We start from the raw sequence: 222,241 nt of genomic DNA, 5'->3' as shown, positions 1-222,241 counted from the left end.
AGGACAATATGAAAAGAATTGCCGCCGCGTCACTTGCCTTTCTAACGATTGGATTTACGGCGCCGCCTATGGATACCGCAAATGCTGTCGTCTATTGTCAATATATCAGTTATCCGGCGGGCTGCGTCGTAAGACCCGGGGTGGTACTGAGGCCGCGCCCGGTTGCTCGTGCAGCGCGTGGGACAGTGACGCAAGGAACTGCTGTAAACAAAGGTGGTCCAGTTAACCGCGTCGGTCGTCGCTAGTTGTCGATTTCGACGCGAGGCGCGAGGACCAGCAACGCATAGCTCACTGCCCAAAAATGCTCAAACGGCTGGACGGCAGCCAGTCGATCGAGTTTCTCAACAATATCCGCCAAGAGCTGTCGTTTCACCATTCCGGCATGCGCCGGAATGGTGCGGCTGAACTCATAGAATTTCGAAGACGTCGTATTCGACACCGCCCGGATGCCGGCCGCCCTGCTGGACCGCGACGATCTGGTTGAGCCATGCGTGCTGTGGCGCCGCCGTTTCGAAATATGGGGTCGACCGGAGATAATATTCCGAGGGATCGACCGCTTCGCCCTTCGCGAGGCGCTCATCGACTGATGGGGAGGAGCGTCTGACGCCGCGATAGGTCATCAGGATCAGACCGCCGTCGTCAGCAACGAGCAGGAGGCGGACATCCTGCTGCACCGTGCCGTCGGCGCGTGCGAGCAGGAGATCGGAACCGATCAGCGGCGACACCTCTCCCTTCAGCCGCTCGCCCCGGAAATGGCCGCCGGACACGGGAAATATGCGGCGGCCGCCCGCCGGCGTCGGGCCGAGATCGAGGGCCGGATGAAGGGTGATGAAGAGTGTCATCAGGTGCCTGGATTGCAGGGGCATGGGAGATCGCCTATTGTTTGCATGAAGCCTTAAAGCGCGTCGCAATCTTTCAGATCCGCCTGCCGCGCTTGAGGTCTTCGGTTTTGCGTCTATCGTGATCGCAAAGCTGCTCTACAGTTTGCCCGACAAGCTCTAGCTGAAGGCGCCTTGTCCCCAAAACGCGCTTTGCTTGAGATCCTCACAAGCAAAACTCATCAAAAGAGAAGAGATCATGCGGCCGCCGTTGGAGTCTCTGCGAATTCTGGAAGCCTGCGTTTCCGCCTCCAGCTTTGCGCGCGCCGCCGAACGGTTGTGTGTGACGCCTGCGGCCGTCAGTCTGCGGATCCGCACGCTGGAGGCCGAGCTTGGCCAGCCCTTGTTCATGCGGGCGGGGCGGCGCGTCGTCCCGACGGCTGCGGCCGCTCAGCTGGCCGGTCGCATTCGCGCGGCATTGGATGGCATTGCCGGCGCGCTCGATGAGTTTCAGGCTGCGACGCCGCCGCTCAGATTGACGGCACCTCCGACGTTCGCCTCGCGCTGGCTGGCGCCTCGGCTGGCGCGCTATTCCTTGGCCGGGGGATTGCCGATCGAGGTCGACGTCTCCCCCGATCTTCGCGATCCCAGCGCCTTCGACGTCGCCATAAGGAGGGGCCTCGGCGGATGGGAAGGGCTTGAGGAATACCGGCTCGCGCCGGTTGACGTGACGCCCATGCTGGCGCCACGTCTGCTCGGAACGCGGAGGCTGGAGGCGCCCGGCGCGCTCGCCGATTTCGAGCTGTTGCCGCATCCGGATTGGCAGGAATGGTTCAGGGGCGCCGGATGCGAGCCGCCGCGCGATCTGCGCTTCGCAGCGGTCGAATACCCCACGCATGAGCTGGACGCCCATGCAGCGGTGGCGGGCGCAGGCGTGGCGCTGCTGTCGCCCTTGCTGTTTCGCCCGTTTGTGGAGATGGGGCTGCTGATCGCCCCTTTCCCCTATGTGCTGAGCGGGCCGGCCTGGCATTTTGCGTTGATGCGCGCCGATGACGCGCGGCTCGCGCCGCGCCAGTTCTGCGCCTGGCTTTGCGAGCAGGCCGGGCAGCCGATCACGCCGCTTGCGGAATACGGGCAATGACCTTGATCTCGAAGTCGAAGCCGGCGAGCCAGTTGACGCCGAGTGCCGTCCAGTTCGGGTAGGGCGGCTTGCTGAAAACCTCCTGCTTGACGGCGAGGATGGTTGCGAACTGGTTTTCCGGGTCGGTGTGGAAGCTTGTGATATCAACGATATCATCCAACGTGCAGCCTGCTGCCGCAAGCGTGGCTTTCAGGTTTTCGAAGGCAAGCCGCACCTGGCCTTCGAAATCGGGTTCGGGCGTGCCATCGAGGCGGCTGCCGACCTGTCCGGAGACGAACAGTAGATCGCCGGTTCTGATGGCGGCGGAATAGCCGTGCTTCTCGTAAAGGTCGTGCCTGCCGGTGGGGAAGATTGGCTGGGGCTTTGTCATTTCGATCTCTCTTCTGTTGGTGGCGATCAATGATGCTGGAAACGCTTCACAGATGGCGCCATATTTCATATACGAGGCGTATGGAAATATCTCGCATACGCCTCGTATGTCAAGTTGATATACGTCGCGTATGTGAAAAATCGAGGTTGCGATGGCGAAAAGTCGAAACGAGACGATGCAGGAAAACCGCGTCAAGCTGATCGCGGCGGCGCGCAAGGCCTTTGCGAAAAAGGGCTATACGGCCGCATCGATGGACGACCTGACGGCCGAAGCCGGCCTGACGCGCGGCGCGCTCTATCACAATTTCGGAGACAAGCGCGGGCTGTTGGCGGCGGTCGTCGATCAGATGGACACGGAAATGGCGGCGCGCGCTCAGGAAATCGGGGCGCGGGCGGCGGGTGATGATTGGCAGCGCCTCATGGCGGAGGGGGCGGCCTATATCGAGATGGCGCTTGATCCCGAGGTGCAACGCATCGTCCTGCTCGACGGACCCGCAGTCCTGGGCGATCCCTCGCAATGGCCAAGCCAGAACAGTTGCCTGCAGGTGACCAAAAGCGCCGTCGAGCGCCTCATCGCGCAAGGCATCCTCAAGCCTGTTGACGCGGAAGCGGCGGCTCGGTTGCTCAGCGGCGCCGCTCTTAATGCCGCCCTCTGGATCGCCGCGAGTGACAATCCGCAGGGCGTGTTGCCCAAGGCGGTGGAGGCTTTTCAGGCGCTTGCGACGGGTTTGCTTTTGAAGCCGGAGTGAGCGGTCGTGATGGTGATAGGAAAAGGCCTGCCGTATGGCCTGCTGCGAGGCAAACGCCCATGATCCAGGGCGCGGCCACCGCCAACCCTCCGGAACAAGAGTTGCGCGACAACGTACCTGAGGCTCAACGAAGCATGAACTGCGAGTGCGAACGCTTGAGGGGGAAGAGGATTCCATCACCATTGGGGACTTGACGTGTCGCGTCCCCTCGACCTGGCTTCCTCCCAAGTCCCGCCAACTACTTCAGTTGTTCGGCTTACCTGCACCGTAATGCTGCTGGATGAAGTCCGACAGAAAGGTTGAAGCGTGAACGCACCTCCGATGCACAGCGATCGCCTGAGGCACTTTCGAGAATGCCCGATCAACGACGTGGAAACCTGGGTTCTTTTCGCAAAAACGTGACAGGGACTCCGTCAAGCCCGCAGCCGCGTCGCACTCGGAGGATACAAGCATATCCAGGGCGGAGGCGGGATTTTCGGTATGGAGGACGATTGCATTTCTAACCAATCGCTCAAGCTGCTTTGTATACGCAGCGGTTCTGGCGGCGGCGATGCGCACTCCTTCGACATCGACATGCTCCAAGCTGCCTAACGGGCTACTGTCTGGCACCAGAAAGCTGGCGGACACCGTGGTGTAGGGGGGCGAGAAGGAGAACCTATCGGCACGTGATGGATCGGATGCAATGAACGCAACGTCCCACTCGTTACCTTCGGCAGCCGCAAGAATGTCCGCGGCCGATCCGTATTGAACCAGCGACAGGCCGCAGTCGAGTTCTGCTGCCAGTTCGACCGCTATCTGCGCGCTCGACCCTGTTAGCGTGCCTGTCACTGGATCGAGTTGGACAAGTGCGGCATTCGACATGTTGACCGCCGCCCTGATGACTCCCGTCGGTGCGATTTCAGCGAGGAGTTCGTCACGTTGCGGCATTGCGGTCCGCTCCTTGCGATGCAAACCGTGCCGCGAGTGCTTCCGATCCCCTCGCCAGCAGAGCGACGTCGACACCAACGGCAGTAAATAGCGTTCCCAGTGAGATGCACCGTGCCGCGAACTTCTCATCCGGGGTAAGAATGCCCGCAGGCTTGCCCAGCGCTTTCAGGCGTTCAATCGCGTCGACAATTGCATCGACCACCTCCGGGTGGTTCGGTTGGCCCCTGTGTCCGAAACTTGCTGCCAGGTCTGCCGGTCCTATGAATACGCCATCCACTCCCTCTACCGAGGCAATCGCCTCCAGGTTGCCAAGCGCTTCCCGCGTCTCGACTTGCAGCAACAGGCAAATTTCCCGTTCCGCATTTTGCGCATAGTGCGCAACTCGGCCGAAACGAGTGGCACGCGTCAGGGCAGAAACACCACGAATTCCATCAGGAGGATATCGCACGGCCGCGACTGCGGCTTTCGCCTCTTCCGCGTTCTGAACGTAGGGAATGAGCAGTGTCTGAACGCCGATATCCAGGAAACGTTTGATGAGGACGGGATCGTTGATGGCAGGGCGGACGACTGGGGAAACGTCGTAGGGTGCGACCGCTTGCAATTGCGGCAGTACGGTCAGAACGTCACCCGGGGAATGTTCCGTGTCGAACAGGAGCCAATCGAAACCTGAAGGCGCGACGATTTCCGCGGCGTAGTTTCCCGGCAAGCCACACCACAGGCCGATCTGACTTTGACCAGCAAGAAGCTTCTGCTTGAACCGATTGACAGGATGTTCCATCTGGCACCTCACACGAACGACACGCCGATGGAGCCAACAGGGCCATAGTCGGCCTGGATCACATCACCTTTCGCGATATCGACGGGACGCGTGAAGGAGCCGGCCAGGACTATTTGTCCCTTCTTCAGGCCACCGCCCACGGCATGAAGCTTGTTGACCAGCCACGCGATGCCGGCTGCCGGATGTCCCATGATCGCGGCCGACACGCCCGATTCCTCAATAATGCCGTTCTTGGAAAGAGTCGCTCCGACCCAACGGATATCGATGTCCATCGGGCGAATGATACGGCCGCCAACGACGAGGGCGCCGAAAGCTGCGTTGTCTGCAATGGTATCGGTGATCGCTCGAGGGACCTGGGTCCGGTAGTCGATAATCTCGAGCGCAGGCACAACGAACTCGGTCGCGCGCATGACGTCATAAATCCTGGTGCCGGGCCCGACGAGATCCTCACCCATTACAAAGGCCAGCTCGACCTCGAGGCGCGGCTTGATGAACAAGTCAGCCCTGATCTGCGCTCCGTCGTTGTAAACTGCGTCGTCAAGGATGCAGCCGTAGTCCGGCTCCGTCATCTTCGAAGCCATCTGCATTGCGCGGGACGTCAGGCCAATCTTGTGCCCGACGATCCGTGCGCCCTTGGCTACTCTCGCCTCAGCCCACAAAGCCTGAATTCGGTAGGCGTCCTCGAGTTCGAGGTTAGGGTAGGTCTTGCTGGGCTGCATGATCGGCTCGCGCTCGATTTCAGCATTGAGCAGCGCGTCTGCCACTGCCCGGCGTTCTTCTTCTGTGATCATATCGTTTGCTCTGGTGATCGCGATTTATTTGATCGGGGGGCGCGGCAAAAGCGCTTCGCCGGGCTCCATGACATAGGTGTAGTCGAGCGAGAACCACGGACCAGGAATATCCGCTTCGCTCGGATGGGGCTCCTCATGACGAACGAAGTCGCCGGTCAGCGCTGCCGTGACACCGAACTGAACATCGGAGTCGATGTTCGGGTCGCTAGGGTCGAAGACCTGGGAAATCAGCGTCTTGTATCCATGTTTGAAGATCAGTGCGTGCAGGTGCGCTGGTCGATACGGATGGCGTCCCTGCGCTTTGAGCAGGCGTCCGACCACACCATCGACCGGTATCGGATATCCGACCATCTTGACGGTCCTGAACCAGAACCGACCTTGCTCGTCGGTGATGAATTTGCCGCGCAAGTTCATCTCGGCCTGGTCCGGATCCTGGTTTTCATAGAGACCGACGGGAGATGCATGCCAGACATCCACTTCGGCGCCGGCAATTGGCTTGCCGTCGCGGTCAACGACCCTGGCATGCACGAACAAGGGAGTGCCCGGCGTTTCGGATCGAATGATCGATCCTCCATTTTCGACCCGCGGAGAGTTGAGGCGCCAGAATGGGCCCAGCAGCGACTGGGAGGTTTCGGTCTGTCCACTGTCACCATTGTTCAGCAGGCACACAAGTGAAGACACGCCAAGGGAACCGGCCATCAGCACAAACTCGTTGTGGTGATCGGTATGCAGCTTGCCGATCTCATTCAGCATGGCTGTCGCCTCCCGAAACTCGACCTCCGTCAGTCGTACCTCGCGCACGAAGGCATGAAGATGCCTGACCATCGCCACGAGGATTTCTCGCAGGCGAGGGTCTTCAGTGCGATTCATCACAGCGAGGACGGCTGGCGTCAGATCGCTTTCAGTTTTGATCACCATGTGGGTTACCTCCCGATTTTCACGACTATCCAAATAATCGATTATCTGTCAAGGCCGCCATGCGATCTCGCGACCCAGGGAAGCCAAGGGGAAAGGGATGTTGGCATTTATACCATTGAATTAATTATGCTTTATTTGCTTAAAGGGAATCCGGGTGTGGCTTTTCTCAAATTTCAACGGTCGTAAGTTGACATGAATAATCGTTTATTGTATCGATCATCGACAATTAATTTGGGGCCTTGGAGGAACAATGGTACCGGATGACGACGGCGCATTTGCTCCGACGACAGAAGATGCTCCATCGTCTTCTGGCTTTCTCGATGACGGCAAAAACACAATTGGGAGCCAGCTTGCATCCCGTCTTCGCGAGGCGATCATCTCCGGCGAACTTCAAGCCGGCAGCAAGATCAATCTCGACAAGGCGCGCAAGACGTTCAACGTAAGCCTCAGTCCGCTGCGTGAAGGATTGGCACGGCTGATATCGGACGGTCTGGTGGAGTTCGAGGACAATCGCGGCTACCGCGTTTCAGCAATTTCCTTGGCCAATCTGGAAGAGATCACCACCCTGCGCGAGGAGTTTGAAGTCTTTGCGCTTCGCGAGTCCATGCGGCTCGGCGATGTGGAATGGGAGGGCAACGTCATGCGCGCGCTGCATCGCCTTAACCGCACCGAGCGCGACGCGGCTCGGCCAGAGACGCTGGAGCGCTGGGAAGAACTCCACCGCGAATATCATCTGACACTCATCTCTGGCTGCGGGAAGCCGATCCTGCTCCATTTCTGCAGACTGCTTCTCAATCTCAACGACCGTTATCGCCGGGTGTTTCTGACCCGCACGTCGGGTGACCGCAACGTCAGCCAGGAACACAGTGAGATTGCTCAGGGAGCCGTCGCGCGGGATCTGGACTATGCGTGCGATATGTTGCGTCAGCATATCCACCGCACGGGAACCAACCTGCGTAGTCACCTCTCAACAAAGGGGATTTTGTAATGACGGTCGCGACGCCAGGACCGAGGCTTGAGCTGGGCGTGGCACATTTTTCATCCATCGCGCTGCCGCCCAATGAATTCGCCGTGACGGCTGCTCGGGCGGGTTTTACGTCGATAGGTCTGCGTCTGCATCCTGCCTTCCCCGGCGCCCCTTTCTACGAGTTGCCGGTGGGCAGTCACAGCGCCCAGGAATTCAAGACAATTGCCGATGGCGAAGGCGTCAAGGTGTTCGATATCGAGTTCTTCGTGATCGACGAAAGCTTCGTTGCGGCCTCCCATGAGGCGACCGTGGCAGCCGCTGCGAACATAGGCGCGCGCCGGCTGAGTGTTTGCGGCGATGATCGCGACGGCGGCCGTCTTGCCGCAAACCTTTCGGACTTTTGCGCCCTCGCGGCTCGATATGGCATGTCCGTCGACATCGAAAATATGGGCTGGCGGGCAGTCAGAACCTTTCGCGACAGCGTAGCGGTCGTGAATTCCTGTGGTGCAGAGAACGCCGGTGTCCTCGTTGACGGGATTCACTTCTTTCGAAACGGAGCCTCGATCGACGAGCTTCGCGTAAATGCAGGGAAGGTAAAACACGTCCAGCTTTGCGACGTCCGCGGGCCGGCTCCCGAAACATCGGACGCAATGATCGCCGAGGCGAGAAGCGGCAGGTTCGCTCCGGGAGAAGGCGAATTGCCGTTGAAGGACCTCTGCGTCGCAACCGAATACGGCGCTGCCATCTCGGTTGAAGTGCCACTCGTCGGGCCGATGGGCCCGGAGGCGCATCTAAAACATCTGCATGACTGCGTACTGGGAATTTTGAAACCGGATCATTGATCCGGCGCCGACGCGGTGCACGCCGGTCGGGAGGAGGAAGTCTTACATGCGTTATACGTTCGATTTCGGTGCGGTCCTGGACCGCGCCCCGGAATTGCTATGGGGTTCGCTTGGAACGCTTGGCCTCGCGTTGGCCGGGATGCTCCTCGCACTCGTCATTGGAATCCTGGGCGTTGTTGCGAGGAGTTCCAAGAGGAAGATCACGCGCACTCTTGTAATCGTCTTCGTCGAGGTTGTGCGTAATACGCCATTCCTGGTGCAGATCTTCTTTATTTATTTTGCCCTTCCTCTCACGGGCATCCGCCTCAATCCGACCGTTACGGCCATCATTGCCCTCGGCATCAATGGTGGGGCTTACGCAATCGAGATCATCCGAGGCGGGGTCGAAAGCGTGTCGCGCGGCCAGATCGAGGCAGGTTTCGCACTTGGTCTGCACAAGGCGGACGTCTTCCGGCTCATCGTGCTCAAGCCGGCACTGCGGGCGATTTATCCCTCGCTCACAAGCCAGTTCATCATGCTGACACTGACAACGTCCGTCTGCACGTCAATCGCCGCCTATGAACTGACCTCGGCCGCTCAGCGCATTGAGTCTGACACCTTCCGCAGCTTCGAGGTCTATTTCACGGTAACCGCTATCTACCTGGCTATATCGACCCTGATGATGGGCCTCTTTGCCCTCATTTCTCGCAATTACTTCAACTACCCGACGCGATAGGAGGCAGCCATGGGTCCCATCGGCGAAAATGAATTCTTCTTTTTGATGCAGGGTTTGAAGTGGACTGTTCTGCTCGCGATCGTGGGGTTCATCGGTGGCGGGATATTCGGAATCCTCATCGCGCTGCTGCGCACCTCGGGGACGAAGGTCGCCCGGAGGATCACCGCAGGCTATATCGGCCTCTTCCAGGGCACGCCCCTTCTGATGCAGCTCTTCGTTGTCTATTACGGCGTTGCGCTATTGGGCATCGAGGTCAATGCGTGGATCGCGGTGGCAATCGCCTTCACGCTCCATGCCAGTGCTTTCCTGGGCGAAATCTGGCGCGGCTCCATCGAGGCTGTTCCGAAGGGCCAGACGGAAGCCGCCAACGCCCTCGGACTGCATTATGTCTCGCGGATGAAAGACGTCATCCTGCCGCAGGCCCTGAAAATCTCGATGCCGGCCACGATCGGTTTCCTTGTCCAGCTCATCAAGGGCACGTCGCTGGCGGCAATCGTCGGCTTCATTGAGCTCACTCGCGCCGGGCAGATCATTTCAAACCAGACCTATCGTCCGCTGCTCGTCTTCGGAATCGTCGGGGCAATCTACTTCATCATTTGCTGGCCGCTCTCCCATGCCGGAAGCAGCCTCGAAAAACGGATGGCGAAAGCTGCCCGCTAGCCGCTTCGCTCGAAGCAAAACTCTCAAGGAGGAGGACAAACATGCATAACAATCGTAGGAATTTTCTCGGACTTGCACTGGCAACCGTTGCCTTCGCAACCGTTGGCGCTGCCGCCGCCTCTGCGGCAACTGTAGAGGAAATCAAGGCAAAGGGCACGCTCGTGGTCGGCATCCAGGGCGACAATGCGCCATGGGGGTTCGTCAACACAAGCGGCGTACAGGATGGCTTCGACGCTGACATCGCCAACCTTTTTGCCAAGGAATTGGGCGTGAAGGTTCAGTTCCAGCCGCTCGCCGTCGCCAACCGAATTCCGGCGCTCACGACCGGCAAAGTCGACATCCTGTTCGCAACGATGGCAATGACGGAAGAACGCGCGAAATCAATTCAATACAGCAAGCCCTACGCCGCTAACACGATTTCGCTTTATGCAGCGAAGTCCGACACCGTTGCGAAGCCTGAAGACGTTGCGGGATGGGAGATCGGTGTTCCAAAGTCCAGTTCGCAGGATAAGGCCGTCACGGACGCCGTCGGATCCACCGCAACGGTCCGCCGCTTCGATGACGACGCCGCAACCATCCAGGCTCTCATCTCCGGACAGGTAAAGGCGGTTGGCGGCAACCAGTTCTATGGTCAGCGTCTGGATGCGGCGAGTGCCGGCACCTATGAACGCAAGATTAACTTTCTGACGACCTACAACGGCGTCGGGACCCGTCTCGGCGAGAAGGACTGGAACGAAGCCGTCAACGCCTTCGTCGACAAGATCAAGGCCGATGGTGAGCTGGCTGCCATCACGAAGAAGTGGATGGCGATCGATCTGCCGAAGTTCCCGGAATCAATTCCGAACATCCCGTTCACCGTCAATTAAAGCCCAAATGGAGAGTTCCGTGCTCAATTCCGCAAACGATCAACCGACGCTGATTTCCCTTGAGGACGTGCAGAAGTGGTACGGCGCTTTCCATGCATTGAAATCCATCAGCCTGTCGGTCCGCAAAGGCGAAAAAATCGTCCTCTGCGGGCCGTCAGGGTCCGGGAAATCTACGCTCATTCGCTGCATCAATGCCCTTGAGACGATCGAGGAAGGCAAGGTCGTCGTCGAGGGTCAGGTACTGGACGGAAGCACCAAATCCATCGATGCGATACGTCGCGAAGTGGGAATGGTCTTCCAGAGCTTCAACCTCTTCCCCCATATGACCGTACTTCAGAACTGTACGCTCGCCCCGATGCGTGTTCGAGGCACAAGCCACACTGATGCCGTGCGACTGGCGCGAAAATATCTCGAGCGCGTTCGGATCCTCGACCAGGCGGACAAGTATCCCGCGCAGCTATCGGGCGGACAACAACAACGCGTTGCCATCGCTCGCGCGCTCTGCATGGAGCCGAAGGTCATGCTCTTCGACGAACCGACTTCTGCCCTCGATCCTGAAATGGTGAAGGAGGTGCTCGACACGATGATCAGTCTCGCCCGTGACGGCATGACGATGATCTGTGTCACACACGAAATGGGCTTTGCCCGTCAGGTCGCTGATCGCGTCATCTTCATGGCCTCCGGAGAAATCGTCGAAGAGGCCGAACCGGAGGTCTTCTTCAAGTCTCCCAAGAACCAACGCACGAAAACCTTCCTCGGCGAAATCCTTGCCCATCATTGACGTTCGAAGGCGATACCAATGCACGACAAGAAATTTCTTGTGGGACTGATCGGGGCCGACATCCAAATGTCAAAGTCCCCGGCGCTCCACGAAATGGAGGCTCGACACCAGGGCCTCGATTACCGCTACGAGCTTCTCGACTTCGCCGAGCGAGGCCTTCCCGCCTCGGCGTTGCCGGATCTCCTGGACGAGGAAGAGCGGCGCGGTTTTGCCGGGAGCAACATTACGCATCCGTGCAAGCAGACGGTGATCGCCCATCTCAATCGCCTTTCGGAGGATGCGGAGATGCTTGGTGCGGTCAACACCGTGGTCTTTCGTGACGGCGAGAGGATCGGCCACAACACCGATTGGTACGGTTTCTATGAGAATTTCCAGCGCGGCCTTACGAACGTCGCGAGGTCGCATGCCGTCCTGCTTGGCGCCGGCGGCGCCGGTGTCGCCGTGGCGCATGCCGCAATCAAGCTCGGTATTGAGCGACTGTCGATCTTCGACCAGGATTCGAAACGGGCAGAAACCTTGGCTCGGCAGTTGAACGATCGGTTCTCAAGGGAATGCGCGCGTGCCACGACGGATGTCGGCAGCGCGCTGCGCTCCGCGGACGGCCTTATCCACGCTACGCCGACGGGTATGAAGAGCCATCCAGGTTTGCCGATCGATCCGGAATGGCTTCTGCCAAGGCATTGGGTCGCCGACATCGTCTATATGCCACTCGTCACAGAGCTCCTTGCACTCGCCGAAAGAAGAGGCTGCCGGACCCTTCGTGGCGGCGGCATGACCGTCTACCAGGCAGCAGCAGCTTTCGAATTGTTCACCGGGATAGCACCGGACGCAGAGCGCATGTCCCGTCACTTTACGGATCTATGCCGCCTGTCGGCTTGATGGGGAGATCCCAAATGCCGCACATCATCATCGATTATAGCCGGGGCGCAGGCGAGCATGTAGCCATGGACCGACTGACGCTCACCGTGCATCGCTGCGTTCGCGATGGCGGCCTTGTGAAACCTTCCGCCGTGCGCACGTTTGCGCGGGAGGCGACATATTCCTGCGTGGGCGATGAGCATGTCGATCATCATTTCATCCAAATCATTGTGCGGATGGCACCGGGTCGTACCGCGGAGACCAAGCAGAAGCTTCTTGCTGCCGTTCTCGAGGCGGCGCGGACGATCGCCGCGCCTGCTCTCGAAGCGGGAAGGCTCGGCTTGCGCGCAGATCTCTATGAGTCGGACCCTGATTTTGCCGTTCAAGCAATCGCATTCGCCTGACCAGAACAGCGTGCTCAAGGAGGGCACTATGAGCCTTATCTACGTTCTCAATGGACCAAACCTCAATCTGCTTGGCAAACGCCAGCCGCATATCTACGGGCATGAAACGCTCGCAGACGTGGAGGCGGACTGCCGCAAGCTGGCAGCCGAGCTCGGCCATGAAATCCGCTTTCATCAGAGCAACCGGGAATACGAGATCATCGATTGGATTCACGAGGCGCGCGAAGACGGTGCGGGCATCGTCATCAATCCGGCAGCCTTCACCCATACCTCGCTCGCCATCCTCGACGCTCTGAACACGTTCGAAGGGCCGGTGATCGAGATCCACATCTCGAATGTGCACAAGCGCGAAAGCTTCCGGCACCATTCGTTCGTTTCGCACCGCGCGGACGGCGTGATCTGCGGCCTTGGAACAGAAGGATACCAGCTTGGCATCCGGCGCGCGGCGACGATGATCAATGCGGCGAGCAAGGGCTGAGGTGATTATGACCCAACCAGTTAAGTTGGCCGTGCTTGGCGCAGGTCTCATCGGCAAGCGCCATATTCAGCACGTCCTCGCCGAGCCCTCGGCGCAACTCAGTGCCGTGGTCGATCCTACGCCGGTTGGCGAGACCATTGCCAAGGAAGCCGGCGTGAAGTGGTTCACAAGCCTGGCGCAGATGATTGCCGCAGACCGACCTGACGGGATCATCGTGGCCACGCCCAACCAGGCTCACGTCCAGAACGGGTTGGAAGCCGTTGAAGCCGGCGTTGCCGCACTCATCGAGAAGCCTATCGCCGACGACATTATAGCCGGGGAAAAGCTGATCGCAGCGGCAGAGGCAAAAGGTGTTCCTCTTTTGACCGGCCATCACCGCCGACACAATCCGATGATGCGGAAGGCAAAGGAAATCATCGAAAGCGGGAAGCTAGGCCGCGTTCTTGTTGTCAATGCGATGTTCTGGTTGTTCAAGCCCGACGATTACTTCGACATCCCGTGGCGTCGCGAGCGCGGTGCGGGGCCGGTTTTCCTCAATCTCATCCACGATGTCGATAATCTGCGCTACCTTTTCGGCGATGTCGCCGCAGTTCAGGCACGCGAGTCCAACGCGGTGCGCGGCAACGCGGTTGAGGAAACGGCTGTCATCCTGATCGAGTTCAAGAATGGAGTTTTGGGAACTGCGACAGTCTCCGACGCGGTGGTCGCACCGTGGAGCTGGGAGATGACAACCGGAGAGAATCCGGCTTACCCCAAAACCGAGCAATCCTGTTACATGATCGGAGGAACGCACGGGTCGCTGGCTGTTCCGTCACTCGAGGTCTGGCGCAATCCCGGTAAACGGAGCTGGTGGGAACCGTTTGACCAAAAGCGTATCGAGGTCGACGACGAGGACCCGCTCGCTCTGCAGATCAGGCAATTCTGCAAGGTGATCCGCGGAGACGAACCGCCGCTTGTCAGCGGGCGTGAGGGGCTCGAAACCTTGAGGGTGATCGATGCGGTAAAACGCTCGGCGGCAACGGGAGAACGTATCGCGCTGAGCTGACGCCTGAGTCATGTGACCGCCTGCTCGCCCTTTGCGTCTCCTTGCATCCGATGCGATAAGACCGCCGGCTCAACACAGACGTCAGGCATCGCGCTTCTGGCGGAGGAAATCGTCGCGACGGCCGGCCAGGCGCCCTGACGCAGGCGCGCGAGCAACTGGAAATCCGTTCACCATATCAAGACACCTGGCGTAAACGCTAATCCGACAACAGCGTTCACAAGGCAGCCGCCAGGCCACGTTTTCCGAGTCATTCCAGATGGATGCCCGGCTCTTTTCAACCTTCCTTAAGCGCCCGCCGCATAGCGTGGCCGCGCAAATCGAGGGTCCTATTCCATGTTCACCGTTCTGACGTGCGTTACCCAGCAGCACAATCTCGCGCTGGTCGGTCTCGCGGGTTTGATCTGCTTCCTCGCGAGCCATTGCGCGATGGTTCTGCTGCATCGGGCGACATCGTCCGAGGGCGCGGCCCGCTGGGTATGGATCGCGACGGCAGGTGCGGCCGGCGGCTTCGGCATCTGGGCCACGCATTTCGTCGCCATGCTGGCATACGACCCCGGCGTCGTCGTGGGCTATCGTGCCGGCTTGACGCTGGTTTCGCTGCTGGTCGCGATCGTCGCGACATCGGCCGCCGTCGCAGCCAAGATGGCCTATACCGGGCGGGTGGCGAATATCCTGGCGGGCGTGCTCTTCGGCGCCGGCATCGGCTCGATGCATTTTACCGGAATGCTCGCGATCGAATTCCCGGGAGAGATCGCCTGGGACAGCACCTTCGTCGCGGCATCTATCCTTCTCGGCATCGCCTTTTCGGTCGTCGCCTTTGGATTTGCGGGCAGGGACGACCGGTCGATTCTGGGTCGGTTCGCGCCGACGCTTCTGCTGACATCAGGTGTCGTCGCCCTGCATTTCACCGCGATGGCGGGCGTGACCGTTACGCCGGGCGCGGTGGCGCTCGATCCCGCGACGATGCTTTCGCCCGAAGTCATGGTGGCGACCATCGCTGCCGTCACCTTTTCGCTGCTGGCGGCGGGTTTTGCGGCGGCGATCTTCGCCGTGCACTCGGAGGTCAGGACCGCCAGGGCGGAGCGCAACTTCAAGTTCCTCGTGCAAGGCGTCACGGACTACGCCATCTACATGCTCGACCCCGATGGCAAGGTCAGCAACTGGAATGCCGGAGCCGAGCGCGTCAAGCGCTATACCGCTGATGAGGTCGTCGGCAGAGATTTCTCGCTGTTCTATTCGGAGGAAGACCGCCGGAAAGGCGTGCCGCGGCGGGCGCTCGAAACTGCGCGCACCGAAGGCAAATTCGAAGCCCAGGGGTGGCGCTATCGCAAGGACGGCTCCTCCTTCTGGGCCCATGTCGTCATCGATGCGATCCACGATGAAACAGGCGAGCTGATCGGCTTTGCCAAGATCACCAAGGACAACAGCAAGCAGAAGGCCGATGCCGACCGGATCGAGGAGATCACCCGCAATCTCGATGTGGCGCTCGAGAATATGGGGCAGGGCATCTGCATGTTCGATGGCGAAGAGCGCCTGGTGCTCTGCAACAAGCGCTATCTCGATATCTTCCGCTTCCCCGAAGGCTCGGTGCGGCCGGGAATGCCTTATCGCGAGATCGTCGAAATCGGCTATGCCGCCAATGCCGAAGACGCCGCGGAGGCGGCAGCCCTGGCCGAGGCCCATTATGCCCGGAACATGGCGCTGATCAGGGGCGGGGCCGGCAGCGCCGTTCACACCTATCCGAGCGGCGTCTCCATCCAGCAGAAAGTCAACATCCTGCCGAACGGCGGCTGGGTCGTCACCTTCGAGGACATTACCGACCGGCTGAAATCCGAAGAGCAGGTCGCCTTCCTCGCCAAGCATGATGGGCTGACGGGCCTGCCGAACCGGCTGCAGTTCGGCGAGCGCGTTTCGGAAGAACTGATGGTCGCCGAGCGGGTGAGGGGCCATGTCGCGGTGATCGGCATCGACCTCGACAAGTTCAAGGAGGTCAACGACCAGCACGGCCACGCCACCGGCGACACGGTGCTCGTCGAGCTTACCCGGCGTCTCGGCGAGGCGCGGCAGGAGGGCGAGTTCATCGCCCGCTTCGGCGGCGACGAATTCGCGGCGACCAAGCGCTTCGACGATTTGAGCGCGCTCCACGATTTCATCGCCCGCCTGGAAGCCGCGCTCGGCGGCGTCGTCTCCGTCGACGGCTTCGAGATCAAGACCGGCGCCAGCCTCGGAGTTGCGATCTATCCCGGCGACGCCGAGAGCGTCGACGGGCTTCTTGCCAATGCCGACCTTGCCATGTACCGCGCCAAGCAATCGCTGCTGCAGAAGGTCTGCTTCTACGAGGCCGCCATGGACGAGACCGCGCGCCACCGCCGCGCGCTCGCCAACGATCTCTGGGCCTCGATCGACCGCAACGAGCTTCACCTGCATTATCAGGTGCAGAAATCCGTGCGGACGGGGGAGATCACCGGCTTCGAGGTTCTGCTGCGCTGGCGCCATCACGAGCGCGGCAATATCCCGCCGATGGATTTCATCGGCCTTGCCGAGGAATGCGGCGCGATCCTGCCGATCGGCGAATGGGTGCTGCGAGAAGCCTGCCGGGAGGCCGCGAGCTGGAGCAACGGCCACAAGATCGCCGTCAACCTGTCGCCCGTCCAGCTCGGCCATGCCGACATGGCGGCCGTGATATCAGCCATTCTTTCCGAAACCGGCCTCGATCCGCGCCGCCTCGAAATCGAGATCACCGAAAGCTCCATCATTGTCGACAAGGACAAGGCGCTGCGCACTATGCGGGAGATGAAGTCGCTCGGCGTGTCGATCGCCATCGACGATTTCGGCACCGGCTACTCCTCGCTGGAAACGCTGCGCTCCTTCCCCTTCGACAAGATCAAGCTCGACAAGAGCTTCATGGCCGAGGTCGAAAGCAACGCCCAGTCCAAGGCGATCATCAGGGCCATCCTGGCCCTTGGCCGCAGCCTTGATGTGCCGGTGCTGGCGGAAGGCGTGGAGACGCAGGCGCAGTTGGATACGCTGTTCGAAGAGCAGTGCGACGAGGCGCAGGGTTATCTGCTGGGCAGGCCGCAGGCGATGCGCGAGGCGGTGGAGAAGGCGGCTTGAGCGCTCTTTGACGGTGGCGCTTGCGGTCGGATCCCGATCGCCAGGGACAATTTGGGCACCGGTTCTGGATTTGACGCACACCTGTCCGGTTCGGATCCGCTAAAAACCCCTCCCCACAAGGGGGAGGGGCTTCGATGTTGCGATCGCCTCGCCCAATTCACTGTGTTATCCGCAGTGAGGTGGGCTTTGTCACAGTTGGTGGCCGCGCGTTAGTCCCCTCCTTGTGAGGAGGGGTTGGGGAGGGGAAACCCTTGGCGCGACCCTCGCTTCACCATCCGATGCATCAACTCCGAGAGGGTGGTTCTCATTTTCGCGGGATACCGGGCAAGGCTCCCGGTCGGTACATTTCTCCATCCGATCAGGGGTTCGCTTGAAACCGAGCGAAGCCTGCGGTGTCACGGAGATCAGAGGCTCAGTGACGCAACGTCAACGGGGTGCCGTGATGGACAAACTCTTCTATGTCGGCGTGTCGGCCGCTCTCTTTGCAGCCTTTGCCTTTTCGCTCAATTTCGTCGTGCCCTTCATCATCGGCGACTATTCCACCTTCGATTTTGCCCTCGTCCGTCATGTCGTCTCGGCGCTCGTCGGACTTTACATCCTGTTCTCGGGCAAGGGCATCATGCGGCATCTGACGCTTCGCAATTGTCTGGACGCCATCCGGCTCGCCTTCGTCGGATATGTCGGCTACTTCCTGACGGTGACGGGCGCGGCCGTTTTTGCCGGCCCGGTCATCGCTCCGGCCTTCCTCGGCCTGGTGCCGATCGTCTTGATGGTTGTCGGCAATCAGCGTCAGGGCTCCTTGCCATGGCGATCGCTGGTGATGCCACTGGCTCTTGTCGTGGCCGGCCTCGCTCTCGTCAATGGCACAGCCTTCACGGCTGAAGGATTGAATTCCGTGCGATCGCTGTGGGTTGGCGTGCCGCTGGCGCTTGCCGCCGTCGGGCTTTGGGTCTGGTTCGCGCTCGCCAATCAGGCTGCACTCGCCGCCCGGCCGGAAATGCCCTCCGGCGTCTGGTCGGCGCTGATATTGGTCGGCGGCGGCGTCCTGATGCTGGCCTTCTATCCTCTCGGCGCTGCGATGGACCTCTTCCGGCTTCCGACACTGGGATTCGGCTGGAGTGCAGCCGGCGGCCTCTATGTCTGGGGCACCTCTCTGGCGCTGCTGGCAACCGTGGGCGGCGTCTGGGCCTGGAACGTTGCGTCACGGAGCCTGCCGGTTGCGCTTGCCGCGCAATTGATCGTGTCGGAAACGGCCTTCGGTGTCGTCGGCGGGCTCATCGTCCATGCGCGCTGGCCGAGCCCGATCGAAATCGCCGGCGTCCTTGTCCTGATCGCCGGCGTCGTTCTGTCCGTGCGGATTTTCCATCAACGGCAATTTACGGCGCGCAAGATTTTGGCTGCGCAGGAGTCAGCGGCCTGACTGCGCGGCATTCCTTTACAAGAGACGGATGTTTGTTTCCCAGTGCCTTTCCCTCACGAAAAGCTTTTTCATGGAGCCGGGGGAACAGCGAATGCGGCGTCGTTCAAACCACGCCGTTTCAGCCTATGCTCGTCAGACGCCTTCACCACGCCGCCAGCTTCAGGACACGCCATGAGCCTTCCATCTTCCCCGATCGATGCGGCGGCCTCGCTGCCGACCCTTGATCTCTCGCGCTATTACGGCTCTTCCGAGGAGCGCGCCGCCTTCGTCGCCGAGCTTCGCCATGTGCTCCACGCCCATGGCTTCTTCTATCTCACGGGGCATGGCGTCGATCCGAAGCTGATCGAGGATGTGGTTGCGACCGCCAAACGCTTCTTTGCGCTTCCGCTGGAAGAGAAGCTCGCGATCGAGATGGTCAAGTCGCCGCATTTTCGCGGCTATAACAGGGCGGGGCAGGAGCGCACGCGCGGCGAGCAGGATTGGCGCGAGCAGCTCGACATCAATACGGAAGGCGAGGCCGCCGAGATCGGGCCGGAGACGCCGCCATGGAAGCGCCTGCAGGGGCCGAACCAGTGGCCGGCGACCCTGCCGGAGCTGAAGCCGCTGCTGCTTGCCTATCAGGCCGAGGTGACGCGCATCGGCATCGACATCCTGAAGGCGATCGCATCAGCCCTCGGCCAGCCGGAAGAGGTCTTTGCCGAGATTTACGAGCCACAGCCCTCGCAGCTTCTGAAAATCATCCGCTATCCCGGGCGCGAGGTCGCCGAAACCGATCAGGGTGTCGGCGCGCACAGGGATGGCGGCTTCGTCACCGTGCTTCTCCAGGACAGGACGCCGGGCTTGCGCGTACGCACGGAAGAGGGCGAGTGGATCAGCGCGCCGCCGGTGCCGGGCACCTTCGTCATCAATACCGGCGAGCTTCTGGAGCTTGCGACCAACGGCTTCGTTCGCGCCGATGTCCATGATGTCGTCGCACCGCCGGCCGGCGTCGAGCGCTTCTCCGTCGCCTTCTTCCTCGGCTCGCGCCCGGACGCGACGATCCCCGTCATCGACCTTCCCGAAGAGCTGAAACGGGCCGAGCGCGGCATCTCCACCGACCCGCTCAACCCGATCTTTCGCGAGGTCGGCATCAACCAGCTGAAGAGCCGCCTGCGCTCCCATCCCGACGTCGCCGAGGTCCATCATGCGGATCTGGTGCGAACGATTTTGGCGGGGTAGGAGTGGGCGTGCCGTGTGGCACGCCATGGCAGATAAACAACCGAACGGGCGAGCGGTTCCTCGACGATGGGCCACCACGCCCCTGAGTAGAAACAGCCGGCGCCGGAGCTTGTGTCATGGCGGCCGTGGGTTTAAGGTTTGGGCTGTTTCAGCATGAGATCCGCAGCAGTATTTCACCGTAAACCCGGACGCCGGCGGCTTTGGTCGCGGCGAATGAAGGAGCTGGGCAATGAAAATTCTCATGGTTCTCACATCGCATGACCAGCTGGGAGACACCGGCAGGAAGACCGGGTTCTGGCTGGAGGAATTCGCCGCCCCTTATTTCGTTTTCCGTGATGCGGGCGTCGACATCACGCTTGCTTCGCCGAAGGGCGGCCAGCCGCCGCTCGATCCGAAGAGCAACGAGCCCGACTTCCAGACCGACGAAACGCGGCGGTTCGAAGGGGATCCGGCTGCAAAGTCCGCACTGGCCAACACTTTGAAGCTCTCCGAAATCCGCGCGGCGGATTACGATAGCGTGTTCTTCCCCGGCGGCCACGGCCCGCTCTGGGATCTGACGAACGATCGCCACGCGCTGTCGCTGATCGAGGACATGTTTGCGGCGGGAAAGCCGGTGGCGCTCGTCTGTCACGCACCGGGAATCCTGATGAATGTGAAGACGCCGGATGGCAAGCCGATCGTCAGCGGCCGCAAGGTCACCGGCTTCACCAATTCCGAGGAGGATGCCGTGCATCTGATCGACGTCGTTCCCTATCTGGTCGAGGACGAGCTGAGGGATCAGGGGGCAAAGTTTTCCTCGGTGGCCGATTGGGCCGTGCACGTCGTCCAGGACGGGTTGCTGATCACCGGCCAGAACCCGGCCTCGTCGAAAGAAGGCGCCCGTACACTTCTCGCCGCCTTGAGAAAACAGGCCGCGGCATAAGGCGCAACGCGCCGGCACTCTGTCGTTTTGAAGCTTTGCATGATCCCGGGACGCCGGGATCATTCCCCACAAACATGCGCGGCTTGGCCTCGGCTTTACCGCGGAGCCCGCATGATGGTTCAACACGGCCCGATCAGCAAAGCTGACCGGGGATCTGCTGCGCTGATCGAGGGAGGTTTGACGCATGAGCAGGAAATATACCGGGCAATGCGCCTGCGGCGCGGTGAAATTCGAATTCGGCACCGATCCGAATTTCGTCGCCGACTGCCACTGCATGGATTGCAAGAGGGCAACGGGCGGCGAGGCGGCGACCTTCTTCGCCGTGCCGGAGGAGGATTTCACCCTGATCTCAGGCAGCCCCAAGGCGTTTCACTATATCGCCGATTCCGGCAAGGGGCTCGACCGCAACTTCTGCGGCGAGTGCGGCTCCCGGCTGTTCAGCAGCAATCTGGAAAGCTTCCCCGGCCTCGTCTTCGTGACGCTCGGCAGCCTAGACCGGCCCGAACTGATCGAGCCCGGAGTGGAAATGTTCACCCGGCGCCGGCTGAAATGGGCAAAGCCGCTCGATCTCCCGCAATTCGACGGCATGCCCGGCTGAGCCGCTCGCCGCACGGCTGAGCCGCTCGCCGCACGGCTGAGCCGCTCGCCGCATGGCTGAGCCGCTCGCCGGATAAGACCGGGCCGCTTGCCGCCGGCAATTTATCTTGAATAAAAGGCCGATCCGGTGTCGGATCGCTCAGGTCCCGCCCGTCCTAGGCTCGTCCATTCCGTCCATCCAAAAAGGATCACGACCATGCCAAGCACCATACGCCTGCACCGCGTTTTCGCGACCAGCCCGGATAAGGTCTATCGCGCATTCATCGAGGCCGACGCGCTCGCCAAATGGCTGCCGCCGAACGGCTTCCTCTGCACCGTGCATCATCTGGAACCGTCAGTCGGCGGCACGTTCCGGATGTCCTTCCGCAACTTCACGACCGGCCACAGCCATGCCTTCGGCGGCGAATACCGCGAACTCGTTCCCGGCGAGCGCGTCCGCTACACCGACAAGTTCGACGATCCGAACCTGCCCGGCGAAATGGAAGTCACCGTGATCCTGAAGAAGGTCTCGGTCGGCACCGAAGTCGAAATCACCCAGGCCGGCGTGCCCGATGTGATCCCGCCTGAGGCCTGCTATCTCGGCTGGCAGGATTCGCTGCGCAACCTGGCGCAGGTGGTGGAGCCTGACATCAACGAGTAGGCGGAGAATGGCAAGGAGCAGCGTCGGAGCGCGCGCTTCGAGGCTGCGCCTTGCAGCATGAGGGGCGGTGGAGGATGCCGGATGCGGGGGTATGTCCTTATATGCCCTTCGCTGGCGGCAGAGCCAGTTCGACGAGCTAATGCCGTGGAAGTATCCGGAGTGAATATACGGCTAAAATCCACTGTCAGCCCTTGCAGACGTTGAATTTTTGGTAATTCGCTTCATCAATTTAGATTGCACCCGGCTAGCAGTCCAGGCGAGGCAACGCGTGGTAGCCTCGCTTTCTGAACTCGACCGATTTGGACCCTAATCAAAGCGAGTTGACAGGTGAACCTTCTTGTTCTTGTAGCGTCTGCATTAGGGCCAGCCTACCTTGCTGTCCATGGATCGCCAATCGCTTGGGTTATTTTGTGGTCAATTGTCTGGACATCTCTACGTTTTGCGGTGGAGCGAAGAGCGATAGTGTCTGTCTTAAACGAGCCAAGTGATGAGCCCTCATCTTGGCTTGACCGGCTGCTTGAACAGCACCCCATCTTGTGCATGGCGGGAACGTTTGCCGTATCATTATTGGCTTTAGCGTTTATACACATAGCGGTTTATTGGCTGGTTCGAAGCGTAACGGAGTAAGGCCGGCGACGATCCCGCCCATCCGGGTAATATCAATGCGATCGATCGCGGCGTAGTGTTCTATCCGGCTTTGAGAGGAGGACGCCATGCCTACCATAATGGCCTATCACGACGTCAAGGACGTCAAACACTGGCTCACGTCACCGCGGCGCAAAGAGGTTTTCGAACCCCTCGGCTGCACGAACATTCGTACGTTTGTCGATCCACAAGATTCCAACCGGGTCGGTGTGGTCATGGACGTTCCCGACATGGACCGCCTGGCGGAATTCATGAAGTCCAGCCAGGCGGCGGAAGCGATGGAATATGACGGAGTCTTGCCGGAGACCTTGGTGATTCTCACGCAATCGTAGCGGCAAAATCAGGGGTCCGCGTCGAGATGGTCGATACCGGTTTTGCGACAACGCTGCGCTACCCGGGCAAGGATCAATTCCTGATCCCGCGTTTTGCCAGCGCGTGGCGTGCGGCCGCGGCGCACCAGTCGTCGGAGAGGTCCTGTCCCTGGATTTCGGCTTCGGTGATCGGCGTTACCAGGATCAGCGGCACGGAGCCGAAGGGCAGGCCTTCGATCCGGCTGGCGTCGCGGCTCAGCATGATGCGGGTGAGCGGCGCGTAGTCTTCCGTCAGCCGGCAGAAGAGGATGGCGCCATGATCCTCGACATCGCGGGCGACGTGGTGGCCGTCGGCCACGAGGTCGCCGATGTTGATCAGAAGGTTCGCCCAGTTGCCGACGCCTGCCGCATTCAGCGTTGCGGCATCGAACTCCATGAAGAGCTCGCATTCGACGCCGTTCTCCGGATCGGCAACGCCGGCCCAGGGGGTCGAGAGACCGTCGGTGGCGAGCGTCAGCTTTCCCGGGCTGTCGATGGCCAGTATGCGGCGGTGCGGGCCGAACCATTTCGTCTGATTGTAGATGTTGGCCGTTTCGCGCTCAGCGGCAAAGCCCACCTGCAGCGCGCCACGGCGCTGCCAGAAGGTGCGCCGCGCGGCGGCCGCCGCCTCGTAGATCGGGTCGTCGGGTTCGCGCGGCACAATCGCTTCGTCGAAACTGGTTTTGAGCGTGACCTCTCCGCGCATGAAGGGAAATTTCGGCTTCTTCCAGCCGATCACCACCGTGTTGATGGGCCGCGGCGCGGCGCGATCGAGCTTTTCGACGACGTCGTCGATGATCCCCAGCGAATGGCTGGAATCCTCCATCACGTGTTTGCCTTCGGCATCGCGATAGCCGCCCGTGCGGGAGGAATGGCCGGCCTGCATCGTCGTGGCCGTCCACTGGCCGCTGACGGCGCCCGCCGGCGCCTTGCCGAGAACCGGGGCCAATTCCCGTATCGCATCGTCGATCGAATAAGATGCCACGTCGCCCCTCCGCCTTCGCTCAATCCGTATCCCTCTGAGGTTGAAAATAGGGCGGAGGCGTTGCCGATCAATGACGGGTGGCCCGAGAGAGTACCACTTTGAGGAGGCAAGGGGAGGAGGCCAGGGGGAGGAGGCCAAGGGGCTGCCGCGGTTTCCAGAATGTCATGTGGCCAGAATGTCATGTGGGATGAGTAAGGAGACGGAGGAAAGGTTGTGCCGTGTTGCACCCCCCTCTGCCCTGCCGGGCATCTCCCCCACAAGGAGGGAGATCGGCTGGGCGCGATGGCTTCCCCAAGCAACTCAGGCATTGTGATTGTCGACGCCGTTCGAAAGGGAGGGATGGTCAGGCCTCTTGCGAATCTCCCCCCTTGTGGGGGAGATGCCCGGCAGGGCAGAGGGGGGTAACCCACAGCATGCCCTTTCGAAATATCCTATTACCGCAACGCGATAGGAGAGGACGCGCCTCAATTGCTCCCGTCGTTCGGCCGCGCCTTGGCGCTGTCATTGGTGGTGTCCGATGTGGTTTTGCCATCGGGTTGCTGGCCGAAATAAGTGCCGCCGAGGTGGCCGCCGGCGCTGGTGTTCTTGACCTGCTGTTCGGCGCGTTTCTGAATTTCTCGAACGTTGGTCTTGCTCATTTTCGGCTCCTTTTTCGAGGTTTGCGACCTCCGGACAACCGATGGAAGCCGACACTGTTCCATATTTTCCGGGAACCCTGTCTGCTGTCACGGGTTCACCCATCGTGAGATTCCTGGCCGTCATCATCACCGGTCTGGCGCTCATGGCGCCCGCGGCCCATCTTCTCTCGCTTCCGAACAAGATCGGAATGGCGAAGGCGGATTATTTTGTCGCGCAGCAGGCCTATGCCGGGTGGTGGATCGTCGGCCTTCTGCTGCCGCTCGCCTTTCTTGCGAATATCGGCAATGCCGCGGTGCTCAGGGCCGATGGACCGGCCTTGATGCTCTCCATCGCAGCCGCCGCGCTGATCGTGCTCAACCTCGCCATCTTCGTGACCTTCACCCGGCCGGCGAACCTGGCGACCGAGAATTGGACCGTGCAGCCGGAAGCGTGGGAAAGCCTGCGCCGCCAGTGGGAATATTCGCATGCCGCCAATGCCGCGGTCACCTTCCTCGCCTTCTGCTGCGCCACGCTCGCTTCGATCCGGTAATGGTGGGGATACGTGGTGATTTTCCCGCATTCATCGGTCGGCGCACCCGCGTCGTCTTTGGGGCGTCATATTGGAAGATGTGCCGGGTAGCCCCCTCATTTGCCTGCCGGCATCTTCTCCCCACTGGGGAGAAGGGGCAAGCCGTACGACCTTCATTCCCAAACTGAGATTTCAATGACGCGAGACGTTGCCGCGATTCCGCTTCTCCCCTCGGGGAGAAGATGCCGGCAGGCAGATGAGGGGGCCACACGGCACGTCCTCTCCATCCTCGTGCCTGGGGTAGACAAGGCTCTCAAAAATACGCCGGATGATCTATATCGGCGATGAGGCCCGGCTGCTCCGGCCTCCAGCCGAGCAGCGCGCGGGTCCCGGCACTCGAGGTCGGCACGTCGACGCCGGTGAACATTCCGAACCAGCCGAAATGCCCTGCCGCCTCTTCTGGCAACAGCGAGGCTGTGGGCACGTTGAGCCGCCGGCCGATGAGTTCGGCGATCTGGCGGAAAACCACGCCCTCTTCGGCGACCGCGACGTACGGGCCGCCGACGGCGCCGCGTTCGATCGCCAGGCGGTAGAGACGGGCTGCATCGAGCCGGTGTACGGCCGGCCAGCGGTTCTGCCCTTCGCCGATATAGGCTGACATGCCCGTCCGCCGCGCGGTCTCGATCAGCATCGGCACGAAGCCGTGATCGCCATGGCCGTGCACGGATGGCGGAAGGCGGACGGTGGCGGCGCGCACGCCGCGGGCGACGAGCGAGACCGCGATGATTTCGGAGGCGCGGGGATAGGTTTCCGACGTCGGCATCGGCGGATCCTTCTCGGTGCCGATGCGACCGGGCGCATGGCCGAGGCCCGCGGTGACGAGCAGCGGCCGGTTGGAGCCCTGGAGAGCTTCGCCGAGCGCCTCGATGGCGCGCCGGTCGAGGGCGCAGTTTTCGGCGAATTTCGAGAAATCATGATTGAAGCCGGTATGGATGACGCCATCGGCCTCGGCCGCGCCGCGCTTCAGTCCTTCCAGATCTTCCAGCGAGCCGCGATGGACCGCAGCGCCGGCGGCCGCCAGTTCTTCGGCGCCTTTTTCCGAACGGGTGAGGCCGAGCACCTGATGGCCGGCGGCGATCAATTCATTGACGACGGCCGAGCCGACCCAGCCCGTGGCTCCAGTGACGAATATGCGCATGTCGATATCTCCTGATTGGCTGGAGACAGATATCGGCGAGAGTGCTATCATGGTAAAGTAGTGATATTATCATGGTATAATGGCTAACAGGATGAGCGAATTCGTCACCTCCGAAAACCGGCTCGGCGCTTACCTCAAGGATCGCCGCGCCAAGCTCGACCCTGCCGCCTTCGGTTTCGCCGGCGAGCGGCGCCGTACGCCGGGCCTGCGCCGCGAGGAGGTAGCGGGCCGCGCCAATATCAGCCCGACCTGGTACACCTGGCTGGAGCAGGGCCGTGGCGGGGCGCCGTCCGCCGACGTGCTCGACCGGATCTCGCGGGCGCTGATGCTGACCGATATCGAGCGCGAACATCTCTTCCTCATCGGTCTCGGCCGCCCGCCCGAGGTGCGCTACCGCAGCGAACAGGGTGTGACGCCGCGGCTGCAGGGCGTGCTCGACGCGCTGGACCCGAGCCCGGCGCTGATCCGCACCGCGATCTGGGACGTCGTCGGCTGGAACCGGGCGGCGACCGTGCTGCTCACCGATTACGCCGCGCTGCCGCCGGAAGAGCGCAACGTGCTGCGCTTCATCTTCCTCGATCCGCGCGTGCGCGCCGCCCAATACGACTGGGAAAGTGTCGCCCGCTTCGTCGTCGCCGCCTTCCGGGTGGACGCCGCCCGTGCGGGGGCTGCGGAACAAGTCGAGCCGCTGGTCGACGAGCTCTGCCGGAAAAGCCCGGAATTTCTGGCGATGTGGCGCGACAACGATGTGCGCAGCCACGGCGAAGGTGTCAAGCACATCAAGCACCCGCTGCTCGGGCTGCTTTCCTTCGAATATTCCGCCTTTCAGGTGGATGGGCGGCCGGATCTCAGCATGGTGGTGTATAATCCGGCGACGGCGGAGGATGTGGAGAAGATCAGGCGGGTGCTGGGGTGAGATGCGTCTCCACCATACTTACGTTTTGAATAAGCACAGATGGGCGTGCCATAATGCGGCCTTGCTCTTCGGGGGCCTGAGAATGAACCTGTCGCTGCCGACGTAGCCTGGCTGCGCGAGGGAGTGGTTAGCGACATCGTTCCATTTCTCTCCACCACCGCGGGAAATCGTCCAGTCCTTCGCCTCAATCCCGACAAATCTCCGGTGATGCTGTGGATGAGGCGCGCAGGATTTCAGCCGCGCGGAGGGGGATTTCAATGAATTCATATCGTGCCGTGGCCTTCGTCGCCGCGTCGGTCCTGGTGGTGCTGTCGGCTTCGGCGGCATCCGCCTGCAGTTGCGGACGATCGTCTGCGAAGGACAAATTCGCGGAAGCGGATTTGATCGTCAGAGGCCGCATGAAGCTCGTGACCTTTGGCGTCGAGATGCCAGATCCACGTTCGGACGGTGAAGCGCCACGCCTGACGCGCGGCGACTTTGAGATCGACAAGGTGGTGAAGGGGACCTTCAAGGGCAAGGCTTTGTCGGTCTATACCGGCGCCGGCATGGGGGACTGCGGACGGTTGAGCGAGTTCCTTACGTCAGCGTTTTATTATCGTGACAAGAAATTCGGCGTGTTCGAATTCGGCTTGTCGAAACACGAATTTGCTGGCCAGACATTCTATTCCACCTCGATCTGTGAATACGCGAAGGGGCCGAAGGATGGCCAGGAGTAAACGAGTGAGGCGTATCGCGACCTGTCTCTTCGTGTTCGCTGCCGGTGCCGGCAATGCAAGTGAAGTTCCCTTTGCGCCCACGCGCGACGTTCCGGACTACACCGCGTCGATGATCGTTCGGAACACTTACGGTGAGCCGAAGGAAATGTTGCGTTCGGTCGTTCATCACAAGGGCTGGACGCGGGTTGAATCGGTCAATGGCGACCAAACAACCGTCTCCTACGGGAATTTCTTCGACAACACCGTGTTGCGGATGACCAAGACCGGCAACGAAGACTTTACGTGGATGAGCATTGAAAGGACCGATCGGAGCCTGGACCTCAGCGTGAAGCAAGCGAAGGAAACCGGCGAGACTGACAACCAAGTTGGAGAAGCTTGCAACTGGCGGCAACTCATCCGCACAAGCGACGCGATGTCGCCGCTTTGGTTCAGTTGTCTGTCGGCCGACGGCATTGAAGTTGCGGAAAAGGTTCTGTTCCGCGAGGGGAAGCCGATGAGCGACACGCAATTGGTCCGGCTCGACCGAACAGCCGTCGCGGAATCCGAGGTTGCGCCGCCGAAGAGGTTGTTCGATCCATGGTTCTGGCTGAAGCCGCTACGGGATTATCCCGAGCCTGAAGCTCTCGTCGACTTTGAAGCCAGAATGGTCGGGAACTGGTCGGAGGTCAGAGTTTTGAGGCATTATCCCTGGCGATCCGAAGAGCGCCGCGAAAAGGGCGGATCTCTGAAACTCACGATTTGGAACGAACTCGAAAACCAGGGAATCTGGATCATGTCCTCCAAAGACGGGCATAGTCTTCACGCCGCCCGTGCACAGCTTGATCCCCAGCACCCATACAATACTTTCCAGCTGAAGACAGGTCAGGTCGACCTGAAACGGAACGGTGACGCGCTTGGAGAAACTTGCTCCTGGTTCGATATGACGCCCGGCCTTTCCGACGCGGGCAGACATGAATGCCTGACGCCGGACGGCATATCTCTCAAAATCAATATTCTCTCGGGATGGGGACACGGCGACAGCTACACCGCCGTCGAGATTAAACGCCGTCCGGTCGAGCTCCGGGAGATGCTCCCGCCGCCGGGATTGATCGATCCGTCCTCATGGGGTTTTTCCGTCAGCGATTGATCGATCGGATGGCCGTCTACTTCACCACCGTCACGCTCAACACGCCTTCTTCCGTCTTCCCGTCTTCATAGGGCGAGCGGATGACCAGCCGGTCTTGGCCGGTGTAGCCGGGGTTCGGCGTATAATAGCCGACGACGCCGTTGACTTTGGTTGTCGCGCATTTCGAGGCTTTTCCGTCGAGCTTGGGGAAGAGCGGTTCGTGGACGATTTCGAGGCGGCCATGCTTGGGGCGCTCGACGATTTCAATGGCGGGGTAATCGATATGGCGGCAGTCGTCGTCGATGTGCCAGTTCTTGGCCACAAGCGTTCTGACGCCGCTGCGCGCGGTGATCGAAAGAGACTGTTGGCGGGAGGTTTCGGAGGTCGTCGTGCAGCTCGACAGCGGAATCGCCGTCACTGCTAATATCAAGTATATAAAGGCGTTTTTCATACAAATCCTCAACTTTGGCTTGAATGAATATTGATTTTCTCCTCAAGTCAATCAGAGTGCGGTGCGGGATTGCGGTTGGCAGGCTTTCTGGGATTGGCGAGGATTTCATCTTGAAGATACGTGTAGCGGCCCTGGTCTTCGGGCTCGCAGGAGGCGCCGGGTTATTTGCGGCCGGCGGCGGCAGGGCTGACGATATTCCCTTCTTCGCCACCCGGGATGTTCCCGATTACAGGGCTTCCATGGTTATTCGGGAAACCTGGGGCGAGGTGAAAACCTTCACGCGCACCGTCCTGCATCATAGGGGATGGACGAAGGTCGAAGAGGTCAAGACCCCGGTCACAACAGTCGCCTACGGAAACTATTTCGATAACCCCTTTCTGCTGTGGATCGCAAAATCGGAGGATGACGAAGATTTCGCCACCGCGATCGTCGAGAAGGCGTCGCCTCAGGAGGCCAGGGATACCGGTGTAGTTCGCATTGCGGCCGGCGAGGTCTGCAGATGGTGGGAGTTGATTGAGAAGGCCGCGGTGAAAGACCAGCTGCATCCGCCCTGGCGCACCTGCGTCTCGCGCGACGGCATCGAAATCGCCACCAGCCAGCCGTTCGGCGAAATGACGGCGATGGACGGCACGAATCTGGTCAGGCTCGAGCGCGGACCGGTGGCGGAATCCGACGTCCGGCCGCCGAAAAGGATCTTCGAGCCGGCCTTCTGGCTGAAGCCGCGCCGGGATTATCCCGAGAGGCCCGCAGACCGTGTCGATTTCGATGTCAGAATGAAAACAGCCGACGGCCAGACTTACATCAGGCTGCTCAGGCATTATCCATGGCGGCTCGAAGACCGTCGCGGCCCTGATGGAGCGGTGCAGTTCAAGGTTTGGAACGAGCTTGAGGATCAGGGCATGGCGGTCTCCACGATCGACGACCTGCATCGCTTCGAGGCCCGCCGCTCGCCGCGCGCGTCCAGCTATCCCTACACCGCCTTCGACAAGACATTCGAGCGAGTCGACATGAAGCTGCCGGCGTCATCGCACCGCGGAGAAAAATGCACCTGGTTCGATTTGAAGCCTGATATTTTGAGACCGGCCGTCAAAAACGTCATCAGAGCCGAATGCGTCACTCCGGATGGCATTCCGCTGAAGCTCATCGGTCGCGATTCATCGGGCGCAATCGAGACCTTCGCCGCCGTCGAGGCCAAACGCCGGTCGGTCGACTTTGGTGAGATGATCCCGCCGCGGGAACTGATCGATCCGTCCTTGTGGGGATTTACCGTCGGCGATTGAACGGAGCAGGCGTCGGCGGTGTGCCCGCCTCGTCCTTCGAGGCTTCGGCTGCCGCACCTCAGGACAAGGCTCTCTGAGTGACAAAGCTGTGAAAAGCTAAAATACCACTCCTGCTAGAAAATCCATTGACCTCCGGGGTCTCGGCTGCTTTCCTCTCGGTCGACAAAGGCGAATGGCTCTTGAAGGAGATATCCATGACAGTGCTTGAAAAACCTGTGGCGGTCGACGATGTCAGCAGCGCTTCCGAGAATGATGTGATTTCAGGCAATCTGCTGGACAATGATCTGGCCGGGGGCTCCGGCAACCTGTTTCTCACATTCCTCGACGGCGAGCGGGTTCTTGCCAAGAAGGATGGCGCGATCACCGATATCGAGGGTGAGCACGGCACGTTTCACGTCAAGGCTGACGGCTCCTACAGCTATACTTTGCACGAAGCCGCCAAGGTGGGTTTCGTTCAAGGAATGACGCTGACGGAGACGATCGGCTACAAGATCTCCGATGGCGCGGGCAATACCGATGTCGGCCACTTCAAGCTCGACGTTCACGGGGTGACCAGCCCGCCGGCGGCGGGCGACGACACCTTCTCCTTTCATGAGGGAAGCGAGATGGCCCGCAATGTGCTCGCCAATGATCACCCGGGCGAGGCGGGAACGCTCTTCCTGCGTTCGGTCGGCGGCACCAGCATTGCTGCCGGTCATGGACAGACGACCGATGTGGCGGGAGAATTCGGCACCTTCCATTTCTCGGGCGACGGAAGCTTCACTTACGATCTCGATCCGGCCGTCAAGGCGGGCCTCGACGATGGCGAGCATGTGACCGAGAAGCTCCAGTACAAGGTCTCGGACGGCGCCGGTCACGCGGATGCCGGCGTGATCACGCTGACCGTCGATGGCGTGACGGACGGGAAGTCTGTGAATACGGCGCATGCCGAAGCCCAGGCGGAGGTCGTGCGCGGCTTCGACGACCATTACGAACTCCAGGGCGTTGCCATCGATCCGCTGACGGGCAAGTTTTACGTCAGTTCCGGCCATGGTTTCCCGGATGATTCCATGGTGAGCATTTACGACAATGCCTCGGCTTTCGAGGCCGGCAAGGCCAGCGGCGCCATCTCTCTCGGCGACTATGACAAGGGCGAATATGACATCGGCGGAACCTATTTTTCGGTCCGCGGCGGCGAGATCATCGGAAGAACCAACGAGGCGAGAGGCGGGGAGGACCCGTTCCCCGATCAGACCTATCTCGCAAAGTGGGATGCCGCCGACGGATCGCTCGATCAGAAGGGGGCGTCGATCCCCGGCCTTATCGGCCAGAACTGGGCAGGTACGTTCGACTGGGGCGGCTTCACGGCGGTCAATACGATGCAGGATTCCACCGGCATTTATGTCGTCGGCCGCCTCGACGATGCCACCTGGCAGGTCTCCAAAATCGATCCCCATACGCTGAACCCGATCGAATCCAAGAGTTTTTCGGCCGGCGGGCTCGGCTACGGCTTTGCCGTCGACGGCACCTTCTTCTTCGGCGATTCCTACGGCAGCGAGCATATCGGCACGGCATTCGACTTTGCGACCGGGGTGAAGACGGCCGTCGATATCAACCTCGCCATACCGGGAGACGATATCATCACCAACGTGGTCTATGACACGGCGGCGGATTCCATCTACATCACCAACAGCGCGACCGACGAAATCTCCGTGGTGCACCACGTCTCGGACATCTTGTTCGCCTGACGGCGCTCAGGGCGCATTGCTGAGAATTTGATTCAGGCAATGCGCCTTAAGTCTCTGTTTTCAGGACAAAGGCGCGGATCAGCCCAGCGCGGCTATGTGATCCTGGAGCCTGATCGTGCCACGATGCGGTGCCGGCGGCAGTTCGGGACCGTCGAGCGTCGCCTCGGTCATGCGGGCATAGGCACGGGCGGCGGCGGGCGAAAAACCGAGCGCGCGAAAACTGTTCTCCAACTCGCTGCGCGGCGTGGTCGCCACGCGGACCGGTCTTCCCACGAGCGAGGAGAAGGCAGCCGCGACATCGGCGAAATCATATCGCTCGGGCCCTTCCACATATTGGATGCCAGTGTCACTCGCCGCGCTCGCCAGGCGGGCGGCGGCAGCCTTTCCGAGATCGGCGGGCGAGACCATCGGCAAGGTTAAGTCTTCGGGAAAGGCAGTCGGGATGAAGCCCTGTCGAGCGGGTTCCAGCAGCGTGTCGAGATTGGTGTAGTAATAGGCGCCGCGGTTGATCGCCGTTGCGATGCCGCTGGCTTCGGCCAACCGCTCGAATTCGTGGAGCACCGTGAGGTCGCCAATGCCGTCGCCTTGCATGGCGCCGTAGGTCGATTGCACCACGATTTTTTCGAGGCCGGAATTCTCAAGCGCGGCGGCGATGCTGCGTGCGGTCTTCAACTCCTCTCTGTTGGTATCGGTGCCGGGATCGGCCGGCGGATTGAGGAGAAAGGCGCGCCTGCCGCGCCGGAAGACGGCCCGTAACCCTGCGACATCAGACACATCCTGAACCACGGCCTCGACATTTCCGTAGCCGATCGCGCGCGCCTTCTCAGCGCTGTGGACGACCGCGATGACGCTTTCGCCCGATGCGCGCAGCGCCTCGATGAGGCCGGAGCCGACATTGCCAGTTGCGCCGAGAACGACATACATGTTTCACCTCGCTTTTTTCGGGAAACGAAGCAGGTCAGCGGTGGTTCCGGCAATGGCGCAAGCCCCGCGCCAGCTTCGGCTGGCAGAAGGCGGGCATTGATTCTCCCAGGATCTATTGCGATCGATTTTCAGCAAGAACAGCCCCGCCAATGATTGGCGGGGCTTTTTGCTGCGCCGATGCAAGGTCACGACACGCCTCAGCCGCGCCGAGCCGCCTCGATCGCGGCGATGTCGATCTTCTGCATGGTCATCATCGCGTCGAAGGCGCGCTTGGCCTCGGCCGGGCTTGCCTTCAGCGCTTCGCTCAGCGCCCGCGGCGTGATCTGCCAGGAAACGCCCCACTTGTCCTTGCACCAGCCGCAGGCGCTTTCCTGCCCGCCATTGCCGATGATCGCGTTCCAGTAGCGGTCGGTTTCCTCCTGATCTTCCGTGGCGATCTGGAAGGAGAAGCACTCATTGTGCTTGATCGAAGGGCCACCGTTCAACCCGATGCAGGGAACGCCGGCGACGGTGAATTCGACAACCAGCACGTCTCCCTGCCTGCCATCGGGATAGTCGCCCGGCGCCCGGATGACGGCGCCCATGGCGCTGCCGGGAAAGACTTCGGTATAGAAGCGGGCGGCCGCTTCGGCATCCCTGTCGTACCAGAGGCAGATCGTGTTCTTGTTCAGCATCGGGCGGTCCTTTCGTTTGCCATCTGGTGGTTGAAATAAGAGGCCGCCCGGCTTTCTCCAGTGCGTGAAAACCGTTTTTGGCCTGTCGTCAGCGAGCCGTCGAAGTTCCCGCGGAAGCCGATGTCATGCAATCCTCCGGTTGAATAAATCCATTTGCTTTGCTTGGCGCATTCAAGTATATATTCCTAATATAAGATAAATCTTGCTGTGTCAGAAAGACTTTTTGCGTGAAGTTCTGGGCATTCATCGCGGCTTTTGTTCTGAGCGTGCTGTTGTGGAGCAGCTTTTACTACGGCGGCCGTGGAATTTTCGGCGCGATTAATACCTTGCAGCGCTTTGCCGAAGGTGCAGTCGGCGACGCGCCCAAGGAACGGTAGATCCGCAGCGCGGCGGTGCTCCTGCAACCATCAGGCGTCGAGGCCCCTGCAGGGGTGCCTCAGGATGAGGCTCTCTCGGGCATTGGCACGACAGCTCCGTCATCCGCCATAAGGGCGCGGCATTCCCGACCTTCCCTCATGCTGAGGCGCGCAGCCCGCAGGGCGAAGCCTCGAAGCAGGCGCCGCAGCGTTGCTTCTTGCATCGATGGGCCGCCGGCGCGTTCGGATCGCACTTCGAAGAGGCCCGCTACCGCATCGACATGAGGTTGGTCATCGTTCCCGCCTTGCGTGACCGCGCGCTGATATACCGAGGCCGATATGCTCGAGGGTGTGATCATCGTCGGCGCCAGCGCCATGCATGCGGAGATCAGGCAAGGGGCGGCGACGCTCTCTTTTTGACGGGATCGCCGGGAGATCGCGGTCACAACTTCGTGCACCAAGGCGAAGGCGGCAGGGCGGCATGAACCAAAGCCCGAGCTGCGGTGTTTAGAGAGCACCCCGCATTTCCAACAGAGGACCGATCGCCATGCAAAGATTCCTGCTCTCCGGCCTTGCGCTTGCCGCGCTCGCCGGCGCCGCCTTCGCCCAGGAGCCGGCCGCTCCGCCAGCCGCAGGTGCCGCACCGCCGGCGCCGGCCGATGCCGGCTCGCCGCCGCCTCCATCGCCGCGTGACGAAGCCATGCCGGATGGATCGTCGAGAGACCGCTTCGCTTTCTGGCGACACGGCGGGAGAGGCGACATGGGCTTCTACCACGGCCATCGCGGCCCGCCGCCCTCCAAGGCCGCCCGCTTCCGGATCGAGGACGGGGATACCAGGATCGATCTGAAATGCGCGGAAGACGAACCGATGAAGGCCTGCGCCGATCTCCTGCTGCAGGTCATGGACCGCCTGCAGGGACCGTCGCAGCCTTGATTGGGTGAGGTGCTCTTCAAGGGACCTTCTCTTTGTCCGTGTTGCCGCATAGAGGGGTTGGTACCGTGTGGCACCCCCCTCTGCCCTGCCGGGCATCTCCCCCACAAGGAGGGAGATCGGCTGGGCGTGATGGCTTCCCCAAACAATTATTGTGATCGTCGATGCCTTCAGAGAGGGGCGATGGTCAAGCTTCTTGCCAATCTCCACCCTTGTGGGGGAGATGGCCGGCAGGCCAGAGGGGGGTGCCACACGGCACGCCCGTAGAGGAAAGAAGAAATATCGCGCGCTCAATAGTACCCCGCATCCGCACCCCAGCCAGCGGATTTCCTTGACGCCCGGCGCCATCCATATGAGATTATCCTCATGGACGCGGGGGCTTCGATGACATCCGTGAGGGTCAATGAGCTGATATCGGTGGCGGGGCAGCCCGATGCCGCCGATTTTGCCGATTTCGCGGCGCGTGGCTTTGCCGGGGTCATCAATGCCCGGCCGGATGGCGAGGAGCCCGGCCAGCCCGGCAACGCGGCAGAAAAGGCGGCGGCCGCCGCCGCCGGGCTTGCCTACGGTTTCGTGCCGGTAAAGGGGGCTGAGATTACCGAGGCCGATATCCGCGCCTTCCAGGCGGCGATGGCCGGCGCCAAGGGGCCGGTGCTTGCCCATTGCAAGAGCGGCACGCGGGCGCTGACGCTTTATGTGCTGGGCGAGGTGCTCGACGGGCGGATTGGACCAGCCGATGTCGAGGCCTTTGGCAAGAGCCACGGCTTTGATCTTGCCGGCGCGCGGCGCTTCCTGGAGAAGCGGGCAGGGCAGGTGCCCGATGTGAAGGCCTTCTTCCATCCCGCCACATCGAGCGTGCAATATGTCGTGACCGATCCCGTGACGAGGCGCTGCGTCATCATCGACCCGGTGCTCGATTTCGACGAAACCTCGGGGGCGACGGGCACGACAAGCGCCGATGCCATCCTCGCCCATATCGCGGCCGAGCGGCTGACGCTCGAATGGATCCTCGACACCCATCCGCATGCCGACCACTTCTCCGCCGCCCATTACCTGAAAGGCAGGACCGACGCGCCGACGGCGATCGGCGCCCATGTCATCGAGGTTCAGGCGCTGTGGAAGGATATCTACAACTGGCCGGCGCTTCAAACCGACGGCTCGCAATGGGACCGGCTGTTTGCCGATGGCGACACGTTCAAGATCGGCGCGCTCGACGCCCGGGTGATGTTTTCCCCCGGCCATACGCTGGCCTCGATCACCTACCTGATCGGCGATGCCGCCTTCGTGCATGATACGGTGTTCACCCCGGATTCCGGCACGGCGCGCACCGATTTTCCCGGCGGCAGCGCCAGCGCCCTCTGGCACTCGATCCAGGCGATCCTGTCGCTGCCCGAGGAGACCCGCCTGTTCTCCGGCCACGACTACCAGCCCGGCGGCCGCCATCCGCGCTGGGAAAGCACGGTGGCTGCGCAGAAACGCGACAATCCGCATATCGCCGGCAAGGACGAAGCCGCCTACATCGCGCTCCGCCAGACCCGCGACCGCACGCTCGCGAAACCGAAGCTGATGCTGCACGCGCTGCAGGTGAATATTCGCGGCGGGAGATTGCCGGAGCCGGAGGAGAATGGGCTGCGGTATCTGAAGATACCGCTGGATGCGTTTTAGGCGTGCAGGGAGGAGCGTTGCGGCGCGTGCTTCGAGGCTCCGCCCTACGGGCTGCGCACCTCAGCATGAGGGAGGTTGGAGCATGCCGCGCCCATGCTCCTTCAAATCACACCCTCCACATCCGTCCTGCCGAAATCATCCCCCACAAACAGCAGCCGGCACCCATATTCCCGAGCCAACTCATAGGCGAAGCAGTCGCCGAAGTTCAAGCTTGCGGGGTGGATGCCCTTGCCCCAGGTGCCATAGGCGTCGGCGATGCGGCGGGCGGAGGCGGGGGTGATGGAGATGATTTCGAAGCCGAGGCCGTCGATCAGTCGTTCCATCTCCCCGCCGACATTGCGGCGGGCCGCGACGATCAGGGCTTCGGCGACAGTCCCGGCGGAGATCAGGAGATCGTCTTCGGCTTCGAGGGCAGCGATCAGAGCGTCGGCTTGCGGTTCGCCGAGCAGGATCGCCATCAGCGCCGATGTGTCGACGGCGATCATTCGGGCAGGCCGTTATCGCCGTAGAGGAAATCCTGGCTCTGCGCGGCCGCCGGGCCATCGGCGGCTTTGGCGGCGGCGGAGGCCCGCGCCGCCTCCATCAGCGCCCGGCGTGATTTGCGGTCGGGCGCGACCCTGACCGGAACCAGCTTCACGGCGGCATGGCCGTGCCGGGTCAGGATGACCTCGTCGCCCGCTTCGGCGCGTCGGACAAGTTCGGTCAACTGTCCCTTGGCATCGGTTACGGATACCCGCATCTCACACTCCCGCTTGGCCGGCATGGCCTGATCTATATTTAGACCAGTCAATGGTCCATATCAATGGTGATACCGGGCGCTTGTACAGGCTTCCGTTCCGAGGCGGCAGGAGGGCCGGCATTATCCATGATCATGGGCACTGAACGGCCTGACCGAATGAACGGCATGAAATCAAGAATTCCAATAGCTTATATCGCCGGAATAAGAGTCTTCTGCCTGATCTATACTCACCGGAATACGGTAAAGTCAGAAAACGGAATTGGCCGATCCCGCGAAAGTTGTGGATATTCCGGCTGCGCAAGACGAGAGCGAAGACTCGAATCTCATTTTCTATATTTTATTTTCTCGTGGTCGAAAATTTCCGAACAAAACTATTTGTTTGATTTCGCGAGGCACTATGATTCTGCGCGCTATTGCAATCCTGGCCAGTATAGCACTCGCCTCGTGCCAGCCGAGCGACGGCACTTACCTCATGCGGGGGCCGGGTTATGAGTTGAATGCTCAACGCGCGTCCGGAACCTCCGCCAATCTTTATGCCTATATGCAGGTCATGTGCGCGGATGCCGGTCTTGCTCCCGTGTCGGCCAGCTATGCCAAGGGGTGCCCGAGCAGCCTTGATGCGAATGGATACCGGACCATGCTGCAGGCCGGGTTCAACGAGATCAATTTGGGGTGCAAGGCCTATGTCCAGTTCATTTTCGAAGAGCGGATGCGCGAGAGCCGGTTCAAGAGCACCAATTCCGCGATCCAGGCCTTCGTCAGCGGCGTCCTGACGCTCGAGGGGGCGGGAACGCGGCTGTTCTCTTATCTGATACTGTCCTCGACGGCGGCCAATGCATTTTACGATGCCTCGCGGATCGATCCCTTGCAGGGCATGACGGTCGAAAACATCCTGAAGATCGTCGACGAGCGGCAGGCCGCCTTCGAAAAGGCGGCTGCGTCGAGAACGATCACCTCGAGCCCGCAACTCATCCGGGTCTGGCGCGAATATCAGTGGCTCTGCACGCCGCTGGCGATCAACTCGGATTTCAATGCGCTGGCGGCAGCCAGCATCGACGGCAACAAGGTCGATTTCGATGCGGATGCCCGCAAGGTGGTCAACCGCATCACCGGGACCATCGAAGGGATCAATAAATTCGAGTCCGGCAAAGGGCTGAAGCCGACCCCGAAAACGCCGTCGGTGGATGGCGCCGTCAGCGCCGTCGAAAAGGAACTGACGAGCGATCAGGTCATGCGGCTTCAATCGGCGCTCTGCACCGCGCGCGACGGGAATTTCGGCCAGGGCACGCGAGCGGCCATCAACGTGTGGCGCAGAATGATCTCGAAAAAGGGTTTGACGGACGCCGAATTGAATCAGGGCCTGTCGTCGAGCGATATCCTGTATCTGCTGCATACGGACAGCTGCAGTTCTCTCGGCTACAAGACCGTTGTCGAGCGCGGATTCCTCTACGACGCGCCGGCGCGGGAAGAGACCACGACGACGGCATCTGTCGCCTCGGGGCGTGCCCAGAACCTTCTGCTGGTCGCCGAAAAGCTCGGCGTCAGCATCAGCACCGGGGAGACCAGGATAGACGCCGGGCTGCGCACGGCGATCGGGAAAAAGCGGGCAGCGTTGGCGCTGCCGAAGGGCGATTACATCGACTACGAACTCTTCATGAAGCTATTCAGCTAGCGGGGGCACGCGATGAATATCTATCGAACCAATCGACCCTTTGTGAAACTCTTCAATGCGGCGGATGCAACGGATGCGACGGAAGTTCTGGGCATCGGCTTTTCCCGCTTCGTCGGCGACGGCACGGTTGAGAACGGACGCCTCAAGGTCACGCGGGAAGGCGAGACGGATCCGACGTGGTGGATCGACCAGGGCAGCCTGACTGTTTTGACCGCCGACGAGGTGAAGATCGAGTTCCCGCCGATCTCCGATCTGGAATTCTATGAAGACTCGGCGCTTGCCGCGCGGGCGCTTTCCGGCTTTCTCGATGCCGGCGGCATGAATGTCGAATATCTCCTGCTGCTGGCATGGGCCGAGAGCGGCTGGACCAATACCGACGCGCAAGGGCGCGATGGCGCCGATGCCGATCTTGCCGGGCCGATCGGTCCCTATCGCTTCGATCCGGATGTCTGGTCGTCTCTCCTGAAGGACAAGGACTATCAGGAGGTTCTGCGCGGGTTTGCCGATGCCGACCGGATCAAGCCGCAGGCGCAGTGCTTCTTTGCCGCCGCCCTTGCCAATCGGCTGCAGCGCGCGCTGAAATCGAAGATCTCGAACCTCGATCCGCCGGCCTGGCTGCTGCGGCTTGGCCACCGCATCGGCAAGGATGCGGCGGTTCGCTTCGCCCAGCTTGACGACGGCGATGCCGTGTCGAAGACGGTCGATGACGTCAGGGCCGTCTCGGCAGCGACTGTCAACGCCAATCCCAAGCTCTTTCCCAGCAAATCCGACACGAAGAAGTCCGATGTCGTGGCGGCGATCAAGGCGGAATTCGAAAGCGGCAAGCGGGCTGTGGTGAAGCGGCTGACCGATCTCGTGCAGCTTTCCTCCGTCGATGGCATGATCAACGGCGGCAGCCCCGATATCCGGCCCGGCGTCCTGGGTTTCCTCGATTTCATCGGACGGTATGAAGCCGCGGGCAACTACAACGCCGTGGTCGATCGCATAAAGAACGAAAACAACCCCCGGCTCGTCGCGATGAGCATCGCGCAGGTTCAGGCCTATCAGGCGACGCTGCATGGGCGGGACGCCTGCGGCAAATACCAGATCATCATGGGAACGCTGGGCGGCAATGTCGCCCCCTCGGGCCTGACGCAAGAGCGGCTTTTCGATCCAGAGGCCCAAGACCAGATCGGCTTTCACCTGCTGATGACGGTCAGGGGAGGCGAGGCTTTCCTGAAATCCGACAGGAGCGACGCGCAGTTCAAAAAATTCGCCCTGGCGGTGGCGCAGGAATGGGCGGCGATGCCGGTTCTCGAAGCGATGACGGGACACCGCGGCGTGCAGCTGCAGCGCGGCGACAGCTATTATTCGGGAACGGCAGGCAACAAAGCGCTGACATCCGCCGACGCCTTCGAAGCCGCCATCCGGAAATTCATGGCCGAGGCGTAGTCGGCTGGACTGTGGGAAGACGTGAAGGTTTCCCATTATGGCTATAACGGTTCCATGTCCAAGACCTTCCACGAGCGGTGTTGAACGCGCCGAATGACGGCCCGCGCCATGCATCCAGCCTTATTTTTCACGGCGTCGGTGCGATCCCCGCAATAATCATTGACGTCTAGCGGATCTGCGACGTAACTGGGCGTGACGGTTTCCCGAGGATGACTCCGAGGGAATTAATAGGGAACACGGTGAGGACGACCCCAAGAGGGACCGAGACCGTGGCTGCCCCCGCAACTGTAAGCGGATTGTCGCTCATATCGGGAGTGCCGGCGCGCCGGCATTTCCTGGGGCCTTCGGGCCCGGCCACTGCGAGCTATCGCGGGAAGGCTGATGAGCGGCGGATATTCGCGAGCCAGGAGACCTGCCGTCAATCACGATCCAATCAACCGGGCGGGGATGCCCGGACAAGGAGCAGACATGATTGACCTTCTGACCCTTCGCCGAACTGCGGCATGCATCCGTCTCGATTGGGCCGCCTGCGGCTAGGCTTTGCGCGCGCGCCCGCCCTTGGGCCGCGCGGCGAAGCCATGCTCCTTTCCCTTTCAATCGAGGTTTTCATGCGCCAGTTTCTCGCCACCATGACATTCGCCTTCGGGCTGATCGGCCTTGCGGCACCGGGCCTTACCGCCACCCAATATCCGCTCACCGTCAGCAATTGCGGTAAGGAGGTGACCTTCCGCAAAGCGCCGACGAAGATCGTTTCGATCGGCCAGGGCATGACCGAAATTCTCTTTTCGCTAGGCCTTGCCGACAGGATCGTCGGCACGGCTGTTTGGGTCGGTCCCGTGCTGCCGCAATATGCCGATGCCAACAGTCGGATCAAACGACTTGCCGACAACGATCCAAGCTTCGAATCCGTTGTCGGGCAGGAGCCGGACATGGTGGCTGCCGAGTTCGAATGGCATGTCGGCGCGCAGGGCTCCGTCGGCAAGCGGGACCAGTTCGGGGACCTCGGGATCAACACCTATCTTTCGCCGGCCGATTGCGTTGCCAAGGTCAACACCGATGGCGGCGACGGCGTGCGCAAGGAGCTGTTCACGATGGAGCTGGTCTACCGTGAGATCGCCGAGCTCTCGGAAATCTTCGACGTGAGGGAGCATGGCGATGCGCTGATCGAGGAGTTGAAGAAGCGCGAAGCCGATGCCGTCACCTCCATATCGAATGCATCGGGCAAGAACCTGCCGGTCGTCTTCTGGTTCTCCAGCAAGGAGGTCAACGGTGATGCCTTCATCGCCGGCAAGAACGGCGCGCCGGCCTACATCCTGAAGACGATCGGCGCCCGCAACGTCGTCACCACCCAGGAGGAATGGCCGCTGGTGGGCTGGGAAACCATCGCCGAGGCGAACCCCGCCGTCATCGTAGTCGCGACCATGGATCGGCGCCGCTATGCGGCCGACGATCCCAAGGTGAAGATCGATTTCCTTGAGCACGATCCGGTGACCAGGGAACTGGATGCGGTGAAAAACAGGCATTTCGTGATGATGGACGCGCAATCGATGAACCCGACGATCCGCACGATCGACGGCATCGAAACATTGGCGAACGGCATCAAGTCCTTCGGCCTCTCGCAGTGAGAGCAGCATCGTTCAGGCAACAGGGATGGTGGGCGCTTGCCGCGCTCACCATCGCAGCCCTTCTTCTTCTCGGGCTGATGATCAGCCTTGCCGTTTCCATCGGAGAGATCTCGATACCGCTGGCGACGACGGCGGAGGCGGTCTCGAACCGCCTGTTCGGCACGGAATTCGTGCTCAGTCGTATCCACCAGGGCATCGTCTGGGATTATCGTCTCAGCCGGGCGCTGGTTGCCGCCAGCGCCGGTGCGTCGCTTTCGCTCTCGGGCGCGATCCTGCAGGCGCTGCTGCGTAATCCGCTGGCCGAGCCCTATGTGCTCGGCATCTCCGCTGGCGCTTCGACGGGGGCGGTCTGCGTGATGATTCTCGGCTTCGGCTACGGCGTTCTCGGTCTGTCGGGCGGCGCCTTCGTCGGCGCGGTCGTCGCGTTCCTTCTGGTCGGCTTTTTGGCGACAGGAGCAGGAGGCACCGGCGAACGCATCATCCTCTGCGGGGTCGCCGGTTCGCAGCTCTTCAATGCGCTCACCTCCTATATCGTGACGACCTCGGCCAATGCCGAGCAGGCGCGCGGCGTTCTGTTTTGGCTGCTGGGTTCGCTCAGCGGCGTGCGGTGGCCGGATGTCTATCTCGCGGTGCCGATCGCATTTGCCGGCTTTTTCATCTGCATGGCCCATGTGCGGGCGCTCGACGCCTTCGCCTTCGGCACGGACGCAGCCGCCTCGCTCGGCATTGCCGTGCGCCGCGTCCAGATCATGCTTTTCGGCCTGACTGCGGCGATGACGGCGAGTGTTGTCAGCATGGTAGGCTCGATCGGTTTCGTCGGTCTGGTCATACCCCATGCCGCCCGCTTTCTCGTTGGGCCAGGGCATCGGCAGCTGTTGCCGGCAACGGCACTCGGCGGTGCGATCTATATGGTCGGTGCCGATATCGTTTCGCGCATCCTTATACCGCAGCAGATCCTGCCGGTCGGCGTCGTCACGGCGCTCTTCGGTGCGCCGGCCTTCGCCATCATCCTTTATCGCGTGCGGAGAAGCGCATGAGCATCAAGATCGAAGCGGTGAGTTTTGCCGCCGGCGACACCGTCATCGTTAACGGCGTCAGCCTCACGGTGGAAAGAGGCAAGGTGCTCGGCCTGCTCGGGCCGAACGGGTCCGGCAAATCGAGTCTCCTGAGGTTGATCTGCCGGCTGCGCAAGGTCCGTAGCGGTATCATCCGTCTCGGCGAGGACGATATCGCCTCGCTGTCGCGCGTCGCGCTTGCGCGCCGTATCGCCTTCGTCGAGCAGCAGTCGACGACCGATACGCAACTGACCGTGCGCGATGTGGTGCAGCTCGGCCGCACGCCGCATCGCGGGCTGCTCATGCCCTGGGGTGAGCAAGACGATGCCGCCGTCGAGGAGGCCCTGTCGCGGGTGGACATGCGGGAGAGGGCGGGCCAGCTCTGGCAGACGCTGTCGGGGGGCGAGCGCCAGCGCGTGCACATTGCAAGATCGCTGGCGCAGTCGCCGAGCGAACTGCTGCTTGATGAGCCGACCAACCATCTCGATATCCAGCACCAGCTCGACATCCTCTCGCTGATCGCCAGGCTCGGTATCACCTCGGTCGTCGCGCTGCACGATCTCAACCTGGCGGCGATGTTCTGCGACAAGCTGGTGGTACTGCGCAAGGGTGAGGTCGTGGCCTCAGGCACGCCGGAGGACGTGCTGACGGAAGAGCTGATCGGTCGGGTGTTCGGTGTTCGTGCCCATGTGCAGAAATCGGCCGTGCACGGCCGGCATCATATCCAATATCTGATGGACTGAGGATGGCGGCAGGCGCAGATGCCGCGCCTGAGCCTCCGGCACCGCTTCGGGCAATCAAAAATCCTGCCAGCCTTCCGCCACGGCGGCCGAGCCGTGGGATCTTGCCGGGCGGGGCCGCTGGAACGGCTTCGGCGAGGCCGACTTGATGTCGGAAAGGGCCGAGACATTGGTCCCTCTCGGCGCGTCGTCGAAGCGGAAATGGCTGAGGAGTTCGAAAAGGGCTGAGGCCTCGCGGGCGAGGCTGTGGCTGGCGGCGGTCTGTTCCTCGACCATGGCGGCGTTCTGCTGCGTGCTCTGGTCGACGGTGTTGACGGCACGGTTGACTTCGGCGAGCGCGGTGGACTGTTCGCGCGAGGCTTTGACGATCGCGACGACATTGCCGTTGATATCGTGAACCTGCGTGGCGATTTCCTCGAGCGCGCTGCCGGCCTTGCTGACCAGCGTCACGCCGGTGGCGACATGGCCGCTGGAGGCGGTGATCAGCGTCTTGATCTCCTTGGCGGCGCTGGCGGAGCGCTGCGCCAGCTCGCGCACCTCCATGGCGACGACCGCAAAGCCCTTGCCGGCTTCGCCGGCGCGGGCCGCCTCGATGCCGGCATTCAGCGCCAAGAGGTTGGTCTGGAAGGCGATCTCGTCGATGACGCCAATGATGTTGGAAATCTCGCGCGACGAATTTTCGATCTGGTCCATGGCTTCGATGGCGTCCTTCACCACCTGGCCCGAATGCTCCGCATGGGCCTTGGTGTGGGTCACCAACTCGCCCGCCTCGCCGGCGCGCTTGCTCGCATCCTTGACGGTGGTGGTGATCTCTTCCAGAGCCGCGGCCGTCTGCTCGACGGAAGCGGCCTGCTGTTCGGTTCGTTTGGCCAGATCGTCGGCAGCGCTGCCGATCTCCTCCGAGCTCGAGGAGATCGCCTTGGCATTGTCGGCAACGGTCGCCATCGCATGCTTGAGCTTGTCGGAGGCGCTGTTGAAATCGGTGCGCAGGCGCTCCAGCGACGGAATGAAGGGTGATGCGATCGTCTGCGAGAGATCGCCGTTCGACAGATTCGTCAAGCAGGCGGCGAGCTGTTCGACGTTTTCGACGCGCGGCGTCACGTCGGTCGCGAATTTGACGACCTTGAAGACCTTTCCGTTCATGTCGAAGATCGGATTGTAGGAGGCCTGGATGAAAACCTTGCGGCCGCCTTTGCCGATGCGCATGAATTCGTCGGCGGCGAGCTTGCCGGCGGCAAGGCTCGGCCAGAATGCCTTGTATTCCTGCGATGCGGCATAGGCCGGTTCGCAGAACATCGAATGATGCCGGCCCTTGATCTCCGAAAGCGAGTAGCCGAGCGCATTCAGGAAATTCTCGTTGGCGGCGAGGATCTCGCCCTCCGGCGTGAACTCGATGATCGCCTGGGCGCGCGAGAGCGCATCGAGCTTGCCCGAGTCTTCGGCCGCGATCAGCTTCTGGCTGGTGATGTCGGTGGCGATCTTGATCACCTTGACCGGCTTGCCGCGGCGGATCACCGGATTGTAGGAAGCCTCGATCCACACTTCGCGCCCGCCCTTGCCGATGCGCTTGTACTGCTGCTGATCGTAGCTGCCGGCGGCGAGCTTGGCCCAGAAGGCCTTGTATTCGGCGGATGATGCGTAAGCCTTCTCGACAAACATGCTGTGGTGCTGGCCGACGATTTCGGAGAGTTCATATCCGAGCGCGCGGCAGAAATTCCCGTTCGCCGTCAAAATCCTGCCCGTGAGATCGAATTCGATCATCGCCTGGGATTTGGAGAGTGAAGCAAGAACGGCAACGGCATTCGCACCACGATCAAGAATATCCACGCTATGCTCCCAGGTTAAGAGGCGCCCCCTCTAAAAACGATAGCGAATATTTGCACTTTCGGATTAATGCGGATTTAACAATAATTTTGACTTTTCGCACAAATGCAGGCAGGAGCATCTTTCGTTTTCGCGGAGTTTTGACTGTGACTTATCTATTTGTTTTTGAATAATTAATGTGATTTGGTTGTTGCGCGTTTTTGCTTACTTCACTTCTAGTGGTAATTGCCCGAAAATATGTAGCCGGCTTCCATTCTGCGGGAGGCGTGGCGCTGAAATCCTGATGGTTTTTCACTGGTTTATCGCGACGCGCCGGCATTTTCGGTTCTCTGGCAGCAGGGGGAGCTTGCTGGCATTTTCGCGTGATTTTGCTATTATTTTTTAGGGGCGCATGCGCCCGGCCGAATGGAGTTTTTCGATGCTCGAACGAAATCAGCTTCCCCTGCGCCCTGCCGCGCCCGGTTTCGCCGCCGCCTGGGTGGTTTTCATCGCGGGCGCCAGCGTGGCGCTCAGCCTGCTTTTTGCCTGCGTCACGCCTTTCGTGGCGCTGGCGGCGGTTTCGGCGGTCGTGCTTCCCCGGCGGATGGCGGCGACGGCGGTTCTGCTGGCCTGGCTCGCCAACCAGATGGTCGGATATTTCGTGCTCGGCTATCCCCAGGATTGGGACAGCTATGCCTGGGGGCTTGCGATCGGCATCGCCGCATTCGCCTCGCTCGCTGCGGCCCTCGCGGTGCTGCGCCTCTCCGCCGATCTGCCGGTGACGCTCGCCGGCGCCTTCCTCGCCGGCTTCGTCAGCTATGAAGGCGTGCTCTTTGCCGCAACGTCAGTGCTGCCATCGGGCGAGGGCGCATTTTCGCCGTCCGTCGTGGCCGGGGTTCTGCTGGTCAACGCACTCGCGGCTATCGGGCTTCTCGGCCTGCATGCCGCTGCGGCGGCCGGTCGTGGGTTGGTTGCGGGCGATCGGGTATTGCCGCTGGCGAGATAAAGACGATTTGTCGCCGCCGATCTACCAGAATTTCCACCATGGACGTTTCTGATCTGCCGGCATAGAGGGGGTGGGTTCTGTCGTAACGGTCGGCTCCGCGATGGTCTCGCCGTCCTGATCGTAACATTCTCCTTCGTCTCCCTGCACCTTGGCATCAAACGCCTGCGCAATGAGCCACATTTTCCGGCGCGTTTCCTGATCGGGATTCTTGGCGACGATGTTGCCTTTGCTCCAGGTCAGCCATGCCGTGCCTTGCCGATTTTCCCCGCCGGAATAAGCTTTCCACATGCAGATCCCAGCCCGCTCCACGCGCACGACATTTCCGTCGCCGGCACGCGTCTCGGCATACCCCTCGTGCTGCATTTCGGGGTCGCCAGCCGCATAGTCCAGCCAATCGTGGAGGGTGATCGCCGGAGACGGATCGAACCAATTTGTCTTGCGGGTGATGTGAAGATCGTAACCCATGAGATGATCTGCCGAGCCATTGCGAAGTCAGTCGAGGACCGAGTTTTAATCAATGTGGATATCGATAGGCAACGGCTGAAGCGTCGGGCGCGCTCAGCCTGCTTCCCAGAGGTCGTGGGTTTCCTCGATATGGCGCTCGATCAGGTGGTATTCGGCATCGGTCAAGTCGAGCGGCGCGCCGTCGAGGAAGGCGGTGAGGTGCTCGACCTCGCCGCCGGAGGGTGGGGCGCAGAATTCGGGGCGCGCGTGGCGATTGCCGGGATGGTAGGGGGTGAGAGAATATTCGATCAGGAGCTCGATCTCTTCGTCGCCGCGCGTCAGCGTGAAAGTGATTTCGAACATGGGCTAGAAGCCGAGGGCTTCGATGCCTGCGGCAAGTTCGGCCTCGAGTTCCTCATCGTCGTCAAGCGGCCGGTTGAACTCCTCGTTCATGACGGCGGCGATGCGATCCAGCCCCCGGCGGCGCCCGGCCGGCGCGAAGATGACGACCATGACACCGTCGGCCTCCATGTCGAGCGACAAATAGCCCTTGCCGCTGCCGCCGGAGACGCTGGCCTTGAAGGCGGTGTTATCGGTGAAAAGCGAGACCTGTCCGCGCATTGTGGGGCTCCCCGGTGTTGAGGGTGGTGTTGATGACAGGATTTTGTCGTCTCGATAGTTGTGATGTTATAATCGCAACGTATGGATGGAGAATTCACCTGCCTTGAGGTTGCCGCGGAGAGGTCGTCTCTGTGTCGTTTGGGGAAGGATAGCTCGTTGTGCTGTTTGCTTGCCCTTCGCTTGCGCTGAGCGCGAAGCGGGAGACAATGGAGGACGTGCCGTGTGGCCCCCTCATCTGCCTGCCGGCATCTTCTCCCCGCTGGGGAGAAGGGGGTAAGCCGCACGGCCTTCATTCCCGAGCTGAGGTTACAAGGGAGGCGAGCGGCCGCCGCGATTCCGCTTCTCCCCTCGGGGAGAAGATGCCGGCAGGCAGATGAGGGGGCTACACGGCACACCTTCAATTGCCGTTCGCTTTATCAGGTGCGAGCGACGAACGCCCGCGAAAGGCAGTCACAGCTGCTCTCAGCCCCTCCTCCTATTGCGCGTCGTCGGCCGCTGCGCCAGGCCGGCGGCGCGGATTTCGGCGATGCTGACGGGGGCGTCGTCGAGGTAATATTCGCTGGCCCAGGCGATCCTGCCGTTGCGCCACGGGCGCCGCCAGGTCACTGCCTTCAGCCGGCCGATCGGCGTATCGATGCCGGCGACGGCATCGCATTCCGGCCCGAGGCTGCCGGCGGCATATTGGCTGTTCCAGGCGGCGCGAGCGCTCCTCTGCGCCGTCTCCAGGTAATCGACGCGCTCCAGTTCGGCTACCTCGGGCGAACGGTCGGGGCGCAAGGCCTTGATGGCGGCGATGATCCGGAAGGCCTGCTCGCCCGGGGGCTCATCGCCGATCGCCTCATCGACGGCACGGAGCGCTTCCGTGACGGCGGCATCGCGGGCGAGGGCGGTGGTGAGGTTCATGGTGTTGCCCGTTGTCTTGTGTTGCGTAAATCACATTTATATCACGAAGGAGGAGATTGCAACCAGCCGCAGGAGAAGAGGCGGCAGCCCTGCGCCGAAAAATCCCTGCCGAAAACACGTTCTAAAACATGATGGAGGTCGCGCCCGCCTGCGATCTCGGCGATGATCGAAGCGTTCGCCATTCCGATCTCAGAGCCCCATGATCTTCATTCCGCTTCCCCTGGTCATCGCCCTCCTGCTCATGATCCTTTTCGTCGCCGTTCTCAGGCGCGACGAGGAGGCGGCGCCGAACCGGCCGTTTCTGGCGCTCATCCTGCTTTCGGCGCTGCAATCCGTTCTCGTCAGCCTGCGCTGGGGTTACGGGGTGCAGGCCGTCGGCATGGTCGCGCCCGTCATTGCGGCGATCGTGCCGCCGCTTGCCTATGCCGGGGTTTCCAGGCTGGTGAAGACGAGCCGGCGGCCGCTTGCGGCCCGGATTGCGCTGCATGCCATGCCCGCCGTCCTCATCCTGCTGCTCGTGGCGTTCTGGCGGGACGCGGTCGACATTGCGCTGGTGCTCGTCTTCGTCGGCTATACCGGCGCCATCCTGCTTCTGATGCGTCCTGGCGCCGACGCGCTGCGGCTTGCGCCCTTCGAAGGGGCGGTGCCCGCCTATCGGGCGATCATCTTCACGGCCGCCGCACTGTGTCTGTCGGCCGCCTTCGATACCTTCGTCTTTCTCGATTTCATCTCGGCGCACAACGACCGCGCCCTGATGCTGATCAGCACCGGAAATCTCGTCGGCCTCATCATCCTCGGCATTGCGGCCGCCGCCGCCAGCCGAAGCCGGCCGCCGGCCGAGACGCCGGAGACCGCGCCGCGCCCCGAAACGAGCGAGGACAAGGAGACGATCGCCACGATCGACGCGCTGATGGAGACGCGGAAGCTCTATCGCGACGCCAATCTCAATCTCGACCGGCTCGCCCGCAAAGCCGGCATCCCCGCCCGCCAGATCTCCGCGGCGATCAACCGGGCGATGGACAGGAACGTCTCGCAATATGTGAACGACTACAGGATCGGCGAAGCCTGCCGGCTGCTTTCCGGCACGGAGAAATCGGTGACCGAGGTAATGTTCGAGGTCGGCTTCCAGACGAAGTCGAACTTCAATAGGGAATTTCGGCGGGTGACGGACATGACGCCGGTTTCCTGGCGGCAGCGGAAGGGGTGAGGGGTGATGGAAACCCTTGTCCTTCGAGGCTAAGGACTTCGCTATCGATTGTTGTCGGGGCACCCACCTCTCATCTCTCACTCCTGCGAGCGCAGGAGAGGGCGTGCCGTGTGGCACCCCCCTCTGGCCTGCCGGCCATCTCCCCCACAAGGGTGGAGATCGGCAAGAGGTTGGACCATCGCTCCCTCTCTGACGGCATCGACAATCACAGTGCCTGAGTTGTTTGGGGAAGCCGTCGCGCCCAGCCGATCTCCCCACCTGTGGGGGAGATGCCCGGCAGGGCAGAGGGGGGTGTCAAGCACACCGGCGGAAAATCCAGCCGGGGCGAGTCCGCCACTCCGTCCTCAATCGCGATCGAGGACCGCCTGAAACATGTTCGAGGTCGCGATTTTCCGGGCGGCGGCCATGCTGGCGGCATGAACACGACATCGGAACATGAACGAGACATTGCCGCCAAGCTGAGATCGCTTTCGATCGAGCCCGCGGCTTTCAAGAGGAAGCCGCCGGAGCGCAGAGCCCGGCGGTGGGGGAGGCCTCAGATGCTGGCGCTTGCGGCGGCGGCCTCGGTGGCGGTTGCCCTTGTTTATTGGGCTGACATGCCGGCGCGGATCGAGGCGGCGTTTGCAAGGCTTGTGGGCGATGATGCTGCGATATCGGCGGGTGAGGCGGCGACAGCCGGAGGGGCTTTGCCGGACGACGGGGCGGCGGCTGCGTCCACCCGGAGCACGACTCCATTGATCCCAGGCGCGGCCGCGCCGAGCCGGGAGATCACCGGTTCCGGTTATGTCGTCGCGCCTGGTATCGCGACCGTCTTTTCCAAATATGAGGGGCGGATCGTCGGCGTCGAGGTCGAGGCCGGCGATCGGGTCGTGGCCGGGCAGGTGCTGGTGCGGCTCGATGATGCCGGGGCGCGTTTTGCGCGTCGCGGCGCGGAGATATCGGGGCGGGCGGCGGCGCTGGCGCTGGAGGCGAGGGAGATTGCGCTTGCTCAGGCGCGGTCATCGCGAGAGCGGGCCGAGCGCTTGGCCGGGCGCGACGCCATGCCGGCCGAGGCGCTGGAAGCGGCGAAGACGGCCTTCGATGCTGCCGACAACGCGGCGGAGCAGGCAAGGCAGGATTTGGAAAAGGCGCGGCTCGATATCGACAAAGCGCGTGAGCGGGTCGAGGCGCTGACCGTGCGGGCGCCGATCTCCGGCACGGTCACGCGGCTCGACGCGCATGCCGGCGACACGGTGCTTTCGCGTGAGGACAGCGTGCGGGAGAATGAGAGCCTGCTCGTCATTGCCGATATGGCGGGCCTGGTGATCGATGCGGATGTGGCGGAGGCCAACATGGCGCTGCTGCGGCCGGGCCTCGAAGGCGAGGCGGTTCTCGACGGTTTTCCCGAGAGGCCTTTCGCGGTGGAGGTGGCGAAGATCGCGCCTGTTATCTCAAGGGAGAAGGGGACGGTGACGCTGCGCCTGAGGCTCACTTTGCCGCCTTCCGGCATGCGGCCTGCGATGGCGGCGCGGATTCGGTTGGTGGTGGGGGAGGATCACCCGCCGGCGTCTTTCGAGGCTCCGGCCGTTGGCCTCCGTACCTCAGGATAATCTGCGAGGCGACCCTTCGGATGCCCGCTGGGGAGAAGGGGAGGCAGGCGCCGACCCAAGCGTCAATAACCAACCATCAAGGAGCAGAGCGATGACCGATACCACAGAACCCTACATCGCCCTTGCGGGCGTCAAGAAGTCCTTCAGCATCGGCGGGGAGACCATACCGATCTTTTCGGGGCTCGATCTTTCCATTCCGCGCGGGGATTTCGTGGCGGTCATGGGGCCGTCGGGATCGGGGAAATCGACGCTGCTCAATATGCTGGGCGGCATCGACAGGCCGGATGCGGGGCAGATCCGGATCGGGCGCAGTCATCTCGAGCAGATGGGCGAGGCGGCGAGGGCGGCCTGGCGGGCGCATAGCATGGGGATCGTCTTCCAGTTCTACAATCTGCTGCCGATGCTGAATGCGGCTGAGAATATCGAGCTGCCGCTGCTCCTGAAGCCGCTTGGGCGCAAGGAGAGGCTGGCGCGGGTCGACACGGTCATGGAGCTCGTCGGGCTTGCCGGGCGGCAGCGGCAGTTTCCGTCCAACATGTCGGGCGGGCAGCAGCAGCGCGTCGGCATTGCCCGCGCCATCGTCGCCGATCCCGACCTCATTCTCTGCGACGAGCCGACCGGCGATCTCGACCGGAAGTCGGCTAACGATATTCTCGACATGCTTGATTTCCTCAACCGGGAGCTCGGCAAGACCGTCATCATGGTCACGCATGATCCGGAAGCGGCAGCCTTTGCCCGGCGCACGCTCACTCTCAACAAGGGCGAATTCACCGAAGGGGCCGGCCGATGAGTTTTTTCGAGCTCATGCGCCGCAATGCCTGGCGCAAGCGGCTGCGCGCCGTGCTGCTGATGTTTTCGGTCGGCGTCGCCTTTCTGATCTACGGGCTGACGGCGAGCTTCATGGCCGGCAGCCAAGGGGCGGCGGGCGCAAGCGACAGCTTGCTCGGCGTCTTCAACAGAGCGGGCCGGGGGCTGCCGCTGCCGCTTGCCTATCTCAGCCGGATCGCCGCCGAGGGCGATGTCGCCGCTGTCGCCTATACCACGCGCATGCGCGGCTTCGTCGAGACCGAGAAGAATGTGGTTGCCGTCAGCGCCACCGATCCCGGGATGATTGCCGCCGCCAATGGCGAGGCGCTGGGGCTGACGCCGGAGCTGATCGCGGCGCTCGAAGAGGGCGGCGACCGGGTGCTGGTCGGCCGGGCGTTGGCGCAGGCGCAGGGCTGGGCGGTGGGCCAGCGTATCGCCGTCGCCAGCCAGCTGATGAAGGCGGACGGCAGCCGGACCTGGAGCTTCACGATCGCCGGGATTTTCGAAGGCGCCGATGCCGGCACCGATACCTATTTCATGATTGGGCGGTACGATGCGATCAATGCCGCGCGCGCCCGCGACAAGGATACGGTCGATGCCTTCGTGGTGCGCCCGCGTGACGGTGTCTCATCGGGCGAACTCGCGGCGCGGATCGATGCGCTGTTTGCCAATTCGGCTGCGCAGACCCGGACGCAATCGGAAAAGCAGTTCCTCGAAGCTTTTCTCCGGCAATATGCCGATGTCGGCCTGATCGTCGGCCTCGTCGTTGCCGCCGCCTTCGTGACCATCCTGATGATATCGGTGAACACAATGCTGTTTGCCGTGAGGGAGCGCCGCTTCGAAATCGGCGTCATGAAGGTGCTTGGCTTTAGCAGCGGGAGGATCGTGGCGCTCATCCTCGGCGAGACGCTGTTCATCTTCGCCGTCGGCGGCGCGGGCGGGCTCATCCTCGCCAAGCTTGCGACGCTGCTGATCGGGCCGGAGTTCGGCCTCGTCTTCGGCGCGGCCGTGCTCGTGAAATCCGCCGCCATCATCGGCGGGCTCGGGCTGCTGACGGGGCTTCTGCCCGCTTTCACAGCCATGCGCCTGCCCATCGTCCATGCTTTCAGAGCGAGATAATCCAATGTCATCAGTGCTCAAGCAGAGTTTTCTCATGATCAGAGTCAATCTTGGCAGCCTGCCGCGGCGGCTTTGGATCTCGCTGTCGATGGCGCTCTCCGTCGCCCTCGTCGTAGCGGTTCTTACGGGCTTTCTCGCCATGGCACGCGGCTTCGAGGCAGCGCTCGCCGGAGCCGGCTCTCCCGATATCGCGGTCATTCTCGGCGGCGGCACCAGCCAGGAGACCGGCTCGGATGTGCCTGCCGAGGCGATCCGCAGCCTGGCTGCCATGAGCGGCGAGACGGGGGTTGCGCATGATGGGGCAGGCGGGCTGGCGCTGTCGCGCGAGATCGTCGTACCCGTCGATATAAGAGGAGGCGACGGCGCCGATCAGACGCTGTCGCTGAGGGGCATGGACCCGGCCGGGCCTGGCCTGCGCGCACGCGCGGTCATTTCCGAAGGGCGGCTCTTTGCACCTGGCGCGCGCGAGATCGTCGTCGGCGCCCGCATCGCTGACGCTTTCCCGGGCTTTGCGGTCGGCGAGAAAGTGCGGCTCGGCGCGGTCGACTGGCTGGTCGCCGGGCATTTCACCTCGGGCGGCAGCGCCTTCGAATCCGAGATCTGGGCCGATCTCGAAGCCGTGCAATCGGCCTTCGACCGGCAGGGACAGATGCAGAGCCTGCGGGTGCGGCTCGATGGTGCTGGCGGACTGGCGGCGCTTCGCGTGCGTCTTTCCGGCCTCACCGGTCCGCCGCTCACGGCTGTCTCCGAGGCTGATCTCTATGCGGCGCAGGCCGAGCGCACCGAGAGCCTGATCCGCCTGTTCGGCTGGCCGATCGCACTTCTGATGGCCGTGGGTGCCACGGCCGGCGCGCTGAATACGATGATGAGTTCGGTCTCCGACCGCGCTGTGGAGATCGCCACGCTCAGGCTCCTGGGCTTTGCGCGTCTGCCCGCCTTTGCTGCGACCTGGGTGGAGGCGGTGCTCTTGTCGGCGGCGGGCGCGGCTCTCGGCGTGGTGGGATCGCACCTGGCTTTCGATGGCTGGCAGGCGAGCACGATGGGGGCGAACAATACGAGGATGGCGTTTCAGCTTGTCGTGACGCCTGATGTGATTTTGACCGCCGGGCTGCTGGGGCTGGCGGTCGGGGTGATCGGCGGCGCCCTGCCGGCGATGGCGGCGGCGCGGCTGCCGCTGAGCGCGGCGTTGCGGGCGAGGGGATAGGGTTCGCGTCTTGGAGAGTGTGGAGGCGATGCCTTTCGCTTGCCGCTCAAGGCGTGCGTCGCTGGCACTCCTCACCCCCCTCATCTGCCCTGACGGGCATCTTCTCCCCGCTGGGGGCGAAGGGGGAGTGCGCCGCACGACGGCCATTTCTGCCGTGGAGGTTTCAAGTGGAGTGAGACGCCGCCACGATTCCCCTTCTCCCCGGCGGGGAGAAGATGCCGGCAGGCAGATGAGGGGGGAGCGACGATAGGAGCGAAGCACAAAGCGTCAGCGAAGTGCCGAATCACCTGCCGTACAACCAGTCGAGGTACGTGCCCCGCCCGGGATTGCTCGATTTATTCGCCTCGGAGTCGATGTTTTCCCGGCCCAAGTTGCAGCTTTCCGGCACCTTACGGACCTCGCCGCCGCTGATTGTGGAAGAATGCCCGTAAACGGCCCACTGCCCCATTGCCAACATCTTCTCGCCTTGTTGCCATGGCCGGTTGCCCGCGCCGCCGATCGGCCGACCCGGTCGATTCCCGTGGCGACGTAGCGATCCGACGAACAGGGCAACATTGGCGATATGACAATCTACTATGTGAACTCATCGACGGGCTCCGACCGCAACAGCGGAACGGGCCAGACATCGGCTTTTGCGACTTTGTCCAAAGTGGAATCCTTGCAGCTGAAACCGGGCGACAGCGTGCTCCTTGCCAGAGGAAGCGTGTTCAACGAGCAGCTCGATATCAAATATTCCGGCAGCGGAAGCGCACCGATCAAGTTCGGCAGTTACGGCACGGGGGCCGCACCCGTCATCCACAGCGGCGCTGACGGCATTCACAGCCTTTACGCCACGAATATCGTCATCGAAAACATCAAGATAGCGAGCGCCGGCGGTGCGGCCATCTATGGCGGCAACGTATCGAACTGGACAGTGCGCAACGTCGAGGTCGACAAGGCGGGACTGTCGGGTAAATCCGGCTCCGTCACCTTCCGGACCGGTGAGAACATCACCATCGAAAACAGCAAAATATCCAATGTCAACGGCGATGGCGTCTGGATCGAAAAGGTCAACGGCGTCAAATTTCTCAACAACACCGTCACCAACAGCCACGGTAGCGTCGCCGATGGCGTGCAGATGAACGACAGCAGCAATATCCTGATCAGCGGCAATCATCTCGACCAGACGGGCGCCACCAGTCCCAAGGGCGTGCTGACGCTCATCCGGCCTGTCAATGCCGTGATCGAGGACAATGTGCTGACCGGCGGCGGCTTCGGCATCAGCGCGCAGGCGGGCAAGACCGTCACCATCCGCGACAACGACATATCGGGATTCAAGGGCCACAGCTGGTCGTTTGCCGTCGCTCTCGGCGAGATGGGCAATGCGAAGGACTACGGCATCTCGGGCAACCATATTCATGACGGCGCATGGGGCGTTGTCGTCACCGCCCCGATCGGCAGCCCGGATTATGTGCGCGCAAACATCAACGTCCACAACAACACTTTCGACGACCTGTCGGGGGCGGCGCTGAAGGTCGACAGGCCGGCATCCGGCTCCTTCCACGACAATACGATCGAGACCGGCACGACCGCCACCAGCATATCGCCGGCTATCCAGGACGCGCATACCTTTCCCGTCAGCAACAACCATATTGTCGCCAATGTCGGGGCGACGACGCTTGCGGCTACCGATGCCACGGCCGCCGCAACGACAGAGGCCGTAGCGGACCCGGCGGTCTCGGCCGTCCACGACAATCTGAAGATCATCACCGAGACGGGCGCTGCCCATCGCGGCAATCTTCTCGACAATGACAGCCCTGATAGTGACACCCTCGTGCTTCGCCGCTTCGGGGATGAGGCCGTCGGCAAGCACGGCCTGACGCTCGCCGGCAAATACGGCGAGATCCAAGTCGACAGGGACGGCAACTATGCCTACACGCTCGACGAGGCGAAGCTGCCCCACCATGACGGCCATGTGAGCGAGAACTTCAGCTACGGGGTCGACAACGGGAACACGCATCACAGCGACACGGACACGCTGACCGTCTTCATCCATAAGGATGGCTTTCTAAGCTGAGGGCGCGGAGCTGAAATTAAAGAGAGATCCCGGAAATCTCCGGGATTTCACAGCTTGTCGACAAAGTCTCCTCCGCACCTTTGCTCAAGAGACATGTCGTTGTCTCAAGATGAGCCATAACGGCTTCAGAGACAGAGGGAAAACAGGCAAAACCATAGTCAATACCATCTCCGGCGCTCCTTTGTCGCGGAACGTACGCTACCGTTCGTTCACCTTCCGGTCGTTGTTTGGTAGATTATTTTCTTGTAAGTTGTAGTTTGGGGGTGCCGCTCCGCCAGGCGCACCTCGGGACCAAAAGCAGGCTTACGGGCCTGCGGCGAAGGCCGTCCTCGGTCTTCAACTCCCGGCCGCATCCGATTCATCCCTCGCAGCCGATAGCACGGCTGCGCGACAATGCGAGAACATGGCGATATGACGATCTACTATGTGAATTCAGCGACGGGCGCCAACACCAATGCCGGAACCAGCGAAGACGCGCCTTTTGCGAGCTTCTCCGCGGTGGAAGCCCTGAAGCTGCAGCCGGGCGACAGCGTGCTTTTGGCCGCCGGAAGCGTGTTCAACGAGCAGTTCGATATCAAATATTCCGGCACGGTCAGCGCCCCGATCACCATCGGCAGCTACGGGATCGGCGACGCGCCCGTGATCCATAGCCCCGGCGACGGCATTCACAGCCTCTATGCCTCGAACATTGTGATCGAGAACATCAAGATTTCCGATACGGAGGGCGCGGCGATCTACGGCGGCACGGTTTCGAACTGGACGGTGCGCAATGTCGAGATCGATCACACCGGATTGTCGAGGAGCGGTTCCGTCACCTTCAGGACCGGCTCCAACATCACCATCGAAAACACGACGATCAACGACGTCAACGGCGACGGCGTGTGGATCGAGAAGATCAACGGCGTCACCCTGCTCAACAACACCGTCACCAATGCTCATGGCACGACGGCCGATGCCGTCCAGATAAACGACAGCAGCAACATCCTCGTCAGCGGCAATCTTCTCGACCAGACGGGCGCGGTCACGCCGAAGGGCGTGCTGACGATCATCCGGCCGGTCGACGCCACGGTCGAGGGCAACACCATCATCGGCGGCGGCTTCGGCATCAGCGCGCAGGCCGGCACCAATATCGCCATCCACGACAACGACATATCGGGATATGGCGGCTACAGCTGGTCCTATGCCATCGGTCTCGGCGACTCCGGCGATACGCGCAACTACGACATCTCAGGCAATTACATCCATGACGGCGCCTGGGGCGTGGCGGTCAGTTCGGCCGGCACCACCAGCTACGTCAGGGAAAACATCGACGTGCACAACAACACCTTCGACGACCTGACGCAGGCCGCCCTGAAGGTCGACAGGCCCGCCTCCGGCGCCTTCCACGACAATGCCATCGCCAGCGACGTGACGCCCTACAGCATATCGCCTGCCATCATCGCCGCCGGCACTTTCCCCGTCAGCAACAATACGACCTTTGAAGATACCGGGCTTCGGCTGGCGAGCCTTGATGTCCAGGCCGCCGGGGAGACGGTGCACGTCACCGCCGACCTGACGACTACAGGCCATGACGGCGTGAAAGACAAGGTCGCGCTTGACAAGGCCGGTCACGCCAACCTTTTTGACGACAGCGTATCCGGCGAAACCCTGCAGCTTCGCCATTTCGGTCACGGCGTCTTCGACAGGCACGAACCGACGCCCAAGGGCGGCGATCACGACGCGGCCGCCGATTTCACCGATCTCTTCGCGGACAGGGGAGGTATCGGCGAGTCCCATCTTCTTGAGATCGCCGATGTGGTGTCCCATCATGGCGAGGCGGATGCGGCTGGCGTCCCCGGCCATCCGGACGGCCTCTTGCATTAGAGGCTTTCCTATCGGTCGCCGAGCAGGGCCTGCATGACCTCGGCTTCGATTTCCTCGCAGATGATCTCGTATTCGGTGACGATCGCGGGATCTGCCGCGAGATCCCTGCGCATGCGATCGAGCACGGCGCAGGCTTCCCCATAGGCGCCGCACAATTCGTAAAGATCCGGATCGCTCGCCGCGGTTGCCCTGATCGTCGCCCGCGTGGCGGGCAGCCGCATCATCAGTCTGGCCAGCCCCTGTTCGGCGGCGTGTCCGGCGAGAGGGGCGACGCTTTCCTTCCAGATCATGCCAGCATCCCTTGCTGCCTGTGTTGCCGTTGAAGGCAAGTACGCAGAAATGTCGCGTCCGGTTTCATGCCGGATGCGGATTTGCGATGCGTTTTTCGTTGTCTCCGGCCATACGGAAAAATCTCCAAAAACCCTTCCTTAAAAACCTCCTTGCCACTGAATTCCAATGAATCCAATGGTTTAAGATTGGCAAAGACGTTTGTAAGAGAGGTCAACATTTAAAAAAATGGATGGAGAGTGGCCTTCGCGGCCGGTTTTCAGTGCTTTTTTGAAAATGTTGGGTCTCGTTAAAAACGTCCTTCCAAACCTCTCTGGCGGCGGGGTTTTGTGTTTTTTCGGTGCATCGGCCGCCCGATGCTCTTCTTTTGAAAAGGCAGGAGTGAGCGAGGGAATGTATTGCCGTTTGTGACAAAGTATTGGGATCGGGCTTGGGAAATGCGGGCGGCGCGGGAGGTGGTGCTTCGAGCCTTGCAATGCAGGCCGTCCTGCCATGTTGGCGGCATCGGCGGCCGAGCCGGCGCCGCCTGCGCACCAAGTTCTTTTTCAGATTAACCTGCAAAAATACCCGGATAAATTGCCTCTCATTCGCGCCATGATTCATCTTTACGTTTCCCGCCGCATTTTATTCTTCGTCACAATTGAGATCATCACGATCTTGGAAACAATGGTGGGAAACCATGAGGGTTATTCTCGTCATCGTCCTCACGGCGTTTGCCGTGCCCTGTGAGGCAGATATGTTCAGCACGGCGTCCCGATACAAAAGCATGCATGAACGCTCCATCTCCTTCCTCGGCGTCAATCCGAGGCGCACCTCATGGTGCGGGGCGTTCCTGGCCTATGTCGCCAAGCGATCCTTCCGCGAGCCGCCTGACAATCCGAATATGGCGCGCTCCTGGATCAGGTTCGGCAGGCCGGTCTTCGCCCGTTCCGCCCAGCGCGGCGACGTGGTGGTGATCCGCAGCGGCAGGCGTTTCCACGTCAGCCTGTTCGACCATTTCGACCAGCGGCGCCAATACGTCTACCTCTTCGGCGGCAACCAATCGAACCGGGTCCAGCTGTCGCGCTACCGCGCCAGTTCCGTCGTCGCCGTCCGACGATGAAACTGCCAATTTCGCCCCCTTAAAAACCTCCTTGCCGCTGAATTCCAATGAATCCAATCAGTTAAGATTGGCAAAGACGTTTCTAAGAGAGGTCAACATTTTAAAAAACGGATGCAGAGGGTCTCTGCGGCCGCTCTCTTGCGCTTTTTTAGAAATGTTGAGCCTCGTTAAAAACGTCCTTCCAAACCTCCGTGGCGGGCCGAGCCGTCGGTTCCGGGCGTCATGAGGGGAAGCGCGCGCCGGCGCTCATGGCGCTCGTTCGGGGCTTGGCTGCAATATCTCCCGGATCTCGTCCGCCGTGCTGCTCGTGCTTTCGAAAAGGAACGCGCCTGAACATGGCGCCTGCAGGACGGTCAGGGAAGCGGGCTCCGGGGTCGGCAGGATCGTGGCGGCCGCACCTCGCATCGGTGGCTGCGGTGTGTCCGCCTTGCGCAGCGCAATCAGGAAAGGGCCTGGGGGCATATCCTTCGGCTCGCCGAAGGATGAATTGTCCCAGGTCACCGTGAGCCTGTCGGGTGCCGTGCCGCGCAGCACCTCTTCAACGACAATATCGAAGCGCGCATAATCGCTCATAAAGCCCGATTGTTTCTTGAGAATTTCATGGAATTTGCCGCTGGTCTTGGCGAGCAATTCCTGGTGTCGCCGCCGCGCCTCGGGGTCCAGGATCAGCGTGTAATTCGCCACTCGACCGACGACCACGACATCGGCATATGAGACATCGCTGAGCTCCATGGGCTCAAGCCACGGGCAGGCACTAGCCGGGCTGGCTGCCACCAGAACTCCAAAATTCAGCAAGGCTGCAAATAGATAACCCCGCATCCAATCCCCCCATCTTCGGTCGCTATGTCGAGCTAGCGTGAAGATTGCGGCGAATGTGGAGCTGATCTTCCACGTTGCATTATGTTTTTTCTGTAACCGGTGTTCCGCTCCCACGTTGTCTCGACTTGGCCGGATATTCTTGGGCCATGCCCAGTTCGAGGCGCTGCTTGCCGGGCTCGCTTCGCCCGGCCTACGGAAGTTCGATCTCGCCGTCCACCACGTGGTTGAGGCCGGTGCCTTCCGCCGTTAGCGTCATGCGGACCTTCAACGTCTTGCCGCCGACCTGCCCCTTGCGCACCGTCTCCTCGATCTCGCGCTGCGACGTGACGCCGACTTCCTTCAGGAACTTGCGAATCGACATGTTGAAGGCGTCTTCGCTCATGGCGGAACTCCTCTATGTGCGGAAGGGATTGTAATGGACGGTAAATCGTCAAGGAAGCAGCAATGACGCCCCATGCCCCAGAATCTGACGTAAAAACGAGATCGACCTCGAGGACGAGCGTCAATCGCCCCCGTCCACCGCGCAGAGCACGCCGTCAACTGATATGGCCACCATCTTTTCGCGCTTGATATCGAACCTCCAGGCTTTGACCACATTCTCCGACCCATAGGAGCCGTCCGGCTGTTCCGCCATCGTGCCGAGCGCAACGACGGTGGCATCGTCAGGGAATTGGCTGGAGGAGCAATATCCCGGCCCGAGGAGTTCGTGGCGAGGCGTCGGCATCGTAACGGCGATTTGATCGACCGAGGTCCAGATAGGATTGTTCCCATCGCGGCCCGTCTGACGCTCAAGCCTCAGGACCTGTTGCGGGCCGCATTTCAGATGAGTGGCTCCATATGTCGGGCCGGCCGGCACCTCCGCCACCATCATGCTGCCGATTTCCGAGCAGTTGTCCGTTGCGAGGCGAGAGGCCTTTCCGCGCGCCTCGCTGGCGTGAGCAAAGGCCGGGATCAGGACGAGAAGAGCAGCAATTGCCGGCAGGTATTGTGACATTGGAAAACCGTTGGAGCGTGGAGCGAAGCGAGGGACCGCGGGCTAAAATCCCTCAATCTTGGAGAGAGGACGGTAGCTTTACTCGGGGGAGTGTCAAGGGTCGATGTCACGCGTGAAAGAACGTCAGCCGCGGCTGACGCTTCGGAAGGCGGCGATGATGCTGTCGGCGGCCAGGCGGGCCTCATCGGCAGTCGTCTGGAAATTGGTGACGGAGAGGCGCAGGACGTCGCGGCCGCGCCATTTGGCGCCGCCGGCGAAGAGGGCGGCGTCCTCGCGGATCTTTTCGATGGTCCTGCGGGTGATCGCGTCGCTTTCATCGTCCGGGCGGTCGGCGGCGAAGCGGAGGATGAGCTGGTTCAGCGTGGCCTCGTTCAAGATGGTGATGCCGGGTTCGCGCGCGAGACGGTCGGCGAGCAGCCGGGCGGAGGCGCAGCATTGGTCGATGAGGGCGGCGATGCCGTCGCGGCCGAGATGTTTCAGCATCGCCCAGGTGGCAAAGCCCCGGGCGCGCCGGGAAAGCTCCGGCACGTAATGGGAGGGGTCGCGCTCGCCTTCGGCGGCAAGCGGCAGGTAGCTTGCGGCGATCGTCATGGCGCGGCGGTGGGCGAGCTCGTCGCGCACGATCGCATAGCCGCAGTCATAGGGCGTCTGCAGCCATTTGTGACCGTCCGTCGCCCAGCTGTCGGCGGCCTCGACGCCGCGGCTCAGATGGCTGAATTTCGCCGATGCCTGCGCCCAGAGGCCGAAGGCGCCGTCGACATGGACCCAGGCGCCGTTTTCCTTCAGGGCCGGGATAATGCGGGGAAAATCGTCGAAGGCGCCGGTATTGATCTGCCCGGCCTGGAGAACGGCGATGCAAGGGCCGGTGACCGATGCAAGCGCGCCGGGCAGGGCGGCCGGATCGATGCGGCCCACCCGGTCTGTCGGCAGGCGCAGCACGCGATCGTGGCCGAGGCCTAAGAATTGCAGCGCGGAGAAGACGGTCGTGTGGGCGTCGTCGCCGATCAGCACGGTAATCTCGGGCGCGCCGAACAGGCCCTTGGCATCGGCATCCCAGCCGGCCTTGCGCAGCACCTCGCCGCGGGCGGCGGCAAGGCAGGTGAAGTTTGCGACCGTCGCACCCGTGACGAAGCCGACGGAGCTTTCGGCCGGAAGCTTCAATATATCGAGAAGCCATCTCGCCGCGACGGCTTCGACGGCGGCCGCCGCCGGGGCGGCGACGTGGTTTCCGGCATTCTGGCCCCAGGCGCTGGTCAGGAAATCGGCCGCGACGCCGACCGGATGCGAGCCGCCGATGACCCAGCCGAAGAAGCGCGGGCCAGTGGTCAGATGCAGGCCGGGCTCGGCGCCTTCGGCAAGCTGCCTGATGACCTCGGCCATATCGGCCCCGGCCGCCGGCAGCGGCTCATCAAAGGTTGCAAGGGAGGCGGCATAATCGTGACGGGGCACATGACGGGCGGGGGCGGATTGGCGGAAGGCGGCGGCAAGCCGGGCGGCCTCCTGAAACAGAGATGCGATTGCCGACATATGATCCCCCATGCCGAACACCCCCGGCCCCTGAAGGGGCCGCCCCAAGCAAGCCGTCGGCGCGGGCAGTCTAGCCGATATCGCCGGCGCTGTCTTGGCGGCGTCCGCTCCACTGGCCCTCCCGCGCCGCATGCCTTCTATTACAACATATCCCCCAGGCTCCAATGGTTGCTCCAGCGGGCGTCGATTTCGTCGTCGACGTTCTGGTAGCGGATGTCGGTGGAGAGGCGCAGGCGGCGGGCGCGGTCCTCGTTGGTGGTGGCGGCGTGGATCATGTAGGGAGAGTGGAGCACGACGTCGCCGGCCTCGTAATCGGCGGCGAGCCAGCGCCTGTCGAAGCGTTCGGCCATGGCGGGAAGATCCTTCGAGACCCAGCCGCCTTCGGCCATGTGGCTGTTATAGGCGCTGATGCGCTCCTCCGGGGTGAGATCGCCGCTGCGGGCGCGGAATTCGGCCTCCATGCCGCGGCCGAGTGCGTGCGAGCCTTCGAGATAGACGAGGCCGCCCATTTCGGCCGGGATGTCGCCGATCGGGATCCAGGCGGTGACGAGCCGGCTGGTGCCGCCGCGCAGATAGACCAGGTCGTAATGGGCGGGTGTCGCCATCGTCGTGCCGGGCTGGACATAGCGCATCAGCTTGCGCTTGTGCAGATAGGAGATGCCGCCCAGAAAAGCGTCCATGAAGTGCACGAGGCGCGGCTGCGCGCAGAAGCCTTCATAGGCGGCGGAGCGGACGATCGACATCAGCCGGCGGTTGGCGAGGTTCCAGTCAACGCCCTCGGCGGCGGCGATGCCGAGCGAAAAATCGTGGCCCGGCTCCAGCAGGCCGGTCTCGGCGAGGCGGGAAAAGACCCAGCCGCGGAAATCGATCACGTCTGCCCGCGGCAGAAGCCCCTTCAGCCAGACATAGCCGTCTTCTTCGTAGCGGGCGCGGATGGCTGCGACGCCGATTGCGGGATCGGTCGGCGTCAGCCAGCCGAGCCTTTTTGCCGGCAGCTTCCTGCCGTGCGCGGCAAGCGTAACCTCGGGCCTTTGGGCCTCGGCGTTCAGGGCAATTGACATTTCCTCCATCCCTCGCTTGAGTTCCCCCATCTTCAATTAGCTGACAGCATGGGGTTGATGCCATGGAGGAAAATCCAAGCTGGACTTTTCGCTCATCATGAAAGACGCCGAAGCCCTCTATCGTTCGCCGCACGGCAGCGCCGGCGGGCTTGCCGTCACCGGCAGCGGCCGGCAGCACGCGCGCCACGCGGTGACGGAGAGGAAGCTGCCGAGCTTCGCCGTCGTGCTGGTGGAGCGCGGGCAGGGGTTTCTCGAAACCGCGGCCGGCGGGCGCCAGCGCGTGGCGGGACCGGCTCTCTTTTGGCTGTTTCCGAACCGCACGCATTCCTACGGACCGGATGAGGCGGGCTGGGACGAGCGCTGGGCGCTGTTCCAGGGCTCGTTCACGCGGGATTTCGTGCGGCTGCGGCTCCTTGCCGAGCGCCATCCTGTCGTGGCGCTGCGCCACCACGAGGAGATGGCACGGCTCTTCGGCCAGCTTCATTCAGATCTCGCCGACAATACCAATCTCGGGCAGGCCGCGGCGGCATCGACGCTGCACCGTATCGTGATCTCAGCGGCAAGGTTGGCCGGCGGTGCTGTGGGCCGGCGCGAAAGCGAGGCGGCGATGGGCGAGATTGTCGAGACCTTGCGCAGCCAGGCGCTGCAGCCGCTCGACCTTGCCGGCTTTGCCGCCCGGCACGGCATGTCGCCCGCCACGCTGCGGCGGAAATTCGTTGCCGAAACGGGCCTGCCGCCCAAGGCCTTCCAGCTTCGGGCGCGGATGGACCACGCCAAGCAACTTCTCGTCACCACCGATGAAAAGATCGAAACCGTCGCCGCCATGATCGGCATGGACGATGCCTTCTATTTCTCGCGCGTCTTTCACGACCGTGAAGGCTGCAGCCCCCGGCAATTCCGGGCACGGCACCGCAGGAGCTGAGCGGCCGGCGGCGCCCGCCAGTGCTGTTCGCCTATACCGCGATCATCAAGATAAAATCGAGCATTGCGGGAGATGCTTCGTAAATCTTTCTAATAATGATCTTATTGTCGGTTGTTCATTTTTGAGATTTCTTGGCGTGACTTGAATTCTATTGCCTTTTTGCAAAGTATATTCGATAATGCGAAAATATCATTCGCGCTGCCATCAAGGCTGCTCTGTCAATTGGCGAGGGATATGCGTTGAAGTATTTCGTTCTCTACGCGCTGGTGTGCTCGCTGATCGGGACAGTTCTTCTTGTCGTCGTCCGTCACGTTGCACCCTTCAATATGGAAAGGCTGGGCGATCAAGCCGCCTTGGAACCGGCGGTTCAGCCGGACAAGCTGATCGTCCGGTCGACCCGCGAACCGGCGAGCGGCCAGGCGCTGCCTGGGGCGACTGGTCAGCCAATGCCGACTGGTCAGTCAGCGCCTGAAGTAACCGACAAGCGGTCATCCGGCCGGCCGGCCGTCAGCCCGGATCAATGGGATCTCCGGCCAACCGATGAACCGACCGTCCGCAAGGGTGGCCGGGTCGGAACCTCGGCGCAGTAACCGGGCGCGCGCCTGCCTCCGGCATTCGAGGCTTCAACCTTTGGCTGGCGTTGGCTTGGGCGCCGGGATACTTTCTTCCTTTGGAGGTTTTGCCGTATGGCACCCCCCTCTGTCCTGCCGGACATCTCCCCCACAAGGAGGGAGATCGGCAAGAAGCTATGCCTCGCCCTGAATTTACGCTCCATGTGATGGCCAGTTGTTTGGGGAAGCCATCTCGCCCATCCGATCTCCACCCTTGTGGGGGAGATGTCCGGCAGGACAGAGGGGGGTGCCCCGGGCGCGCTCTCATCTATGGCGCAAGGTGATGGACAAAAAAGGCCGAAGTCGAACTCATCGCTTCCGGGTTGCATTGGCTGAAGCCTGCTGCAATGACATAGCTCCTATATCCCGGGAGGTGGCGATGGATGCAGGCGGGGTGACGATCAGGCGTGTCGGCGCAGACGAGGTGGAGGCTTTCCGGACTATCCGCCTGGAGGCGCTTCGCGCGGAGCCGGCCTCTTTTGCCAGTCGCTACGAGGACTGGGAGGTGCTGTCTATCGAGGAGTGGCGCAACCGGCTGAACGAGCCGGTTTTCATCGCGTTCCAGGATGGCGAGCCCATCGGCATCATGGGCCTGTTTCGGCAGAGGTCGAGCAAGATGGCCCACCGCGCCACGATCGTCATGGTCTATCTGCGCAGCAGCCTGCGCGGGACCGGGCTTGCCGTCAGACTCCTGGAGGCGATATCCGATCACGCGCGCGATATCGGCATCCGCCAGCTCGAGCTCTTCGTCAGCGCGGAAAACCCGGCGGCGATCCGCTTCTATCAGCGGCAGGGTTTTGCCGAGATCGGCAGGATTCCCGGCGGGGTTCTGGAAGAGGGCAGGGAGATCGACGACGTGATGATGGCGCGGCGGGTGGACGGCATTCTCTAACGCCCCTCATGCTGAGGTGGGCAGCCCGGAAGGACGGAGCCTCGAAGTCAGCGCTGCTTCATCCATCCCTCGAGCGCCCGCCTGGTCCTTCGAGGCCCCTGCGGGGCGTCTCAGGATAAGGCTCTCTTGAGCGCGAGATACTTTCTTCCTTCCCTTTGGAGGTTTTGCCGTATGGCACCCCCCTCTGTCCTGCCGGACATCTCCCCCACAAGGAGGGAGATCGGCAAGAAGCCATGCCTCGCCCTGAATTTACGCTGCATGTGACGGCCAGTTGTTTGGGGAAGACATCTCGCCCATCCGATCTCCACCCTTGTGGGGGAGATGTCCGGCAGGACAGAGGGGGGCGCCCCGGGCGCGCAGCCCCTTTTGGGCGGAGGCTCGAAGCACGTGGCGCAACGCCGCTCCTTGCGTCAATCCCGATACTCGCAGCACGCAGAAGGCGTCCGGCCTCTTGACCTCAAGCCGGGTTGGGGTTGCAGGCTGTCGCCTGAATGGGAGATTGCCGTGATGAAAATTCTGAGGGATGAGGATCTCAACGATAGCGGGCTAATGGCCGTCGCGATCGATGCGTTGGAGGGGGCTTTTTTCGCCAGGGTCGACAATCGGTTGGTTTCACCGCCGAGGCATCATGTGTCGTTTCCGGGCCAGGGCGATCTCGTCTTCACCGTCGGCGGTGTCCTTGGTGACAAGCCGCTGGCAGGGTTCCGGGTCTATGAGACGTTCGGCGGCGCCGATCAGATCGTCGCGGTCTGGTCGGCCGACGAAGCCAGGCTGAAAGGCATCTGTGTCGGCGAGCGTCTCGGAAGCTTGAGGACTGGGGCGATCGGTGGCATCGCGATCCGGCATCTCAGCGCGCCGGATGCGAGGAGCGTCGGGATCATCGGCAGCGGAGCGCAGGCGCGCACACAGCTTGCGGCGGCGGCCGCCGTGCGGAAGCTCAACCTTGTCCGTGTCTATAGCCGCAGCGAGGAAAATCGCGTCGCCTTTGCCGAGGAGATGCAGCGCACGCTCGGGCTGGCGGTGGAGCCCGCCGGCAGCGCTCGGGATGCTGTTCGCGACGCCGACATCGTCATCTCGGCGACGACGAGCCGAACCCCGGTCATCCACGCCGCCGACTTGAAACCCGGCGTTCATATCAACACGGTCGGGCCGAAAACGCGCGACGGACACGAGCTTGGCCTCGATATCGCCGATGCCGCAGCCGTGATCGCGACGGATTCGCCGGAACAGACGCGCGCCTACGCCTCGCCCTTTTTCCTTGCCGGCTCCGGCCATGAGCACCGCATGACCGATCTCGCCGAAATCATCGCCGGGAGAGCAAGCGGACGGAGATCGCCCGAGGATATGACGCTGTTCTGCTCCGTCGGCCTTGCCGGAACCGAAGTCGTCGTTGCTTCGGCGGTTCTCGATGTCGTGAGCGCGTCTGCCTAGAGCATGTCGCGCATAAGTGTACGGCGGTTTTGCGATAACGAAACTATCCGATGCGCCGCTCACACCTGGTGTGCACTCGATCAATGCGCGGCAGGGGGATCGCGCCGCCGAAAGAAAGGCTGGCGCGCCCGGCTTTCGGCAGTTTCGCCGACATCCTTGTCGTCGGCGTCGATGTTTCGACGGGGGCGGCGCGGGACTTCTTCACGACGCACGCAGGGTTTACTCCGGTTTATCTAATCGCGGCGTACGCCTAGATGTGAGATATTGAATACACGGCAGATCACCCGATCTGCTTGAATAGTTGAGGGAGGATATCCTATGCCACTGTTCATAATCACAGGGTGTTATTCAGCCACGGCAGCGAAGGGAATGATCGCCGATCCATCGGACCGGGAAGCGGCGGCCCGTGCCATCATGGAAGCAGCAGGCGGGAAACAGCATTCTTTCTACGTCACAACAGGCGAAACTGACTGGATGATAGTCGCGGAATTCCCCGACGGTGTTGACCTGATCCCCGCACTTCTTGTCGTCGGCGCATCGGGAGCTGTAACGAATATCAAAACCGTGCGAGCATACACGGGTGCGGAATTCAAGGCCGCCCAAGAAAAGGCGGGCAAAATCGTATCTGCCTACAAAGCCCCTGCAAAATAAGCAGGCCACGCGTTGGATCATCTCTGGCAGCGGATGTTCGATCCGCTGCCAGTTCGAGCCTGAAAGATCGCGACGCGCTTTAGAATTTGATTCAAGAACCGGCTTCAAGCCCCTGTCTTCAGCCGGCTTGTCAGCCGGCTCCCGGCGCCAGACCCAGCACATCCTGCATGCTGTATTCGCCGGGGGCGCGGCCTGCGAGCCAGCGGGCGGCGGCAAGCGCGCCGCGGGCGAACATGGCGCGGTCGAGTGCGGAATGCGAGAGCGTGATAACCTCCTCGGCGGCGGCGAAGAGGACGCTGTGCTCTCCGACGATGCCGCCGGCGCGCAGCACCGCAAAGCCGATTTCGCCGGGCGGGCGTTCGCCGGTGATGCCGTCGCGGGCGCGCCGCTCGACGGATTCGAGCAAGACCCCGCGGCCGGCGGCAGCGGCTTCACCCAGCATCAGCGCCGTTCCGGACGGCGCGTCGATTTTCCCCGCGTGATGGGCTTCGAGGATTTCGATATCCCAGCCCGCAGCGGGAAGGGCGCGCGCGGCTTGCTCGACGAGGCCGACCAGCATGTTGAGGCCGATGGAGAAATTGCCGGAGCGCAGGATGGGAATGCGGCGGGCGGCCTCACCGATCCGTTCCAGCTCGTCCGGCTCGAAACCGGTCGCCCCGATGATCACAGCCGGCCCGCCGGCCGCCGCACAAAGCCCGGCGAGTTCGGCCGCCGCACTGCCGGTCGTGAAATCCAGGATCACATCCGCCACGCCGATTGCGGCCGCACGATCGATCAGCCCCGCGCCCACGGAGCCGGGGCGCCCGATGCCTCCGACGAAAGCAAACCCCGGATCGGCGCCCAGCAAGGACTGGATGGCGCGGCCCATGCGGCCGTTCGCGCCGGCGACGGCGATTTTGAGAGGTGAGGTCATGTGCTTTCCTCGGCATTGCGGCAGGACGGGATTTCGCAACTACCGCAGTTCGGAGGCGGCGCAAAGCCGGGATGCTCGAAATGCTTTGAAAGCTGGTGAAACGTCCCCTTGTATTGGTCATGATAAGAGCCCTGTCCTTTGACGCCCACCTACCTCTCCTCCGTCATTCCTGTGCTTGTCACAGGAATCCTGTGTATTGGAACTGTGGTAGAAGGGTTGCGGGCGGAAAGCCGTCGGAATCCTGGTCGTGAGAGACCGTTTGCTGGCTCTTGGTCCTCCGCCCGCTTTCGATATCCCAACCTGAACAGTTGATAGAGGCCGTTGCCGCGGACCTCGTAGCACAGGATGAGGCTTGCCATGGTACACCCTGTTTTCATCGGATGCGACGTCTCCAAGGCGCATCTGGATCTTTTCGACGCTCAGACGCAGAAGCATATCCGCATCGACAACACGCCTGTTTCCATTGCTGGCTGGCTTGCAACCCTGGAGGGACGCGATGTCACTGTCGTTCTGGAGGCGACCGGACGTTACGACAGACTGCTGTGCGTCGCGCTGGAAGAAGCCCAGCGGCCCTATTGCCGGGTCAATCCGGCCAGAGCCCGCGACTTTGCCAAGGCGCTCGGCCTTCTGGCCAAGACCGATGCGATCGATGCACGGCTGCTGGCGCATATGGGGCAAACGCTCTCTCCGCCGGTCAACGTGCCGCCCGATCCGTTGCACCGGCATCTGGCCGACCTGCATGGCCGGCGCGATCAGCTGGTGGCCATGCGCCAGCAGGAACGCGTCCGCATTCACAATGCCGATCAAAGCCAGCATGCCAGCATCGAAAGCCATATCGCCTGGCTCGACGACGAGATCGCCCGCATCGAGAAAGCCTGCCATGAACACGTGCGGGCAGATCAGGACATGAGCGAGCGGAATAAAAGGCTTCGCTCCATACCAGGCATCGGACCGGTGACGGCCTTCACACTGCTTGCCCATATGCCGGAACTCGGTGGCCGCTCGCCGAAAGCCATGGCCGCACTTGCCGGCCTTGCGCCCTTCAATGCCGACAGCGGCACCTTGCGTGGCCAGCGTCATATCCGTGGCGGGCGAAAGCGCGTGCGCGACGCGCTCTACATGGCCGCGCTCGTCGCCTACAGGATGAAGTCGCCTTTCGCCAGGACGGCCCAAACGATGATGGCAAAGGGTAAACCCCTCAAGGTCATCTTCATCGCCATCGCCCGCAAAATCCTCGTCACAGCAAACGCTTTGCTCAGGGACAAGACGATGTTTCAGACGACCTGACAATACAGTTGCCAGCCACGGCGCGTCCGCGCCGTGAATGACTCTTCAAGCAGAGGAGGTCTTCCGCGCCCAAGGACTTGGGCGACTGGATTCCTGTGACAAGCACAGGAATGACGGAGGAGAGGAAGTGCCCGCCCAATCGAGCATCTGGCGTCACGCGCGGCATCCTCCAAGGTTCCTTATGCTGAGGTGCGCAGCCCAAGGGGCGGTGGATGGTCAGCACTTACCAGTTGCCGGGATCGGCGGTGTGGTCGATGGCCGCGAATTCATCCGCCTTGTCCCGATCGAGCTTCACTTCCCTCGTCACCTTCGCCTCGTCGGTCACCGTATAGCGGTCGGGGACCGGATCCTTGGCGAGCTCCTGATACATGAGCAGGGCGGCCTCCTCGGCGGTGTCGGCCTCGATCTCGCGGGTGATGGATACGGTGAACTTGTGCATGGCGTCTGGCTTTCCTGATCGTGGCGGACCGGTGGGAGCGCTTATATTCTGACATGAGTTTTGCGGGCAGTAAAAGGCATCGCTTCGAATTTGATTCATGCGATGTTAGCGAAACCGTGCGGATCGGCTGGAAGGAGAGAGCATGCGTCTGAACCAGGTGACCGTTACGATGCCCGATCTCGATGCGGGCTGGAACTTCTACTGCGCGCTCGGTCTGAGCCCGATCGTCGATGCCCGTCCTCGCTATGCGCGCTTCGTTTGTCCCGACGGCGACAGCACCTTTTCCCTGCATCAGGGCGAGAGCGGCGGTGGGGGGACGACGGTCTATTTCGAATGCGAGGCGCTGGACGAGACGGTCGCCAGCCTCAGCGCAGCCGGTCTTCGGTTTGCGAGCGGACCCGAGGACAAGAGCTGGCTCTGGCGCGAGGCGGAGCTGTTCGACCCCGGCGGCAACCGCATCATCCTTTATTTCGCCGGCTCGAACCGCATCGATCCGCCGTGGCGGATCGGGCAGCGCGGCTCGGCCGAAAATGGCTGATGGGATTGCGCCCTGGGACGGGGGCGTTGGAGGATGCGGCGAAGCGGCCTCGATGGGCTGGCCTGCTCTGGAGCGCCAGTCGGCCGTCTCCGCAATTGACGAATCAAGGTCGCGGCGGCATGTTTTTGCCTGGCGTGACCTTCCGCCGAACCTCCTTGGACCTTCCCCGGCAGGGTCCTTGAAACCGGAGGCAAAGGGACTTTTCGTCTCGGGTCGTCAACCTTGGTCCTGATGTCCAGGGCGTGCTTGCCGGGGAATGCCGTCCGAGACTGGAAAGGCCGAGATATGACCGAAAACGGAAACTTCAAACGCCGTGTGCGCGCCCGCGCCGCCAAGACGGGCGAGTCTTACACGACCGCTCTCATGCACATGCGCCGCGCTTTCACAAAAGACCAAGGCCCGCAGCTTAAACGGTTGCGACTGGCTGTGGCGCAGACCAGATCTTACGACGACCCCCGCGATATTGCCGGGCTTCGCGAAAGCGGGCGGGAAATGCGCGGGCTGATGTGGCAGGCGCGGGAGGCGGGCGCCCGGCTCGTGCACTTCGCCGAGGGGGCGACTTGCGCGCCGAACAAACGCATCATGTCGGCGATCGGCCCAAAGGAGATCGGGCCGTCCGATTGGCGCCGGTGCGAATGGGCCGCCCTGCGCGAGGAGCTGGATCAGACGCGCAACCTCGCGCGCGAGCTCGGACTGTGGGTGGTGTTCGGATCGGTGCATCCGCTGACCGAGCCGCACCGGCCGCACAACAGCCTCTATGTCGTCTCCGATCGCGGCGCGCTGGTGACGCGTTACGACGAACGGCTGCTCTCCAACACCAAAATCTCCTTCATGTATACGCCGGGTTCGATCCCCGTCACCTTCGAAATCGACGGCATTCGCTTTGGCTGCTCGCTCGGCATGGAGTGCCATTATCCGGAGATATTCGCCGAGTATGAGCGGCTGGATGTCAACTGCGTGCTGTTCTCGACCACGGGCGGGTCGCCGCCCAACGAGCCGTCCTTCGCCGCCGAGGCGCAGGGGCATGCGGCGACCAACAGCTACTGGGTCAGTTTCTCGATGCTGACCTATCCCGGATCGGACGCTCAGCCAGCCTGTTCCGGCATCGTCGCCCCCGGCGGCCGATGGGTGGCGCAATGCCCGGCGGATGGAATGCCCGCGATATCGCTTGCCGATATCGACGACAATCCCGGCGATCTCTCCCGGCCCTGGCGGCGCAAAGCCCGCTCAGGGCTCTATGAGCCGCACCGCGTGGAGGGCGACCCGCGCAGCGACGGGCGGGATATGTTCTAGGCGACGATGCAGGGCGCGGCGCTGTGGCGTGTCCTTAGAGGCTCCGCCTTTCGGGCCGATGAGGAGCGTTGGAGGGGCGCCGCGCCGGTGACAGGTGGCGAGGATATCGCGCCGAAGCGCTTCGAAGGGCGGCGCAGACGTGCCACCGGCCGATATCCTCTCCGACAGGTCGGAAATAGCATGATCCGGACTTGGCAAGGTTTCGAATCTTGAATTAGGTTGCGGCCCGAAAAACAACGGGTCGAGCAAAGATGCGCCTTCAGGACTGCTACAATTTCCACGATTTTCGGCGCATGGCCAAACAGCGTCTTCCCGGGCCGATCTTCGATTATATCGATGGGGCGGCCGATGACGAGGTGACGTATCGGCGCAATACGGCGGCCTTCGATAATTGCGATCTGGTGCCCGATGTTCTCAGAGGGGTGGCCGATGTCGATATGTCGGTGACTGTCATGGGGCAGAAGCTTGCCATGCCGGTCTATTGCTCGCCGACGGCGCTGCAGCGGCTGTTTCACCATCAGGGGGAGCGGGCGGTGGCGGCTGCGGCCGCAAAATACGGCACGATGTTCGGCGTTTCCTCGCTCGGCACGATCAGCCTGGAAGAGGCTCGGCAGATCAGCAGCGGGCCGCAGGTCTATCAGTTCTATTTCCACAAGGATCGCGGGCTGAACCGCGAAATGATGGCGCGGGCGAAGACGGCAGGCGTGCAGGCGATGATGCTGACGGTGGACAGCATCACCGGCGGCAACCGCGAGCGCGACAAGCGCACCGGTTTTTCCATTCCGTTCAAGCTCAATCTTGCCGGCATGACGCAATTCGCGATCAAGCCCTCCTGGGCGATCGGCTGGCTGACGCATGAGCGCTTCGCCCTGCCGCAGCTCGAAAGCCACGTGAAGATGGACGGCGGCGCGCTGTCGATCAGCCGCTATTTCACCGAAATGCTCGACCCCTCCATGTCGTGGAACGACGTAGCTGACATGGTGCAGGCCTGGGGCGGGCAATTCTGCCTGAAGGGAATCATGTCGGTGGAAGACGCCAAGCGCGCGGTCGAGATCGGCTGCACCGGCATCGTGCTTTCCAACCACGGCGGGCGCCAGCTGGACGGTTCGCGCAGCGCCTTCGATCAGCTCGCCGAGATCGTCGATGCCGTCGGCGACCGGATCGACGTGATGATGGATGGCGGCGTGCAGCGGGGAACGCATGTTCTCAAAGCCCTGTCGCTGGGGGCGAAGGCCGTCGGCCTCGGCCGGTACTATCTCTTCCCCCTGGCAGCGGCCGGACAGCCGGGCGTCGAGCGCGCGCTGGAGACGATGCGCACCGAGCTCGAGCGCGGCATGAAGCTGATGGGCGCCACCTCGGTCAGCCAGCTGACGCGGCGGAATTTGCGGTTTCGGTCCTGATTTTCTTGCTGTCGCGGCTGCAAGAGGCAGCGTTGCGCGTGTCCTTCGAGGCTCCGGCCTTCGGCCTACGCACCTCAGCAACCGTGTTGTTGCGGCTCGCTCCATGGCGTTTGTCTTTTGAGGATTGTGTTGATCATGATGATGAATTTTCGCATGGCGGCGACGATGGCGACCTTGGGTGGCTTGCCGGCGTCGCGCAGTCTTTTGTGGAAGGCCTTGATGGCCGGGCTGCAGCGGATGGCCGACAAGGTTGCCATATAGAGGGCGCATCTGACGGTGGCGCGGCCGCCGGCGATATGGCGCTGGCCGCGCCAGGTACCGCTGTCGTGGGCGATCGGGGCGACGCCGACGAGGGCGGCGAGCTTCTTGTCGTCGATGGCGCCGAGTTCGGGCAGTTCGGCGATGAGCACGGCGGCGCTGACCTCGCCGATACCGGGCACGGTCAGCAGCAGATCGCGGCGTGCGGCAATGTCGGGTTGGGCATCGATGGCGAGCGCGATGGCGGCATCGACACGGGCAAGCTGGGCCTTGAGGGCGGCGATGGTCTCGCCGATCAGCGCGGCAACGGCTTGCGGGGCATGTTCGAGGCGGTTCTTCTCGGCGACGGCCATGTCGATGAGCTGGCGACGGCGGGCGACAAGGGCAGCCAGAGCGATGCGGCTGTCGTCGATATGGGGGATCTGTGCCGGCCGCATCGCTCTGGCGAAGTGGCAGATGACGCGGGCGTCGACCTGGTCGGTCTTGGCCAGCCGGCCGCTGGCCCTGGCGAAGTCGCGGACCTGGCGGGGATTGACGACGGCGACGGCAATGCCGGCGGCCATCAGCGTCCTGACGATTGCCATCTCGTAGCCGCCGGTGGCCTCGACGACGACGAGTTGGGCGCCGGCTATCGCCGTCGCCAGCGCGGTCTGGCCCGGCGCATCGTTGTCGAAGCGAGCGACGGCGGGTTTGCCCTCGACGGCCACGTCGAGATGGGCCTTCGAGACATCGATGCCGACCATGAAAGCTTGCGGGACATGCATGGGGTGCTCCTCCTTGCCACGCGGGCTCGAAGCCCAGTCAACCGTTCGAGCGAAGACATGGCGACGGGGATGCTTGCTGAGGTCCGAGTTCGAAACCCAAGGATGACACGCATCCCCGTCGCACAGGAGCATTATACCGCAACGGCAACGTACAAGGATGAGGATCGTTGGAGTGTGTCGCGCCAAGGCTCGAGAGAGCCTCACCCTGAGGTGCCCCGCCAGGGGCCTCGAAGGGCGGGGCGGGTGCGCTGGCGGGTGATGAATGCATTGATCCCTCGCGACCACCTGATTTTCCCGATCAGCCAGCGAAAGCGATCTTCCAGACCGGCATCATGAAACCTTTCGATTTCTGAGCCGTTGTCGGTGACATGACCGACTTTACATTGAAACCGAAATCGGTCGACGGCGCCGATGCGCAAGGTGCCGAGAAGTCGCGCCAAGCGAAGGGATCGGCCGTCGAGGCCGGGCCGCCGCCGGAAGGCATGGAACCCGACAAGGACCTGACGCCGGAGGAGGCGGAGCAGGCGCGCAAGAAATATTTGCTGAGGCGGTTCTGGATCAGCGCGCGCGGCTACTGGTCGCGCGGCGGCGATGGTTTTGCCTGGCCGTGCTCGATCGGGCTGCTGGTCATGATCGGCATGAATGTCGGCTTCCAGTACGGCATCAACCGCTGGAACCGCGGGATATTCGACGCCATCGAGCGGCACGACGCCGGCACCGTCTATTTCCTCGGCGCCGTGTTTCCGCCGCTGGTGCTCGGAAGCGTGGCCCTCGTCACCATCCAGGTCTATGTCCGCATGATGATCCAGCGGCGCTGGCGCAAGTGGCTGACAACGGCGCTGATCGCCCGCTGGCTCGCAAACGGCCGATATTATCAGCTGAACCTCATCGGCGGCGATCACAAGAACCCGGAGGCGCGCATCTCCGAGGATTTGCGCATTGCGACGGAATCGCCGGTCGATTTCATCGCTGGCGTCATCTCCGCCTTCCTGTCGGCCTCGACCTTCATCGTGGTGCTGTGGACGATCGGCGGCGCCCTGACCCTGCCGATCGCGGGATCGACCATCACCATTCCCGGCTTTCTGGTCGTCACGGCGGTGCTCTATGCCGTCATCACCTCGACCACGATCGCCGTCATCGGCCGTCGTTTCGTGCAGGTCTCCGAGGTCAAGAACCAGGTGGAGGCCGAGTTTCGCTATACGCTGACGCATGTGCGGGAAAACGGCGAGAGCATCGCCCTTCTCGGCGGCGAGGAGGAGGAGCGCAACGACCTCGACAAGACCTTCGGCAATGTGCTGAAGCAATGGGCGCAGCTTGCTCACCAGCATATGCGCACGACCTTCGTGTCGCATGGCTCGATGCTGATCGCGCCTGTCGTGCCGGTGCTGCTCTGCGCGCCGAAATTTCTCGATGGCAGCATGACGCTGGGCGAGGTCATGCAGGCGGCCTCCGCCTTCGCCATCGTCCAGAACGCCTTCGGATGGCTTGTTGACAATTACCCGCGCCTTGCCGACTGGAACGCCTGCGCGCGGCGCGTGGCGTCGCTGATGATGTCGCTCGACGGGCTGGAGCGCGCCGAACAGAGCGACGCCCTCGGGCGCATCAAGCATGGCGAAACGAAGGGCGAGGCGATGCTGAGCCTCAACGATCTTGCCGTGTCGCTGGACGATGGCACCGCCGTGGTCAAGGAAACGCAGGTGGAGATCGAACCCGGCGAGCGGGTGCTCGTCGCCGGTGAATCCGGTTCAGGCAAGAGCACGCTGGTGCGCGCCATCGCCGGCCTCTGGCCCTGGGGCCACGGCAGCGTCGATTTCCACGCCGATCGGCGATTGTTCATGCTGCCGCAGCGGCCTTATATCCCCGCCGGCACACTTCGCCGCGCAGTCGCCTATCCCAATGCCGCCGACGGCTGGCCGCTGGAGGAGATCAAGGCGGCGCTCGACAAGGTCGGGCTCGACTATCTGAACGACAAGCTCGAGGAAGAGGCGCCCTGGGACCAGACCCTGTCGGGCGGCGAAAAGCAGCGGCTCGCCTTCGCGCGCCTGCTCCTGCACAATCCCGATATCATCGTGCTCGACGAGGCGACCTCGGCGCTCGACGAAAAGAGCCAGGACAAGATGATGGCGACGGTGATCGAGGAATTGCCGAAGGTCACCATCGTCAGCGTCGCGCATCGCGCCGAGCTCGAAGCCTTCCACAGCCGCAAGATCACGCTGGAGCGGCGCAAAGGCGGGGCAAAACTCGTCAGCGATATCGATCTCATCCCGCGCCAGAGAAAAAGGAACGTGCTTCTGCGCCTGCTGGAGGATGGGCGGGCTTTGCCGAAGGGCAGGGTGGGCTTGCCGCGAAAAGGGAATTGAGGTCGGGTTGGTGGACGTCGGCTTGGGATGATGAGGATAGGGTTTTGCCGTGGAGTTACCCCCCTCTGCCCTGCCGGGCATCTCCCCCACAAGGGTGGAGATCGGCAAGAAGCTTGACCATCGCTCCCTCTCAAAGGGCACCGATAACCACAACGCTTCAATTGTTTGGGGAAGCCATCTCGCCCAGCCAATCTCCACCCTTGTGGGGGAGATGCCCGGCAGGGCAGAGGGGGGTGACCACGGCACACCGCCTCATCCTGACGTGCCCTTGCACGGGCCTCGAAGGGTGCCGGCGCTGGGGTGGATGCCTGGCGCAGCGTTACGGCATGTCCTTCGAGGCTCCGGCCTTGGCTTGCGCTCGGGACGAGGAGCGCAAGAGGGTGCCGCGCCCGTCACAGGCGCGGGAGGGCTTTCGCTGCGCCGCTATTCCTGCGTCGTTGCCGAGGCGGAATGTTCGAGCGATTCGCGGATCTGGTCGATCTTGCCATTGGCATCGCCGACACCGAGGATGGTCTTGGCGCGGTCGAGCGCGGCCGGGCTGATTTCGCCTGACTTCGTGGCCGATGCCAGCGCGTCTTCGAGCGCCTCGTCTCCGAGCAGCGGGTCGTCGGGCGAAGGCTCGACCCCGTTGTCGATCTCGTACTGGGCGTAGGCCTTGGCATAGGCCGAGATTGCGGCCATGCGCGGGTCAGAGGTGTGCATCAGCGCCTTGTAATTGCGATTGAGCGAATTCAGGCCGGCAAGCTGGGCGGAGACGTTCTTTTCCTTGGTGACTGTCTTGCCCGAATTGGCGTTTTCGGATTTGCCGTTTTCGGACTTGTTGTGGGCCTCGCCGGAATTGCCGTGTTCGCCGTCTTCGGATTTGAAGCTGCCATGGTTCGAGCCGCTGCCCTGGTTGCCGTTACTGTTGCCGTTTCCGTTCCCGTTGCCGCCGCCATGGTTTTCGCTGTGACCGCCGCCGTTGCCGCCACCATTGCCGCCGCCGTTGCCGCCGCCATTGCCGCCACCGTTACCGCCGCCATTGCCGCCGTCCTTAGCCAGCGCGGCCGCGTCGAACCCGACAAAGGCTGCCGGGCTGGCGGCAAGAGCCAGCGACAGAGCGAAGAGGGGGGCCACCATTGCTATCCGCATCGTTTTTCTCCAAATCAAAGCATGAAAATCTCGACAATCGAGGCTGGCGGGCTGAGCCACGGGCGCACTCGCTGAAGCAGAAGAGAGGTTAGACCGCGATCGCGACTCGCACATCGGGCGATGGTCCGAAGCGGTCTGGTCTATGGTCCTAGTCGGCCCTGAATGCTTAACCGATGCTTTCCCTGGCGAACCGTTGGCCGGCAGGAGGTCGAGCGAACTCAGACAGTAGACTATATTGGATGTCGGAATCCCGTTTGGCCGGCCGTCTTCAAGGGGGACCAGCTATGGAGAATGACAATGACCATCACCATTACCGCCTTTGAAAAATCGCCCGATCGCGGCAGGGGGCTTGCGCGCGACATGCGCGTTCGCTGGGCGCTCGAAGAAGTGGGCGAGCCATACGAGGTTCGTCTTCTCTCCTTCGAGGCGATGAAGACGCCCGCGCATCTGGCGCTCCAGCCTTTCGGGCAGATTCCGACCTATGAGGACGGCGACCTCGCCCTGTTCGAGTCCGCGGCGATCGTGCTGCATATCGCCGAGTGCTATCCGGGCCTGCTGCCTGGGGATGCCAATGGCCGGGCGCGCGCAATCGCATGGATGTTTGCCGCCGTCACCACGATGGAGCCGGTCGTCGTCGAACGCGAGATGGCCAGGATTTTCGAGCGCGGCGAGAGCTGGTACGAACTCAGGCTTCCTATCCTCGAAAACCGCGTCCGCACGCGGCTTCGCCAACTTTCCGCCCACCTCGGCGAGGCCGACTGGCTCGACGGCGCCTTCAGCGCGGGAGACCTGGAGATGGTCTCGGTGCTGCTGCGGCTGAAGGGATCGGACCTGTTGGCGGAACATCCGAACCTCTCGGCCTATCTCGCCCGCGGCGAAGCGCGGCCGGCGTATCAGCGGGCTTTCGCGGCGCAGCTGGCGGTATTTACCGCCGCATCAGCCGGGTGAGAAAGCCTGGCCGGTTTCGCTTCGCTTAGAACGGCAGCGCCGGCCGAAGGACGGCCGGGATTGCCTCCGCTTCGATCCTCTGCCTGCGGGTGCTCGCCCGGCTTGGGGTCAGATTCAGGGTAGAGGCCACGAGGTCTGTCGTGTTTCCGATCGGTCCGATCGCCGGCGTTACGAACACGCGCAAGGGTTCAAAAATGCAGGCGGATTTTGCATCGCCCGGACCTCGGAAGCAGCCGCCGAATGGCATGGGAAACCAAGTGAGGGGCCGGGCCTGCGCATAGATCAGCTCTATCGAACGATCCCTGCCGTCGGTGATAGTGATGCGCTGCTCCTCATAGGGGAGGAAAAAGCTTTCATGCGCTATCGGCGCGCTCGCGGCAAGTTTGACGGCATCGCGCGGCGGGGCCTCCTCGCGGCGATAAGTGCACATCCCATGAATCAGCTTGTGGTTTTCCAGATAGCCGAACACGGCCCCGTTCTTCGGATAGCGTGTCTGGCATAGGGATCCCGCGGTTATTTTCCAGGAGAACGCTCCCTTTGGCGCATCTGATATTTGATAGACCACCGGGATATCGTATCGGCCGATCAGTCCCTCCGGCAGTCCCCCGATCCCGGGCTGGGTGCTATCGACGACCAGGGCGCCGCCCGACGGGAATGGCAGCGACTGCACTGTATTGGCCGCCTCCACCCTCCGTTCCAGTTGCCAGAGCTGGTAGTGGCTTATACCCGCGAGAACCAGATTGCCGCCGAAATACAACAGCGGCAGGCAGAGCCAGGCGCGGCTTATGGTGCCGGAGGTCGCTTCAATGGCGATGCCGGCAAAACCTAGATTGATCGCAATGATAGGCCACATCGATGCCAGAAGAATCATCAGAACGGCGTCGATACCGGGGATGTGCTGGAGGTAATAGACGACCGCCGTGAAAACGAAGAACCACAACGATCTGGGCATTGAAAACCTCCACTACCGCAGGCTGTTTTCCGGCCTTTTTCTTGAGAATTGATTAAGGCGAGGTGTCTCCGAAACCCGCGCGGTTTGATCGGCCCGAGCGATTGTCTTGCATTTTATCGATCTGATTCAAAGGTTTGAAGAAGTTGTGTGATGTGTTGCCGCTTCGAGCGGAGGGTTGCAAATGCTGGATAGTTTATTCACGTTTCGCGGGCGATTGACACGGCGGCAATATTTCGCCGCGTCGGTGCTGATACACCTCGTTCTCGGCTGCATCATCGTCCTTGGCTTCTGGATCATGAAGCCGGCGCCCGGGAGCAGGCAAGGCATAGGGGCAGGCGCCGTGCTTCTTATCCTGGCGATCCCTGCATTGCTGTCTCTTTGGATGAGCTTCAGCACTCAGGCGGCGCGCATACGCGACATAGGCTGGGACCCGCGCATCGTGATGACGGCGTCTTTGGCAATCGGCATCATTGCATATCTTGTTGTGCTGCTGATGCCGGAAGGGGCGACAACCGAGCTTATCTCGAAGCTGGTAAAGGCCGTGAACATCGCCTATGGCCTCGGCCTGCTCTTGACGCCGAGCGACTATCACGTCCCGGCCGATCCCACCTTCGACGCGCCGCCCGCTCCGCTGCGTTCCGACCGGATCGAAGCTTCGCCGGCGCCTCGCCTGCCGAGCCGCAACGCGGCCACCTTTGGCCGCAGGGGCCTTTAGGCCGCTCGGTGCTCATCGTCTTCTCGATCTTTCATTCCGGTCGTATGGTGTGAACCGCCGCGGCGTGCCGATTGTCTTTGGCTGCGGGATTGGAGTTCACGTGGAAGATGAGCAGCAAAGAGTGCCGCGAGATTCTGAGGAGGAATTGCTGAAATTTGCGTGCCCCTGGTTATATCGCTGGAAGAAGTCCTGGAAAGAGCTTCGATATACCTGGCCCAGCAAGGACAATCCGTCGGCGGGCGGTGAAAACGAGAGCAAAGGCTGAACGGCTTCACCGGGGCGGGTGCTCCGGCGGATGATGATCCGTGAAGCGGGGGGAAGCCTGGCCTACGCAAACGCACAAACTCGAATGCCAGGCTTCCCTCGCGTCCTCCGACTAGGACAGATTCGATCTTAAATCATCCAGCGATTGGGGCTAGTTGGACTAAGGTCCCATCCTTCTGATTGAAAAATGCGGCCGTAGGTCTAGGGTGGCTGGTTTTGGCACGCTGGTGATGGTGAGTCCGGACCGGCGACCAATAATGGAAAGGTCGTACCGGCAGCCCCCTCATCCGCCTGCCGGCACCTTCTCCCCGAGGGGAGAAGAGACTCGCGGCGATGCCCAGCCTATCTCTCCGACGGTGAGAGAGGATCGGCAAGATCGCGGTATCCCTCTTCTCCCCAGCGGGGAGAAGGTGCCGGCAGGCGGATGAGGGGGCTGCACGGCAGGGAGCGTTCAAATTCATTTCAGCGAGCCGGCGCGACGAGCGGAAGCCGGCATCCGTTCCGGGATGCCCCACTCCGTCACCCGCCGGCACCCTGATACCTGCTGTTGGCATAGCGCCAAAATACCCCCCATCGCCCGCAGGCGATTTTTGCGAGGGCTGAAAGCTCACTGAAAGCTAGGCATTGCTAGTATCGCCCTCGCATCGTGGAGGAGACACGGGCCTCGTGGACTATTGGCGATGCTGAACGTTATCAGGAGGATCAATTTCATGCGTTTTACGCGCGCACTTCGTCACACCGCTGCCATTTCCGTCTTCATCGCTGGCACGGCGATGGCGACCGCAGGTGCAGCCAATGCCGCTGACAAGATTACCATCATGGTCGGCGGCTACGAAAAGCAGATCTATTTGCCGGCAAAGCTTGCCGAGGCACTGGGCTATTTCAAGGATGAAGGCCTCGACGTCGAGCTTCTCAACGAGCCCGCAGGTGTCGATGCAGAAAACCAGCTGCTTGCCGGCGCCGTCCAGGCTGTCGTCGGCTTTTATGACCACTGCGTCGACCTTCAGGCAAAGGGCAAGTTCGTCGAATCCGTCGTCCAGTTCAGCCAGGCGCCAGGCGAAGTCGAGCTGGTCTCCAGCAAACATCCGGAGATCAAGTCGCCGGCTGATTTCAAGGGCAAGAACCTCGGCGTGACCGGGCTTGGTTCCTCGACCAATTTCCTGACGCAGTATCTGGCGGTCAAAAACGGCCTGAAACTCGGCGATTTCACTTCGGTACCGGTGGGTGCGGGCCAGACCTTCATCGCTGCCATGCAGCAGGACGCTATCCAGGCGGGCATGACCACGGAGCCGACGATCTCGCGGCTTCTGAAGACCGGTGAAGCATCTGTTCTCGTCGATATGCGAACGGTCGAATCGACCCGAAAGGCGCTTGGCGGCACCTATCCGGCAGCGTCTCTCTACATGGAGTCCGCCTGGGCCGATGCGCATAAGGAGGAAACCCAGAAGCTTGCCAATGCCTTCGTCAAAACGCTGAAGTTCATCAATACCCATTCCGGCGCCGAGATTGCCGAAAAGATGCCGAAGGACTTCTATGTCGGCGACAAGGACGGTTACATCAAGGCGCTCGACGCGGGCAAGGGCATGTTCACGCCTGACGGCGTCATGCCGGAAGATGGTCCGAAGACCGTTCTTGCCGTGCTCTCGGAGTTCTCCAAGAACGTCAAGGGCAAGCAAATCGATCTTTCGAAAACCTACTCCACGGAATTCGTGAAGAACGTCAAGTAGAGCTCGGCACTGCGCTTCCGGCTTTGCCGGAAGCGTTCCTTCGAACAGCGCCCGTATGCGCGCCTTCAGGCATGCGCGAGGATATCCCATGGCAAAGCAAAAGAACCAGGATCCGGCGATCGAACTGATCAATGTGAGCCGTCGTTTCGTATCACCAACCGGCAGGTCGCTGACGGCCCTTCGGGACTTCAACATGACCGTCGAGCGCGGCGAGTTTGTCGCCGTCGTCGGTCCCACCGGATGTGGCAAGTCGACGACGCTCAATCTCGTCACCGGCCTGGCACGACCGAGCGCCGGCGAAGTCCGTCTGATGGGGGGGGCGGTTTCCGGGATTGATCCCCGCGTCGGCTTCGTCTTTCAAACCGACGCCCTCTTCCCGTGGAAGAACGTCATCGACAACGTCATGGCCGGCCCGTTGTTTCGCGGCAGACCGCGCGGCGAAGCGGAACAATCGGCCAGAGACTGGCTTGCCCGGGTCGGCCTTTCGAAATTCGCTCAGCACTATCCCCATCAATTGTCCGGTGGCATGCGCAAGCGCGTTTCCTTGGCGCAGACCTTTATCAACGAGCCGGAAATCCTGCTGATGGACGAGCCCTTCTCGGCGCTCGACGTACAGACGCGCACCGTCATGCACGAGGAGCTGCTGCGGCTTTGGGCCGAACGCAAGGCATCGGTGGTTTTTGTCACGCACGACCTCGAAGAAGCCGTCGCTCTTGCCGACAAGGTCTATGTCCTGACGGCCGGACCGGCGACCGTGAAATCGGTCTACACCATCGACTTGCCGCGGCCGCGCGTCGTATCGGAAATTCGCTACGAGCAGCAGTTCATAGACTATTGCAAAACGATCTGGGACGACCTGCGGCATGAGGTCGAAACCAGTTATCGCCGCGCCAGTGAAGCGGCATGAGGGAGGTTCTGGATATGGCAAATGTCACCATGGAGACGGGATCCGTCGTCTTTCGTGCCGGCACATCCGATGCCGAAATTGAGGCCGCCGCATTGAAGTCGATCAAGCACCGCAAGCAGACGGTGCTGTTCTGGCAGATTGCGATACTGATCGGAAGCCTTGGCCTCTGGGAATTGTCTTCCGACATGCTTTGGATCGACCCGTTCTTCTATGCAAGCCCGAGCGCGGTGGTCGAAAGGCTTTACGACTGGGCCATCAACGGCACGTCCGAAGGCTCGCTCTGGTACAATCTGTGGGTGACCATGGAAGAGGCGTTGATCGGGTTTTTCACCGGATCGATTGCAGGCGTTGTCGTGGGCATCACTCTTGGCCGCAACAAGTTCCTCTCGGATATCTTTTCCGTCTACATCAAGGCGATCAACTCGATCCCGCGCGTGGTGCTGGCGCCGATCTTCATCATGATCATGGGCCTTGGCCTGCCGTCGAAGGTTGCGCTGGCGTTCATCATGGTGTTTTTCGTCGTTTTCGCAAACGCCTTCCAGGGTGTGCGCGAGGCCGATCGCAACATGATCGCCAATGCCCGCATTCTCGGCGCCTCGGACTGGCAGGTCACGCGGACCGTTATCGTTCCATCGGCAATGAGCTGGATCTTTGCCAGTCTGCATGTCTCCTTCGGCTTTGCCATCATCGGTGCCATCGTCGGGGAATTCGTCGGAGCAAGATTTGGCATCGGCCAGCTGATTTCTATCGCCAAGGGCACCTTCGATGCGGCCGGCATGTTTGCCGCAATCATCCTGGTGATGATCTTCACGCTGATCGCAGAGACGATCATGACCTTGATCGAGAACCGGCTTGCCAAATGGCGGCCGCAGCAGCACCTCGACGTTCAGTGATCCTCCCAAACATTGCTTGAACGCATGAAGGCCGGGTGTTTGTGCCCGGCCTTTTTTATGCCGTTCCGCCGAGCGGCAATGTCACTGCAACGAGCAAACCGCCATCCGGGCGATCGCTCAGTTCAACCGAGCCACCGGCACCATCGACCACTTCGCGCACGATCGCCAACCCGAGACCGCTACCTTCCGCCTGTATGCCCATCACACGGTAAAAGCGCTCGAATACGTGTTTACGCTCGGCTTCGGGAATGCCAGGGCCTGTATCTTCGACGATCAGGACCGCGGTCTTGCGCGATGAACGGACGGTAACGGTGACCGAGCCGCCGGGCGGCGTATATCGAAGGGCATTGTCGACGAGGTTGACCACCATCTCGCCGAGCATGGTGGCATCACCCGTCACGCGAACCGGGTCGTCGTTGTCGAGACCGAGGTCGATATTGCGCCTCAGAGCCTCTTCGGCGGCATTTTCAAGAACGGAGCGGGCGACCGCTGCCAGGTCGACCGTATCGGCACGAGGGCGACGGCTGCCGGGCTCTGCTCTCGAAAGCGTCAGTAGCTGCCCGGCAAGCCGGGTTACTTGTCGCGTGCTCTTTTGCAGGGCTTGCAGCGCCTCATCGCGTCGCAGACTGTCGGCCTCTCTCGCAGCGACGGCCGCCTGCGTCGAGATCAGTGTCAGCGGCGTTCGCAATTGATGGGCGGCGTTGGCGACGAAACGTCGCTGCGCCGCCATCTGGTTCTGCACGCGCACCATATGGTCGTTGAGCGCGTGGACGAGCGGCTGCAGTTCGGTCTGCACCATGGCCGGCGGAAAAGGATCGAGCCGGTCTCGGCTGCGCTGGCGCACGGCGTCTCGCAGGCGAAGCACGGGCGACAGGCCGCGCTGCAAGCCAACGATGGTAACGACCCCGGCCAGAAGAAGAAGCACAAGCTGTTTGTTGAAATCCGAAAGCCACAGCTGGCGCCGGATCGCGTATTGGCTGCCATGGGTGACGGCCACGGTGACGGAGATGGTTCCGTCGCCGCCAAGGCCAACCACCGGATGCTCCAGCGCAATGGCACGAACGCCTTGATCGCGAAAGGTAAGGTCTTCGCCCTTCAGCGGCACCCGAGGCGATGAAAGATCGGCATAACCGGAGATCAGGTTCCCCCACGGCGTGATCACACGATAAAACACCTCATCACCAAAGCCGGTGTCGAACATCTCGAGTGCGGCCGGCGGTATATCAACTTCGACGGTGCCGCTCTCATCGACGCGAACAGCTTCGGCAATGACGCGCGCCGATGCCAGCAAGGTGTGGTCGGAAACGAGTTGGGCGGCGGCAGTCGCCGAGCGAAAACTGAGATAGAGGTTGACGCAAATGGCAACGGCCAGCGTCAGGACGACTGAGGCGACCAGTTGTGCCCGCAGGCTGTGACGAATCCGCCGGATGGAACCAAGCAGCCGTCCCGCGAGCGGTTTCTTGCCAATCTCAAACATTGCGGAGCAGATAGCCAAGGCCGCGCAGCGTTGCTATCTGGACCGAACTGCCCTCAAGCTTGCGGCGGAGCCGGTGAATATAGATTTCGATCGCGCTTGCGTCGGCAACGTCATCAAAACCAAAAACACCTTCCGAAAGCGACGTCTTCGTCACCGTCGAACCTGCCTTGAAGATGAGGTGCTCGAGCACTGCATGCTCGCGCGGCGTGAGTTGCAACAGCTCGCCGCGAAGGAAAAATTGCCTTGTACCGCCATCAAGGACCAGATCGCCGACGGCAATCTGTGGCGCTGCGACGTCGTGCCCGCGCCGGATCAAGGCGCGGATCCTTGCCTCAAGTTCGGCGATCTCAAACGGCTTGGCGAGATAGTCGTCCGCGCCGCCATCAAGGCCAGCCACGCGGCCCTCGAGGCTGGCGTTGGCGGTCAGGATCATGACCGGCACTTTGTTGCCGCTGCGCCGCAGCTGCTTCAGAACCGTCATTCCGTCCAGTTTGGGCAGGGAGAGATCAAGGATGACGGCCGCATAGGCGGCAAGACTGAGCATATGCTCTGCATCGAGGCCGTCGGCAGCGATATCAACAGTATACTGTGCCTGCTTGAGGGCCTTGGCCAGCCAGGCGGCGAGCTCGGCATTGTCTTCTACGATAAGCAGGCGCATTTTTTTGGTTTCACATCAACAGGATTACGCCAATCTATCATCCGCAGGGGCTGATCAAAACTCAGCCCGAAGAAAATGTTCCATCCCGAGCATCTTTTTCACGGTCATGGTGACGGCCGTAGTGGTAACGGCTCGGAGTCGAGTGTAGCGCCCCGGAACCCCACTCGTCACCCGCCAGCGCCCTGATACCTGCTGTTGGCATAGCGCCAATAGGCCATGGCGATCAGCACCCAGATCGGGCCGGCCGCCAGCGCTGCGGCGCCTGCCCAGTCTCCGAGGAGGGGCACGGGTTTGCCGAGGAGGGCGCCGATGGGGACGGAGCTGGTGGCGTCTTCGTTACGAGCATCCGTCAATAGAAGTCCGACCTGATGGCCCAGCCGCCGGGCGTTTGAAACAGATACACCGATCCCGCATCCCCGACGTAGAAGCGACCTTTGTCGGTGCTGTCGATCTGAAGGCAGAACTCGCCGTCGGTCGGCCAGTTTTCGCCTTGAATCCAACTCGGCCAGCCCCCGAGCTTCACGGGGCAGGTCAGGCGATGCTTGTTGGCTTCTGTGGCGTAGCGGCTTTGGAAGAACCATTCCGCATTGTTGGATCGTGCGACGCTGTCTGGAAGTTCGAAGGCGATATCGTCCCAGCTCGGCTGCTCTGGGGCGCTTGCGCGCCACAAGACGGGGAAGGTCGGAAGTGCGTCGACTTCCCGGTAGCCGGGGCCGATCGGCACGAGGCCGGCGATCTCGGGATAGGTGCGGATGGCAAAGCCCCTGCCGTTCTCGGCATCGCCAAGCGGGATGTCTTCGAGGTCCATCCAGATAGTGATGAGGGCAATGCCCGAGAAGGCAGGCAGGGCCTGGGCAAGTTCATCCAGCCGGATCTGAAGGAGCGGATGCATCGGCCGGCCGGAGGCTTCGCAGACGGGCACGGTCTCGCCTTCCGCGCCAAGGAAGTTTCCGCCCCACCAGCTCCTCGCCCGGTTGTCCTTCTCGGGCCTTTCGCCGGCGATTTCGCCGAAGACGGCGGGGCGGAGCATCTGCTGCAGCGTGAGAAGGGCCGCCGATTGCATCGCAGCCTCGCTCGGCGCGCCGTCTTTGGGCGCGTCATCCGGCTCGTCCTGCCGCTTGCGAACGCCGATCATCGATTTCAGCAAATCCAGCAATTTCATGCCACCGTTCCCTTCATTCGTCACCCACCCGCGCCCTGATACCTGCTGTTGGCATAGCGCCAATAGGCCATGGCGAGCAGCACCCAGATCGGGCCGGCCGCCAGCGCTGCAGCGCCTGCCCAGTCTCCGAGGAGGGGCACGGGTTTGCCGAGGAGGGCGCCGACGGGAACGGAGCTGGTAAGCGCCAGCGGCACCACGGTCAGCAGGGTGAGCTGGATGGCGCCGGGGAAGATGTTCAGGGGATAGCGCATCAACTCCCAGAAGCCGAAGAAGATCGAGAACAGGTGGTTGGAGCGCACCCAGATCAGCGCGGTCGCGCCGATCATGGTGATGAGGGCGGCGGTCAGCAGCGTGGCGCTGAGAAGGGCTGCGATGAGGAAGAGCGCCGAGGGGACGGACCAGGCGAAATCGACTGACAGTACGGCCCAGACCATCAGCGGCACGGCGAGGATGACGTGGCCGGCATAGCCGATGTTGAGGCCGGAAAAGATCAGATAGGCCCAGGGGCTGAAGGGTTTGACCAGCAGCGTATCGTAACTGCCGAGGCGCACCTGCTCCTCGAGATCCCGCAGCTGCGTGAAGCTCATCGCCGCGCCCAGCGAATAGGCGAGCAGCTGGAAGCTGTAGAGCAGCGCAAGTTCCGGCCAGCTCCAGCCGCCGAGCGTCTGGAAGCGGGAAAGCAGGATGCTAATGGTGGCGAAGACGCTGCCATAGGAGAGGATCTGGGCGAGGCGATCGAGCCAGAAGGCGCCGCGATATTCCATCTGCGATCTTACATACATGCGCACCAGGAGCGGAAGGACGCGGAGGTGATGCAGGATCATGGGTCAGCCTCCCTGCACGGTGATGCGGGTGGAGGCGCAGCGCCACAGCCAGAGGACGCCGGCCAGGAACAAGGCCGCCCAGGCCAGGCCGAGGCCGAAATGGAGCCAGACCTCGGCTGGGGAAAGCCGGCCGAGATAGACGGCATTGGGATAATAGACCACCCAGGCGAAGGGCAGGTGGCGGGCGATCGTCGCCAAGGGCTCGGGGAAGAACCAGAAGGGCACCAGCAGGCCGGAGAAGAGCTGCAGCAGGGCGCCGAGGATCCAATCCAGCGAGAAGCTCGTCATCAGCCAGAAGGCGATGAGGCCTAGGAGTGCCGACATAAGGAAGGTCAGGATGAAGGAGAGCGCCCAGAAGGCTGCGAACATCACCCCATCGAACAGGCTTGCCGGCGGCAGCATGCCGTAGAACAGCGCTGTGATGGCGATGGTCGGGATCACCTGGGTCATCAGGCGATAGGAGAAAGAGCCGCTTTCATTGGCGAAGAGATAGAGCGGATAGGAGATGGGCTTCAGCAGCCAGACCGATATATCGCCCGATTTCAGTGACCGGCCGATCTCGCTGATCACCCGCTCCGGCCGGGTGGCGCCCATCACCGCGCCGCCGAGCAGCGCATAGGTCACCATCTGCTGCAGCGAGACACCGTCGACCACGCTGCTGCCGATGCCGGCAAAGGCGGCGAGCCAGATGGCGACGCGGGCGAAGACCTGTACGAGCTTGCCGAAGATATTGGCCCAGACCTCGTTGCGATAGGCGAGCTGCGCATGGAAAGAGCTTCGCGCGAAGGCGAGGTAAGCGCTCATGACACCCGGACCTTGGCGCTCTGGCGCTGCTCGGCATTGCGGCGCTGGTAGAAGGTGCGGATGACCTCCTCGATATCTGGCTCGTGCAGCGCCACGTCCTTCAGGCCGCGATCGCCGCCGACCTCGGAGAGGATTTTCACCAGCGATACGTCTTCGCGCTCGATCAGATAATTCTTGCGCAGGCCTTCGTCGCTGACGAGGGAGGCGGTGTTGAGCAGAAGCGGGCCGGGATCGTGGGCAAATTCCAGCGTCAGCCGCCGGGCCGAGCCGAGGGCGGCGCGCAGGCTCTTCAATTCGCCGTCGAAGATCAGCCTGGCGTGATCGACCATGATCAGCCTGGGGCAGATGGTCTCGATATCCTGCAGGTCGTGGGTGGTGAGGATGATGGTGACGCCGCGCTCGCGGTTGATCTCGGCGAGGAAGCGGCGCACGGCATCCTTGGCGACGACGTCGAGGCCGATCGTGGGTTCATCGAGGAACAGGATCTTCGGATCGTGCAGCAGCGACATGACGATCTCGGCGCGCATGCGCTGGCCGAGGCTGAGCTGGCGCACGGCGCGATCGAGAAAGGGCGTGAGATCGAGCAGCTCGCTGAAGTGGCGGAGATTATCGGCATAACGGGCGGCCGGGATATCGTAGATGCGCTGGTGCAGGGTGAAGCTGTCGATCAGCGGTAGATCCCACCACAGCTGGCTGCGCTGGCCGAAGACGACGCCGATCTCGCGGGCATTGGCCATGCGGGAGAGATGCGGCGTGCGCCCAAGCACGGAGACGGTGCCGTCGCTCGGCACCAGAATGCCGGTCATCATCTTGATCATCGTCGATTTGCCGGCGCCGTTCGGCCCGAGATAGCCGACCGCCTCGCCGGCCTCGATGTCGAAGCCGATGTCGGAAACAGCCACGACCTCGGTATATTCGCTTGTGACAAGCGTCTTGAAGGCGCCGATGAGACCGGGAAATCGCCTGTGCTGCCGGAAGCGCTTGCTGACGCTCCGGGCCTCGATCAAAGCCGTCATGTCTATCCTCGGGATCGTTCCAGCCGACTCGGGCGGCGATGGGATCAGGCTAACGCACGCGCGGATCTGTTCAAGCTTGAGTTGCTTTTTCGCCGATCAGGGTTTTGACCCGCTCGACTGATCATCGAGCGTAGGCGAAATAGACCTTGCCCCGACCCGGATCAACGATGGTGACACTGCCGCCGTCTCCATAGGAGTAAAAGGATCCGCTTGACCGGATCGATTGATCGGCTTCGCGATCGCGGCCGTCTTCGATCGTGATCAAGAAGCCGTACTTCTCCAGGTATTCGATTATCGTAGGAGGGTGGTACTTAGGACGGTCTACTGACATCAGATCCGGGTAACGGTCGTAGGGATGCCATTGGTAGGTCGCTTTTTCGTCGCTGCTGTCGTCGACCGGCGTTTCACGCCACGTTCCTTTTGCTCCCAGAAGCTTTTCGCCCAGCTGGCTCCCCTGCTTGCGCGCCCAGTCTGCGCTTTCATCGGTCAGCCGATAGACAAAGAAACCGGTCTTCCGAGATTCTTCCAGACGGTATTCGATCTCCGAAAATTCGAGTGGTTTGGGAACGTGTGCGAGAACGTCGATTTGCTCCGCGATTTCCATGGCAATGAAGGGCGATGCGAGAACGCCCAGACCAAAAACTATGATGAGACCTCTTAGAACGGACTGGTCAGGCCGCGTCCGTCGCAGCATGCGGCGCAGCCCGAGAAAGAAAGCTGCGATGGCGGCGATGAACAGCAAGGCGCAGATGGCGAGTCCAGCCAATATGATAGCGGGCAAAGTCATACGTACTGTTAGGTCGTCGAGGATATTATTGAAATTCTCAAAGGCGCGTGGGTAATGAAATTGAGTGCCTATCAACGTCCCAGGGTGGAGGCAATGTTGCTGCTTTGGGGGAGCGATCACGCCGGCCGTCCGAACCAAGTCCTCATCGCGTCCTCTAGACCATCCTGCGTTCCGTCGCCGACCCAGGCGACATAGCCGTCGGGACGGATCAGAACTGCTGATGGCGCGGAGACCGGGCCGAGCGCGGGCAGTTCCCATGGTCCGTCATACCTGGCATGAACCAGCTTGACGCTGTCGGACCAGGGGGTGATGTCGAGGGTGCCGGGTTGGCCGAGATTCAGGAGCACCGGCTGCGCATCATGGAGGAGGGTGAAGACGCGCGTGGGGCCGTCCGATGTGGCGACATCGAGGTCGGGCATGCGGCGGCCGAGGAGGGGATGGCCTTCGCCGAGGTCGTAGCGGATGGCGAGGCCGGACATTTCGGCGGCGATGCGTTTGCGGGGCTCGTCCATGCCGAGCAGTTCCATCACGATATCGCGCAGGGCTTCGGTGCGATCGTCGGTCCGCAGCAAGGCGACCTGCGCCATCGTCGTGCGCAATACGCGGGCAGCGACCGGGTGACGCTCGGTGTGATAGGTGTCGAGCAGGGCGTCGGGCGACAATCCCTTCACCACCTGCGCCAGCTTCCAGCCGAGATTGACGGCATCCTGCACGCCCGTATTCAGGCCCTGGCCGCCGACCGGGGAATGCACGTGGGCGGCATCGCCGGCGAGGAAGACCCGGCCCTTGCGATAGGCCGCCGCCTGTCGCGACATGTCGGTGAATCTGGAGATCCACTTCAGGCCATGGATGCCGTAATCCGTGCCGAAGGCGGCGATGAGGGCTTGCTTGAGATCGTCGAGATCAGGCTCGGTCGCAGCACCGGGATTGCCGTCCGGCACCATGACGCCGACCGGGCCTTCGCTGGCAAAAATGACCTTGCCGTCGCGGATTTCGTAATCCTCCCGGCCGAAGGCGTAGATGCCGAGGGCGGTGCGATGGACGCCGAGCGGCGGCTCCTCTTCCATGTCAACCTCGGCCAGAATATTGCCTGTTGTCGCATCCCATCCTTCGAAGGCGATGCCGGCCGCCTTGCGGACGAGGCTGCGGCCGCCGTCGCAGCCGACGAGGTAACGCGCCCTGAGCGGGGCGCCGTCGGAGAGTTGGATAGTGATGCCTGCCTCGTCCTCGGCGAAAGAGGTGACGTCGCGGCCGCGATAGATCGGCACCGCGAGCTCGCCGACCCAGCCGGCGAGAATGCGTTCGATATGCTTCTGCCGGAGCGCCAGCCCGTAATTGTGCCTCGTCGGGAAATCGCTGATATCGAGGCGCGTGACCGCAAATCCGGTGACCTGGGCGATCTGTCCTGCTTCAAGGAAGCGGTCGGCGATACCGCGCTGATCGAAAACCTCCAGCGTGCGGGCGCTGAGGCCGCCGGCCCGCGTGCCGAAAAGCTCTTGGTCCGGGCGGCGTTCGACGATGGCGACGTCGATGCCCGCCAGCGCCAGCTCGCCCGCCAGCATCAGGCCCGTCGGGCCGGCTCCAGAAATCACGACCGCATGTTCCGTCATCGGCAAATTCCTCCTGCAGTTTCGATTTGTCGCCGCGAGATATTTCAGAGCCGCGCAAACTCGCCGGCTGCGCCGAACATTCTAGGGATGGCGGATCGACGACATGTCGAAGACTTTCTTCAGCGCGTCCATGACGACACGGATCGATGGGACATTCTTGATATCGGCGTGGACGACCAGCCATAACTCGCGTGTCAGGGCTATCTGGTCATCGATCCGTCGGAGGCAATCCCTTTCCATGACCGCGAAATCCGGCAGCATGACGACACCGCCGTCAAGCCTGGCGGCGGCAGCCTGGAACTCCAAGACCGATGACCGAATGGCGATGGGCCGGCCGGCGGCTTGTTCGAGGAGGCGCATCTGCTGCGGGGAGGCGCTCATGCTCTCGTCATAGCCGATGAAGGTCCAGTCCGCCGGCGAAACGCTTTCGAGGTAAGATTGCGTCGCATAGAGCCGGAATGCGATTTCTCCGAGTTTGATGATCGAATAGTCGCCGTCCTCCGGCCTGGAGAAGCGTATGGCGATATCCGCCTCCCGCCGGTTCAGCGAGGCGAGCCGTTTTTCTCCCACCAAAGTGATCTCGATGCCGGGATGACGATGCCTGACGGCGGCAATCGGTTTTGCCAGCAGAGCGGCCGAGAGAGCCGGAGGGGCACTGATGCGGACATGGCCGCGCGTCTCCGTGGCGCTGCTGCGGCCAAACTGCTCGATCGCGGCGGCCTGTTGTGCAACGAGTGCTGCGTGTCTTGCAACCTCTTCGCCGTCGGCGGTGAGGATCAGGCGGCGGCCGCGCCGGTCGACGAGCTTGCGCGCCAGGCTCTTTTCGAGAGAGGCGACGCGCCGGCTGATCGTGGCGTGTTCTACCCCCAGCTGCTTCGCCGCGCCGAGGAACGTTCCGGCCTGCGCCAATGCCAGGAAATGCCGCAGGTCATCCCAATCCATATGTGAATTTTCTCCCATTGATTGGGAATCAATAGGGAATTTTCACACATGTGGCCAGGCGATATTTTCGGCTCAAACGATGGAGAGGCACAATGACAGATCGCATCATATTGCTGCAGGCGCCCGGCGGCGTTGCCCAGTTCCGCATCGAGGATCAGCGCTCCGATCCGCCCGGAAATGGCGAGATCAAAATCCGCCATGAGGCTATCGGGACCAACTTTCTCGATATTTATCATCGCCAGGGGATCTATCCGCTGCCGTCCTATCCCGCGGTGATCGGCGTCGAGGCGGCGGGTATCGTCGAAGCTGTCGGTTCCGATGTCACCGACTTCAAACCGGGAGACCGCGTCGCCTATGCGGGGCCGCCGGTTGGGGCCTATTGCTCCACCAGAAACATTGCTTCCGAGAAGGTGATCAGGCTTCCGGACGCGGTTTCCTTCAAGACGGCCGCCAGTTCGCTGCTGAAGGGCATGACCGCCTATATGCTGCTGGAAAAAATCTACGATGTCCGCGAGGGAAGCACGGTGCTGATCCACGCGGCCGCGGGCGGGCTCGGAAGCATCCTGGTTCGCTGGGCGAAGTCCCTCAACGCTTCGGTGATCGGCACCGTCAGCACATCCGAGAAAGCCTCGCGCGCTGCCTCCTATGGCGCGGATCACCTGATCGTCGGACGGGAGGCAGATATCGTCGCGGAGGTGAAGCGGCTGACCGGCGGGATCGGCGTCGATGTCGCCTATGACGGAATTGGCGGCGACATGCTTCTCAAAACCATCCGCTCGGTCCGGCCCTTCGGCACCGCGGTGACCATCGGCCAGGCGGCCGGACCGGTTCCGCCGGTTGCCGTCGAAGAACTTCGGCCGGGAAAGTCGCTCTGTCACCCGAGCATCATGGCCTGGTGTTCCGATATCGGCCGCTATTGCGACGCCGCGCAGGCGGCGATCCGGGCGCTGGAAACGGGCATCGTTGCCGAGATCGCCGCGGAATACGCCCTGGCGGATGTCGCCCGGGCCCATGAGGAGATGGAAACGGGAAGGGCGGCGGGCAGTATTCTGCTTATGCCCTAGAGCATAACCGCCGTCTGAGGAGGTGTGGCGCCTTCGGCCGCAGCCGCGGCAATTTCAACCGTTTTCAAGCTCGGGTTGCATCCGTGGCGGATCCCGGTCGGCGGCGAGGGGATATCAGTTTCGGGCAAAGTCCGCCGCCGTCAGCGGAACGGGCCTGTAGCCGTCGACATCTGATATATCGTATTCCCGCGCCAATTCCGCCGCGACCAGCACGCGCCCGGATTTAGACATCAAGGCGGGGTCGCGCCAGAGGCCTGAAATGACATGGCCGATGAATTGCGGCGACTCGGAATTGGACATGTCGAAATACTCGGCATTGCGCAGCACCGCCTCGGTGCGGACGAGACCGGGATAAAGCGCTGCGGCGGCGACATTGTGAGGGCGGAGTTCATGGGCGAAATCCGCAGCCATCTTGTCGGCGGCGGCCTTGGCGATGCCATAGATCGTGTTGCCCTCGTAGACCTGACCCGCCCAGAAGGAAATGTTGACGATCAGGCCGCGCCTGGTGGAAATCATCAGCGGAGCGAGCGCGCGCGACATCATGAAGGCGCCCCTGAGAGCGGTTCCGATCATGGCCTCCCACCGCCAGGCGGGCTGCTCCCAGAACGGCCGGGGCCAGGTGAAATCACCGTTTTCGACCATGTTTTCGTAGCCGGGCCAGGCATTGTTCACCAGAATATCGAGCCGGTTGCCGGCGCGGATCTCTTCGGCCAGGCGCTCGGTGTCGGCATCGCTGCCGTGGTCGCATTGGTGAACGAAAATCCGTCCCGGCAATTTCGCCGCTTCACGCTCGAGCCCTTCGAGCGAGCCGGCGTGTTCGGGCGTCTTCACATCCGCCTCGAAGCGCGTCCGGCCGGTGACATGGACCGTGGCGCCTTCGGCAAGCAGGGCAAGGGCAATGCCGCGGCCGATGCCGCGGCTACCGCCGGTTACCAAAGCGACGACGTCTTTCATGGTGGCCGGTCTCCTGGATGATGTGTTGTAAACGCGGAATTGAGAGTGATGTCTGGCTACTCCTGATGAAACTCCTCCGCCAGGAAGTCGATCAAGGCTCGAACACGATGGCTGGTCGCGCTGCCGTCCGTGACCGCATAGAGATTGGCGCTCTCTGGCAGAAACCGGTCGAGCGCCGTCACCAGCGCGCCCGAGGCCAATTCCTCGCGGATATCCCAGACGGGGGTGAGGAAAACGCCATAGGCTTTCAAAGCCCATCGCTTGAGGACGGAGCCGTCGTTCGCGACGCGATTTCCAGAGACGCGGATTGAAATCTTCTTGCTGTCGTCGATGAAGTGCCACGTCGAAAACGGGGTTGCCGGCCTCGATACCAGCAGGCAGTTGTGGGCGGCAAGATCATCAGGATGTGCCGGCAGGCCGTGAGTTTCCCAATATGAGGGCGCCGCGCAGACGACGCGCTGGCCGCGCAGGATGAGACGCGCCTTCAGCGAGGAATCCCGCAGAGGTCCGTTTCGGATCGCCAGATCTATGTTGTGTTCGACAAGATCGACGAGCGCATCCGACATATGCAGATCTATGGAAATGCCCGGGTGCATTTCCATGAACCGGTCGATCGCCGGGACGATTTTGCTCCTGCCGAAATCGACCGTCGACGTCATCTTGATCGGTCCGCGTAGCGGGCCTTCCTTTATCCCGCCGATGGAAGCATCCCAATCGGCCAGCAACCGCCGGGCATCCGCCAGAAACTGCAGTCCTTCATGCGTGAACGATAGGCGCCGTGTCGATCGTCTGATCAGCGTCGTGCCGGCCTGCTGCTCCAGCTGCTGGAGCGCCACCGTAGCGGTCGATGTCGCGACCGAGTTCTGTCGCGCCGCCGCCGACAGGCTCCCCGCTTCCGCAATGTCGACGAACAGACGTAGAGCGTCCAGCGTGTCCATTTCTCGAAAAATCCGAAAGGTGCTCTCGTTGACCGTATGATTATCATGCGAACGGAAATGATCAATATATCAAGCACGCCGATTTTGGCGGTGCCACTCGAGCCGGGTGGCGCTTTACGTCCTAGAGGAAACTGACATGTCGATCAGAGCACGAGCAGCGCGCATCCATCAGTATGGCGCGCCGGAGGTCTTGAAATTCGAAGACATCCCGATTCCGGAACCCGCTGATGGAGAGGTGCTCGTTCGCCACACGGTCATCGGGCTCAACTTTGTCGATGTCTATTTCAGGCGCGGCACGATGGAGGTTCCATCGTTTCCAGCAGTCATCGGCAACGAGGCAGCCGGGATCGTCGAGGCCGTCGGTCGCGGCGTTACATCGGTGAAGGTTGGAGACCGCGTTGTTTTCGGCCACAGCACCGGCGCCTATGCTACCCGTGGCGTGCATCCCGCCGACCGCCTCGCGGTCATTCCGGACGGCGTCTCCGACGAGCAGGCGGCTGCGAGCTTCCTGAAGGGTTTGACGGCGCGCTATCTGATCAAGGATGTCGTGCCGCTGAAAACAGGCGACACAATCGTTTATCATGCCGCTGCCGGAGGTGTGGGCCAGATCTTCGTGCAATGGGCAAAGTCCCTCGGCTATCGCGTCATCGGAACCGTATCCAGCCAAAGCAAGGCGGAGATTGCGCGCCAGGCTGGATGTGATCACGTCATAAACTACAGCACGGAAGATTTCGTTGCGCGGACCTTCGAACTCACGGGAGGGGTTGGCGTCGACGCGGTCTTCGATTCCGTCGGCGAAGATACTTTCCGCGGCTCCCTTGCCGTTCTCAAAGTCCGCGGCACGCTGGTCCAGTTCGGCAAGGCATCCGGAGAGATCACGCCCATCGATCCCTATGTCCTTGCTGCCAAAAGCCTGCATCTCACATGGGGGAGGCTGGATCACTATGTTGTAACGGCGGCCGAGACCGCCGAAGCCGCCGCCGACCTTTTCGCCGCAATAGAAGCGGGCGTTCTAAAGGTCGATCCCAGCCGCATCTATTCGTTCGACGACGTCGTCGAAGCTCATCGCGATCTGGAAGGCCGTCGCACGACGGGCTCCGCGGTGCTTCGCGTGATGCAATAGCCTCGCGTCGCGTCTGCCGCTATTCGACGAGCCCGAGGATCGGGCCGTAGCCGCCGTGCCAGGAGCGGTCGTCGCGGCCAAGGGCCGGATCGTAGAGCCCGACGCCATGCCCGCCATCGAGGAAAAGCGCATCCGAACATTGCAGCTGATCACGGAACACCCGGGCGAAATCGTGGAAACTCACCGCGTCCTCGCTGATCGCAAAGCGGACAGCGCCGCCGCAAATGCCGACGCCGCCGCGGCGGGTCCGGTCGGTCGAGCCGGGAATGAAGATCGGGTTCAGCGCGCCTGAAATGACGAGCATCGGCCCGGACTGGGTGGCGAAACGCGCGGCCGGGCGGCGCTTCAAGAACTCGTCGGTCGGCAGGATCTTTGCGCCGTCCTTGTCGAGGAAGAACACGCCGTTCGGCTTCTTGTAGAAATTCGGCACCGCCCCGGTGGCGCCACCGGTCCTCGTGTTGGCGGGCTTCAATTCCTTGCCGTTCTCGACATAGAGCCCGAGCGGCGAGAAATCCAGCCGGTACATGCCGGCATTGACGGCAAAGACGAGTTTGCGCCCGCCGGCCTGAAGGGCTTCGGCGAGGCTCGAGAAATAGCGGTAGGGCTCGCCGTTTGCATTCTTCCAGAACAGCCGCAGATCGGCTTTGTCAGGATCCATCGTGCAGACGATATAATCCGCGCCTTCGAATGTTTGGGGCGCACAGGGCTCGGCGTGGGCTTGCTGCAGGGAGGCGACCGCTGCCGCCAGCAGGACAGCGGCGGCGAGAAGGGCGTGTTTGAGGGATGTGATCGGCATGCGCTTTCTCTCGGGATCGGTGAGACTGCAATATGCGGTCCGCGGGGCAGGAGCAATGACCGGATTTGCGGGGACGTGGGTTCAAACCCTCCCCACAAGGGGGAGGGGCTTAACGTGCGGCGCAGGCTGCGGCCACGGCCACCTCTCCGCGGATGATACGGGGAGTTAGGCGAGACGGTGCCACGATTTAGCCCCTCCCCATGTGGGGAGGGGTCTGGAAAATCATCATCAATGTTCTTGTTGTGTTCATATAACGAGGCTAAGAAATCCTTCAGGTCCTGCAACCGGGAGAGGGAAGATCATGACTGTTTACGCCACTATCGGCGCAATCGATGCCGCAAGCTCGAATGCCTTTTACGATGCCGCTCTGGCGACGATCGGCTGGAGCAAACATCAGGAGTTTCCCGGCTGGCGCGCCTATTCCGAAGGTGGCAAGGGTGAGGGTTTCACGCTCTGGATCTGCCTGCCGTTCAACGGCGAGCCGGCGAGCGCCGGAAACGGCGCGATGATCGGCTTCATGGCCAAATCCCAGGCCGAAGTCCATGCCTTCTACGAAGCCGCCATGGCGAATGGCGGAACCGACGAGGGTCGCCCCGATCCGCGCCCGCAATACGGGCCGGACTGGTACGCCGCCTATATGCGCGACCCGGCCGGGAACAAGATCGCCATTGTGTATAATGGGTGAGGCGTTGGAGGTTTCGTCGCCGGCAAGACCTAACAGAAGGGCGAGGAATGTCTGACCTGTTTGAAGTCCAGCGGAGACTGCAGGCTGAAGCCGATGAGGTCGTTCGAGCGCTGCGGCTTGAGGAGCTTCTTGCCGGTCTCGGGCGGCCTGTCCGGGTTGGAAGCTCGGCAATGGGGCTGATGGTGCGTCGGGACATCGATATCACCGTCGTCTGTCCGAAACTCGACGCTCAAGCATTGGAGGCGTTTATCGCAGTCGGCGCCTGCGTCATGCGGATGACCGATCGGGTCGTGGCGGTGCGCTTCCGCAACGACAGCGCAAAATGGAACAGGGAGCCGGAAAAATATCCGGATGGTTTTTATCTCTGGCTGTCTGTTCGGATGCCTGATGAAATGATGTGGACGGTCGACATCTGGCTGGTCGATCAACCGGACCGGCAGCCCGACATCGCCCATCTGAAGACCCTGATGCCTCGCCTGAGCGATGCGGACCGGGAGGCGATCCTGCAGATCAAGACGGCGCTCGCAGAGCGTCCGGCAGCGGCAGGAACGGTGTCGAGCGCGCTTGTCTACGAAGCGGTGATGGACCACGGCGTGCGAGGCTTGGCCGAGTTCGATCTCTGGCATCAGGAGCGCTAGCGCGGCCCGAAAACCGGAATCTCTTACCGCTTCGCAAGCATTGGCAAAACCAAGCCCCACCGTGTCTCTTGAGGTGATCCGGACGGTTCGAAGCCCAATTTCCTGTAGACGGCGATCGCCCGTTCATTGGCCGGGTGAGGGTCGGTCCCGATAACGGGCGCACCCGCATCGAAGAGAGTCTTCATTCTCGCCCCGATAAATGCCGATCCGTGCCCAATACCGATCATTTCGGGGTCTCCTATGTATTGATCGATTCCCCGCGATCCCTTGGGAAGCTTGGCAAAAGGGTGATCTTCCAAGCCATGGACGGTATAGTCCTGCATGAAGGCAAAGGGGCGTTCGGCGGTTGAAACAATCCAACGCGCTACCTGAGGATCAGCCAGGTCTACCGCATCGTATGATTGCTCCGAGTCCCACCATGCGCGGACATGGGGGTTCGATCGCCATGCTGCAAGCAACGCGAGATCATCCAACGTCACTTTGCGAAAACTATATTGGTTGGCAGCCGTCATTGAAGAAGCCTAGCACGTCGCTGGCCGGTAGAAATGGACTCTTTTTGAGACTGGGCGTTTATCAACCGCGACCTAGGCGACAGCCACGATGACGTGGGCCTGGATTTTGGCGGCGACTTCGCCTTGACCGTGGTTTTCTGCCAGCACCTTCGCCACGACGTCAGTCGCCGCTTGCAGTCTTGTCGCGTCGCGGGCTTCGATTTCGTTGCGAAGGAGCGTTCCCTGGCAATAGGCGAGGGCGGGAATGCGGGGCGAGGAGGCGCGGCTTTGTTCGGCTCTGGTTTCGATCGCGACTTCGGAGAAGCCGGCGTCCTCCAGCTCGGAGCGGATCAATTCCTTGTCGTGATAGCCATGCGGGGTGCGCGCGAGAAAACGCGGCGGATCGTCCGGGAAGATCCCCGCGAGGGCATTGGTCACGTCATCGGCAAATATGTTTTCCTCGATGCGATCCCACACGTTGAAGAGAAAGCGGCCTCCCGGTTTCAGCACCCGCCTTGCCTCGCGATAACCGCGCCGGCGGTCGGGGAAGAACATCGCGCCGAACTGGCAGCAGACGAGATCGAAGGCGGCGTCTTCGAAGGGCAGCGCCAGGGCATCGGCCTGGCGCCAGGTGATGCGGCTGTCCGGCCCTTGCTGCGAGGCCCCATAATCGAGCATCGGCTGGTTGAGGTCGGTGACGACATAGCTTGCCTCAAGCGACAGCCGCGGCGCCAATGCACGGGTGACAACGCCAGTGCCGGCGGCTGTTTCCAGAACCGCCCCCGGCGAAAAGGATGCCGCCCGCCTTGCCAGATCGGCCGCATAGGGCGCGAAAATCAATGGCACCATGAGGCGGTCGTAATTTTCCGGGATGGAGCCGGCGAATACCTTGTCCGTTTCCAACATTTGCCGTGACCTCCGCGCGTCTCGATGCCTTGCGAGACTAACACGGAATGGCGTGGGCTGCGTCTTCATCGAGCAGGAGTTGTTCTTCGTCAGCCCTGATGGCAGTTCCGCCTTCAGCGCCGGTTGAACGGAGCCTTGCAACCATCGGAGACGGAATCGAAAAATTATCCAGCGCGCCTGCTCTAGAATTGGTCGGGATCGGCATCCGCCTGGAAATAGAGCTTCTGGATGATGGCCATGATCAGGGCGGTGGCCCAGCCGAAGATGATCCAGCCGTTGACGGCTTCGAAGACGGAGACGTGTCGCCAGTCTTTTCCAAGCACGATGTCTCCGTATCCCACCGTGGTGAAGGTGACGGTCGAGAAATAGGTGGCGTCTTCAAGGTTCGCCAACGCGCCCGTCGCGTAATAGAAGAAAGCCCAGAGGCCTATGTCGAGGATGATCGGGATCAGGAGATAGGTCACCCAGATGACAGTGGCGACAGTGGCGTGACGGCTGAGATAGCCGGGGTCCATCCGCCGGAAGACGCGAAGCCCCATGGCCATGAAGATGGCCTGTACGACGACGGTGGCCGCAATCAGCGCGGCCGCAAGGAGAAGTTTGCCAAACACGGTGCCTCCAAACGGGCGTATGTCAACATGGGGCCGATCCGCGGCCGCCGCTTCGCCCGGCCGGATCAGGCGGCGTGAAACGGCTTTGCACGGCGGGCGGCAGCACTTTGGCGTTTTCTTCAGGCCCTTTGCGGCGCGCTCTTGCGAGCAGCCAGGCAATGAGTTGCCGGGCCTCGCGCCGCTCGAGCAGAATCGCGGTAGCGCCGACCTCGGCGGGCCGCCCGGTCGAGAGATCGACCACGTTGACCAATCTGTGGCGTGTGGGCACGCATCGATAGCGCGTGGGCATGCTCGCTTCTGCCTTCATTGAATATTTCCCCGGTGCTCTTTCCCAACAGGGCCGGAGTGCGACCCGGCCAGAATAGCAATCGGTCCGTTCACTGCATTGAGCGAGATCAATGGTTACGCGAAAAGCCGAGAGGCGGCCGAGGCTTATCCTGTCTTGATCCGGGTCAATGCATGGCGGCGACCGTCGATCTATGCTGACGAAGGTGAAAGTCGGGCGGAGTCCGTCATGCAAAAGGTTGAGCAGGGAGAGGGGACCTCATGGCTTGCTGCGGCAAGGAACGAGCTTCGCGCCGCGCCGCTCCTTTGCCTCCTCGTTTTCGTACCGGTGGTGATCCTGACCGAGATGGCCGCGCCGGAGGCCCACACGCTGCTGTTCGTGCTGTCCGTACTGGCGATCGTGCCGCTGGCCGCCCTTCTCAGCCGCGCGACGGAAGCGGTTTCGGCGCGAACGGGAGACGCCGTCGGCGGTCTGCTGAACGCCACACTCGGCAACCTGACGGAACTCGTGATCGCCTTCGCCGCGCTGCAGGCGGGCCAGTATCTTCTCGTCAAGGCATCGATCGCCGGCGCCATCGTCACCAACACGCTGTTCATGTTGGGCGGCGCTTTTCTGCTCGGCGGCCTCAAATATCACGTGCAGGAATTCAACCGCGTCAATGCGCGCTTCCAGGCCTGCCTGCTGTTCCTGGCGACCGTCGCCATGCTGGTCCCTTCGGTGATCGGCATCGTGGACCATGGGACTGACATTTCAAATAAGCTCAGTCTCGGCATCGCCCTGATCCTGATCGCGGTCTATGCGATGGGAATGCTGTTTTCGCTGAAGACGCATCGCGAACTCTTTGCCAGCGTGGGAGAGGCGACGGAAGAACACGGTAGCTGGTCGCTCTCGGTCAGCGTCACCGTCCTCATCGTCGTCACGCTCTTCGTCGCCCTGATCAGCGAGGTCTTCGTGGGATCGGTTCAGGCGGCCGCCGAGGAGATGGGCATGACCCCGGCATTCGTCGGCTTCATCGTCGTGGCGCTGGTGGGCGCGGCGGCGGAAATGACGACCGCCTTTTCGGCCGCGCGGGCGAACCGCCTCGACCTCAGCGTCGGGATCGCGCTCGGCAGCGCGGCGCAGATCGCTCTCTTCGTCGGCCCCGTGCTTGTCGTCATCAGCTATTTCATCGGCCCGCAGCCGATGTCGCTGCAGTTCTGGCCGGGCGCGGTGACGATGATCTTCTTCGCCACCATGGCGGCGGCGCTGCTTTCGAATGGCGGGCGCGGCGCCTGGTATGTCGGCGTGCTGGCGCTTGCCGTCTTCGCCATTTTCGGCCTCACGCTGTTCCTGCTGCCGCCCGCGACACCTTCATAAAGTGATTCAAGATCGGCGCCGTAAGCTCTGGCAAACATCAAGAATTGCCGGCGCAGATGACATGCGGACCCGCGCCCCGGTCCGGTGCATTGTCAGGCAGGCCGAAGAAGCGTTTGGCCATTTCGGTGGGGCCAAGATCTTCCAGTGCGGTGAAGCCGAGGGCGCGCAGCCGCCCGGCAAGATCGGCCGGATCGAAGCGCGTCAGCCAGGGTTCGCCGGCAGCCGCCGTGCGCGCGCCCATTTCGGCGGCGCGGGCGCGGCGTTCAGGCGGATAGTTTTCCAGCGGCTCGCCATAGTCGAAGACGATCGCGGCGCCCGGCAGGCCGGCGACGAAACGCAGCAGCGCAAAGACCGAGACCTCCCGGAGATAAGGCACGACGCCGAGCCAGATGAAGAAGGACGGCGTATCCGGCTTGAAGCCTGATGCGACGAGGCGTGTTTTCAGATCGTCATGCTCGAAATCGACGGGAACGAAAATCGGCAGGCTGTGCGTCAGCCCGGTCTCGCGCAGCCTCGTCTGTTTCCAGCCCTGCGTGGCGGGATGATCGACCTCGAAGACCGTTAGGCCGGGATGGGGATTGCGCAGCGCGAAAGTGTCGAGCCCGGCGCCGAGGATGACGGCCTGGGCAACACCCCTTGCGAGGGAGCGGGCAAGGCAATCCTCGGCAAATCGGCTTCTGGCTGCCATCACCAGGCGAAAGGAGCGCGTGGCAGGATCCTGGGCTTTCAGATCGGCCTCGGCGGCGGCCTCTTCGCCGAGAATGCGGCGGGCGTAGGGATCGGCAAAGATGGCGCCGCCCTCGGCGCTCTGATGCGCCGCCCTGTGGGCGGCGGCGGCCATTGCGGTGCGGCTGGGTTCGGATGCCTGCATGACGGTCTCCTGTGAGGTTTGCCTTCAGTGCCCCTTGTCATCGCGGCAAGACTAGAGCATGATTTTTACAGTGTAAAGATTGGATCGAGGCATGACGACGGAGAAGACGACTGAGAAGGCGAGGGCGAAGGGATCGACCCGCTATCATCACGGCAATCTGCGCCCGACATTGCTATCCGTCGCAAGGGCGCTCCTGGAAGAGGGCGGGCCGGAGGCGCTCAGCCTGCGGGAGATCGGCCGGCGTGCCGGCGTCTCGGCGCCGGCGGCCTATCACTATTTCAGCAGTCTCGACGCGATCGCGGCAGCCCTTGCCGAGCAGGGATTTGCCGAGCTCAGCGAGGAGATCGACGCCGCACTCGCCGGCCCGCGGCGCCATCTGCTTGCCGGCGGCATCGCCTATGTCGCCTTTGCCCGCGCCAATCCCGGCCTCTACCGGCTGATGTTCGGGGAGGGTTTCCAGGCCTATTCCAAGGGGAACGAGGCGATCGGCGCTTCGCGGATGCGGGTTTACCGCCAGATGAAGGACGATCTGGAAAAGCGGCTGGCGCCGGAGAAGGTGGCGAACGCCGCGCTCTTTCTCTGGTCGCTGACGCACGGCCTCGCCTTGCTGACGATCGACGGCCAGATCGAACCGGGCGCCGACCCGGACGCCAGGGTCGAGGAGGTGTTGAAGCTCGCCGGACTGGGGCTGCCGGCTGCGGCGGGAGCCGGTTTTTAACCTTCGCAGGCGAAGGGCAAATATCCCGACAAGGCCGGGATATTCGATCGCTACCAGGCGGTGCGGGCGGCGCCGAGGGCTGTCGAGTGAGGGGAGGAGACGAGCGCGAGATCAGCCTTGAGCGACACGGCGCAGTTTCCGGGGAAGGTGAGTTTGTGCAGCGTCAAATGCTTCAGCAATGCTTCCGCGTCGCGGCTCTCGGTAAGCGGAAATGTCACAGTCATGCGGGTTCCTCCAACGAAACAACTGAGCATCTGTGAGAAACTAAAATCCAGTTTATTTTGCGCTGCAACAAGAAAATTTTAATGATAAAATTAAAATCGATTAATTTTTGAGTCGGTATTTTTAAAATCGTTTTAAATAGTCGGGGAGCCTCCGGCTTCGGTCGATGCGGCGCTCAAGTCCGTCGCGATCTCACGGAATCGCTCGCTGCGCCATGGCTTCTCTGGCTTTCCGCATGCGCCCGAGGCGCGCCTGTTTTCGTGGCGCGAACCTATGGACTTTGTGCGTCAGGCCTTTGCAATCAGATCGCGACCGAAAGCTTTCGGGCGTTCGCTCCGCAGGACGATGGCTGTTGTCACCGAGCCGTATCGGGCGACGGAATCGACGATGCGCTCGAGATCGGCGGGCGAGGGCACGATGACCTTCAGGTGAAAACAATCTTCTCCGGTAAGCCTCAGCACCTCGATGATTTCGGGCATTTCGGAAAACTGCTTCAGGCACGGCTTGATGTGTTCATGCGTCGTGCGCAGGCGAATGATCGCCGACATTCCGAGGCCGAGCGACGCGGGATCGACAACCGCCCTGTAGCCGGTGATGACGCCGCGCTCTTCCAGCCGCTTCAACCGCTCCGAGGCGGCTGGCTGGGAAAGGCCGACCTTTCTGCCGAGGTCTGAGACGCTGATCCGCCCGTCGTCCTGGAGGATCTCGATCATGGCGATGTCGGTCGGATCGAAGTCTGTGCGATCGGGTCGTCTGGCCATTCGCCTTTAATCCATCGGTTTGCGCTTGTCTTTTCCGATGGATGCCAATTCTCCCGGTCGATGTAAACCGCCAGAATGGGCCGACGACAACGAAGAGGTGAAGCGTGAGCGAATTCATACATCTGCCCGGCATCGGCAATTCGGGAAGCAGCCATTGGCAAAGCCGGTGGGAGGAGGCCGATCCGTCGATCCGCCGCTTCTCGCCCGCAAGCTGGGACGAGCCGGACCTTTTCGACTGGATCGCGGCGCTCGACCGGGCCGTGCGGTCGGCGGCAGAGCCGCCAGTTCTCGTCGCCCACAGCCTTGCATGCCTGCTGGTCGCTCATTGGCAGAAGGTCTCGGACGCGCCTGTCAAGGCTGCGTTTCTGGTCGCCGTGCCCGATCCTTCCTCCGCGTCCTTCCCAGTCGAGGCGGCAGGTTTTGCTGATGTGCCGGAGGAACGGTTCCGTTTCCCGTCGCTGATCGTGGCAAGCACTGACGATCCCTATGGGGCGCTGGCCTATGCGCAGACGCGGGCAGCTCAATGGGGAAGCCACCTCGAAATCATCGGCGCGGCCGGCCATATCAATGGACAGAGCGGGCTGGAGACCTGGCCGCAGGGGGTGAGGCTGTTGAAGGCTTTCGCGGGATTGGCGTAAGCCGCGATGCTGGTGGCGAGGTGGCCAGCCCCGTCCTCATGATGAGGCCGGAGAGAGGGTGTTGCGGGCCGCCCAACTGCGGAGCCGCAGGCCGTTCAGGCGGATGAAGCCCTCGGCGTCGTGGTGGTCGTAGGCGACGGTGCTTTCCTCGAAGGTGACGAGGTCGGCGGAATAGAGCGACGAAGGGGAGGTGCGGGCGATGACCGCGGCACCTCCCTTGTAGAGCCTGACCGTTACTTCGCCGCTGACGAAGGCCTGGCTGCGGTCGATCAGGGCCTGCAGCATTTCCCGCTCGGGCGCGAACCAGAAGCCGTTATAGATCAGCTCGGCATAGCGGGGCATGATCTCGTCCTTCAGGTGGGCGGCGGCGCGATCGAGCGTGATCGATTCCATGCCGCGATGGGCAGCAAGCAGGATCGTGCCGCCCGGCGTCTCATAGACGCCCCGCGACTTCATGCCGATGAAGCGGTTTTCGACGAGATCGAGCCGGCCGACGCCGTGCCTTCCACCGAGCCGGTTGAGTTCGGTCAGCAGGGCGGCCGGCGTCATCAGCGCGCCGTTCACCGATACCGGGTCGCCGCTTTCGAAGCCGATGGTGACAGTCTCGGGGGCATCCGGCGCGTCGACGGGGTCGACCGTGCGCTGATAGATGTAATCGGGCGCGATCTCAGCCGGATTTTCGAGGACCTTTCCCTCGGTCGAGGTGTGCAGCAGATTGGCGTCGATCGAAAACGGCGCTTCGCCGCGCTTGTCGCTCGGCACCGGAATCCGGCGCTGCTCGGCATAGGCCAGAAGCTCGGTGCGCGAGCGGATGTTCCACTGGCGCCAGGGGGCGATGACCTCGAGCGATGGGGCGAGCGCATTGACGGCAAGCTCGAAGCGGACCTGGTCATTGCCCTTGCCCGTCGAGCCATGGGCGACGGCATCGGCGCCGACGTCTCGCGCGATGGCGACGAGATGTTTTGATATCAGCGGCCGGGCGATGGAGCTGCCGAGGAGATATTGTCCTTCATAGAGCGCATTGGCCCGGAGCATCGGAAAGACGAAGTCGCGGACGAACTCCTCGCGCAGATCGACGATGCGGATATCCCTGACGCCAAGCATGGCCGCCTTCGCCCGTGCCGGCTCGAGCTCTTCGCCCTGGCCGAGATCGGCGGTGAAGGTGACCACCTCGCATTCATAGGTTTCCTGCAGCCATTTCAGGATGATCGACGTATCCAGCCCTCCGGAATAAGCGAGGACGATTTTTCCAATCTTTCTTGCCATCTGATATCTCCCAACAGATGCTTGGAACGATAGGTCAAACCTGGCGCAATGAGCTTGCGAAGCGTCCCGGAAATTGCGAAAGTTTGGCATATCCTGCCAATGTTGACCGCAATGGAGCTATAAAATGCTTGCCACTCTGGATGCGATCGATCGCCATATCCTGCGGGTGCTGCAGCGCGACGGGCGCATTTCCAACGTCGAGCTGGCGAAGGAGGTGGGGCTGTCGCCTTCGCCGTGCCTGCGCCGTGTCCGGCTGCTCGAGGAAGCCGGGATCATCGATCGCTATGTCGCCGTGCTCGACCCGGCCAAGGTCGGTGCGGGGCTGACGGTCTTTGCCCGCGTCTGGTTCAAGACGCAGGATGCCGAGGTGACCCTGCGCTTCGGCGAAGCCGTCAGGCGCTTTCCCGAGGTGATGGAATGCTACCTGACGACGGGAGAATGCGACGCCGTGCTTCGCATCGTCACCGCCGACCTGCACAGCTACTGGCGTTTCCAGGCCGATCACCTGACCCGCATCCCAAGCGTGCTCAGCGTCAAGACCGACGTGCCGATGGAGACGCTGAAGCGGAGTTATGAGCTGCCGTTGCGATAGGTGGTTTGTTCGGCCGGAGCGCTGCGCCTCTGCATTTGCCGGCGCTGCCAGCCCCGTCCTTCGAGGCCCCTTGCTGGGCACTTCAGGGTGAGGCTGGAGAGAGGGCGCGCTCGGGAAGCGCGGAATTATGTAGCAAATGCTGCCAACGACCGCTTTCGGCCCCAAACCCGTCATTCGGCGGTCGCAAAAATCCGCCGCATAAGTCCGACTTTTGCGAGTGGGTTTTGCGACCGACATTCTCCCACGAAACCAACGGTGCGGTTCTCCTGGCGAATGACAAAGCTCCGATATGAGAATATTGACTGACCGTCAGTCAATATATACGATGACTTATGCCTTCCCAGTAAAGAGAGCGATATGTCTACTCAAAAGAAGACGATAATTTGCATCCCTGGCTTAGGGGCTTCGAAGGCCTCCTTCACCGCCCTCGCAGAGACAATTCTTGCGGAAAAATGCCATGTCCTTGCCATCGACCTTCCGGGATTCGGAGACCATTGTAGGGATTCCGTTCCAGACGAACCCGTGTCGATGGCAGCAGATATGCTAATCCCCGTCGTTGAGAGAATAGGCTGCCAGAACGTCATTCTTGTCGGTCATAGCCTTGGTGGTGCCGTTGCCCTCCTTACGGCCAAAAGAGTCAAGGGCGAGGTTTGGGGAGTTGCTTCAGTTGAAGGCAACTTAGTGGCCGAAGATTGCGGGATGAGCAGACGGCTGGCCAACGCCAGCAATATTGCCGAGGGAGAAGCTATAAAAGCTCGTGCCGTCTATGACGCTGGGCGCTCCGACAATGAGGGCGTGAGAGCCTGGTCAGCCGATTTGGCAAAAATATCCTACGACACTCTTTCAAAATATTCAAAAAATCTCGTGGACCTTTCTGATAGTGAAGTCTTGTTGCAGCAATTTTTGAGAGATAGTTACCGTCGAATGTATTTGTACGGTGAGGAGTATGTTGGCCATCCCGTGGTGCCGCGTCTGAGCTCAGTTCAACGAGTATTTATTCCCAAGGCGGGTCACGTCAATTTCACGGGTGATGCTCCAGACACCTGCGCGGTCGCCATTTCAAAGCTTCTGTAGAAAGAGCCCACCCATGGCCTTAAAAACTGCTGGTAGACCGAGAACAAGACCTGCAGAGGAGAGACGGGAAGATCTTGTGAGATCGGCCGAATGCCTCTTTCTGGAGAAAGGGGTGGAGCCGACAACGATCGAGGATATCACTCTTAGGGCGTCCGTCTCCAAAGGGGCCTTTTACCTGCACTTCTCGTCGAAGGCCGATGTTGTTGAGGCATTGCGAGTCCGCTTCGTCCAACAGCTACTGGATAGCGTGAACGAGGAGGTCGCTATGCGAAGCAGGGATGACTGGACCGGCAAACTGACAGGCTGGGCGAATGCCTGCGCTGTTGGCTACCTGAACGCTACTCGCTTACATCACCTAATCTTTGCCGCGGCCCCGCTGCCAACCAGGAACGGTCTAACAAACAATCTTCTGATCGATCATCTGGCCGATCTTCTCATAACTGGAAACCATGAGAAGGCTTGGTCGCTGGCAAACCCCGGCTTCACAGCCATTTTCCTGTTCAATGCGCTGCATGGCGTAGTGAACCGGGAGGGTATTGGCGAAAGTGAGCTTGATCGCCGCAAACTGCTTCATGATATTGAGGATCACTTTCGACGGGTCGTAAACTGAGCGCATCGCAAAAATCCCGCTTAGAGCGACACTTGTTTTCCTGACTTTTGCAACTTGGCTATTCAGGCAATGATGGTGCCTTGGTGAAAGACAATTTGCCATGCGTCTGCATTTTTCCGCCAGAGTGTCGTTCTGCGAGTTCGGCGATCCGGCTGCTGCAAGATGTAGTTGAGTTGGTAGAGGTCTTCAGCAAGCTCGCGGATCGAGAATTCGGAGCATGACCAGCCTTCCGGTTCCGGCTTTTTGTAAAATTCCAAAAGGTTCTCTATGACGAATTCGCGGTCACAAGCGTTGCTTGCGCCAATCTCCCAAAAATCATCGGCCGTCATTTTGAGAAGGTCTTCGCGGCTGGTGCCAAGCTCCCGGTGATGGAAAAGCGGTTCGCGAGCGCTGAGTTCGCCAAGGATTACTTGGAGATCGGGTTTGCCCTCGGCCGATTGTCGCTGCACGCGCTGCCGTTGCGATAGGTCATTTCCAGCGTGGGGGTGCCCGCGCGAACGGTTGCAACATGTTCATCGCATCACCACGTGTCCATGAAACGGGCAACGGAGCAGCCATGGACAATCGCGAGCAGAAGCCGAGCGATGGGGGATTCTTTCATTATTTTCAGTCGGTATTGGAAGCTATTGTCGAAGGGATCTGCGAGCTGGATTCCGAAATCGCTCTTCTGCTGGTGGCCGCTCCCCTGGTGATCCTTGTCACCTACTACGCATTCCGCGCCCTGTTTCAGCTGGGACGGCGGGTCTGGAACGTTTGCCGATCCGGCCGCGCCAAGAAGGTGGTGTCCGGATCGGCTGAGGCGTGATTGAGGAGCGCCGTTCAGGAGATGATTGCTCTTGGGGTCAGTGGCCTTCGATTTCAGCCTCGGCCAAATGAAACTCGCAGGTCCGCAACGCTTCCCGATTGATCGAAAATCGGATTACTCCAACATCCCACCATTGGAAACGCGGGCCGTCGGAATCGCTACAGAGTTGAAGCAGGAGGATTTCGTCGTCGCCGAGGTCGGATTGTAACCCTTCGCCAGGTCCCAACATTCGGTGTGACAGGTACCCGTTCAGCTCTGCCTGATCGGCGGGATTTCCGGCCGCGACCAATTCCGGTTCCATTTCAGCAATGCCGGGAAAATCGGTAAGAAGGGTCGTCAGCGATGCGCCGAAGGCCGTTTCGAGATGCGGATGCAGTCCGTAGTCTCCCGCTTGTTTTCGTAGTAGACGGCCCTCTTCCACGACGTTCAGAACCTTTTCGCGAAGTTCGGGGGAAAGCTTGGTTGCTCTGCCCAATACGGTGAGGCTGCCAGTCAGCGCGATCGCTTGCTTCTTCCAACCGTCATAGGCCTGCATCGATGTGTCGGAAGGTTCACCCCAGTGCTCAAGAACATCTTCCAGCGGCAGCGCATTTTCATGCCACTCATTTCTGGCTTCGTTCAAAAGCATGACTGCGTCTTCCACGCGGTATGGCAGGCTCCAAGATTTCAGCTGGATTCTGGAGCGATACCAGTTTTCTCCCTCTTCCCTCCGCAGCATTGAAAGGCACTCGTATGCCAGGTCGCGGTCGTGTCCCTACAGATGGTGTAGCTCGGCGGTAGCGAAGCCGCTCGCGAGCGCGCCCTCAACAGCGCGGTAGTGAGCGGGCGGCGAAGCGGTGGTCATCGATGTTCTTCAGTAGGGTTGGGTTGCTGACACCAACCTGATTCGAAGGAACCACCGATGACCGACGACATGATGAACCTGCGTGCGCTCGTGGAGAAGTCCCCCGACGCCGATCTTTTGCGCGAGATGATCGGCTTTGCCGCCGAGCGGCTGATGGAGCTGGAGGTGGGCGCTGCCACCGGTGCCGGCTATGGCGAGAAGAACCCGCTGCGGACGGCCCAGCGCAACGGCTACCGCGAGCGGGATTGGGAGACGCGCGCCGGAACCGTCGAGCTGCGCATTCCAAAGCTCAGGAAGGGCTCTTACTTTCCGGGCTTCCTGGAGCCGCGGCGCATGGCCGAGAAGGCGCTGACGGCGGTCATTCAAGAGGCCTATGTGCAGGGAATCTCGACCCGCTCGGTCGACGATCTGGTCAAGGCCATGGGTATGAGCGGCATCTCCAAGAGCCAGGTCAGCCGGCTGTGCGAGGAGATCGACGGAAAGGTCAAGGCCTTCCTCGAGCGGCCGATCGAGGGCGACTGGCCATATCTGTGGATCGATGCCACCTACCTAAAGGTCCGCCGGGGCGGCCGCATCGTCTCCGTTGCCGTGATCATCGCCGTTGGTGTCAACAACGACGGTCGCCGCGAGGTGCTGGGCATGGAGGTCGGCACCTCCGAAGCCGAGCCGATCTGGACCGAGTTCCTACGCAAGCTGACTCGCCGTGGCCTCAGAGGCGTCAAGCTGGTCGTCTCCGACGCCCACGAGGGCCTCAAGGCCGCCGTCACCAAGGTGCTAAACGCAACCTGGCAGCGCTGCCGGGTCCACTTCATGCGCAACGTTCTCGCCCACGCCGGCAAGAGCGGTCGGCGTGTCGTCTCCGCCTTTATCGCCACCGCCTTCGCCCAGGAGACGCCGGAAGCCGCAAGCACCCAATGGCGCGCCGTCGCCGACCAAATCCGCCCGAAGGTCCCGAAGCTCGCCGCCATCATGGATGATGCCGAAGAAGACGTTCTCGCCTACATGACCTTCCCGAAGGAGCACCGCGCCAAGCTGCACAGCACCAACCCGATCGAGCGCCTCAATGGCGAAATCAAGCGCAGGACCGAGGTCGTCGGCATCTTCCCCAATGACGACGCCATCGTCCGCCTCGTCGGCGCGATCCTGCTCGAGCAAAACGACGAATGGGCTGTCCAACGCGCCAGATACATGACGCTGGAAACCATCAGCCAGATGAGCGATGATCCGCTCATCAGCCTGCCAGCCGTGGCGCGCTGATCGTCCCGGCCCATGCCGGAGAACGCGGCGACCAAAGCCGCCACCTACACCACTCCCTGGGACATGATCCAGGTCGCTGATGTCGGACATGTCGACGCGGGCTCGGGGAGGCTCTTGTCGAATGGGCTCAGGTGCCTTCGACGCTTTGGACTTGAACGGATTGATGCTCTTCCAGAAATTTCGGATGGCATCCGGAACGACATCCGGTTCGTCCAAATCGGCCGGTTCCGCGGTAATAGCGTCCTCAAAAGGCTGGAGCCGAGGATCGTCTGGCCCTGAAAATCGTGGAACGTCCCATATGTCGATCACGGTGAAACGAACGGTGCACCTCGGGAAAAGCTCGCCTTTGGGGCTCTCTGGATTTCGATAATTGCTTCCCGGTGTTTCACCGTAATGAAGATGATCGATCCTCCACCCGGCATCCTCAGGAGCTGAGCGGCTGGGAAAATCCGCTGCGTTGCCGGGGTAGTAGAGAACACGCCAGGCGTCCGAACCGTAGGTCTGGAGCGGCTCGTTGGATTCCGCCAAGGCAAAGAAATAAAGCATTCCTGTTTTCGGAAACGCGCCGCGAGCCTCGATTTCAGGCAGCTCTTCCAGATTGATTTGCGCCAGGAAATCCAGCGAGGCCGTTGTCTCATCCTCGAACTCGATTGTTGGCCAATCCAGGGTCGGCGGAAGATTCGGTCTTCCTCCGATTTGCGACCAGAGCCCCAGAGCTTCGTTCGGTGGCCAGACCCGGTCCAACCTGATGGTTTTAGAGCGATGCGGGCGCATCGGCGCGGCCGCCTGTTCAAGTGTAACTTCCGGCCCCGTCCGATTAATCATTATGAATTTCCCGACTCTTTGCAGATAAGTGCCGGCGGGCGTGGACTCTTTAAGTCAGCGCCGCCTGAGCGTCGCACGCTATCTCAAAGGTGCCCAAGAATCGTAAACTTGTTCAGTTGCTGGCGTGCCGGTCTCCTCGAGCCTTGTGCCGAGGATCTGCTGCGCGGGTTGCGGATGCCCGGGACAAGCCCGAGCATGACGAGAGGATGGTTGGTCACTCTTGTGCGGAGCCCGAGACGGCGGCGATCGGCCGGCTCGGGCTTATGCTTTCGATTATCCCTTCAGCGCCGCGGCGTAATCGGCGGCGTAGGTCTTCAGCGAGCGTGGGGCCTTGCCCGTCAGTGTCTCGACATCGCCGGTGACGACGGCGGTCCAACCCTGGCGGACCGGATAGAAGATTGAGGCGAGGAAGCTTGCGTAATCGGCCGGCACGCCGGCGCCGGTGAGGATGCCGACGAAGGCTTCGTCGGTGATGGCGTTATAGGCGATCGGCTTGCCTGTTGCCTCGGAGAGGATTGCCGCGGTTTGCGCATAGGAAAGGGCTTCCGGGCCGGTCAGGTTGAACGCCTTGCCGTCGAAGGCCGAAGAGGTGAGTGCGGCCACGCCGCTAGCGGCGATGTCGCGGGCGTCGATGAAGCTCGATTGGCCATCGGCGGCCGGGAGCGCGATCTGGCCGTGGTCGAGGCCCGGTTTCCAGAAGGTGTGGAAATTGTCGGAAAACCAGTTCGGACGCAGGATGACGTAAGGCGTGCCTGACTTTTCCAGGGCGATCTCGACCTGGCGATAGGGGATGGAATCATCGGCATCGACGCCGATCACGCTCTGGAAAACGACCTTCACCTTGCGGGCGGCGGCGGCTTCGATGACCGGCAGCAGCATGCCTTTGGCATCGACATAGCCGGAGGCGAGCAGCACATAGGCGCGGTCGACCCCTTCAAAGGCCGGGCCGAAGGTTTCCGGCCTGGCATAGTCGAAAGCTACGCCTTCGGCGCCGGCCACCGGCTTGCCCGAGCGCGAAGCCGCCTTGACCGTCTCGCCCTTCGCCAGAAGCCCGTCCACCACATGTCTGCCGACGGTGCCCGTTGCGCCGAGAACGAGGATCTTATTGCTCATGCCACTCTCCTTGGTATCTATTGGAAACTATCTAACGATCGGATAGATACAGGTAAATCAGGATTAGAAAAGAGAGCACTTTTTCGTAACATGGTTTCCTCAGGGAAACCGGGAAGGGAAGCAGAGATGGCTGCGATCGAACAGGCCTATGACGTTTATGAGGACCGCTGCCCGACCCGGCTGGTGCTGGACCGACTGGCGGACAAATGGGCGCTGCTCATTCTCGACCGGCTGAAAGGCGGTCCGATGCGCTTCAACCATATCCGCCGCGATATCAAGGGCATATCGCAGAAAGTTCTGGCGCAGACGCTGCGCAAGCAGGAGCGCGACGGGCTGATCACACGCACGATCTACCCGACCGTGCCGGTCACCGTCGAATATGCGCTGACGCCGCTCGGGCGGACGCTGACGGAGACGGTCTCGGCCCTGACACACTGGGCGGAGAAGAATATGGACGCGATCTCCATGGCGCAGCGCGCTTATGACGAGGCGCATCCGGGGTGAGGGTGGTTGGGATGGCATATTGAGGTCCGGGCGTGCAGCCAATATGGCGCTGCGAAGCGCCTGAGCGCCTGCGCGTCACTCGACCTGGATATGAATATGGTCGTCGTGGCGGGCGGCGCGGCAGCCTTGGAAGCGGACGTGCGCGTCGGTAATCCCTAGCGTGTTCTTCAAATGTGGCTCGATGAAGATCTTCTCAAGGCGGAAGCGGGTCACGCCTTCCGTCGTCAGCCAGGCGATGGCGGCGGAGGTACGCTGCTCTTCGATCCGATAGGCCGGGAAGAGCGGCTGCAGGGCGTCGAAATCCCAGCGGGTGGTGAGCCAGTCGTTGCGGCCGGCGCAGGGCAGTTCGTCGCCGGCGGCGGGTTCCTCGAAGGCGAAATAGCCGATCGGGGAGCGGGTGACGCCATTGAGGAAATTGCCGTCGGCATCCTTGTAATAATAGGCGAAGTCGAGCTTCCTGCCATCGTCATGCGAGAGATGCGGCAGCAGCGGGAAACCGTTCAGGAAGGGGAAATTTGCATCCAGCGCGACGGTGACAGTGCCGGGAAATTGCTGGTCCATATGGGCGGCGAGTGCCTTTGCCAGATCGCGCACCTCTGACGTGACGTAGTTGCGGTTGAGCGCGCAGTAGATTGGTGAGCGGACCACGAGCCGGTCTGCCGCATCCGACAGGCAGGAGAGGGGAACCCGGCCGAACGCCGGCGCGGCGAGGCTGGCGGCGAAACTGGCGCCGGCATAGAGAAGCAGGAAGAGGGCGAGCCTTGCGGGAAAACGCCGTGTGCCGACGGCGCGTGCGGCGGCAAGCGCCAGGAGATAGGCAATGCCGCCGATCTGGGTGAGCAGGGTAAGGACGATGACGATCAGGGCGTGGAGGGTAAAGCGGAGCACCGTGCGGCCTTGCTATGGGGGAGTTGCATTGCCATAGGTGAGGCGATGGGGATGTGCAAGCGTGGGCTGGGTGCCTCGTCCTTCGAGGTCCCTGGCGGGGCGCGCTCTCAAGAGCCTTTCGGCCTTCCGAATTGACAGAATTAATTACCTGACCTAAGTCAGATAATATGAACTCGGATCCCATTTCTCGCGTTCGTCGCTTCAATCGCGCCGTCACCACCGAAGTCGGCGCGCTCGATACGTCTTTCCTCGGGCGCGGTCGTCCGTTGGGGGCGGCGCGCGTGCTGAATTCGATCGGCAAGGGGCAGTCGGATGTTGCGGCGATCCGTGATCATCTCGGTCTCGACTCCGGACTGATGAGCCGGCTGCTGCGCGGACTGGAAGAGGAGGGGTTGATCGAGACGGTTGCCAATGCCGAGGATGCGCGTCGCCGTGTTGCCCGGTTGACGGAAGCCGGGCGATGCGAATTCGAGGCCTATGAAGCGCTTTCCAACGCGCAGGCGGAGGCTTTTCTGGCGCGCCATCGCCATCCGGAGGAATTGTTGCGCGCCATGGATCTCGTCGCCGCCTCGCTTCGGCGCGACCAGATCGTGATCGAGGAGAAAGACCCCCGGCACGAAGACGCCCGGTATTGTCTCGGCGAATACTACGGCGAACTCGCGCGCCGCTTCGCCAGGGGGTTCGACGTATCGCTTTCGCGCGATCCCGACGCCGGGGATATGATCCGTCCGCGCGGAGCCTTCCTGGTGGCGATGTCGGACGGTCTGCCGATCGGCTGTGTCGGGCTGAAGGGCGGTAGCGGGATTGCGGAGATCAAGAGGCTCTGGGTCGCCCCGTCGGCGCGGGGGCTCGGGCTCGCCAAACGGCTGATGGGCGCTGTCGAGGACATCGCCCGCGCGCTGTCGATCGAGGTTCTGCGTCTCGATACGAACAGCACGCTGCCCGAGGCGCAGCAGCTTTATCGGAGAACCGGCTGGAGCGAGATCGAGCGGTTCAACGACGATCCCTATCCGGATTTGTTCTTCGAAAAGCACCTTTAGGCAGGCGGGTGGCCGTGCCTCCAGCCTGTCTCTAAAACGCGGCGCATGACGTGTGTCATGCGCCGCGTTTTCGCTCCGGGCTGGCGTCACATGCGCATCGACAGCTCGATATCCTCCGCAAATGGCGTCGACAGATAGCCTGACGCCGGCGAGCGCACGTGGGCGAGATATTCGGGGCTGACGTCTGCGTTGTCGGCGACAACAAGCGCGCCCGGTCTCAGCCGGTCTTCGACCAGCTCGAGAATATCGCGATAGAGCGGTTTTGCTCCGTCCAGGAACAGCAGGTCGATTGTCTCGGGCAGGTCCGTGCTCAGCGTCTGCAGGGCATCGCCTTCGCGCATCTCCACCAGGTCGATGAGGCCGCCGGCCGTCAGGTTGGCCCGGGCGCGGGCGAGCTTCGACGGCTCGAACTCACTCGTGATCAGCCGACCGCCGCCATTGTCGCGCAAGGCGGCGGCGAGATAGAGGGTCGAGATGCCGAAGGATGTGCCGAATTCGACGATCACGCTTGCGCGGCTGCTGCGCGCCAGCATGTAAAGCAGCGCCCCGGCCTCCCTGGAAACGGGCAGCCAGAGATCCTTCAAGCGCCCGTAAAGCTCGATATATCCGGTCTTGCTGCCGATCAGGCGCATCCGCTCGTCGCTTGACAATCCCGATGCCGCGGGGCCGGGTGCGGCCGCAGCTTCTTCAAACAGGCGGTCGAGCAGGGGAGCCAGTGGGGCAGTGGTCAGCGTCGTCATTTCGGTCGTCTCCTTTTGAAATCCGCAGGTTCTTGCGTGGGATGGAAAATACGAGTAATTCGTCGCATCTGCTATTCGCATTGCCGAGCGCTGCCATGACCGATCGCCCAAGAGCCCAGATTTCCTCGCGAAAACAGCCCCAGCAGACCCGCTCGAGCGAACTCGTGACGGCGATCCTGGATGCCGCTGCTCAGGTTTTGGCGCGGGAAGGCGCGCAGCGTTTCACCACGGCGCGGGTGGCCGAAAGGGCGGGCGTCAGCATCGGATCGCTCTACCAGTATTTCCCCAACAAGGCGGCGATCCTCTTCCGGCTGCAGAGCGACGAGTGGCGTCAGACCACCGACATGCTCGGCGATATTCTTGCCGATGCGCAAAAGCCGCCGCTCGCACGGCTGCGCAGCCTGGTCCACGCCTTCCTGCGCTCGGAATGCGAGGAAGCGGCGATGCGCGTGGCGCTCCATGACGCAGCGCCCCTTTATCGCGATGCGCCGGAAGCACAGGCGGCAAGGGCAGCGGGAGACCGCTTCGTCGAGCAGTTCATGCGCGAAGCGCTGCCCCGCGCGCCTGAGGCGACGCGGGAACTCGCCGGCGACCTGATCTCCACGACGCTCGGCACAGTGGGAAAGCAGTTCTCCGAGGCCGCGCGAAGCCCTACCGAAATCGAAGCCTATGCCGACGCCATGGCCAACATGTTCTGTGCCTATCTGGAAAAGCTCGAGGCTGGCGGGCTAGGAGCGTAGGAACCGATGGGGGTCTGGACAGGCTCTTCGAATATGGGAGCGTCGTTGTCCATTCTTGCCTTCGCTTTCGCTTCGTGCATTCGCTCCTATCGTCGCTCACCCCCTCATCTGCCTGCCGGCATCTTCTCCCCGCCGGGGAGAAGGGACCCAAGCTGCAAGGCCATCATTCCTTTAGCCGGCTTGTCAAAGGGAGCGAGGCGCTGCCACGATTCCCTTCTCCCCAGCGGGGAGAAGATGCCGGCAGGCAGATGAGGGGGCTGAGGAGCGTCTGCGACGAGCGCCTTGAGCGCCAAGCGAAAGGCAGGTGATGTGTATGCCCGGCGCGCCTCGCTTTTCGAGGCCCCTAGCGGGCGCCTCAACACGAAGCTCTCTGAAGTGGACGCGATGGCTCTACCGGCGGTCCATCTGCTGCGACAGTTCGGCTAAAAGCTTCTCCGGCGCGATATTGGTCTGGACCAGATCGACCGCGATGGTAATGGCGCGGCGGCCTTCGGTGCTCTCGATGTCGAGCTTCTTCTCGCTGCACCATTGCTGAACGGCGTCAGTGACGAGATTTATCTCGCTGTCATCGAGGGAAATGAGCGATTGAAGCAATGTCATGCCCTCCGTTAATGGCAAGAGCACGTATGAACTCCCAAGCGGTCCCGCCGAATATTCTGATGGGCCGATGCTGTCATTCTACGCTGATCCCGCGGGAACACCACAGCTAACTCAAACCGAGCGGTATTGTACCGTCAGCGACGGCGGATCTGCCTGCGCGAGGGACGATGCCGGCGGCCGTTGGAGCCGCCGGCGCCGAAGGTGTTATTTCGCCAACACGATATGCGTGGCGTGTTCGCTTGCGACATGTTCGGTGACGCGGAAGCCCAGAGCGGGCAGGTCGATGCCGGTAAACATCGCCTCGCCCTGGCCGAGCACGACGGGGGAGACGGCGAAATGCAGCTCGTCGACGAGGTCCGCCTGCAAATATTGGCGGACGGTCGCAACCCCGCCTCCGATCTTGACGTCCTTGCCACCGGCATCAGCCTTCGCCTTGTCGAGCGCCTCGTGAATGCCGCCGGTGACGAAGTGGAAGGTGGTGCCGCCCTCCATGACGATCGGCTCGCGCGGATAATGCGTCAGGATATAGGTCGGCGCGTGGTAAGGCGGGTTCGGACCCCACCAGCCCTTCCAGGCATCGTCCGGCCACTCGCCGCGGATGGGGCCGAACATGTTGCGGCCGAGGATGAAGGCGCCGAAATTGGCCATGGCGCGCGAGGCATAATCCTCGTCGATGCCTGTCGAGCCGTCGTCCTTGCCCATCATCGCGCGGAAGGTGCGGGTGTGGAAGAACCATTGGAACATTTCCGGGCCCCGCTTTCCCAAGGGATCATTGAGGCTTTGCTCCGGCCCGGCGCCGAAACCATCCACGGAAACGGAAAATCCTGCGACACGCACTTTGGACATGACTTCCTCCATCTGGTTGCGAATTGAAACTGGTTGTCTTCTCGCACAAGTGATCCTATAATGCAACTGGTTTTTGCAGGAGATGCGACGTGGACATAGAATTGCGGTCGGGCTGCCCGATCAACCTGACGATGGAGGTGCTTGGCGACCGGTGGAGCCTGATTATCATCCGCGACATCATGTTCGGCAACCGCCGGCATTTCCGCGATCTGCTCAATCATTCGCAGGAGGGAATCGCCTCCAACATCCTGGCGGCGCGGCTGAAGCGGCTGCTGTCGCTCGGCTTCATCAGCAAGCGGGACGATCCGAGCCACAGCCAGAAGGCGATCTACAGCCTGACCGAGCCGGCAATCCAGCTCGTGCCGCTCTTCGCCATGATCGGCGCCTGGGGACGGCGTCACCTGCCGGTGACGGAGGATCTCAGCATCCGCGCCGAGCTGCTGGAGGAAGGCGGGCAGCCGCTTTGGGACGAGTTCATGGACGATCTCAGGCAGATCCACATCGTCGATCCGGTCGGCGGGGCGAATGGAACGGTCACGTCACCCGTGCTGGCAAAGCTGACGGCGGCATTTCTGGAGGTGCGCGGGAGGATGACGGCGGGAGCGGCGTAAGCAAAAGGCGATATTGGAGGATGTGCCGTCAGCCGGCCGTCACGCCGTGACGAGTTCGTGGATGGCGACGGTGAGGAGGATGGCGCCGGCGGTGGCTTCGGCCGATTTCGATACCGCGGCGAGCAGCCGCGGTCGGGTCTTCAGGAGATGGGCGAGGCGCTCGCGGAAGAAGACGGCGAGCAGGGCGACGGCGGACAAGGTCAGGCCGACGCCGAGCATCATGGTGACGGCGAAGAGGATGCCGGTCACCACCACCTGATGGATCATCGCGAAGGTCATCACGAAGAGCGTCAGCGGGCAGGGGACCAGGCCGGCCATGAAGCCGACGATCACGCCCTCGCCATGCGAATGGATATGGGCGGGGCGGAAGAGCGCCCGCCACAGCATCCAGCCGCCGATGACGCCGAGCAGGCCGCGGCTCAGCACTTCCAGGAGCGGCGCCGAGCCCGCATCGGCGAAGGAATACGAGACCAGCGGCAGGGCGAGAAGCGCGATGACGACAGCCATTCCGACGTGGGTGAAAGACAAGGCCATGGAGACGAGAAGCGCGCGATGGGCTCTGGCCGAGGAGCCGGCCAGATAGGTGGCGAGAACCGACTTGCTGTGCCCCGGCGTCATGGCGTGGACGGCACCGAAGGCGACGCCCATCGGCAGGAAGCCGAGGAAAGGCAGCCAGCCGCCGCCTGCCGCGAACGCCTTGATCTGACCGGCGAAGGCGAGATAGATCTCGCGCTGGTATTCGATGATCGCTTGCCAGAACATCATGTCAGGCCCATCGTCGCCGCGGCAAGTACGAGGTACCGCCCGGCCTTGGAAATCGTAACGAGGAGCAGAAATGTCGGCAACGGCTCGCGAAGCACGCCGGCCGCGACCGTGATTGCGTCGCCGACGATGGGGAGCCAACTGCCGAGCAGCAGCCATCGCCCGTATTTACGGTACCAGGCCTGCGTCCTGTCGAGCGCATTCGGGCTGACTGGAAACCATCGCCGCCCGCGAAAGCGCTCCAAGCCGCGCCCGAGGAGCCAGTTGACGAGCGAACCCAGCACATTGCCGAGGCTTGCGACCGTGACCAGCCAGAACATCGGCTGCTTCTCGGCCAGCAGGAGCCCGACGAGGATCGCTTCCGACTGCATCGGCAGGATCGTCGCGGCAAGGAATGCCGCCAGAAACAGTCCCGCATAGGCGGCCGCGTCCACCATCTCCTCAGAGATATTTCGCGATCGTCTTGAATTCGTCGATCGAGTGGCGCTGGTCGCGGTTCAGGGGGCCGACCGTCTCGTCGAGGCAATGATCGAGATGGTCCTGGATCAGGGTGCGCTTGGCGTTGGTGATCGCCTTCTCGACGGCGGAAAGCTGCTGGGCGATGTCGAGACAGGGCTTGCCGCTCTCGATCATCGCAATGACGCTCTTCAGATGTCCTTCGGCGCGCTTGAGCCGCTTGACGATCTCGGGGTGGGTGGCGTGGGTGTGCGGTTCGCTCATGCTGTTTCCATCCCCCAGAAGGGGATGGCTGTCAACGGCGGCATCAGCGGCGCTTCTCGCATCGCTCAATGATGGTGGCCCTCCGGCTCGGTCATGCGGAAGGGCAGATCCGCCCCGCCGCGCTCGGAGGTCAGCTTCAGCACAGCGTCGAACTCATGCGGCTCGGCGGGCGCTTCGGCGCTCTGCAGGGCATGGTGATCGTTTGGCGACGCCAGAAGCGGCAGAATCTCGAGGCCGTGCGGCCGCCTGATTTCGACGACGGCGTTCAGGCCGGGCGCGTGTTTCGACACGGTAAAGCGCATCCGCTCGCCGGCCGGGGTGTCGATGATTTCGAGCAGGCCGGTGGCGATCTCCGACTCCACCTTGAAAGGATCAGGCGCGTGGTGATGGCCGTTTCCGTGATCATGAGCAGAGGCAACAGGCTCGACGCCGTAATCGTCGAACTGCACGGTGGCATTGCCGAGCGAGGGGAGGTGCCCCTGCAATTCGCGCCGCAATGCCCCAGCGATCGCATTGGCCTCGGAGAGGGATTTCGACGGATCGACCGAGATGACGATGTCGGTATGGAGCTTGTGGCCGAGCCAGCGCGCCTTGACGTCGATCACGCGGTCGATGCCCGGGACATGCTCGGCGGCATGGGCGATTTCTTCAGGGATGCCGGGTTCGACGCCGTCGAGGCTGCGGGTGATGACGGCGCGCGCCGACTGCCAGACGATGCCGAAGATGGCGATGGTGATCAGCAGGCCGATGATCGGATCGGCGAGCGGGAAGCCTGCCCAGACGCCGGCAGCGCCGAGAACGACGGCAAGGCTGGTCAGGCCGTCGGTCCGGGCATGATAGCCGTCGGCGATCAGCGCGGCGCTGTTCATCTCGCGGCCGACCCGGATGCGGAAGACGGCGACCGCCTCATTGCCGATGAAGCCGACGACGCCGGCGATGGCGACGGCGGCAAGCTGGGTGATCGGCTGCGGATTGATCAGCCGGTCGATCGCCTCATAGCCGGCGACGAGCGCGCTGAAGAGAATGATCAGCACGATGACGAGGCCGGCATAATCCTCGACGCGGCCGAGCCCGTAATTGAAGGTCTTGGTGGCCTGGCGGCGGACGAGCGAGAAGGCGATCCAGAGCGGGATGGCGGTGGCGGCGTCGCCGACATTGTGAATGGTGTCGGCAAGCAGCGCCACGCTGCCCGAATAGAAGACGACGGCGAGCTGGAAAAGGGCGGTGATCGCCAGGATCACGAAGGACCACTTGATCGCCCAGATGCCGCGTTCGGACGAGCTGATGCTGGGATCGATGAGGCCATGCGTGTGGCCGTGCCCGCCCTCGTCACCATGCGACCCGTGGCCGTGAGAATGTCCGTTGCCGTGCGAATGTGCGTGATCGGCCGGGCCGAAGCCAAACCATTCCCTGATAACCGAAAGCATTTCTTGCTCCGCATGTGAAAAACTGCGCTTGTCCTATCCCCCTGGAGGGGATATTGCAAGCTGGTTCTTTCAAGCGTTTCGGGGATGTGATTCGATTGCCGTCGAAATCAGGGATGCGTCGGAGTCTCGCGGTCGTCATGATCGTCGCGATGGCCTTCTTCGGCTGGTTTGCCTCCGATGAGCGCCCGGCGGGCCTTGCCGCTGCGGCCGGGATCTCGGCGTCCGCCGATGCGTTGCATGCGCATGACAGCGGGGAGACGGCGGAGCAATCTCACCACCATGGCGACCATTCCCATGAGAAGGTCAGCCTTTCCGCTTCGCTCGCCTTCACCATTCGCGCTTTCCGCGATGACCTGCAGCAGGAGCGATCCCTGCCGTTGAAGGGGCTGGCGCCCGGCGGCCCGGAGCGGCCGCCGCGCCCATTCCGATCCGTCTGACGATCGCCGCTTGCGCGGCTTCCTCAACGCATCGGGAAACCATCATGAGACAACCACAATCGAGAGGCCGTGCCGCCGCATGCGGCCGGTTCGCTCAGAACGTCCTCCTTGCCGCGATGTCGCTCGCCGTCTCGGCGACCGTCGCCGCGGCGCACGGCGTCGCCGAAGGCGACAAGGGCTACATTCAGGAAATCACCGGGGTGAACATCATTCCGTTCATCTATCTCGGCGCCAAGCACATGGTCACCGGCTACGACCATATTCTCTTCCTGCTCGGCGTCATCTTCTTCCTCTACCGGATGAAGCATATCGGCATCTATGTCAGCCTCTTCGCCTTCGGCCATTCGACGACGATGCTGCTCGGCGTCTATTTCAGCATCGGCGTCAACAGCTACATCATCGATGCCATCATCGGCCTGTCGGTCGTCTACAAGGCGCTCGACAATATGGGCGCCTTCCAGCGCTGGCTGGGCTTCCAGCCGAACACCAAGGCCGCGACGCTGATCTTCGGCTTCTTCCACGGCTTCGGCCTGTCGACCAAGATCATCGACTATGAAATATCGCCCGACGGTCTCGTGCCGAACCTTCTCGCCTTCAACGTCGGCGTGGAGATCGGCCAGCTGCTCGCCCTGTCAGCGATCCTGATCGCCATGGGCTACTGGCGGCGCACACCGAGCTTCTGGCGCCACGCCTATGCCGCCAACGTCGTGATGATGAGCGCCGGCTTCCTGCTGGTCGGATACCAGCTCACCGGCCTCTTCGTTTCCCTATAAGGATTGACCAATGTACAACACGGATTTCCCATCGCGCGCCGATCTGCCGACGGCCGCCCGCCTGAAGCGCTCCACCGCCATTGCCGCCGGCTGCGCCGCCATCCTGCTGGTAACCGTCGTCATGCCGGCCGAATACGCCATCGACCCCACCGGCATCGGCAGCGCCGTCGGGCTGACCGACATGGGCAAGATCAAGACGCAGCTCGCCGCCGAGGCGGCAAAAGACGCCCCGGCGGCCACTGCTGCCGCCGCCGCGCCTGCTGCGGAAAACGGCCAGCAGTTCGAACGGATAGAGGCGCGGCTCGAGCAGATCGAACGGCTGCTGCTCGACCGCGACCGGGTGGCAACGGCCCTTGCGCCGCCATCGGCTGCCATTGTCGAGCAGGTGCGGGTGCCGGCGCAGGAGCCGGCTCAAGAGCCGGTGCCGACCGAGGCCGCGGCGACGCCCCCGGAAGCCGGCATCGTCGATACGACGGCCAGCATTCCCGCGGGCGGGCGGGAGGACGAGTTCGCCATGACGCTCGCTCCCGGCGAGGGCAAGGAAGTCAAGCTCATCATGTCGGCCGGCGCGGAGGCGAACTTCCAGTGGTCGGCGAACGGCTCCCTCGTCAACTTCGACACGCATGGAGAAGGCGGCGGCCGGACGGTCAGCTACGAAAAGGGCCGCGGCGTGGGTTCGGACGAAGGCGTGCTGAAGGCCGAATTCGACGGGACGCACGGCTGGTTCTGGCGAAACCGGACGAGCGAACCGGTGACGCTGACGCTTCGGACAAGCGGCGACTACGCCGAGATGAAACGCCCTCGATGAGAGCGCCCGGCGGCGCCCGCTCGCCGGGCGCCGCACCTTTGCCTTCTCGAACGCATCGCTATCTGACGAGCACAAGGACGAGCGGGCCGGCGAGCAGGCTGGCGAGGATGAAGGCGGAGAGGAGGTAGGTTTCGAGAATTCGGAGGATGGATTTGAGGTTTGGCATCTTGTCGTCCTGAATTGTGATGCCCGATCCTCGGCTGCAACAATTACGCCAGCATGACCGGCTGCCTTTCAACTTCCGCAATGTTGCTGCAACCCTTGCGGCCGAAATCAAGCGTGTCGCGCAAAAGTGCGCGACGCGCTTGAGGGCGCTGGGGTTGGGCGGGCGATGCGGATATTGTTGATCGAGGATGAGAAGGAGCTGGCCGAGGCGCTGTCTGCAGCGCTCGGCAAGCATGGGATCGTGACCGATCACACCATGCATCTCGGCGATGCGGTGGAGCTGACGCGGCAGAACCCATACGATGCGATCCTGCTCGACCGGCGCCTGCCCGACGGCGAGGGGCTGCGGTTCATTCCGGAGCTCAGGCGGGCGGGCAAGGAGACGCCGATCATCGTGCTGACGGCGATGAACGAGCCGAGGGAGCGGGTGGAAGGGCTCGATCTCGGCGCCGACGACTATCTCGGCAAGCCGTTTCTGGTGGAGGAGCTGATGGCGCGGCTGAGGGCCGTGCTGCGCCGGCCGCCGAACCTTTCCGAACTGAAGATCACCGCCGGACGGATGGTGATCGATCCGCTGCATCTCAGCGTCACCGTCGGCGATACCCCGCTCGATCTGCCCCGGCGCGAGCTGCTCGTGCTTGCCGCTCTCGCAAAGCGCAAGGAGAAGACGGTGCTGCGCTCGACGCTGGAGGCGGCGGTCTACAACTATGAAGAGGAAATCCAGTCGAACGCGCTCGACGCGCATATATCGCGGCTGCGCAAACGGCTTGCCGATGCGGGGGCCGAGGTTTCGATCCACAATATCCGCGGTGTCGGCTATCTCATGAAGGAAGAGTGATGCGTGGGGCAGCAAACATCAATCCGTCGCTCTGGTGGCGACTCAGCTGGCAGTTGAGCGTCGTCTTCGTCGCGGTGGTGACGGCTGTCACCATCGGGCTCTGCTTCTATGGCGCGACGATCCTCTCGCCGAACGTCGCGCTGGAGGATCATGTCACCGCCGCATTGGCCCCGGCCGTTGCGCTCGATGCCGAGGGGCGGCTTGAGATAAGGGATACCCCGGCGCTCGACGCTCTCAAGCGAGAGTATGACGGGCTTTGGTATGTCGCGGCCGCGCGGAATGGTTCCTACGTGTCCTATGGAAGCATTCCGGCGGCCTACAGCGAACTTGCGCGCCTGACCTATCTGTTCGAAGGGGCCGATATCAGGGGGGCGGCCGGCACGGATGAGATCGCCTCGGTCGAAAGCGTGGAGACCCCGATCGGCGAGCTCAGGGTGCTCTTCGGCGGCGTCGCCGACAAGGGCTGGCCGGTCCTGACCCTGATGGGAGCGGTGTACCCGATCTACGTGCCGCTCTTCGCCATCGCCTTGCCGGCGGTTTTTCTCGCCGTTCCCAGGATCGTACGACGCGGGCTTGCCAGTGTCAGCGAGGTTGCGCGCAAGGCATCGGAAATCGAACCGCGCCGCTACGATGCGCGCCTGCCGCTTGATGGCATTCCGAGGGAGGTCGCGCCGCTGGTGATCGCCTTCAACGAGGCGCTCGACCGGCTGGAGAACGAGCACCGCAAGCGGCAGCACTTCCTGATCGATGCGGCGCATGAACTGCGCACGCCGATCGCGATCATGCAGACCAGGATCGATGGGACGGCCGAGGGGCAGGAGCGCCGGCGATTGCTCGATGACGTTGCGCGCCTGGCCGAGACGGCCGAACAGCTGCTCGATTTCGAGCGCAACGACCAGGCGAGAGATCTGCATGAGACCATTGATCTCGTCGACATCGCCCGCGGGGTGGTGGCCGATCTCGCGCCGCTCGCCATCGGCGCCGGCTACCAGATCTCGTTTCAGAGCGAGGTCGGGAGCCTGAAACGCAAGGGCAGCCCTTCGGCGCTGCCGCGGGCGGTCAGCAACCTCGTGCGCAACGCGATCGACCATGGCGGCGGCAGCGGCATGATCACCGTTTCGGTCTCGGCTGCCGGCGGCGGCCGGATCAGTGTCACCGACGAGGGACCTGGCATTCCGGCCGAACACCGCGAGCAGGTGTTCGAGCCCTTCTACCGTGTGACCCCCAAGAGCAGGGGAGCGGGTCTCGGCCTCAGCCTCGTCAAGCAGATCGCGTTGAACCACGGCGGCGAGGTCAGCATCGAGAGCAGTGCCGGCGGCGCCGAGGTGACGATCCGGCTCGGATAGGTGAGCCGCTTCCGGCGGCCGATGGCGCCGGAGGCTGTAATGCTGTTGCAATTCTTGGCCGCCAGCTTGGCCAGACACTAGAACGCCGCGCGTCTGACAAGACGCGCCAAGGACGCTCTAGCACTTTAAACTGCGCATAATCCTTTCCCAAAAATCGATCTCGATTTCGGGGTTATGCGCTATCGGCGACGGAGGCCAGACAGAGTGCGCAGCAAATCATTCATTTCATTCTTTTCAAAACGGGTTTCGAGTTCCTTTTCTCTCGCTTTGCCGCTGGCGCTTGCAGCGGCAGTCAGCAGCTGCAGCACGGTGCCGCTCAAGGAGGGCGGGACGCTTTCTTCCTATTCCAATCTCGGCGCGCCCAAGGGCAAGCTCCAGAAATCGCGCATCTATGTCGACGGGGCAGGCCTTGCGCCGGCGAAGACGGTTGCCATCACGCCGACGACCTTCGCCTTCAGCGCCGCCACCCGCATCAAATCGCCTGCCGACCGGACCATGGTGTCGAACGCGCTCGACCGGGCGCTCTGCATATCGCTCAGCGACAAATACCGGATGGTGGCGCCAGGCGAGCCTGCCGACCTGACGATCCGCTCGGTCGTCACCGATATCGTGCCGACCAACAGGGCGATGGCGGGCGTTTCCACGGTGGTGACCGTCGGCACCGGCTTCGTGCTTCCCGTCGGCGTGCCGCGCCTGCCGGTCGGCCTCGGCGGACTGGCTGTCGAGGCCGAGGCGGTCGACGGCTCCGGCGTGCAGCGGGCGGCAATGGTCTGGGCGCGCGGCGCGAACTCGCTGCAGAACAACCCGCGCGTTTCCGAGGTGGGCGACGCCTATGGCCTCGCTTCGAAGTTCAGCGATGAGTTCTCCCGAATGCTGATCAAGGGCAAGGAGCCGAAGGGGCTCGACCTTTCCCTTCCCTCCGGCCAGCGGGTGAAATCCTGGCTCGGGGGCAAGCCGAAATATGTCGCCTGCGACGCCTTCGGCCGCGAACCCGGCCTGGTGGGAGCGGTGGCCGCCAAATACGGCGCGCCGCCGCAATGGACCGAGAAAAAGCCGAAGCCGGCGACCGCGGCTTACTGACCGGGCGCTCAGCCTTGACCCCAAAGGGCTGGGCGCGACGGGACGAACGGAGCAGGGGCCGCAAGCCTTGCTCCGTTCGTCTTTTGCGTTTGGAATGTTCCTGGGTGAGGGTCAGCAAAGCCCTGGGGCTAAGCTTGTCGACAAAGCCTCCTCCGTCATGCTCGGCCTTGTGCCGAGCATCTGACCACCTTGGTTGTTTGACAGGAAGGCATTTATTTTCAGATGCTTAATTTGGCCGGCTTAGATCCTCGGCACAAGGCCGAGGATGACGTCCGTGAGTTTTGCAGCAGTTTGTCGGCATAAAGAAGCCCCGCATCTACATGCGGGGCTGGCTGCAGTGCTGGCTGACTGGAATTACCGGCACTGGCGGCGTGGGCCGTAGCTCGGCTGATAGGTGTTGTCGTAGGCCCGGTAGGACCGGTAGCGGGAGTAGCAATATTCGGCATGCGAACTGTAGCCGCTGGGGCCATAGTAGGTCCGCGGCTGCGAGGCGATGAGGCCGCCGATGATGGCGCCGGCCGCCAGGCCGCCGATGATGGCGCCGCTATTGTCATGGTGGTGGTATCGCCTGCCGTAGCTGTGATCCCAGCCATAACGGTCGTCCCGGTAGTAGTCGCGGTTACCATAGTAGTCGCGATTGCGGTAATGGTGGCGATTGCGGTACCAGTAATCATTATTATTGCTGAACTGGCCCGGGCAGTTGGTGAAGTTATTGCAGCCAACGGTCATGATCCGGGCATCGCCGCCTACAGGCGCCGGCTGCGCGGCCTGCTGTACCGGGCTGGGTACGAAGGCAGGGCCTGCCGAGGCCGGCATTCCGGAGAAGGCCGTCGTGATCGACAGGGCTATGATGGCGAATCTGTTCATTTCACTCACCTTGGGTAAACGGACGTATCGAGGGGATAACGCAAGGGGAGGGATTTGGTTTCATTTTGGGGTGAAACGTCATTCGCGGCTTACAGACGCGGTGAGAATGTTCTCGCTGAGCCCGTCGCGGCGGGATGGGATCTAAGCCGGAACCCGGTTCGTCAGCCTCTTCGACCAGGCCATGACCGGACGTTCCACCACCACCCAGGATACGAAAGCGGTGAGCACCGACGAGGCTCCGACGACGAGCATCGTCCGAGGGCCGCGCGAGACATCGATGCCGAGGCTTATAAAGACTGCCCAGATCGGCAGATGGTAGAGATAGGCGCCATAGCTGATCCGGCCGAGACCGCTGATCGCCCGATTTGCCAGGATCTTGAGACACTGCCCTTTCGAGGCGAGGGCGACGATGGCGGTGAGCGGCAGCAAGAGGGCGGTCTCGATGACGACCCACTCGATGAAATCCCCGGTCTCGAAGGCGGCCAAGGTCACCAAGCCTGCCACACCGACCGGGATCGAGAGTGAGACGAGCCAGCGGGGCATGCTCCAGCCCTTTGTCGACAGGAAGGACAAAGCGGCGCCGGCCGCCAGCGCATCGACTGAATCGAAGGGAAGCGCGAGGCCGAGTTCGACCTTGCCCATGGAAAGCGCGATCAGCCTGTAAGGCACCACGCCTAATACAAGCACGCCGCACAGCTTCAGGAAGAAACGCGCCGGCAATGCCAGAACCACGAAGGGCCAGATCAGGTAGAATTGCTCCTCCACGGCAAGCGTCCAGAGATGCCGCAGCGCCCAAGGATCCGGCCCATGCGTCGCATACCAGAAGTTGGAGAGGAACAGAGCGTGCCATGGCAGGGACTGATGCATCATACGGAGCTGCAATGCGCCGGCCGCGAAGCCGCAAAAGGCGAGCAGAAGGAAGTAGGGCGGCCAGATCCTGGCGGCTCTTCGGATGAAGAACACGATGATGCCGGTCGCGCGGTCGTCACGTTCCTTGGTCGCCAGCAAGATGTTCGTGATGAGGAAGCCGCTCAGAACAAAGAAGAATCGAACGCCGACATGGCCAAGATCGGAATTTTCTCCCCAGAAATGAGAATAAAATACCGACAACAGCGCGATTGCTCGCAATCCGTCTAGTTGAGGTTCCCGCAATCTTCGCCTCGGTACTGTCCTCTACCCTTTGTTTGATAGGGTATGGGGAATATCGGCGCAAGATTATGTTCGAATATGATAATTTATCTGACTGTGTATCGCCCCTGTTCAACGTTCCTCTGTCGCATTCATCCTCCCAACCATCCCGCCGCTATGATCTCCCCTCATCGAGGGCTCGATCATCCATGGCAGAACTGACGGCGAGGCAGCGCCTGTTTGTGGCGGAATATCTGAAGGATTTGAATGCGACGCAGGCAGCAGTGCGGGCGGGATTTAGCGGGAAGTCGAAGGACACTCCCGTCCGCTTGATGGCGAACGAGGCTGTGCGGGCGGAGATTGAGAGGGCCTTGGGTGCCCGGCTGGAAAAGCTGGAGATCACGGCCGAGCGGGTGCTTGCGGCCATCGCCGATATCGCCTTTGGCGATGTGCGCGATGTGTTTGATGAGGAGGGGGCGCTGAAGGCGCCTTCGGAGTGGGACGACAGGACGGCGGCGGCGGTTGCCGGGCTGGAGTTCAATACTTTGGCCAAGGCCAGGGGTGACGTGGTGCATGTGGCGAAGATCAAGCGGGCGGACCGGCTGAAGGCGCTTGATATGCTGGCGCGGCATCATTCGCTTTATCACGACCGGCTGGAGATCAAGGGGCTGGAGGCGCTGAGCGAGAGGCTGGCGCGCGCCAAGGCGCGCAGGGCCGGTGATGGCGGGGCGGAGGGCTGAGATGGCGGGACGTGGGCCTGAAATGGCAAAGCGCGGGGCCGCCGATCCGAACGAGGGGATTATCGAATTGGCCGGCGATTGCCAGTTCGATCCGCTGGGCTGGAGCCTCAGCGCGTGGGATTGGGGCGTCGGGGCGCTGGAGGGGCATTCCGGGCCGCGGGTTTGGCAGCGGGATATTTTTTCGGTTATTCGCGATCATCTCGGCGATCCCGCGACGCGGTTTCAGCCGCTGCAGATCGCGGTCGCCTCCGGGCATGGCATCGGCAAATCGGCCTTCATGGGCATGCTTTCCAACTGGGCGATGTCCTGCTGGAACGAGGCGATGCTGGTGACGACGGCCAATACCGATACGCAGATGCGCACCAAGACGGCGCCGGAGATCGGCAAATGGTTCCGCTCCTCGATAACAGCGCACTGGTTCGACGTGCAGGCAACCTCGATCCGCGCGCGGGACAAGGCGGCGTCGGAGAAGTGGCGGCAGGATTTCGTGCCCTGGTCGGTGAACAATACCGAGGCCTTCGCCGGGCTGCACAATCAGGGCAAGATCATCGTGCTCGAATTCGATGAGGCTTCGAAGATCCACGACAAGGTGTGGGAGGTGGCCGAAGGGGCGCTGACCGACGAGAACACGGTGATCATCTGGATCGTCTTCGGCAATCCGACGCGCAATTCCGGCCGTTTCCGCGAGTGCTTCCGCCGCTATCGTCACCGCTGGGTGACACGCCAAATCGACAGCCGCACGGTGGAGGGTACCAACAAGGCCAAGATCGCCCAATGGCGGGAAGATCACGGCGAAGACAGCGATTTCTTCAAGATCCGCGTTCGCGGCCAGTTTCCGAGCCAATCCGCCATGCAGTTCATTTCCGCAGACGATGTCGACCAGGCGCGCGCGCGCCATCTTCGCCGCGAGCAATATGCCTTCGCGCCCGTCATCCTCGGCGTCGACCCGGCCTGGACCGGCGACGACACGCTGGAGATCATGCTGCGGCAGGGGCTCTATTCGAAGAGCCTCGCCTCGCTTTCGCGGAACGACAACGATGTCGAGGTGGCGGGACTGATCGCCCGGCTGGAGGAGGAGCATCAGGCGGACGCCGTGTTCGTCGACGCCGGTTATGGCACGGGCATCGTCAGCGCCGGCGAGGTGATGGGGCGGTCGTGGCGGCTGATCTGGTTTTCGGCCAAGCCGCTCGATGCCGGTTTTCTCAACAAGCGGGCCGAAATGTGGGGCATGCAGAAGCGCTGGATCAAGGCGGGTGGGACGATCGACCCGAATGACGAGGCGCTCTACCAGGATATCGTCGGGCCGGAGACGGTGGCGCGGCTCGACGGGAAGATCCAGCTGGAGAGCAAGGAGGATATGAAGGCGCGCGGCCTGCCCTCGCCGAACAGGGGGGATGCGCTGGCGCTGACCTTTGCGGAGCCGGTGGTGAAGCGGGAGAGGGGGCGTGGTGTGGGGAATGGGGCGGATGTGGAGGTGGAGTATAGTCCGCTGGGGTGAGTGGGGTAGGCGGGAGTTCACACCAAGCCGGCGGCGTAGTGAGATAGCGCGCGAATACTTGCGAGTGCGGAGATAACAACCAATTAGGTAGCAAAGGCCGCCAATAGCGGCCCAGCTGTAACTAAAATAGCAACTACGACATCATCGACAGCGTCACGATCAAGTTCGGCCCATGGGCCATCACCTCCATGACAAACGGAGAGAGGGGTGGAGGGGGTTCCGGCAGATCGACAGATGTGCTACTGAGTAGCAAATTCCGGCTCAATGGAGATAAACCGATGAGTGTCAAATCGTCGATCTCGCTGACCGACCAGCAGGACGCTTTTGCCCGTTCGCTGGTGGAGAGCGGCCGGTATTCCAGCATGAGTTCCGTTCTTCAGCAGGGCTTGGAACTCCTCCGCCAAAAGACGGAAACTGAGACCGCCGAAACGGCAGCGCTTCGCGAATTGGTCCAGCGGCGTTTGAAAGGCCCGATGATTTCCACGACGGAAATGGAAAGCCGTGTCGAGGCAATGATCGAGCGGAAGCGGCGGGCTCTTCGTGTGGACCCTTGAATATTCCGAGGATGCCGAACGCGATTTTGAGTTGATTTTCGATCATCTGTTCGACTCCCATGTCGAACTCGGAGACTCGCCTGACGAGGCTTTGGAGCGTACCGCGGAACAGATCCGCAAATTGCGTGTCGAAATCGATCGTCTCGTCGATACGCCTTATATCGGGACATTACGAGCCGACATTTACCCTGGAATCCGGTTTCTTCGGCGGGACAAGGCGGCTATCTGGTTCTTGTCGGTAGAAAGTAGTCGCATGATCATTATTGCTGCAATTTTCTACGGCGCGCAGGACCATATCAGACATATGCTCACACGTATGCTGGCCGGATAAGGTCCGCAAAGTGGGGCTCTCAATCTTCCAGGCTGAAAATATCGATGCCTGCTGGAACGGTCCAGGCGTTGCCTTCCATGTGTTTGATGAATTCCCGCGGCAAACCGACAGAATATTTCTCAACATAGTGGGAAAGATCGCTTGGCCACAGGAATGTGCCGTCTGTCCACAATGCCAATGACCCGATGATAGGATGTTCATCGGACAGGACATCTCTCGACAATCCTGGAGAGGCGATGAACAAAGCGCCGGATCTCAGATAGGAGACGATGCGGGCATTCTCCTGTAGAGCAACAGCTGCAGAAAAATGCTTCAGACTTGGTCCTTCCGGATCTCCATGGGGCAGCTCACGAAAGAAGCCTACGCGCTTTAGTTGTTTGATTTCTGACATAACTGGTAGTCTTTTGTAACGGTGGGACGAGGGGATAAGCTCTCAGATCAACCGGCTCGCCCATACCACTTTGCAAAAGCGGCGCGACCTTCTTCTTCCGCAAGTTCGGAAGTTGCATAGATGCCATCTGCCTGAAGCGTATGCCAGCCTTCAGCGATAACTTCCCCGTCGCATTCGGAAACGAAATAGTATTGCTCTCCGTAGCTGTACCATCCGTCCTCCCGCCGAAGGATGACAACACGACGTGGTGAATGATAGGCGGTCTCAACCTGAACGGCATCGAGCTCTTTTACGATCTGCATCGCGATACTCCCACGAGCATGCAGATGTACTTATTGAAGCGCCGATTGGAAAGTGTGCTCGGCGCTGCCATCCGTGGGGAACTATTCTCATGGGTCATTCACGGCGCAGACGCGCCGTGGCGGGATTCCTGTGATGGGCACAGGAACGAAGAGGATGAGGTGACGGTATCGCACAACAGGGAGCTGTGGCCGGGCGCCTCTGTCGGCACACGTATTGCCGAATGAACCTCAGAGATCGGTAAGATTGTTGTCCTTCGCTTGCGCTCAGCGCATTCGCTCCTAGCGTCGCTCACCCCCTCATCTGCCTGCCGGCATCTTCTCCCCGCTGGGGCGAAGGAGAATCGCGGCAGCACCTCGTCTCGAAAAACGCCTGTAGTGGAAGATGATGTAGCCCAGCCGCTTGCGTGTTCGTCGCAACAACCATCCGGGACGTAGAGATGGACTAGCCCCCCCGGTGGAGGGAAGAGCGTTGGGCAGGGCAGGGGCGGATACGCACTCTCCCTTGCTGCCTTCCGGCCTTGCCGCGCTCTTCCCTCTTTCGGGACGCTATTTCCCGCCAGCTAGATGGATGATCTCCCATGTGTCTGTTTTCCAAGCCTTCCCAGCCTGATCCGCCGGCGCTTCCGCCGGAGCCGGCGCAGTTGAAGCAGCCGGATGGGGCTGCGGTTCGCACCGCCGTCGGGCGGCGGACGGAGGATCGGGTGCGGTCGCGGCCGGATACGATCCTGACGTCGCCGGAGGGGGTGACGACGACGGCGCCGACCGAGAAGAAGACGTTGCTTGGGCAGTGAGGCGCAGCGCGGGATTTGCGCTTTGCCTGCGTGCATGGAGAAAGACATGAGCGATAACGCACCGGATCATGAGAGCCAGATTACCTATCACCGGCGGCGGATGGAGGAGCTGAAGCGTATTCGTCAGCCCTGGGAGGCCGTGTGGCGCCAGTTGGCGGATTATATCGAGCCGACGCGGCTGCGGTTGACCGAGAAGGACGAGGGGGCGGTGAGCCGCGCCAAGATCATCGACAGCACGGGCACGTTTGCGCACCGGACGCTGAAATCGGGCATGCATTCCGGCATTACCTCGCCAGCCCGGCCGTGGTTTCGGCTGACGACTTACGATCCTGACCTGAAGGACTTCGCGCCTGTGAAGGAGTATCTCGCGGCCCTCGAGCAGCGGCTGCGGGAGGTGTTTCAATCCTCCAACGTCTACAATGCCTTTCACACAGGGTATGGCGATCTCGGGCAGTTCGGGCAATCGGTCGGCATTCTTTCCGAGGATAGCGACAAGGTGGTGCGGCTGCAGCAACTGCTGCATGGCAGCTTCTGGATCTCGCGCGACGAGAACGGCAGGGTGACGACGCTTTACCGGCGGTTCCGCTGGTCGGTGCAGCGCATCGTTTCGCGCTTCGGCTACGACAATGTCAGCCAGACGGTGAAGAATTTCTACGACAATGGCCGCTATGACGAGATCCTGACGATCTGCCATGCGATCGAGCCGAGGCTTTCGCGCGATCCCGACAGGATCGACAAGCGCAACAAGCCGTTCCTTTCCAACTATTGGGAGGAGCAGGCGGGCGACAAGCGGCTGCTGGAGGAAAGCGGCTTCGACGAGAACCCGCTGATCGGGCCGGCCTGGGAGATTGCCGGCGACGACAATTATGCGACGTCGCCCGGGCAGATCGCGCTCGGCGATGTTTCCATGCTGCAGCTGGAACAGCAGCGCAAGCTCGAGGCGATCGACAAGCTGGTGCGTCCGCCGATGACCGGGCCGACCTCGATGCGCAACAACCCGGCTTCGCTGCTGCCGGGGAAGATCACCTATGTCGACGATCCCAATGGGCGGGGCTTCCGGCCGGCGATGGAGATCCAGCTCCGGCTTTCCGAGCTTGCGAGCGATATTCGCGAGACGCAGGAGCGCATCCGCCAGGCTTTCTATGCCGATCTCTTCCTGATGCTGTCTGAGATGGAGGGCATCCAGCCGCGCAACCAGTTCGAAATCGCCGAGCGCAAGGAGGAGAAGCTGCTCGCGCTCGGACCGGTGCTGGAAAATATCTATGGCGCGCAGCTGGAGCCGACGATCGACCGGACCTACCAGATCCTCAACCGGCGGCGCGAACTGCCGCCGCCGCCGCGTGAATTGCAGAACCAGGAGCTGAAGATCGAATATATCTCGATCCTCGCCCAGGCGCAGAAGGCGGTGGCGACGGGAAGTATCGAGCGGGGCTTTGCCTTCCTCGGCCAGGTCTCGGCCGTCAAGCCCGAGGTGCTCGACAAGGTCGATGCCGACGAGGCTGTCGATCTCTATTTCGATTATCTCGGTGTGCCGCCCTCCGTCGTCGTGCCCGACGACGAGGTGGCGCAGCTGCGCGATGCCCGCGCACAGAAGCAGCAGATGGCCGAAAATGCCGAAATGGCGGCGAAGATGGCGCCGGCGGCGAAATCGGGCGCGGATGCGGCGGCGGTGCTTGCGAGCGCCGGCGAGAACCCGAACGGGGCAGCCCTTCTGCAGCAACTGGGGCTCGGCTGATGAGCGAACTCGACGAAAACCTGACGCCCGCCGAACGGCGGGAGCGCGATGTGCTCGCCGCCGCCTTCCGCGAGGTCTTCTTACTGCCGTCGGGCAAGCGCGTGCTGTTCTGGATGCTTGAGCAATGCGCGATCTACCGCGAGGCCTTTGCCGGCGAGGCGGTGAGCGCCACGCATTATGCGCTCGGCCTGCAGGGGGCGGGGCGCAAGCTGATCGCCAAGCTCGACGAGATCGACCAGCGCTTCTACCCCAGCCTGCTGCTGGAGATCGCCACCATCAAAGCCATCGACCGCGAGGTCGCCACCAATATGAGGAGTGAAGACGATGATGTCGACGCATGAGCGGATCGGCCGGCCTGACATAGCCTGGAGCGCCGAGGGCGCCGGCAGCGGCGGCGGGGAGCCTGAGAATGTGTTGTTTCCCGACGACGTGCCGCAGCAGGGCGGCGCCGGACGGGCTGATGCAGGCGAGGGTGGGCGCAGCGAAGTGCAGGCCGATCCTGCCAAGCCCGGCGAGCAGAATGTGCTTGATAAGGCCGGGCAGGGCGGCGACGAGACCACGCCTGATCAAGCCGACAGGGTTCCGGAGGATGGGAAGTATACGCTTACCATGCCCGACGGCATTGCAGTGGACGAGGAACTGCTCGGCGCGCTCGGCCCCGATTTCCGGGAACTGGGGCTGACCAATAGCGAGGCGCAGAAGCTTGCCGACCGTTTCATCGCTATCCAGACGGCGCGTGCGGAAGCGCGCGGCAAGGTCTGGGGCGAGACGATTTCGAAATGGGCCGACGATGCGAAGGCCGATGCCGAGATCGGCGGGCGCAAGTGGGACGGCACCGTGCGCGACAGCCGCCGCTTCGTCAACACGATGGGAACGCCGGCTCTGCGCGAATATCTGGAGGCGAGTGGTGGCGGCAACCATCCGGAGCTTATTCGTATTTTTGCGAAGGCCGGGGCGCTCATCAGAGAGGACGATCCGGCCACCGGCGGCGCCGGAGGCACGGGCAGACCCGTCGATCCAGCGCATGTTCTGTTTCCGAACGATGCACCGAAAGGCTAAAGAGACATGGCAACAATCGGCAATAGCTTCCCTCAACTGATCGACATGCACAAGGGCTCGACGGAGGGCTCGGTTGTCGAACTGTTGTCCCAGCAGAACCCCATTCTCGACGACGCGATCGCGACCGAATGCAACATGGGCGCCTCGCACCGCCACATGATCCGCACCGGCCTGCCGTCCGTCGCCTGGGGCCGCCTCTACCAGGGCGTTCCGCAATCCAAGGCGACCATGCAGCAGGTCGACGACACCACAGGCTTCGTCGAGGCCATGTCCGGCGTCGACGTGCGCCTCTTGAAACTCGCACCCGATCCGGCCAAGGAACGGCTGACCTCGGCAGCACCCTTCATGGAGGCGATGAACCAGGAGGTGGCGACCGGCATCTTCTACCATAATACCGAGACGACGCCGGAGAAGTTCAAGGGACTTTCTGCCCGCTATTCCAGCTATTCCGACACGCGCGGCACCATCGCAAACCAGGTGGTGAACGGCGGCGGCACGGGCAGCGACAATACCTCGATCTGGTTCGTCACCTGGGGCGATCATGCGAGCTCGCTGATCTATCCCAAGGGCACCAAGGCCGGCGTCAGCCATGAGGACAAGGGCGAGCAGCGTGTGCTCGACGAAAGCGGCCAGCCCTATTTCCGCAAGGAAGACTACTGGTGCTGGCATGTCGGCATGTTCGTCAAGGACTGGCGCTACAATGCCCGCGTCGCCAATATCGACGTGTCCAACATGCTCGCCGGCTCCGTCGATCTCTGGGCGCTGATGCGCAAGGCCTACTATCGCCTGCAGTCGCGCCGCCGCGACGGTGTTGCCAGCCGCATCGCGATCTACATGAACCGCGACGTGCTCGAAATCCTCGACGTGCAGTCGAGCGACCGAAGCCTGCTGGCGGCCAACCCGAACTATACCGGCCTGACGCACATGACCGTCGAGGGCAAGGAAGTGCGGGCTTATCGCGGCATTCCGATCCGCGAGACCGACGCCATCCTCAATACCGAGGCGGCAGTGCCGGCTGCGGTCTAGCGGCGGCTCATCGGCATATGCCCGTCGCCAATGGCGCCGGGCAAACCTTCCCAAGACATCACCAGACCCGAGAGGCATCTCAGATGATTTTCGACAAGCAGAGCCTGCTTTCCGACGCGCAGGCGATCACCGCCGATGCGGCGAGCACCAATGTGATCAACCTTGGCCCGATCGCTACCGGCACGGTGCGCAATATCGGCAAGGGTAAGAAGATCCCGCTTTCGATCCAGGTGGTCGAGGCGTTCAACAACCTGACCTCGCTCGAAGTCAAGGTGCAGGTCGACGACAACGAAGCCTTCGCTTCGCCGAAGCAGATCGGCACGACGGGCTTGCTTGCTCTTGCCGACCTTGCGCTCGGCAAGAAGATCAATATCGACAGCGTGCCGCGCGACGCCGACGAGCGCTTCTTCCGCCTTTATTACGACGTGACGGGAACGGCGCCGACAACGGGCAAGATCACCGCCGGCGTGGTCGCGGCGACGGAGTAACCGCCATGGTGACGGTGATCGCGAACGAAAGGGGCTATTTCGACGGCGAGCTGCGCGAAATCGGCGCTTGCTTCGTCGTGCCGGATGAACTCTGGAACGACGAGGAGCGGCGGCCGAAATGGGCAAGCCTTGCTCCGCGGGGTGCGGGCGGCGCCAGGATCGTCAAGCCGAAAGGCGGCGCGGGCGATGATGTCGTCGCCGAGATCCCCGAGGACTGGCAGAGCCTCTCGGCGACCGCACGCAAGGCGCTGGCGAGATCGATCTCCGGGGAGTTGGTGGCGAACATGAAGGACGCCGATGGCGTGATCGCCGCCGAGATCGAGCGGCGTGCGGCGGAGGCTGGCTCGGATGGCGAGAAGGTGGCCGGGAATGGTATCCAGGAGGCGCTCGGGCTGCAACAGCCCGACTGGGTCGTGCCTGGCGCGTCGTAGCCGGGAAAGGGTTGACGGGAGGGCGCGTTGCCCTCCCTCAGACTGACGACAAAGCTGCCAACTTCCCTCTCGTCATGCTCGGGCTTGTCCCGAGCATCTGCCTCCGCTCGGTAGGGCATGAGATCCTCGGCACAGGGCCGAGGATGACGCAGGGTGAAGAGCTGGGTTCGTCGACAAACCGGGAGGGCGCGTTGCCCTCCTTACCGCACTCCAGACGAGAAACATCCTGATGGCCGAGATTTTCAATGAGCAGCGTGTGATCGGTGTGCACATCGTTCCCGACGGGACGGTGCTACACAATGGGCGGCGTGTGGTGGGTATCCGCGAGGCCGATAGCGGCGTGCTGTTTACCGGCGGCCGGCGGGTTCTCGGCGTCAGTGTGCTCTCCGGCAATGAAGTGATCTATAACGAGCAGGTCGTCATCGGCGCGGTGATCATCCGGGACGGCCGCACGCTCTATAACGGGATGCCGGTCGTGACGGTCAGCGGCAGCGGCGCAGCACCCGTCGATCCCGATCGCTACATGTTCTTCGCGACGCGCAACCGCATGCCGTCAGGCGGGCTCGTCACGGCAGCGGCGGGCACCAATTATGTCTGTTCGAAAATCGTCGTGTCGTCGCCATCCTACCGGACCAACAGCTTCCGTTTCCATTTCTCCGGCTTCGCCTGCACGGAAGGCGGCAACAGCCCGCAGGAAACGGTTTATGCCGGCAATGCGACCGTTATCGACGGGCTCTCGATCCGGGTCGGCGGCGTGTTCCATGCCTGCAACTTTGCCGGAGCGGCCGGCGTCACGATCCCCGATCAATCGCAGGGCGTGTGGAGCGATCCGCTGACGCTTGCCGAAACCGTGGCCGCCGAGACGGATATCGAAATCTGGCTGTTCTACCATACCGATGCCGGGCAGATGCAGCTGCCGGTCTACCGCATCCAGAAACACCGCGGCGAACGCATTTGGGGGGCTGCCGATTACGCATCGCTCGTTGCCTTCAAGGACACGCCCGATGCGGACAGCACGGCGGCGCTGGACACGAATTACGGCGGCCAGACGCAGCCGCAATATTACGGGCCGGATTTCATGGTGGCCAAGGGCGACTGGGACGGCCGGCCGGTCGCGCTCGTCGCCTGCGACAGCATCGGCGAGGCGAGGCAGGAATTTTCCGCGGCCGCAGACCAGCGAGGCAATCTCGGCTGGCTGAGGAAATGGCTCGACTCCGGCTGGCGGATTCCGCATCTGATGATCGGCATGCCGGGTGCTGCGGCCTTCCGCGAGCTCACCGGCTCCGGGGCCAGCATCGCCACGCGACGCTGGGCGATCGTCGATGAGATCATTGCCTTCAACAGCGGCAAGCGGCCGTTTACCGTCATCCTCAACCAGATGGGGCAGAACGATACGACGACGCCCTATTCCACCTTTTTCACGACGCGATATCTCGGCTTCGTCAATCGGCTGCGGGCACGCTACAGCGGTGTGAAGGTGGTCGCGCTGCCGCCGCTCGGGCGGACCAATGCCACCATCTCGATCACGCTGACCTCCGTCGGCACGCTGGCGACGGCGACCTGCGCCTCGACGGCACATCTGGTTTCGGGTCAGAGCCTGTCAATCGCAGGGGCTACGCCCACGGCCTATAACGGGACCTACACGATATCGGTCACGAGCCCGACGACCTTCACCTATACATTCGCCGGAGGCACGTCGCCGGCGACAGGCACGATCACCGCCGCCGACGATTTCAGGACCGAGGCAAGCCAGACATACGCCGCGCAGAACAGCTATCCCGCCGACGGGACCGATGCCTCGAACAAATGGCGCCTGCGTAACGACATCCTGGCGAAGACGTCAGCCTGCTGCGACGACAGCATCGATACGCTCGCCGCCTGGCAGGGACCGGCCGGCATGGGCAAATGGCCGGGGCAAGTCGATCTGCCCTCCAGCCTATTGACCGCTCAGGCCGGCTCGGACGGCGTCGCCACCTATACCTCAATCCAGGTGGCCGACGGCTCGATCTTTTCCCCCGAACAGCCGCTTCGCATCTACAGCGCCGACGGCCTGACGCTGCTGCGCTCCCCGACGATTTCAGCCGTGATCGGCAACGTCCTCACGCTCGCGGCCGCGGCGACGGTGCTGCCGGCGGGCAGCCTCGTCAGGCAGGCGGTGTCGCCGGAAGGCGTGCATCCCTATCCCGCCATGGCAAAGCGGATCAGGCTGGGGATCGCGCAGGGCGAGAAGGAGAAATTGAAGGCGGCGTGAACCTGTTCAGAGGCCCGCCCTTCAGGCCTCGTCTTATGCCAGCCGTCCACCAGCCATCAAGCGAAGCTGATGTTCATCGTGGACGCCCTGGCGGTAGAGCTCGATGATGAGGGCGCCGATGCTGTCGGCTCTCTCGCTGGATCTTTCGATATCGAGGTCGGTGCAGACGGCTTCGTGAACGCGGCGACATATGTCGAGATCCGCCGAAGAGAGCGGTTCGTCGCGTGTGTTGAACAGCTTATCCGACATCGCCTAGCCCTTTTTCGATGCCCATGAGTCGCTTTCGAAAAAAGATAATTTCGCGATGTTTCTTCTTCAAGATGGACGAAGGACCGAATTTCAAGACAATCCGGAAGCGGCAAGCGAAGGCCGATCGCCAAAACGAGCGACCTATTCCGCCCCGGGAGCCTTGCCGCCTTCGCGCGACAGACGCAGCTCCTTCAGCCGCTTTGTCTTCTCCCTGCGCGCCCGCTGCTCGGCCTCGATCGTTTCCTTTGCGGTCCGTTCGGTATTCTCGAAGCGATGCTGCCGATAAGCCTTTGATGAGGGTTCACGTTCTCTTGTCATGGCTTTGAAACGCCAAGGGGCGGAAACGGTTTCATCGGAAATGGGAAATCTGCGGCAACCGTTGGGCGGGCTACCGGAGGCATCAATACCAGGAAGTCTGGCATTAAGTATTTCTGTAATTTCTCTTATAAAAAAATGACATTCTAGATTATTACGCGAAAACCCAGAGGTAAGCGGACGGAATTCCTCTTCGAGTGTTGTAGATGATCTCTTCGCAAGGATGGGGCCTGCGTGACTAATTAGTTTTTTCATGCTTCATGATTGAATCGGCGTGTCATATCTCGGCACTGGAAAGTAGGACTCCAAATTGTCTGCTAGTGTGAAGAAAAAGGCTGTGGCGTCTGCGCTGTGGTCTGTTGTCAGGATCGGCGTAGATCAAGTTTTTTCTTTTGTCGTATTTGTGGTTGTTGCCCGTATCCTCGGACCGGTCGAGGTCGGATTATTTGCCCTCGGTATGATTGTTTCCGAGATGGGACGCATATTCGCGACCTCCGGTTTCTCCGATGCGGTAACGAAAGCGAGAGAGGACGACGAGGAAATCGTTTCGCGAGCCGCGTTCTGGGGAAACATGGGCATGGCTGTCGCCTGTGCGGTGCTCATTACGATGCTTGCTCGACCGATTTCATGGCTTATGGGAAGTGATCGGCTGGAGGGGGTTCTCATTGCGCTTGCCTGGACACTTCCCATTTCTGCCGGCGGAGCAATTCACATGGCGCGCCGGTTGCGGCGGTTCGGGCATAAGACACTCGCCATTCGATCCATCATTGCGGGATTGATCGGCAGCGCCGCTGCTGTTTGGGCGGCCCATGAGAATTTTGGCGTCTACGCCCTGGTGATACAGAGGTTCATCACCGAACTCGTTACAATGCTGACGGCGTGGCTTGCCTTTCGTTGGTGGCCATCGGTCAGTTTCACACGCGCACAGCTTATGGAGGTTCTCCCCTTCAGCGTGAGCATGGCCGCTTCGAAACTGATCGGCGTGATTATCTCCCGCGTGCAGGATATGATTATCGGGGTTTTCGTCGGTCCGGCGTCTGTCGGCTTTTATCGCGTCGCTCGCCGGACGATCGACATGCTTTCGATCGGTACGCTGACGCCCATTTCCACGGTCTCGGTGAATCTCTTCGTCACCATCCGTGAGGATCAGGCACGGGTGAAGCAGACGTTCGTCCGTTTGTTGAGTGTGGCCGGCGCGGTGTCATTTCCAGCATTCTTCGGCCTGGCTGCGGTCGCCAAGGATCTGGTGGCAATCCTCTACGGAGAGCGGTGGCTTGAAGTCGTGCCGATGCTGCAGGCGCTGTCGCTCTTTTGCATACCGAGCCTATTCGGCCTGCTCTTCCTTTCCATGCTGACCTCTTTCGGTCAGTCCAAGAAGGCTCTTCGCTTTACCACCATACAGTTTTTCGTCACCGTCGCATTTGCTCTCGCTGCCGCGCCTTTCGGCGTGTGGCCTATCATATTGTCACTGCTCGCGCGCGGATATGTGATGATCCCCTACCAGATCAAACTGATCGAACCTCATACCGGATGCTCATTGTCAGAAGCGGGGCAGGCGATCCTGCGGCCGCTGATGGCTGCGCTGATCATGGCAGTTTCGTGCTACTGCCTGACGACGTACGGGCTTGCGCCGATCCACAATGTAATTCTGCGCCTCGTTACTGCGATCAGCGCCGGGATGATCATCTATGCGGGAGTCTTGTTTCTGACCGACCGTCAATCGATTATCTGGTTGATCCAGCTATCAAGATCGCGTTCCGAAAAATTCAGCTAGAGTTGCGATCAGCAATAAGCTCATCAGCTTTCCCATGTATGGCGAGCGCCCTTTGAGGCGATCGCCATATTTTTTTTGGTATTACATGCCTTCAATGACGTGCCTGCCAATTAATATTAAGGCTGAAATATCGTCTGGGAAATTCTCCGTCTTATATTTTAAGTTGCTTTTTATCGATTTACCTTACTTGAAGAGTCTTGTTTATCTCGCCGTAAAATACAGGTAGGCGATACTAGCGTGCTAGTATGATTTCGATTTTCAATTCTGTGGATATTGAGTGATTACAGCCAGAACCTCTTATCTGGAGGCACTTCCTGTGCATTCAATAAGAGCGGGGGCCGATCAATAGATCGGCAGGGAATATATTTGATGGAATTTGCTTGCTCTGAAGTTCAGGGCGGCTTTGAGATGGGGGTCTCAATGAAAATGTTCGCCTTCAGTAAAGTTTCCAATTTCGGGGACCAGTTAAATCATTGGCTTTGGCCCAAACTTTTGCCCGGAGGGTTCTTCACTGAAAATGACGACCGGCTGTTTCTCGGGATCGGCTCTATCCTCTATGACAACCATTCCGCCAATGCGGAGAAAGTTGTTTTCGGAGCAGGCTATGCCGGATATTCGGCGCCTCCGGCCATCGACGAGACCTGGAAGCTCTATTTCGTGCGCGGCAAGAACACCGCCGCAGCCTTGAATCTGCCTGAAGACATGGCAGTCGGTGATTCCGGCATCCTCATAAGGGCTGTGACGCTTCCGCAATATGAAAAGCGCTTTCGCGTTTCCTTCATGCCGCATTACGAAAGCGCGATGTTCGGCAGCTGGCAAAAAATCTGCAACAAGCTCGGCATCAATTTCATCGATCCGCGATGGGACGTGGATGTCGTGCTCGAGCACATGCTGTCGTCTGAACTCCTGGTTTCCGAAGCCATGCACGGCGTCATCATCGCAGATGCCTTGCGGGTGCCGTGGAAGGCGATCCTGCCACACGATCCAAACCATCGGAATAAATGGCACGACTGGGCAAGCGTGCTCGATCTCAAGATCGATTTCCAGCGGCTTGGGCCATCTAACGCGCTGGAATGGCTGATGAGCTTCTTTTGGGGAAAGCGACGTTTCGTCTACGCCATGCGAAAGCGTCGGGACAGATTTTTCAGCTTCGGTTTCGGTTTGCCGCTGGCCACCGCTATCGGTGCACTGAAGAAGGCCAGTCAGGCTGACGGCCAGTTGAGTTCCGATATCAGCATTGAACGGGTAACACGCCGCATGCTTGTCGAGCTCGACCGCCTGAAGATGGATTTCGCTCCTGCCGCCATGACGGTGAACGGTGCGTTTTGATGCATGCCCGGCATTCCGGGCGCCTTGTCGGCGCCCGGTGTTTGCGACTCAGCCCTTGATGAAGGCCAGCAGGTCGGCATTGATGATGTCGGCGTTGACGGTGCACATGCCGTGCGAGAATTTCTCGTAGACCTTCAGCGTCGCGTTCTGCAGGAGCTTGGACGAGAGCAGGGCGGAATCGGCGATCGGAACGATCTGGTCGTCATCGCCGTGCATGACGAAAGTCGGCACGGTGATAATTTTCAGGTCCTCGGTGAAATCGGTTTCCGAGAAGGCCTTGATGCCGTCGTAATGGGCCTTGGCGCCGCCCATCATGCCCTGGCGCCACCAATTGTTGATAACAGGTTCCGACACTTTCGCGCCCGGGCGGTTGAAGCCGTAGAAGGGGCCGGCCGGGAGATCGCGGTAGAATTGCGCGCGGTCGGCGGCGAGCTGGCTGCGCAGGCCGTCGAAGACTTCGATCGGCAGGCCGCCCGGATTGGATTCGGTCTTGACCATGATCGGCGGAACGGCGCCGATGATCACCAGCTTGGCGACGCGGCCCTGCGGTTGGCCGTGGCGGGCGACATAATGCGTTGCCTCGCCGCCGCCGGTGGAGTGGCCGACATGGACGGCGTTCCTGAGATCGAGGTGCTCGACGACGGTGGCGGCATCCGCGGCGTAATGATCCATATCGTGACCGTCGCCGACCTGGGTGGAGCGGCCGTGGCCGCGGCGGTCATGGGCGACGACGCGATAGCCCTTCTCCAGGAAGAACAGCATCTGGGCGTCCCAGTCGTCCGAGCTCAGCGGCCAGCCGTGATGGAACATGATCGGCTGGGCGCTCTTCGACCCCCAATCCTTATAGAAGATCTCAACGCCGTCCTTGGTAGTGACTGTGCTCATCTTTTTGCTCCGTGTTGGTTGGATATTGCAGGCGGAAGTCTGCGCCGTCGCCGGCGCAATTGGGCAAGGTCACGGGCGCGGGTGAAATCGCGCCGGGTGCTGATGTGTTTATCTAATCCGGGTTTCTACCGAATTGATATGACAGATTTCCATAAGTGAGAGCGCAGATAAGTAAAGCTGCGGAGGTCACAGCGTGCAAGTTCCTGGGGTGAAGTTTTTTATGCCGAGCGCACGCCTCGCCCTGGATGAGGCTTCGGGGCGTGAGGCCCTCCTGAGTAGGCACGGTATCTTCACAAACCACTGTACGCATTTCATGGCCACAACCATCCACGCACTAAGGTCAGGTCAACCACGGGGTTGATCGACCATGACATCCATTATTTCCATCTGCAATCTGGCGCTTGCTTCCATCGGCAAAGACAGCATCAATGCGTTGACCGAGCCGACGGTGGAGGCGCGGGCATGCAATCGGTTCTTTGCGCCGGCGCGCGATGCGCTGCTGCAGGCCTATCCCTGGCGTTTTGCCGGGAGGACGCGTTCGCTTGCGGCGATCGAGAACGATCGGCCGGGGGAGTGGGCCTATGCCTATGACCGGCCGGTCGACTGCCTGGCGGTGAGGGGCGTTCGCTCCGCACTTGACGTGACGGGTGACGCTTCGGCGGCGGGTGGTGTCTTTTCCGGTGGGGCGACTTCCACGGCGACCGGGCATGCCTATGACGCCGAGGGCGGTGTGATCTATTGCAATGTTTCGCCCGCCTATCTGAATTTCACCGAACGGCTGACCGACCCGACAAAATATTCGCCGCTGTTCATCGACGCGCTTGCCTGGCATCTGGCGGTGCGGCTCGCCATGCCGTTGACGCGCGATGCGCAGGTGCGCGCCGATGCATTCCAGCTGGCCACGAGCACGCAGGCGCTCGCCCAGACGGCGGATGCCAACGAGGTTTGGGGCGGCGCCGACGATCGGGACGGACTGACGGGAGGGCGGGGCAATGGCTGATTTGCGCGCCTACCAGCCGTCCTTCGGGGAGGGGAACTCTCGCCGGCGCTCTGGGCGCGCGTCGACCAGGGCAAATATGCCATCGGCTTGAAGACGGCGCTGAACCTCTTCATCAATCCGCATGGCGGTGCATCGAACCGCGCCGGTCTCGCCTTCATCCGCGAGGTCAAGGCGAGCGCCAACAAGGCGCGGTTGATCCCCTTCCAGTTCAACACCGAGCAATCCTACGTGCTGGAATTCGGCCATCTTTACTTTCGGGTCTTCCGCGATGGCGGGCTCGTTCTAACAGGTGCCACACCTTACGAGGTGACAACGCCCTATGTGCATACGGCGCTCGACGAGCTGGTGTTCGTGCAGGAGGCGGATGTCATGTATATCTGCCATCCCGACTATCCCGTGCGCAAACTGGCGCGCCATGCCGACAACAACTGGACGCTCACCGTCGTCACCTTCGCACCGAAAATTGCGGCACCGACAGGTGTTGCTGCCGTCCCGCTCGGCGGATCGGGAGGCACGACAAACGGCTATTGCGTTTCGGCCATCGACAATGAGAGCGGCGAGGAAAGCCTTCCTTCGACGGCTGTTTTCGTCAACAATGACCTGACGGTGAGCGGTCGCAAAAACCGCATCACCTGGGCTGCGGTGGCGGGCGCCTCGCGCTATATCGTCTATAAGAGCGACAACGGCGTCTATGGCTATATCGGCGGCACGGCCGGACTGTTGTTCGACGACGACAATATCGCGGCCGATCTTGCCGATACGCCGCAGACGGCGCGCAACCCCTTCAACAGTGTCGGTAACTATCCGCGCTGCGCGACCTTCATCGAGCAGCGGCTCGCCTTCGCCTCGACCAAGAATGATCCGCAGGCTGTGTGGCTGTCGCAATCGGCTAACTACGAGAATTTCGGCTATTCCTCGCCCTCCAAGGCGAGCGACGCTGTGACCTTCCGCATCCGTGCCCGGCAGGTGAACGAGATCCGCTCGATGCTGGCGCTGCGCGGGCTGATGCTTCTGACATCGGGCGCCGAGTGGATCGTCAGCGGCGGCTTGCAATCCGACGCGATTTCTCCCTCGTCGATCAAGATCGACAATCAGGGCTATCGAGGCGCGGCGCGGGTGCAGCCGATCGTCGTCGGCAACACGGTGCTGTTTGCCCAAGAGCGCGGCGGCGTCGTGCGCGACTTCAGCTACGTCTATACCGAGGACGGCTTCGTCGGCAAAGACCTCACCATCCTTGCCCGCCACCTCTTCGAGAACCGGCGCGTCAAGGCCTGGGCCTATGCGCAGGCGCCCTATTCGATCGCCTGGGTGGTGCTCGACAACGGCGCGCTCGTTTCGCTCACCTATCTCAAGGAGCACAATGTCTGGGCCTGGACGCGCCATGAAAGCGGAGCTGACAACGACGCCGTTTTCGAGGACGTAACCGTGATTGCCGAGGGCAATGAGGACGTGCCTTACTTTCTCGTCAAACGCACGATCGGCGGCCAGCCGCGGCGATATATCGAGCGGCTGCACAGCCGCGTCTTCCAATCGGTCAACGACGCCTTCTTCGTCGATTGCGGCCTGACCTACAGCGGGGCGCCGGCGACCATGATCGGCGGGCTTTCGCATCTCGAGGGCCAAAAGGTGGTGGCCCTTGCCGACGGCAATGTCGTGCGCAACCTCACGGTAACAGGCGGGGCGGTGACGCTCGAGGTCGCTGCTTCCAAGGTGCATGTCGGCCTGCCCGTGGTGGCGGCGCTGCAGACGCTCGATATCGATCTCGGCAATGTCGGCGGGCTCGGCACCGTGCAGGGGCGGCAGAAATCGGTGAGCAATGTGACGCTGAGGGTCGAGCAGACGCGCGGCATCTTCATCGGCCCCCGCGATGGGGCGCGTGGCGACGAGCATCTCGTCGAATACAAGCAGCGCTCGACGGAAGATTGGGGCGATCCGATCGAGCCCATCACCGGCGACATTTCGCTGACGCCGCAATGGGACTGGGACACCGGCGGCAATATGTGGATCAAGCAGTTCGATCCGCTGCCGATGACCATTCTCGCCATCATGCCGGATATCACCCTTGGCCGCTGAGATCCGCGTTCTGCCCGTCCGCGCGCTTGACGTGCGCGAGGTCGCCCGGCGCATGCGCCAGGCCGACCGCGACGAGGTGTGGAAGGCATCCGGCATGAGCCCGGTTCGGGCGCTCAGCTATTCGCTGCGCAAGTCCTCGGCCGCTTGGACTGTCTTCATCGATGGGCGGGCCGAGGTGATCTTCGGCGTCGGCGCCATCAACATCCTTGCCGGCGTCGGCGCGCCCTGGCTGCTCGGAACCGACGCCATCGAACGCCATGCGGCCGGCTTTCTCCGGGGCTCGATCGAGTGGAGGGACCAACTGTTGCGGCACTATCCCATTCTGAGAAACCTCGTCGATGCCGACAACCGCGTCTCGCTGCGCTGGCTGCGTTGGCTGGGGTTTTCGATTTTCGATCCTGTCAGCCTGCGCGGTCATGAATTCCGCCCATTCGAATTGAGGTGCTTCGATGTGTGATATCGGTCTTGCCCTGGCGCTCGGCTCGACACTGGTCAGCGCTGCCGGCTCCGTGCAGCAGGGGCAGGCTGCGAAAGCGGCCGGCAAATACAATCAGCAGGTCGCCGAAATGAATGCCGAACTCTCCGAGCGCCGCGCGCAGGATGCGCTGGAGCGGGGCCAGCAGGAGGAACAGCGCAAGCGTCAGGAAGTGGCGAGGATCCAGGGAGCGCAGACCGCCGCAATGGCGGCGAACGGCCTCGACATCACCTTCGGCTCGCCGCTCGACACGCTTGTCGATACCGCAACGCTTGGTGAGCTCGATGCACTGACGATCCGCACCAATGCCTATCGCGAGGCCTATGACCACCGAGTCGACGCCGTCAACCAGCGGGCCGGCGGCACGCTGGAGCGAGCGAAGGGAGATGCGGCCGCAAAGGGCGGATATCTGGCGGCGGCGGGCACGATCCTGACCGGGGCGGGCAAGTACTATGAGGGGCTCAACAGCAAGCCCAAGACAGCCACGACACCAACGACAGCCAAGACGAAGTGAGGGCGAGCCATGGTCACCGTTCCCGAATACCAGGCCAGCATCGCGACGCGGCCGATTTTTCAAAGCAAGCTTGACGTCAAGGCCGACGCCGACAACTTCGGCGCGGCCGTCGGCAGGGGCATGGGGGATCTGGCGAAGGGTATCGAAGCTCTGGGGACATCGATCTCCAACGTCAAGAAGCAGCGCCAGGACGCTCAGCAGACGGCGAACGGCGGCGCTGCCGAACAGAAGGCAGTCGATCCCATGGCGCTCGACAACGTCATGCGCGCCAAGGACCGCGAGAACCAGCTTGCGGCCTGGGATCGCGCCGCCCGATATGGCGAGGGCGGCTTCATGACGCTGACCGGGCGGGCGGCGGTGGATGGCCGCGCCGACTACGAGCGGCGGCTCATGGAAAAGCGTAGGGAATTCGGCGCCGGCCTTTCGGGCGAGGCGGCCGCGCTTTATGGCCGGGCCGCCGACGCCAGGATCAATGCCTCGCTGCAAAGCGCCGTCGTCTATTCCGGCCAGCAGCGCAAGGTCTGGTTTCAGGAGAATGCCGCCCAGCGCGTCGACAGCTTCGCAAGGGATGCGGTGGTGAATTTCACCAGACCCGATCTGGTGACGAAAAACGTCGCGGCCGGTCTGCTGGAACTCCAGGAGCAGGGGCGGCTGGAGGGCTGGAGCGGCGATACGATGATGGCGCGCGGCAGCGCGTTCGTCTCCGGCGTTCATAGGGACATCACGCTTCGGCTGGCCCAAGACGACCCGATCGCCGCCGACCGCTACCAGAAGGATCATGCCGGGCAGATGACCGGCGCCGACCACGACATGCTGACGCAGGCGCTGGAAAGCGAGATCAGCAACGAGCATTCCAAGCGTGAGGCCGGCGCGATCCTGACCAGCGGCCGACGCGCTCCCGCACCATCGGACGATGCTGCCGGCGATCTCACGGATGCCGGCTCGCCATCGGCCCGCACGGTTGCGGCCGCCGGACCGACCAGGATCCGCCAGGACCTTGCCGCGCGGGTGCCCGGCAAGGCGACGGAGACGATCGACAGGCTCGGCGAGAGTTTCGCCACCAACCTTGCGGCGATGATCGAGGATGCGCCGCCCGCCATTCGCGACGGGTTGCAGATCATCAGCAGCTCCAAAGGCGCGCCCGATTCCGTCGATCTCGGCTGGAAGGGCCAGGCGCTGAAATCCGGGGCGGCGCCGAAGGAAGTGTACGACTATATCCACGACAACGCCGCCCGATACGGCATGTATTTCCCCGTGACCGACGATCCCGAGCAGGCCGCGCCGTTTTCGACGCGCGGCGGCACGGTGGCGCCGCGCGGCAACCGGGTGGCGCAGCGTGCGCTCGGCCCTTCCACCGAGGATATAGACCGGAGCCTTGCCGGCATCGGCGACGACAAGGTGCGCCAACTCACCCAGCGGCGCGTCCAGACGACGCTCGAAACGCAGGCGAGAGCCGAGGACGCGCGGATAAAGCAGGCCAAAGCGGAGCTTTGGCGGGTGATCGACGCGGGCAAGACGCCTGATGACGTGCCGCGGGAGATCCGGCAAGCGGCTGGCATGGAGGCGGTCTCGGCGGCATGGAATTATATGCAGACGGTGGCCAAGGGCCGGGCGGGACAGGGCGACGAGGTGTTGCTCTATGACATGCGCAGGTATGCCGCCATGAACCCTGATGGATTCGCCGGTGTCGATCTCAGCGATTATCGCGGTCGGCTGGGGACAGGCGCATTCCGCGAGCTGTCGGAGCTGCAGAACGACGCGCTGAGCGGGCAGGCGGCGATGAAACGCGAGGGGTTGCAGCTCGCCGATGCCTTCGCGCAATCGCAAAAGCAGCTCGAATCCATCGGCATTACTGCAAACGGCAAGTTCGGAGCCGAGCGGCAAGCGGCGATACAGCAGATAGCGCGGTTTCAGAACGCGCTCGCTTCCGAGATCGCGGCGTTCAAGAAAGAAAATAACGGCAGGACGCCGAACGAATTCGATATTTCATCGATGCGCAACAAGCTGCTGCTGCCGCTGGTGCTGCGCGAGCCGGAGCCGGCTGCGGAAGTCCCTATGCTTGAACTGGCCGATTGGGCGGATCTCCCGCCCGACGCCCGGCAAGGGCTGGCATCCGAACTTTCGCGCGACCTCGGCAGGGAGCCTGATGAGGCTGAGGCGATGGGCTATTACAAGGGCATCGTTTCGCTGCTTGCGCTGGCTGCCGGGGCTGATGGCGGCATCCGCCATTCATGATGCCAACCGTCTGGATTCTAAGCTTGTCTCCTCATCATGTTTGGAGACAAGCTATTGGAAACGCTGCCGGAAACGAAGATAACAACTACGGGTGGGCCAGAAGCCAATGCTGCCGCCGACGGTTCCCCTGAGCAACCGGCGAGCGATCTTCTCCCCGCCAACGAGACTGCGCAGACGACAGGCGTTCCGGCGCCGCTGACGGAACCAACAATACCGAACAGCCTTCCGCCCGCGGCGGCGGGTATCATGCTCCGCTCCTCGAATGAAGACCCCGATCAGGTGGCGAGCGATCTCCGCCTTGCTGAGGATTATGCGAGGGAGACGGACGGTCCGGTGCCGCCGTTAGCGCTGGTGAAGCAGTATCGCGACAGCTTTCAGCAGACACTGCAGGAGGCGCAGAACGCGACGATTCTTTCCCAGGCGCCGGTACTGTCCGACTGGCTGCTCACGCCTGGAAATGCGGCGTTGGCCGCCGACGACCTGGCGACGCTCGCGTATTTTGACCGGCTCGGCAGGCCGAATGTGCGCCCGGTGGACGCGGACAGCCCGGGTGTCAATACGCCACCGGCTGCCCTGCACAACGCGAGCACCCCGGCCGCACCCGAGAAATCCATCCAGGAGGTGCTAGCCCAAGAGGTCGCCGAAGCGAAGGGCAAGAGCAAGGAAGAGATCGCTGCGCTACAGGACCGGATAGAGGTGCAGCTGGATCTCGACCGGGAGAACTTTCAATCGGTTCTTCAAGACGTGTTAGCCGGCAAACGTACGGGCGAGGAAGCCCTGGCTGTGCTCAATCCGAAGACACCCCGCGACGCTTTAGAGGTTGTCGAGGCTGTAAAAGGTGTCCCTGGTGGCGCCGTTGGGTCGGTCGGAAAGGCGATGGAAGGTACCGGCCAGGTGTTTGCGTCGGTCTTCTCTGCAGGCTCCGAGTCCCGCAAAGCATTGGCGGCGGCCATTATCGGGATTTACGGCAAAACACTATCCCGAGAACAAGAGAAGGAACTGCGCGATCAGATATGGGCTCAGGGCGAGATCAACCCGAATATTGCTCAATCCGTGGTCAGCGACCTGTTAGCCGGCGACGAGACACCGGAGGGGGCTGCGGCGAGGCTTGAGGATCCTTTGAATGCGTTGGCAATGGACCTGCAGGCGGGTGGTGCGTGGACACAGGACTTTGGCGGGCGTCTTTGGAAGGCCCGGCCCGGAATGGAGAATAGTCCCGGTCGCAAGTTCGGAGAGGCTTTTGGCTCTATGTTGCCGTTGGTTGTCATTGCTGCTGCGTCGGGCGGCAGCGCAGCGGTCGCCTATAGTGCGGCGCAGAACGCTGGCGACGCAGCTTCAGCAGCCCGCAAGGCTGGCAAGGACGAGCATACGCAGACGATAGCTGCTTATGGCGGCATCGTTCCGGGCATTCTCGGCAGCGTTCCGGTTAGCCGCTTCATTCCCGCTCCTGTCGCGAAGGCGGGCGCGGCAGCATTTCTCAAATACGTTGGCCTGCAGGCCGTGATTTCGGGAACTCAGAATGCCGGTCAGCAAGCGTTGCAGAACGCAATCGCGAAATATCTCTATGCGCCTGACAAAAGCCTGATCGACGGCGTTGCGGTCAATTTTTCCGCAGGCGCCTTTGTCACCGCGATGGATCTGGCCGTCCGCGCGATGATAAAGGGCGCAAAATTCTCCAGCAGTCCCGGCAGTCGGCTGCAAGACGGGGGACCTGGGAAAACGGAAGTCACCATCGGGGAAATATCCCGGCAGGCGCAGGCATCCAAACTGCGTCAGCGTGATCCGGATAGATTTCGGTGGTTTGTCGCGCAGGCAATGCGGAACGGTCCTGTTGAGAGCATTTATGTTCCGGCCCAGAGGTTTGTCGATTATTTCGTGAAGCGGGGAATCGATCCTCGTAAGGAGATTAACCGCCTCGGCTTGGTCAGCCGCAGCGATCTTGACGACGCGCTTGCCGCTGGCGGCGATCTGAAAATCTCGACTGCGACCTATGCTGCAAGAATTGCCGGCTTCGAACATGATGAGTTCTTTAAGGAGAATGCAAAGTTGCGCCCCGGCGACATCTCCATGCGAGAGGCCAAGGAACTTAAACGGCGTGAGGAAGAGGCGCAGAAAGATGCCGAAGGCGCGCGCATCGACCAGGAGGCACGTGACGCCGTCGAAGGCACGGAGAAAGATGCTGAAACCGCCCGCGTCAATCGTGCCCCGCGACGCTTCGCAAAAGAAGCACCTGGAGATGACGGGGCCGTCGATATGGACGAACAGGCGCGGCGGGCTGTCGAGGGCGTGGATAAAGACCCCGAAGCCGCTAGCGTCAACGAGAAGGCAGGACGCCTTGCGGGTAAGGCTTCTGGCGATGCCAAGGCCGTCGACCTGGATGAACAGGCACGTCGTGCCATCGAGGGTGTGAATAAGGCCGCTGAAACCGCCCGTGTGAACCGGAAGACAAATCCCATTGCGAGGAAAGCGCCCTGAGATGCCAAAGCCAGCCATCATTCGATCGTCTGGTCGAGGTCTGCCGGCGGACGGCCTACCTTTCCCGCGAAATATCCACTCCAGCCAGATGGGGAAACAACCATCGGCGCTTATGGTCTTTCTGAAACCAAGCGAGTGACGGCACATGACGATATCAAGCACGAACAATCGATCCGGCCCTTATCCCGGCAATGCGGTGACGACCGTTTTCGACTATGATTTCTTCATCGCCGACGAGCGGCATCTGCTCGTCATCAAGCGGCGCGCCAATGGCGACGAGGAGATCCTGACGCTCGACGCCGATTACAGCGTCTCCGGCGTCGGCAATCCCGAGGGCGGTTCGATCAATACCGGGGCGAGCTGCGCTCCCTCCGCCCAGGAGACGGTTACCCTGCTGCTCAACGTGCCGTTTACCCAGGAAACGGAGCTGGAGAACCAGGGGCCGTTTTCGGCAAAGACCATCGAAACCGCGCTCGACATCGCCGCCCAGCGCGACCTGCAGCTGAGCGAGCGGCTTGACCGGGCGATCGTCGTCTCTCCGACCTCGACGCCGACGGAGATCGCCGAGCTCATCAACGGCGTCTTGCGGCTGGCCTCGATCATCGAGCCGGTGACGGAACTGGCGAGCGTGGCGCAGAGCATTCCGCCGGCGGCCAACGTCGCCGCGCAGATCGCGACCGTTGCCACCGTAGCGGCGCAGGTGGCCGCCGTTGCCGCGATCGCGGCGCAGACGGTCGCCGTTGCCGGCGTGGCGGGGAATGTCGGGACCGTGGCGGCCAATATCCAGGATGTGACGAATTTTGCCGATGTCTATCTCGGTGCTTCCGCCGTCAACCCGGCTCTAAGAGCAGACGGATCGGCGCTGCGGGAGGGCGACCTCTATTTCAACAACGTGGACCGGGGGATGCGGGTCTATGGCTCCGCGGGCTGGGTGCCGACCGACGGAACCGTGACGGCCGCAAAAATCTCCGACCTGCAGGCTGACAGGGACGCTATCGCGGCAAAGCTCGTCATGCCCGATTTCGTTCGCGGGCTGGTGCCGAACCCCAATGCCGGCGTACCGCTCACCAGCCTCGACATCAGCGCCGGCGATGCACGCTTCGGCGGCAAATACACCTCTTTCAGCACCGTTTTGACCAAGAGGCTGAACGCTGCCTGGTCGGCGGGAACGGGCGGTGGCTTCCTGGACACCGGCACGGTCGCGGCAAGCAAGACATACCATGTCTATGTGCTGCGCAAGCTCTCCGACATCAGCATTGGCGATTTCATCGCGTCGCTTTCGAATACCTCGGCAGGGGTGACGGTGCCGGCTGGGTGGGAGATTCTGACGAATGGCCGGATTGGGTCTTTCCTGACGAATGCGAGTTCGCAGATTGTGGGGTTCAAGCAGTATGGGAGCAGGGTGAAGCTGGTCGCTGGGACAACGGAGTTTTCCGCCAACTCCCCGTTTGACAGTGTAGCCTATAACCCAGTCGGTCTCCCTGACGGCATCTCCGTCGATGCACGCCTGCTTATTCAAGCTGCCGCAAGCAACGGCTCCGTTGTCAACTTCCGCTGCGATACGGAGGAGCATGCCAGCACCAATGGGGACGCCAACATATTCCTCAATATCGTTTCTCCCGTTCGCTTCCAGATGGGTGCCAGGGTGAGAACAACCGGCACAGGTACTTTGTGGGCGCGCTTCGACATCCCCGTCGGCAGCGGCGATGTCAGCTTGTTTACCCATGGTTGGGATGACTACACAGTAGCGAGGTTACAAGCATGAGAGTTGTGCACGTCCGTAGGGATCCGGAGTCCCATAGGGTTGCCGGGGTCTTCTCTAGCCCCACAGCCATGGAAGGTCTTGAAGCCATCTCGGATGAACATCCTGATGTCGTCACCTTTCTGAGCCCGTCAACGGGCTTTCCAGTACTTCAGAAATGGCAGCTCTGGCTCGCCGCTTTGGAGCTGGAACCGCCCGTCTACAAGGTCGATATCATGGAGGTCATCTCCACCATGGCTGACAAAACCCCGCAGGAGAAGGAGGCCATCAGGATCATGGTCGAGGATACCCAAGCCTATCATCGGGAGGACCCTCGAATTGATCTCCTTGGCCAAACGATGGGCATCACGCCCGCTGAGATGGATGACCTTTGGCGCTGGGCCTCCCAGTTTCAACCCGCCTCTTGACACGGCGTTGCCGACAGCCGTCGCCACCCAAAGAGCAAAACCACGTCGAGTAAATCCATGGATCAGCAATTTAGAGCAGAGATCGAGAAACTGCACGAAAGGGTGAGCGGCTTGAAAGAGCGCGTCGTCAATCTAGAGGCGCAGCATCCGCACATCAACGCCGCCTTGGCGCGGATCGAGGGCAGCGTCGACAAGCTGACGAACAGGATCGGCAGGGCCATCTGGGCTGTTGTTACCCCTGTCATCGTCCTGGCAGTCGGCGCCGGTTTTAAGATCATCGCGTCTGGCTCTCTCGCGCATATCGGTCCGTAGTTCGGCGCTCAACTCTTACCGGGCTAGGATAGCGGCTCCAAGGAGACCTCTGATATGATGAGCGTTGTTGTTCGCATTGCCTTGCGTTATCTCGCCGCCGCGTTGGTGGCAAAGGGCGTTTTCTCGCCTGATGTCGGCAATCTTCTTTCCAATGACCCCGATATTTCGATGATAGTCGAAATCGCCGCCGGCGCCGTTATCGGTCTGTCTGCCGAAGCCTGGTACTATCTTGCCAGCCGGTTCGGGTGGGCGCGATGAGTTGGCTGGCGAAGCTTCTTCTCGGCGGCGTGATGGAGACATTCACGGCGCCGCTGCTTTCCGCCTGGAAGGCGAAGCTCGATGCCGAGACCGATGAAAAGCGCCTTGCTGCCGAGCAGGCGATCAAAGGCATCGAGGCGGCGCGCGATATCGCGGTTGCCGAGGCCGCCGATCGCTGGAGCGCCACACGGGTCGGCCGCTGGCTGATCGTCGTTCCCTTCGGCATCTGGTGGGCGTCGATCTATCTCGTCCAGATCGTCAATCCATGGTTTGGGCTTCATCTCGTCGTGGTTGATGTTCCTCCCGACATCCACAGCATGGCCTTGGTGCTGGTTCCCGCCATCGTGATCGGTGATGCCGGCGCATTGATCGCACGGCGGTTTGCTCGGTGAGGTCGGCCGCCATCTACTTGAACGCAACCCTCATCCCAACCATCTAATCTCTACACAACAGCGCCATGGCCAACCCTCGCAATCGCGGTGGCTTTGCCGGCAGCGGGGCGGCCGTTCTTGCTGCCTGAGGATCAGACAATGGGTTATATGGATAAGGAGATCGTGCCTCAGAATGATGGGGCGCTGATCGATGCCTATTCGCAGTCGATTGCGGCGGCGGTCGATATGGTTGGGCCGGCGGTCAGCCGGATCGAGAGGGTCGGCGGCCGGCAGGGGCATGGGTCGGGTTTTGCGATTTCGCCGGATGGGCTCATCATCACCAACAGCCATGTCGTCGACGACGCCAGGGGCGTTCGCATCACCACGCCCGACGGATTCGTGACCGAGGGGCGAGTGCTCGGCCGGGATGTCGATACGGATATCGCGCTCATCCGCGCCGATTCCAGCACCGGCGCCTGGGCGAAGCTCGGGGATTCCCAGCGCCTGCGCAGGGGCCATATCGCGATTGCGATCGGCAATCCGCTCGGCTTCGAATGGACGGTCACCGCCGGCATCGTTTCGGCGCTTGGCCGCTCGATGCGGGCGGCAAGCGGCCGGCTGATGGAGGATGTGATCCAGACCGATGCTGCGCTCAATCCCGGCAATTCGGGCGGGCCGCTGGTCTCCTCCGGCGGCGAGGTGATCGGCGTCAACACCGCCGTCATTCAGGGCGCGCAGAGCATCGCCTTCGCGGTTGCGTCGAATACGGCCAATTTCGTGGTTTCGGAGATCCTGCGCCACGGCCAGGTGCGGCGTGCCGTCATCGGCATTGCTGGCGATACGATCGTGCTGCCGCGCCGGGTGGCACTTGCGGCCGGCACGGCGCAGACGACTTCCGTCCGCGTCCGGCGCGTCGAACCGGACGGGCCGGCGGCGAAGGGCGGGCTGCAGGAGGGTGATTATATCCTCGCGATCGATGGCAGCCCGGTCGGCGGCGTGGACGATATCGTCAGGCTGATGGACGGCGGCAGGATCGGCAAGGAGACGGAGATCCTGGTGTTTTCCGTGGCCGGGCGGATCGAGAAGAAGAGCCTGGTGCCGATGGCGCGGTCCTAGAGTAATTCCAGGCAAAGCGCGAAGCGCTTTGGCCGGGAATTGCGTAAAAACAAAAAGGTTGAGCGGTTCTGAGCTTCCGTGAAAAATTGAACCGCTCTGGGCGGGCGGTTTCGGCGTCAGGGCCGCGCAGACGTGGCGTTGCGGCGTGTCCTTCGAGGCGATCCTGCGGATCGCACCCCTGGATGAGGACGGTGGAGAATGCCGCGCCAAGACCCGAGAGCGCCTGATCTCGATATGCCCTGCAGGTGCCTCGAAGGACAAGGCAGGTGGGCGGTGTCCTATGCAGCAGCCGATTTCGTCAGTGCACCCGCCCTACGGAATGACCGCAAGGACCGGGGTGGCGGTGTCGAGCAGGGTTTCCTCGGTGGCGCCTGACGCGGTCTGGATGCGGGCCTCGCCGGTCTTTCGGGCGCGCTCGACCTTGGCCATGATCTGGTCGCCGTCCCGGGTGCGGCAGATGGAGAGGACGCCGATCGCCGCCGTCTCGACCTCGTCGGTATGGCCGAAGAGAATGACGGCGTCGTCCCAGATCGACAGCGGTCCGGAGGCCGCCCGCACCTGGGCGGCGATGACCTGGCCTTCGACGAAATCGCGCACGGCCGCCTTGGCGCGGTCGATGACGGCCTGCGGCAGCGGGCGCGGCTCCTTCAGCCGCTCGACGGAGCCTGTCTCGTTGATAACAGCTGCCAGCAGGATGCGGGTAGGGGTTCCGTCCGGCTCGACCGAAACGCCGGCGTGATTGAGAACGTCCGAGAGCGAAACGCCCAGGAACAACGCAATCTGGTTTGCTTCTTCCATCTTCATTCTCCGCGTGCCAGACAGCATGCGCGAGGCGGCCGAAGGATCTATGCTGAGATGCCGCGCGAGGCCTCTGACAGATTTCTGCCGTTCGTCCAGCTTCTGGAAAAACCACTTCTTATCGATTTCGGTCATCCCGGTTTCCTCAAACATCATTTGATGGAACCGAGTTGTTGCAGATTTCGCAACAAACGGCAAGCGGATGAGACGTTGTCGCATCACGTTGCGTAAATTGCATGAGTTCATGACTGATGCCGGCGGCATTTCGGCCGCGACGGTGGTTGAGAACTTTCGGCGTTCCTTCTTCGTTCTGCAACCTAGATAATTGACTTTGCCTTCTGGAGTCAATATCAATGAGGAAAATATTCCTGTATCGAATTGTTGCACGCTATCGCTCCTCGATTTATCGGAATAAAATCCCATAATCGGCCTAGTCAGGCTTGACGATGCTGCTGTCGCATCATATGTTGCTATTATCGCATCAATCGGGGAGCGCACGTGCAGAGGCTCTGTCAGGACCACAAGACTCCATGGCGGAAGGTTTACGAGAAGATCGGCCTTTCCCAGGCGGAACTGGCGCGAGCGATGGGGTGCCATCGCTCCAAGATCAGCCGGGCGCTCGGCGATGATGAGGGTTTGATCGGTGGCCGCGACCAGCTGCTGCTGATCAAGGTGGCGCGCGAGCGCGCTATCGAGCTTTCGGCCGACGATATGCTGCCGGAGCGGCGATGAGCGGGCGGACATTCCCGAGCCTTCTCCGGCAGGCGGAGCTGCTCGACGGGATGGTCGGCCATTGCCTGATGCGCGGTGGCGTGCCGGCGGGCGAGGCGTTGATCGGGATCACCGGCGCTGAAGCCAGGGAGCTTCAGGCGCTGGCACGGCTACGAGATCCGGCGGCTGATCGCCGGTTGATGATCGCTCGCCCGAAAGGGCGACCGCATGAAGTTTGGAGACAGGCCGGACGAACGGGACGGCGAACAGACGCAAAGGAAAGGTGAATCCGATGACGGCAGCAGACAGGAAAGTCAGATTGGCGCCGGCCGCGATGAGGCGGCCGGTTTCGGGCGAGGCGGTTGAGCCGGCTCGGAAAGAGCGGGTCATGGAGAAGGCGGGGGCGGGGCCCGCGGCGATGGAGCCGATCAACTGCCCGTGCTGCAAGCAGCCGGTGGCAGCGCCCACGCTCGAAATCGTCGTCGATCGCTATCATGTGACGCCGCTGCAGGCGCGCATCCTCGGCGCGGTCTGGCGCGGCAGGGGCATGCCTGTTCAAACCGAACGGATCTTCGATGCGATGTATGTCGACGATGCCGATGGCGGGCCGTCGCCGACGCGCATGTATGCCGCCTTCAAGGTGGCGCTCTGCCATCTCCGTACCCGGCTGGAAGGTTCCGGCATCGGCATCGAAAATGTCGGCTATCGCCAGGGCTACCGGCTGATCATGGCAGGCGAGATTGCGCCGGCTCGCCGCGCCTGACGGCGGGCAAGTGAACTGAATTCCGCGCCCGAGCTTGCACCCGCCAAATGTTGCGGCGATCACAACGATCAGATCAGGGGTCTGGTATGACCGAAGTCGAACGTGTCAGGCGTGATATCTGCCTGTCCGAGGAGGCGGCTCGCCACGGGCTGGCGCTGAAGCGGGCCGGGCGCGAATTCGTCGCCTGCTGCCCCTTCCATGCCGAGGCGACACCCTCCTTCACCATTTTTCCCGGGAAGGACCATGTCGAGCGTTTCCACTGCTTCGGCTGCGGCGCGCATGGCGACGTGATCGATTTCGTCAGGAAAATCAAAGGCGTCGACCTCGCGGGAGCGATCGAGATCCTCGGCGGCCGCTTTGCAGCGCCCGATCCTGCGCTGCCGAGAACGGTGGCGCTCGACGTCTATGCCGGGATCGTGCCACTGACGCCGCCTGCCGCATCCATCGAATGCGGCAGGCCGGTGCGGCTTTACAATCCGAAGCGACGGGGCGAAAGAGCCGAGTGGGGCTCTTTCGCCCCGTCGATGGTCTTTCCCTATCGCGGGCAGGAGGGCGGGCTGATCGGCCATGTCCTGCGCCACGAGCTTGGCGGGGGCGGCAAGGAAACGCCGATGGTCATGTGGGTGCGTCTGCCTGATGGTACCGAGACCTGGTGCCGCTTTCCCTTTCCCAAACCGCGCCCGCTCTATGGGCTCGGCCAGCTCGGCGCGGCGAGGGCGGTTCTCGTCGTCGAGGGAGAGAAGTGCCGCGACGCGCTGTCGGCGGCCACTGGGCGCACCGTGGTTTCCTGGCCCGGCGGCACGCAAGGGGTCAAGCATGCCGACTGGTCGCCGCTTGCCGGCCGCAACATCCTCATGTGGCCGGATGCCGATCGGCCGCATCCCGAAACCGGCGTCATCGCCGGCATGAAAGCCGCTGACGATATCGGCACGATCCTCACCGGCCTCGGCTGCAGCTATCGTGTCCTCGGCGTCGTTCGATAAGGCGGCGCGCAGTACTCATGACATCCCCTCCCTATCTCTATGCCGACTGGCTTTCCGGGCGCGTGCCCCCGAAGGGCTGGGATGCGGCCGATGCCGTCGGCGACGGCTGGAGCGAGGACGAGCTCTCCGGCTTCATCCAGGCAGCGGCGCGGCCATGGACGCCGCCCGCGGCTCCGAAGGCGCGCCAGGCTCGGCCAGCGGCCGCCGGCAAAACCATCGCGGCCGACAATGGCTGGCAGATGGAGCTGCTGCGCAGTGAAAAGGGCAGGATCAAGCCAGGCGCCACGCGCAACTGGGCGCTGTTCCTCGAACATCACCCTGATCTCTCGGGTATCTTCGCCTTCGACGCGTTCAAGATGGGCGTCGTGCTGATGCGCCGGCCGCCCTGGGACGCGGCCAGGGGCCGCTGGCGCGAACGCCTGCTGCAGGATCGCGATTACAGCGAGGCCGTCATGTGGCTGGAGGCGAACGACATGACGCCGAAGGTCGCGACCATCGCCCCGGTGATCCAGACGGTGGCCGAACATGCGCGTTTCGACCGGCTGACCGATTATCTCGAGGGGCTCGTCTGGGATCGCAGGCCGCGGCTGCACAACTGGCTGACTTATTACATGGGCATCGAAGATACGCCCTACGCCCGGACTGTCGGCCTGCGCTGGCTAATATCGAGCGTGGCACGCGGGCTGCAGCCGGGCTGCAAGGTCGATACGATGCCGATCCTCGAAGGGCCGCAAGGGGCGCGGAAATCCACCGCCGTGCGCATGCTCTATGGCGACGATTTCTTCACCGACGAATTGTCCGACATCGGCTCGAAGGACGCGATGATGGAGATGCAGGGCATCTGGGGCCTGGAGGTTGCGGAAATGCATCGCTTCAACGCCTCGGAGACCAGCGCGGTCAAAAAATTCCTGCGCAAGCAGACCGATCGCTTCCGCCCGCCTTACGGCCGGTCGGTTGTCGAGGCGCCGCGGCGCGTCTGCCTCTGCGGCACGATCAGTCCCGACGGCAATCCCTATCTCAAAGATACCACAGGCGGGCGCAGCTTCTGGCCGCTGACGGTCGGGCGCATCGACATCGAAGCGATCGCCGCCGACCGTGACCAGCTCTGGGCGGAGGCCGTGGCTCTCTACAAGGCCAAGACGCCCTGGTGGGTGCAGGAGGAGGAGCAGCAGGCCGTCGTCGCCGAGCAGGAGAAGCGCACCGATGTCGACGTCTGGGTCGAGGTGATCGTTCCGACACTGAAAGGCGAGAGATCGCTTTCCCAGCACGAGATTTTGAAGAGCCTCGGCATAGCGGCGAAAGACGCCGACTGGCGCCACGCCGGCCGCATCGGCCGCATCGTGAAGAAACTCGGCTGGACCGCCAGCCGCGACCGCAGGGGCGGCGAGGACCGGGTGGTGTTTCTCAATCCGATCTTTGATGAGGGTGGTGAGGGAAAGGTGTTCTAGAGACGGGAGGTCCATGAGGGCTAACCTGGCGCCTGCCGTTCTCTCTTTAGCCACGAGTGCCGACGTCCACTCCGGCCTTATCCTGAGGCGCGGGCGAAGGACGAGGACGGCCACCACCTTCAGGAGCATTTTCAGCGGATGGCCGCAGGCGTTCGATCCGACAACTCTTCATCGGCAATGGTTGGCGCAGGTTTCATCCGAAGGGAAAATTGCCATGGCCAAAGGAAACTTGTCTGCCTGCCTGCCGATCACGCTTAACTACGAAGGCGGCTTCACGTCAGACATGCGCGACCCGGGGAATTGGACCGGCGGCGCCGTCGGCAAGGGCACCTTGAAAGGCACGAAATACGGCATAGCCGCTGCGAGCTACCCCAATCTCGATATCGCCCGGCTGACGCTCGCCGACGTAACGCCGATCTATCAGCGGAACTACTGGCGGCCGCTCGGTGCCGAGGCGCTGCCTGCAGGTCTCGATCTGGTGACATTCGATTTCGGCATCAATTCCGGCACGGCGCGGGCAGCCAAGACGCTGCAGGCGGTGGTCGGCGCGACCGCCGACGGCGTCGTCGGCGGCGAGACGCTGAAGAAGGCGGCGGCGAGCGATGTCAAACAGGCGATCCAGGCGCTTTGCGCAAAGCGGCTTGGTTTTCTGCAGGGGTTGAAGACCTGGACGACCTTCCGCGGCGGGTGGTCGAGGCGGGTCGCCGATGTTGAGGCAAGGGGTGTCGCCATGTGGCTTGCGGCCTCGGCGCATGCCGATCCGAAAGGCGCGCTACTGGAGGAGGCCGGCAAGGCAGAGGCGGCGGCCAGGAAGCAGCGGCGCAGCGCCGGCGGGACCACTGCCTTGGCAACCGGCGGCGTCGGTTCGAATGTGGTGCTCGGCGGGCAGGTCAACTGGCTGCTGATCGCGGGTGTCTTCGCCGTCGTTCTCGTGGCGGCGGGGATGCTGGCGGTGAAGGCGCGGCAGAGCAGGGATCGCGCTACGGCCTATCAGGCATTGGCGAAGGTGTCGTGAACTGGAGCGGGGCGGCTTTTTCGGGTTGCCCCCAGATCCTAGGTGATCCTAGAGATCGCATCAGGGATGCGGGCGTCCTCTAACGTCCCTCATGCTAAGGTGCGTAGCCCGCAAGGCGAAGCCTCGAAGCACACATTCAACGCTGCTCCTTGCGTTCGTCAACCGCAAACGCGCCCGCCTCGTCCTTCGAGGCTTCAGCCTTCGGCTTCCGCGCCTCAGTATGAGGCTCTCTTGGGGGGCACGGCTTACGCGCTGACCGCCTCCTGCTCCGCCCCGGAAAAATCCACGGCCGCGAAGGCCGCGGCCAGCACTTCCGGGCCGGCGCCGTTTTTTGCGGCATCGGTCGAGAGGATCTGGCGGTAGCGGCGGGCGCCGGGGAGACCGGTGAAGAGGCCGACCATGTGGCGGGCGACGTGCTGCAGCCGGCCGCCGCTGGCGATGTGGCGTTCGGCATAGGTCATCATCCGGTCGCGGAGCGCCTGCCAGTCCGGCTCGGCGGCCGGAGCGCCGAAGAAGCGGTGGTCGACATCAGCGAGGATTGCTGCGTTCTGATAGGCGGCGCGGCCGAGCATGACGCCATCGACATGGGCCAGGTGGGCTTCTGCCTCGTCCAGCGTGCGGATGCCGCCGTTGATGCCGATGAAGACATCAGGCCAGCTCTCCTTCATCCGGTAGACGATATCGTAGTCGAGCGGCGGGATCTCGCGGTTTTCCTTGGGGCTCAGGCCTTTCAGCCAGGCCTTGCGCGCATGGATCCAGATTGCGTCGGCGCCGGCGTCGAGCACGCGGGTGATCAGCGCCGGCAGCGCCTCTTCCGGCTCCTGCTCGTCGACACCGATCCGGCATTTCACCGTCACCGGCACGGTTGCGACCGCCTTCATCGCCGCCACGCATGCGGCCACCGTTTCCGGCGTCAGCATCAGGCAGGCGCCGAAGGTGCCCGACTGCACACGATCGGAGGGGCAGCCGACATTGAGGTTGACTTCGTCATAGCCATAGGGTTGGGCGAGCCTTACCGCTTCGGCGAGCTTAACCGGGTCCGAGCCGCCGAGCTGCAGCGCCAGCGGATGTTCCGCCGGGTCATGACCGAGCAGGCGCTCGCGCGGGCCGTGGATGATCGCGTCGGCCACCACCATCTCGGTATAAAGCAGCGCCTCCCGGCTGATCTGGCGGTGGAAGTAACGGCAATGCCGGTCCGTCCAGTCGATCATCGGGGCGACCGCGAATATCGGCCTCTTCTCAGTCATCGACGTTCCATTGTTCCTTGTTTCATGGCGCCTCAAAGCGGGTGCCGCACCGCCGCATGGGCGGGATCATCCATCAAGCGCGCATATAACATCTGGAGGTGCGATCGACAAATCCTGCTGCGCAAACAGAAACGGCGCCCCTTGCGGAGCGCCGTCGATGCCGCAGAAGCGGAAATCTGACTTACGAAGCCGAGATGTTGACGGCCTTCGGGCCCTTGCCCATGCGATCCGGCTCGGTGTCGAAGGTGACCTGCTGGCCTTCGCGCAGCGACTGGATGCCAGAAGCCTGCAGCGCGGAGATGTGGACGAAAACGTCCTTTGCGCCGCCGTCCGGCGTGATGAAACCAAAACCCTTGTCCTGGTTGAAGAATTTTACGGTGCCCTTGGTGGCCATTGGGATAGTCCTTTTCCCTTAGTCTGTGTAGTATCCGCGCCCCCGAGAGGAAGCGGACGGCTTTAGCTTTCGCCCCGATTATTGGGACGAAGGGTCAGTCGGAGAAGTCACGTACGGGGAAAGAACGTCTACGTAGGCGGGTATTCCCGCGCGCCTTCCGTCACGGAAGGGATTACCACATCGGTCCAGTCACCGGCATGCAAATGCCCGAGTGTTTGGATTGGTGCCAGCATTTCGGGCAAAAAGCAAGCCACTTTATTGTGGCATGGCCTCTATTATGACAGGAAATGCCGAAGATTCAGATACTTGACGAAAAGTTAGCATATGGTTGCACGGCTGTGCCATATCGGGATTCCGTGCCGAGACGGGACGACGCGGTGAATTTCGATAGTCGGCCCCGGATTCCCTTAGAAGTGGTTTTCATGGCGGAGTTACCTCGCGGACAACAAATCCGTGCCTGTCTCGCTTCATGTTTCGGGCGTGGCGGTTTGTTTGCGCACCTTTCGGCGCAGGAACCAGACCACGAATGGCGAGAGCAGGAATGCCTCCGTGAAATTGATCGCCGACGACGCCACGAGTTCGTTGGGCGCAATGGCCGCTGGGACGGTGAAATAGAGAGCAAGGAACGCCAGGACGGTGGCGGCGAGGGCGGCCACAACGGTGCACAGCCAGGCGAGCAAGGAATAGATGAAGCCGGTCGGCAACCGCCTGCAGATGAGCTGCGAAACGACGATCGAAAAGCCGAGTATAAAAACAATCATGAGCATGGCTTATCCCTTCGACATTTAAGCCCGCGCCGCGTTTCCGCCTATCCCTAAGCCGGAGTCGCATCAGGGAATCGATTCCGCTCCTGCAGCCCGGGCAAGCAAGGCAACCCCAGGACGCGGCCGTCGGCGAGCGTGTTATTCGATGTCTGATGAAATCCAGGCGGGACTTTAGATAGTCTTAACCTTGCGGACGGGGCGAGCACCCGCTCATGCCGAGGCGCAAAATCCACAGGCTGAGCCTCGAAGCACAGACGCTCTTTCGAAGCGGGAGCGCCAGCATGTCTTGCCGGCGCTCCGATCTCTCAAACCATACCCGACGCATCTCTGCGTCGGGAAGAACCGTGTCGCGATCTTCTCGGATCTCGCTTGTCACCCTTCAGGTTTTTGGTTCTCCGCAAGCCCGCTCAAAACCGCCGCACGGCTTTGCGCGGGCGTCCTTTAGATCAGCGCCTCATGCGACAGCCCAGAGAAGGACGGCTCGAAGACGTCCTTCACGTCAATCTTGAAGTCGTGGCTGGTAGTGTTTCCGGCCGCGTCATAGGCTTCGGCGGTGAAAGTCAGGCTGTGGTGGCTTTCGTAGTCGATCGCCGCCTTCGTCTGGATCTTGTTGCCGACGAGCTTGAAGATGCCGTCGGCATCATCCGTCAACCGCCATTTCACGGCGCCGCCTTCCGGATCGACGGCCGAGAGAAGGCCAACCGCGGTGCCGATCGCGACATTTTCGGAGATCGAGCTGCGCGAGAAGGCGAGATTAACAGGCGCCTTGTTGACGGGGGCTTCGTTGACGTCGAGGACGTTGATCACGATGTCCTTTTCGACGGTGACCTTGCCGTCGGAGACGGCCACCTTGATCGTGTGCGACTTGGCCGTCTCGTAGTCGAGTGCCTTCGAGGTGACGATGCGGTTGTCCTTCAGGCGGAAGTGGTCGCCGGCGCCGTCGAGCAGCCTATAGGTGAGCGTGTCACCGTCTGCATCCTTGGCGCTGAGCAAGCCGACCGTCGTCCAGAGCGGCGTATCCTCGGAAAGGGCGGTTTTCGAGAGCTGGATATCGGTCGGTGCGGCATTACCCTTGGGCGTGAAGGTTTGCGTGGCGAAGTCATAGACGCCATCGGCAAAGCGGGCGAATTCGACGTCCGTCAGCGTATCCGTTCCTTCCGCGGCGCTCGTCAGGATGTGATCGCTACCGTTCGTCGCGAAGGAGTAATTGGCGAAATTGCCTGAGAAGATGGCGGTGTCGATGCCGGCGCCGCCATTGATGGTGTCGTTGCCGGCGCCGCCGGTCAGTTTGTCATTGCCGCCATTGCCATTGAGAATGTCATTACCGCCGCTGCCGTCGAAAATGTCGTTGCCGTCGGTGCCGGTAAATTCGTCGTCGCCGTTGCCGGTCTTGACGTCAATGCCGAGGACATTGCCGTGGATGAAAGATCCGCGATCTCCCAGCTCGTCGGAAAGATCGAGGTGGGCGCTATCCGTCAATGCCAAAGAGGGGTTGAAATCAGAGAACCGATCGGTTGACCAGACGATCTTGTCAAAGCTTTCGAACTGAGCGCTCGAACCGGCAACCCAAACTCCCGCCGTTTCAAGGACTTCGATGTTCTTGATTGTAAGGCCCTGAAGCGAATCGACCTGCAGCGTATCAATCCCGGCGCCGCCGTCGATGGTTCCGGAGGCCCATGGAGCGGATGTCTCCACGGTTATGGCATCGTCGCCGTCGCCCGCGTCGATATCGAAGACCTCCGGGGTATGGACGAAATGCTCGCCATCGGAGATCGTGTCGTTGCCGGCGCCGCCTCTGATGACGTCGTTTCCGATGCCGCCGGTTATATCATCATTGCCATCGCCGCCGTTCAGCGTGTCATTGCCATTTCCGCCCTGGATCACATCGTGTCCGGCTCCGCCGTTCAACGTGTCATTGCCGTCACCGCCATCGATGTGGTCGTGACCGGCGCCCGTCGTGATCACGTTGTCGCCGCTTGAACCCGTCACGTTTGCGGAGCCCGAGCCCAGTTCGTCGGCAAGGTTTACCGTCCCGGAATCCGAGATGACCAGGTTGACCGGGACGAGAGGGTTGATTTCGGAGTCTCGGATGACGTCGTAGGCGTCGAACTCGGCACCGGTCTTGGTAATCGTGGCGCCGTGCGTATCCAGGATATTCAGTGGAGTACCCGGCCCAGGACCGTTGACGGTGAAAGTCTCAGTAGCGAAATTGTAGACGCCATCGGCAAAGCGCGCGAATTCGACGCCTGTCAGCGTGTCCTTACCTTCCAACGCGCTCGTCACGACACGGTTGCCATTGTCGATCGCCAGGGAATAGTTGGCAAAGTTGCCGGAGAAGACCGCGGTGTCGATGCCGTCGCCGCCATTGATGGTGTCGTTGCCGGCGCCGCCGGTCAATTTGTCATTGCCGGCGTTGCCATTGATGAGGTCGTTGCCGCCGCTGCCGTCGAAAATGTCGTCGACGTCGCTGCCCGCGAACTCGTCGTTGCCGGCGCCGGTCTTGGCGTCGACGCCGGAGAAGCCAGTGATAAAAGCTCCGAGATTTCCCAGCTCGTCGGAAAGATCGAGGTGGGCGCTGTCAGTAACCGACAATGATGGACGAGAATCAGGGAACGGAATGGACGATCCGACAATCTTGTCGAAGCTTTCGAACTGCGCGCTCGAACCGCTAACCTGCGAGAATTCGGTCTTAAGGACTTCGATGTTCTTGAGCGTCAGGCCGTTGAGCGAGGACGCTTGCAGCGTATCGATCCCGGCGCCGCCGTCGATTGTTCCAGAAATGAATGAAGCGAATCTGTCTATGAATATGGAATCGTCGCCCGCGCCGGCGTCAATGTCGATGTGTTCCGGCTGGAAGCCGTCAGGTCCCGGCAGAAAGATGGGAAAACCACCATCGGTAATGCTGTCGTTGCCGTCGCCGCCGATCAGTTTGTCGTTGCCGCTACCGCCAATGATGACATCGTTGCCGGCGCCGCCGTTCAGCGTGTCCGCGCCGTCGCCGCCATCGATGTGGTCGTTGCCGGCGCCCGTCGTGATCACATTGTCGCCGCTCGAGCCCGTCACGTTCGCGGAGACCGAAGCCAGTTCGTCGGCCAGATCGGCCGCGCCGGAATCCGAGACAACCAGAGTGACAGGCGCGGAAGGATGTGCGGCGGAATCGCGGATGACGTCGTAAGCTTCGAACTCGGCGCCGGTCTTGGTAATCGTTGCGCCGTTCGTGTCCAGAATATTCAAGGCCATATATATATCTTTCCCCAAAAGATGCGTTGTACTCGGCAATATGAGACATCCCCGAAAGAACTGTTCTTGCAGCTTCAACGGACGACAACCCCCTGGGGATCTATGCCAACCCCCGATGAGGTTTTCAATGCAAAATTGTGTCTTTTCATTGCGTTTTTAATGAAAAACTAAGGATAAAATACTGGGAGACGCATTTTAATTTGAGAACTCAAAGGCATATTTTGGTCTTCTAAATAGTATTATGTTTGATTTGCAGCGGGGATGGCTCTCGGAAAAATTGTGTTTTCAGCCGCGCTTCAGCGATGTTGCGCCGCGCAGTCGCTCCGTGCCACCATCGCAGGTTGGTGCGGCTTCGAGTTGCTCCTGCTGCCCGCGGGCGCCGCTCACACGAGCTTGATAAGCCCAGCCTCTGTCGGGGCAAATCCGCAGCCGCGGTAGAAGCCGGTCAGGTGCGGTTCGAAATCGACATGCAGCCATTCGGCGCCGCGCTCGCGGGCGAGGGCGGTTGCCTGGCGGACCATGCGCGTCGCGATGCCTTGTCTTCGCATCTCGGGATGGACCGATGTATCGAGAATGAAGGCGTGGAGGCCGCCGTCCCAGGCGATGTTGACGAAGCCGACGAGCCTGTCGTCGTGGTAGGCGCCGATATGGCCGAGGCTGCGGCACAGGATGGTGGTCAAATCCCGGCTGTGCGGGCTGCCCCAGGCGGCCGAAAACAGCGCGTTCAGCTCGGCGGCGGAAGGGAACGGGTCGATGCGCAGTTCCGGCATGGGCGATTGCCTTCGTTCAGCGGGCACGGAGCTTTCCGATCAAGAGCGGCGAAGGAGAGGGTCGTGGCCGCCGCCTATTCCTCATCGCCCAGCAGCGCACTCAAGCTCCAGGGGGCCTCGCCCTGCTGGTTGGCGATATCCTCCACCTTCCAGCCGCCATGCTCCTTCACCAGCCTGTAATAGAGCGTCACGTTTTCGCCGTTGCGAAACTGCACCTCGAGTTCAGCCCGGCCGTTCAGCAGGATCGGTTGGCCGATCCTGAGGTCGCTTGCCTCGCCATCCTGCCCCGCAATGACGGGATCGAAATCGATCGCCCCGACATCACCTTCAGCGGTCTTGTCGAGATCGGCCTGCAGTAACTCATTCAGATGGTCAGAGAAAAAGGCCGAATAGGGCGAGGGGCTGTCGTCACTGCTGGCGGCATCGAAGCTGTAGAGCGCCTGCAGCAGCGCCTTCGGGGTTTTGAAGGTCTCGGCGAAGGCGGGAGAGGCGATCAGCGCGGAGAGGGCGAGAGCGAGGGCGGGCAGGCGCATGCGGGCTCCTTTGGGTCGAGGGGAAAACTATAGCACGAGTCGCAGATGCGGGCATTCCTGAGGAGGCGCAACTGTGGCTATCTTGACACCCTTCCAGCCGTGAACATAATAGGAACATCTAATATTTCACCGGCGGAGAAACTGCATGTGCGGACGCATATTCGTCAGGACGTCTCTTGAGGAACTGATCAGCAATTTCCCCTTTGCCGTGAAGGGCGGGGATATCGACGGGCTTGGAAACCGCTTTCCCAGGTGGAACGGCGCGCCGTCGCAGGATTATCCCATCATCGTCAGGGACATCGTGCGTGAGCCGGATACGTCAGGGCCCATCTTTGTCACCGCGCGCTGGGGGCTGATGCCTTCCTGGGCCAAGCCCGGCGGCAGGCCGCCGCCGGTCAATGTCCGCTGCGAGGGGATCAGTTCCAACGGCATGTTCCGTGCCGCCTATCGGTCGCGCCGCTGCCTCGTGCCGATCAACGGCTTCTTCGAATGGAAGGATATTCACGGCACAGGCAAGAACAAACAGCCCTATGCCATCGCCATGAAGGACGGCTCTCCCTTCGCGCTCGCCGGCATCTGGGAGACGTGGAAGGACGCGAACGGCGTGTCGATCCGCAACTTCGCCATCGTCACCTCAGAGCCGAACGAGATGATGGCGGAGATTCATGACCGCATGCCCGTCATCCTGCATCGCGAGGATTACGAGCGCTGGCTCTCCCCCGAGCCGGATCCTCACGATCTGATGAAGCCTTTCCCGGCCGAGTTGATGACGATGTGGAAGATCGGCCGGGGTGTCGGCTCGCCGAAGAACGATCGGCCCGACATCATCGAGGAGGTCGAGGACGATCCGGAACCGACGCTGATCTAGAGCAATTCCGGCCAAGGCGTGCGGCGGTTCGCCTCTGGAATTGCCTGATTTTCACCGGCTCGGGCGGGAGCCACCCACCAGACCTATGCGGCAAAACATCCTCACGAGGAGAGGACGACGCGTGCGAGATGATGCCGGAACGCTTCTGAGATCGTTCCTCAACAACAGTTTCCGCAAACAGTCCCAGCGCCGGCTCCGGGATTTCGGCGGCTATGCGATCGGCAAGCGACGACAGCTTCATGTCATCGAACCGATCGCCCGGGACGCGGCTGATTATCTCTGCACCTATCTCGTGATCACCGCGCGGGGCGAGCCTGCGAGCCGGGAAGGCGTCGCCTCCGCAATCGCCCAGGCGCTACGCAACCTGCCTGACGAGACCGCCTACCACCTGACCGCACGCGATGACGGGACGTGGCGTGCCGTCTGCGAATCCGTCGCCGTGTTTCTCGAAGCTTGCCTGCATTTCGAGCCGAAACCCTATGACGGCTCGCTGACGGCCAAGTCCGACTATAATGGCTGGAAGAGCTGGGAGATGATCCTCAGCGACGAGAGACCCAGGGGCAAATGGCGCCACGCCTGGAAGGAAAAGCCCGGCGACGATTTCATCGGCTTCCACGGCGATGCCTGCATGGGGCGGATCTTCAAGATCGATCTCAACGGCTCTGACGAACGCTGGTACTGGCTGATCGCGGCGGACGGCAGCCCCAGGCGCGGCTGGCCGGCGGCGGGGTATGAGGCGAGCGCTAGGAGTGCTGCCTGTCGGGTTGAGCGGGTTTATTTTGCGCTGGTGGAGGGGGTGGGGAGAGTTGGTGGCGGGTGAGCGGGCGGGCTAGGGCAGTTTGAGAAGGGCCATTTCTGCGAACCGGAAGCCGCGGGCGCGATAGAAGGAGGTCATGTGCGTTCGAAATTGACATGCCGCCGCGCGGCGCCACGCTCGCTGCCAATCCGCGTGGCTTCCCTGACCAGCCGTGTGGCGATGCCTTGCCGGCACATGCCGGGGTGGACCGACGCGCCGAGGATGAATGCGTCGCATGCAACTTTGACTAAGCGATGAACTGGTGCTTGGGCGGGGACTCTCGTTTTCATCAAAATAACCGCGCGACTAGGAGACTTACGCTTGGTGCAATCTTGTATTGTGGAGTGCCCCCCATTTCGCCGGACAGATCAGCTATTGAGACAATGCTTTGATGAACTCCCTTGGGGAGGCCATTTTCAGCGCTGAGTGTGGATGGATTTCATTATAGTCTTCGATCCATCCGTCGATCTTCCGGAGAGCTGTATCGGCGTCCGGAATGGGTGAGATGCGTATATAGTCCCGCTTCAAGGTTTTGACGAAGGCTTCAGACATGCCGTTCGATTGTGGGCTGGCAACGGGCGTGAAGCATGGGATCAGGTTGAGGGCTTGGGCAAACAGCCTGGTCTCCCGCGCGGTGTATGCACTGCCGTTATCAGATAGATGTTCTATTGCATGCGGGGCGCTGGTTGCGCCGAAGCGCTTTTCGACGGCCTCCAACATCATGTCTCGAATGTCGCAGCCGGATATCCCGGCATTGGCGACGGCTGCCCATGAGATAATTTCCCGGTCAAACGCATCGATGATGAACGCGAGACGGACCACCTCGCCATTCCAGCAAGTGAACTCAAGGCCATCCGAGCACCAGCGCAGGTTAGACCGCATCACCATGACCTTGCCGTCGTGGACACGGCCTATTCGCACCGCCGTGTGTTTCTCAAGGATCATAGCGTGATTGGCCATGATGCGATGAACTCGCTTGCGATTGACGACGGGCAGATCAGCAGCTCGCCGCTGCCTGTTGAGAAGGGCAGCGATCCGCCGATAGCCATAGGTCGGCCGAGCATCCACGAGTTTACGAATGGCAGGCAGCAGCTCGGCATCGTCCGCTTTGAGGTATGATCCACGCGGCTTGCACTTGCCTTTAAGGCGCTCCACGAGATTGGACCGCGATACGCCCAGGACGTCAGCCACGGTCTTCATCGGGAACCGTCCTTCGGCAACAAGATCGGCCGCGATATCGGTTTTTTTGAGTGGGCTTTAGAAAGAGCTTCGCGGAGAATCTCGTTCTCCAACGTCTTGCGCCCGAGGATGCGCTCAAGCTCGCGCACTCGATCTTCCAGCTTCTTCACCTCGGAATTGCCGATCACTGGCTCGTCAGAATCCACGGCCACCGCACCTCCCTCGCTCAGGAGCCTACGCCAGCGATACAGAAGATTTGGCGCAACTCCATGCCGCCGCGCCGCGGAGGAAACGGTCTCCCCGGCGGCATAGCTTTCCTCGATGATCTGCAGTTTGCGTTCCGTTGTCCAGCGTCGCCGCCGGACGTCACCGATCATCAAGTCAACCTGTCGAAACTCGTTAGACATAAGCTTATCCTCAAGCCTGTGCTTGAGCCTTCCTGCTTATGCTGAGTGTCCGGTCGAAAGTGGGGGCAGTTCATATTGTAAATCTTTGCGAAATAGCTTGAATGGAGAGTCGTTTCGATAGGGCAGTCTGTGATATGTTGCAAAAGCAAAGAAGATCTCTAAAGAAAATAAAAGGGACGGGAACCCAAAAGGCGAAAGAAAAGCTTCCGGGTTCAAGCTTAAGAGACAAGCTATACGGCTTACTTAAAACTCAATTCAAGGCGGTTGAAATTGAATACGGGATCATGTCCCAGGGAGTGGTGTAGGTGGCGGCTTTGGTCGCCGCGTTCTCCGGCATGGGCCGGGACGATCAGCGCGCCACGGCTGGCAGGCTGATGAGCGGATCATCGCTCATCTGGCTGATGGTTTCCAGCGTCATGTATCTGGCGCGTTGGACAGCCCATTCGTCGTTTTGCTCGAGCAGGATCGCGCCGACGAGGCGGACGATGGCGTCGTCATTGGGGAAGATGCCGACGACCTCGGTCCTGCGCTTGATTTCGCCATTGAGGCGCTCGATCGGGTTGGTGCTGTGCAGCTTGGCGCGGTGCTCCTTCGGGAAGGTCATGTAGGCGAGAACGTCTTCTTCGGCATCATCCATGATGGCGGCGAGCTTCGGGACCTTCGGGCGGATTTGGTCGGCGACGGCGCGCCATTGGGTGCTTGCGGCTTCCGGCGTCTCCTGGGCGAAGGCGGTGGCGATAAAGGCGGAGACGACACGCCGACCGCTCTTGCCGGCGTGGGCGAGAACGTTGCGCATGAAGTGGACCCGGCAGCGCTGCCAGGTTGCGTTTAGCACCTTGGTGACGGCGGCCTTGAGGCCCTCGTGGGCGTCGGAGACGACCAGCTTGACGCCTCTGAGGCCACGGCGAGTCAGCTTGCGTAGGAACTCGGTCCAGATCGGCTCGGCTTCGGAGGTGCCGACCTCCATGCCCAGCACCTCGCGGCGACCGTCGTTGTTGACACCAACGGCGATGATCACGGCAACGGAGACGATGCGGCCGCCCCGGCGGACCTTTAGGTAGGTGGCATCGATCCACAGATATGGCCAGTCGCCCTCGATCGGCCGCTCGAGGAAGGCCTTGACCTTTCCGTCGATCTCCTCGCACAGCCGGCTGACCTGGCTCTTGGAGATGCCGCTCATACCCATGGCCTTGACCAGATCGTCGACCGAGCGGGTCGAGATCCCTGCACATAGGCCTCTTGAATGACCGCCGTCAGCGCCTTCTCGGCCATGCGCCGCGGCTCCAGGAAGCCCGGAAAGTAAGAGCCCTTCCTGAGCTTTGGAATGCGCAGCTCGACGGTTCCGGCGCGCGTCTCCCAATCCCGCTCGCGGTAGCCGTTGCGCTGGGCCGTCCGCAGCGGGTTCTTCTCGCCATAGCCGGCACCGGTGGCAGCGCCCACCTCCAGCTCCATCAGCCGCTCGGCGGCAAAGCCGATCATCTCGCGCAAAAGATCGGCGTCGGGGGACTTCTCCACGAGCGCACGCAGGTTCATCATGTCGTCGGTCATCGGTGGTTCCTTCGAATCAGGTTGGTGTCAGCAACCCAACCCTACTGAAGAACATCGATGACCACCGCTTCGCCGCCCGCTCACTACCGCGCTGTTGAGGGCGCGCTCGCGAGCGGCTTCGCTACCGCCGAGCTACACCATCTGTAGGGACACGACCGAATACGGCCTGATCGCAACCACTGCGGATATATATTATGAAGAAGATATGTAAGCACCCGATTGGCACCGCCTGCCGAATAGCGCCTTAATGGCCTAAGACACGTCATTAACGACGTCGTTAGCGACGTATCTTAGGCGAGGTATGGGATGCGTGTGGAAATTCTTGGTCAGGAACGTCGTCGGCGTTGGGGTGACGAGAAGAAGCTCGACGTTGTCATGTCGGTGGGGCTCGACGGTGCGACGGTTACTGAGGTTGCCCATCGGCACGATGTGACCCGGCAGCAGATTTACGCCTGGCGGCATGAGCTGAAGAAGAAGGGTTTGTTGCCGCCCACGGCCGATACGGTCTTCCTGCCCATAGATACGTCCGCCATGGACGACGCCGCGCTCGGGCGTGAGGAGGTTGCGCGCGAGCCCGCACTGATCGAGTTGCGTCTGAACTATGGGCGTAGCCTTCGCTTCGATAGCGGCGTCGATGCCACCGTCCTGACGCGGCTCATCCGGGCGGTTGAAGCGGCATGATTGGACCAGGAACCGGTGTTCGAGTGTATCTTGCCTGCGGGATCACGGACATGCGCAAAGGAGTTGAGGGCCTGGCTGCGCTTGCGCAGGATGTATTGCGCCAGAAGCCGACGGGCGGCGCAGTCTTCGCCTTTCGAGGAAGGCGTGGCGACCGTTTGAAACTTCTGTATTTTGATGGCCAGGGCTTCTGTCTGTATTACAAAATTTTGCAGAGGGGGCGTTTTCCCTGGCCTTCAGCAGCAGATGGAACGGCCCGACTGACAACGGCGCAACTGGCGATGTTGTGGGAAGGGATTGATTGGCGACGTCCCAACTGGGGCGCCCCGCCGGCGCGTGTCGGTTGATTTTATCCCTCTGAATTTGCTTGTTTTATGGATATTCCTCCTGGCTTATGCTAGTCAGGTTCATGTCGAACGCGAGCCAAAATCTTCCCGATGATCCGGCCTTCCTGAAGGCAATGATCGCCGCCCTGCAGGCGGAAAATGCGAAGATGTCGGCGACGTTGCAGGCGCACGACCGGTTGATCCAGACGTTACGGCTGCGCATCGCCAAGCTGAAGAAACAGGTCTTCGGCAAGTCCTCGGAAAAGATCGAGCGGGAAATCCAGCAGCTGGAATTGGCGCTGGAGGATCTTCTCATCGCCGCGGCGGAAAGCGGCACCAAGCCGCTTGATGAGGTCGATGAGGCCGCGCCTGTCGCACCTGTGGCGGGCACGCCCGAAAAGACAATGCGCCGCCGTCCGCGGGTGTCGGAAAAGGCAGCTCGCGAGCGCAAAGAACTCGATCCTGGTACCTGCTGCCCCGATTGCGGTGGTGAACTGCGCCTTGTTGGCGAGGACGCGAGTGAAATCCTCGACATGATCGCTGCGCAAATGAAGGTCATCGAGGTCGCTCGATTGAAGAAATCCTGCCGCTGCTGCGAGAAGATGATGCAGTTGCCGGCTCCCAGCCGTCCGATACCGGGCAGCATGGCGGGGCCGGGTCTTCTGGCTTACATCCTGGTCTCGAAGTTCGACGACCATCTGCCACTCTATCGTCTGAACGAGATCTTCGCCCGCATGGGCGTCGATATCCCCGATAGCACACTGGTCGATTGGTGCGGTCGCGCCATGCAGGTGCTTCAGCCTTTGATCGAGCGGATCGAAGCGGCGATCATGGGCAGTGACCTCCTCCATGCCGATGACACCCCGATCCGGGTGCTGGATCGTTCGCTACGAGACAAGGGATTGGGCAAAGGCGTGAAGAAAGGCAGGATCTGGACATATGTCCGAGATCAACGGCCATGGGCGGGTGCTGCCCCGCCTGGGGCGGTCTACTACTTCGCCTCGGACTGGAAGCAAGAACACGTCCATCGTCATCTCCGGCAGGCAAGCGGCATCCTTCAAGCTGACGGCTACAAAGGCTACGGGAAGCTTTATGAACCGGGCGCGGAGGGGACGTCGCGCTTCCGAGAGGCAGCCTGTTGGGCGCATTGGCGCCGCGACTTCCATGATATCTGGACATCGAACAAATCCGAGATCGCACGCGAGGCTCTCGACCGTATCGGCGCGCTTTACGACATCGAACGGGACATTGCCGGTCAACCTGCCGATATCCGCCTTGCCGCACGTCAGAAGCACAGCAAAGCAAAGGTCGAAGCACTCCGCGTCTGGGCCGAAGCGCAACTGACCCGCATTCCGGGCAAGAGCGATTTGGCGACCGCTCTCCGGTATGGCCTGAGCCGGTGGTCCTCGCTCTGCCTGTTCCTAGACGACGGTCGTGTCGCCATCGACAACAATGCCGCCGAGCGAGCCCTGCGTCCGATAGGAGTTGGAAGACGCAATTGGTTATTCGCCGGAGCCGACACCGGGGCGGAGACCCTGGCGCGTGCCATGACGATCATCGAGACGGCAAAGATGAATGGCCTCGATCCGCAGGCCTATTTGGCCGATCTGCTCGACCGCATCCACGACCACAAGATCAATCGCCTCGACGAACTGCTTCCTTGGAATTGGTCACCTGTCACCAGCATCTGCGCCGAGGCAGCCTAATGGCAACAATCACCTATGTCCGCACGATCAAATATGTCGCTGAAATTCTTGGCGAGGATCCGGAGCTTCTCCGGGCAATCATCTCCAACGATGATAATCTGACCTACGGCAGCATCATCAGCGTCTATAACGGGGAGGACGAATCCATCACCGCGCTGACAGACGACGGCATGGAGGAACTGGAACAGATGCTCTCCTATGCTCGCCGTTCACCCGACGAATGGAACGACTTCCTCGACTGCTTTGTCGACGACGAGGAGCTGGTCGCCCGCTTCAAAGCGAAATCTCCGCGGTAACAATCGGTAGGTTACGAAGATATTTCGAGATTTCGCCGAAATCGAGTGGCTATTGAATGCAAGGATTGGGAAAAACCTTTAGATTCGACGGCGCTTGCTGGCATATACCAGCTATATAGTCCTTCATTTGGGAAGGAAATTGATTATTTAATTGTTATTGGCCCTCACGATTTGTCGCAGCGGCCATCGAAAACAGCAAAAGGTCTTGAAAACTTAGAATATATCTCTTTCGAGAAATTTGTTACGTCGATGATGAATTTCTCGTATGTGCTTGAAGATAATATTGCTTCCTGGAAGACGCATGAATCATCTAAAAACTATATGGCGTCATATGTATTCGATACTCAAACGACGTTGTTTGATTTTACAAAATTATGGCTCAGTTCAGATACCAATGTTTTGATTGTGTATGGCGGATACGGGATTGGTAAAACAAGTTTCAGTCTCAATCTGCTCAACCATCTAACTGCGCAATACCAGCGCGGAACATTTGCTCGGATACCGATCAGGATTGCGTTGGGTGATTTATTTCACCGCCACGATACAAAGTCGCTTATTTGTGCCGCCCTCCAAGGGAACGACGGTGGCGCTAATGTGGTGAATTTTACGTATAACCTTTTCATCCAATTGGTGCATCAAGGGCATTTTCTTCTTATACTTGATGGCTTTGACGAAATGCGCCATGCAATGGACGTGCAAAGCTTTGACGATACATTTTCTGATATGGCGTGCCTATTCGAAGGTAAGTCGAAGGTTGTTCTTTTAGGGCGCCCAGATTCCTTTTTTTCGGACGACGAAGAAGATCGAGTTTTTGAATCTATTCAACGTGTTGGCTCAACTAGGCTCAGGACCCATTAATTTATTGAATTGAGGCTTGATGGATGATTCAAGGTGGCAGGAGGATGCTGCCTTGAATAATTTGCTGATGTTGACGCCGGAGCAGATGCGGCGGATCGAACCCTATTTCCCGCTATCGCACGGTGTACCGCGGGTCGATGACCGGCGGGTACTGAGCGGTATTCTGTTCGTAATCCGCAATGGCCTTCGCTGGCGCGATGCTCCTGCCGGCTATGGTCCTCACAAGACTATCTACAACCGTTTCATCCGCTGGAGCCGGCTGGGCGTGTTCAATCGTATCCTGGCCGAGCTGGCGGCACAGGGTGGCGGTACCGACAAGTTGATGATCGATGCCACCCACCTCAAGGCGCACCGCACAGCGGCCAGTCTGCTTAAAAAGGGGCTCTATCCCGATGTATTGGACGTAGCCGAGGCGGCCTGACCACCAAGCTGCAGGTGGTCTGCGACGACAAGGGGCGACCGCTGCTGCTGCATTTGGCCGAGGGACAGGCCAACGATCACAAGACGGCAGCCGCCGTTCTTGAACAACTGCCGCCTGCCCGCTTCCTGCTGGCCGACAGGGCCTACAGTTCCGCTGCCTTCCGGCAAGCGCTGATAGATCGAGGGATAACCCCCTGTATCCCGCCCCATGCAAAACATCGTGTCCAGCACAGCTACGATCGGCACCTATATCGCCAGCGCCATAGGATCGAGAACCTGTTCGCACGCCTCAAGGACTGGAGACGCATCCACACCAGATATGACCGATGTGCTCACACCTTCCTGTCTGCAATCGCACTCGCTGCCGTTTTCATCTTTTGGATCAATGAGTCCTGACCCTAGCGAAAAGGTTGAGATCGGCATGCTTACAAGGGACCAGATTGAAACATATCTAGATAACGCCATTTCCAAGAAAGGCTCTGTTCCTGAAAGTCTTCTAAAGCTAAGAGACTACGTTCTTGATAATGAATTGGATGTGTTATCTAGGCCAGTTCAGCTTAAGATGTTCTGTAGTGTTATGCAGAAATTCTACGGCAGAGAGCTTATGTTCAATAGGTATGAGCTCTATAAAATATTCATTTACGAGTTTGTGAAGCGGGAGGGAAAGAAGAATAGCCGTCGTATAAGCAGTCAATCAAACGATACGATTGTTGGTTTTAGTGACATCAGAACTATTTTCATGCAGAATATAGCTTGGTGGCTTTTTACAGTAAAGAAAGAAAATAGATTTACTGCTGAGGAGATACCGGAGAGCTTTATCCCTGTAGAGGTGCGCGCTAATAATAGCCTAGAAGGAGCCTTAAAGGAACCTGCTGGGTAGTGTTATAGAGTCGCGCGCCATGGATGGGGCGATTGGCTACAAAGGAAGAGTTTATTACTTCCCACATAAGAGCTATATCGAGTTTTTATGCGCGGAGTATGTAAGCAGGGTAAGATTTACATATGATGTAGCTGAAAAATTCTTCGCAAATGTCAATCCTGAGATTGTATCGTTCTTGGAGGAGGGGCCAGCCTCGACGCGAGAGAAGCTTCGAGAAGGTTTATCGTCAGTTAAGGGCGAAATTGGCTCGAGCATCTTGCGCTTCATTTCTGACGGAACTTATTACTCCAGCAATAAAGATCATCTGAACAGCAAGAATGTGAGTGTTTATGAGTTATACATATCTTATTTTAGTCTTGCTGAATCTTGTGCAAAAACTAAAGAAATTAGCTCATTCCTGATAAATTCCCTCAGGAATTCGCGAACTGTCACGAAGGTTGCTGCCTGTTTGGCGATGATAGGGGACCACATCGGCAACTACAAAGATCCCGACCTTGTTCAGAAGACCGTACGTCTCTTAACGGATGGTGCTGGGTTAAATAACTTATCTTCGTCAGGACTAGGAGAAACCATCGGCATCATTAATGAGAAGAACATCTTTCGCGCGATGGTCGCATATTCGCTCCGACTTAAGGGGCGAGAGTTGTTTCGTAAGCGGCAAGCTGAGGCCGTTCAGGCCGTGTAGTTCCATGGCATGAGGGCATCTATCTCGCTGCTGGGCCATCCGTTTGCGAGACGCTCAAGCGTTTGGGTCAGCCAAGCCTGAGGATCGACGGTATTCATTTTTGCCGTTTGCAACAGGGTCGCGATCGTCGCCCATGTCCTGCCGCCGCCGTCGCTACCAGCGAAGAGGCTATTTTTTCTGGTGATGGCTTGAGGCCTGATTGCCCGCTCAACAATGTTGGAGTCAATCTCGATGCGCCCATCCGTCAGAAAGCGCTCGAAGATGTCTCGACGCGAGATGGCATACCGGAGAGCCTCGGCGAGTTTGGATTTTCCCGAGACCCGCGGAAGGGTCGCCTGCCAAAGTGTGAAGAGGTCACGGACGATCACCGCCGAACTCTTCTGTCGCGCCGCGACACGAGCTTCAGGGCTTTGGCCTCGAACGGTTTCCTCGATCTCCCAAAGCTTTGCCATGCGCTCGACCGTCTCTGTGGCGACCTTCGAGCTCTTGGCAACATGCAATTCATAGAACTTCCGGCGGCTATGTGACCAGCAGCCAGCCAGGACAACGCCGTCGTTGCCTCCATCCTTGCGGACCAGTTTGCTGTAGGCACCGTATCCATCGACCTGCAGGATCCCGTGATAGCCGCTGAGGTGCCGCGCAACGCATTCGGTCGCTCGGCTGTCCTCGAAGCGATAGGCCACCATCGGCGGACCGCTGCCTCCAAAGGTCCGATCGTCCCTCGCGTAGGCCCATAGCCACGCCGTCTTTGCCGATCCGGATCCAGGTGCAAGCGTCGGCAAGGTCGTTTCGTCGGCAAAGATCCGCTCTGCCTTCTTGATCTCGTTCAGGATGTAATCAGCAAGAATATCGAGCTCGAACCCCAGCTTGCCCATCCATTGAGCCATGAGCTTGCGGTCGAGTTCGACCTTGTCCCGCGCGTAGATCGCTTCCTGGCGATAGAGGGGTAGACCATCGGCATATTTGGAAACGGCGATCTGCGCCAGAAGTGCTTCTGTTGGAATGCCGCCTTCAATGATGTGTGGCGGGGCCGCAGCCTGGATGACGCCGTCTTCGTTCTTAAAAGCGTATTTGGGACGGCGCGTGACGATGACACGGAACTTCGCCGCCACGACATCTAGCCGTTCGGAGACGTCTTCTCCGATCAGGATTCTTTGCTTGCCCGCGTGTTCCGGTAACTCTTCCGGCTCAATCACCACCTCGACGCGCTCAAGATGCGGTGCAAAGCCCTTGCGTGGCCGCGGTGCGCGTTTGCCATCCGTATTCGAGCTGCCTTTCGTGACCTGGGCTTTAATCGCGGCTATGCCGGTCTCGATCTCCTCGAAGACAAAGGCTTGCTGCTCATCGTCGATAGCCGATGCGCCGAGCTTTTCCGAGCGCCGTCCGAAGCGAGCCCGATCGAAGGCCTTGAGGATCTGCGTCAGCCTCTCGATACGCTCGTCGGCGTCAGCATTGCGGGCCTCCAGGTCATCGACCTGCTTTTCCAAAGCATCGACACGGGCTGCCTTTTCGGCCATGGCAAGGACCATGGCCTTTAGGGCCTCAACATCATCCGGGAGCTCGATCTCGGGTCGCGTCATGGATCTGATCAGAGCATATTTTGCCGTGATCCGCCCGTAGTTTCAGGCCCCTGATTCACTTCGCCGCAGTGGTTTTACCCAACAATCTCAGGCGGTTTGACGGGCGTAAAGCGAACCCGCTTCCAGTCCATTCCATCGACCAATGCCAAGAGCTGGGCATGGTTGAGCTGGACCCGGCTGTGGCCAATGCGCGGCCAGCAGAACTGCGCTTTTTCCAACCGCTTGGCATAAAGGCAAACCCCGGATCCATCCCACCATACAATCTTGATCCGGTCCGCTCGCTTCGCCCGGAAGACATAGAGAGATCCGCTGAACGGATCGCTGCCGGCATCTCGAACCAGCGATAGCAAGCTATCTGGCCCCTTGCGGAAGTCTATTGGATGGCTCGCGAGAAAGACCTTTACGTTCGACGGGATCATGCCGAGCGCACCGCTCGGATAACCCGTTGCAGGTGTGCTTCATCGATCCCAGCGCCAGCCCGGATCACAACGTCGCCGATGATCACGTCGATCACCGCAAGCGCACCACTTGACGTCGTTCTCGATACCGTAGCCTGATCCTGCCGCGCAGATCGGCGTCCGTCACGAGCATCACGGCGCCAACCAAATAGCTGTGAGGGATGTATCTCTAGGCGATGTGCGATCGCCGAAACACTGGCGCCGGGCTCCATCGCCTCGGCCACTGCCCGTTCTTTGAATTCGTCGGACCAGCGCCGCCGAAACTGTCGCGGCGCACCTTCAAGCCGTTCCGGAACGGCCTCGATCATATGGAAGTTTCTAGTTCCAGAGCTAGGCGCAGACATAGAAGCTCACAGTTCGTGAATCGTCTCACCGCAATACCGGAATCGCCGCCATCAATGCCAGACGGGGGCTGCTTGTCGCTTACGTTGTTTCTTGATGTAATGGAGTTTAAGCGAGTCGCGAGATGGGCGTGTCGACGGGGACTATATGTGCAAGGTTTAGAGACAGTTCCGGCGAGGATTTTGAGGGAATACAAGGTCTCCGTGTCGTGGTTTCCCGACAAAGCATCTGTTGAAAAAAGGATCGAGGAAATTTCCACTGGAAGGAATGAAAGTTTCATAAGGTTTAGGTTTGAAGGAGAGTTTGACGGATTGATGGGTTACTGAGGGTTGTTAAAGGTGACGGCTTCCCAAAGCTTATCTGCCCGGCCGCCCGGTCTTCCCCTTCGTCCGTCCCTTGCGCTTCTGCTCGCCCGGGTCCTCATAGCTTCCGACACCCGTCTTCCCGCGCACGACCGGCCGCACGTCATCGCGTTCCGGCTGGCCCTCCAACAGCGGCGAAAACCGCTTCGTGCCCTTTGATGCTTCCGGCTTTTCCGGCACGTGGCCGATGACCGGTTTTTCCGTTCGGCCGACGGTCATTTCGTCGAGGTCGTTTTTGCGGAAGAGGCTCTTCTTTGCGGGTTCGGCGATGTCGCGGCCCATGTCGTCCAGATCCGGTTTGCGGAAGAGGGGCGTGGTCGTGTCGGTGCCTGGGCCCATGTCGTCGAGGGAGGGTTTGGAGAAGTAGGAGGGTGTGGCCCCCTCATCCGCCCTGCCGGGCACCTTCCCCCCGCTGGGGGGAAGGGACTCGCGGGTCGCCTTGGCGTTCCGCTTGATGCCTTCCATCGCCTTCGACTCTTCGCGCGCCATCGGGTCGTCCATGACGGCGAGTTCGGCGGCCTTGAGGCGTTTGATTTCGTCGCGGAGGCGGGCGGCTTTTTCGAAGTCGAGGTCGGCGGCGGCGTCACGCATGCTTTTTTCGAGCGCATTGAGATGGGTTTGCAGGTTGTTGCCGACGAGGTTGCCGCCATCGGCGAAGCCTTTGCCCGAAACGCCTGAGATATCAGCGCGGACGTGGTCGCGTTCGTAGACAGAGTCGAGGATGTCGGAGATCTTGGCCTTGACGGATTCCGGCGTGATGCCGTTTTCGAGGTTATAGGCCATCTGCTTTTCGCGGCGGCGGCCGGTTTCCTCCATCGCCCGCTTCATCGAGCCGGTGACGTTGTCGGCATAGAGGATGACCTTGCCGTCGACGTTGCGCGCGGCGCGGCCGATGGTCTGGATCAGCGACGTCTCCGAGCGCAGGAAGCCTTCCTTGTCGGCGTCGAGAATGGCGACGAAGCCGCATTCGGGAATGTCGAGGCCCTCGCGCAGCAGGTTGATGCCGACGAGCACGTCGAAGGCGCCGAGGCGGAGATCGCGGATGATTTCGATACGCTCCAGCGTGTCGATGTCGGAGTGCATGTAGCGCACGCGCACGCCCTGTTCATGCAGATATTCCGTGAGGTCTTCGGCCATGCGCTTGGTCAGCACGGTGCAGAGCGTGCGGTAGCCCTTGGCGGCGGTTTCGCGGATCTCGCCGAGCACGTCGTCGACCTGGGTGCGGGCGGAGCGGACCTCGACCGGCGGGTCGATCAGGCCGGTGGGGCGGATCACCTGTTCGGCGAAGACGCCGCCGGATTGTTCCATCTCCCAGCCGCCCGGGGTGGCCGAAACGGCGATGGTGTCGGGGCGCATCGCGTCCCATTCCTCGAAGCGCAGCGGCCGGTTGTCCATGCAGGAGGGCAGGCGGAAGCCGTATTCGGCCAGCGTCGCCTTGCGGCGGAAGTCGCCCCGGTACATGCCGCCGATCTGCGGCACGGTGACATGGCTTTCGTCGATGAAGACGATGGCGTTGTCGGGGATGTATTCGAACAGCGTCGGCGGCGGATCGCCGGGGTCGCGGCCGGTGAGATAGCGCGAATAGTTTTCGATGCCCTGGCAGGAGCCGGTGGCTTCCAGCATCTCGATGTCGTAGCGGGTGCGCTGCTCCAGGCGCTGGGCCTCCAGCAGGCGGCCGGCCTTCTCCAGTTCGGCGAGGCGCAGCCGCAGTTCTTCCTTGATCGCCTTGATGGCGCCGTTCAGCGTCGGGCGCGGCGTGACATAGTGCGAATTGGCGTAGATCTTCACCGATTTCAGGTCGCCGACCTTCTGGCCGGTCAGGGGATCGAATTCGGTGATGGAATCGATCTCGTCGCCGAACATGGAGATGCGCCAGGCGGCATCCTCCAGGTGGGCCGGAAAGAGCTCGATCGTGTCGCCGCGCACACGGAAGGAGCCGCGGGTGAAATCCATGTCGCGGCGCTTGTATTGCTGGGCGACGAGGTCGGCCAGCAGCTGGCGCTGGTCCAGCCGGTCGCCGACATTCATCTGGAAGGTCATCGCCGTATAGGTCTCGACCGAGCCGATACCATAGATGCAGGAGACCGAGGCGACGATGATGCAGTCGTCGCGTTCGAGCAGCGAGCGCGTCGCCGAGTGGCGCATGCGGTCGATCTGCTCGTTGATCGAGCTTTCCTTCTCGATATAGGTGTCGGAGCGCGGCACATAGGCTTCCGGCTGGTAATAATCGTAGTAGGAAACGAAATATTCCACCGCATTGTCGGGGAAGAAGTTCTTGAATTCGGAATAGAGCTGGGCGGCCAGCGTCTTGTTCGGCGCCAGGATGACGGCCGGGCGCTGCGTCGCCTCGATCACCTTGGCCATGGTGAAGGTCTTGCCCGAGCCGGTGACGCCGAGCAGCACCTGGCTGCGGTCGCCATTCTCCAGGCCCTCGACGAGATCGCGGATCGCCGTCGGCTGGTCGCCGGCCGGCTTGTATTCGGAGTCCATGCGGATGGTGATGCCGCCTTCGGATTTGTCCGGGCGGGCAGGGCGGTGCGGCGTCCAGATCTTGCCGTTCTTGTGCAGCGGATTGCCGCTTTCGATCAGCTTCGACAGCGCCTCCACCGTGGCGGTGACGCCGCCCGGTGCGAGGTTGCCGGCATCCTCAAGGGAAATATCGAGGCCGGCAACCGGATTGAGGCCGGCGGCGGCGCGGGTCTTCGGGTCGGAGGAGCCGCCGATGGAAACGCCGCGCGCAGTCTTGCTGACCGTTGCCTTCTTGTTGACGCTGACGGCTTCGGCATGCTTGCGTGCCTCGTTCTCCACCTTCTTGCGGTGCTTGCCCGCCTTGGAGGCAATTTCGCGCTGGCTTTCGACGCCCGCCGCCTCGGCATCCGCCTCCAGCTGCTTCACCCAATCGGCAACCGAGCCGGACAGGGGGGCTCCCTCGAAAGACGATTGCGGGGCTTCCTCGAAGCCATTCGGGGCGGGGGATTTCTTCGGAGATTTGGCCATGGCGCGAATATGGAGAGAGTCAGCGCGAAAGGGAAGAGGCAAAGAGTACAAAAGGGAAACGAATGAATCGTTCCGATTGGGTCAACAATCTCTCGGCTCATGGCCAGCGGCCGGCGCACCCACCCCGTCCTTCGAGGCCCCTTGCTGGGCACCTCAGCAACCGTGTTGTTGCGGCTCGCTCCATGGCGTTTGTCTTTTGAGGATTGTGTTGATCATGATGATGAATTTTCGCATGGCGGCGACGATGGCGACCTTGGGTGGCTTGCCGGCGTCGCGCAGTCTTTTGTGGAAGGCCTTGATGGCCGGGCTGCAGCGGATGGCCGACAAGGTTGCCATATAGAGGGCGCATCTGACGGTGGCGCGGCCGCCGGCGATATGGCGCTGGCCGCGCCAGGTACCGCTGTCGTGGGCGATCGGGGCGACGCCGACGAGGGCGGCGAGCTTCTTGTCGTCGATGGCGCCGAGTTCGGGCAGTTCGGCGATGAGCACGGCGGCGCTGACCTCGCCGATACCGGGCACGGTCAGCAGCAGATCGCGGCGTGCGGCAATGTCGGGTTGGGCATCGATGGCGAGCGCGATGGCGGCATCGACACGGGCAAGCTGGGCCTTGAGGGCGGCGATGGTCTCGCCGATCAGCGCGGCAACGGCTTGCGGGGCATGTTCGAGGCGGTTCTTCTCGGCGACGGCCATGTCGATGAGCTGGCGACGGCGGGCGACAAGGGCAGCCAGAGCGATGCGGCTGTCGTCGATATGGGGGATCTGTGCCGGCCGCATCGCTCTGGCGAAGTGGCAGATGACGCGGGCGTCGACCTGGTCGGTCTTGGCCAGCCGGCCGCTGGCCCTGGCGAAGTCGCGGACCTGGCGGGGATTGACGACGGCGACGGCAATGCCGGCGGCCATCAGCGTCCTGACGATTGCCATCTCGTAGCCGCCGGTGGCCTCGACGACGACGAGTTGGGCGCCGGCTATCGCCGTCGCCAGCGCGGTCTGGCCCGGCGCATCGTTGTCGAAGCGAGCGACGGCGGGTTTGCCCTCGACGGCCACGTCGAGATGGGCCTTCGAGACATCGATGCCGACCATGAAAGCTTGCGGGACATGCATGGGGTGCTCCTCCTTGCCACGCGGGCTCGAAGCCCAGTCAACCGTTCGAGCGAAGACATGGCGACGGGGATGCTTGCTGAGGTCCGAGTTCGAAACCCAAGGATGACACGCATCCCCGTCGCACAGGAGCATTATACCGCAACGGCAACGTACAAGGATGAGGCTCTCTTGGGTGTTGGCGGCATCTCTTGCGCCAGCGAGTGGCTGCGGCATCCTCCAAGGTCCCCCATGCTGAGGTGCGCAGCCTGCAGGGCGGAGCCTCGAAGCACGCGCCGCAGCGCTACTCCCATTTCTCGTTCCCAGGCAAATAAAGTCTGTGGTTGAAGGGCGGGTCGCCTCCCGCATTGCGGGCGGCAATGTTACAGCTAATGCGGGAATTGGGGACCATTCATGAACAAGATCATCATTGCATTCGCGGTGACGGCGGCACTCGCCGGCTGCGCCAAACGTCCTGACGCCATCGTGCAGGTCGATATTCCGATGGCGGCCTATACGAACCTCAGTTGCGAAGCGCTCGCCGTGCAGCTGAAGAAAGAGAAGGCCAAGCTCGACGATCTGTCCAAGCAGCAGATCAGCGCGGCGAACGGCGACGCTTTCGGCGTCTTCCTCGTCGGCGTCCCGATCGGCAGCGTGGCTGGCGGAGACAAGGAAGGGGAAATTGCCGCGTCCAAAGGCAAGGTGTCGGCCATGCAGTCCGCCGGCATGAGCAAGGGCTGCAAGCTGCCAGGTTGATGGTCGCTTACGAAAAGAGGTGGCGCCGCCAAGCCGGCGCACCCGCCTCGTCCTGAGGCTTCTATGGGGCGCCTCAGGTGAGACTCTCTTGATGTGCGGCGCCGGCGTGGCGGCGTGTGATCATTTCGCTTTGAGCTTGGCCAGTTCGTATCCTGCCGCCTCGTGCTCGATGAAGGTGCTCGGGCAGGACAGCAAGGCGCCTTGGAACCGCCGGCGCGCGTATTCCGTGGCTCCCGCAAACAAATACCATTCGCCGCCGTAGAAGATCGCTTCGCAAATCTGGTTGCTGTCGGCCGCATTGAGCTCCATTTCCACCGGCTTCAGCTCGCCGAGGAAAAGGCGGTAGATGGGATAGGGCCATGCCGTTTTATCAGCCTTGTCGGCGGCGGCTCTGAGATCGTCCAGCGCCTTCGGATCACCCACTCTGGTTTGAGCGAAATAGCGCCAGACGCGAGCATAGGGAGCCGTGGTTCCGTTCAGATTTGCCTCTGTATCAAATCCCGTTATCGCCTGCTGATACCTGCCGCCGAAATAGTTGGTGATCGGATCGTTGAGATAGAATTGGCGTGCATTGATGATCGGCCACAGCGCTCCCGCCGCAATGATCACGAATGCGGCGCTGAAGGCGATCGCCACTCTGTCGTAACGAGGTGTCGGCTGCTCGCGTGGCCAGAAGCGCAACAGCAGAAGCGACAGTGCCGCGCCGGTCACGGCGCCGCCGAAATGGCCGGCATAGTCGATGGTCTGACCGTCTCTCGCAGAGTTGAAGATCGGCAGCAGCGAGGGGATCAGAATCTGAATGGCTCCCGTTTGCAGCGAAGATGCGATCGGCGTCGGCCGGAAATGGAAGCTGGCAACGATGACGGCCGCGAAAAGTCCGACGATGCCGCCGGAGGCGCCAACGCCCACGGTGTTGGCGTCATTGATCCAGACCGACGCGATGGACCCGCCAAGGGCGCTGGCGAAGAAGATTGCCGCAAACCAGCGCCAGCCGATCAACCGCTCGAACAGCCGCCCCGCGACCCAGAGAGCAACGCAATTGAGCGCGAGGTGGATGATGCTTCCGTGCATGAAGGGCGCGGTGAACAGCCGCCACCATTCGCCGTCCCCGACGATGTTCTGGCGAAACGTGCCGCCGAGCATCCACAAGGTGCGGATGGTGGGAGAACCGGCTTCGGACGGTTCGACGCCGAAGGCGAGCTCGCCGGCATAGACGGCAATGAGAACGGCGAGAAGAGCGTAAGTGAAGACCGGATATCGGGCATTGTTGAGAACCGGTTCGGTCGTTTCGACCTCTTCCTCGGCAATTGAACCGTCTTCATGGGCGGCCCGCTGTTCGGCTTCTTTCGCTTCGGTGAAGAGTTCAGAGAACTGGTTGAAGATGGAGTTCGGCTGGCCATGCAGCGTCTGTAAAGGAATGCCGAATTTGAGACGCGACATCCCAAAAAGCCAATCTAGCGGGACGGCTGTAAGCCTCCTGCTCAATGAAGAAGCGGCGACAGGATCAAGGCGGAGGGTGATGATATCAGCGTTCTTGCCTTGGGTTCTTTCGAAGTGCCGGATAGCCGACCACCGCACGATTTGACCTGGAAATTTCGGTAGCCGGATACCGGCCGTCGACATCACTAGTCCCGGCCCTCTTGAGAAAAGCTGGGGCATCGCCAGCAATGCGAGCCCACCGAATAACCCTGCACCGACCAACGAGAAAAACCAGACAACAAGGGGGTCCTTGTGCTCTGGTGGGTAGTATCCTATCCAGATGGATGCCGCTGCAAACGCAATCAATATAAAGAGCAGCCGCAGCAATCTGCCTTTGTTGTAAGCATGTTCCGATCTGCGCAATTCTTCCGGCTTCATTCAAAAATTCTCACTGAAAAAGCATCGATTTCACCCAGGCTTGCTGGAGACGCAAGCGAGTGATTTTACATATCAAGAAATTCCCCAAGAAGAGACTATCTACTTGCAATGGTAATTTGCAAGATGGGCTAGAAACTTCCCAAGAGAGAAGCGCAGGCGAGGCGGATGCATCGGCCCGCTGGCGCGGTGTCTTCCGACCTTCCCTCGTCCTGCAAGGCTCGAGCCTTCGGCTTCCGCGCCTCAGAATAAGGCTCTCTCCGGCGTTTGCGGCTACCCTGAGCGCTGGCGCTGCCACCGCCGCCCAGTGGAACCGTGATCGGCCTTCCGCAGTTAGTTTCCTGTCCATTCAGATGCAGGTATCACTGCCATTAACGACCATTCCGCCTTCTGGAAGAAACCGATCTCGATCGATCTTGATAGCGGCGAACGGCTGGTTCTCCGCTCCCCGCAGGACGCGCTTTATGCACTGGTCTCCGACTGGCCGGTCAATGGCGGCGTCCATCAGCAGCGGGCGATCGATTTCTGCCGGGCCTGGCTGGCCGGGCGCATGCCGGCCGAGACGGTGCGGCAGGCTTTTATTCTGGCAGCGCTCGAGGCGGGCGTGGCGGTGAATGAGGAAGAAGACGGCGCCGGAGCATCGGCCTCAACTCCTCCTGTGAAGAGCTGACGACAGGCTTCGTCCGGACGCTCTCAAAACCAAAGATCCCTTACACACCCGCCGTCGGACGGAAGATCATCGAAGGTGTCCAGCCCGTCGAAATGATCGATCGGAAGGTCGGCGACAAGTTCCGGCGGCGCAAGCCGGATGTTGACGGCTATGCGCCGGCGGCCGTCCTTGTGCAGGCGCAGGCCACGCCAGCTGAGCACGCAGGCGCAGGTCGGGCAGAACAATATTTCGAGCGACGGGTCATCCTTGCCGGCGCGGGTGTAGGAGGCGGTCTCGCCGCTGAGGGCGATGCGCTCTCCCTCGTAATCGTAAGCCCACAGGGTGCCGTAGCGCCGGCAGAGCGTGCAGTTGCATGCGGTGATCGAGCCCGGATCGCCTTCGAGCGTCCAGCCCGCCTTGCCGCAATGACATGAGCCCGTCAGCATAATGTTCGGTCCATCCTGTCTCTATCCGATGACGGTATCCTGCCTCAACGGGCCAGCGCTCTCAACCCGCGAAAACCATCCTCACACTTCGCTCAAGCAAAAACGGTTTCCCTGGAATGATCCGCCGTCGGCGCTTTGCAATACCATACGAGGACGGCAATCGATCCAATGGGAAATAGTAATCCAAGAAGCTGGTGCCATCCGCTTCGGTTGACGTCGTGAAGGCGTCGGGCGGCCATGGCGATCCACGGAAGAAACGTGACCAGCGACCAGATCCGGTTCAAGGTTTCGCTCCGATCCACGACAAGCAAAGCGATGGCGACGACAGATTGAAAGAGTGCCGAATACCAGAATTCCGATCGACTGGCTCTGCCGGAAAAAGTCACATAGTTCCTGAAATAGCTTCCGATCGCCTGGCCGAAACCCATGGGCTCCGCCAGTCCACCGAAGCGGTTCGGGCCGGCCGGCGGTTTTCTCAGGATGAAGATCAATGGCACGACGACCACGATCAACACGATCAACCAGTGCCACAAAGAAAAACTACCCATGAGATACCCCCAACGATTTAAATCGCTGAACGATAAGCAATGGTCGTTTCCGGAGGATTAATCCGCTTGTAATTCGATAGTTTTCGCAATCACAGCGTGAGAAGCTACGGTTGCCGCGTTACGGGTTGGATGATCTTCGAAGAAGGCCCTAGCGCGATCGCTCAGCGCTTGACCAGCACGCGCGCCTGCACCGGGTGTTCGATGCCCTTGAGCATGAGCGTGCGTTCTTCCGCGCCGGTAACAAGCGCTGAAGCCTCCGCCGCCGTTTCCGTCGAAACCAATATCTCGCCCGCCGCAGCTTGGGATTCCAGCCTCGCGGCCTGGTTGACGACGCCGCCGATGGCGGTGAAATCGCTGCGGAAGCTGGAGAACTCGCCGATCTGGACCTCGCCGGAATGGATGCCGACGCCGACGCCGAGGGGGCGGCCGGGCAGGGCGTCCGGCGCCAGGCCGTTCAGCGCCGCCGCGCAATTGCGCTGTATCTCCTGCGCGGCCAGGATCGCGGCGGTCGCGTGATCCTTCCGGATGATCGGGAAGTTGAAGATCGCCATCAGCCCGTCGCCCATCTGCTTGTTGACGATGCCGTCATGCGCCCAGATCGCCTGGGCGCAACGATCCTGGAACAGGCTGACGATTTCGCTGAGTTGCACCGCCTCGATGCGCTCGGACAGATCGGTGAAGCCCCTGATGTCGGCGAAGAGGATGGTGGCGTCAACGGTGATCTGGCGCTGCTTCTTCACATATTGGAAGGAACGCTCGCAGATCGTGCAGATATCGGGGTTCATCTTGCTGCGGGTGATGCCGAAGGCGCGGAAGGGGAGTGCCAGCGGCCCGCCGATCGGGATCGGCATGTGCATCTGGTCCCAGCAGCCGCGGCAGATCCTGGCGCCGCCGTGGCTTGCCGGCTCATTTGATGAGGCTGTCGTCATGTCAAGCAATCCGTCGCCGATGGCCGGGGTGAAGCTTCCGTCACTCTGCGGGTTTTGGCAACTGTTCTGTTGGCGGGGAGCTGCCGCGCCAGTCGCGCGAATTCCGGTCACACTTGTTACTCTCACTGTCCAATCCGCAATGCGAAACTATCTTCGATCAATGCGCGATGAACCGGCTTCGGTGATGGAGCGCGGGAATTCGCCCCAATCAGGAGATTGAAGCGATGACCGGAACAGCAGGGAATGGAAAGAGCGGGCAGGCCATGCACAGGCCGCCCGTCGTGTCGCAGGAGGCCTGGGAGACGGCCCGCAAGCAGCTGCTCGTCAAGGAAAAGGCCGAGACCCGCGCCCGCGACGCGCTGGCCGCCGAGCGCCGCCGGATGCCATGGATGGCGGTCGACAAGAATTATGTCTTCGAAGGATCGCAGGGCAGGATGAGCCTGCTCGACCTGTTTGCGGGCCGGCGCCAGCTCATCGTCTATCGCGCCTTCTACGAGCCCGGCGTCTTCGGCTGGCCCGAGCATGCCTGCCGCGGCTGTTCGATGGTCGCAGATCAGGTCGCCCATGTTGCCCATCTCAACGCCCGCGACACGACCCTGGTCTTCGCCTCGCGCGCGCCGCAGGCCGAAATCATCGGGCTGAAGGAGCGGATGGGCTGGACGATGCCCTGGGTGACGGTCACCGACGGTTTCGACAAGGATTTCGGCGTCGACGAATGGCACGGCACCAACGTCTTCTACCGCGACGGCGAGCGGATCTTCCGCACCTATTTCGTCAACAACCGCGGCGACGAACAGATGGGTGGCACCTGGAACTATCTCGACATCACGCCGCTCGGCCGCCAGGAGGTCTGGGAAGATTCGCCCGCGGGCTATCCGCAGACGCCGACCTACAAATGGTGGAACTGGCACGACAGCTACGTCGCCGACGCCGCGCCCGACAAGAAATGGGTCGAAGTCTCCGACGCCGGCGAGGCGGCGTTCCGGGAGGAAAGCGCAAAGGCGGAACGGTAGAGCGAGGCCTCTTCGACGCGGTAGTGAGTAGTGGGTAGTGGGTGGTTTTTCCTGATCACCAATCGCTATTTCCTGCTCACTCATGCGCTGGGATAAATCGGTTACCATTTTCAGCACCTTTCTTTTTTGAAACGGAAACATTCGAGGGGAAGTTGCGTTCTATCGATTGCCGGACGTGTGCCGCCGGATTGCTTGCTCATGGCAGGAGGACCATCCATGAAAGTCATGATCGTCGAAGACGACAACATCATCGCCCTTGAACTCGAGCGTATCGTGCAGGATGCCGGGCACCAGACCGTTGGGCCGGTTTCGACGATCGAGCAGGCTCTCGCCTATGCTTCGAAAAGCGATGTCGCGCTCGTCGATCTCAGTCTTGCCGACGGCCTCAGCGGCGCCCAGCTCGCACGCCGGCTGATCGACCGCTTCGGCGTCGACGTCATCTTCGTGACCGGCAGCCCGGAGAGTGTCGGAAGCGGGCTCGAAGGCGCGCTCGATGTCATTGCCAAGCCCTTCAGCGAGGACAGGATCGCCGGCGCGCTCTCGCGGGCAGAGTCCCTGCGCCGGGACTACGAAGGCAGAAACGCTGTCTTCTGACCGCGCAAAGTCGTATTCTTCCGTGGCCAATGTCACCGGGAGGAGATGCCAGGATGAGGCACGCGCTCATTGCCGTTTTCTTCGCGCTCACCGCCTGCGCCAGCACGGCGGGCGAACCGCAGCCGCTGCCTGACAGTCTCACCTATGGCGGAAAGGTCGTCCATTCGCCCTATCGCCCGGGAACGGTGGTCCAGCACACCTTTCTCGGCGATTTCGGCTACCGCGTCTTCGAGTCCTATGTCGTGCAGCCGGACGGAACGCTCAAGCTGACGTCGCAGAGCACCGGACCGGATTTCCTCTGGCGGTGACCTATCGCGATATGACCGCGAGTTCGTCGATTGCGCCGTTCCCCGCGTTCAGGTGATCGATTGCCAGCTGGATGAATGTCTTGACCAGAGGCGGCAGCTGCCGGCTGCTGGGATAGACGACGTGCAGGCCGCCGGTCAGGGTCGTGTAACCGTCGAGAACGCGGCACAGCCGCCCATCCCTGATGCAGGCATTGGCGAACCCATGGGGCAATCGGGCGATGCCATAGCCGGCGATCGCTGCGGCCATGACCGCCTGCATTTCATTGGCGGCGAAGCGCCCCGAGACCGAGACCGTTTCCTGGCCGTGCGGGCCTTCGAGCAGCCATTGTGCATGGGTGGATTGGCCGGCGACAACGCAGTCGTGGCGGACGAGATCTGCCGGGCGATCGGGCGCGCCGCAGCGGGCGAGATAGTCGGGGCTCGCGCAGAGCAGGCGATGGGTAGAGCCGAGCTTGCGGGCGATCAGCGTGGAATCCTCCAGGATGCCGGTGCGGAAGGCGAGGTCTATGCCGTTTTCGACGAGGTTCAACCTGTCGTCGGTCAGGCGCAACTCGACCCTCGACTTCGGGTAGGTCGCCAGAAGATCGAAGATCGCATCCTGCAGGAAAAGGCCGCCGAAGCCGACCGGCGCCGATATCCGGATCGTGCCGGCGGGCTCCGTCCTTGCTTCCGCAAGACGCAGGTTGGCGCCTTCGATCGTGCGGAGCGCCTGGCTGCTTTCCTCGTAATAGAGGCGGCCGGCATCCGTCGGGTTGAGGCTGCGGGTCGTGCGCTGCAGCAGGCGCACGCCGAGTTCGCGCTCGAGAGCGGCAATGCGACGGCTGACTGTTGTCTTCGGCATGCCGAGCAGGCGCGCCGCGGCGGTAAAGCTGCCAGCTTCAATGACGCGGGCGAAAATCATGATATCGTTGAGATCGAGCATTGTATCCTGAGATGGTACGATGTTTTCCAACTATAGGCTATTATGGATCAATGCGACAGGCCTTAACTTTGCTCTATCGTTCACAACAAGGAGCAGACAGATGAGCAACATACGAAGCGTTCTGGTGACGGGCGCCACCGGCCAGCAGGGCGGAGCGGTCGTGCGCGCGCTTCTCGCCCGGGGACACCGCGTCAAGGCGATCTCACGCAAACCGGACGGCGACGGCGCAAAGCGGCTGGCTGCGGCAGGGGTCGAGGTCGTCGCCGGCGACCTGGATGACGGCGCATCCGTGGCGAAGGCGGCAAGCGGCGTCGACACGATGTTCCTGATGGGCAACAGCTATGAGGCCGGGACGGAAGCGGAAACGCGCCAGGGCATCACCGTCGCCAATGCGGCGAAGGCCGCCGGCGTCGGTCACCTGATCTATTCCTCCGTTGGCGATGCCGACAAGAAGACCGGCATTCCGCATTTCGACAGCAAGTATCTCGTCGAGAAGCACGTCGTGGGCCTCGGCATTCCCTATACGGTCAGTGCGCCCGTCGCCTTCATGGAAAACACGGTGGCGCCTTGGGCGATCGATGGACTCCGACAGGGCGTCTATGCCGCAGCGCTGCCGCCCGCACGCGTGCTGCAGCAGATCACCATCAAGGATATCGGGGCGTTCGTCGCGGCTTTGGCCGAGCGGCGCGAACAGGTGTTCGGCAAACGTTTCGATATTGCCGGTGACGAATTGTCAGGCGAGCAGCAGGTGGAGATCCTGTCCGAGGTCCTCGGCCGCCCGATTGCTTTCCGTGAACTGCCGATCGCCGCGATGCGGCAGCAGAGCGAGGACTCGGCGCTGATGTTCGAATGGTTCGACCGCACCGGCTACAGCGCCGACATCGCCGCCCTGCGCCGCGATTTCCCTGAGGTCGGCTGGCACCGGTACCGCGATTGGGCGCAGGGGTTTGATTGGAGCGTTCTCGACAGCGCCGGCGCCTGACGCGCTGCGACGGCCGTTGACTGCGGCAGACGCTCGGGTCACGTCCCGGGCATCGCGAACAGAGGTATTCCGCGCGGAGGCTTTTTCGCGCGGATGAGCTGACAAGGTCAGGTTGACTATCCGCTTGCTGCGGCCCGCCCCTCGGAGCCATATTGATGGCACATTGTCCTTGGAGGGGAGGCTTTCATGCCGTCGAGTTTCCATGTCGAAAGCGCGGATGGTTATGAGCGGTTGATGGGCCGGTGGAGCCGGACGCTGGCGCCGATGCTGATCGATTTCGCGGGGCTGGCGGACGGGGATCGCGTGCTCGATGTCGGCTGCGGCACCGGCAGCCTGACATTCACGCTGGCGCAGACGCCCGGCCTGCAGGAGATCGCTGCCATCGACTATTCGCCTGTTTTCGTCGAGGCAGCCAAAGGGCGCAATAACGATCCGCGGATCACGATCCAGCAGGCCGATGCCTGCGCGCTTCCCTTCGAGGATAACCGCTTCGACCGTGCGCTATCGCTGCTCGTGCTGCATTTCGTGCCGGAGGCGGGCAAGGCAGTGGCCGAGATGGCCCGGGTCGTGCGTCCCGGCGGCGTGGTCGCGGCCGCCGTCTGGGACCATTACGGCGGCATGTCGGGCATGCGGATGATGTGGGACACGGTCGTCATGCTCGATGAGAACGCGCTGCCGCTGCGCCGCAGATATTGTTTCCAGCCGATGACGCGGCCGGGGGAGATGAAGCAGACGTTCATCGCGCAGGGCCTTGCCGATGTCGAGGAGACGTCGCTGCTGATCCGGATGGATTACCTTTCCTTCGACGACTACTGGAGCCCGATCGCCGCCGGCGAGGGACCGCTCGGCAAATATGTCGCCGGGCTGGAGCCGGAGAAACGAGCCGCCGCGGATGCCGCCCTTCGGGCCGCCTACGAGGCGGGAGAGCCGGATGGGCCAAGGTCGTTCGCGTCGGTGGCGTGGGCGTGTCGAGGCAGGGTGGCGTGAGGCAGTTGGGCGCGTCGGCCGTGATACCGAGGCTGCCGGCTGCGGATTCTCTGTTAGGCGCTCACGACCTCGCAACCGCAGATGCGATCATAATATGTCTGTCCCTGCCACGCGATGATTGGCACGAGCCACCAAGACAAGGCTGCTATCGTCCCGACGACGTAAAGTCCAATCGCCCCATCGTTCGAAGGGGTGTATCCGCCGCGGAACATGCCAAGCAATGCGTCGAAGTCTTGCGTCGGATAGACTGGAAACAGCGAGATCGCAAAGATGGCGGCACTGAAAAGCAGGTTCGGGCTGAATTTGAGGATTTCGCGTTTAAACGCGGTGCCGATGTCGGGACCTTCACCATCGATCGACTGAACTCTGAGGAAGAAAACCGCCTTCCCGAATGTGCGGCGGCCATTCGCGGAAAAGTAGGCGAAAGCCAGCGCCATCAGCGCCGTATTGGCTAAGCCCGATATCAAGCCGGAGTAGGCCGGTATTGTCTTGCTCGCCGGATTGCCGTCTGCGTCCACAGGGATGGTCAGCACTTGAGTGGGCGTCACATAGTCCCAAGGTTCCATCTCAACGGTTATCTGCAGGTATCTCTGCTTTCCCGAACCAAATTGACGCGATTCACAGATATCGTTGGTGCGCCATTCGTTCGCCTTCAACGGCCAATTCGTGTCAATTCGCTTTGCAAGTTGATCGGGCACTCCCTCTCTGCACTCCATGGAGGCATCGTTGGCGAAGCTGAAGCTCTCGGGGAAGGCCGTTGAAATGTAATGGACCGCTATAAGAATGGCAGCTTGAAAAATGACAATGTCGACGGCAAGGGCTGCAAGCCGCCGCCAGAAGTAGCGGGAAGGCAAAGCGATGGATTGCGGCATCTCTGCTATATAATCCATATGCTCCCCTGAATGCCGTCTAGTCCGGCGGATAGAACTCCCTTCAACATGAAGTAGCAAATTTCGCCGGGATTGATACAGGCCCTCTAGCGGCCTCACCTCGGAGCCGGTGACGGAACCATGCGATCGGCTTCGCGCTCATCGCAATCGGAGCATCCTTCATTTTCCGGGCATAAACTTCAGCCTTTTCAATAGATTACAAATCGTCCATGTCTTGATATCGCCCCATTTCCTACAGAATGCGGTCGCAATCGGCTGGCAGCCTGTCACCTCAAGCATTTCCGAGCCACGGAGATGCTCCTGACTTTTGCTTTTGCGCAATTCCGAATGCAAAGCGCGCTCAGCGCATTTGCTGGAATTGCTCGGGCAGCGATAGGAGGTGACAGGCCATGAGCCTCTCTTTCCCGACGATGGCGGCGATCCGCTTCGGCTATGGCTTGCGGCCGGGCGAGACGCCGCCGCAAAGCAAGGACGAGCTGATCGGCCAACTCGGCCAGGGCGTGGCGGCGACACCGGACTTTCCGCTCGGCGGCAACGACATGCGCCATCGGGCGATCCTCAGCCTGCAGGAGCAGCTGAAGCAGATCCGCGAAGACGCCAAGACGGTGACCGACGATCCGACCCGGCGCGAGATGCGTAAGGGCGTGCAGCGGCAGGCGCAGCAGCAGTTTCAGCACGATGCGAACCTGCGGCTGATGCAGGCGGTGCTGTCGCCTCTCGGCTTTTACGAGCGGCTGGCGACCTTCTGGACCGATCATTTCTCCACCAGCGCCAACAAGAGCCTGCCGATGCGCCTCATCGTGCCGCTCTACGAGGCGGAGGCGATCCGGCCGTTTATCTCTGGCAAGTTCGGCGAACTCCTGCGCAACGCCACGGCCCATCCCGCGATGCTGATCTATCTTGATCAGGCGGATTCGCTCGGGCCGGATTCGGCCGGCGGCATGAAGCGCAACAAGGGACTGAACGAAAATCTCGGCCGCGAGCTTCTGGAACTGCACACGCTCGGCGCCGGCAGCGGCTATACCCAGGCGGATGTGACGGCAGCCGCCATGGTGCTGACGGGACTTACCATCGACCGCCGGGAGATGGACATCGCCTTCCGGCCGAATATTTCCGAACCCGGCGCGCATAAGGTGCTCGGGGTCAGCTATGGCGGACGCAGGCGCTCGCGCGACGATTATCTCGACATGCTCGACGATCTCGCGGCCCATCCGAAGACGGCGGTCCATATCAGCCGCAAGCTCGCGGTGCATTTCGTCTCCGACCAGCCCGACGAGGGCATGGTGGCCGATATGGCCGCGGCCTGGAAGAAGACCGATGGCGACCTGACGGCCGTCTATGCCGCGATGCTCGACCACCCCGCCGCCTGGCGCGACGAGGGCGCCAAGGCGCGCCAGCCTTTCGACTATGTCGTTGCGGGTCTGAGGGCGCTGAATGCGGGTCCGGTCAACGGCGCCGTCGGCAGCTTCCTGGCGGCCAACCAGCAGGGCACCGAGGAGGGCGACATGGCGGCCAACACGCCCGGCATGGCGGGAGCGCCGGTGACGACCGATCCTGCCGGCGAGGCGAGGGACAAGCGGCTCAAGGCCTTCCGGACGGCGCGGGCGCTGGGGCAGGGGGCGCTGAAGCGCATGGGCCAGCCGACCTGGCTGCCGCCGAGCCCGGCCGGTTTCGAGGAAGGCTTCTCCGCCTGGATCACGGGCAGCCAGCTCGCCGAGCGGCTGGCCTGGGCAAGGCGGGCGTCGACGCAATTCGGCCGCGACGAAGATCCGCGCGAGTTCCTGAAATCGACGCTTGCCGATGCGGCGCGCGACGAGACGATCCGCGTGGTGTCGCAGGCGCCGAACAAGATCAGCGGGCTGACGCTGGTGCTGGCATCGCCCGAATTCAACCGCCGATAGGAGTTTCCCATATGACCAGGATCTCGCTCTCCCGCCGCGGTTTTCTCACCTCCGCCTGCTGTCTTGCCGCCGCGCCCGTCTTCACGCCCGTCACCTTTGCGGCGATGCCTGGTGATAACCGCTTCGTCACGATCGTGCTGCGCGGTGCAATGGACGGGCTTGATCTGGTGCAGCCCTATGGTGATGCCGGTTTTGCGGCGCTTAGGCCGACGCTGGCGCTGACGCCCGAGACCGGGCTTCTCGATCTCGACGGGCATTTCGGTCTCAATCCGGCCGCTGCCGATCTGATGCCGCTGTGGAAGAGCGGCGAGCTTGCCTTCGTGCACGCCGTCTCGACGCCCTATCGCGACCAGCGCAGCCATTTCGACGGGCAGGACATGCTGGAATCGGGCGGCGAGCATGTCGCCGAGGAAAAGACCGGCTGGCTGAACCGGGCGCTTGCCGTCATTCCCCGCTCGGATGCGCGCAAGGCGATCGACGTCAATACCTCGACGGAACTGATCCTCTCCGGGCCGAACAATGTCGATGTCTGGGCCTCGGATTCCAATCTGGCGCCGGCGCGCGACGAGATGCAGTTCCTGTCGCGGCTCTATGCCGGCGATCCGCCCTTCGCGGCGGCCCTTGCCGAGGCGACGCGGGCCGACAGCGCGGCGATGATGGTCGAGCCCGATGGCCAGCGTGGTGAGAAGACCGCCGATGTGGCGGCGCTCGCGGCCAATATGCTGAAGGGCGATTATCGTATCGCCAGCTTCTCGATCACTGGCTGGGACACGCATATCGGCCAGAGCGGTCAATTCAAGCGGCCGGCGCAGGATCTGGCGCAGGCGATCAACACGCTGAAGACGACGCTTGGGCCGGAGATCTGGGCAAAGACCGTGGTGCTCGCCATGACCGAATTCGGCCGCACCGTGCGCCAGAATGGCTCCGATGGCACCGACCACGGCACTGGCGGCTGCGCCCTGCTGTCAGGCGGCGCGATCAACGGCGGCCGCATCCTCGGGCGCTGGCCTGGTGTCGGCGACGGCCAGTTGCTGGACGATCGCGATCTTATGCCGACGGCCGATGTGCGGGAGGTGGCGGCGGCGATGCTCTATCGGCAGTTCGATGTCGGTGTGGACGATCTGACGGGGAAGATTTTTCCGGGGCTGAGGTTTGATAAGGGGTCGCAGTTTTTGAAGGTGTGAGGCGGGTCTGCTTCCCCTTCTCCCACCGGGGAGAAGGTGGCCCGAAGGGTCGGATGAGGGGGGCGCGCGTTACACCATTCATTGCCCTTCGCTTGCGCTCCGTGCATTGGCGGCTTTGCCGCTCACCCCCCTCAGCTGCCCTGACGGGCATCGACCGGGGTCGAGCCACGGGTGTCGTCCCGTCCTTCGGACCCCCGCTGGGGCGAAGAGGGAGCAAGCGGCTGCCCGGCCCTTCGCTTCAAGCTCAGGGCGTTCGTCGCTGCAATCGATTCACTGGATCGATTGCTCGGGCTTCGCCCGATCGCTCCTCACCCCAAGACATCATAAAGCCGGAAGATGAAGCTGATCTGGTAGAGCAGGTTGGCGATGATGAAGATCGTGTGGAAGCGGCGGTTTGCGGTCCAGGCGGCGATGGCGCAGAGCAGGATGTAGGCGATGTTGCGGGCGGGATATTCCCAGCCGAGCGAGAGGATGCGGTCATGTCCCTTGATCGCCGTGTCGAGCATATCGACGGCATAGGTGAGCGCGAGGACGCCGAAGAACCATTTGCGCCTCGAGATGAAATATTCCTCGTAGCCGCCATATTCGTCGAGCGATGCCGGGAAGAGCAGGGCGCAGAGCAGGAAGAATAGGCTGCAGAAGCAGACGAGGAAGAGATAGATGCCGAAGCCGATGACCGGCACGGCCTGCAGGCGATATTCCCACCACCAGATATGGATGATGAAGAGGAACAGCGACAAGGCCCAGCCGAGGTGAACGAGATAGACCTTCGCCTTGCCGGGATGCTGGACGATGCCGGCAACGCCGGTAAGCAGCCTCGCCAGTGAAAGGCTGATGACCATGCCCATCACCACCTTGATGTGAAGGAAGACCTCCGGTGAGCTGACGGCTTCCATGGCTTATCCCCTCGCATTCAAACTTGTCACTCCGCGGGGACGGCCTTGGGTTTGCCCTCTTCGTCGAGCGCCACCATGATGAAAGTGCCGGCGGTGACCTTTTCCTGCTGGTTATACCGCGAGCGGTGCGCCCAGGCTTCGACGATCAGCGTGATCGAGGTGCGCCCGACGCGCTCGACATCGGTATAAACAGACAGCGTATCGCCGATCTTGACCGGCAGCTCGAAGGCCATTTCCTTGACCGCGGCGGTGACGACACGACCCTTGGCGCGCTCGGCGGCGCGGATGCCGGATGCAAGGTCCATCTGCGCCATCACCCAGCCGCCGAAAATATCGCCGGCCGGATTGGCATCGCCGGGCATGGCGAGTGTGCGCAGCGTCAGTTCGCCTCTGGGCTTGGCGGTGTCGGTCATGGAAAGTTCCCTCAATATCCCGATACGATTCTGCGGCCAAGGTTAGGCGAACTCGGTGTCTGCACCAATCCTTTTCGGTGAGAGGGCCGGCTGCGGAACAAATATGGCAGCTCGCGGCGATTTAAATTCCGTTCGATTTCAGTCGGTTGAAATTTGCAACCGTTATCTCACCTTACGTTATGTGAGAACCCACTAATCCAACTTTACCGTCCGGTAATTCAGCTGTTCCAGTATGTGACGAATTGCAAATGTAAGAATCGCTGGGAACCTCATGCGCAACGTCAAGATTTCCACCCGCCTTTACTGCCTCGTCGGTTTCACGCTCGCCGTGCTGGCGTCGACGATGGTCTTCTTTCTGAACTATTCCTATTCCGAGCTGCAGGCGGAGCGGAAGGCGGGGTTGGAGAAGATGGAGGCGACGGCGCTCGGCATCTTCGACAAATATTACAAGATGGAGCAGGCGGGCACGATGACCCGCGAGCAGGCGCAGGCGGCGGCCAAGGACGTGATCGGCGCGATGCGCTACGGCGCAGACGGCTATTTCTGGATCAACGACATGCGTCCCTTCATGGTGATGCATCCGATCAAGCCGGCCTTGAACGGCACCGATATCTCCCAGATGAAGGATCCCACCGGCAAGTTCCTGTTCGTCGAATTCGTCAACAAGGTGAAGAAGGACGGCAAGGGCTTCGTCGATTATTACTGGCCGAAGCCGGGCGCCGATGAGCCGGTGCTGAAATATTCCTACGTCGCCGGTTTCGAGCCCTGGGGCTGGATCGTCGGCACAGGCGTCTATGCCGACGACCTTGCGGCGCTCTATCGGCAGAACGCGATCTGGGCTGCCGCTCTTTGCCTGCTCGGCGCCGCGGCGACGCTCGCGATCGCCTTTGCCATCGTGCGCAGCGTGACGACGCCTGTCGCCCGGCTGAAGACGGCGATGAGCGCCATCGCAGCCGAAGAAGCATCGGTGGAGATATCAGGCAGCGAGTGCCGCGACGAGATCGGTCAGATGGCCAAGGCGCTGCTGGTGCTGCGCGATTCCGTCGACGAGCGCAGCGCGCTGCGCGGGCGGGAGGATGAAAGACAGCGGCAGATCGAGGCGGAGCGTCGCGGCAACGAGGCGAACCTGCGTTCGGCCTCCGAACGGCAGACCCAGGCGATGCAGGCGCTCGGCGTCGGACTGGAGAAGCTTGCGGGCGGCGACCTGACGGTTTCGATCGGCGATATCGGCGAGGATTATGCCAAGCTGCGGGGCGATTTCAACGCTGCCGTCGATGCTCTGAACGGCGTCATCCAGGCGATCGCCGAATCGAGCCATATCGTCAACGACAGCGCTTCCGACATCAGCGAGGCGACCGGCAACCTGTCGAAGCGCACGGAACAGCAGGCGGCCGCCCTCGAAGAAACGGCGGCGGCGCTCGATGAGATCACCGCGACGGTCAAGACCGCCTCCGAGCGGGCGAACGAGGCGCGGGAGATGGTGGCCGAGACCAAGGCGAGCGCCGGACGTTCGGGCGATATCGTCCGCAATGCGGTGACCGCGATGGGCCGGATCGAGGAATCCTCGAGCCGCATCAACCAGATCATCTCCGTGATCGACGAGATCGCCTTCCAGACGAACCTTTTGGCGCTGAACGCGGGCGTCGAGGCGGCGCGCGCCGGCGAGGCGGGCCGCGGCTTCGCCGTCGTCGCCCAGGAAGTGCGCGAACTCGCCCAGCGTTCCGCCAATGCGGCCAAGGAGATCAAGGAGTTGATCAGCCGCTCGGCGTCGGAAGTCGAGGGCGGGGTTGCTCTTGTGCGCTCGACCGGCGATGCACTGCTTGAGATCGAGGCGCTGGTCAACCAGGTCAACGATCACGTCGCCTCGATCGCGACGGCGGCGCGCGAGCAGGCGACCGGGCTCAACGAGATCAACAGCTCCGTCAACCACATGGACCAGATGACCCAGCAGAATGCGGCGATGGTCGAGGAGACGACGGCGGCAAGCCGCACGCTCGCCGACGAAAGCACCCAGCTGAAGACGCTGCTCGCAAACTTCCGCCTGCGCGCGGCCGGACAGCGTGCCGAGGCGAGGTATACGCGAGCCGCGTGAGAGGCGGAGCCGCCAACTCCTCCTTCGTCATGCTCGGCCTTGTGCCGAGCATCTGCCTCCGATCGGCAGGGCAGCAGATCCTCGGCACAAGGCCTGGGATGACGTCGAGTAAAAAAGCGAGACTACCAAACAAACCGAAGAGCCGTCGCGACGGCTCTTTTTGTTGCTCCGGTATCATGCGATCGGATACCGCAATCGCATCGCCTGCATGATCCTTTCGACTATAGGGGATCGTCGATGGCCGGAATTCCAAGATTTTCAGGCCGATATACCTGAGAGAACTGCTTGGTAAAAGGTAGTGGATTCAATCATTAAGCGAATCTCATTGCAATTTACCTTCCGTTATGCTTCATTCAGGTTGTAGTTGAGGGCAGGGCATTTCGAGGATAGCGATCGCTATCCCAACGGAAGCCACCATATTCTCCAATTTCTCATACTATCCGGGACCACGGCCGCGGCAGCCTTGGCATGGCCGCCGTCTGCCTCCTGAATTCGTGCATCTCGGTTTCCGCATCTGACATCGCTGCCCCTCATCGCACCGCTGCCGCATTCCAGTTCAGTAACCGAGGGAGGCCGAAATGGCTCGCAGCAAGCATGGTTCGCCAGTAAGAGGCATGGATAGCGTCGCGCATTCGAGTGTTCGCGACCAGAGGTTCGGGAGGATGTTCCGCAACCTGCCGGCCGCCGCATTTACCGAGGACGCGCTCACCGACCTTGCGAAAACGATGTTCCAGGGGGAGTTCGCCGAAAAGATCGAAGAGGGAAAACCAGTCGATGTCGCGCTGAACGAGAGGGAGCCAGAAGACGAGAACCCGACAATCCCTGCCGGCTTCACCTATTTCGGCCAGTTTCTCGATCATGACATCACCTTCGATCCGGTGTCGTCGCTCGACCGCTTCAATGATCCCGATGCGCTCCAGGATTTCCGCACGCCGCGGTTGGATCTGGACTCGGTCTACGGATCGGGACCGGCAGATCAGCCCTTCCTCTATGAGGACGACGAGCTTCATCTGCTGCTCGGGGATGACAAGGACTTCGACGGCACGAGGAGAAACCGTCCCGACTTGCCGAGGAACACTGCCCCGATCCGCCGCGCCCTGCTCGGCGATAAGCGCAACGACGAAAACCTGATCGTGTCGCAGCTCCACGCGACCTTCCTCAGATTTCACAACAAGGTCGTCGATACGCTGCGCAGCCGCGATTTCGAGCACTGTCAGCAGACGGTGCGCTGGCATTACCAATGGATCGTCCTGCATGATTTCCTGCCGCGGATTCTGGGGAAGGAGACCTACGAGCGCGTCATCGTCGGGAGAGGAGAGAAGCCCAATATCCGCTTCTACAATCCGCAAGGCCGATACGCCTTCATCCCGGTCGAATTCTCGGTGGCGGCCTACCGCTATGGTCATTCGATGGTCAGGCCGAGCTATTCGCTCAACAGGATCGTGACAAAGCCCGACCCGATCGAGCAGCCGTTCAGAGGGAAAATGGCTAAGTTCCATCGTATTCCGATTTTCTCCCTCACCGATGTGGTCGAACACCCGCTGGCGAATTTGAACGGCTTCCGCGAGCTTCCTGGCTTCTGGCCGATCGACTGGGCTTTCTTCTTCGACGGGGTCGCCCCGGATGGAGAGCCGCCGGCCGGCGCCGTTCTGCCGCAGCCTTCCTACAAGCTCGACACGACGCTGGTCGATCCACTGACGAGCCTGCCCGATCACCAGCACGAACCGATCAAGATCCGCAGGGCGCTCGCCGCTCTCAACCTGCTGCGCGGCTGGCGGCTCGGACTGCCTTCCGGCCAGGCGGTGGCGCGCCATATGGAGATGGAGGCGCTGTCGGACGAGCAGCTGTTCGACAGCGAGGATGCCGACAGGAAGCGGGCGCGCGCCGCCGTGCTGAACGACCATCCGGCTAGCTTCAAGGAGAATGCGCCGCTCTGGTTCTACGTCCTGCGCGAGGCAGAGATATTCGGAAACAGCCAGCATCTCGGGCCGGTCGGCGGCACGATCATCGCCGAAGTCCTGGCCGGCCTCATTCGCGAGGATCGCCATTCCTTCCTCGCCCAATGGCCGAAATGGCGGCCGACATTGCCGGGCGCGGTGGCGGGTCATTTCACCATGGCGGATTTGATCAACTTTACGAACGGGTAGCTGACCCCGACGACAAAATGCGGCGTGCCAGCCCGACCCGGCTGGCACCACCGACGTTCGGGCCCATAAACGGGGCGAGGGTGTGTCGCGCCCTCTCGATTCTCTCGGGGAGAAGAGAATTTGCCGCTGCCTCTCCGTTCCTCCCAGCCTTCTGTAAGGCACGTTTTCCTATCCCGCTAGCAGAGGTCAGGCACAAACCCAAGCATGACGAAAGAGCAGTGTACCGAGGGCCGCACCCGCGGCCTTTTTTCATGTCCGCCACGCTCGAATTCCGCAGGTAAGTTTTCGTTCACCGTTTTTAATTAAAATTGGACCGAGTTTTTTCGGTCACTGCCGGCCTGTGGAAGCGATAAGAGTATGGCGTTTGTTTCCTTTCCTCGGCGATTCCTCCTGCCTGTGCTGCTCTCGGCGGCGCTGACGACCTGTTCGATCAGCGATGGGCTCACGCCGCCGGCCAATGTCGACAACGGGACCAGGGTCAGCTCGATCTCGCGGGTGCCGGCGGCGCGGATGGCGCGCGCCGAGCGCCTTGCGCCGGCGGAAAGCCAGGCCTCCTATCCCGTTTCCAGCGTGCCTGCCGGCAATTCGCAGGGCTCCGTCGATTACCTCGATACCCCGAACCTTGCCGGCACCGGACATCCCGCGCTGACGCAGTCAGCGCCGGGGACGCAGTCAGCGCCGGGGACGCAGTCAGCGCCGGCGGGGCGGGCAGCGCGTGGCGCCCGCCTGCCGATGATCGACAGCGACGAGGCGATGGCGGCAGGCCAGCAGAGCGGCAACTGGGGCGGTACGCAGAACCTCGCGATCCCGTCGGGCGGCGTCAACATGGATGAGGAGCTCGGGGCCGAGCCCGTGGTCGGGCTGGCGCAGGAGCAACAGCAGCAGATCGCCGAAGGCAATGCCACCGAGCCGGTGGTCGACGGCATCGGCACCGATAGTCCGACGCAGCTCAATCAGCCGATGCGCCAGCCCGCGCAGCAGGCAATGCCGCAGCCGGCAGCACGGACCGAGTTGAGGAGGGCGCCTGCCTGGAGCGACGGCAGCCCCGTCGTGGCGCCGGGCCGCGTGCCTGAAGAGGACGAAAGCCAAGAGGTCGCGATGCTGCGGCCGAACAACCCGATGATGAGCGAGCCGGCCGCGCCGGTCGATCCGAGCGTCATGCCGGCCTCAGAGCTTGCCTGCCGGCGCGAACTGAAGCGCATGGGCGTGCTCTTCGACGACAAGCCGCCGATCTCGCAAGGGCCGGCCTGCCAGGTGCCCTATCCGGTGTCGCTGAAGGGACTTTCCGGCAATATCGGCGTTCGCCCCGCCGTGACGCTGAACTGCCAGGTGACGCTCGCCTTCGCCAAATGGGTGAAGAACGAACTCGCGCCATCGGCGCGCTATCGCTACTGGACCGGCATCCAGACGATCGAACCGCTCGGCGGCTATTCCTGCCGGCGCATGAACAACAGCCGGCAAAGATATAATCCGATGTCGGAACATGCCCACGGCAATGCGATCGACGTCGGCAAGTTCGTCTTGAAGAACGGCCATGAGATCGATGTGCGCAAGAAGGGCCTGTTCTCCTTCCGCGAAGGCCGGCTCCTGAAGGCGGTGCGCAGCGACAGCTGCCGCTATTTCAACACCGTGCTTGGCCCGGGCAGCAATCCGGAGCACTGGAACCATTTCCACTTCGACCTGCGCTCCCGCAAGGGCGGCAGGGTCTATTGCGATTAGGCCGCGTCCCGTTGCCGCCGCAATTGGGCTCTACCGCCAGAAAAGGGTTCATCCCTGCAGCCGGGCGCGTTATAGATCGGTGAGGCGGATGACCGTTTGCGAGTTTGATCCATGAGCTATGAATTCCACGTCGGCCAGAAGGTCGTCTGCATCAACGATACCTTCAAGCATGTCAGCATCGACCAGCTCATTCGCAAGGGCGAGATCTACACGATCCGCTGGGTCGGCGAATATACCCATTATGTCGACGGCACCTTTATCGGCGTGAAGCTTGCGGAGATCCATCGCGGCAATGACGACGGGCCGGAAGGTTACGGCGCTGCCGACATGCCCTATCGTGCGACGCGGTTCCGGCCGCTGGTAAAGGACAAGATCGCATCGCTGCGAAAGCTGCTGGCGCCTACGCCCGATGCGCCGGTGGAGCCCAAGGAAAAGACCAGGAAGAAAGAGAAGGTCTGAGCGCGGCTCGGCGCGCTGGTATAGGCCGCTCGACTGCCTGATATTCGCGACATGCTCCAAGCGGCAGTTCTTATCTGCAGTCGTGACGCTTGACGCGATGTAACGAACATGTTTGTTACGAACATGTTCGTTATTGGAGTAGTCGTACATGGCGCCGCATGCAAGGAGCCGACGGGAGAGGCCGAGTAAACCGGCTTTGAGCCGCGATGGGATCATCAGCGCCGCGCTGGCGCTTTTCCACGAGGAGGGACTGGCGAAGATCACCATGCGGCGCGTCGCCGCCGTGCTCGATACTGGTCCCGCATCGCTTTACGTCTATATCAGCGACACCGAGGATCTTCACGCAGAGATCCTCGACGCGCTGCTTGCCGGAATTGCCGTGCCGTCTTTGCCGGCCGACTGGCGTGGCCGGCTGAAGGGCACGCTTCGCAGCTATATGTCGGTGCTGTTCGAACATCCGGAACTGGCGCGCATGGCGATGTCGACCATGCCGAGCGGGGCGAACTATCTTGCGCTGGTAGAGAAGACCCTGGCGCTGTTGAAGGAGGGCGGGGTGCAGGATGCCGAGGCGGCATGGGCGGTCGACCTGCTCCTGCTTTATGCCACGGCGCAGGCTGCCGAGAAGGCCGCCTGGAAAGCATCCCCACGCTCGCCATCGGACTTTTCCTCGCTGACGGCGGCGATTGACGCCGCCGATGCCGAGGCCCTGCCGAATATCACGCGGCTGGGCGCCGAACTGCTGTCGGGCCGTGGCGAGCGGCTGGATTGGGGGTTCGATGTACTGATCAACGGCATCTTGATGACGCGGCGCGCGGAGACCAAGGCATGATCACCATTCTCGGCGCCGGCCTTGGCGGGCTCGTTCTTGCCCGCATTCTGCATATCAACGGGATGGATGTGCGCATCTTCGAAAGCGACGCCTCTGCCTCCGCGCGGCATCAGGGCGGCATGCTCGACATGCATGTCGAGACCGGCCAGGCGGCGATCGAGGCGGCCGGCCTCTACGAAGAATTCCGCAAGATGGTCCTGGAGGAGGGCGACGCGTTTCGTATCCTCGACAAGACCGGCAGAGTGCATCTCGCGGAGGTCGGCAACGACCTGCGTCCCGAAGTCGAGCGCGGCCAATTGCGGGCCATGCTGATCGCATCGCTGCCGGAGGGGATCATCCGTTGGGGGCATCGCGCGACGGCGATCGCCGCCGAGGCGGATGGCGCCTATACCATCAGCTTCGCGAACGGGCTATCGGTCCGAACGGACGTGCTGATCGGCGCCGACGGCGCCTGGTCGAAGGTGCGGCCGTTGCTGACCAATATCCAGCCCGTCTATACCGGCCTATCATTCGCGGAAGCGCGTTTGACGGAGGTCTCCTCCCGGTTTCCGGAGCAGGCCGAGATCGTCGGGACGGGGACGATGATGGCGCTTTCCGAGCGCAAAGGCATTCTGGCCCATCGTCAACCGGGCGATGTGATCTGCAGTTACGCCGCCTTCGAGGCGCCGGCCGAATGGTCGGCCGAGGTTACGTCGAAGGCCGGAGGGCTGCTCGAAGACGTGCTGGCGCGGTTCCGCGGCTGGGATCGGCCGCTTGTCGGCCTCATCGCCGGAAGCGACGCGCCATTGGTTGCGAGGCCGCTCTTTGCCTTGCCCGTCGGCCATCGCTGGGACCGCAGGGCGGGCGTCACCTTGATCGGCGATGCCGCGCATCTGATGTCGCCCTTCGCCGGCGAGGGAGCCAATCTCGCCATGCGCGACGGCGCGGATCTGGCGCAGGCGATCCTTGCTCATGACGATATCGAGGCGGCGCTTGCCTCTTATGAAACCGCCATGTTTGTGCGCAGTGAAAGCGCTGCCGGAGAATCGGCCGCGGGTCTTGCAATGTGCTTCAACGATCGGACGCCAGCCCCGGTTGTCGATTTCTTCCGCGGCATGCAGCCGGACGCGCCGGTGTCGATGGGCGGCGGCTGACACGCGATTGTGCCGCTGTTCGGCCTGTGCGACAGTCGGCGCCGTGACACGCCGAGGAGGGGCCGGTGCGGAGGATTTCGGCAATTCTGGCGCTTTGCGCCGCCATCGCCATCGGTATTGCAACAGCAGGAGCGGCGGCCGCCGATCCGCTTGAGTTTAGCTATCGCGGCTGGCAGGTCGATCTCACCAATGCCAGGGGTGCGGAGCCCGACAGGGAGATGGTGGCGGCGGTCAAAAGGCAGCTCGACATCGTCGAGCGCGTCAATCTGAAGCCCGACGTCCTCGCCTTCATGCGGACGGTCCCGATCTGGGCCAATCCCGCCGCCGCGGGCTTCGGGCCTGGCCATTACAGCAGCGAGACTGGCATTGATCTCCGCGTCCGGACCCTCGATGCCGAGAAGCCGATCATCCTGCACGAGCTTCTGCATGCCTATAATGACCGGATGCTGCCCGGCGGATTCGGCAATGGCGACGTCAGGCATTTCTTCCATAGCGGCCGCGGGCTCTGGCCTGATGATTCCTACATGATGAGCAACGACCGGGAATTCTTCGCGGTCACGGCGAGCGTCTACCTCTATGGCGATATCGAGCGGCCGCCTTATTCGCGCAGTCAACTGCGGGAGAAGCAGCCGCGATATTACCAGTGGCTTGCCACCTTGTTCGATGACGGCCGGCCGCGGTCTTAGAGCGCCGTGCGTCCTGTCGGACGCTGACATTCAAGCGTAAGGCGTGCCTTCCATTGCGGCTTTGAGGCCGATGGTGCCCTGATCGATGATGGCGAGAAAGACGGCTTTCGCCTCAGTGGCATCCCGGCTGCGTCGAAGGCTCCGGTGAGCCTGGAGGAAGGCGACAGTCCATGTCGCGAGCAGCAGGCCGGCGGCGAGATGGGCGGCTGGATCGTCAACGTCTTTTCCTGCACTTTCCGCCAGCGCGGCGGCCACCATTCCAGCCAGCTCGTCCCGAATGGCTCTCGCCCGCGCCTTGAGCGTTTCGCTGCGCTCGACCGTTTCGACGAAACCCTCGCTGCCTGCGGAAAATTGAACGAAAGGCGCCTGTTCGGCGACGAGCCGGTGCGCGAGCCGGCGCAGCGTCTCGATCGGCGAGACGCCGGGCTCTTGCTGCCGCAAGGCTTCGCGCAGGATTTCGCGGCCTTCCTCATCGCGGTCGAAGAACATGTCCTCCTTGCGGGGGAAGTGGTTGAAAACGGTCATCCGCCCGACATCGGCCGCGGTGGCAATCTCATCGACTGTCACGTGTTCGAAACCCCGCTCGCGGAAGAGGCGGTCGGCGGCCAAGGTGATGGCGCGTCGCGTTGCGAGGCGCTTGCGGGTTCTGAGGTCTGGTGGCGTGGACATGCCGGACTCGATAGCAGGAATTTTATACTCAGTACACATTTAACGTTGACTTCCTCTGGTGTCGGCATATGACTGTACTCAGTACATATTTAAACTCGGTATATATCGGCGCTACGAGCGCCACAGCCGAAAGGACGCGCTCATGAACAAACCCCTCATTGTTATTTTCACCGCAATCGGCCTCGACGCCGCAGGCATAGGGCTCATTTTTCCCATTCTCCCGCGGCTTCTCCAGGAGGTGACCCATGCCGGGAATATCGCTCCCTACATCGGGATCATGACGGCGCTCTACGCGCTGATGCAGTTCATCTTCGCGCCGGTGCTCGGCGCTTTGAGCGATAATCTCGGCCGGCGTCCCGTGCTGCTGATTTCGCTTGGCGGCGCTGCGATCAACTATCTCGTCATGGCGTTTGCGCCTGAGCTTTGGATGCTGCTGCTCGGCCGCGCCGTCGCCGGGCTCACCAGCGCCAACGTCTCCGTCGCCATGGCCTACATCACCGACATATCGGCCGAGGACAGGCGAGCCCGCCGTTTCGGCTTGTTCAACGCGACGTTCGGCATCGGTTTCATCATCGGCCCGGTGCTCGGCGGGCTGCTCGGTGATCAGTGGTTGCGGCTCCCCTTCATCGCCGCCGCCGTGCTGAACGCATGCAACATGCTGCTTGCCTTCTTCATCCTGCCGGAGTCCCGCACGCCGGCTCGCGAGAGGATCGACCTTGCGGCACTCAATCCGCTGCGGCCGCTGCGCTGGATCCTGTCGATGAAGGGGCTTCTGCCCATCATCCTCGTGTTTTTCATCCTGAGCGCCACCGGCGAAGCCTATGGCACCTGCTGGGCCTTGTGGGGTTTCGACACCTTCCACTGGAACGGCCTCTGGATCGGCCTTTCCTTGGGCGCCTTCGGCATATGCCAGACGGTGGTGCAGGCGCTATTGCCCGGCCCGGCCAGCAAACGGCTCGGCGAACGCGGGGCTGTTGTCGTCGGCATCGCCTGCGCCTGCCTTGCTCTCCTCGCCATGGCCTTTGCCAGCCAGGGCTGGATCGTGTTCGCGATCATGCCGGTCTTCGCGCTCGGCGGCATCGGCACGCCGGCGTTCCAGGCTTTCGCGAGCCGGCAGGTCGATCCGGCCCGCCAGGGCCAACTCCAGGGCGTGCTGACGTCGGCCGTCAGCCTGGCCTCGATCATCGGCCCGCTGGCCTTCTCGACATTCTATCTCGCCGTCCAGCAGGCGTGGCCCGGCGCCATCTGGCTCTCCGTCGTCGCCATCTATGCCTTGGCGGTTCCATTGGTTCTTCTCGGAACCCGGGCTGCCCGTCCTGTGCAACCTGCGAGCCTGTGATCTGCAGCCCGGTGGCCGGGGTGGCTTTTGAATTGAAATAAATCGTATCCGATTAAATCGAATGGTGTTGACAGCGAGAGCCATTAGGAATATTTAACACGCATCCGATTAGATCGGATACGCTGTAAATCAAACCTAGAGGATACCACCATGACCGAGAAGCTTCTTTTCACTGGCAAGACCCACATCGCCGGCGGCCGCGACGGCTATGCACGCAGCAGCGACGGCATGCTCGACATCAAGCTGCCGCAACCGCATCCGGCTGCCGAGAACCTGTTCGGCGCCGCCTGGTCCGCCTGCTATATCGGCGCCATCGAGCTTGCCGCGTCTCAGCGCAAGGTGACCCTGCCGGCCGGTCCCGAGGTCGATGCCGAGATCACTCTCAACGCCGACAACGGCTCCTTCTTCCTGCGCGCACGCTTCAATGTCAGCCTGGCCGGCATCGAGCGCGACGTCGCCGAGGAACTGATCCACGCAGCCCACGAGATCTGCCCTTATTCGAAGGCGACGCGCGGCAATATCGACGTCGAGACCAGGCTCGTCTGAACGGAAGGGCCGGCGTCGTCGCCGTCATCTTCGAAGCGGGGGTCTGCCGATCGGCCGGCAGACCCGTTCCCGAACGGGCATCGCAACCCTGCCGATCCGGAGACCATGCCATGACCAGCAGCCATGCGGAGCCGCACCCGGCCTATGACGAGTTTTCGCTTCTGCTCGATCCCGATGTCTATGAGCCGCTGCCCGAGGATTGGCTGATCGGCATCACCGACGTCGTCAGCTCGACCGCGGCAATCGGGGCAGGGCGCTATGAAGACGTCAACTATGCCGGCGCCTCTATCATCGCGGCACTCGGCAATGCCTGGGGCTCCTTCGATTTCCCGTTCGTGTTTCGCGGAGACGGAGCGGCCTTCGCCCTGCCGCCGGGCGGCCTGATGGCCGCGACGTCGGCATTGCGTGATGTGGCGGAGTTTGCCAGGAGCGATCTTCATCTTGACCTTCGTGTCGGGCTGGTCACCGTGCGCGATATTCGTGCCGGCGGGCGCGATGTGAAGATCGCGCGTTATGCCGCTTCCGAGAACGCGACCTATGCGATGTTTGCCGGTGGCGGGCTGAAATGGGCCGAGCAGCAGATCAAGAACGGCCGCTATCTGGTCAAGCCCGGCCGCTATGCGACGAAGCCTGACCTGACGGGCCTGAGCTGCGATTGGGCGCCGTTCGCCAGCCGGCGGGGCGAGATCCTGTCGCTGCTGGTCGAACCCCGCGACGATACCAGCCCCGAGGTTTTCGCGGCGCTCGCCAGGCGCGTGCTTCAGGTTTTCGATGCCGCGCCGCGCCGGTCACATCCGCTTTCGCGGGATAATGCTATCCCGAGGAACAGTGCGAGGCAGGTCAGTGCGGACGGCTGGGCGGAAGTCGCCTCCCATTCGGATTTCCGCAAGTTCGACGACGGTCTGCGCCTGACGCTGGACTGCACGCCGGAAGAGATCGACAGCGTCGAAGCCATTCTCGTCGCAGCAAGAGCGCGCGGCGAGATCGATTTCGGCCTGCACCGCCAGTCGCATGCGCTGATGACCTGCCTGGTGCCATCGGGCCGGCCGGATTCGCATCTGCATTTTCTGGACGGAATGGGCGGCGGCTATGCGAAAGCGGCCGAGATGATGGAGGAGGGCGCGCTTGCAGCAATGTCGTCGCGCCAGCCTGAAAGAGCAGTCAGGGCAGCAGAAGCATAGCCTGACCGGGCCAATTGACCGCCGGATTGCCCCGGAGCATAGTCCCGGCCAGACGCGAATGACCTGCTGTTACCAACGAGGTCGGCCTGTCGATCCTCGTATCCTTCCACGTAGATCGAACGCTAGGAGAGCGTCATGTCCCCCACATTTTCATTTTCGCCGACGCGGCGCGAACTGCTTGCTGCCACCGCCGCAGCCGGAGCCGTCAGCCTCGTCGCCGGCGTGCCCGGCGCGTGGGCGAACGGCGAGGAAATCCGCCCTTTCAGCGTCAGCTTCCCTCAGGACCAGCTCGACGATCTCAGGCGGCGCGTCGCCGCCACCCGCTGGCCGGATAAGGAAACGGTCGCGGACGACAGCCAGGGCGTGCAGCTTTCGACGATCCAGAAGCTCGCGAAGCATTGGGCGACGGATTACGACTGGCGCAAGATGGAGGCGCGGCTCAATGCCTTCCCGCAGTTCATCACCGAGATCGACGGTCTGGACATCCACTTCATCCATGTCCGCTCCAAGCATGAAAACGCGCTGCCGTTGATCGTCACGCATGGTTGGCCGGGCTCCATCATCGAGCAGTTGAAGATCATCGAACCGCTCACTGATCCGACAGCGCATGGCGGCAGCGCAGAGGACGCATTCCACGTGGTGATCCCGTCTTTGCCGGGCTACGGCTTTTCAGCGAAATCGACGGGATCGGGGAGCTGGAACCCGCCTCGCATTGCGCATGCCTGGGCGGCGCTGATGCAGCGTCTCGGCTACACCAAGTTCGTGGCGCAGGGTGGCGACTGGGGCAATGCGGTCACCGAACTGATGGCGGTGCAGCAACCGCCGGGATTGCTCGGCATCCACACCAATATGGCCGCCACCGTTCCCGCCGACATCGCCAAGGCGCTCGCTGCCGGGGCCATGCCGCCCGCCGATCTCTCGCCGGACGAAAGACGCGCCTGGGATCAGCTCGACGACTTCTACAAGAATGGGCTCGGCTACGCCATCGAGATGAACAACCGGCCGCAGACGCTCTATGCGATCGTCGACTCGCCGGTCGGACTCGCCGCCTGGATGCTCGACCACGATATTCGCAGCTACCGGATGATTGCGCGCGTTTTCGACGGAGAGACCGAGGGGCTGACGAAGGACGATATCCTCGACAACGTCACGCTCTACTGGCTGACGAACACGGCAATCTCGTCCGCGCGCCTCTATTGGGAAAACGCGCATCATCCGAGCGGCGGGTTCTTCGACCCCAGGGGCATCAAGATCCCCGTTGCCGTCAGCGCTTTTCCCGATGAGATCTACCAGGCGCCGAAGAGCTGGGCGGAGAAGGCCTATCCGAAGCTCATTCACTACAACAGGCTGGAGAAGGGCGGGCACTTCGCCGCATGGGAACAGCCGATGGTTTTCACTGCCGAGCTGAGGACGGCATTCCGGCCGCTGCGCCAGTAGATCAGAAGGCGCGCCGCGCTTTTAGTTTTTGTCGCTCCCTCGTATGGCGAGGCTTGCGAGTAAGTCACCGAGCTGGAGCGGCGCCAGTTTGGTTTCCTGTTGGATTTCGGCGGCGGTGAACCATCTGAGTTCGGTATGTTCGTCGCCGACAAGCTGCGGCAATCCCTGCCATTGGTCGACGTGATAGACGTGGAAGGTGGCGGATGCCTCGGGCGGAGCTTGCGATACGAACTTTGCCGCGAGCTGCCAGCGTTCCGGCGCGACGCTTATTTCCTCCATCAATTCCCGGCGCATCGCCGTCTCGGCGTCTTCGCCATCCTCGATGTGGCCGCCGGGGAGACTCCAGCGGTCCG

Annotated in this window: 234 protein-coding genes, 5 pseudogenes and 1 riboswitch (1 of these 240 only partly in view); of the genes and pseudogenes, 144 read left to right on the top strand and 95 right to left on the bottom strand. The window is 61.8% G+C overall.

Annotated features, from left to right (window positions below; translation table 11 throughout):
- Positions 1–8: 8 nt before the first annotated feature.
- A complete protein-coding gene (locus tag NE852_RS32745) occupies positions 9–245 on the top strand; it encodes a hypothetical protein (RefSeq protein ID WP_112547924.1) in 237 nt (78 codons plus the stop codon).
- Positions 246–407: 162 nt separating this feature from the next.
- Here the strand turns inward: NE852_RS32745 and NE852_RS13735 are convergent, their stop codons facing one another.
- Positions 408–866 carry a DUF3237 domain-containing protein gene (locus NE852_RS13735; protein WP_008533757.1) on the bottom strand — a complete coding sequence of 153 codons (459 nt, stop codon included), beginning with the start codon at positions 864–866 and terminating at the stop codon, positions 408–410.
- 211 nt (positions 867–1,077) lie between these two features.
- On the opposite strand from NE852_RS13735, the gene NE852_RS13730 reads away from it, so the two are divergent.
- Positions 1,078–1,959, top strand: coding sequence for a LysR family transcriptional regulator (locus NE852_RS13730; protein ID WP_258155692.1), 882 nt, complete (start codon positions 1,078–1,080; stop codon positions 1,957–1,959).
- On the opposite strand, the gene NE852_RS13725 is transcribed toward NE852_RS13730, so the two are convergent.
- Positions 1,931–2,329, bottom strand: coding sequence for a RidA family protein (locus NE852_RS13725; RefSeq protein WP_258155691.1), 399 nt, complete (start codon positions 2,327–2,329; stop codon positions 1,931–1,933). The two genes, NE852_RS13730 and NE852_RS13725, sit on opposite strands and share 29 nt — an antisense overlap.
- Before the next feature lie 151 nt (positions 2,330–2,480).
- Here NE852_RS13725 and NE852_RS13720 point away from each other — a divergent pair, with 151 nt between their 5' ends.
- Positions 2,481–3,077 (top strand): TetR/AcrR family transcriptional regulator, encoded by a 597-nt coding sequence (locus NE852_RS13720; protein WP_008533761.1) that lies wholly within the window; start codon positions 2,481–2,483, stop codon positions 3,075–3,077.
- Between the two features lie 243 nt (positions 3,078–3,320).
- Here NE852_RS13720 and NE852_RS13715 read toward each other — a convergent pair whose 3' ends face one another.
- The 4 genes from NE852_RS13715 to NE852_RS13700 are packed head-to-tail and all read right to left on the bottom strand — an operon-like array spanning position 3,321 to position 6,491.
- A complete protein-coding gene (locus NE852_RS13715) occupies positions 3,321–4,004 on the bottom strand; it encodes a transporter substrate-binding domain-containing protein (RefSeq protein ID WP_008533762.1) in 684 nt (227 codons plus the stop codon).
- Complete coding sequence (gene hpaI / locus NE852_RS13710; RefSeq protein WP_008533765.1) at positions 3,991–4,782, bottom strand: 4-hydroxy-2-oxoheptanedioate aldolase; 792 nt, start codon at positions 4,780–4,782, stop codon at positions 3,991–3,993. The genes NE852_RS13715 and hpaI overlap by 14 nt, the downstream gene beginning before the upstream one ends.
- An 8-nt stretch (positions 4,783–4,790) precedes the next feature.
- Complete coding sequence (gene hpaH, locus NE852_RS13705; protein WP_008533766.1) at positions 4,791–5,573, bottom strand: 2-oxo-hept-4-ene-1,7-dioate hydratase; 783 nt, start codon at positions 5,571–5,573, stop codon at positions 4,791–4,793.
- 24 nt (positions 5,574–5,597) lie between these two features.
- Positions 5,598–6,491 carry an intradiol ring-cleavage dioxygenase gene (locus tag NE852_RS13700; RefSeq protein ID WP_008533767.1) on the bottom strand — a complete coding sequence of 298 codons (894 nt, stop codon included), beginning with the start codon at positions 6,489–6,491 and terminating at the stop codon, positions 5,598–5,600.
- Between the two features lie 250 nt (positions 6,492–6,741).
- Between NE852_RS13700 and NE852_RS13695 the strand changes: the two genes are divergently transcribed.
- The 17 genes from NE852_RS13695 (at position 6,742) to NE852_RS13615 (ending at position 22,995) form a co-directional block, all read left to right on the top strand.
- Positions 6,742–7,479, top strand: coding sequence for a GntR family transcriptional regulator (locus NE852_RS13695; protein ID WP_008533768.1), 738 nt, complete (start codon positions 6,742–6,744; stop codon positions 7,477–7,479).
- On the top strand, positions 7,479–8,300 hold the full coding sequence (locus tag NE852_RS13690; RefSeq protein ID WP_258155689.1) for a sugar phosphate isomerase/epimerase: 822 nt from the start codon (positions 7,479–7,481) through the stop codon (positions 8,298–8,300). Before NE852_RS13695 ends, NE852_RS13690 begins: the two co-directional genes overlap by 1 nt.
- Before the next feature lie 46 nt (positions 8,301–8,346).
- Complete coding sequence (locus NE852_RS13685) at positions 8,347–9,015, top strand: amino acid ABC transporter permease (protein WP_008533770.1); 669 nt, start codon at positions 8,347–8,349, stop codon at positions 9,013–9,015.
- A 9-nt stretch (positions 9,016–9,024) separates the two neighbouring features.
- Positions 9,025–9,675, top strand: a complete 651-nt coding sequence (locus NE852_RS13680; protein WP_008533774.1) for an amino acid ABC transporter permease — start codon at positions 9,025–9,027, stop codon at positions 9,673–9,675.
- A gap of 41 nt (positions 9,676–9,716) precedes the next feature.
- Positions 9,717–10,541 carry a transporter substrate-binding domain-containing protein gene (locus NE852_RS13675; protein WP_008533775.1) on the top strand — a complete coding sequence of 275 codons (825 nt, stop codon included), beginning with the start codon at positions 9,717–9,719 and terminating at the stop codon, positions 10,539–10,541.
- Between the two features lie 7 nt (positions 10,542–10,548).
- On the top strand, positions 10,549–11,322 hold the full coding sequence (locus tag NE852_RS13670; protein ID WP_308821660.1) for an amino acid ABC transporter ATP-binding protein: 774 nt from the start codon (positions 10,549–10,551) through the stop codon (positions 11,320–11,322).
- Between the two features lie 18 nt (positions 11,323–11,340).
- Positions 11,341–12,201: a shikimate dehydrogenase gene (locus NE852_RS13665; RefSeq protein ID WP_008533777.1), complete on the top strand. Its 861-nt coding sequence runs from the start codon at positions 11,341–11,343 to the stop codon at positions 12,199–12,201.
- Positions 12,202–12,215: 14 nt separating this feature from the next.
- Positions 12,216–12,584, top strand: a complete 369-nt coding sequence (locus NE852_RS13660; protein ID WP_008533778.1) for a 5-carboxymethyl-2-hydroxymuconate Delta-isomerase — start codon at positions 12,216–12,218, stop codon at positions 12,582–12,584.
- 28 nt (positions 12,585–12,612) lie between these two features.
- Positions 12,613–13,062: a type II 3-dehydroquinate dehydratase gene (aroQ, locus tag NE852_RS13655; protein ID WP_008533779.1), complete on the top strand. Its 450-nt coding sequence runs from the start codon at positions 12,613–12,615 to the stop codon at positions 13,060–13,062.
- Between the two features lie 7 nt (positions 13,063–13,069).
- The gene (locus tag NE852_RS13650; protein ID WP_037174702.1) at positions 13,070–14,107 is read left to right on the top strand and encodes a Gfo/Idh/MocA family protein; all 1,038 of its coding nucleotides are present in this window, start codon (positions 13,070–13,072) and stop codon (positions 14,105–14,107) included.
- 333 nt (positions 14,108–14,440) lie between these two features.
- A complete protein-coding gene (locus NE852_RS13645; protein WP_258155686.1) occupies positions 14,441–17,221 on the top strand; it encodes an EAL domain-containing protein in 2,781 nt (926 codons plus the stop codon).
- A gap of 442 nt (positions 17,222–17,663) precedes the next feature.
- Positions 17,664–18,641 carry a DMT family transporter gene (locus NE852_RS13640; RefSeq protein ID WP_008533787.1) on the top strand — a complete coding sequence of 326 codons (978 nt, stop codon included), beginning with the start codon at positions 17,664–17,666 and terminating at the stop codon, positions 18,639–18,641.
- A gap of 171 nt (positions 18,642–18,812) precedes the next feature.
- Complete coding sequence (locus NE852_RS13635; RefSeq protein ID WP_258155683.1) at positions 18,813–19,859, top strand: isopenicillin N synthase family oxygenase; 1,047 nt, start codon at positions 18,813–18,815, stop codon at positions 19,857–19,859.
- Positions 19,860–20,088: 229 nt separating this feature from the next.
- Positions 20,089–20,781: a type 1 glutamine amidotransferase domain-containing protein gene (locus NE852_RS13630; protein WP_008533789.1), complete on the top strand. Its 693-nt coding sequence runs from the start codon at positions 20,089–20,091 to the stop codon at positions 20,779–20,781.
- Positions 20,782–20,965: 184 nt separating this feature from the next.
- Entirely contained in the window at positions 20,966–21,379 is a 414-nt protein-coding gene (locus NE852_RS13625; RefSeq protein ID WP_008533790.1) for a GFA family protein, read from the top strand.
- Positions 21,380–21,574: 195 nt separating this feature from the next.
- Positions 21,575–22,018, top strand: coding sequence for an SRPBCC family protein (locus NE852_RS13620; protein ID WP_258155681.1), 444 nt, complete (start codon positions 21,575–21,577; stop codon positions 22,016–22,018).
- A 713-nt stretch (positions 22,019–22,731) separates the two neighbouring features.
- A complete protein-coding gene (locus NE852_RS13615) occupies positions 22,732–22,995 on the top strand; it encodes a hypothetical protein (protein WP_037174719.1) in 264 nt (87 codons plus the stop codon).
- Between the two features lie 73 nt (positions 22,996–23,068).
- Here NE852_RS13615 and NE852_RS13610 read toward each other — a convergent pair whose 3' ends face one another.
- Positions 23,069–23,998 carry a hypothetical protein gene (locus NE852_RS13610; protein ID WP_008533793.1) on the bottom strand — a complete coding sequence of 310 codons (930 nt, stop codon included), beginning with the start codon at positions 23,996–23,998 and terminating at the stop codon, positions 23,069–23,071.
- A gap of 464 nt (positions 23,999–24,462) precedes the next feature.
- Entirely contained in the window at positions 24,463–24,636 is a 174-nt protein-coding gene (locus tag NE852_RS13605) for a hypothetical protein (protein WP_258155680.1), read from the bottom strand.
- Between the two features lie 104 nt (positions 24,637–24,740).
- Between NE852_RS13605 and NE852_RS13600 the strand changes: the two genes are divergently transcribed.
- Complete coding sequence (locus NE852_RS13600; RefSeq protein ID WP_037175945.1) at positions 24,741–25,166, top strand: hypothetical protein; 426 nt, start codon at positions 24,741–24,743, stop codon at positions 25,164–25,166.
- A 292-nt stretch (positions 25,167–25,458) separates the two neighbouring features.
- Here the strand turns inward: NE852_RS13600 and NE852_RS13595 are convergent, their stop codons facing one another.
- On the bottom strand, positions 25,459–26,343 hold the full coding sequence (locus NE852_RS13595; protein ID WP_258155679.1) for an SDR family oxidoreductase: 885 nt from the start codon (positions 26,341–26,343) through the stop codon (positions 25,459–25,461).
- A 91-nt stretch (positions 26,344–26,434) separates the two neighbouring features.
- Here NE852_RS13595 and NE852_RS13590 point away from each other — a divergent pair, with 91 nt between their 5' ends.
- From NE852_RS13590 to NE852_RS13580, 3 genes are all read left to right on the top strand, one after another.
- Complete coding sequence (locus tag NE852_RS13590) at positions 26,435–27,259, top strand: helix-turn-helix transcriptional regulator (protein ID WP_008533796.1); 825 nt, start codon at positions 26,435–26,437, stop codon at positions 27,257–27,259.
- Positions 27,260–27,516: 257 nt separating this feature from the next.
- The gene (locus NE852_RS13585) at positions 27,517–27,975 is read left to right on the top strand and encodes a hypothetical protein (protein ID WP_008533803.1); all 459 of its coding nucleotides are present in this window, start codon (positions 27,517–27,519) and stop codon (positions 27,973–27,975) included.
- Between the two features lie 31 nt (positions 27,976–28,006).
- A complete protein-coding gene (locus NE852_RS13580) occupies positions 28,007–29,101 on the top strand; it encodes a hypothetical protein (RefSeq protein ID WP_258155677.1) in 1,095 nt (364 codons plus the stop codon).
- A 16-nt stretch (positions 29,102–29,117) separates the two neighbouring features.
- Here the strand turns inward: NE852_RS13580 and NE852_RS13575 are convergent, their stop codons facing one another.
- Positions 29,118–29,498, bottom strand: a complete 381-nt coding sequence (locus tag NE852_RS13575) for a hypothetical protein (RefSeq protein WP_008533805.1) — start codon at positions 29,496–29,498, stop codon at positions 29,118–29,120.
- Positions 29,499–29,641: 143 nt separating this feature from the next.
- Here NE852_RS13575 and NE852_RS13570 point away from each other — a divergent pair, with 143 nt between their 5' ends.
- Together NE852_RS13570 and NE852_RS13565 are read left to right on the top strand one after the other, a co-directional pair.
- Positions 29,642–30,811 (top strand): hypothetical protein, encoded by a 1,170-nt coding sequence (locus tag NE852_RS13570; RefSeq protein ID WP_052034590.1) that lies wholly within the window; start codon positions 29,642–29,644, stop codon positions 30,809–30,811.
- A 194-nt stretch (positions 30,812–31,005) separates the two neighbouring features.
- The gene (locus NE852_RS13565) at positions 31,006–32,538 is read left to right on the top strand and encodes an Ig-like domain-containing protein (RefSeq protein ID WP_037174729.1); all 1,533 of its coding nucleotides are present in this window, start codon (positions 31,006–31,008) and stop codon (positions 32,536–32,538) included.
- Between the two features lie 78 nt (positions 32,539–32,616).
- Here the strand turns inward: NE852_RS13565 and NE852_RS13560 are convergent, their stop codons facing one another.
- Together NE852_RS13560 and NE852_RS13555 are read right to left on the bottom strand one after the other, a co-directional pair.
- Positions 32,617–33,462 (bottom strand): NAD(P)H-binding protein, encoded by an 846-nt coding sequence (locus NE852_RS13560; protein WP_008533808.1) that lies wholly within the window; start codon positions 33,460–33,462, stop codon positions 32,617–32,619.
- Positions 33,463–33,659: 197 nt separating this feature from the next.
- Positions 33,660–34,133: a VOC family protein gene (locus NE852_RS13555; RefSeq protein WP_258156705.1), complete on the bottom strand. Its 474-nt coding sequence runs from the start codon at positions 34,131–34,133 to the stop codon at positions 33,660–33,662.
- 230 nt (positions 34,134–34,363) lie between these two features.
- On the opposite strand from NE852_RS13555, the gene NE852_RS13550 reads away from it, so the two are divergent.
- From NE852_RS13550 to blh, 4 genes and pseudogenes are all read left to right on the top strand, one after another.
- Positions 34,364–34,513, top strand: coding sequence for a hypothetical protein (locus tag NE852_RS13550; RefSeq protein WP_164841453.1), 150 nt, complete (start codon positions 34,364–34,366; stop codon positions 34,511–34,513).
- Positions 34,514–34,792: 279 nt separating this feature from the next.
- Positions 34,793–34,912, top strand: a pseudogene (locus NE852_RS32740) (peroxiredoxin); the annotation flags it as partial.
- Between the two features lie 127 nt (positions 34,913–35,039).
- Complete coding sequence (locus NE852_RS13545; RefSeq protein WP_258155674.1) at positions 35,040–35,426, top strand: hypothetical protein; 387 nt, start codon at positions 35,040–35,042, stop codon at positions 35,424–35,426.
- 381 nt (positions 35,427–35,807) lie between these two features.
- On the top strand, positions 35,808–37,088 hold the full coding sequence (gene blh / locus NE852_RS13540) for a bifunctional sulfur transferase/dioxygenase Blh (RefSeq protein WP_258155672.1): 1,281 nt from the start codon (positions 35,808–35,810) through the stop codon (positions 37,086–37,088).
- A gap of 101 nt (positions 37,089–37,189) precedes the next feature.
- On the opposite strand, the gene NE852_RS13535 is transcribed toward blh, so the two are convergent.
- Both NE852_RS13535 and NE852_RS13530 read right to left on the bottom strand, forming a co-directional pair.
- Positions 37,190–37,573, bottom strand: a complete 384-nt coding sequence (locus NE852_RS13535; protein WP_008533821.1) for a type II toxin-antitoxin system VapC family toxin — start codon at positions 37,571–37,573, stop codon at positions 37,190–37,192.
- Positions 37,570–37,827, bottom strand: coding sequence for a type II toxin-antitoxin system Phd/YefM family antitoxin (locus NE852_RS13530; RefSeq protein ID WP_008533823.1), 258 nt, complete (start codon positions 37,825–37,827; stop codon positions 37,570–37,572). The genes NE852_RS13535 and NE852_RS13530 overlap by 4 nt, the downstream gene beginning before the upstream one ends.
- 397 nt (positions 37,828–38,224) lie before the next feature.
- On the opposite strand from NE852_RS13530, the gene NE852_RS13525 reads away from it, so the two are divergent.
- The 5 genes from NE852_RS13525 (at position 38,225) to NE852_RS13505 (ending at position 44,353) form a co-directional block, all read left to right on the top strand.
- Positions 38,225–39,499: a hypothetical protein gene (locus NE852_RS13525; RefSeq protein WP_245270762.1), complete on the top strand. Its 1,275-nt coding sequence runs from the start codon at positions 38,225–38,227 to the stop codon at positions 39,497–39,499.
- A 12-nt stretch (positions 39,500–39,511) separates the two neighbouring features.
- The gene (locus NE852_RS13520; protein WP_008533825.1) at positions 39,512–40,930 is read left to right on the top strand and encodes a hypothetical protein; all 1,419 of its coding nucleotides are present in this window, start codon (positions 39,512–39,514) and stop codon (positions 40,928–40,930) included.
- Between the two features lie 179 nt (positions 40,931–41,109).
- Positions 41,110–41,365, top strand: a riboswitch (cobalamin riboswitch).
- Between the two features lie 173 nt (positions 41,366–41,538).
- Positions 41,539–42,555 carry an ABC transporter substrate-binding protein gene (locus NE852_RS13515; RefSeq protein WP_037174742.1) on the top strand — a complete coding sequence of 339 codons (1,017 nt, stop codon included), beginning with the start codon at positions 41,539–41,541 and terminating at the stop codon, positions 42,553–42,555.
- Positions 42,552–43,592 (top strand): iron ABC transporter permease, encoded by a 1,041-nt coding sequence (locus tag NE852_RS13510; protein WP_258155668.1) that lies wholly within the window; start codon positions 42,552–42,554, stop codon positions 43,590–43,592. Before NE852_RS13515 ends, NE852_RS13510 begins: the two co-directional genes overlap by 4 nt.
- Positions 43,589–44,353: an ABC transporter ATP-binding protein gene (locus NE852_RS13505; RefSeq protein WP_258155667.1), complete on the top strand. Its 765-nt coding sequence runs from the start codon at positions 43,589–43,591 to the stop codon at positions 44,351–44,353. The genes NE852_RS13510 and NE852_RS13505 overlap by 4 nt, the downstream gene beginning before the upstream one ends.
- 54 nt (positions 44,354–44,407) lie before the next feature.
- Here the strand turns inward: NE852_RS13505 and NE852_RS13500 are convergent, their stop codons facing one another.
- Positions 44,408–46,177: a PAS domain-containing methyl-accepting chemotaxis protein gene (locus tag NE852_RS13500; protein WP_008533830.1), complete on the bottom strand. Its 1,770-nt coding sequence runs from the start codon at positions 46,175–46,177 to the stop codon at positions 44,408–44,410.
- A 415-nt stretch (positions 46,178–46,592) separates the two neighbouring features.
- On the opposite strand from NE852_RS13500, the gene NE852_RS13495 reads away from it, so the two are divergent.
- Positions 46,593–47,159 (top strand): hypothetical protein, encoded by a 567-nt coding sequence (locus tag NE852_RS13495; protein ID WP_037174747.1) that lies wholly within the window; start codon positions 46,593–46,595, stop codon positions 47,157–47,159.
- A 21-nt stretch (positions 47,160–47,180) separates the two neighbouring features.
- Here NE852_RS13495 and NE852_RS13490 read toward each other — a convergent pair whose 3' ends face one another.
- From NE852_RS13490 to NE852_RS13475, 4 genes are all read right to left on the bottom strand, one after another.
- The gene (locus NE852_RS13490; RefSeq protein WP_008533832.1) at positions 47,181–47,624 is read right to left on the bottom strand and encodes a hypothetical protein; all 444 of its coding nucleotides are present in this window, start codon (positions 47,622–47,624) and stop codon (positions 47,181–47,183) included.
- Positions 47,625–47,717: 93 nt separating this feature from the next.
- Positions 47,718–47,966 (bottom strand): hypothetical protein, encoded by a 249-nt coding sequence (locus NE852_RS13485; RefSeq protein ID WP_008533834.1) that lies wholly within the window; start codon positions 47,964–47,966, stop codon positions 47,718–47,720.
- A 3-nt stretch (positions 47,967–47,969) separates the two neighbouring features.
- Positions 47,970–48,224, bottom strand: coding sequence for a hypothetical protein (locus tag NE852_RS13480; RefSeq protein ID WP_008533836.1), 255 nt, complete (start codon positions 48,222–48,224; stop codon positions 47,970–47,972).
- Between the two features lie 462 nt (positions 48,225–48,686).
- Positions 48,687–49,127 carry a hypothetical protein gene (locus tag NE852_RS13475; RefSeq protein ID WP_258155666.1) on the bottom strand — a complete coding sequence of 147 codons (441 nt, stop codon included), beginning with the start codon at positions 49,125–49,127 and terminating at the stop codon, positions 48,687–48,689.
- 199 nt (positions 49,128–49,326) lie between these two features.
- On the opposite strand from NE852_RS13475, the gene NE852_RS13470 reads away from it, so the two are divergent.
- From NE852_RS13470 to NE852_RS13440, 7 genes are all read left to right on the top strand, one after another.
- Positions 49,327–50,334 carry an AraC family transcriptional regulator gene (locus tag NE852_RS13470; RefSeq protein WP_258155665.1) on the top strand — a complete coding sequence of 336 codons (1,008 nt, stop codon included), beginning with the start codon at positions 49,327–49,329 and terminating at the stop codon, positions 50,332–50,334.
- A 269-nt stretch (positions 50,335–50,603) separates the two neighbouring features.
- The gene (locus NE852_RS13465; RefSeq protein WP_008533845.1) at positions 50,604–51,923 is read left to right on the top strand and encodes an efflux RND transporter periplasmic adaptor subunit; all 1,320 of its coding nucleotides are present in this window, start codon (positions 50,604–50,606) and stop codon (positions 51,921–51,923) included.
- 91 nt (positions 51,924–52,014) lie between these two features.
- A complete protein-coding gene (locus NE852_RS13460) occupies positions 52,015–52,713 on the top strand; it encodes an ABC transporter ATP-binding protein (RefSeq protein WP_008533846.1) in 699 nt (232 codons plus the stop codon).
- On the top strand, positions 52,710–53,849 hold the full coding sequence (locus NE852_RS13455; protein ID WP_008533847.1) for an FtsX-like permease family protein: 1,140 nt from the start codon (positions 52,710–52,712) through the stop codon (positions 53,847–53,849). The genes NE852_RS13460 and NE852_RS13455 overlap by 4 nt, the downstream gene beginning before the upstream one ends.
- 4 nt (positions 53,850–53,853) lie before the next feature.
- On the top strand, positions 53,854–55,053 hold the full coding sequence (locus tag NE852_RS13450; protein WP_258155664.1) for an FtsX-like permease family protein: 1,200 nt from the start codon (positions 53,854–53,856) through the stop codon (positions 55,051–55,053).
- Between the two features lie 562 nt (positions 55,054–55,615).
- Complete coding sequence (locus NE852_RS13445; RefSeq protein ID WP_008533849.1) at positions 55,616–57,109, top strand: right-handed parallel beta-helix repeat-containing protein; 1,494 nt, start codon at positions 55,616–55,618, stop codon at positions 57,107–57,109.
- A gap of 411 nt (positions 57,110–57,520) precedes the next feature.
- Positions 57,521–58,972: a right-handed parallel beta-helix repeat-containing protein gene (locus tag NE852_RS13440; RefSeq protein ID WP_008533850.1), complete on the top strand. Its 1,452-nt coding sequence runs from the start codon at positions 57,521–57,523 to the stop codon at positions 58,970–58,972.
- Positions 58,973–58,980: 8 nt separating this feature from the next.
- Here the strand turns inward: NE852_RS13440 and NE852_RS13435 are convergent, their stop codons facing one another.
- A complete protein-coding gene (locus tag NE852_RS13435) occupies positions 58,981–59,262 on the bottom strand; it encodes a hypothetical protein (RefSeq protein WP_008533851.1) in 282 nt (93 codons plus the stop codon).
- Between the two features lie 490 nt (positions 59,263–59,752).
- Between NE852_RS13435 and NE852_RS13430 the strand changes: the two genes are divergently transcribed.
- Together NE852_RS13430 and NE852_RS13425 are read left to right on the top strand one after the other, a co-directional pair.
- Positions 59,753–59,989: a hypothetical protein gene (locus tag NE852_RS13430; RefSeq protein ID WP_128623641.1), complete on the top strand. Its 237-nt coding sequence runs from the start codon at positions 59,753–59,755 to the stop codon at positions 59,987–59,989.
- The gene (locus NE852_RS13425; protein WP_258155663.1) at positions 59,940–60,362 is read left to right on the top strand and encodes a TIGR02594 family protein; all 423 of its coding nucleotides are present in this window, start codon (positions 59,940–59,942) and stop codon (positions 60,360–60,362) included. Before NE852_RS13430 ends, NE852_RS13425 begins: the two co-directional genes overlap by 50 nt.
- 246 nt (positions 60,363–60,608) lie before the next feature.
- Here NE852_RS13425 and NE852_RS13420 read toward each other — a convergent pair whose 3' ends face one another.
- From NE852_RS13420 to NE852_RS13400, 5 genes are all read right to left on the bottom strand, one after another.
- Positions 60,609–61,295 carry a hypothetical protein gene (locus NE852_RS13420; protein WP_245270767.1) on the bottom strand — a complete coding sequence of 229 codons (687 nt, stop codon included), beginning with the start codon at positions 61,293–61,295 and terminating at the stop codon, positions 60,609–60,611.
- Between the two features lie 76 nt (positions 61,296–61,371).
- Positions 61,372–61,563, bottom strand: coding sequence for a DUF6494 family protein (locus tag NE852_RS13415; protein WP_258155662.1), 192 nt, complete (start codon positions 61,561–61,563; stop codon positions 61,372–61,374).
- Positions 61,564–61,683: 120 nt separating this feature from the next.
- Positions 61,684–62,175 (bottom strand): hypothetical protein, encoded by a 492-nt coding sequence (locus NE852_RS13410; protein WP_258155661.1) that lies wholly within the window; start codon positions 62,173–62,175, stop codon positions 61,684–61,686.
- A gap of 123 nt (positions 62,176–62,298) precedes the next feature.
- Complete coding sequence (locus NE852_RS13405) at positions 62,299–63,702, bottom strand: aspartate aminotransferase family protein (RefSeq protein WP_008533865.1); 1,404 nt, start codon at positions 63,700–63,702, stop codon at positions 62,299–62,301.
- A 140-nt stretch (positions 63,703–63,842) separates the two neighbouring features.
- Positions 63,843–64,763, bottom strand: a complete 921-nt coding sequence (locus NE852_RS13400) for a phytanoyl-CoA dioxygenase family protein (protein ID WP_008533867.1) — start codon at positions 64,761–64,763, stop codon at positions 63,843–63,845.
- Between the two features lie 97 nt (positions 64,764–64,860).
- Between NE852_RS13400 and NE852_RS13395 the strand changes: the two genes are divergently transcribed.
- The 5 genes from NE852_RS13395 to NE852_RS13375 all read left to right on the top strand — a co-directional run bounded on the left by NE852_RS13395 (position 64,861) and on the right by NE852_RS13375 (position 69,270).
- Positions 64,861–65,685, top strand: a complete 825-nt coding sequence (locus NE852_RS13395) for an AraC family transcriptional regulator (protein ID WP_008533868.1) — start codon at positions 64,861–64,863, stop codon at positions 65,683–65,685.
- Between the two features lie 239 nt (positions 65,686–65,924).
- Positions 65,925–66,275 carry a hypothetical protein gene (locus tag NE852_RS13390; protein WP_008533869.1) on the top strand — a complete coding sequence of 117 codons (351 nt, stop codon included), beginning with the start codon at positions 65,925–65,927 and terminating at the stop codon, positions 66,273–66,275.
- Between the two features lie 400 nt (positions 66,276–66,675).
- Entirely contained in the window at positions 66,676–67,188 is a 513-nt protein-coding gene (locus tag NE852_RS13385; protein WP_258155660.1) for a GNAT family N-acetyltransferase, read from the top strand.
- Between the two features lie 507 nt (positions 67,189–67,695).
- Positions 67,696–68,619, top strand: a complete 924-nt coding sequence (locus NE852_RS13380) for an ornithine cyclodeaminase family protein (RefSeq protein ID WP_008533875.1) — start codon at positions 67,696–67,698, stop codon at positions 68,617–68,619.
- Between the two features lie 318 nt (positions 68,620–68,937).
- Entirely contained in the window at positions 68,938–69,270 is a 333-nt protein-coding gene (locus NE852_RS13375) for a GYD domain-containing protein (RefSeq protein ID WP_258155659.1), read from the top strand.
- A gap of 130 nt (positions 69,271–69,400) precedes the next feature.
- On the opposite strand, the gene dapB is transcribed toward NE852_RS13375, so the two are convergent.
- Positions 69,401–70,183, bottom strand: coding sequence for a 4-hydroxy-tetrahydrodipicolinate reductase (dapB, locus tag NE852_RS13370; RefSeq protein ID WP_258155658.1), 783 nt, complete (start codon positions 70,181–70,183; stop codon positions 69,401–69,403).
- A gap of 357 nt (positions 70,184–70,540) precedes the next feature.
- Between dapB and NE852_RS13365 the strand changes: the two genes are divergently transcribed.
- Positions 70,541–71,470, top strand: a complete 930-nt coding sequence (locus NE852_RS13365; protein ID WP_008536825.1) for an IS110 family transposase — start codon at positions 70,541–70,543, stop codon at positions 71,468–71,470.
- A 223-nt stretch (positions 71,471–71,693) separates the two neighbouring features.
- Here NE852_RS13365 and NE852_RS13360 read toward each other — a convergent pair whose 3' ends face one another.
- Positions 71,694–71,909, bottom strand: coding sequence for a hypothetical protein (locus NE852_RS13360; protein ID WP_008536798.1), 216 nt, complete (start codon positions 71,907–71,909; stop codon positions 71,694–71,696).
- Positions 71,910–72,051: 142 nt separating this feature from the next.
- Here NE852_RS13360 and NE852_RS13355 point away from each other — a divergent pair, with 142 nt between their 5' ends.
- The 3 genes from NE852_RS13355 to NE852_RS13345 all read left to right on the top strand — a co-directional run bounded on the left by NE852_RS13355 (position 72,052) and on the right by NE852_RS13345 (position 75,140).
- Positions 72,052–72,447 carry a VOC family protein gene (locus NE852_RS13355; RefSeq protein WP_008536799.1) on the top strand — a complete coding sequence of 132 codons (396 nt, stop codon included), beginning with the start codon at positions 72,052–72,054 and terminating at the stop codon, positions 72,445–72,447.
- A gap of 285 nt (positions 72,448–72,732) precedes the next feature.
- On the top strand, positions 72,733–73,740 hold the full coding sequence (locus tag NE852_RS13350) for a carbon-nitrogen hydrolase family protein (RefSeq protein ID WP_258155657.1): 1,008 nt from the start codon (positions 72,733–72,735) through the stop codon (positions 73,738–73,740).
- Positions 73,741–73,991: 251 nt separating this feature from the next.
- Positions 73,992–75,140, top strand: a complete 1,149-nt coding sequence (locus NE852_RS13345) for an alpha-hydroxy acid oxidase (RefSeq protein ID WP_008535731.1) — start codon at positions 73,992–73,994, stop codon at positions 75,138–75,140.
- 74 nt (positions 75,141–75,214) lie between these two features.
- On the opposite strand, the gene NE852_RS13340 is transcribed toward NE852_RS13345, so the two are convergent.
- The gene (locus tag NE852_RS13340) at positions 75,215–76,162 is read right to left on the bottom strand and encodes an IS110 family transposase (protein WP_008534962.1); all 948 of its coding nucleotides are present in this window, start codon (positions 76,160–76,162) and stop codon (positions 75,215–75,217) included.
- 368 nt (positions 76,163–76,530) lie between these two features.
- Here NE852_RS13340 and NE852_RS13335 point away from each other — a divergent pair, with 368 nt between their 5' ends.
- The gene (locus tag NE852_RS13335; RefSeq protein ID WP_258155656.1) at positions 76,531–78,522 is read left to right on the top strand and encodes an ABC transporter ATP-binding protein/permease; all 1,992 of its coding nucleotides are present in this window, start codon (positions 76,531–76,533) and stop codon (positions 78,520–78,522) included.
- A 423-nt stretch (positions 78,523–78,945) separates the two neighbouring features.
- Here NE852_RS13335 and NE852_RS13330 read toward each other — a convergent pair whose 3' ends face one another.
- Positions 78,946–79,653: a hypothetical protein gene (locus NE852_RS13330; protein ID WP_037175282.1), complete on the bottom strand. Its 708-nt coding sequence runs from the start codon at positions 79,651–79,653 to the stop codon at positions 78,946–78,948.
- A gap of 297 nt (positions 79,654–79,950) precedes the next feature.
- Between NE852_RS13330 and NE852_RS13325 the strand changes: the two genes are divergently transcribed.
- The gene (locus NE852_RS13325) at positions 79,951–80,601 is read left to right on the top strand and encodes a glutathione S-transferase family protein (protein ID WP_258155655.1); all 651 of its coding nucleotides are present in this window, start codon (positions 79,951–79,953) and stop codon (positions 80,599–80,601) included.
- Between the two features lie 25 nt (positions 80,602–80,626).
- On the opposite strand, the gene NE852_RS13320 is transcribed toward NE852_RS13325, so the two are convergent.
- Positions 80,627–81,553, bottom strand: coding sequence for a hypothetical protein (locus NE852_RS13320; RefSeq protein ID WP_037175280.1), 927 nt, complete (start codon positions 81,551–81,553; stop codon positions 80,627–80,629).
- 181 nt (positions 81,554–81,734) lie between these two features.
- On the opposite strand from NE852_RS13320, the gene NE852_RS13315 reads away from it, so the two are divergent.
- The 4 genes from NE852_RS13315 (at position 81,735) to NE852_RS13300 (ending at position 86,059) form a co-directional block, all read left to right on the top strand.
- A complete protein-coding gene (locus tag NE852_RS13315; RefSeq protein WP_008535712.1) occupies positions 81,735–82,268 on the top strand; it encodes a DUF805 domain-containing protein in 534 nt (177 codons plus the stop codon).
- A gap of 974 nt (positions 82,269–83,242) precedes the next feature.
- Complete coding sequence (locus NE852_RS13310; RefSeq protein WP_008535711.1) at positions 83,243–84,259, top strand: ABC transporter substrate-binding protein; 1,017 nt, start codon at positions 83,243–83,245, stop codon at positions 84,257–84,259.
- 88 nt (positions 84,260–84,347) lie between these two features.
- Positions 84,348–85,166 (top strand): ABC transporter ATP-binding protein, encoded by an 819-nt coding sequence (locus NE852_RS13305; protein WP_008535709.1) that lies wholly within the window; start codon positions 84,348–84,350, stop codon positions 85,164–85,166.
- Between the two features lie 14 nt (positions 85,167–85,180).
- Positions 85,181–86,059 carry an ABC transporter permease gene (locus tag NE852_RS13300; protein ID WP_008535707.1) on the top strand — a complete coding sequence of 293 codons (879 nt, stop codon included), beginning with the start codon at positions 85,181–85,183 and terminating at the stop codon, positions 86,057–86,059.
- A 55-nt stretch (positions 86,060–86,114) separates the two neighbouring features.
- Here the strand turns inward: NE852_RS13300 and NE852_RS13295 are convergent, their stop codons facing one another.
- The 10 genes and pseudogenes from NE852_RS13295 to NE852_RS13250 form a co-directional block, all read right to left on the bottom strand.
- Positions 86,115–87,536: a sensor histidine kinase gene (locus NE852_RS13295; RefSeq protein ID WP_008535705.1), complete on the bottom strand. Its 1,422-nt coding sequence runs from the start codon at positions 87,534–87,536 to the stop codon at positions 86,115–86,117.
- Positions 87,529–88,194: a response regulator gene (locus NE852_RS13290; protein WP_008535703.1), complete on the bottom strand. Its 666-nt coding sequence runs from the start codon at positions 88,192–88,194 to the stop codon at positions 87,529–87,531. Before NE852_RS13290 ends, NE852_RS13295 begins: the two co-directional genes overlap by 8 nt.
- Positions 88,195–88,361: 167 nt before the next feature.
- Positions 88,362–88,520 (bottom strand): annotated as a pseudogene (locus NE852_RS13285) (ABC transporter permease); the annotation flags it as partial.
- Positions 88,521–88,543: 23 nt separating this feature from the next.
- The gene (locus NE852_RS13280; RefSeq protein ID WP_258155654.1) at positions 88,544–89,356 is read right to left on the bottom strand and encodes a YwqG family protein; all 813 of its coding nucleotides are present in this window, start codon (positions 89,354–89,356) and stop codon (positions 88,544–88,546) included.
- Positions 89,357–89,376: 20 nt separating this feature from the next.
- Entirely contained in the window at positions 89,377–90,180 is an 804-nt protein-coding gene (locus NE852_RS13275) for an ABC transporter permease (RefSeq protein ID WP_258155653.1), read from the bottom strand.
- A 3-nt stretch (positions 90,181–90,183) separates the two neighbouring features.
- Positions 90,184–90,984 carry an ABC-2 family transporter protein gene (locus NE852_RS13270; RefSeq protein ID WP_258155652.1) on the bottom strand — a complete coding sequence of 267 codons (801 nt, stop codon included), beginning with the start codon at positions 90,982–90,984 and terminating at the stop codon, positions 90,184–90,186.
- Positions 90,981–92,000, bottom strand: coding sequence for an ATP-binding cassette domain-containing protein (locus NE852_RS13265; RefSeq protein WP_258155651.1), 1,020 nt, complete (start codon positions 91,998–92,000; stop codon positions 90,981–90,983). The genes NE852_RS13270 and NE852_RS13265 overlap by 4 nt, the downstream gene beginning before the upstream one ends.
- Positions 92,001–92,121: 121 nt before the next feature.
- A complete protein-coding gene (locus NE852_RS13260; RefSeq protein WP_245270839.1) occupies positions 92,122–92,907 on the bottom strand; it encodes a hypothetical protein in 786 nt (261 codons plus the stop codon).
- Positions 92,904–94,397, bottom strand: coding sequence for an FAD-dependent monooxygenase (locus NE852_RS13255; RefSeq protein WP_258155650.1), 1,494 nt, complete (start codon positions 94,395–94,397; stop codon positions 92,904–92,906). Before NE852_RS13255 ends, NE852_RS13260 begins: the two co-directional genes overlap by 4 nt.
- A gap of 81 nt (positions 94,398–94,478) precedes the next feature.
- Complete coding sequence (locus NE852_RS13250) at positions 94,479–95,339, bottom strand: LysR family transcriptional regulator (RefSeq protein ID WP_008535677.1); 861 nt, start codon at positions 95,337–95,339, stop codon at positions 94,479–94,481.
- Between the two features lie 92 nt (positions 95,340–95,431).
- Between NE852_RS13250 and NE852_RS13245 the strand changes: the two genes are divergently transcribed.
- Positions 95,432–96,403, top strand: coding sequence for a quinone oxidoreductase (locus NE852_RS13245; protein WP_258155649.1), 972 nt, complete (start codon positions 95,432–95,434; stop codon positions 96,401–96,403).
- A 114-nt stretch (positions 96,404–96,517) separates the two neighbouring features.
- Here NE852_RS13245 and NE852_RS13240 read toward each other — a convergent pair whose 3' ends face one another.
- Positions 96,518–97,357, bottom strand: a complete 840-nt coding sequence (locus tag NE852_RS13240) for an SDR family NAD(P)-dependent oxidoreductase (RefSeq protein WP_008535674.1) — start codon at positions 97,355–97,357, stop codon at positions 96,518–96,520.
- A 56-nt stretch (positions 97,358–97,413) separates the two neighbouring features.
- Positions 97,414–98,295, bottom strand: a complete 882-nt coding sequence (locus NE852_RS13235; RefSeq protein ID WP_008535673.1) for a LysR family transcriptional regulator — start codon at positions 98,293–98,295, stop codon at positions 97,414–97,416.
- A 136-nt stretch (positions 98,296–98,431) separates the two neighbouring features.
- On the opposite strand from NE852_RS13235, the gene NE852_RS13230 reads away from it, so the two are divergent.
- Positions 98,432–99,418 carry a quinone oxidoreductase gene (locus tag NE852_RS13230; RefSeq protein ID WP_008535672.1) on the top strand — a complete coding sequence of 329 codons (987 nt, stop codon included), beginning with the start codon at positions 98,432–98,434 and terminating at the stop codon, positions 99,416–99,418.
- A gap of 19 nt (positions 99,419–99,437) precedes the next feature.
- Here NE852_RS13230 and NE852_RS13225 read toward each other — a convergent pair whose 3' ends face one another.
- On the bottom strand, positions 99,438–100,208 hold the full coding sequence (locus NE852_RS13225) for a phosphodiester glycosidase family protein (RefSeq protein WP_037175268.1): 771 nt from the start codon (positions 100,206–100,208) through the stop codon (positions 99,438–99,440).
- 307 nt (positions 100,209–100,515) lie between these two features.
- Here NE852_RS13225 and NE852_RS13220 point away from each other — a divergent pair, with 307 nt between their 5' ends.
- Both NE852_RS13220 and NE852_RS13215 read left to right on the top strand, forming a co-directional pair.
- A complete protein-coding gene (locus NE852_RS13220; RefSeq protein ID WP_008535670.1) occupies positions 100,516–100,899 on the top strand; it encodes a VOC family protein in 384 nt (127 codons plus the stop codon).
- 47 nt (positions 100,900–100,946) lie between these two features.
- On the top strand, positions 100,947–101,537 hold the full coding sequence (locus NE852_RS13215; RefSeq protein WP_008535669.1) for a hypothetical protein: 591 nt from the start codon (positions 100,947–100,949) through the stop codon (positions 101,535–101,537).
- A 23-nt stretch (positions 101,538–101,560) separates the two neighbouring features.
- Here the strand turns inward: NE852_RS13215 and NE852_RS13210 are convergent, their stop codons facing one another.
- From NE852_RS13210 to NE852_RS13195, 4 genes are all read right to left on the bottom strand, one after another.
- Positions 101,561–102,049, bottom strand: coding sequence for a GNAT family N-acetyltransferase (locus tag NE852_RS13210; protein WP_008535668.1), 489 nt, complete (start codon positions 102,047–102,049; stop codon positions 101,561–101,563).
- A gap of 72 nt (positions 102,050–102,121) precedes the next feature.
- Positions 102,122–102,934, bottom strand: a complete 813-nt coding sequence (locus tag NE852_RS13205) for a class I SAM-dependent methyltransferase (protein ID WP_008535667.1) — start codon at positions 102,932–102,934, stop codon at positions 102,122–102,124.
- Positions 102,935–103,116: 182 nt separating this feature from the next.
- Entirely contained in the window at positions 103,117–103,545 is a 429-nt protein-coding gene (locus tag NE852_RS13200) for a potassium channel family protein (protein ID WP_008535666.1), read from the bottom strand.
- A gap of 22 nt (positions 103,546–103,567) precedes the next feature.
- On the bottom strand, positions 103,568–103,852 hold the full coding sequence (locus tag NE852_RS13195; RefSeq protein WP_008535665.1) for a hypothetical protein: 285 nt from the start codon (positions 103,850–103,852) through the stop codon (positions 103,568–103,570).
- A 207-nt stretch (positions 103,853–104,059) separates the two neighbouring features.
- Here NE852_RS13195 and cax point away from each other — a divergent pair, with 207 nt between their 5' ends.
- The gene (gene cax / locus NE852_RS13190; RefSeq protein ID WP_258156647.1) at positions 104,060–105,187 is read left to right on the top strand and encodes a calcium/proton exchanger; all 1,128 of its coding nucleotides are present in this window, start codon (positions 104,060–104,062) and stop codon (positions 105,185–105,187) included.
- A 37-nt stretch (positions 105,188–105,224) separates the two neighbouring features.
- Here the strand turns inward: cax and NE852_RS13185 are convergent, their stop codons facing one another.
- On the bottom strand, positions 105,225–106,058 hold the full coding sequence (locus NE852_RS13185) for an SAM-dependent methyltransferase (RefSeq protein WP_008535662.1): 834 nt from the start codon (positions 106,056–106,058) through the stop codon (positions 105,225–105,227).
- A 91-nt stretch (positions 106,059–106,149) separates the two neighbouring features.
- Between NE852_RS13185 and NE852_RS13180 the strand changes: the two genes are divergently transcribed.
- Entirely contained in the window at positions 106,150–106,776 is a 627-nt protein-coding gene (locus NE852_RS13180) for a TetR/AcrR family transcriptional regulator (RefSeq protein WP_258156646.1), read from the top strand.
- A gap of 50 nt (positions 106,777–106,826) precedes the next feature.
- On the opposite strand, the gene NE852_RS13175 is transcribed toward NE852_RS13180, so the two are convergent.
- Both NE852_RS13175 and NE852_RS13170 read right to left on the bottom strand, forming a co-directional pair.
- Positions 106,827–107,000 (bottom strand): hypothetical protein, encoded by a 174-nt coding sequence (locus tag NE852_RS13175; protein ID WP_008535659.1) that lies wholly within the window; start codon positions 106,998–107,000, stop codon positions 106,827–106,829.
- Positions 107,001–107,285: 285 nt separating this feature from the next.
- Positions 107,286–107,759, bottom strand: a complete 474-nt coding sequence (locus tag NE852_RS13170; RefSeq protein ID WP_008535658.1) for an Lrp/AsnC family transcriptional regulator — start codon at positions 107,757–107,759, stop codon at positions 107,286–107,288.
- A 104-nt stretch (positions 107,760–107,863) separates the two neighbouring features.
- Between NE852_RS13170 and NE852_RS13165 the strand changes: the two genes are divergently transcribed.
- Positions 107,864–108,397 carry an alpha/beta hydrolase gene (locus tag NE852_RS13165; RefSeq protein WP_008535657.1) on the top strand — a complete coding sequence of 178 codons (534 nt, stop codon included), beginning with the start codon at positions 107,864–107,866 and terminating at the stop codon, positions 108,395–108,397.
- Between the two features lie 36 nt (positions 108,398–108,433).
- Here the strand turns inward: NE852_RS13165 and NE852_RS13160 are convergent, their stop codons facing one another.
- On the bottom strand, positions 108,434–109,663 hold the full coding sequence (locus tag NE852_RS13160; protein ID WP_008535656.1) for an argininosuccinate synthase: 1,230 nt from the start codon (positions 109,661–109,663) through the stop codon (positions 108,434–108,436).
- 124 nt (positions 109,664–109,787) lie between these two features.
- On the opposite strand from NE852_RS13160, the gene NE852_RS13155 reads away from it, so the two are divergent.
- The 3 genes from NE852_RS13155 (at position 109,788) to NE852_RS13145 (ending at position 111,939) form a co-directional block, all read left to right on the top strand.
- A complete protein-coding gene (locus NE852_RS13155; RefSeq protein WP_008535655.1) occupies positions 109,788–110,255 on the top strand; it encodes an Lrp/AsnC family transcriptional regulator in 468 nt (155 codons plus the stop codon).
- A gap of 357 nt (positions 110,256–110,612) precedes the next feature.
- Positions 110,613–111,329 carry an alpha/beta fold hydrolase gene (locus tag NE852_RS13150; protein ID WP_008535654.1) on the top strand — a complete coding sequence of 239 codons (717 nt, stop codon included), beginning with the start codon at positions 110,613–110,615 and terminating at the stop codon, positions 111,327–111,329.
- A 13-nt stretch (positions 111,330–111,342) separates the two neighbouring features.
- Positions 111,343–111,939, top strand: coding sequence for a TetR/AcrR family transcriptional regulator (locus NE852_RS13145; protein WP_037175245.1), 597 nt, complete (start codon positions 111,343–111,345; stop codon positions 111,937–111,939).
- A 62-nt stretch (positions 111,940–112,001) separates the two neighbouring features.
- Here the strand turns inward: NE852_RS13145 and NE852_RS13140 are convergent, their stop codons facing one another.
- Positions 112,002–112,388 (bottom strand): DUF4440 domain-containing protein, encoded by a 387-nt coding sequence (locus tag NE852_RS13140; protein WP_037175248.1) that lies wholly within the window; start codon positions 112,386–112,388, stop codon positions 112,002–112,004.
- A gap of 107 nt (positions 112,389–112,495) precedes the next feature.
- Here NE852_RS13140 and NE852_RS13135 point away from each other — a divergent pair, with 107 nt between their 5' ends.
- Positions 112,496–112,744 carry a hypothetical protein gene (locus NE852_RS13135; protein WP_258156642.1) on the top strand — a complete coding sequence of 83 codons (249 nt, stop codon included), beginning with the start codon at positions 112,496–112,498 and terminating at the stop codon, positions 112,742–112,744.
- A 37-nt stretch (positions 112,745–112,781) separates the two neighbouring features.
- Here NE852_RS13135 and NE852_RS13130 read toward each other — a convergent pair whose 3' ends face one another.
- A complete protein-coding gene (locus tag NE852_RS13130) occupies positions 112,782–113,372 on the bottom strand; it encodes a DUF1963 domain-containing protein (RefSeq protein ID WP_008535646.1) in 591 nt (196 codons plus the stop codon).
- Between the two features lie 273 nt (positions 113,373–113,645).
- On the opposite strand from NE852_RS13130, the gene NE852_RS13125 reads away from it, so the two are divergent.
- Positions 113,646–114,845 carry an IS256 family transposase gene (locus tag NE852_RS13125; protein WP_008536727.1) on the top strand — a complete coding sequence of 400 codons (1,200 nt, stop codon included), beginning with the start codon at positions 113,646–113,648 and terminating at the stop codon, positions 114,843–114,845.
- A 498-nt stretch (positions 114,846–115,343) separates the two neighbouring features.
- On the opposite strand, the pseudogene NE852_RS13120 reads toward NE852_RS13125, so the two are convergent.
- Positions 115,344–115,619, bottom strand: a pseudogene (locus NE852_RS13120) (DUF1963 domain-containing protein); the annotation flags it as partial.
- A gap of 324 nt (positions 115,620–115,943) precedes the next feature.
- Positions 115,944–116,783, bottom strand: coding sequence for an SDR family oxidoreductase (locus NE852_RS13115; protein ID WP_258156641.1), 840 nt, complete (start codon positions 116,781–116,783; stop codon positions 115,944–115,946).
- 126 nt (positions 116,784–116,909) lie between these two features.
- Here NE852_RS13115 and NE852_RS13110 point away from each other — a divergent pair, with 126 nt between their 5' ends.
- A complete protein-coding gene (locus NE852_RS13110; protein ID WP_008535628.1) occupies positions 116,910–117,287 on the top strand; it encodes a helix-turn-helix domain-containing protein in 378 nt (125 codons plus the stop codon).
- 75 nt (positions 117,288–117,362) lie between these two features.
- Here the strand turns inward: NE852_RS13110 and NE852_RS13105 are convergent, their stop codons facing one another.
- Positions 117,363–118,175 carry a hypothetical protein gene (locus tag NE852_RS13105; protein WP_008535627.1) on the bottom strand — a complete coding sequence of 271 codons (813 nt, stop codon included), beginning with the start codon at positions 118,173–118,175 and terminating at the stop codon, positions 117,363–117,365.
- Positions 118,176–118,342: 167 nt separating this feature from the next.
- On the opposite strand from NE852_RS13105, the gene NE852_RS13100 reads away from it, so the two are divergent.
- A complete protein-coding gene (locus tag NE852_RS13100) occupies positions 118,343–119,215 on the top strand; it encodes a helix-turn-helix domain-containing GNAT family N-acetyltransferase (RefSeq protein WP_008536991.1) in 873 nt (290 codons plus the stop codon).
- 86 nt (positions 119,216–119,301) lie between these two features.
- On the opposite strand, the gene NE852_RS13095 is transcribed toward NE852_RS13100, so the two are convergent.
- Positions 119,302–119,955 carry an O-methyltransferase gene (locus NE852_RS13095; RefSeq protein WP_008535614.1) on the bottom strand — a complete coding sequence of 218 codons (654 nt, stop codon included), beginning with the start codon at positions 119,953–119,955 and terminating at the stop codon, positions 119,302–119,304.
- Between the two features lie 95 nt (positions 119,956–120,050).
- On the opposite strand from NE852_RS13095, the gene NE852_RS13090 reads away from it, so the two are divergent.
- On the top strand, positions 120,051–120,695 hold the full coding sequence (locus NE852_RS13090; RefSeq protein WP_008535611.1) for a TetR family transcriptional regulator: 645 nt from the start codon (positions 120,051–120,053) through the stop codon (positions 120,693–120,695).
- Positions 120,696–121,085: 390 nt separating this feature from the next.
- Here the strand turns inward: NE852_RS13090 and NE852_RS13085 are convergent, their stop codons facing one another.
- Together NE852_RS13085 and NE852_RS13080 are read right to left on the bottom strand one after the other, a co-directional pair.
- The gene (locus NE852_RS13085; RefSeq protein WP_037175218.1) at positions 121,086–121,289 is read right to left on the bottom strand and encodes a hypothetical protein; all 204 of its coding nucleotides are present in this window, start codon (positions 121,287–121,289) and stop codon (positions 121,086–121,088) included.
- 210 nt (positions 121,290–121,499) lie between these two features.
- Positions 121,500–122,141, bottom strand: coding sequence for a dihydrofolate reductase family protein (locus NE852_RS13080; protein ID WP_008535601.1), 642 nt, complete (start codon positions 122,139–122,141; stop codon positions 121,500–121,502).
- Positions 122,142–122,230: 89 nt separating this feature from the next.
- Between NE852_RS13080 and NE852_RS13075 the strand changes: the two genes are divergently transcribed.
- On the top strand, positions 122,231–122,752 hold the full coding sequence (locus NE852_RS13075; protein ID WP_008535599.1) for a helix-turn-helix domain-containing protein: 522 nt from the start codon (positions 122,231–122,233) through the stop codon (positions 122,750–122,752).
- A 39-nt stretch (positions 122,753–122,791) separates the two neighbouring features.
- Here the strand turns inward: NE852_RS13075 and NE852_RS13070 are convergent, their stop codons facing one another.
- The 4 genes from NE852_RS13070 to NE852_RS13055 all read right to left on the bottom strand — a co-directional run bounded on the left by NE852_RS13070 (position 122,792) and on the right by NE852_RS13055 (position 125,661).
- Positions 122,792–123,514, bottom strand: a complete 723-nt coding sequence (locus tag NE852_RS13070) for a nickel/cobalt transporter (RefSeq protein WP_037175216.1) — start codon at positions 123,512–123,514, stop codon at positions 122,792–122,794.
- Entirely contained in the window at positions 123,514–123,951 is a 438-nt protein-coding gene (locus tag NE852_RS13065; protein WP_008535595.1) for a YqaA family protein, read from the bottom strand. Before NE852_RS13065 ends, NE852_RS13070 begins: the two co-directional genes overlap by 1 nt.
- 4 nt (positions 123,952–123,955) lie before the next feature.
- Positions 123,956–124,234, bottom strand: coding sequence for a metal-sensing transcriptional repressor (locus NE852_RS13060; RefSeq protein WP_258156640.1), 279 nt, complete (start codon positions 124,232–124,234; stop codon positions 123,956–123,958).
- Positions 124,235–124,299: 65 nt separating this feature from the next.
- The gene (locus NE852_RS13055; protein WP_258156639.1) at positions 124,300–125,661 is read right to left on the bottom strand and encodes a cation diffusion facilitator family transporter; all 1,362 of its coding nucleotides are present in this window, start codon (positions 125,659–125,661) and stop codon (positions 124,300–124,302) included.
- A 113-nt stretch (positions 125,662–125,774) separates the two neighbouring features.
- Here NE852_RS13055 and NE852_RS13050 point away from each other — a divergent pair, with 113 nt between their 5' ends.
- From NE852_RS13050 to NE852_RS13025, 6 genes are all read left to right on the top strand, one after another.
- Positions 125,775–126,098, top strand: coding sequence for a hypothetical protein (locus tag NE852_RS13050; RefSeq protein WP_008535579.1), 324 nt, complete (start codon positions 125,775–125,777; stop codon positions 126,096–126,098).
- Positions 126,099–126,142: 44 nt separating this feature from the next.
- Positions 126,143–126,871: a HupE/UreJ family protein gene (locus tag NE852_RS13045; protein WP_008535576.1), complete on the top strand. Its 729-nt coding sequence runs from the start codon at positions 126,143–126,145 to the stop codon at positions 126,869–126,871.
- A gap of 10 nt (positions 126,872–126,881) precedes the next feature.
- Complete coding sequence (locus NE852_RS13040) at positions 126,882–127,679, top strand: hypothetical protein (RefSeq protein WP_008535573.1); 798 nt, start codon at positions 126,882–126,884, stop codon at positions 127,677–127,679.
- A 331-nt stretch (positions 127,680–128,010) separates the two neighbouring features.
- Positions 128,011–128,682 (top strand): response regulator transcription factor, encoded by a 672-nt coding sequence (locus NE852_RS13035; RefSeq protein WP_008535563.1) that lies wholly within the window; start codon positions 128,011–128,013, stop codon positions 128,680–128,682.
- A complete protein-coding gene (locus tag NE852_RS13030) occupies positions 128,682–130,028 on the top strand; it encodes a HAMP domain-containing sensor histidine kinase (RefSeq protein ID WP_008535562.1) in 1,347 nt (448 codons plus the stop codon). Before NE852_RS13035 ends, NE852_RS13030 begins: the two co-directional genes overlap by 1 nt.
- Before the next feature lie 174 nt (positions 130,029–130,202).
- Positions 130,203–131,108: a DUF3313 domain-containing protein gene (locus tag NE852_RS13025; protein WP_037175205.1), complete on the top strand. Its 906-nt coding sequence runs from the start codon at positions 130,203–130,205 to the stop codon at positions 131,106–131,108.
- A gap of 354 nt (positions 131,109–131,462) precedes the next feature.
- Here the strand turns inward: NE852_RS13025 and NE852_RS13020 are convergent, their stop codons facing one another.
- Positions 131,463–131,975, bottom strand: a complete 513-nt coding sequence (locus tag NE852_RS13020) for a BA14K family protein (RefSeq protein ID WP_008535559.1) — start codon at positions 131,973–131,975, stop codon at positions 131,463–131,465.
- Positions 131,976–132,116: 141 nt separating this feature from the next.
- Positions 132,117–133,085 carry an acyltransferase gene (locus NE852_RS13015; RefSeq protein WP_008535557.1) on the bottom strand — a complete coding sequence of 323 codons (969 nt, stop codon included), beginning with the start codon at positions 133,083–133,085 and terminating at the stop codon, positions 132,117–132,119.
- Positions 133,086–133,312: 227 nt separating this feature from the next.
- On the opposite strand from NE852_RS13015, the gene NE852_RS13010 reads away from it, so the two are divergent.
- The 4 genes from NE852_RS13010 (at position 133,313) to NE852_RS12995 (ending at position 136,226) form a co-directional block, all read left to right on the top strand.
- Positions 133,313–133,843: a terminase small subunit gene (locus NE852_RS13010; protein WP_258156638.1), complete on the top strand. Its 531-nt coding sequence runs from the start codon at positions 133,313–133,315 to the stop codon at positions 133,841–133,843.
- 1 nt (position 133,844) lies between these two features.
- Entirely contained in the window at positions 133,845–135,341 is a 1,497-nt protein-coding gene (locus NE852_RS13005; protein ID WP_245270831.1) for a terminase, read from the top strand.
- Positions 135,342–135,619: 278 nt separating this feature from the next.
- Entirely contained in the window at positions 135,620–135,895 is a 276-nt protein-coding gene (locus NE852_RS13000; RefSeq protein WP_008535549.1) for a type II toxin-antitoxin system ParD family antitoxin, read from the top strand.
- On the top strand, positions 135,882–136,226 hold the full coding sequence (locus NE852_RS12995; RefSeq protein ID WP_258156637.1) for a type II toxin-antitoxin system RelE/ParE family toxin: 345 nt from the start codon (positions 135,882–135,884) through the stop codon (positions 136,224–136,226). The genes NE852_RS13000 and NE852_RS12995 overlap by 14 nt, the downstream gene beginning before the upstream one ends.
- A gap of 19 nt (positions 136,227–136,245) precedes the next feature.
- On the opposite strand, the gene NE852_RS12990 is transcribed toward NE852_RS12995, so the two are convergent.
- Complete coding sequence (locus NE852_RS12990; RefSeq protein ID WP_008535545.1) at positions 136,246–136,617, bottom strand: hypothetical protein; 372 nt, start codon at positions 136,615–136,617, stop codon at positions 136,246–136,248.
- A gap of 47 nt (positions 136,618–136,664) precedes the next feature.
- Entirely contained in the window at positions 136,665–136,919 is a 255-nt protein-coding gene (locus tag NE852_RS12985) for a hypothetical protein (RefSeq protein ID WP_008535544.1), read from the bottom strand.
- Positions 136,920–137,497: 578 nt separating this feature from the next.
- On the opposite strand from NE852_RS12985, the gene NE852_RS12980 reads away from it, so the two are divergent.
- The 8 genes from NE852_RS12980 (at position 137,498) to NE852_RS12945 (ending at position 144,700) form a co-directional block, all read left to right on the top strand.
- Positions 137,498–137,710 carry a hypothetical protein gene (locus tag NE852_RS12980; protein ID WP_008535533.1) on the top strand — a complete coding sequence of 71 codons (213 nt, stop codon included), beginning with the start codon at positions 137,498–137,500 and terminating at the stop codon, positions 137,708–137,710.
- Positions 137,711–137,756: 46 nt separating this feature from the next.
- The gene (locus NE852_RS12975; protein WP_258156636.1) at positions 137,757–139,445 is read left to right on the top strand and encodes a portal protein; all 1,689 of its coding nucleotides are present in this window, start codon (positions 137,757–137,759) and stop codon (positions 139,443–139,445) included.
- Positions 139,445–139,786 (top strand): hypothetical protein, encoded by a 342-nt coding sequence (locus NE852_RS12970; RefSeq protein WP_258156635.1) that lies wholly within the window; start codon positions 139,445–139,447, stop codon positions 139,784–139,786. Before NE852_RS12975 ends, NE852_RS12970 begins: the two co-directional genes overlap by 1 nt.
- Positions 139,770–140,504 (top strand): hypothetical protein, encoded by a 735-nt coding sequence (locus NE852_RS12965; protein WP_258156634.1) that lies wholly within the window; start codon positions 139,770–139,772, stop codon positions 140,502–140,504. The genes NE852_RS12970 and NE852_RS12965 overlap by 17 nt, the downstream gene beginning before the upstream one ends.
- Positions 140,505–140,510: 6 nt before the next feature.
- A complete protein-coding gene (locus NE852_RS12960; protein ID WP_008535504.1) occupies positions 140,511–141,530 on the top strand; it encodes a major capsid protein in 1,020 nt (339 codons plus the stop codon).
- Positions 141,531–141,613: 83 nt separating this feature from the next.
- On the top strand, positions 141,614–142,018 hold the full coding sequence (locus NE852_RS12955; RefSeq protein ID WP_008535502.1) for a Bbp16 family capsid cement protein: 405 nt from the start codon (positions 141,614–141,616) through the stop codon (positions 142,016–142,018).
- Positions 142,019–142,023: 5 nt separating this feature from the next.
- A complete protein-coding gene (locus tag NE852_RS12950) occupies positions 142,024–142,449 on the top strand; it encodes a hypothetical protein (RefSeq protein WP_258156633.1) in 426 nt (141 codons plus the stop codon).
- A gap of 229 nt (positions 142,450–142,678) precedes the next feature.
- The gene (locus NE852_RS12945; RefSeq protein WP_308821737.1) at positions 142,679–144,700 is read left to right on the top strand and encodes a hypothetical protein; all 2,022 of its coding nucleotides are present in this window, start codon (positions 142,679–142,681) and stop codon (positions 144,698–144,700) included.
- Between the two features lie 33 nt (positions 144,701–144,733).
- On the opposite strand, the gene NE852_RS12940 is transcribed toward NE852_RS12945, so the two are convergent.
- Entirely contained in the window at positions 144,734–144,949 is a 216-nt protein-coding gene (locus NE852_RS12940; RefSeq protein ID WP_008537087.1) for a hypothetical protein, read from the bottom strand.
- A 141-nt stretch (positions 144,950–145,090) separates the two neighbouring features.
- Positions 145,091–145,354, bottom strand: a complete 264-nt coding sequence (locus NE852_RS32735; RefSeq protein WP_374992009.1) for a hypothetical protein — start codon at positions 145,352–145,354, stop codon at positions 145,091–145,093.
- 220 nt (positions 145,355–145,574) lie between these two features.
- Here NE852_RS32735 and NE852_RS12930 point away from each other — a divergent pair, with 220 nt between their 5' ends.
- Both NE852_RS12930 and NE852_RS12925 read left to right on the top strand, forming a co-directional pair.
- Entirely contained in the window at positions 145,575–147,038 is a 1,464-nt protein-coding gene (locus tag NE852_RS12930; protein WP_258156632.1) for an oligosaccharide flippase family protein, read from the top strand.
- A gap of 420 nt (positions 147,039–147,458) precedes the next feature.
- A complete protein-coding gene (locus NE852_RS12925) occupies positions 147,459–148,367 on the top strand; it encodes a hypothetical protein (RefSeq protein ID WP_037175178.1) in 909 nt (302 codons plus the stop codon).
- Positions 148,368–148,415: 48 nt separating this feature from the next.
- Here the strand turns inward: NE852_RS12925 and NE852_RS12920 are convergent, their stop codons facing one another.
- The gene (locus NE852_RS12920; protein ID WP_258156631.1) at positions 148,416–149,252 is read right to left on the bottom strand and encodes an alpha/beta fold hydrolase; all 837 of its coding nucleotides are present in this window, start codon (positions 149,250–149,252) and stop codon (positions 148,416–148,418) included.
- Positions 149,253–149,619: 367 nt separating this feature from the next.
- Here NE852_RS12920 and NE852_RS12915 point away from each other — a divergent pair, with 367 nt between their 5' ends.
- From NE852_RS12915 to NE852_RS12860, 12 genes are all read left to right on the top strand, one after another.
- Positions 149,620–150,252: a hypothetical protein gene (locus NE852_RS12915; protein ID WP_008535471.1), complete on the top strand. Its 633-nt coding sequence runs from the start codon at positions 149,620–149,622 to the stop codon at positions 150,250–150,252.
- 87 nt (positions 150,253–150,339) lie between these two features.
- Entirely contained in the window at positions 150,340–152,325 is a 1,986-nt protein-coding gene (locus NE852_RS12910) for a hypothetical protein (RefSeq protein WP_258156630.1), read from the top strand.
- Positions 152,315–152,782, top strand: coding sequence for a hypothetical protein (locus NE852_RS12905; RefSeq protein WP_008535466.1), 468 nt, complete (start codon positions 152,315–152,317; stop codon positions 152,780–152,782). The genes NE852_RS12910 and NE852_RS12905 overlap by 11 nt, the downstream gene beginning before the upstream one ends.
- Entirely contained in the window at positions 152,775–153,314 is a 540-nt protein-coding gene (locus tag NE852_RS12900) for a hypothetical protein (RefSeq protein WP_008535465.1), read from the top strand. Before NE852_RS12905 ends, NE852_RS12900 begins: the two co-directional genes overlap by 8 nt.
- A gap of 9 nt (positions 153,315–153,323) precedes the next feature.
- A complete protein-coding gene (locus NE852_RS12895) occupies positions 153,324–155,549 on the top strand; it encodes a hypothetical protein (RefSeq protein ID WP_258156629.1) in 2,226 nt (741 codons plus the stop codon).
- A gap of 54 nt (positions 155,550–155,603) precedes the next feature.
- On the top strand, positions 155,604–158,024 hold the full coding sequence (locus NE852_RS12890) for a hypothetical protein (protein ID WP_258156628.1): 2,421 nt from the start codon (positions 155,604–155,606) through the stop codon (positions 158,022–158,024).
- A 145-nt stretch (positions 158,025–158,169) separates the two neighbouring features.
- Complete coding sequence (locus NE852_RS12885; protein ID WP_008535436.1) at positions 158,170–159,789, top strand: hypothetical protein; 1,620 nt, start codon at positions 158,170–158,172, stop codon at positions 159,787–159,789.
- A gap of 68 nt (positions 159,790–159,857) precedes the next feature.
- Complete coding sequence (locus NE852_RS12880) at positions 159,858–160,193, top strand: hypothetical protein (RefSeq protein ID WP_128623667.1); 336 nt, start codon at positions 159,858–159,860, stop codon at positions 160,191–160,193.
- 57 nt (positions 160,194–160,250) lie between these two features.
- Positions 160,251–160,505: a hypothetical protein gene (locus tag NE852_RS12875; protein WP_008535430.1), complete on the top strand. Its 255-nt coding sequence runs from the start codon at positions 160,251–160,253 to the stop codon at positions 160,503–160,505.
- A 54-nt stretch (positions 160,506–160,559) separates the two neighbouring features.
- Positions 160,560–160,763, top strand: coding sequence for a hypothetical protein (locus tag NE852_RS12870; protein ID WP_008535428.1), 204 nt, complete (start codon positions 160,560–160,562; stop codon positions 160,761–160,763).
- Positions 160,760–161,155, top strand: coding sequence for a hypothetical protein (locus NE852_RS12865; protein ID WP_008535426.1), 396 nt, complete (start codon positions 160,760–160,762; stop codon positions 161,153–161,155). Before NE852_RS12870 ends, NE852_RS12865 begins: the two co-directional genes overlap by 4 nt.
- Before the next feature lie 138 nt (positions 161,156–161,293).
- Positions 161,294–162,250 carry a S1C family serine protease gene (locus tag NE852_RS12860; protein WP_008535424.1) on the top strand — a complete coding sequence of 319 codons (957 nt, stop codon included), beginning with the start codon at positions 161,294–161,296 and terminating at the stop codon, positions 162,248–162,250.
- 312 nt (positions 162,251–162,562) lie between these two features.
- Here the strand turns inward: NE852_RS12860 and NE852_RS12855 are convergent, their stop codons facing one another.
- Complete coding sequence (locus NE852_RS12855) at positions 162,563–163,183, bottom strand: helix-turn-helix transcriptional regulator (RefSeq protein ID WP_008535422.1); 621 nt, start codon at positions 163,181–163,183, stop codon at positions 162,563–162,565.
- 363 nt (positions 163,184–163,546) lie between these two features.
- On the opposite strand from NE852_RS12855, the gene NE852_RS12850 reads away from it, so the two are divergent.
- The 6 genes from NE852_RS12850 to NE852_RS12825 all read left to right on the top strand — a co-directional run bounded on the left by NE852_RS12850 (position 163,547) and on the right by NE852_RS12825 (position 167,968).
- Positions 163,547–163,780 carry a helix-turn-helix transcriptional regulator gene (locus tag NE852_RS12850; RefSeq protein WP_008535419.1) on the top strand — a complete coding sequence of 78 codons (234 nt, stop codon included), beginning with the start codon at positions 163,547–163,549 and terminating at the stop codon, positions 163,778–163,780.
- Positions 163,777–164,046 carry a hypothetical protein gene (locus NE852_RS12845; protein ID WP_258156627.1) on the top strand — a complete coding sequence of 90 codons (270 nt, stop codon included), beginning with the start codon at positions 163,777–163,779 and terminating at the stop codon, positions 164,044–164,046. Before NE852_RS12850 ends, NE852_RS12845 begins: the two co-directional genes overlap by 4 nt.
- A gap of 5 nt (positions 164,047–164,051) precedes the next feature.
- Positions 164,052–164,522: a hypothetical protein gene (locus NE852_RS12840; RefSeq protein ID WP_258156626.1), complete on the top strand. Its 471-nt coding sequence runs from the start codon at positions 164,052–164,054 to the stop codon at positions 164,520–164,522.
- 86 nt (positions 164,523–164,608) lie between these two features.
- Positions 164,609–165,505 (top strand): CHC2 zinc finger domain-containing protein, encoded by an 897-nt coding sequence (locus NE852_RS12835; protein ID WP_258156625.1) that lies wholly within the window; start codon positions 164,609–164,611, stop codon positions 165,503–165,505.
- Between the two features lie 17 nt (positions 165,506–165,522).
- Complete coding sequence (locus tag NE852_RS12830; protein ID WP_008535410.1) at positions 165,523–166,953, top strand: virulence-associated E family protein; 1,431 nt, start codon at positions 165,523–165,525, stop codon at positions 166,951–166,953.
- 214 nt (positions 166,954–167,167) lie between these two features.
- Positions 167,168–167,968, top strand: coding sequence for a glycoside hydrolase family 108 protein (locus tag NE852_RS12825; RefSeq protein WP_008535408.1), 801 nt, complete (start codon positions 167,168–167,170; stop codon positions 167,966–167,968).
- Positions 167,969–168,213: 245 nt separating this feature from the next.
- Here the strand turns inward: NE852_RS12825 and dusA are convergent, their stop codons facing one another.
- From dusA to NE852_RS12795, 6 genes are all read right to left on the bottom strand, one after another.
- Positions 168,214–169,215, bottom strand: a complete 1,002-nt coding sequence (dusA, locus tag NE852_RS12820; protein WP_008535407.1) for a tRNA dihydrouridine(20/20a) synthase DusA — start codon at positions 169,213–169,215, stop codon at positions 168,214–168,216.
- Positions 169,216–169,396: 181 nt separating this feature from the next.
- Positions 169,397–169,609: a cold-shock protein gene (locus NE852_RS12815; RefSeq protein WP_003540801.1), complete on the bottom strand. Its 213-nt coding sequence runs from the start codon at positions 169,607–169,609 to the stop codon at positions 169,397–169,399.
- Positions 169,610–170,076: 467 nt separating this feature from the next.
- Positions 170,077–170,370, bottom strand: a complete 294-nt coding sequence (locus NE852_RS12810) for a hypothetical protein (RefSeq protein ID WP_258156606.1) — start codon at positions 170,368–170,370, stop codon at positions 170,077–170,079.
- A gap of 444 nt (positions 170,371–170,814) precedes the next feature.
- A complete protein-coding gene (locus NE852_RS12805; protein WP_008535396.1) occupies positions 170,815–173,613 on the bottom strand; it encodes a metal-binding protein in 2,799 nt (932 codons plus the stop codon).
- A gap of 383 nt (positions 173,614–173,996) precedes the next feature.
- Positions 173,997–174,383: a GNAT family N-acetyltransferase gene (locus NE852_RS12800; RefSeq protein WP_008535394.1), complete on the bottom strand. Its 387-nt coding sequence runs from the start codon at positions 174,381–174,383 to the stop codon at positions 173,997–173,999.
- A 74-nt stretch (positions 174,384–174,457) separates the two neighbouring features.
- A complete protein-coding gene (locus tag NE852_RS12795) occupies positions 174,458–174,916 on the bottom strand; it encodes a DUF3828 domain-containing protein (RefSeq protein WP_008535392.1) in 459 nt (152 codons plus the stop codon).
- A gap of 145 nt (positions 174,917–175,061) precedes the next feature.
- On the opposite strand from NE852_RS12795, the gene NE852_RS12790 reads away from it, so the two are divergent.
- Both NE852_RS12790 and NE852_RS12785 read left to right on the top strand, forming a co-directional pair.
- Entirely contained in the window at positions 175,062–175,784 is a 723-nt protein-coding gene (locus NE852_RS12790) for an SOS response-associated peptidase (RefSeq protein WP_008535390.1), read from the top strand.
- 121 nt (positions 175,785–175,905) lie between these two features.
- Positions 175,906–176,604 carry a hypothetical protein gene (locus tag NE852_RS12785; RefSeq protein ID WP_008535388.1) on the top strand — a complete coding sequence of 233 codons (699 nt, stop codon included), beginning with the start codon at positions 175,906–175,908 and terminating at the stop codon, positions 176,602–176,604.
- A gap of 9 nt (positions 176,605–176,613) precedes the next feature.
- Here NE852_RS12785 and NE852_RS12780 read toward each other — a convergent pair.
- The 3 genes and pseudogenes from NE852_RS12780 to NE852_RS12770 all read right to left on the bottom strand — a co-directional run.
- A pseudogene (locus tag NE852_RS12780) lies at positions 176,614–176,828 on the bottom strand (GNAT family N-acetyltransferase); the annotation flags it as partial.
- Between the two features lie 124 nt (positions 176,829–176,952).
- Positions 176,953–178,166 (bottom strand): IS3 family transposase gene (locus tag NE852_RS12775; protein ID WP_128623700.1). Its coding sequence is split into 2 segments (ribosomal slippage): positions 176,953–177,830 and positions 177,830–178,166, totalling 1,215 coding nucleotides; the frame shifts between segments, so codons are not numbered across the junction.
- Positions 178,167–178,515: 349 nt separating this feature from the next.
- Positions 178,516–179,714, bottom strand: a pseudogene (locus tag NE852_RS12770) (IS256 family transposase).
- Positions 179,715–180,020: 306 nt separating this feature from the next.
- On the opposite strand from NE852_RS12770, the gene NE852_RS12765 reads away from it, so the two are divergent.
- From NE852_RS12765 to NE852_RS12730, 8 genes are all read left to right on the top strand, one after another.
- Positions 180,021–180,395 carry a transposase gene (locus tag NE852_RS12765; protein ID WP_008535378.1) on the top strand — a complete coding sequence of 125 codons (375 nt, stop codon included), beginning with the start codon at positions 180,021–180,023 and terminating at the stop codon, positions 180,393–180,395.
- A gap of 50 nt (positions 180,396–180,445) precedes the next feature.
- A complete protein-coding gene (gene tnpB, locus NE852_RS12760; RefSeq protein WP_374992003.1) occupies positions 180,446–180,739 on the top strand; it encodes an IS66 family insertion sequence element accessory protein TnpB in 294 nt (97 codons plus the stop codon).
- A 62-nt stretch (positions 180,740–180,801) separates the two neighbouring features.
- Positions 180,802–182,424, top strand: a complete 1,623-nt coding sequence (locus tag NE852_RS12755) for an IS66 family transposase (protein ID WP_037175132.1) — start codon at positions 180,802–180,804, stop codon at positions 182,422–182,424.
- Positions 182,424–182,720 carry a hypothetical protein gene (locus NE852_RS12750; protein ID WP_008535372.1) on the top strand — a complete coding sequence of 99 codons (297 nt, stop codon included), beginning with the start codon at positions 182,424–182,426 and terminating at the stop codon, positions 182,718–182,720. The genes NE852_RS12755 and NE852_RS12750 overlap by 1 nt, the downstream gene beginning before the upstream one ends.
- Positions 182,721–182,765: 45 nt before the next feature.
- Positions 182,766–183,578, top strand: coding sequence for an NACHT domain-containing NTPase (locus tag NE852_RS12745; protein WP_258156604.1), 813 nt, complete (start codon positions 182,766–182,768; stop codon positions 183,576–183,578).
- Between the two features lie 52 nt (positions 183,579–183,630).
- Positions 183,631–184,394, top strand: a protein-coding gene (locus NE852_RS12740; protein WP_128623705.1) for an IS5 family transposase whose coding sequence is annotated in 2 segments (ribosomal slippage) — positions 183,631–183,970 and positions 183,970–184,394 — 765 coding nt in all. Because the reading frame shifts where the segments join, the coding sequence is not laid out codon by codon here.
- Between the two features lie 25 nt (positions 184,395–184,419).
- Complete coding sequence (locus NE852_RS12735) at positions 184,420–184,878, top strand: hypothetical protein (RefSeq protein ID WP_258156603.1); 459 nt, start codon at positions 184,420–184,422, stop codon at positions 184,876–184,878.
- A gap of 19 nt (positions 184,879–184,897) precedes the next feature.
- Positions 184,898–185,563, top strand: coding sequence for a hypothetical protein (locus tag NE852_RS12730; RefSeq protein WP_258156602.1), 666 nt, complete (start codon positions 184,898–184,900; stop codon positions 185,561–185,563).
- Here the strand turns inward: NE852_RS12730 and NE852_RS12725 are convergent.
- The 5 genes from NE852_RS12725 to NE852_RS12705 form a co-directional block, all read right to left on the bottom strand.
- Complete coding sequence (locus NE852_RS12725) at positions 185,551–187,143, bottom strand: IS66 family transposase (RefSeq protein WP_008536638.1); 1,593 nt, start codon at positions 187,141–187,143, stop codon at positions 185,551–185,553. The genes NE852_RS12730 and NE852_RS12725 overlap by 13 nt on opposite strands.
- A 74-nt stretch (positions 187,144–187,217) precedes the next feature.
- The gene (gene tnpB / locus NE852_RS12720; RefSeq protein ID WP_008536637.1) at positions 187,218–187,562 is read right to left on the bottom strand and encodes an IS66 family insertion sequence element accessory protein TnpB; all 345 of its coding nucleotides are present in this window, start codon (positions 187,560–187,562) and stop codon (positions 187,218–187,220) included.
- The gene (locus NE852_RS12715) at positions 187,559–187,909 is read right to left on the bottom strand and encodes a transposase (RefSeq protein WP_225897245.1); all 351 of its coding nucleotides are present in this window, start codon (positions 187,907–187,909) and stop codon (positions 187,559–187,561) included. The genes tnpB (NE852_RS12720) and NE852_RS12715 overlap by 4 nt, the downstream gene beginning before the upstream one ends.
- Before the next feature lie 390 nt (positions 187,910–188,299).
- Positions 188,300–191,302: an excinuclease ABC subunit UvrB gene (gene uvrB / locus NE852_RS12710; RefSeq protein ID WP_258156600.1), complete on the bottom strand. Its 3,003-nt coding sequence runs from the start codon at positions 191,300–191,302 to the stop codon at positions 188,300–188,302.
- A 153-nt stretch (positions 191,303–191,455) separates the two neighbouring features.
- Positions 191,456–192,403, bottom strand: a complete 948-nt coding sequence (locus tag NE852_RS12705) for an IS110 family transposase (protein ID WP_008534962.1) — start codon at positions 192,401–192,403, stop codon at positions 191,456–191,458.
- Between the two features lie 390 nt (positions 192,404–192,793).
- Here NE852_RS12705 and NE852_RS12700 point away from each other — a divergent pair, with 390 nt between their 5' ends.
- On the top strand, positions 192,794–193,135 hold the full coding sequence (locus tag NE852_RS12700) for a hypothetical protein (protein WP_008534964.1): 342 nt from the start codon (positions 192,794–192,796) through the stop codon (positions 193,133–193,135).
- 120 nt (positions 193,136–193,255) lie between these two features.
- Here NE852_RS12700 and NE852_RS12695 read toward each other — a convergent pair whose 3' ends face one another.
- Entirely contained in the window at positions 193,256–194,992 is a 1,737-nt protein-coding gene (locus NE852_RS12695) for a rhomboid family intramembrane serine protease (RefSeq protein ID WP_037175046.1), read from the bottom strand.
- 358 nt (positions 194,993–195,350) lie between these two features.
- Between NE852_RS12695 and NE852_RS12690 the strand changes: the two genes are divergently transcribed.
- The gene (locus NE852_RS12690; RefSeq protein ID WP_308821741.1) at positions 195,351–195,659 is read left to right on the top strand and encodes a DUF982 domain-containing protein; all 309 of its coding nucleotides are present in this window, start codon (positions 195,351–195,353) and stop codon (positions 195,657–195,659) included.
- Between the two features lie 23 nt (positions 195,660–195,682).
- On the opposite strand, the gene NE852_RS12685 is transcribed toward NE852_RS12690, so the two are convergent.
- The 3 genes from NE852_RS12685 to NE852_RS12675 form a co-directional block, all read right to left on the bottom strand.
- Positions 195,683–196,084 (bottom strand): GFA family protein, encoded by a 402-nt coding sequence (locus NE852_RS12685; RefSeq protein WP_008534971.1) that lies wholly within the window; start codon positions 196,082–196,084, stop codon positions 195,683–195,685.
- Between the two features lie 92 nt (positions 196,085–196,176).
- A complete protein-coding gene (locus NE852_RS12680) occupies positions 196,177–196,632 on the bottom strand; it encodes a DUF805 domain-containing protein (RefSeq protein WP_037175049.1) in 456 nt (151 codons plus the stop codon).
- A gap of 161 nt (positions 196,633–196,793) precedes the next feature.
- Positions 196,794–197,561: an adenylate/guanylate cyclase domain-containing protein gene (locus NE852_RS12675; protein ID WP_008534974.1), complete on the bottom strand. Its 768-nt coding sequence runs from the start codon at positions 197,559–197,561 to the stop codon at positions 196,794–196,796.
- Between the two features lie 224 nt (positions 197,562–197,785).
- Between NE852_RS12675 and NE852_RS12670 the strand changes: the two genes are divergently transcribed.
- The 3 genes from NE852_RS12670 (at position 197,786) to NE852_RS12660 (ending at position 199,476) form a co-directional block, all read left to right on the top strand.
- Positions 197,786–198,574 carry a thioredoxin family protein gene (locus tag NE852_RS12670; RefSeq protein ID WP_258156595.1) on the top strand — a complete coding sequence of 263 codons (789 nt, stop codon included), beginning with the start codon at positions 197,786–197,788 and terminating at the stop codon, positions 198,572–198,574.
- 216 nt (positions 198,575–198,790) lie between these two features.
- A complete protein-coding gene (locus NE852_RS12665; protein ID WP_008534991.1) occupies positions 198,791–199,168 on the top strand; it encodes a response regulator in 378 nt (125 codons plus the stop codon).
- Between the two features lie 53 nt (positions 199,169–199,221).
- Positions 199,222–199,476: a hypothetical protein gene (locus tag NE852_RS12660; protein ID WP_258156594.1), complete on the top strand. Its 255-nt coding sequence runs from the start codon at positions 199,222–199,224 to the stop codon at positions 199,474–199,476.
- Between the two features lies 1 nt (position 199,477).
- Here NE852_RS12660 and NE852_RS12655 read toward each other — a convergent pair whose 3' ends face one another.
- The gene (locus NE852_RS12655) at positions 199,478–200,398 is read right to left on the bottom strand and encodes a LysR family transcriptional regulator (protein ID WP_008535006.1); all 921 of its coding nucleotides are present in this window, start codon (positions 200,396–200,398) and stop codon (positions 199,478–199,480) included.
- Positions 200,399–200,498: 100 nt separating this feature from the next.
- Here NE852_RS12655 and NE852_RS12650 point away from each other — a divergent pair, with 100 nt between their 5' ends.
- Both NE852_RS12650 and NE852_RS12645 read left to right on the top strand, forming a co-directional pair.
- Positions 200,499–201,380, top strand: coding sequence for an NmrA/HSCARG family protein (locus NE852_RS12650; RefSeq protein WP_008535009.1), 882 nt, complete (start codon positions 200,499–200,501; stop codon positions 201,378–201,380).
- Positions 201,381–201,566: 186 nt separating this feature from the next.
- Entirely contained in the window at positions 201,567–202,367 is an 801-nt protein-coding gene (locus tag NE852_RS12645; RefSeq protein ID WP_258156593.1) for a class I SAM-dependent methyltransferase, read from the top strand.
- A gap of 53 nt (positions 202,368–202,420) precedes the next feature.
- Here the strand turns inward: NE852_RS12645 and NE852_RS12640 are convergent, their stop codons facing one another.
- The gene (locus NE852_RS12640; protein WP_258156592.1) at positions 202,421–203,257 is read right to left on the bottom strand and encodes an RDD family protein; all 837 of its coding nucleotides are present in this window, start codon (positions 203,255–203,257) and stop codon (positions 202,421–202,423) included.
- Positions 203,258–203,646: 389 nt separating this feature from the next.
- Between NE852_RS12640 and NE852_RS12635 the strand changes: the two genes are divergently transcribed.
- Positions 203,647–205,158, top strand: a complete 1,512-nt coding sequence (locus NE852_RS12635; RefSeq protein ID WP_258156591.1) for a DUF1800 family protein — start codon at positions 203,647–203,649, stop codon at positions 205,156–205,158.
- Positions 205,159–205,169: 11 nt separating this feature from the next.
- Positions 205,170–206,342 (top strand): DUF1501 domain-containing protein, encoded by a 1,173-nt coding sequence (locus NE852_RS12630; protein WP_008535029.1) that lies wholly within the window; start codon positions 205,170–205,172, stop codon positions 206,340–206,342.
- A 308-nt stretch (positions 206,343–206,650) separates the two neighbouring features.
- On the opposite strand, the gene NE852_RS12625 is transcribed toward NE852_RS12630, so the two are convergent.
- Both NE852_RS12625 and NE852_RS12620 read right to left on the bottom strand, forming a co-directional pair.
- Positions 206,651–207,238, bottom strand: coding sequence for a hypothetical protein (locus NE852_RS12625; protein WP_008535037.1), 588 nt, complete (start codon positions 207,236–207,238; stop codon positions 206,651–206,653).
- A gap of 26 nt (positions 207,239–207,264) precedes the next feature.
- Positions 207,265–207,651 carry an acyl-CoA thioesterase gene (locus NE852_RS12620; protein WP_008535039.1) on the bottom strand — a complete coding sequence of 129 codons (387 nt, stop codon included), beginning with the start codon at positions 207,649–207,651 and terminating at the stop codon, positions 207,265–207,267.
- Between the two features lie 271 nt (positions 207,652–207,922).
- Here NE852_RS12620 and NE852_RS12615 point away from each other — a divergent pair, with 271 nt between their 5' ends.
- The 7 genes from NE852_RS12615 to NE852_RS12585 all read left to right on the top strand — a co-directional run bounded on the left by NE852_RS12615 (position 207,923) and on the right by NE852_RS12585 (position 216,716).
- Positions 207,923–209,743, top strand: a complete 1,821-nt coding sequence (locus NE852_RS12615; protein ID WP_008535042.1) for a methyl-accepting chemotaxis protein — start codon at positions 207,923–207,925, stop codon at positions 209,741–209,743.
- Positions 209,744–210,321: 578 nt separating this feature from the next.
- On the top strand, positions 210,322–211,890 hold the full coding sequence (locus NE852_RS12610) for a heme peroxidase family protein (protein ID WP_245270823.1): 1,569 nt from the start codon (positions 210,322–210,324) through the stop codon (positions 211,888–211,890).
- Between the two features lie 357 nt (positions 211,891–212,247).
- Positions 212,248–213,609, top strand: coding sequence for an extensin family protein (locus NE852_RS12605; RefSeq protein ID WP_008535046.1), 1,362 nt, complete (start codon positions 212,248–212,250; stop codon positions 213,607–213,609).
- 111 nt (positions 213,610–213,720) lie between these two features.
- Positions 213,721–214,068, top strand: coding sequence for a hypothetical protein (locus NE852_RS12600; protein ID WP_008535048.1), 348 nt, complete (start codon positions 213,721–213,723; stop codon positions 214,066–214,068).
- A 196-nt stretch (positions 214,069–214,264) separates the two neighbouring features.
- Complete coding sequence (locus NE852_RS12595) at positions 214,265–214,897, top strand: TetR/AcrR family transcriptional regulator (protein ID WP_008535051.1); 633 nt, start codon at positions 214,265–214,267, stop codon at positions 214,895–214,897.
- Positions 214,894–216,030 carry an NAD(P)/FAD-dependent oxidoreductase gene (locus NE852_RS12590; protein WP_258156589.1) on the top strand — a complete coding sequence of 379 codons (1,137 nt, stop codon included), beginning with the start codon at positions 214,894–214,896 and terminating at the stop codon, positions 216,028–216,030. The genes NE852_RS12595 and NE852_RS12590 overlap by 4 nt, the downstream gene beginning before the upstream one ends.
- A gap of 65 nt (positions 216,031–216,095) precedes the next feature.
- Complete coding sequence (locus NE852_RS12585) at positions 216,096–216,716, top strand: hypothetical protein (protein WP_258156588.1); 621 nt, start codon at positions 216,096–216,098, stop codon at positions 216,714–216,716.
- 30 nt (positions 216,717–216,746) lie between these two features.
- Here NE852_RS12585 and NE852_RS12580 read toward each other — a convergent pair whose 3' ends face one another.
- A complete protein-coding gene (locus NE852_RS12580) occupies positions 216,747–217,385 on the bottom strand; it encodes a TetR/AcrR family transcriptional regulator (protein WP_008535063.1) in 639 nt (212 codons plus the stop codon).
- A 142-nt stretch (positions 217,386–217,527) separates the two neighbouring features.
- Here NE852_RS12580 and NE852_RS12575 point away from each other — a divergent pair, with 142 nt between their 5' ends.
- From NE852_RS12575 to NE852_RS12560, 4 genes are all read left to right on the top strand, one after another.
- Positions 217,528–218,724 carry a TCR/Tet family MFS transporter gene (locus tag NE852_RS12575; RefSeq protein WP_258156587.1) on the top strand — a complete coding sequence of 399 codons (1,197 nt, stop codon included), beginning with the start codon at positions 217,528–217,530 and terminating at the stop codon, positions 218,722–218,724.
- A gap of 150 nt (positions 218,725–218,874) precedes the next feature.
- The gene (locus tag NE852_RS12570) at positions 218,875–219,270 is read left to right on the top strand and encodes an Ohr family peroxiredoxin (protein WP_258156586.1); all 396 of its coding nucleotides are present in this window, start codon (positions 218,875–218,877) and stop codon (positions 219,268–219,270) included.
- A gap of 110 nt (positions 219,271–219,380) precedes the next feature.
- Positions 219,381–220,451: a DUF3095 domain-containing protein gene (locus tag NE852_RS12565; RefSeq protein ID WP_258156585.1), complete on the top strand. Its 1,071-nt coding sequence runs from the start codon at positions 219,381–219,383 to the stop codon at positions 220,449–220,451.
- Between the two features lie 135 nt (positions 220,452–220,586).
- A complete protein-coding gene (locus tag NE852_RS12560; protein WP_258156584.1) occupies positions 220,587–221,888 on the top strand; it encodes an epoxide hydrolase family protein in 1,302 nt (433 codons plus the stop codon).
- Between the two features lie 21 nt (positions 221,889–221,909).
- Here NE852_RS12560 and NE852_RS12555 read toward each other — a convergent pair whose 3' ends face one another.
- Positions 221,910–222,241, bottom strand: the 3' portion of a protein-coding gene (locus NE852_RS12555; protein ID WP_008535083.1) for an NUDIX hydrolase. 82 nt of this gene lie beyond the right edge of the window; the window shows 332 of its 414 coding nt (coding positions 83–414); its start codon lies off the right edge, out of view; its stop codon occupies positions 221,910–221,912.

This window comes from Rhizobium sp. Pop5, from assembly GCF_024721175.1.
Taxonomy (GTDB): domain Bacteria; phylum Pseudomonadota; class Alphaproteobacteria; order Rhizobiales; family Rhizobiaceae; genus Rhizobium.
Note: the sequence above shows the minus strand (reverse complement) of the source record. Positions and strands in the feature narration are given on the sequence as shown.

Excerpts from the sequence above, each read along its gene's own strand:
- NE852_RS32745 (WP_112547924.1), top strand. The coding sequence starts at position 9 with ATGAAAAGAATTGCCGCCGCGTCACTTGCCTTTCTAACGATTGGATTT.
- NE852_RS13735 (WP_008533757.1), bottom strand. The coding sequence starts at position 866 with ATGCCCCTGCAATCCAGGCACCTGATGACACTCTTCATCACCCTTCAT.
- NE852_RS13730 (WP_258155692.1), top strand. The coding sequence starts at position 1,078 with ATGCGGCCGCCGTTGGAGTCTCTGCGAATTCTGGAAGCCTGCGTTTCC.
- NE852_RS13725 (WP_258155691.1), bottom strand. The coding sequence starts at position 2,329 with ATGACAAAGCCCCAGCCAATCTTCCCCACCGGCAGGCACGACCTTTAC.
- NE852_RS13720 (WP_008533761.1), top strand. The coding sequence starts at position 2,481 with ATGGCGAAAAGTCGAAACGAGACGATGCAGGAAAACCGCGTCAAGCTG.
- NE852_RS13715 (WP_008533762.1), bottom strand. The coding sequence starts at position 4,004 with ATGCCGCAACGTGACGAACTCCTCGCTGAAATCGCACCGACGGGAGTC.
- hpaI (WP_008533765.1), bottom strand. The coding sequence starts at position 4,782 with ATGGAACATCCTGTCAATCGGTTCAAGCAGAAGCTTCTTGCTGGTCAA.
- hpaH (WP_008533766.1), bottom strand. The coding sequence starts at position 5,573 with ATGATCACAGAAGAAGAACGCCGGGCAGTGGCAGACGCGCTGCTCAAT.
- NE852_RS13700 (WP_008533767.1), bottom strand. The coding sequence starts at position 6,491 with ATGGTGATCAAAACTGAAAGCGATCTGACGCCAGCCGTCCTCGCTGTG.
- NE852_RS13695 (WP_008533768.1), top strand. The coding sequence starts at position 6,742 with ATGGTACCGGATGACGACGGCGCATTTGCTCCGACGACAGAAGATGCT.
- NE852_RS13690 (WP_258155689.1), top strand. The coding sequence starts at position 7,479 with ATGACGGTCGCGACGCCAGGACCGAGGCTTGAGCTGGGCGTGGCACAT.
- NE852_RS13685 (WP_008533770.1), top strand. The coding sequence starts at position 8,347 with ATGCGTTATACGTTCGATTTCGGTGCGGTCCTGGACCGCGCCCCGGAA.
- NE852_RS13680 (WP_008533774.1), top strand. The coding sequence starts at position 9,025 with ATGGGTCCCATCGGCGAAAATGAATTCTTCTTTTTGATGCAGGGTTTG.
- NE852_RS13675 (WP_008533775.1), top strand. The coding sequence starts at position 9,717 with ATGCATAACAATCGTAGGAATTTTCTCGGACTTGCACTGGCAACCGTT.
- NE852_RS13670 (WP_308821660.1), top strand. The coding sequence starts at position 10,549 with ATGGAGAGTTCCGTGCTCAATTCCGCAAACGATCAACCGACGCTGATT.
- NE852_RS13665 (WP_008533777.1), top strand. The coding sequence starts at position 11,341 with ATGCACGACAAGAAATTTCTTGTGGGACTGATCGGGGCCGACATCCAA.
- NE852_RS13660 (WP_008533778.1), top strand. The coding sequence starts at position 12,216 with ATGCCGCACATCATCATCGATTATAGCCGGGGCGCAGGCGAGCATGTA.
- aroQ (WP_008533779.1), top strand. The coding sequence starts at position 12,613 with ATGAGCCTTATCTACGTTCTCAATGGACCAAACCTCAATCTGCTTGGC.
- NE852_RS13650 (WP_037174702.1), top strand. The coding sequence starts at position 13,070 with ATGACCCAACCAGTTAAGTTGGCCGTGCTTGGCGCAGGTCTCATCGGC.
- NE852_RS13645 (WP_258155686.1), top strand. The coding sequence starts at position 14,441 with ATGTTCACCGTTCTGACGTGCGTTACCCAGCAGCACAATCTCGCGCTG.
- NE852_RS13640 (WP_008533787.1), top strand. The coding sequence starts at position 17,664 with ATGGACAAACTCTTCTATGTCGGCGTGTCGGCCGCTCTCTTTGCAGCC.
- NE852_RS13635 (WP_258155683.1), top strand. The coding sequence starts at position 18,813 with ATGAGCCTTCCATCTTCCCCGATCGATGCGGCGGCCTCGCTGCCGACC.
- NE852_RS13630 (WP_008533789.1), top strand. The coding sequence starts at position 20,089 with ATGAAAATTCTCATGGTTCTCACATCGCATGACCAGCTGGGAGACACC.
- NE852_RS13625 (WP_008533790.1), top strand. The coding sequence starts at position 20,966 with ATGAGCAGGAAATATACCGGGCAATGCGCCTGCGGCGCGGTGAAATTC.
- NE852_RS13620 (WP_258155681.1), top strand. The coding sequence starts at position 21,575 with ATGCCAAGCACCATACGCCTGCACCGCGTTTTCGCGACCAGCCCGGAT.
- NE852_RS13615 (WP_037174719.1), top strand. The coding sequence starts at position 22,732 with ATGCCTACCATAATGGCCTATCACGACGTCAAGGACGTCAAACACTGG.
- NE852_RS13605 (WP_258155680.1), bottom strand. The coding sequence starts at position 24,636 with ATGAGCAAGACCAACGTTCGAGAAATTCAGAAACGCGCCGAACAGCAG.
- NE852_RS13595 (WP_258155679.1), bottom strand. The coding sequence starts at position 26,343 with ATGCGCATATTCGTCACTGGAGCCACGGGCTGGGTCGGCTCGGCCGTC.
- NE852_RS13590 (WP_008533796.1), top strand. The coding sequence starts at position 26,435 with ATGAGCGAATTCGTCACCTCCGAAAACCGGCTCGGCGCTTACCTCAAG.
- NE852_RS13585 (WP_008533803.1), top strand. The coding sequence starts at position 27,517 with ATGAATTCATATCGTGCCGTGGCCTTCGTCGCCGCGTCGGTCCTGGTG.
- NE852_RS13565 (WP_037174729.1), top strand. The coding sequence starts at position 31,006 with ATGACAGTGCTTGAAAAACCTGTGGCGGTCGACGATGTCAGCAGCGCT.
- NE852_RS13560 (WP_008533808.1), bottom strand. The coding sequence starts at position 33,462 with ATGTATGTCGTTCTCGGCGCAACTGGCAATGTCGGCTCCGGCCTCATC.
- NE852_RS13545 (WP_258155674.1), top strand. The coding sequence starts at position 35,040 with ATGCAAAGATTCCTGCTCTCCGGCCTTGCGCTTGCCGCGCTCGCCGGC.
- blh (WP_258155672.1), top strand. The coding sequence starts at position 35,808 with ATGACATCCGTGAGGGTCAATGAGCTGATATCGGTGGCGGGGCAGCCC.
- NE852_RS13535 (WP_008533821.1), bottom strand. The coding sequence starts at position 37,573 with ATGATCGCCGTCGACACATCGGCGCTGATGGCGATCCTGCTCGGCGAA.
- NE852_RS13530 (WP_008533823.1), bottom strand. The coding sequence starts at position 37,827 with ATGCGGGTATCCGTAACCGATGCCAAGGGACAGTTGACCGAACTTGTC.
- NE852_RS13525 (WP_245270762.1), top strand. The coding sequence starts at position 38,225 with ATGATTCTGCGCGCTATTGCAATCCTGGCCAGTATAGCACTCGCCTCG.
- NE852_RS13520 (WP_008533825.1), top strand. The coding sequence starts at position 39,512 with ATGAATATCTATCGAACCAATCGACCCTTTGTGAAACTCTTCAATGCG.
- NE852_RS13515 (WP_037174742.1), top strand. The coding sequence starts at position 41,539 with ATGCGCCAGTTTCTCGCCACCATGACATTCGCCTTCGGGCTGATCGGC.
- NE852_RS13505 (WP_258155667.1), top strand. The coding sequence starts at position 43,589 with ATGAGCATCAAGATCGAAGCGGTGAGTTTTGCCGCCGGCGACACCGTC.
- NE852_RS13495 (WP_037174747.1), top strand. The coding sequence starts at position 46,593 with ATGCTCGAACGAAATCAGCTTCCCCTGCGCCCTGCCGCGCCCGGTTTC.
- NE852_RS13490 (WP_008533832.1), bottom strand. The coding sequence starts at position 47,624 with ATGGGTTACGATCTTCACATCACCCGCAAGACAAATTGGTTCGATCCG.
- NE852_RS13485 (WP_008533834.1), bottom strand. The coding sequence starts at position 47,966 with ATGTTCGAAATCACTTTCACGCTGACGCGCGGCGACGAAGAGATCGAG.
- NE852_RS13480 (WP_008533836.1), bottom strand. The coding sequence starts at position 48,224 with ATGCGCGGACAGGTCTCGCTTTTCACCGATAACACCGCCTTCAAGGCC.
- NE852_RS13475 (WP_258155666.1), bottom strand. The coding sequence starts at position 49,127 with ATGAACCTCACCACCGCCCTCGCCCGCGATGCCGCCGTCACGGAAGCG.
- NE852_RS13470 (WP_258155665.1), top strand. The coding sequence starts at position 49,327 with ATGATCTTCATTCCGCTTCCCCTGGTCATCGCCCTCCTGCTCATGATC.
- NE852_RS13465 (WP_008533845.1), top strand. The coding sequence starts at position 50,604 with ATGCCCGGCAGGGCAGAGGGGGGTGTCAAGCACACCGGCGGAAAATCC.
- NE852_RS13460 (WP_008533846.1), top strand. The coding sequence starts at position 52,015 with ATGACCGATACCACAGAACCCTACATCGCCCTTGCGGGCGTCAAGAAG.
- NE852_RS13455 (WP_008533847.1), top strand. The coding sequence starts at position 52,710 with ATGAGTTTTTTCGAGCTCATGCGCCGCAATGCCTGGCGCAAGCGGCTG.
- NE852_RS13450 (WP_258155664.1), top strand. The coding sequence starts at position 53,854 with ATGTCATCAGTGCTCAAGCAGAGTTTTCTCATGATCAGAGTCAATCTT.
- NE852_RS13445 (WP_008533849.1), top strand. The coding sequence starts at position 55,616 with ATGACAATCTACTATGTGAACTCATCGACGGGCTCCGACCGCAACAGC.
- NE852_RS13440 (WP_008533850.1), top strand. The coding sequence starts at position 57,521 with ATGACGATCTACTATGTGAATTCAGCGACGGGCGCCAACACCAATGCC.
- NE852_RS13435 (WP_008533851.1), bottom strand. The coding sequence starts at position 59,262 with ATGATCTGGAAGGAAAGCGTCGCCCCTCTCGCCGGACACGCCGCCGAA.
- NE852_RS13430 (WP_128623641.1), top strand. The coding sequence starts at position 59,753 with ATGTTGGCGGCATCGGCGGCCGAGCCGGCGCCGCCTGCGCACCAAGTT.
- NE852_RS13425 (WP_258155663.1), top strand. The coding sequence starts at position 59,940 with ATGAGGGTTATTCTCGTCATCGTCCTCACGGCGTTTGCCGTGCCCTGT.
- NE852_RS13415 (WP_258155662.1), bottom strand. The coding sequence starts at position 61,563 with ATGAGCGAAGACGCCTTCAACATGTCGATTCGCAAGTTCCTGAAGGAA.
- NE852_RS13410 (WP_258155661.1), bottom strand. The coding sequence starts at position 62,175 with ATGTCACAATACCTGCCGGCAATTGCTGCTCTTCTCGTCCTGATCCCG.
- NE852_RS13405 (WP_008533865.1), bottom strand. The coding sequence starts at position 63,702 with ATGTCGGCAATCGCATCTCTGTTTCAGGAGGCCGCCCGGCTTGCCGCC.
- NE852_RS13400 (WP_008533867.1), bottom strand. The coding sequence starts at position 64,763 with ATGTCAATTGCCCTGAACGCCGAGGCCCAAAGGCCCGAGGTTACGCTT.
- NE852_RS13395 (WP_008533868.1), top strand. The coding sequence starts at position 64,861 with ATGAAAGACGCCGAAGCCCTCTATCGTTCGCCGCACGGCAGCGCCGGC.
- NE852_RS13385 (WP_258155660.1), top strand. The coding sequence starts at position 66,676 with ATGGATGCAGGCGGGGTGACGATCAGGCGTGTCGGCGCAGACGAGGTG.
- NE852_RS13380 (WP_008533875.1), top strand. The coding sequence starts at position 67,696 with ATGAAAATTCTGAGGGATGAGGATCTCAACGATAGCGGGCTAATGGCC.
- NE852_RS13375 (WP_258155659.1), top strand. The coding sequence starts at position 68,938 with ATGCCACTGTTCATAATCACAGGGTGTTATTCAGCCACGGCAGCGAAG.
- dapB (WP_258155658.1), bottom strand. The coding sequence starts at position 70,183 with ATGACCTCACCTCTCAAAATCGCCGTCGCCGGCGCGAACGGCCGCATG.
- NE852_RS13365 (WP_008536825.1), top strand. The coding sequence starts at position 70,541 with ATGGTACACCCTGTTTTCATCGGATGCGACGTCTCCAAGGCGCATCTG.
- NE852_RS13360 (WP_008536798.1), bottom strand. The coding sequence starts at position 71,909 with ATGCACAAGTTCACCGTATCCATCACCCGCGAGATCGAGGCCGACACC.
- NE852_RS13355 (WP_008536799.1), top strand. The coding sequence starts at position 72,052 with ATGCGTCTGAACCAGGTGACCGTTACGATGCCCGATCTCGATGCGGGC.
- NE852_RS13350 (WP_258155657.1), top strand. The coding sequence starts at position 72,733 with ATGACCGAAAACGGAAACTTCAAACGCCGTGTGCGCGCCCGCGCCGCC.
- NE852_RS13345 (WP_008535731.1), top strand. The coding sequence starts at position 73,992 with ATGCGCCTTCAGGACTGCTACAATTTCCACGATTTTCGGCGCATGGCC.
- NE852_RS13340 (WP_008534962.1), bottom strand. The coding sequence starts at position 76,162 with ATGCATGTCCCGCAAGCTTTCATGGTCGGCATCGATGTCTCGAAGGCC.
- NE852_RS13335 (WP_258155656.1), top strand. The coding sequence starts at position 76,531 with ATGACCGACTTTACATTGAAACCGAAATCGGTCGACGGCGCCGATGCG.
- NE852_RS13330 (WP_037175282.1), bottom strand. The coding sequence starts at position 79,653 with ATGCGGATAGCAATGGTGGCCCCCCTCTTCGCTCTGTCGCTGGCTCTT.
- NE852_RS13325 (WP_258155655.1), top strand. The coding sequence starts at position 79,951 with ATGACCATCACCATTACCGCCTTTGAAAAATCGCCCGATCGCGGCAGG.
- NE852_RS13320 (WP_037175280.1), bottom strand. The coding sequence starts at position 81,553 with ATGCCCAGATCGTTGTGGTTCTTCGTTTTCACGGCGGTCGTCTATTAC.
- NE852_RS13315 (WP_008535712.1), top strand. The coding sequence starts at position 81,735 with ATGCTGGATAGTTTATTCACGTTTCGCGGGCGATTGACACGGCGGCAA.
- NE852_RS13310 (WP_008535711.1), top strand. The coding sequence starts at position 83,243 with ATGCGTTTTACGCGCGCACTTCGTCACACCGCTGCCATTTCCGTCTTC.
- NE852_RS13305 (WP_008535709.1), top strand. The coding sequence starts at position 84,348 with ATGGCAAAGCAAAAGAACCAGGATCCGGCGATCGAACTGATCAATGTG.
- NE852_RS13300 (WP_008535707.1), top strand. The coding sequence starts at position 85,181 with ATGGCAAATGTCACCATGGAGACGGGATCCGTCGTCTTTCGTGCCGGC.
- NE852_RS13295 (WP_008535705.1), bottom strand. The coding sequence starts at position 87,536 with ATGTTTGAGATTGGCAAGAAACCGCTCGCGGGACGGCTGCTTGGTTCC.
- NE852_RS13290 (WP_008535703.1), bottom strand. The coding sequence starts at position 88,194 with ATGCGCCTGCTTATCGTAGAAGACAATGCCGAGCTCGCCGCCTGGCTG.
- NE852_RS13280 (WP_258155654.1), bottom strand. The coding sequence starts at position 89,356 with ATGAAATTGCTGGATTTGCTGAAATCGATGATCGGCGTTCGCAAGCGG.
- NE852_RS13275 (WP_258155653.1), bottom strand. The coding sequence starts at position 90,180 with ATGATCCTGCATCACCTCCGCGTCCTTCCGCTCCTGGTGCGCATGTAT.
- NE852_RS13270 (WP_258155652.1), bottom strand. The coding sequence starts at position 90,984 with ATGAGCGCTTACCTCGCCTTCGCGCGAAGCTCTTTCCATGCGCAGCTC.
- NE852_RS13265 (WP_258155651.1), bottom strand. The coding sequence starts at position 92,000 with ATGACGGCTTTGATCGAGGCCCGGAGCGTCAGCAAGCGCTTCCGGCAG.
- NE852_RS13255 (WP_258155650.1), bottom strand. The coding sequence starts at position 94,397 with ATGACGGAACATGCGGTCGTGATTTCTGGAGCCGGCCCGACGGGCCTG.
- NE852_RS13250 (WP_008535677.1), bottom strand. The coding sequence starts at position 95,339 with ATGGATTGGGATGACCTGCGGCATTTCCTGGCATTGGCGCAGGCCGGA.
- NE852_RS13245 (WP_258155649.1), top strand. The coding sequence starts at position 95,432 with ATGACAGATCGCATCATATTGCTGCAGGCGCCCGGCGGCGTTGCCCAG.
- NE852_RS13240 (WP_008535674.1), bottom strand. The coding sequence starts at position 97,357 with ATGAAAGACGTCGTCGCTTTGGTAACCGGCGGTAGCCGCGGCATCGGC.
- NE852_RS13235 (WP_008535673.1), bottom strand. The coding sequence starts at position 98,295 with ATGGACACGCTGGACGCTCTACGTCTGTTCGTCGACATTGCGGAAGCG.
- NE852_RS13230 (WP_008535672.1), top strand. The coding sequence starts at position 98,432 with ATGTCGATCAGAGCACGAGCAGCGCGCATCCATCAGTATGGCGCGCCG.
- NE852_RS13220 (WP_008535670.1), top strand. The coding sequence starts at position 100,516 with ATGACTGTTTACGCCACTATCGGCGCAATCGATGCCGCAAGCTCGAAT.
- NE852_RS13215 (WP_008535669.1), top strand. The coding sequence starts at position 100,947 with ATGTCTGACCTGTTTGAAGTCCAGCGGAGACTGCAGGCTGAAGCCGAT.
- NE852_RS13210 (WP_008535668.1), bottom strand. The coding sequence starts at position 102,049 with ATGACGGCTGCCAACCAATATAGTTTTCGCAAAGTGACGTTGGATGAT.
- NE852_RS13205 (WP_008535667.1), bottom strand. The coding sequence starts at position 102,934 with ATGTTGGAAACGGACAAGGTATTCGCCGGCTCCATCCCGGAAAATTAC.
- NE852_RS13195 (WP_008535665.1), bottom strand. The coding sequence starts at position 103,852 with ATGAAGGCAGAAGCGAGCATGCCCACGCGCTATCGATGCGTGCCCACA.
- cax (WP_258156647.1), top strand. The coding sequence starts at position 104,060 with ATGCAAAAGGTTGAGCAGGGAGAGGGGACCTCATGGCTTGCTGCGGCA.
- NE852_RS13185 (WP_008535662.1), bottom strand. The coding sequence starts at position 106,058 with ATGCAGGCATCCGAACCCAGCCGCACCGCAATGGCCGCCGCCGCCCAC.
- NE852_RS13180 (WP_258156646.1), top strand. The coding sequence starts at position 106,150 with ATGACGACGGAGAAGACGACTGAGAAGGCGAGGGCGAAGGGATCGACC.
- NE852_RS13175 (WP_008535659.1), bottom strand. The coding sequence starts at position 107,000 with ATGACTGTGACATTTCCGCTTACCGAGAGCCGCGACGCGGAAGCATTG.
- NE852_RS13170 (WP_008535658.1), bottom strand. The coding sequence starts at position 107,759 with ATGGCCAGACGACCCGATCGCACAGACTTCGATCCGACCGACATCGCC.
- NE852_RS13160 (WP_008535656.1), bottom strand. The coding sequence starts at position 109,663 with ATGGCAAGAAAGATTGGAAAAATCGTCCTCGCTTATTCCGGAGGGCTG.
- NE852_RS13155 (WP_008535655.1), top strand. The coding sequence starts at position 109,788 with ATGCTTGCCACTCTGGATGCGATCGATCGCCATATCCTGCGGGTGCTG.
- NE852_RS13150 (WP_008535654.1), top strand. The coding sequence starts at position 110,613 with ATGTCTACTCAAAAGAAGACGATAATTTGCATCCCTGGCTTAGGGGCT.
- NE852_RS13145 (WP_037175245.1), top strand. The coding sequence starts at position 111,343 with ATGGCCTTAAAAACTGCTGGTAGACCGAGAACAAGACCTGCAGAGGAG.
- NE852_RS13135 (WP_258156642.1), top strand. The coding sequence starts at position 112,496 with ATGGACAATCGCGAGCAGAAGCCGAGCGATGGGGGATTCTTTCATTAT.
- NE852_RS13130 (WP_008535646.1), bottom strand. The coding sequence starts at position 113,372 with ATGCTTTTGAACGAAGCCAGAAATGAGTGGCATGAAAATGCGCTGCCG.
- NE852_RS13125 (WP_008536727.1), top strand. The coding sequence starts at position 113,646 with ATGACCGACGACATGATGAACCTGCGTGCGCTCGTGGAGAAGTCCCCC.
- NE852_RS13115 (WP_258156641.1), bottom strand. The coding sequence starts at position 116,783 with ATGAGCAATAAGATCCTCGTTCTCGGCGCAACGGGCACCGTCGGCAGA.
- NE852_RS13110 (WP_008535628.1), top strand. The coding sequence starts at position 116,910 with ATGGCTGCGATCGAACAGGCCTATGACGTTTATGAGGACCGCTGCCCG.
- NE852_RS13100 (WP_008536991.1), top strand. The coding sequence starts at position 118,343 with ATGAACTCGGATCCCATTTCTCGCGTTCGTCGCTTCAATCGCGCCGTC.
- NE852_RS13095 (WP_008535614.1), bottom strand. The coding sequence starts at position 119,955 with ATGACGACGCTGACCACTGCCCCACTGGCTCCCCTGCTCGACCGCCTG.
- NE852_RS13090 (WP_008535611.1), top strand. The coding sequence starts at position 120,051 with ATGACCGATCGCCCAAGAGCCCAGATTTCCTCGCGAAAACAGCCCCAG.
- NE852_RS13080 (WP_008535601.1), bottom strand. The coding sequence starts at position 122,141 with ATGTCCAAAGTGCGTGTCGCAGGATTTTCCGTTTCCGTGGATGGTTTC.
- NE852_RS13070 (WP_037175216.1), bottom strand. The coding sequence starts at position 123,514 with ATGTTCTGGCAAGCGATCATCGAATACCAGCGCGAGATCTATCTCGCC.
- NE852_RS13065 (WP_008535595.1), bottom strand. The coding sequence starts at position 123,951 with ATGGTGGACGCGGCCGCCTATGCGGGACTGTTTCTGGCGGCATTCCTT.
- NE852_RS13060 (WP_258156640.1), bottom strand. The coding sequence starts at position 124,234 with ATGAGCGAACCGCACACCCACGCCACCCACCCCGAGATCGTCAAGCGG.
- NE852_RS13055 (WP_258156639.1), bottom strand. The coding sequence starts at position 125,661 with ATGCTTTCGGTTATCAGGGAATGGTTTGGCTTCGGCCCGGCCGATCAC.
- NE852_RS13050 (WP_008535579.1), top strand. The coding sequence starts at position 125,775 with ATGCGTCGGAGTCTCGCGGTCGTCATGATCGTCGCGATGGCCTTCTTC.
- NE852_RS13045 (WP_008535576.1), top strand. The coding sequence starts at position 126,143 with ATGAGACAACCACAATCGAGAGGCCGTGCCGCCGCATGCGGCCGGTTC.
- NE852_RS13040 (WP_008535573.1), top strand. The coding sequence starts at position 126,882 with ATGTACAACACGGATTTCCCATCGCGCGCCGATCTGCCGACGGCCGCC.
- NE852_RS13035 (WP_008535563.1), top strand. The coding sequence starts at position 128,011 with ATGCGGATATTGTTGATCGAGGATGAGAAGGAGCTGGCCGAGGCGCTG.
- NE852_RS13030 (WP_008535562.1), top strand. The coding sequence starts at position 128,682 with ATGCGTGGGGCAGCAAACATCAATCCGTCGCTCTGGTGGCGACTCAGC.
- NE852_RS13025 (WP_037175205.1), top strand. The coding sequence starts at position 130,203 with ATGCGCTATCGGCGACGGAGGCCAGACAGAGTGCGCAGCAAATCATTC.
- NE852_RS13020 (WP_008535559.1), bottom strand. The coding sequence starts at position 131,975 with ATGAACAGATTCGCCATCATAGCCCTGTCGATCACGACGGCCTTCTCC.
- NE852_RS13010 (WP_258156638.1), top strand. The coding sequence starts at position 133,313 with ATGGCAGAACTGACGGCGAGGCAGCGCCTGTTTGTGGCGGAATATCTG.
- NE852_RS13005 (WP_245270831.1), top strand. The coding sequence starts at position 133,845 with ATGGCGGGACGTGGGCCTGAAATGGCAAAGCGCGGGGCCGCCGATCCG.
- NE852_RS13000 (WP_008535549.1), top strand. The coding sequence starts at position 135,620 with ATGAGTGTCAAATCGTCGATCTCGCTGACCGACCAGCAGGACGCTTTT.
- NE852_RS12990 (WP_008535545.1), bottom strand. The coding sequence starts at position 136,617 with ATGTCAGAAATCAAACAACTAAAGCGCGTAGGCTTCTTTCGTGAGCTG.
- NE852_RS12985 (WP_008535544.1), bottom strand. The coding sequence starts at position 136,919 with ATGCAGATCGTAAAAGAGCTCGATGCCGTTCAGGTTGAGACCGCCTAT.
- NE852_RS12980 (WP_008535533.1), top strand. The coding sequence starts at position 137,498 with ATGTGTCTGTTTTCCAAGCCTTCCCAGCCTGATCCGCCGGCGCTTCCG.
- NE852_RS12975 (WP_258156636.1), top strand. The coding sequence starts at position 137,757 with ATGAGCGATAACGCACCGGATCATGAGAGCCAGATTACCTATCACCGG.
- NE852_RS12970 (WP_258156635.1), top strand. The coding sequence starts at position 139,445 with ATGAGCGAACTCGACGAAAACCTGACGCCCGCCGAACGGCGGGAGCGC.
- NE852_RS12965 (WP_258156634.1), top strand. The coding sequence starts at position 139,770 with ATGATGTCGACGCATGAGCGGATCGGCCGGCCTGACATAGCCTGGAGC.
- NE852_RS12960 (WP_008535504.1), top strand. The coding sequence starts at position 140,511 with ATGGCAACAATCGGCAATAGCTTCCCTCAACTGATCGACATGCACAAG.
- NE852_RS12955 (WP_008535502.1), top strand. The coding sequence starts at position 141,614 with ATGATTTTCGACAAGCAGAGCCTGCTTTCCGACGCGCAGGCGATCACC.
- NE852_RS12950 (WP_258156633.1), top strand. The coding sequence starts at position 142,024 with ATGGTGACGGTGATCGCGAACGAAAGGGGCTATTTCGACGGCGAGCTG.
- NE852_RS12945 (WP_308821737.1), top strand. The coding sequence starts at position 142,679 with ATGGCCGAGATTTTCAATGAGCAGCGTGTGATCGGTGTGCACATCGTT.
- NE852_RS12940 (WP_008537087.1), bottom strand. The coding sequence starts at position 144,949 with ATGTCGGATAAGCTGTTCAACACACGCGACGAACCGCTCTCTTCGGCG.
- NE852_RS12925 (WP_037175178.1), top strand. The coding sequence starts at position 147,459 with ATGAAAATGTTCGCCTTCAGTAAAGTTTCCAATTTCGGGGACCAGTTA.
- NE852_RS12920 (WP_258156631.1), bottom strand. The coding sequence starts at position 149,252 with ATGAGCACAGTCACTACCAAGGACGGCGTTGAGATCTTCTATAAGGAT.
- NE852_RS12915 (WP_008535471.1), top strand. The coding sequence starts at position 149,620 with ATGACATCCATTATTTCCATCTGCAATCTGGCGCTTGCTTCCATCGGC.
- NE852_RS12900 (WP_008535465.1), top strand. The coding sequence starts at position 152,775 with ATGTGTGATATCGGTCTTGCCCTGGCGCTCGGCTCGACACTGGTCAGC.
- NE852_RS12895 (WP_258156629.1), top strand. The coding sequence starts at position 153,324 with ATGGTCACCGTTCCCGAATACCAGGCCAGCATCGCGACGCGGCCGATT.
- NE852_RS12885 (WP_008535436.1), top strand. The coding sequence starts at position 158,170 with ATGACGATATCAAGCACGAACAATCGATCCGGCCCTTATCCCGGCAAT.
- NE852_RS12880 (WP_128623667.1), top strand. The coding sequence starts at position 159,858 with ATGGAAGGTCTTGAAGCCATCTCGGATGAACATCCTGATGTCGTCACC.
- NE852_RS12875 (WP_008535430.1), top strand. The coding sequence starts at position 160,251 with ATGGATCAGCAATTTAGAGCAGAGATCGAGAAACTGCACGAAAGGGTG.
- NE852_RS12870 (WP_008535428.1), top strand. The coding sequence starts at position 160,560 with ATGATGAGCGTTGTTGTTCGCATTGCCTTGCGTTATCTCGCCGCCGCG.
- NE852_RS12865 (WP_008535426.1), top strand. The coding sequence starts at position 160,760 with ATGAGTTGGCTGGCGAAGCTTCTTCTCGGCGGCGTGATGGAGACATTC.
- NE852_RS12860 (WP_008535424.1), top strand. The coding sequence starts at position 161,294 with ATGGGTTATATGGATAAGGAGATCGTGCCTCAGAATGATGGGGCGCTG.
- NE852_RS12855 (WP_008535422.1), bottom strand. The coding sequence starts at position 163,183 with ATGACCGAAATCGATAAGAAGTGGTTTTTCCAGAAGCTGGACGAACGG.
- NE852_RS12845 (WP_258156627.1), top strand. The coding sequence starts at position 163,777 with ATGAGCGGGCGGACATTCCCGAGCCTTCTCCGGCAGGCGGAGCTGCTC.
- NE852_RS12840 (WP_258156626.1), top strand. The coding sequence starts at position 164,052 with ATGACGGCAGCAGACAGGAAAGTCAGATTGGCGCCGGCCGCGATGAGG.
- NE852_RS12835 (WP_258156625.1), top strand. The coding sequence starts at position 164,609 with ATGACCGAAGTCGAACGTGTCAGGCGTGATATCTGCCTGTCCGAGGAG.
- NE852_RS12830 (WP_008535410.1), top strand. The coding sequence starts at position 165,523 with ATGACATCCCCTCCCTATCTCTATGCCGACTGGCTTTCCGGGCGCGTG.
- NE852_RS12825 (WP_008535408.1), top strand. The coding sequence starts at position 167,168 with ATGGCCAAAGGAAACTTGTCTGCCTGCCTGCCGATCACGCTTAACTAC.
- dusA (WP_008535407.1), bottom strand. The coding sequence starts at position 169,215 with ATGACTGAGAAGAGGCCGATATTCGCGGTCGCCCCGATGATCGACTGG.
- NE852_RS12815 (WP_003540801.1), bottom strand. The coding sequence starts at position 169,609 with ATGGCCACCAAGGGCACCGTAAAATTCTTCAACCAGGACAAGGGTTTT.
- NE852_RS12810 (WP_258156606.1), bottom strand. The coding sequence starts at position 170,370 with ATGATTGTTTTTATACTCGGCTTTTCGATCGTCGTTTCGCAGCTCATC.
- NE852_RS12805 (WP_008535396.1), bottom strand. The coding sequence starts at position 173,613 with ATGGCCTTGAATATTCTGGACACGAACGGCGCAACGATTACCAAGACC.
- NE852_RS12800 (WP_008535394.1), bottom strand. The coding sequence starts at position 174,383 with ATGCCGGAACTGCGCATCGACCCGTTCCCTTCCGCCGCCGAGCTGAAC.
- NE852_RS12795 (WP_008535392.1), bottom strand. The coding sequence starts at position 174,916 with ATGCGCCTGCCCGCCCTCGCTCTCGCCCTCTCCGCGCTGATCGCCTCT.
- NE852_RS12790 (WP_008535390.1), top strand. The coding sequence starts at position 175,062 with ATGTGCGGACGCATATTCGTCAGGACGTCTCTTGAGGAACTGATCAGC.
- NE852_RS12765 (WP_008535378.1), top strand. The coding sequence starts at position 180,021 with ATGCGTGTGGAAATTCTTGGTCAGGAACGTCGTCGGCGTTGGGGTGAC.
- tnpB (WP_374992003.1), top strand. The coding sequence starts at position 180,446 with ATGCGCAAAGGAGTTGAGGGCCTGGCTGCGCTTGCGCAGGATGTATTG.
- NE852_RS12755 (WP_037175132.1), top strand. The coding sequence starts at position 180,802 with ATGTCGAACGCGAGCCAAAATCTTCCCGATGATCCGGCCTTCCTGAAG.
- NE852_RS12750 (WP_008535372.1), top strand. The coding sequence starts at position 182,424 with ATGGCAACAATCACCTATGTCCGCACGATCAAATATGTCGCTGAAATT.
- NE852_RS12735 (WP_258156603.1), top strand. The coding sequence starts at position 184,420 with ATGCTTACAAGGGACCAGATTGAAACATATCTAGATAACGCCATTTCC.
- NE852_RS12730 (WP_258156602.1), top strand. The coding sequence starts at position 184,898 with ATGGATGGGGCGATTGGCTACAAAGGAAGAGTTTATTACTTCCCACAT.
- NE852_RS12725 (WP_008536638.1), bottom strand. The coding sequence starts at position 187,143 with ATGACGCGACCCGAGATCGAGCTCCCGGATGATGTTGAGGCCCTAAAG.
- tnpB (WP_008536637.1), bottom strand. The coding sequence starts at position 187,562 with ATGATCCCGTCGAACGTAAAGGTCTTTCTCGCGAGCCATCCAATAGAC.
- NE852_RS12715 (WP_225897245.1), bottom strand. The coding sequence starts at position 187,909 with ATGATCGAGGCCGTTCCGGAACGGCTTGAAGGTGCGCCGCGACAGTTT.
- uvrB (WP_258156600.1), bottom strand. The coding sequence starts at position 191,302 with ATGGCCAAATCTCCGAAGAAATCCCCCGCCCCGAATGGCTTCGAGGAA.
- NE852_RS12705 (WP_008534962.1), bottom strand. The coding sequence starts at position 192,403 with ATGCATGTCCCGCAAGCTTTCATGGTCGGCATCGATGTCTCGAAGGCC.
- NE852_RS12700 (WP_008534964.1), top strand. The coding sequence starts at position 192,794 with ATGAACAAGATCATCATTGCATTCGCGGTGACGGCGGCACTCGCCGGC.
- NE852_RS12695 (WP_037175046.1), bottom strand. The coding sequence starts at position 194,992 with ATGAAGCCGGAAGAATTGCGCAGATCGGAACATGCTTACAACAAAGGC.
- NE852_RS12685 (WP_008534971.1), bottom strand. The coding sequence starts at position 196,084 with ATGCTGACGGGCTCATGTCATTGCGGCAAGGCGGGCTGGACGCTCGAA.
- NE852_RS12680 (WP_037175049.1), bottom strand. The coding sequence starts at position 196,632 with ATGGGTAGTTTTTCTTTGTGGCACTGGTTGATCGTGTTGATCGTGGTC.
- NE852_RS12675 (WP_008534974.1), bottom strand. The coding sequence starts at position 197,561 with ATGACGACAGCCTCATCAAATGAGCCGGCAAGCCACGGCGGCGCCAGG.
- NE852_RS12670 (WP_258156595.1), top strand. The coding sequence starts at position 197,786 with ATGACCGGAACAGCAGGGAATGGAAAGAGCGGGCAGGCCATGCACAGG.
- NE852_RS12665 (WP_008534991.1), top strand. The coding sequence starts at position 198,791 with ATGAAAGTCATGATCGTCGAAGACGACAACATCATCGCCCTTGAACTC.
- NE852_RS12660 (WP_258156594.1), top strand. The coding sequence starts at position 199,222 with ATGAGGCACGCGCTCATTGCCGTTTTCTTCGCGCTCACCGCCTGCGCC.
- NE852_RS12655 (WP_008535006.1), bottom strand. The coding sequence starts at position 200,398 with ATGCTCGATCTCAACGATATCATGATTTTCGCCCGCGTCATTGAAGCT.
- NE852_RS12650 (WP_008535009.1), top strand. The coding sequence starts at position 200,499 with ATGAGCAACATACGAAGCGTTCTGGTGACGGGCGCCACCGGCCAGCAG.
- NE852_RS12645 (WP_258156593.1), top strand. The coding sequence starts at position 201,567 with ATGCCGTCGAGTTTCCATGTCGAAAGCGCGGATGGTTATGAGCGGTTG.
- NE852_RS12640 (WP_258156592.1), bottom strand. The coding sequence starts at position 203,257 with ATGGATTATATAGCAGAGATGCCGCAATCCATCGCTTTGCCTTCCCGC.
- NE852_RS12635 (WP_258156591.1), top strand. The coding sequence starts at position 203,647 with ATGAGCCTCTCTTTCCCGACGATGGCGGCGATCCGCTTCGGCTATGGC.
- NE852_RS12630 (WP_008535029.1), top strand. The coding sequence starts at position 205,170 with ATGACCAGGATCTCGCTCTCCCGCCGCGGTTTTCTCACCTCCGCCTGC.
- NE852_RS12625 (WP_008535037.1), bottom strand. The coding sequence starts at position 207,238 with ATGGAAGCCGTCAGCTCACCGGAGGTCTTCCTTCACATCAAGGTGGTG.
- NE852_RS12620 (WP_008535039.1), bottom strand. The coding sequence starts at position 207,651 with ATGACCGACACCGCCAAGCCCAGAGGCGAACTGACGCTGCGCACACTC.
- NE852_RS12615 (WP_008535042.1), top strand. The coding sequence starts at position 207,923 with ATGCGCAACGTCAAGATTTCCACCCGCCTTTACTGCCTCGTCGGTTTC.
- NE852_RS12610 (WP_245270823.1), top strand. The coding sequence starts at position 210,322 with ATGGCTCGCAGCAAGCATGGTTCGCCAGTAAGAGGCATGGATAGCGTC.
- NE852_RS12605 (WP_008535046.1), top strand. The coding sequence starts at position 212,248 with ATGGCGTTTGTTTCCTTTCCTCGGCGATTCCTCCTGCCTGTGCTGCTC.
- NE852_RS12600 (WP_008535048.1), top strand. The coding sequence starts at position 213,721 with ATGAGCTATGAATTCCACGTCGGCCAGAAGGTCGTCTGCATCAACGAT.
- NE852_RS12590 (WP_258156589.1), top strand. The coding sequence starts at position 214,894 with ATGATCACCATTCTCGGCGCCGGCCTTGGCGGGCTCGTTCTTGCCCGC.
- NE852_RS12580 (WP_008535063.1), bottom strand. The coding sequence starts at position 217,385 with ATGTCCACGCCACCAGACCTCAGAACCCGCAAGCGCCTCGCAACGCGA.
- NE852_RS12575 (WP_258156587.1), top strand. The coding sequence starts at position 217,528 with ATGAACAAACCCCTCATTGTTATTTTCACCGCAATCGGCCTCGACGCC.
- NE852_RS12570 (WP_258156586.1), top strand. The coding sequence starts at position 218,875 with ATGACCGAGAAGCTTCTTTTCACTGGCAAGACCCACATCGCCGGCGGC.
- NE852_RS12565 (WP_258156585.1), top strand. The coding sequence starts at position 219,381 with ATGACCAGCAGCCATGCGGAGCCGCACCCGGCCTATGACGAGTTTTCG.
- NE852_RS12560 (WP_258156584.1), top strand. The coding sequence starts at position 220,587 with ATGTCCCCCACATTTTCATTTTCGCCGACGCGGCGCGAACTGCTTGCT.